The organism is Streptomyces sp. 17_S59, from assembly GCF_056930295.1.
This window is the reverse complement of the sequence record NZ_JBXOWD010000001.1, coordinates 6,769,586-6,993,667: the sequence shown is the minus strand read 5'-3', so window position 1 is coordinate 6,993,667 and position 224,082 is coordinate 6,769,586. Positions and strand designations below refer to the sequence as shown.

Below are 224,082 nucleotides of genomic sequence, written 5' to 3'. Positions count from 1 at the left end.
GCAACCCCGCCGCCGGCCCGGCAGCACGGCCGTCCACCGACGGCCAGGTCCAAGGAGTTCGCGTGAGACCCACCCCCCATGCCGGCCGCCCTTCGCGCCGGATCGCCCTCGGCGCCGCCGCGTTCCTCGCCACGGGCGCCGTGCTCGGCGCAGGCCTCCAGACCGGCACCGCCAGCGCCGACCCCGCCCCCTCGGCGGCCGCCCGGCCCGCCCCCGCCCAGCGCGACGCCCTGATATCGGCCGCGCGGGACGGCGCGACGGCCACGGCCAAGTCGCTCGGCCTCGGCGCGCAGGAGCGGCTCGTGGTGAAGGACGTCGTCAAGGACGCCGACGGCACCGTCCACACCCGCTACGACCGCACGTACGCCGGACTGCCCGTCCTCGGCGGCGACGTCGTCGTCCACGCCAAGGGCAACCGGCACAGCATCACCAAGGCGACGTCCAGGAGCATCACGCTCCCCGGCACCACCCCGCGGGTCCCCGCCGCCACGGCCCAGCGCAACGCCCTGGCGAGCGCCTCGGACGCCAAGCTCGCCCACCCGGCCCACGACAACGTGCGCCAGGTCGTCTGGGCCGCCTCCGGTAAGCCGGTCCTGGCCTGGGAATCCGTGGTGACGGGCGTGCAGAAGGACGGCACCCCCAGTCAGCTGCACGTCATCACCGACGCCGCCAGCGGCAAGAAGCTGTACTCCTTCGACGGCATCGAGACCGGCACCGGAACCGGCCAGTACAACGGCCGGGTGACCATCGGCACGTCGAAGAGCGGCAGTTCGTACCAGCTCTACGACACCTCGCGCGGCGGCCACAAGACGACCGACCTGCGCGGGGGGACCTCGGGCAGCGGCACGCTGTTCACCAACTCCTCGGACGTCTGGGGCAACGGCAGCCCCTCCAACCGCCAGACCGCGGCCGTGGACGCGCACTACGGCGCACAGGAGACCTGGGACTTCTACAAGCAGACGTTCGGCCGCAGCGGCATCCGCAACGACGGCGTCGCCTCCTACTCCCGCGTCCACTACGGCAGCAACTACGTGAACGCGTTCTGGGACGACTCCTGCTTCTGCATGACCTACGGCGACGGCCAAGGCAACACCCACCCGCTGACCTCCCTGGACATCGCCGGGCACGAGATGACCCACGGCGTCACCTCGGCCACGGCGGGCCTGGAGTACAGCGGCGAGTCCGGCGGCCTGAACGAGGCCACCAGCGACATCATGGGCACCGGGGTGGAGTTCTTCGCCAACAACCCGAGCACCCCCGCCAACTACCTCATCGGCGAGCAGATCGACATCAACGGCGACGGCAGCCCGCTGCGCTTCATGGACAAGCCCAGCAAGGACGGCTCCTCACTCGACTACTGGAGCCCGGACGCCGGAAACGTGGACGTCCACTACTCGTCCGGCATCGCCAACCACTTCTTCTACCTGCTCGCCGAGGGCAGCGGCACGAAGACGATCAACGGCGTCACCTACGACAGCCCCACCTACGACGGCTCGTCCGTCCCGGGCATCGGCCGGGACAAGGCCCTGGCCGTCTGGTACAAGGCGCTGACGACGTACATGACGTCGACCACCGACTACTCGGCCGCCCGTCAGGCGACCCTCCAGGCCGCAGCCGACCTCTACGGCAGCGGGAGCACGGAGTACCAGGTCGTCGGCGACACCTGGACGGCCGTCAACGTCGCGTGACCCGTCCGGCCTGCCGCCGCACCACCCGGGTGCGGCGGCAGGCCGCTGCCGCGCGACGGGCGCGCGAGGCGGGTCACTTCCAGGCGCGGTGCCCGTTGTCCCAGTGCTGCCAGTGGCCCTTGTGGTGGCGCTTCCAGGAGTGGGTGTGCTCGTCCCACTGCGCGTAGCTGCGGGAGTCGGCGTCCCAGCGCTGCCAGACCTTGTGCTTGCCGTCCCAGTGGTCCTGCTTCTTGTCGACACCCTTGTCCCAGCCCAGGTGCTGGCCCTTGTCTCCCTTGTCCCGCTTGTCCTTGTGGTTGCCCTGGTCACCGCCGCTCACGGCCGGGGCGACCACGGCCCCGTGGTGGTGGGCGGGTGCGGCGGACGCCGCGCTTCCGGCAGCGGCGGCAGCGCCGGACAGCAGGGCGGCCGAGGCGGCGACGGCGGCCACGCGCCGCATCCCTACGTGAGACATGGGCTTACTCCTTGCTCGGGGCCCCGTGGAGACACAACGGCCACGGAAGCCGCGTTCTTTCCGACGGGGTGCATCCTGACGCCGACCGGGGCGAAGATCGAGGAAAACCGCCCGGCTTCCTTCATTCGGATGATCTCCAGGTACGCCCGTAGGAATTGCGGGTGACGGGCCGTCGTACGGGGCGCGACGAACGGCGGCGCCGTGCGGTCGGCCGTCCGGTCGGCCGCACGGGACATGCCGCCGACGGCGTAATGGCGGGGCGGGGCCGTTTGGCCGCGTCAGGCTGTGGTCCTTGATCACGGCTGTCAGGAGAGCCGGGTGCACGCCCGAGACCCCGCCGGGAGCGACAGGTGGACCAGCAACACGGCGGCGGCACCGGCAGGGCGGCGGGCCACCGCGGCGCGCGGCTGAGCGACAGCGCCCTGAAGGTCCCGGCCCCGCCGACGTGGATGCGCTGGCTGCCCGCCGCCTATGTCGCGGCCGTCCTGCTGCTCGAGCCCGTGACTCCCGTGCAGTGGCCCGTGAGCTTCCTGCTCATCGCCCTGCCCGTGGTCGCCGCCTCCTCCTACGGCCCGGCCGGTGTCGCCGCCGTCACGCTCTTCGCCATCGCCTTCGAGGGCGTCCTGGCCGGCACCGTGTGCTGCGCGGGCCGGAGCGCGCACGACCTGTGGGAGCGGCACTACGTGGGCGCCTACGTCTCCACCGCTCTGGTCGGCCTCCTCGGCACCGCACTGGCCGCCCACCGCAAGCGCCAGGAAGCCCACCTGATCCACTCGAACTCGGTGGCCGAGGCGCTGATGCGCACGCTGCTGCGACCGGTGCCGCACCAGGTCGGCCGGGTGCTGGCGGCGGCCCTCTACCGGCCCGCCGAGGCCGTGGTCGGCGGCGACCTCTTCGACATCCACGCCACCCGGGCCGGCGAGCGCGCGGTCATCGGCGACGTCCGCGGCAAGGGCCTGAAGGCCGTGCGCACGGTGGCCGACCTCCTCGGCTGCTTCCGCCAAGCCGTCCACGACTGCGCCGATCTGCACCAGGTCGCGGCCGCCATGGAGCGCTGCATCGTCCGCGAGGCCGAGGAGACGGCCGACAGCGAGCTGTTCGTCACCGCCGTGCTGGTCGAGTACGTCCCGGCCGAGCGGAGCGTCACCATCGTCAACTGCGGCCACGTCGAGCCCGTCCTGATCTCCGACGGCGAGGTCCGCCCGCTCGCCGGGCCCCCCTCGCTCCCCCTCGGCCTGGGCGGCCTGGCCGACGGGAGCCCGGCCTCCTCCACCCACCGCTTCTCGCACGGCGACGTCCTGCTGCTGTGCACCGACGGTCTGGTCGAGGCCCGCGACGAGGACGGTGTCTTCTACCCGCTCCTCGACCGGCTCCGCGAGCGATTCGCGGACCGGCCCGCCCCGAGCCCCGTCGGCGTCGTCGACTTCCTCGACACCGATCTGCCGCGCCACACGAGCACGTTCCAGGACGACGTCGCCGTCCTCGTCATCGCCCCGTCCCCCGGGCCGGGCACGCCGACGGAAGCCTGAGTGGCCGGCGTCCGTTGCGGAAACGGCAACAAGGTTTGGCGGCAGGGCTCCTCCGGCAGCAAGGTCGGCGCCAAGAGCCGACACACACGAACGAGCTGCTGGAGCAGGTGCGATGAGCAACGACGAGTTCGACTGGGCCGCGATGGCCGACCTGCTGGAGCGGGAGGGCGAGACGCACAGCCCCTATGTGCGCCAGGCCCTCGAGGAGCTGGCGCATCTGACGCCGCGCAGGATCCTGGACATCGGCAGCGGCCCGGGCGTCGCCGCCTGCCGCCTGGCCGCGGCGTTCCCGGACGCCGAGGTCACCGCGGTGGACGGGACGCCGGAGCTGCTGGCCCGCGCCGCGGAACGGGCCGAGCGGCTCGGCGTCCGGCTGCGGACCCGGGTGGCCGGATTCCCGGAAGGGCTCTCCGGTCTGGGGCCGGCGGACCTGGTGTGGACGGGGCAGGTCGTGCACCACGTCGGCGACCAGCAGGACGCGCTGGACCGGATGGCCGGGCTGCTCGCGCCGGGCGGTGTGCTGGCCGTGGTCGAGGGCGGGCTGCCCGCCCGCTGGCTGCCGCGCGACCTGGGCTTCGGGCGCCCCGGGCTGCAGGAGCGGATGGACGCGGCGATGGCGGACCGGTTCAGCCGGATGCGGGCCGAACTGCCCGGCACGGTCGCGGTGGTCGAGAACTGGCCCGGCATGCTGCGGGCCACGGGGCTCACAGAGGTACGGAGCAAGACGTTCCTGGTGGACCACCCCGCACCCCTGCCCGACGGGGTGCGGCAATCGGTGCGGCGGCAACTGGAGCGGCAGCGGACGGGGCTCGGCGAATTCCTGGACGCCGACGACGTGGCGGCCCTGGACCGGCTGCTCGACCCGGCCGACCCGGACGGCGTCGACCGCCGCGCGGACGTGTTCCTGCTGACCGCGAAGACCGTGCACTTCGGGCGCCGCCCCGAGCACTGACGGCCCGAGGGGGAAAGGGAAGGGGCAGCGGAACCGGTCCGGTGCGGCTCGTGGTCGTGCCGGACCGGTTCTGCAGGCGTACCGTCCGAGTGACTCGAGCGTTCCGGCCCGGCCGGGCCCGGGGAAGGGCCCGCAGAGAGGACGGTTTCCCATGTGCCGTTTGTTCGGCCTGAGCAGCGCCCCGCGGCGTACGCATGCCACCTTCTGGCTGCTGGACGCCCCCGACAGCCTCAGCCGCCAGAGCCACCGCGACCCCGACGGGACCGGGCTCGGCTGGTTCGACGCCGACGGCACCCCGCAGGTGCGCAAGGCGCCCGTCGCCGCCTACGAGGACCGGGAGTTCGCCGAGGAGGCCAAGCAGGTGGAGTCCGCGACCTTCGTGGCCCACATCCGCTTCGCCTCCACGGGCGGCCTCGACACCGGCAACACCCACCCCTTCCGGCAGGACGGCCGGCTGTTCGCCCACAACGGGGTGGTCGAAGGGCTCGACGAACTCGACGCGCACCTGGGCCCGGATCGTTCACTGGTCCACGGCGACACCGACTCCGAGCGGTTCTTCGCCCTTGTCACACGCGAGACCAGAGTGCTGGGCGGCGACGTCACCGCAGGCATCGAGCGGGCCGCCCGGTGGATCGCCGGCAACCTGCCCGTCTACTCCCTCAACCTCGTCCTCATCACCCGGGACGAGCTGTGGGCGCTGCGCTATCCCGAAACGCACGAGCTGTACGTGCTCCAGCGCCCGGCCGGCGGCCACCACGGCACCCGGCACCTGGACCACAGCGGCACCGCCGGGCGCATGCGCGTGCACTCCCACGACCTGACCGACAGCCCCGCCGTGGTCGTCGCCAGTGAAACGATGGACGACAACCCCGGCTGGCGCCTGATGGAACCCGGAGAACTTCTCCACGTCGGGCCGGATCTCGGCAGTACGCGCCGCATCGCGCTGCCCGACGGGCCCGCGCACCGCCTCACGCTCGACGATCTGCGACCGGAGGCGGCGGCGTCACAGCAACGGGCCTGACCGCGCCGGGATCCGTCCTCAGCACTGCGGCCGGCGGCCGTGGTTGGCGGCGTGGTTACGACGCGCCCTCTTCTTACGACGTCGCTTCGAGGACATGCCGACTCCTCTCCCTCTGACGTCTTTCACCCAACGTAGCCCCTTCACGGGTGCCTCGCCCGGCAGAGCCGGAGGGCGGCGGCGCCCCGGTGTGGGGTGCCGCCGCCCTCCGGCGGTGCGATGGTGTCTGTTCCGGCGTCTGTCAGTACGCGGAGTTGACGTTGTCCATGGAGCCGTACTTGTCGGCCGCGTACGCGCAGGAAGCGGTGATGTTGGCGACCGGGTCGTAGATGTTCCAGGACGTGCCCTCGACGTGATACGCCTTGAACGTCGGGTCGATGATCTGCAGCAGACCCTTCGACGGGATACCCGCAGCAGCGTTGACATCCCAGTTGTTGATCGCGTTCGGGTTACCCGTCGACTCACGCATCACATTGCGCTTGATGCCCTCGTAGGAGGCCGGGATGCCCTTGGCCTTCAGAATGTCCAGCGACTGCTGGATCCAGCCGTCCAGATTGTCCGCGTACTGCTTGGGAGCCGGGGCAGCCGGAGCGGCGGGAGCCTCGGTCTTGAGGGCCTTGCGCTCGGTGGAGCGGCTGGCAGCCTGCTTCGCAGCGCGCTCCTTGTCCGCCTTGGCCTTCGCCTCGGCACCGGCCTTCGCCTGGGCGGCGGCCTTGGCCTGGGCGGCGGCCCTGGTCTTGGCGGCGGCGTCCGTCTTGGCCTGGGTGGCGGCGGCGTCGGTGGCCTTGGCCAGCTCGGCCTGCTGCGTCTCACCGAAAGCCTCCGCGTTCCACGCCACCGTCTTCACCGCGGTGGCGTGGTCGGCAGCGGAGGCGTGGGGAACGACCGCGAACGCCAGGGCGGCGGCACCGGCAGCAACAATGCCGGCAGCGGAGAGCTTGTGGGTCTTGGGCAGAGCGGTATAAGCAGAGCGCATAACGGAGCAGGAACCTTCCCATCGCTTACGTCGCAGAGGCCGTCATTGGCGCGAAGAGAGCGCCGTTTCTCGGTCCACGGCGCCATGCGACTCCGCAATTGTTAGCGGCGGCGAAAGCCCCTGGCAAAGGTGTGACCTACGACCCGACCTCGTAATGAGATCCACCAAATATGCACCGAATGCCCGAATTGCACCCCAGGTAATGTCGCTACCCGTCCTCGTAGGTGATCTGGGTCTCATGGGCGGGCTCACACTCGGCCACACACTTACTCACCCTGGGTAGTCATGCGAACGCACATGGCATCCGGGCTCGGCAGGGCGCCCTCAGGTGGCAGGGGCGTGGTGGGCCAGGGCGGCGTGCGGATCGGCTCCGTCGGCGGTGTGATCCGTGTGGACGGTCGCGGCGGTCAGCCGGGGCACAGCGTGGATCAAGGCGTGTTCGGCTGCTACCGCGAGTTCATGGGCCTGGACCACCGTCAGGCGGGCGTCCACGACGATGTCGGTCTCGGCGTGCAGGACGTGCCCGATCCAGCGCATGCGGATCCGCCCGACGCCGCGCACCCCGGGCACCGTGCGCAGCGCGGTCTCGGCGGCGTCGACGAGTGCGGGGTCGACGGAGTCCATCAGGCGGCGGCAGACCTCGCGGGCGGCGTCCCTCAGCGCCAGCAGGATGGCGGCGGTGATGAGGAGCCCGATGACGGGGTCGGCGCGGTGCAGGCCGAGGGCGGCGCCGCCGGCGCCGAGGAGGACGGCCAGGGAGGTGAAGCCGTCGGTGCGGGCGTGCAGGCCGTCGGCAACCAGGGCCGCGGAGCCGATGCGGCGGCCGGTGCGGATGCGGTACCGGGCCACCCATTCGTTGCCGGCGAACCCGGCGGCGGCGGCCAGGGCCACCGCCCACAGGTGCGTCACCTCGTGGGGGTGCAGCAGCCGGTCGACCGCCGCGCAGGCTGCCAGGGCGGAGGAGGCGGCGATCGTGAGCACGACGGCCACCCCGGCCAGATCCTCGGCGCGGCCGTAGCCGTAGGTGTAGCGGCGGTTGGCCGCCCGCCGCCCGAGCGCGAACGCGATGCCCAGCGGGACGGCGGTCAGGGCGTCGGCGGCGTTGTGGACGGTGTCCCCGAGCAGGGAGACCGACCCCGAGAGTGCGACGACCGCCGCCTGGACCGCCGCGGTCAGGCCCAGGACGCCCAGCGAGAGCCACAGGGCGCGCATGCCCTCGCGGGAGGACTCCAGCGCCGCGTCGACCTTGTCCATGGCCTCATGGCCGTGCGGGGCGAGGGCATGGGCCATCCGGTGCCGCAGCCCCGCCCCGCGCGTCCCGCCGTGGCGGTGGGCGTGTGCCTCGGCACGGCCGAGGGGGTGAGCGTGCCGCTTCCCAGCCATACGGCTACCGTGGCACACGAATTCGATTGCGGCTACAACCGTCGTGCCCGTGCTGAGCAGGTGCAACTCATATGTAGTTACCAGGTGTTTGCAGCCCGCCGCGTCCAGGCGGCGTCGTGTGCACACCGCGCCTCGAAGGCGTGCCAGTCCGCCTCCATTTTCCACTGGAGGGCGGCCTTGGGGCTGGCGGCCAGGTACTTTCCGCAGCGGGCGCCGGGCCGTGCGCCCGGGCGCGGCACGTCGTTTCTGCACGGGGCGGCGAACGCGCGGTAGTCGTCCTGCCTCGCCCACAGGTTCCCGCCCTCGACGAAGGCGTGGTCCAGGGAGGCCCGGGTCAGGTTCCTCAGCTCGGCGACGGTCACGCCGTGCTCGGTGACGGCGCGGCGGAAGTCCGAGGTCAGGGTGGTGCGGCCGACTCCGGGGTCGTCGGAGGCCAGGGAGACGGGCACGCCCTTGTCCAGGTAGGTGCGCAGGGGGTGCCGGGCACCGCGCACGCGCAGGATCTGGTCGTTGCTGGTCAGGGGGATCTCGGCGAGGACGTGCCGGCGGCGCATGCGGTCGGCCAGGGCGCGGGGGCCCGTCTCGTGGGCGAGGTCGACGGCATGGCCGACGCGGTCGGCGTCGCCGAGGGCGGGGTCGACGGCCTGGCCGATGTGGAAGGCGAGGTCGCGGTCGCCGACGCCCGCCAGTCCCTTGACGAGTTCCCCGGCGTGCAGGCTGACGTGCACACCGGGTGACCGGGTCCGGAGGAACCGGGTCATCCGCATGTGCAGGGTGTAGTCGCGCAGGGCGATCGGGTCGTCCTCGGGCTCGGCGAGGTTGACCCCGACCACATGGCCGAGCTTCCGGTCGGCGAGCGCGAAGCCGAGGATCTGCTCGGCGAAGACGTGGCGGGGCGCCTGGGCCCGTCCGGCCTGGTATCCGAAGCGGATCACGACCCGGCAGGCGTCCTGGCCGGGCCGGCCGTCGCAGCCCAGTGCCTTGCGGTAGTCGCGGTGCATGTGGTCGAAGTCGGCCGCGCTGCGGCGGACGAGGTCCCGGAACCCGGGGTTCGAGGTCAGCGCGGCGTAGAACTCCGCGAGTCCGGACGCGCCGGGATCGCGCGGGTGGATGCGGTCGACGAGCCGGGCGAGCTGGTTGCTCTGCACCGTGTGGAGGGTCTCCACATAGGCCGTTCTCTCCCGTGCCGCGGTCCGGGCCACTTCGGCGAGCATGTCGGCGTCGTGCCCGTCGGCGGCGGGCGCGAACTTGCCGAACGTGGCGAAGAAGTGGTCGTGGCCGGGCTGCGGATCGCCGCCGGCCGGGAAGGGGAAGTCCTGCATCGACCAGGCCCGGACGACGTCGCGGCGGAACGCGCCGGGGGCCATGGCCTCCCGGGCCGGTCGCCGGCCGGCCGGGCAGGGCGCGCGGTCCGGTGTGACCTCGTAGGTCGTGGTGTCGATGCACTTGCCGTCCCGCGCCGCGTAGCCGATCAGGGACTCCGTGGCCACCGCGCCCGTCAAGTGATGGTGCAGATCACCGCCCTTGGGCAGCTCCGCCACGAACCGGGCCAGCTCTTCCGGGGAGTTCTGTACGCGCTCGAGGTATGCCTGGGTCTGTGCCATTGCGCCGCCGTGGCGTTCGGCGTCCGTGGGCCCGGCGGCCGCGGGCAGGGCCGCAGCCGTCAGCCACAGCGCAGTCAGCCCGGCCACCAGGGGCCACCGGCTCCCGCGTCTCCGCAGCATGTTCCGTTCCCTCTCTTCCAAGGAGCGACATCCGGCGCGGAGGTCCCTCCCCTTCCAGAGGCCCGGATATACCCCAAACGGCTCAGCAGAACCGGTCAACTCCCCTGACTCCGGGGCTGCCTTCGGCCGACCGCCGTGCCACCCGTCGTGTGGCCTGTTCCCCCCGGGTCCAACGCTGTTTCCTGTAGCGGCCATCGATACATGACCCCCACGTGGCGATCTTGTGTCATTGGCTGCTTATCGCTGCTCTGACCTGCCCGGATTCGGCTAGCGTCCGGTTCAGCAGCGATCGATCCGCGATCGCGATCCGCCACGAGCCCGGGCGTCCGGCCGCCGACAGCGGCCGCCCGCCCGGGCGCCGAAAGGACTTCTGTGCGCCCACACCTCGGCCGCCGGGCCATATCGGCCCTCGTCACCACGGCCGTCGCCACGCCCCTCCTGCTCGCCGCCGCCCCCGCCGCCGATGCCACCACCACGCCCACCGACCGGCAGCACAGACAGGCCGAGCAGCTCGCCAGGAAGCTGGTGAGGGCGTCCTCCGGGAAGAGCGCCTACCGCCACCTCAAGGCCCTGCAGGCCATCGCCGACGCCCACGACGGCAACCGCGCCGCCGGGACCGCCGGGCACGAGGCGTCCAGCGAGTACGTCCACCGGCTGCTGAAGAAGGCCGGTTACGACGTCTCGTACCAGGACTTCGACTTCTACGAGTCCAAGACGCTGCGCGAGAAGCTGACCGTGAACTCCCCCGAGCAGCGCGAAATCCAGGTCGCCGCCTACAAGTTCAGCAAGGCGTCCCCCGCGGGCGGTCTGACGGCCCCGCTGGCCGCGGCCCGGGTGGACGCCACTCCGGGCTGCGAGCCGGAGGACTACGCCTCCGGCGGCTTCACCGGAAAGATCGCCCTGGTCAAGCGCGGCGCCTGCACCTTCCAGCAGAAGGAGGCGGTGGCCGCCAAGGCGGGCGCGGCCGGGATCGTCGTCTACAACCACTCCGGCACCGCGCCGGCGCACGGCACGGTCGAGGACCCCGCCAACGCGCACATCCCGGCCGGCGGGATCTCCCAGGCCGACGGCGAGGCGCTGGCCGCGGCCCTCGCCAAGGGCGAGGTGACCGTCACCCTGGACGTGGCCACCGAGGCGGTCAAGCGCCGGACCCGCAACGTGATCGCCGAGACCCGGCAGGGGAGCCCCGACCACGTCGTGACGCTCGGGAGCCACCTCGACTCGGTGCCCGCGGGGCCGGGCATCAACGACAACGGCTCCGGTTCCGCCGGCCTGCTCGAGGTCGCGCTCAAGCTCGCGGAGCAGACGCGGAAGAAGGGGCAGCAGCCCACCAACAAGATCCGGTTCGCCTGGTGGTCGGGCGAGGAGCTGGGGCTCCTCGGCTCGCAGCACTACGTCTCCCACCTCGACGAGAAGCAGCGCAAGCAGATCGCCCTCTATCTGAACTTCGACATGATCGCCTCGCCCAACCCGGTCGAGTTCGTCTACGACGGCGACGACTCCGACCACAAGGGCCAGGGCCCGGGCCCGCAGGGCTCCGCACAGATCGAGCGCCTCATCAACGGCTACCTGGACCGCACGGGCACGCCCCACGAGGGCACCGACTTCGACGGCCGCTCCGACTACGGCCCGTTCATCGGCGTCGGCATTCCGGCGGGCGGTACGTTCACCGGTGCCGAGGGCATCAAGACCAAGGAGCAGGCGGCCCGGTTCGGGGGCACGGCGGGCGCCGCCTACGACCCGAACTACCACGCCAAGGGCGACAACCTCGGCAACCTCGACCTCAAGGCGTTCGACACCAACATCGACGTCATCGCGCACGCGGTCGGCATCTACGCCCACGACCTCAGCTCGCTGAGCGAGCCGGTCAAGGGCTGATCGGCAAAGCGCTCCCCCGCTCATCGCAAAGGGGAGGAAATATCCGGAACCCGCCCGTAGATCGTTTGCGGGCGGGTTTACGCTGACCCCTCGTGGCAATGGCAAGCACTCTCCTCGCATCCGGCCCCGCAGCCCTCGCGCTGCCGGAACCGACCCCCGGCCGGCTGGCCGGCACCTGGCAGGCCGACCCGTTCGGGATCGCCGCCGTGCTGCTGCTGGGCGGGCTCTACGGCTGGGGCGTGCTCCGCGCGAGACGTCGCGGAAAGCACTGGTCCGCGGCCCGCACCGCCGCCTTCGCGGTGCTCGGCCTGGGGACGATCGCCGTGGCGACGATGTCCTCGCTCGCGGTCTACGGCCATGTGCTCTTCTGGCCGGCCGCCGTGCAGAACATCCTGCTCGACCTCGTCGCCCCGCTCGGGCTCGCGCTCGGCGACCCGCTGGCGCTGGCACGGCTGGCACTGCCCGAGCGGGCGGCGGACCGACTGGGCCGGGCCCTGCGCGGCCGCGTGCTGCGCGTCCTGACGTTCCCCGTGATCAGCACGGTCCTCGTGCTCGCCTCGGAGCTGTCGATCTACTTCACGCCGTACTTCGGGGCGGCGCTGCGCAACGGCACGGTCCACTCCCTGATGTACCTCCAGCTGCTGCTGTCCGGGTCCCTGTTCGTCCTGCCCATGCTCAGCCGCGAGGACCTCGTGCCCGCCTGGTGCACGCATCCGCTGCGGGCGCTGTTCGTCTTCGTCGACGGCCTCGTGGACGCGGTCCCCGGCATCCTCGTGATGACCAGCAGCACGCGGATCGCGGGCGAGTGGTACGCAGCGCGGCAGCCGGGCTGGGGCCCGGGGCCGGACCGGGACCAGGTGCTGGGCGGCGGTCTGATGCTGGGCATCGCCGAACTCGTGGGGCTGCCGTTCCTCATCGCGGTGTTCGTGGAGTGGGTGCGCGCGGAGCGGGCCAGGACCGCGGAACTCGACCGGCGCCTCGACGCGGAAGCGGCCCTGGCCGCGCCTCCGGCCGCCCCGGCTGCGACCGCTCCGGAGGCGACGGCGGAGGCCCCGGCAGCCGGGCCCGTACCCGTGCCGGAGGTCACCCGCCCCTGGTGGGAGACCGACCAGGGGATCGTGGGCGAGCGCTTCCGGCAGAGCCGGGGCGCGCGCTGACGTCCGCACGCCCCCGTACGCCGGGCCCCGGCCGGATTGGGGTTCGCTCTTTTCAGGAGCCCGGGTGCCGACGGTCGGCTGCCAGTGCCGCGCAGGCCACTGCCGCCACCGCCCCGGCCGCCAGGAAGCCCCGATGAGATCGCCAGGACAGCACGGACCACCGTGACTGGGCGGACAGCAGGGAGCCGGTGCTCAGCCAGGAGCCGGCCGAGACGGCGGAGAGGGCGGAGCCGATCGAGCCGATCGACAGGGCGCTGCCGACCGACCCGACGGACAGGACCGATCCCACCGAGCCGATCGAGAGCACAGAGCCCACCGAACCGATCGACAGCACGGAGTCCCGCGACCACAGGGACAACGGAGAATCTGCAGCATGCTTGGACATGCGTTGATCGTAAGGCGCGAACTCGGCAATCCGGCAGCCGCCCCGTGGCGTTGGGGATGCAGCGGGCCTCAGGCGATGACGAAGCGCTCGCTCGGCTCGCCGCGCAGCCGCCCCGGCGGCAGCTTGCGGCCGTAGGCGAGCAGCAGGAGGTCCTGGGCGGCCCCGGAGAGGGTCACGCCGGTGCCGAAGGACCAGTCGAGATCGTCGGCCTGGAGCCGGATGCCGTCGAGCTCGGCCCCGAAGAACTTGAGGCTCCTGGAGTCGACGGCGTCCAGGACCATGCGCAGGCGGTCCTCGGGGACCTTGCGGTCCAGGCCCAGGGGGACCGTGATGTCCAGGCCGTGGACCACGTCGTGGGCCAGCGCCAGCACGATCCCGCCGACGGGCGGCTTCCAGGGGTGGTGCGCGTTGTCCCTGAGGAAGGCGGCCAGCTCCCGCCGCGAGAAGGCGGCCGCGTCCCGGCGGGCGCACCGGTCGGTCATCCGGTGGATGCTGCCGCGCGCCTTCACGAGTTCCGCGGCCACCTTGGGCAGCGAGTACCGGAATCCCTGCGACATGTGCGCGGCGGTCTCCTGCACGCGCCAGCCCGCGCACAGGCTGGGCGCGTCCCAGTCCCCGGCCGACAGCCCGTCCAGCAGGTCGGCCAGTTCCCGGCGTTCGGCTGCGATGGCGGCTTTGACGTCCCCTGTCGTTCTCGGCTGCGTTGCGTCTCCCATGACCCAAGAATCTCTGCGTTGTCGTCAGAAGTCCAAGAGCTTGTGCTTCTGGCAGCAGGAAGCAACGCTTATGGAAACCAGGGCCTTTGATGCCTCTGATGCCTCTGATGTCTTTGATGCACTCAGCGCCCCGTCCGGCGGGCCTTCCGGCGGGCTTCCTCCTCGTGGAAGAGGTCGGCCAGCCGCTGGGTGTGCTCGTCGAGTTCGATGGGCGCGTTCTCGTCGTCGGTGTCGATTCCCTGGGCGCGGAGCCGCTGTTCCTGCACCATCACCGGGGGCGTGGAGTCCGGATCGGAGGGGCGCGGTCCCTCCGGGCCGTCCGGGCCGATGCGCACCAGGCGTTCCATCCGCACCACCCTGAACCGCAGGGAGCAGACCTCCAGTTCGTTGCACCGCTCCGCGTCCAGGCGGTCCGCGGCGGCCGCGTACGGCGTGCGCTCCTCGGGGGTGAGGCCGTGCTGCCAGGGGATGAGGACGCGGAGCTTCATGGCCAGGGAGTCCCGTGCCCCCTGGGGGGTGGTCGAGGTTCCTGCGGAGTCCGGCCGCCAGCCGCCGTCCTCGTGCTCGGCCGTCCCGAAGGTCGCGGGCAGCAGCACGCCTCCCGGGTGGGTCTCGGTGGCGCGCACGGAGTCCTCGCGGACGGCCCTGGGCACGGTGCCCTCCTTGCGGACGAGGGAGAGCAGCTCCATGCGGAGGATGCCCTCCGACATGCCGGTCGCGGTGAACGGGTCGATGACGAACCCGGCCGCGGGGTCCGGGGCGCGGTGGGACTCGCCCGCCTCCATGGGGTCCGGATCGGTGGGCCGGGGAAGTTCGGGCCCCTGCGGCCCGCTGCGGAGGAAGCGCTCCGCTCTCACGACCCGGTAGCGGGCGCCCTGTACGGTCAGTTCGTCGACCGCTTCCCAGTCCGTTCGCTCCGCCGCCTTCGTGTACGCGTCCCGGCCGGCCCCGTCGCCGGCTTCCAGGGCTGCTCCGGCCGCCATGCGGAAGACCGAGCCCATGGAGTCGCGGGCTTCCTGCGGCTCCACGCAGGAGAACGAGGAGACCAGCTCCCAGCCGCCCTCCGCCCGCTCCTTCGCCACCCCGAAGACGGGGCAGCCGGCCAGGAGGATGTCCGGATACCTCTGCCGGGCCCGCCAGGCCTCGGCATCCGCGAGCGAGGCGACGGGCTCCTCCGGAACCGTGATCCGGATCTTGCGGTACGCGGGGACGTTCTCCCCATCCAGCTCGGTCATGCCCTCAGGGTGCCGCGCGCACCGCGGACTTCGCAGCCGAACGGCCACTCAGGGAGCCGGACCCGCTGCCGCCCCGCCCGCTCACCGCGAGCGCCGCACGGCCTCTCCGGCCTTGTTCCAGTTGCCGTGGAGGCGGTCCAGGTAGGAGCGGGCCATCGGGCCGGGCTTCGCTCCCCTTGCGAAGGCGAGCATGTTGCCCGCGCCGGTGTTGTAGCCCAGGGCCAGCAGCTCGTCCTTCGTGTAGGTGCCCGACGGCTCCGCCGGCAGCTGCGCGGCGAGGTCGTGCAGGTACCAGGCGGCGGCCTCGACGGCCAGGTCCGGGTCGTCGGGCAGTTCCTCCCATGACCGTCCGGCGAAGTCGCGGTCCTGCTTGGTGTCGTCGAAGGCCGCCTTGTGCATGTTCGCGATGCCGAAGGCGGAGTCCGGCTTCATCCGCTGCCAGGCCCGCTCCAGGTCCGGGTCGTGCGGCTTGTACGACTCGTTGTAGAGGATCGCCATGAGCAGTTGCGGGTTCACCCCGGCCCGGCTCGCGTGGGTGACGACCCGGGCGGCGTAGCGGGCGGGGTCGTTGTCGGCCGCGCGGGCGGAGGAGGACGGGCCCGGCGCGCTCGCCGACCCGAGGCCCCGGGAGTCGGGCGAGGGCCGGGTGTCCCCTCGTACGTCGCAGGCCGCGACGGTGCCGGCCAGGACCACGGCCGCGGCGAAGCGCGGCCAACGGGGCCGGTGGCTCCCCTGGTGACGAGACGCCTTCACTGTCCGCCTCCCACTGCGGTTCCACGTTCCCACGAACTCTTGCCGCATTGCGCAACTGTACAACTACGAATACCGGCGGGCTCGTCATCCGTGGGGGTCCTGCTCCGCCGGGCGGGTTTCCGGCAGCCGTTCCAGGAGCGTCCGGGACGCGTCCAGCATCAGCCGGCACACCTGTTCAGGATCCGCCCCGGCCAGCGGCTCCTGGCGGACGACCAGGCGGGTGAGCCCGATGCCGAGCATCCAGGCGAGGACGAGCGCGGAGCGCAGCTCGGCGTCCTCGGCGTCGGTGAGGCCCGCGAGCACGCGGGTGTACTCCTCGCTCAGGTGCCGGCTGGTGCGTGCGGCCTCGTCGTCGCCTCCGGCGGAGCGCAGGAACACCTCCAGGGAGCGGTCCTTGTGCGGGGTGTCGCCGGAGGTGAGCAGGGAGCGCAGGGCCGTCTCCAGGAGCATCTCGGGCGGCGTCCGGCCCAGCTGTCTGCGGCCGTCGAGCGCCACGACCTCGCCGAAGAGGGCGGTCTTGGAGCCGAAGTAGCGGAAGAGCAGGGCCTGGTTGACGCCGGCCCGGGCGGCTATGGCCCGCACGGTGGTGCGGTCGTAGCCCCGCTCCGCGAAGAGCGCGGCCGCCGCTTCGACGAGCAGCCGCCGGGTCGTTGCGGCGTCGCGCCGGCGCGTGCACCTGCCGTCGGTCATGCCCGCTCCTCCCAACCGGCCCGCGGGCCAACCCGCCCTTGGCAGGGCGCCATTGACGTGCTTTCTACCCCGTCCTACGTTTTTGTAAGCAGGCGCTTACATCCGATGCATCCGATGCATCCGATCCAGGCGCTCTCCGCGCCCGCGAGGGAAAGGGGTCCGATGTCCACCTCACACGACGCCCCCCACGACGCCCCCCACGACACCTCCCGCGACGATCCCGCCGCCTATCCCTTCAACCAGGCCGCCGGGCTCGCCCTGTCGGGAAAGTACGAGCAGGCGCGCGGCGGCCGGGGCCTGCTGCGCGTCCGGTTGCCCTACGGCGAGCCGGCCTGGCTCGTCACCCGGTACGCGGACGCCCGGCTCGTGCTGGGCGACCGCCGGTTCAGCCGGGCTGCCGCCGCCGCGCACGACGAGCCGCGCCAGTCGCCGGGGCGGAGCGACGGCGGTCTGCTCACGCTGGACCCGCCCGATCACACCCGGCTGCGCACCCTGGTGGCGAAGGCGTTCACCCTGCAGCGCATGGAGCGGCTGCGGCCGGGCATCCGTGCCCTGGCCGAGGGCCTGCTGGACGAGATGACGGCGGCGGGCCCGCCCGCGGACCTGGTCGAGGACTACGCGCTGCCGATACCCGTCGTCGTGATCTGCCGGCTGCTGGGCGTCCCCGAGGCGGACCGCCCGCTGTTCCGCAAGTGGAGCGACGACGCCCTGTCGACCAGCTCGCTCACCGCGGAGGAGTCGGCCGCCAGCCGGGCGGAGCTGCGGGCGTACATGGCCGGGCTGATCGCCGGGCACCGCGCCCGGCCCACCGACGACCTGATGACCGCGCTGATCGAGGCGCGGGACGAGACCGACCGGCTGTCCGAGCTGGAGCTGATCGACCTGTGCGTGGCCGTCCTGGTCGCGGGCCATGAGACGACGGCGACGCAGATCCCCAACTTCGTGTGCACCCTGCTCGGCAATCCCGGCGAGCTGGCGCGGCTGCGCGAGGACCCGGAGCTGATCCCCGGCGCGGTCGAGGAGCTGCTGCGCTTTGTGCCCCTGGGCATGGCCGCGGGCATGCCCCGCTATGCCACGCAGGACGTCGAGGTGGGCGGCACGCTGGTGCGGGCGGGAGAGCCGGTCCTGGTGTCCCTGGGCGCCGCCAACCGCGACGCGCTGCGCTTCCCCTCGCCCGAGCGGCTCGACGTCGGCCGGCCGGGCAACCAGCACCTGGGCTTCGGCCACGGCGTCCATCACTGCCTGGGCGCGCCCCTGGCCCGGGTGGAGCTTCAGGAGGCGCTGCGCGCCCTGATCCTGCGGCTGCCGGGCCTCCATGTGGCCGGGGACATCGTATGGAAGACGCAGATGCTGGTGCGCGGGCCGCGCTCGATGCCGGTGGGCTGGTGAGCCGTGCGGCGGCCCCGGCCGGCGGGGCCCGCCCCGGTGCACGACAGGGCGGGACCCGCAGACGGGCGCGTCAGCCGGCGGGCTCGCGCAGCCAGCCGGTTCCGGGCCGGTCGAACCAGACGTGGGCCTGGCCGGTGCCTATCCCGTTCTCGTACCGGCCGAAGCGGCGGCCCGGCGCACCGCACTCCTCGCGGCCCACCGCGCCGGCCAGCATGAGGTAGTGGCCGAAGCGGGCCTCGGGGGCGAAGCGGAGGTACTCCGGCATGGCCTCGATCACGCGGTCGTGGCGGCCCTCCTCCAGCCAGGCGAGCCGCTGTTCGTCGGCCGCCCGGGCCTCGGGGGTGACGATGTGGGCGGGGTCGCCCGCCAAGCGGTTGCGCAGTTCGGCCAGGGGCCAGAAGCGGTGGGACAGGCCGCCCGAGGCGAGCAGCAGCACCTTGCGGTCGAGCCCGGCGACGGCCTCCGCGATCGCCTCGCCGACGGCCAGGAAGTCCTCCGTGGTCGCCGTCTGGCAGACCGAGACGGAGAGCCACGGCGTGCCGGAGCGGCCCAGGTAGGTCCACAGGTTGAGGGTCGCATAGTGGATGGGCAGGTGCGGGTCGTCGTTCGCCGAGATCCACAGCGAGCGCTGCTGCCCCGACTCGGCGATCGCGCGGGCGAGTTCCGGGTCCCCGGGCAGGTCGTAGGGCAGCCGGTTGATCTCGCCGGGCATCTCGTCCGAGGTGAACAGGCCCGACCGCCGGTCGTGGGCGGTGACGACGACCTCGGTCGTCGTGGCCCAGTGGCTGTCGAACACCACGACGGCGTCATGGTCCGTCGTGTCGATCACCTCGTGGCGGAGCCTGGTCAGCCCGGTCGCGAGGGTGAAGTCGCGGCCGCCGTTGGCCTCGATCCGCATCGGCTCGGGGAACATGATGACGGGTGCGTGGGAGAGCAGTCCCGCACCGGCGATGTCACCCATGGGTGACCTCCTTCGCGGTCGAGGGCCTACGGGACGAGCAGGAGCTTTCCGGTGGTGCGCCGGGCGGCGAGGTCCGCGTGAGCGCGGTGCGCCTCGGCGAGGGGGTAGGTCCCGCCGATGGCGAGCCGCAGCGTGCCGTCGGCGAGGGCGGCGAAGACCTCGCCGGCCCGCCACTCGAACTCCTCGACGGTGGCGCGGAAGTGCTCGAGGTAGGGGCGGGTCAGGGTCAGGGATCCGCCCCAGGCCAGCCGCATCACGTCGACCGGCGGCACCGGGCCGCTGGCCCCGCCGAAGACGACGAGCGTGCCACGGGTGCGGAGGCTGTCGAGGCTGGCGTCGAAGGTGGCGGCGCCGACGCCGTCGTAGACCGCGTGGACCCCCTCGCCGCCGGTGAGCCGGCGCACCTCGGCGGCCAGGTCCTCGGTCTCGGTGTAGCGGATGACCTCGTCGACGCCGTTGTCCCGGGCCAGCTTCGCCTTGTCCTCGGTGGACACCGTGCCGATGACGCGGACGCCGCGCGCCTTGAGGAACTGGGTGAGCAGGAGCCCCACCCCGCCGGCCGCCGCGTGGAGCAGGACGGTGTCGCCCTCGCGCGCCCGGTAGGAGTCGTTGACCAGGTAGTGGGCCGTCATGCCCTGGACGAGCACGCCGCCCGCGGTGCGCAGGTCGATGGCGTCCGGCACGAGGATGGCCTTGTCCTCGGGCACGGCCACCCGGCTGGCGTAGCTGCCCATGACGGTGGTCCAGGCGACGCGGTCGCCGGGCTTGAACCGGCTGACGCCGGGGCCGGTGGACAGGACGACTCCGGAGCCCTCCTCGCCCGGTACGCACGGCACGGGCAGCGGGTAGCGGCCCTCGCGGCGGTACAGGTCGATGAAGTTCACTCCGGCGGCGGCGAGTTCGACGAGGATCTGCCCCTCGCCCGGCTCGGGGTCGGGCAGTTCGACGTACTGCTGGACCTCGGGTCCGCCGGTCTCCCGGATCTCGATGGCGTGCATCAGTTGGCTCCCTTCGGGCCGGCCGGCTGTGCGGCGCCGACCGGGGTGTTGTCGAGTCCGACCTGGTAGGTGCGCAGCCAGTCGTCGAGCCGGACGGTGGATTCCACCAGGATCCGCTCGAACTCGGAGAGGCTGCCGGTGCTGGTCTTGCCGGTGAGCCGCCGTACCGCCTCGGCGTCGAGGTAGGGGCTCAGTGCCGCGGCGCCGTCGCCCGCCGCGGCGGTGAGGCCGGTGATGAGGGCGCGGTCGTAGGCGGGGTCCTGGATCGAGGGGTAGGCGGCCTTCTTGCGGCGCAGCACCGACTCGGGAAGCAGGTCGGCGGCGGCCTCGCGGAGCAGCGCCTTCTCCTGGCCGCTGAAGGTCTTCATCTCCCAGGGGATGTTGAACACGTACTCGACCAGGCGGTGGTCGCAGAACGGGACCCGGCCCTCCAGGCCGCTGGCCATGCCCATCCGGTCCTTCTTGTCGAGGAGGATGGGCAGCCACCGGGTGAGGGTGAGGTAGCCCAGCTCGCGGGTGCGCCGGTCCTCTGCACTTTCGACGTCCCCACCGTCGAGAAGGGGCACCTCGGCCAGCGCGGTGCGGTAGAGGTCGGCCTCGTACTCGGCGAGGTCGATGCCGTCGACGAACCAGGAGTGGAACAGCGAGCGGGGGTCGAGGCCGCGGTGGGCGCCCAGCTTGAGCCAGGGGAAGGTCTCGGCCTGCCGGGCGACGGGGTCGGAGAACCAGAGGTAGCCGCCGAAGACCTCGTCGGCGCCCTCGCCGGACAGCGCCACGGTGGCGTGCTCGCGGACGGCGGCGAACAGCAGGTAGAGGGAGACGTCCAGGTCGGCGAAGTTGAAGGGCAGGTCCCAGGCGCGCATGACGGTCCGGCGCACGGCCGGGTCGAGGAGCCGGCCGCGGTCGAGGGTGATCATGTGGTGGTCGCTGCCGACGTGCCGGGCGACTTCCAGGGCGTACGGCCCGTCCGGGGTGGGCCGGATGGCGTCGGCGCGGAAGTTCTCGGTGTGGCCGGTGAAGTCGACGGCGAAGGTGGAGAGGCTGCCTCCCTCCGCGGCGCGGTGGCGGGCCGCGAGGGCGGTCACGGTGCTGGAGTCGAGGCCTCCGGAGAGCAGCGAGACGAGCGGCACGTCCGCGATCATCTGGCGCGGGACGATGTCCTCGAGCAGCTCGCGGATGGTGGCGACGGTGGTCGGCAGGTCGTCGGTGTGCGGGCGGGACTCCAGTGCCCAGTAGCGCTCCTCGCTGATGCCGCCGCGGCGGACGCGCAGCGTGTGGCCGGGCTTCAGCTCGTGCATGCCGCGGAAGGGCACGCGTCCGGGGGTGCGCAGGAACAGCAGGGCGTCGCAGAGTTCCTCCGCGGAGGCGCTCGCGCGGGCCAGGGGGTTGGCGAGGATGGCCTTGGGCTCGGAGCCGAAGAGGACGCCGTCGGGGGTGGGGTAGTAGAAGAGCGGCTTGACGCCCAGCCGGTCGCGCACCAGCAGGAGTTCGTCCTTGGCGGTGTCCCAGATGGCGATGGAGTACATGCCGTTGAGGCGCCGGGCGAAGTCGGGGCCCCACTCCAGGTAGGCGCGCAGGGCGACCTCGGTGTCGGAGCGGGTCTCGAACCGGTGTCCGAGCAGGGTGAGTTCGGAGCGCAGTTCGCGGAAGTTGTAGATCTCGCCGCCGTAGGAGATCACCGCGCGGGGCAGGTCCCCGGGGCCGCGCTCGGGGGTGCGCATCGGCTGGGCGCCGTGTTCGAGGTCGATGATGGCCAGGCGCCGGTGGCCCAGGGCGGCATGGGTGTCGAGCCAGGTGCCGCCGGCGTCGGGGCCTCTGGCCACCAGGGTCTCGGTCATGGCGGCGACGACCGCGGATTCGGCCCTGAGGTCACGGGTGAAGTCGACCCAGCCGGTTATGCCACACATAGCTGAAGCTCTCTCTGTTCGCGCTGCCGGCCGCCGAGTTCGGGCCGATCTTCTTCCGGCCCAGCTTAAACAGCTTGATCCAGAGTTAAACAGCTTGATCCGGTCGAGGTCAGGATCCCGGGCCGGTCAGCTCCTTGGCGACGATGTAGCCGGAGGCGCCGTTGACGCCGTGTCCCGGCCAGGTCGCCGCGCCGACCATGTACAGGCCGGGCACGACGGTGCGGTGCGACGGCTGGCCGGGCAGCGGGCGGAGCAGGTAGCTCTGGCCCAGCTCGTGGCTGCCGCCGTACGGGTCGCCGGGCCCGCAGTTCGGGTTGAACCGGGCCAGGTCGTCGGGGCCGATCACATGCCGGCCGAGGATCGAGCCCGGCAGGTTCGGCGCGTGCCGGCCGACGAGGTCGATCACCCGGTCCGCGAAGGCGTTCTTCACCTCTTCGGTCCAGCCGTCGCCGGTCCCGATCCGCCCGGCCGCGTCGCCCCGGAGCCGCAGCGGCACATCGAGCAGTTGCAGCCTGGCCACGGCCGCGCCCGGCGGGCAGCGCGAGGGGTCCACGGCGGAGGGGGTGTCGAAGGAGACGGTCGGTTCGGCCGGGAGCAGCCCGCGCGTCGCCTCGTTGACCGAGCGGGACAGCGCGTCGAGCCCGCCGGTGAGGTGGGTCTGGCCGGTGCGGGCCAGGCGTTCGTCGGCGAAGCGCGGCGGCTCGGAGAGCGCCAGGTGGATCTGCACGCAGCCGCGCCCGTAGCGGTAGCCGCTCGCCTGCCGCTTGATCGTGGCCGGGATCGCACCGTTCTCGTGCGCGAGGAGGTGCAGGTACAGCTGGTCGGGGTTGACCGAGGCGACGACGGCCCGTTCGGCGTGCACCACCTCGCCGTCGGCCGTGCGTATCCCGGCGGCCCGGCCGTCCCTCAGCAGGATGCGGTCCACCCGGCGCCCGGTCTCGACCCGGCCGCCGTGCTGTTCGATCAGGGCCGCCAGCGCGCGGGCGAGCTGCCCGCTGCCGCCCTCGGGGGTGGGCATGCCGGCCGAGGTCACGGCGAGCAGCACCAGGACGGTCCAGAAGGCGCTGTTCACCTCGTCGGGCCCGCGGCCGAGGTGCAGCGCCCAGGGGGCCAGCAGCCCGTGCATCCCCGGCGCCGCGAAGGTGTGTTCCAGCAGGTCCCTGGCGGTGTGCAGGAATTGCTGTGCGAACACCGAGTAGTGGCCGTCCTCGTGCATGAGGCCGTGGATGGTCCTCGCGGCCGCGGGGCTGCTCAGCTCCGCGGCGAGCAGCCCGAACACCGGTCCGGCGTAGGGCTGGAAGTCCGCGAGGAGCGCGGTGAGGGCCGCGCCGTCGCCGGGTGCGAGGCGCTCGGCCTCGGCCGCGTTCTCCTCGGCGTCCGTCGACAGCACCGCCGTGCGGGAGCCGGGCATCGAGACGCCGATGGCGTAGCGCGGGTTCCGGTACGTCAGGCCGAGCGCGGCCAGCTCCGGGCCCAGCTCGGCGTAGGCGGGACCGGAGGTGAACAGCGGGTGCGCCGAGGAGTAGGTGTCGTGCCGGAAGCCGGGCACGGTGAGTTCCTCGGTGCGTACAAGCCCGCCCGGCCGGTCGTTCCGCTCCAGGACGACGACGCCCCAGCCCGCGCGGGCCAGATACGCCGCTGTGACGAGTGCGTTGTGGCCACTGCCGATCACAACCGCGTCATATCGCCGCATAGTGGATTCTGGCACGGGGCGGCCGCCGCGGTGAAGGGGTCGATTGGCGGAGGTGCCCCGCCGGGCCCGTCTACGCGCCGGGACGTGTCCTCCTCCGCCGCACGTCAAGGAAGTTGGCACGAAGGTGCCACTGCCGACCGCACTCGCTCGCCGGACGCCACCACTTTCCTGCCAAGATCAATTGCAGGCGTTTGGTTCCGGATATGCGCCGTTACGCTCTGCTTCTACGGAACGTGCTAGAAGGGCAAGTGCATTGAAGAAGCGATTCGCAACCATCGTGGTGGCCACGGCCGGCGCGCTCTCCCTGGTGAGCGGCACCGCCAGTGCCGAGACGGCTCCCACGCAGCCGCCGACCGCCAAGTCCTGCGACGGCGTCAAGCTGACCGGATCGCTGCCCGCGCCGCCGGCCGGCATGGCCGTGAAGCAGGACGTCACGATCGGTGAGGACTGCAAGCCGGTGCTCGGCCCGGTGCAGTACGTGCCCGCTTCCGGCCAGACCGCCAAGAGCGCCCAGGCCGCGCCCCGCAGCCTCGCGGCCGTCGCGCCGGGCACCACCCGTCAGTTCCGCAGCTGGAACGAGATGTTCGACTGCTGCAAGATCCGGATGACCGGTCTGTACACGAACTCCACCTGGACCTCGGACAACGGCCGCATCACCACCGCCGCCACCGAGGCCCGCCAGGAGTGGAACCGTGAGCCGTGGGACGCCGGCTGGTCGCTGAAGTCGTCGAACAAGACGGACGACTGCACCACCGACTGCACGGTCGTCAACACCAAGGCGGACGCGGACTTCACCTACAAGGGCATCTTCGACCCGATCGGCAAGTGGTACGCGAACACCCACCACTCGTCCGTGAAGCTCAACCCCGACTCGACCGCGACCTGCGAGTTCGACGTGGAGCTGCGTCACACGTTCATCGGCTGGAACTGGCAGCGCGGCTGCGAGTGACCTCCGGGTGACCTTCCCGGGCAGCGGCCGGCCACCGGGGCCGGCCGCTGCCCGCGTTCATGCGGACGCCTCGGGCGGCAGGGCGTCCACGAGGTGCTCGGGCGCGGCCTGCCGCCAGGAGTCCACCAGGATGTCGCGCAACTCGGCCAGGTCCTCCAGCGCGGCGAGCCGCACCCGCACCCACGCGGACCCCGCCTCGTGCGGCGGCACCCAGAACTTCGCCGGCTCGGCCGCGATCAGCTCGTCCCGCTCGTGCTTGGGACACCGCACGGCGAAGGAGGTCTCGTCGTCGGGGATCGTGATGTACATCTTCCCGGCGACGCGGAAGGTGGGCATGCTCCACGCTTCCTTCTCCACGGTCTCCGGGAGCGACAGCGCGATACGGCGGACGTCATCGGCAGTGATCATGAGCCCACCCTAGCCAGGGGCGCCCGGCCCGGCCCTGCCCGGCCTTGCCGCATAGGGTGCCGGACATGACAGCACTGATCATCTTCTGCAGCGACCCGCTGCGCCCCCGCAGGGCGGATCCGCACTTCGCGGCGGAAGTGCGCACGGCCCGGGAGCTGGACCTGCCCGTGGCGCTGCTGGACCACGACGCCCTGCTCGCCGGGGACCTGGCGGGCGCCGTCGCCGGGGTGCCCCGCGAGGCCGGGACGGCCTGGTACCGGGGCTGGATGGTGCCCACGGAACGCTGGGCGGAGCTTGCCGCTGCGCTCGCCGCCCGCGGCGTGACCTTGCTGACGTCCGCCGACGCCTACCGGCGTGCGCACGAACTGCCCGGCTGGTACGAGACGTTCGCCGCCCTCACGCCGCGCAGCGCCTGGCTGGCCGCCGAGCCGGGCCGGGCACCGGGCGGCGCCGAGCTGGCGGGTTCGGCGGCCGGGCTCGGTCCCGGGCCGGGCATCGTGAAGGACTTCGTCAAGTCGCGCAAGCACGAGTGGCACGAGGCCTGTTACGTGCCCGACCTCGCCGACACCGCCCGGCTGACGGCGGTGGTGGCCCGCTTCGTGGAACTCCAGGACGGCTTCCTCGCCGGTGGCGTCGTGATACGCGCCTTCGAGCGCTTCGCCGAGGCCGGCGAGGCCCGGGTGTGGTGGGTGGACGGCACCCCCGTCCTGGTCACGCCCCACCCCGACAGCCCGGAGCGGGCGCCGGAAGTGCCGGAGCCGGCGCTGGAGGGCGTTGCCGCGCGGGTCGGGGCGCTCGGCTGCCGGTTCGTCACGACCGACCTCGCCCTCCGCGAGGACGGCGAGTGGCGGGTGGTCGAGGTCGGGGACGGGCAGGTCAGCGACCTGCCCCGGGGCGTCGATCCGGCCCCGCTGCTGCGGGCCCTCGGTGCGGCGGCCCGGGGCTAGGGGGTGTGCCCACCCACCGGACACCCCCTGGAGGCGTCAGCCCGCCTTGGTGAGCATCTCGAGGCAGCGGTCGAGTGCGGCGTCCGGCAGCAGCCGGGAGAGCAGGGCCGCCGACTGGGCGTCGGGGCCGATGCGGTAGCGGGTGCGGGGGCGGGCGGAGGTGAGGGCCCGGAAGACGGCGCGGGCGAAGTCCTCCGGCTGCGTCCGGCTCGCCTGCGCCCGCTCCTCGTTCATCTTCAGGAACCTCTCGAAGCCGGCCCGGTACAGCTCGGCGACCTCGCCGGGCGCCCTGCCGAGGATCTCCTCGCCGGTCTCCCGCACCTTCCCCCAGATCGGCGTCGCGATCGCGCCCGGCTCCACGACGGAGACCGAGACCCCGAAGGGCCGCAGCTCGCGCCGGAACGCATCACTCATGCCCTCCTTCGCGAACTGCCCGGTCGCGTACGCGCCGAGGTAGGGGGCGGCGAGCCGGCCCAGGCCCGAGGAGACGTTGACGACGCGGCCGCGCGTGCGCCGCAGCTGCGGCAGGAAGGCCTGGGTGGTGGCGACCGCCCCGACCACATTGGTGTTCAGCTGCTGCCGCAGCTCCTCGGGCGTCACGCACTCCAGGGGTGCGGACACACAGGTGCCGGCGTTGTTCACGACCGCCCACACGCCCGGCCCGCCCACCGCCTCGGCGGTCTCGGCCGCAGCGGCCCGGATCGACTCCTCGTCGGTCACGTCGAGGAGCACCGGGTGCAGCCGCGCCGAGGACGCCTCGGCGCGCAGCCGCTCCCCGTCCTCCGCCCTGCGCACGCCCGCGAAGACGCGGAAGCCGCGCCGTTCCAGGTGGAGTGCGCACTCCCTGCCGAGGCCGGAGGAGGCGCCGGTGATGACGACGGCCCGGCCGGCCGGGGGCAGGGGCTTGGGCTGACGGATGGACAAAACCTTCTCCTTCTGTGGTTGGTGGTGGTGATCGGTGCCGTGCCGGTCAGGCGGGGACGGCGGCCAGCACGGTGCGGACGGACCCGTCGGCGATGCGCTCGGCCCGTTCCCTCGGGACCATGCCGTCGACGTGGCTGAAGTTCCACGACAGCCGCCCGTGACTGGTGAGTGCGGTCGCCACGACGGCGCCCGTCACCGAGATGCTCCCGATGATCTGCGTGTCCGTAAGACGCCAGGGGCCCACGTGGTCGGGGAAGTCGTAGCGGCCGAGGTTGGACAGGCACAGGTTGATCGGGCCTTGTTCGTCCATGTAGCGCATGAACGATTCGCTGTCGGCGGACGACTTCGGCCCGGCCTGCTCCAGCAGGTTGATCAGGGAGAGGTGTTCCTCCCGCTTGCGGCGGTCCGCGAGGTCCCGGCTGATGGCGCGGGCCATGGGCCACAGCGGCGCTCCGGGCTCGTAGCGGACGCGGGTGGGGAGGGTGGCGGCGTAGGTGCCGGCCTCGTCGCGGGAGACGGCGGGCTCGAGTTCGGCCCGGAAGTCGAGCGGGGAGCCGATCGAGAAGTAGGCGAGTCCGGGCGTCCCCGCCTCCTCGGCGACGGCGGTCACCATGGCGGCGGCCAGGGCTCCGTGCACCGTGGTGTCCTGCTGCTTGCAGGCGCGCAGCAGCAGGTCCAGCTGCTCGGCGGTGAGGGAGCGGTGCACCACCCGGGTGCGCCGCCGGTCGAAGGGGACCGGGCTGCTGGGGAGGACGCGCCGCGGCCGCAGCCGCTGCGCCTCCTCCTCGTCACGCCGCATCAGGGCGGCGAGCCCGGCGGCTCCCGCCGCTCCCCGGTGGCGGTCCGGGAGCAGGTCCTCCGCGGCCGGCAGCGCCCGGTGCGACGTCCGGTCCGGCTCCTCGCCGGCGCTCAGCCGGGCGGCGATGCGGGTCCATTCCCGGAGCAGGGCCAGGCCCGACATGCCGTCGGCTATGCAGTGCGCGGCCGTCAGGAGCAGGTCGTGCGTGTCCTCCTCGTGCTCGCCGCCCGCGGGGCTCGTGATCACGACGGCGCGCAGCAGCGGTCCGGTGCGCCAGTCGACGGGGTCGACGAGTTCGCGCTCGTCGACCTCGCGCTCCCACCGCGTGCCCGCCTCGGGGTCGCCGGGCGGCAGCTCCACATGGCGCAGCGGAATGGGCTGCCCGCCCACCGGCCGGAACGCCGGGGCCGCTCCCCCGTCGTCCCCGGTGATCGCGACGCGCAGCAGCGGGTGCCGGGCCTGGAGGACGTCAAGTGCGCGGCGCAGCAAGGGCAGCGGCAGGGGTCCGTGGACGCGGGTGCGGACGATGCCGACGAGCGGCGAGGTCCGGTCGGCGGTCCAGTACCAGCGCTCCAGGGGGCTCAGCTCCCGGCGGACGCGGGGCTCGGGTGCGGGGACGCCGGGGAAGGTGAGGGCCTCCTCGTTCTGGCGGGCGAGTTCCTCGCGGGGGGTCAGCCGGAAGAAGTCGTCACGGGCCCGCATGTGCTCGGGGGTGGCGGCCTGCTCGAGGTCGCTCATGGCGCGGGACGCGGCGACCATGGCGCGGGTGCGGTCGCGGCGGCGGTCCTCGTAGGTGCGCAGGGCGAGCGGCAGGTCGTCCCCGGCCCCGGGCTCGGCGAGGGTGTGGGCGAGGACGACGGCGTCCTCGATCGCCATGGCCGAGCCCTGGCCGAGGGTGGTCAGCATGGGGTGGGCGGCGTCGCCGAGGAGCGTGACGCGGCCGGCTCCCCAGCGCTCCAGGAAGGCGCGGTCGCGGGAGGGCACGGCGAGGATGTCCTCCTGCGGCGTGGCCTCGATCACCGCCCGCACCTCGTCGGCCCAGCCCTCGTACGCCGCGGTGATCTCGTCCTTGGTGCCGTCCCAGGCGTGGGAGCGGGCGGCGGGCATGTTCTGGGTGCCCCACCAGTAGTAACGGCCGTGGCCGATGTCGATGAGGCCGAAGCGCTGCCCGCTGCCCCAGTAGTGGCGCACGGTGCCCGGCGTGAGGACCGGGTGGTCGAAGGGGACGATGCCGAGCCAGCAGACGTAGCCGCTGTCCGCGGAGTCCTCGGGTCCGACGAGGTGGCGGCGCACGGCGGAGCCGAAGCCGTCGGCGCCGACGAGGAAGTCGCCGCGCGCGGTGCGCCCGTCCTCGAAGCGGACGGTGACGCCCGTGTCGTCGGCGTCGAACCCGGTGGCGGTGGCGCCCAGGTGGACGGGGCAGTCCCCGGCCGCGGCGAGCAGGGCCTCCTGGAGGTCGGAGCGGCTGAGGCAGACGCTGGGGGCGCCCACCTTGTCGCAGACCTCCTTGAAGGGCAGGTCCCTGATCTCGTCGCCCCGGTGGTCCATGACCGTGAACGACTCCACGGTCCGGCCGCGCCGCTCCAGGCCGAGGTCGATGCCGAGGGTGGCGAGCGCATTGACGGCGTTGCTCATGACGGACAGGCCGGATCCTGCCGCGCGCAACTCGGCGGCGCGCTCGTACACCTCGACGTCGATGCCGGCCTTTCTCAGGGCGATGGCACAGGTCAGACCGCCGATGCCGGCGCCGACGACGATGGCCTTGCGGGGGTGGCGTTCCATGGTGTCAGTTCTCCTTGGGGGTGCCGGCCGGGCCGGTGCCGATGAGGTCCGCGACGGTCCGGGCCACGTGTGCCACGTGCGGTTCTTCCATGATCGTGAGGTGGTCGCCGGGCACGGCCACGATGCGGAGCCGGCCCCTGGTCATGTCCCGCCAGCCGTTGGCCGGGTCCTGGTGGCGGCTGCCGGCGGCGCCGTGCATCGCGGCGAGGACGTCCGGGAGCGGCTGGCCGGCGCGGATCAGGGTGAGGTCCTGGTCCTCGGGTGCGGGCCGGTAGGCCAGTGCCGCCTGCCAGTTGGCGCGGTAGACGCCGAAGAGGCGGCGGATGACGGCGCCCGAGCTGTCCGCTGGCAGGACGCCCGCCTCGCTCGCCATGCGGGCGATGAAGTCGAACTTCTCCTCCAGCGTGCCGAGTTCGCCGGGGATGGCCTCCATCGGGGAGTCGCCGCCGCGCTCGAGCCAGAGCAGTTCCCAGAAGAACCAGCCCAGCAGGGCATCGTCGGTGTGGCGGGTGCGCTCCCCCGGGCTCAGCGCGGTGGTGTCGAGCAGCACCAGCTGGTCCACTTCCTCGCCCGCAGCCCGCAATTGGCGGGCGATCTCGAAGGCGACGAAGCCTCCGAAGGACCATCCGCCGACGGCGTACGGGCCGTGCGGCTGCACCTTGCGCAGCGCGGCCACGTAGCAGGCGGCGATCTCCTCGACGCTGCCCAGGGGCGTGGTGCCCGGGTCCGCACCGGCCGCCTGGAGCGCGTAGAGAGGCTGGTCGTCGGGGAGGTGCCGGGCGAAGCGGACGTAGCACAGCACGTTGCCGCCCATGGGGTGGACCATGAACAGCGGCCTGCGGGTCCCCTGCGGACGGATGGGCACCACGGGGTCGTACGCGGCGACCGCATTGCCCTCGCGCAGCCGTGCGGCGAGACCGGCCACGGTGGGGGCCGCGATGAATCCCGACAGCGGGATGTCGACCCCGTAGCGCTGCTCGATCTGGACGACGAGCCGCATCGCGGTGAGCGAGGTGCCGCCGAGGTCGAAGAGGCTGTCGTGCACACCGACGGCGGGCAGGTGCAGCAGGTCCGCCAGCATCCGGGCGAGCGCGCGTTCGTGGGCGTCGCGCGGCGCGGTGCCGGTGGCCCGAGCAGTGGCGGTGAGCGGGGCCTCGCGCAGGGCGGCGTCGTCGCGCTTGCCGCTGGGGGTCAGCGGCAGGTCCGCCAGCCATTGCAGGTGGGCGGGCACCATGTGGTCGGGCAGCGCGGCCTGGAGGTGCTCGCGGATCCCGGCCAGGTCCTCCTCGGTGCCCTCGCCGACGAGGAAGGCGGCGAGGAAGGCGTCGCCGTCCGCGCGCCGCCGGGCGACGACCGCGGCGTCGCGCAGGCCCGGGTACCGCCCGGCGAGTCCGGTGACCGCCAGCTCCACCTCGGCGAGTTCGACGCGGAAGCCGCGCACCTTGACCTGGGTGTCGGCCCGGCCCGCGTAGACGATCGCGCCGTCGGGGAGCACCAGGCCGAGGTCTCCGGTGTCGTAGAGCAGCCGGTCCCCGCCCGCGAAGGGGTGCGGGAGGAAGCGTTCCTTGGTCAGGTCGGGGCGGCCCTCGTAGCCGTGGGCCAGGCAGGCGCCGCCGAGGTGGATGGTGCCGCGGACGCCGGGGGGCACCGGGCGCAGCCGGTCGTCGAGGACGAGTGCCTCGGCGCCGTCGACGGGGCGGCCGATGGGCGGCAGGGCGGGGAAGGCGGCCGGGTCCCCGGTCATGGTGTAGGCGGTGGCGACGTGGGTCTCGGTGGGCCCGTACTGGTTCTCCAGGAGGGCGTCCGGGAGCACCGCGCACAGCCTGCGGATCTCCCGGGTGACGCGCAGCTGCTCGCCGGAGGAGACGATCACCCGCAGGGCGCGGGGGGTGATGCCCAGCGCGTCCGCGGTCTCGGCGAGTTGCTGGAGGGCGACGTAGGGCAGGAAGACGCGCTCGATGCCCTCGCTGTCGACGAGCCGCAGCAGCCGGGGCATGTCGCGCCGTTCGGCGTCGCCCACCAGGTGCAGGGTGCCGCCGGAGCACAGGGTGGAGAAGATCTCCTGGAAGGAGACGTCGAAGCTCAGCGGGGCGTACTGGAGGGTCGCGCCGCCCACGGCACCGCTGGGGATCCGGGTCTGCCAGGCCACCAGGGCGGCCAGCGAGCGGTGCGGCATCGCCACGCCCTTGGGCCGGCCGGTGGAGCCGGAGGTGAACAGGACGTAGGCGGTGCTCTCGGCGTCGATCGGGGCGGGGTCCGGCACGCCGGGGCCCGGGAGCGGCTCGGTCGCCGCTTCGGCGAGCAGCACCAGCGCGGGGTCGTCGGCGAGGTGGGCGTACGGGCCGTGGGCGACGACGCGGAAGGGCCGGGCCTGTTCCAGCATCGCGGCCAGGCGCGGCGCCGGGTAGCCGACGTCCAGCGGCAGCACCGCGCACCCGGCCCGCAGGACGCCGAGGATCACGGCGATCGTCTGCGGCGAGCGGTCCATGGCGATGCCGATCCGGGCCCCGGGCTGGGCGCCGAGCGCGCCCAGCCGCCCGGCCACCGCGGCGGCCGTCTCGGCCAGCCGGGTGTAGCTCCAGCGTTCCCCGCCCATGACGAGGGCCGTGGCGTCCGGGGTGCGGCGGGCCTGGCGGGCGAAGCTCTCGACGACGGTGGGGTGCGGGACGGCCCGGGCGGGGGCCGGGCGGCCGGCGAGGAAGGCGAAGTCGGGCTCCCCGTGCGGGTCTTCCGTCAGCCGCTGCAGGATCCGCAGGTAGTCGTGCCCGTAGAGGCCGGCCTGCTCGGTGGAGAACGTGTCGCCGTCGCAGTCGACGCGCAGCCACACGCGGCCGCCGTCCGGGTCGGTGACCGCGTTCACCAGGAGCCGGAAGTTGGTCTCCTCCCAGGTGCGGAAGGACCGCAGGCGCAGCCCGGGCACGCGCAGGACCTCGGCGAGCTGGTGGAAGTGCACGTAGTTGAAGGCGGTGTCCAGGACCGGGCCGCCGTGGTCCTCCTGGATGGCGCTCAGCGGGTAGCGGCGGTGGGCGTGGCCGTCCTGTTCCTGCCGGAATACCTCGTGTGCCACGTCGAGCCAGTCGGTGCGCGCGGTGTCGAGGCGCAGGGGCACGGTGTTGAGGAAGAGTCCTGCGGTGCGTTCCGCGTGGGCGAGTTCGGGCCGTCCGTGGGTGACGAGTCCGGTGGTCACGTCGCGGGTGCCGGCGAGCAGGGCGAGGGTGAGGCAGTGTGCCGCGAAGAGCACGGACTTCACGGGCAGGGTGTGCTCGGCGGCGAAGCGGCGCACCTGTGCGACGAGCGCGTCGGGCAGGTCGACGCGGCGTGACGCCGGCCCGCCGCCGGCCGCGGGCCGGTGCGGGCGGAACGCCTCGATCTGGAGGGGCTCGCAGCCTGCCAGCTTCTCCTTCCAGTAGCGCCGGGTCTCCTCGGACCGCAGGGCTGCCTGCTCCTGCTGTACGCAGAAGGCCGCGGAGGGCGGCGCGGTGGCCGCGACGGGGCCGATGTCCAGTCCGAGCGTGTGCGCGTAGTCCTGGAGGAGTTCCTGGAGGAGGTTGGCGACGCTGCCGCCGTCGAGCAGCGCGTGGTGGAAGCTGAGGACCAGGTCGACGGTGCCGGGGCGGACGTGGGCGCGGAAGAGGTACAGCGGCGCCCGGTCGAAGGCGTAGGGGTGGCGGCGGCGTTCCTCGACGTGGGCGCGGATCTCCGCGTCCGCCGCGGCGCCGTCGTGGGAGCGCAGGTCGGCGATGTCCAGGCCGCCGTGCACGCAGGGGTGGACGATCTGGAGGGGCTCGGAGAAGCCCGCCAGGTCGAAGGAGGAGCGCAGCGCCGGGTGGCGTGCGACCAGCCGGTCGAAGGAGCGGCGGAACGCGTCCTCGTCCCAGGGGAGTTCGAGGGTGTACTGGAAGACGTCCTTGTACATGGCGGACGTCTCGTGCCTGCGGCTGTGGTAGAGCAGGCCGAGCTGGAGCCGGGTGAGCGGGTGGGCGTCCTCGGTGCCCTCCAGGCGGGCCCGGTCGACGCCGGACACCAGGGCGAACGGGGCGAGGGCGGCCGCGCCCCGGCTCCCGGTGCGGCGCTCGACGCGGGTGGCGAGGCCCGCGACGGTCGGGTTCCGGACGAGGTCCGTGAGCGAGAAGTGCAGGCCCTGCGCCTCGGCTTCGGCGCGTACCCGGAGCATGAGGATGGAGTCGCCGCCGAGTGCGAAGTAGTCGTCGTGGACGCCGACGGTCCCGCGGTCGAGGACGCGGGCCCAGATGCCGGCGAGGGCGGCCTCCTCGGGGGTGCGCGGCGGCGTGCCCGGGGTCGGGCCGGCGGTGTCCCGGGGTGCGGGCAGGGCACGGCGGTCGGCCTTGCCGTTGGGGGTCAGCGGGATGCGGTCGATGCGCACGAAGTGGGCGGGGACCATGAACGCGGGCAGTGTCCGGGCGAGGTGCTCGCGCAGCTGTGCCGGGTCGGCAGCGGAGTCGGCGGCGTAGTAGCCGACCAGGTGGGTGCCACGGTCGGCGGTGGTGCGGTCGACGACGATGGCGTCCCGGACGCCGGGGAACGCGCCGAGGGCGGCGGCCACTTCGCCGAGTTCCACGCGGTTGCCCCGGATCTTGACCTGTCCGTCGATGCGGCCGAGGTACTCCAGGGTGCCGTCCGCGAGCCAGCGGGCGAGGTCGCCGGTGCGGTAGAGGCGGCCGCCGGGGGTGAAGGGGTCGCGGACGAACTTCTCGGCGGTCAGCTCGGGGCGGTCCAGGTAGCCCCGGGCGACGCCGACGCCGCCGATGCACAGCTCTCCAGCGGCGCCCACGGGCTGCGGCAGGTCGTCGGCGCCCAGGACGTACAGCTGGGTGTTGTCGATGGGGCGGCCGATGGGCACCCGGGTGACGCCCGGTTCGCGCGGGCAGTCGTGGAAGGAGACGTCGACGGTGGCCTCGGTGGGGCCGTAGAGGTTCACCAGCCGCGCGGGGGCGTCCGCGCCGAACACGCGGTTGAACTGCTCGACGCGGGCGGCGGGCAGGGCCTCGCCGCTGCAGAAGACGTACCGCAGGGACTGCACGTCCTCGCGTGCCCCCGGTTCCGCCTGGAGCAGGTCGAGGAACGGGCCGAGCATCGAGGGCACGAAGTGCAGAACGCTGACGTGCTGTTCGCGGACCGTCCGCAGGATCTGCCGGGGGTCCTGCTGGCCGCCGGGCGGCAGCAGGGCCACGGCCGCGCCCTCGACGGCCCACCAGAACAGCTCCCACACCGAGACGTCGAAGGAGACCGGGGTCTTCTGGAGCAGGACGTCGCCGTCGCCGAGGGGGTAGCGGCGCTGCATCCACGCGAGGCGGTTGACGACGCTGTGGTGCTCGACCATGACGCCCTTGGGGCGACCGGTGGAGCCGGAGGTATAGATGACGTACGCCAGGTCGCGGGAGGTGACGGGCGGGGCGGGCGGCGCGGGGCGGGCTGCCCGCCCGGCGTCCAGCAGGTCCTGGACGCTCCGCACCGCGGTCCCCTCGGCGAGACCGTCCGGCGGTGCCGTCCCGGCGTCCACGACGACCACCTTGGCCCGGCTGTCCTCCAGCAGGAACCGCACGCGGTCGGCGGGGTAGCCGGGGTCCACCGGCACATAGGCGCCGCCGGACTTGAGGATGCCGAGGAGCACTGCAAGGAGCCGGGGCCCGCGCTCCGTCATCACGGCGACCCGGTCGCCGGGGCCGACGCCCTCGGCGCGCAGCGCCCGCGCGGCCCGCTCGGCCTGCTCGTCGAGTTCCGCGTAGGTCAGGGTCTCGCCCGTGGCGCCGACGACGGCGGTCTGCCCGGGGCGGCGGGCGGCCTGTGCCTCGAACAGGCCGTGGAGGGTGGCCTCGTGGGCGTAGGGAACGCGGGGGCCGTGGCTGCGGACCGCGGTGAGGTCCTCGTACTCGGCCGGCTCCAGCATGGGGACGTCCGGGACGGGCCGGTCGAGCATGTCGACGCCGTGGGCGAGCAGCGTCCTGAGGTGTCCGGCGAAGGACTCGATGCGCAGGTCGTCGTCGAAGACGTCACGGGCGTAGTCCAGGTCGACCGTGATGTCGGCCGTGTCCTCGAAGGCGCTCACCACGACGCCGAGTGCGTCCTGGTCGTGCGAGGGGGCCGTCATGGCGGTCCGGCGCTCGACTCCGGGTATGCGGTCGGGGCGGGGCCAGCGCAGGTAGGAGAGGGTGACGTCGAAGAGCTGCCGGGGGCCTTCGGAGGAGGCGGGAAGCCCGCGCAGGACGTCGCCGAGCGAGAGCCGTTCGTGGCGGCGGAGGGCGCGGATCGCGCCCTGGGTTCCGGCGACCAGCTCCCGTACGGTCCGCCCACTGCCTGCCGGGATCCGCAGCGGCAGGGTGTTGGCGAACTGACCGAGGATGTCCTTGTGGTGGCCGTCCGGCCGGTTGAGGAAGGGGATGCCGAGGACGACCTCGTCGCTGCGGTGCAGGCGGTTCAGGCAGGTGCCGAACATGGCGGCGATGTAGGCGAACGGCGGGAGTCCCGCGGCGCGGATCCGGTCGACGAGGGTACCTTCGATCACGAAGGAGTGGCGGCCGCGACCCGCCGGGCTCGCCGAGCGGCCGAAGAGTGCGGGTGTCAGGCCGGAGAGGGCCTCGCGGTGGAAGGCGCGGTCCCGGTCGCCGTCGGCCCCTGCGCGGTAGGCGCTCTCCTCCTCGACGAACGCGAGGTAGGAGGACGGCCGGCGGTCGGTGTGCTCCCGGCCGCCCGCCGCTCGGGCGTAGTCCTCGAGGATCTCGGTGCTCAGCCGGTTGACGGTCCAGCCGTCGGCGACGATGTGGTGCGCCTTGATGTGCAGATGTGTGACCTGCGGTCCCTCGACGAGCAGCGTGGCCTCGACGAGGGGTCCTCCGGTGAGCGGCAGGGCGCGTCCCATCGAGCGGCGCATCCACTCGGTGCAGGCCGCCTCGGGTTCGGCCTCCCCGGAGACGTCGACCGTATGGACCTCGACGCCTTCGGGACCGGCCCACTGTAAGGGCGTGCCCGACTCCTCCGCGAAGCGTAAGCGGAACGTCTCGTGGCGGTGCAGCACCTGCTCGGTGCAGGCGGCGAGCACATCGAGGTCGACGCCGCCCGCCAGGCGCTCGTGGAGGATGCAATTGAACTGCGGTGAGTCCGGGGCCTGCGAAGCGGCGGCCCAGATGTCCTGTTGATAGGCCGTCAGCGGGCTCGGCGTCTGAACGTTCACGTGGGTCTGGTCCTGCATCTGCTCTTACTGCCTTCCGCGGTGGGCTGCACCGGCAGCCGCAGTCGCCATCATGATCAGCATGATGCCCACCGGCGCGACAACAACCTGTCAGGGCGCCGTGGCAGCAGGAAAACGGAAGACGAAAACACGCCAATGAGCGATGGCGTCTCCGGCTCCCCTTACCAGACCCGTGCACCTGCCAACTACCGTGGTCGTCCCCCGCAGCGGCCCTGGGGAGAACGCCACTTCGGGCCGCTTCCGCGGCAGTCCGGAAAATGTCCGGAATATCGACGGCACATACTGCGGCAGGAAGCGAAGCGGATCCCGGCCGGAGAACTACGGCCGGCTGACGCGCAGGACGCGCGTCAGCGGCGTCCTCCCCGGCCCGACCGCGGCCTCAGCAGCGCGGCGGCCAGCACGGCCGGGGCAGTGAGCAGCAAGGTGAGGGTGACCAGCGAGGTGCCGTGGATCCGCTGCTTGCGCACGGACTTGACGGCGTTCCGGTAGGCGTGGCGCGCAGGGGACCGCGGGTGCGCAGGGGCCTTCGGAGGTGAGGCCGAGGGCGCCCCGGGGGCCGGTGCGGGAGACGCGCCCTGAGCGTTGTGGCCGGCGGGAACGAGTGCCGCCGGGGGGCCGGCGGGCCCTGGGTTTCCGGGTGCGGGAGGCGCCGGGAGCCGCGGGGCCGGTGCCGGTGGGGCGGGAGGGGCTGGAGGCACCTGGACGGGTGGCGCGGGCGGCACCGGTGCGGGCGCGGGTGGGGCCGGGGGTGCCGGAGCGGGAGGCGCGGGGGCTGGCGCACCGGGCGCGGGTGCCCCCGGGGCAGGCGCACCCGGAGCCGGAGGCGCAGGAGCGGGCGGAGCCGGGGCCGGAGGAGCCGGAGGCGCGGGGGCCGGTGCACCGGGCGCGGGTGCCCCCGGGGCAGGCACGCCCGGTGCCGGCGGGGCCGGAGCAGGCGCGCCCGGAGCCGGAGGGGCCGGTGCCCCCGGAGCAGGCGCACCGGGAGCCGGAGGTGCGGGTGCGGGTGCACCAGGTGCAGGCGCACCGGGCGCCGGTGCTCCTGGCGCCGGTGCTCCTGGCCCTGGAGGCGCGGGCGCAGGAGGCGCCGGTGCGGGCGCGCCCGGCCCCGGTGGTGCGGGAGCCGGGGGTGCGGGTGCGGGCGGAGCCGGGGGTGCGGGAGCCGGCGGAGCCGGGGCCGGAGGCTTCGGTTTGGGGCAGTTCCCCAGCCACGCCTCGGCGTCGGCGGCAAGCACATGTGCGGAGACGTCCAGGCATCCCGTCCCGCTGTCGCGCACGTCCGCGGTCACGGGACCGCCCGGCGCGCCGACCCCGACATGCGACGGCGGGTGATCGGGCAGCAGGTGCGGCAGGCCGCTGACGACGGCGGTCGCCAACGACGTGCCGCCCAGCGCGGCGTGCGCCCCCGCGTCGTCCGCGGACGCCTCGCCCGTCAACGCCAGCACGGCGGTCGCGGCCAGCACCGCCGAATACCCTGTCCTCAGCCATCCCCACACCCGGTCCAGCCTGCACAACCCCGCGCGGCTCCGGTCATGTTCACTCCCCGATTACTCCGATGGGCGGAAAATTCCCTCAACACACCCTCTGGAGGTTTAGAGGTTCATCGGAGCCGTCCCGGCTCCGGCGGCGGCCCGGCAGGCGCCCCGATCGGCGGCGTCCCGCTTGCGGGGCCGGCGGCCGGGGCCGACCGTTGCTCTTGACGACTCGCGGCGCTCAGCGGGGTCCCGATCGGCGGGCGGGAAAAGTCCTTTTCCTGAACGGAGCAGCCGGTGACGACCACTCCCCTGCACACGCCGGATCGAGACGCCCCGGCCCCGGAGCCGGGGAGGACGACGGTGGCCGTGGTCGGCCTCGGCTATGTCGGCCTGCCGACCGCGGTGGCGCTGGCGGGCCGGGGGGCCGAGGTGGTGGGCATCGATGCCAGCCGCGAGCGCCTCGCCGCCGTCAGTCGGGGCGAGGTGGACCAGCCGTTGTCCGAGCGCGAGTCGCTGGCCAGGCAGCTGCGCTCCGGTGCGCTGCGGCTGACCGCCGCTCCGGCGGCGCTGCGACGGGCCGGTTACGTCCTGATATGCGTGCCTACCCCGGTGGACGGGCACCTGGTGCCCGACCTGACCGCCCTGCAGGCCGCCTGTTCCTCCGTGGTGGCCAACGCCGTCCCCGGCCAGACCGTCGTGCTGACGTCCACCACCTACGTCGGCTGCACCCGCGACCTGCTCGTCGATCCGCTGGCCGCGTGCGGGCTGACGGGCGACCGGGAGGTGTTCGTCGCTTTCAGCCCCGAGCGCTGCGACCCCGGCGTGGCCCAGCACCGGCAGCAGGCGACGCCGCGGGTGCTCGGCGCGGAGACGACCGAGGGCCGCCGGCGCGCCGCCGGGCTGCTGGCGCTGGTCGCCTCCGAGGTGCACGCGGTCTCGTCGCCGGAGGCGGCGGAGATGACGAAGCTGTTGGAGAACTCCTTCCGCGCCGTCAACATCGCGCTGGCCAACGAGTTCGCGGACATGGCGGGCGAACTGGGCCTGGATCCGGTCGAGATCGTGGACGCGGCCGCCACCAAGCCGTACGGCTTCATGCCCTTCTACCCGGGACCCGGGGTGGGCGGCCACTGCATTCCGACCGATCCGCACTACCTGCTGTGGCAGTTGCGCGGCCGGCACGTCGCCCCGCCCCTGCTCGGCGCGGCGATGGAGGCCGTCGTCGCACGGCCCCGGCACGTGGCCGACCGGGCCCGGGACATCCTGGGCGCGGTCGGCAAGCCCGTCGCCGGGGCGCGGGTGCTGGTGGTGGGCGTGGCCTTCAAGCCGGGCGTGGCCGACGCGCGGGAGACCCCGGCCGTACCGATCATCGACGCGTTGCACCGGATGGGCGCCGAGGTGTCGTACACCGACCCCCGTGTGGAGCGGCTGCCGGTCGGGCACGGCACGCTGACCGGTGTGGCCGCCCCGCAGTCCCGCGCCTGGGACCTCGTGCTGGTGCACACCGTGCACCCCGGTCTGGACCTCGCCTGGCTGAAGGACCAGCCGACCGTGCTGGACGCCTCCTACCGGCTGGAGGACGTGGCGCACCGGGAGCTGCCGTGAACACTGCGTCCGCGCACCGGGGAACGCCGCCCGGGGCCGCGGACCCCGCTCTGGCGCGGCGGCGGGAGGCCAACCGGCGCACGGCCCCCGCCGCCGCGGCCATGCCCGCGCCGCGGCGGCGTCCGCCCCGGCACGCCCGCGCGGCGGGGCGGACGCGGGTCGCGGTGCGTCACCTGACCGCCCTCGCGCTGGTCCTGCCCCTGCTGTTCCTGACGGTCGCACGGCTGTGGCTGCTGGGCAGCCGGCTGCTCGGCTGCTACGCGCTGCTGGCCCTCGGGGGCTCCGTGCCGCTGGTCTACCTCGCCTACACGGGCTACCGCGATCCGGCGGAGGCGGTCCTGCCCCGGCGCCCGCGGAACTGGCGGGCCTTCCCGCCGCTGGTCGAACTGCCGTCGGTGTCGCTGCTGATGGCGGTGAAGGACGAGGTGCAGTTCGTCGAGGAGTGCGTACGGTCGCTGGCCGCGTCCGACTACCCCGGCCTGGAGCTGATCGTGGTGGACGACGGCTCGACCGACGGCACCACCGCCGTGCTGCGCCGACTGAGCGGCGAGCTGGGTTTCGCGCTGCTCGTGAACGAAGTCAACCTGGGCAAGAAGCGGGCCCTGGTGCGCGCGTGCGCGCTGGCCCGCGGCCGGGTGCTGGCGTTCAGCGACTCCGACTGCGTGGTGGCCCGCGACGCGGTCGCCCGCTGTGTGCGGGCGCTGGTGAACCACCCGGAACTGGGTGCGGTCAGCGGTCACGCCCGGGCCCGCAACGAGCGGGAGACGCTGCTCACCCGGGTCCAGGACGTCTGGTACGAGGGGCAGTTCCGCATCTTCAAGGCGTCGGAGTCGAGCGTCGGGGCCGTGACCTGTGTGTCGGGCCCGTTGGCCGTCTTCCGGCGCGAGGCGATCTGGAACTACCTCCCCGCCTGGGCCGCGGACCGCTTCCTCGGCGCCGAGTTCCGCTTCGCCACGGACCGGCAGCTCACCGGCTATGTGCTGGGGCAGAAGTGGCGTGGAGCCCGGCTGAAGCGATGTCATTCCGAGTCGCCGTTCGTGCGGGGTGCGGACTATCCCGAGCGTCAGTGGCGGGTCGGGTATGTGCGCTCGGCCCGTGTGGAGACCCTCGTACCGCCGACGCTGCGGGCCTTCCTGAAGCAGCAGGTGCGCTGGAAGAAGAGCTTCATCCGGAACCTCTGTTTCGCCGGCGGCTTCATGTGGCGGCGCGGCCCCCTGCCCACGCTCATCTACTACGGCCACTCCGCGCTCATCCTGCTCACCCCGGCGATGGCGTTCCGGCACATGGTGCTGTGTCCGCTCGGCGGCCTTTGGGCGCTGTTCGGTCTGTACGCCGCCGGCATCGTCCTCAAGGGCCTCGCCTGGGGGATCGCCTACCGCTACGACCATCCCGGCGACCGGCGCTGGCTCTACCGGCCGTTGATGAGCGTGCTGTCCGGCACGGTGCTGGCCTGGCTGCTGCCGTATGCGGCGCTGACCATCCGCAAGGGCGTGTGGGCGAGGGGGAGGACGTGACGGATCCCGGGGCGTGACGGGCGCACGCCGGTCGGGCCGCCGTGGCGCGGGGCGCCCCACGGGCCCGTCGCTGCGGGCGACGGGCCCGTGCGGGGCGGAATCAGCCCGCGCCGGTCGTCGGCACCTCGGTACCGGACTGCCGGGCCGGAGCGGCACCGGGGGTCAGCAGCCGCTCGGCCAGATACCCGAAGACCAGGCCGAAGCCCGCCCACAGGGCGCACTGGATGGCGAGGGCGGCGAGCCGGAACTGCCACAGCACGGTGGCCGGGAAGTCCTCGGGGACCTCGTTGACCGCGGGCAGGAACGCGTACGCGAGACCGATCACCACGACGAAGGCGGTGAAAGCCACCACGGTCGCGTACCAGTTGCCCAGCCGGGCGGCCAGCCTCCTTCCGAGGATGACCGCCGCGACGCTCAGCAGGACGCTGAGCGCGATCATCAGGAAGTAGAGCGTGGTGCGCTTGCCGATGGTGTCCGGGTCGCCGACGGACGGCGGGTTGGCCGGGTACTTCAGGAACGGCACCACGTAGACGGCCAGCAGGGCCCCGCCCGAGACCAGGGCCGCCGTGGCGCGCGGGCCGAACCGGCCGATGCGGCCCAGCGCCACGCAGAAGGCGAGAGCGGCGATGCCGCCCAGCGCCACGCCGTAGACGAGGACGCCGGTGGCGAGACCGGCCGTGGACTGCAGGGTGCGGCTGACCAGTTCCTCGCCGTGGTCGTGGCTGTGGGCCTCCTCGAAGGAGATGGCGGCATCCACATGGGGTTCACCCACCAGATAGGCCACGACCAGGGCGAGGCACCCGGCCGCGAGGCCGGCGAGCATGCCGCGTACGAGCAGGGCCCGTACGGAGACGTTGTTCACGGGACGTGCCTCCTGCCGTCGTCAGTGGCAGGGGAAGCCGAGCAGATGGCGCCCGTCGTGGACCCACTCGTGCACGTCCTCGCCGGAGAGGAGGGAGGTGGCCCCCTGCTCGGCACCGACGAAGTACAGCAGGACCAGCATGAGGATGCCGGCGAAGACCGCCCACGGGGCGATGGCCTTCAGGGATATGGGGGTGACCGCAGGTGCGGCGGTGGAGCTGGGTGCGGTGGCAGCAGAGTGTGCCATGGCCAAACCTCCTGGGGAAAAACGCGTCCCGGTCTTCGGGGTTCCGGACGACGGGGTGCGGGTCTGACTCCCCGTATCCACGCCCGATTTGCGGGCGTCTATCCGGGTACACAGTGGCGCGACCGTGCCGGATTCCCACCGGCTTCCGTCACACCGTCGTCATGTCCACGCGACCGTACCGCGCATCGGCCAGTCTGACTACGGCGTGCGACACACCCCTGCGCGCCCCCTGCCGTAGCCGCCGTGGTCTGCTGGGGACACAGGGTCGTGGGGCCGGAGGGGAGAGACAGGGTGACCGTGCGTGTGATGCTCGTATCGCCGCCGATGAACGCGGCGCAGCGGCAGGCCCGCTTCGACGAGGGTGCCCCTCCGGATCCGGCCGGTCTGCAGCAGGCGCGGGCGGCGGCGGACGCCCTGCCCGGCGCCGGGCGGCACTTCTGCTCGCCGTCCGCCCGCTGCCGGGAGACGGCCGCCGCGCTCGGCCTGGACGCCCGGCCGCTGGAGGAGCTGCGCGACCTCGACGTCGGCCGCTGGCGGGGCCTGACGCTGGACGAAGTGGCCGTGGCAGAGCAGGAGTCCGTGGCCGCCTGGCTGTCGGATCCGGCTGCCGAGCCCCATGGAGGCGAGTCGCTGTCCGCGCTGGTGGCCCGGGTCGGCGGCCGGCTCGACGAACTGGGCGCCGGGAGCGGCCGGGTGCTGGCCGTGGCCGAGCCCGCCGTGATCCGGGCCGCGGTCGTCCACGCCCTCGGGCTCCCCCTGACGGCCTTCTGGCGCCTCGACGTGCTCCCGATGACGCTCACCACGCTCACAGGCCGGCTGGGGCGGTGGAACCTGCACTGCGGAGAGCCCCTGACCACACCGCCGTCGGTGCCTCACGGCTTGGGGCACTCCTTCCAGGCAAAGTGGTAGAGGGTGTTGATGCTGCCGTCCGTGGAGTCCATCGCCACCATGCTGGTCGTCTTGGTGGGGTCGGAGGTGCCCGCGTCCACGCGCAGCTCGGTGTTGATGTTGAAGTTGCGCATGGCCCCGCACGGGGCGTAGATCAGCTGGTCGATGTCCGTGGTGTCGGACGTCTGCCAGTCATCGTTGACCGGGCCGGTGAAGTGGTGGTTCACGTAGGCGGTCTGGGACATGCCCTGGAAGTAGTAGTTGGCCCGCTCCAGGCCCGTGGCTCCCGCTTCGAGGTGGGCGAAGCCCCGGTAGTCCGCCTTGGCGACGGCGTACGTGAAGCCCTGCGGGACGTGCACGTTCAGGCCGAGCTGGCAGTTCTTCCGGAAGTCGGTCGGCTTGGCGCCCACACCGACCTGGGCGACGTAGTTGCTGTACGACACGGTGAAGGCGGTGTTGTCCGGGGAGACGGACACGTGTGCCGTCCCGGCGGGACAGCCCGACCCGTTGACCGCCACCACGTCGATCACGACCTTGTCCGGCGGCGGTGTCCCGTCGGCGGCGGCCGCTGCCGACGGGAACGAGGCGGCCAGCATCGCCACGGCCGCACCGCCGGTCATCACCGGTCTTAACATCGGTTTCCCTCCCACTTGCCTAGGTCGCGCACTGGGGCTCGCACGGACGGAATGCGCGCTTCTGCGACGGTGTGCGGGCGAAGGGCCCCGGTCAGGGGCATTCCTTCCAGGCGAAGTGGTAGAGGGTGTTGACGCTGCCGTCCGTCGAGTCCATCGCCATGAAGCTGTTGGTCGTCGACGGGTCCGAGGTGCCGGCGCCGACCCGCAGCTCGGTGTTGACGTTGAGGATCCGCTGGACGCCGCACGGGGCGTACACCAGGGACTCGACGTCGGTGACGTCGGAGGTCTGCCAGTCGTCGCTGACCGGGCCGGCGAAGCGGTGGCTGGTGCTGGTCGTGTTCGACATGCCCTGGAAGTAGTAGCTGGCCTTCTCCAGGCCCGTGGCCCCGGCTTCGAGGTGGGCGAAGCCGCGGTAGTCGGCCCGGGCGATGGCGTAGGTGAAGCCCTGCGGGACGTGCACGTTCAGGCCGAGCTGGCAGTTCTTCCGGAAGTCGGTCGGCTTGGCACCCAGGCCCACCTGGGCAAGGTAGTTGCTGTACGACACGGTGAAGGCGGTGTTGTCCGCGGCGACCGCCACAGCGGTCGTTCCGGCGGGACAGCCCGACCCGTTGACCGCCACCACGTCGATGACGATCCTGCCGGGCGGCGGCGGTCCGGCCGCGGCGGACGAGGGGGCGTAGGAAACGGCCAGCAGCGCTGCGGCCGCACTACCGATCATCACCGGTCTCAACATGGACGCCTCCCGTTGCTCGGCTCCGCGGACCTGCTCCGCGGACCTGCTCTGCGCCGTCCATGCCAGCACCGGATTCAAGTCATGTACAGCTCAGGTTGAGCCGACTCTGCAGGCGGCGCGGCGGCCCCGGGGGCGCGGCGAGGTACGGGGCGGAGTGCAGCGGCCGGTCGGTGAAGAAGCGCAGCGTCAGGTCCGCCACCTCCTCGGCCCGTTCCATGACCACCCAGTGGTCGGACTCCGCGATGGTGGCGAAGGTGCTGCCCTCGATGCCCATGGCGAACGCGCGCTGCTTCGCAGGGGGGATGACGGTGTCGTGCTCTCCGGCGAACACCAGCGTCGGGACGCCCGTCAGGCCCTCGTCGAGGCTCAGCCGGTTCTGCAGGGCGCGGCCCAGCGCGTCCGCGGCGTGCGGCGAGTGGCGGAGGGCGTGGAGCAGGGAGCGCCTGACGTACCGGTGCACCAGGTGGCGATGGCGGACGTAGCGGTTCTCGTCGAGGCAGATCATGCCGTCCGCCGCGGCGGTCGCGAACTCCTCGGCGCGGCCCGCGGCCAGCTGTTCGGCGGCCTGCTGCAGGCCCTGGTACTGCGCTTCGGTCACGGCGGCGGGCATGCCGCCCAGGATCAGGCGGGCGATGCGGTGCGGATGCCGCTGGGCCTCGACGAAGGCCAGGAGCGCGCCGTAGGAGTAGCCGAAGAGGTTGACGCGCGGCACGCCGAGGTCCTCGACGATCCGGGCCACCGCCTCGTACAGGATCTCGACGCTCGCCTCCGCGGGGCACGGCGCGCCGCTGCCCATTCCGGGCAGGTCCGCGGTGACGAGACTGGCCGCCGGTCCGACGCGGTCCTCCATCTGCGGCCAGCCGAGCATGCCCTGGAGCGCGCCGCCGAACAGGACGACCGGCTCGGTGACCGGGTCGGGCCGGGGCAGGATCCGGTAGGCGTACCGCAGTCCGCCGACGGTCAGGGACCGGATGATTTCCTCGGGCAATGACGCTCCTTGTGTCTTCCCCGGATCTCCTTGTGGATCACGAGGTCACGGGTCGCGGGTCACGGGTCGCGGATCAGGACCAGGGCCGCGTTGTGCCCGCCGAAGCCGAGCGAGGTCTTCACCGCGCATCCGGAGGTCACCGTCCGGGGCTCCTTGCGCACGACCTCCACCGGGATCTGCGGGTCGGGCGCCTCCAGGTTGACGGTGGGCGGGACGAGCCGGTGCTCGAGGGAGAGGACCGTGAGCACGGTCTCGATGCCGCCCGCCGCGCCGAGCGTGTGGCCAGTCATGGCCTTGGTGGAGGTGACGAGCACGTCCTCGCCCAGGACGCGGTGGATCGTCCTGCCCTCGATGAGGTCGTTGAGGACGGTGGAGGTGCCGTGGGCGTTGACGTGCCCGACGTCCGCCGCGGTGACGCCGGCTTCCGCCATGGCCGTGCGCAGCGCGCGTTCGATGCCGGCGCCCTCCGGGTGCGGGGCCGCCATGTTGTACGCGTCGCTGGTGGCGGCGTATCCCGCGATCCCGGCCCGCACCCGGGCCCCGCGTGCCCGCGCGTGCTCGGGCCGTTCCATGACGAGCAGCCCGGCGCCCTCGCCGAGGACGAAGCCGTCCCGGTCGACGTCGAAGGGGCGGCAGGCCCGGGCGGGGTCGTCGCGGCGGACGGACACCGCCCGCATCTGGCAGAGGCTGGCGTAGATGAGGCGCGAGCGGAGGCATTCCGCCCCGCCCGCCACGGCCACGTCGCACACCCCGGCGCGGAGCAGGTGGTACGCGGTGCCGATGGCCATCGTGCCGGAGGCGCAGGCCGTGGTCACGGCCATGCTCGGGCCGTGGATCTGCAGGTCCGTGCCCACGCCGACGGCCGCGCCGTTGACCATGCTGAGCGGGGGGACCATCGGGGAGACGCGCCGGGGGCCCTTGCGAGCGAGGGTGGCGTGCTGAGCGTCGTAGAACGGCAGTCCGCCGTGCGCGGATCCGATGACGACGGCGACGCGCTCGCTGTCCCACGCCGAGGTGTCCAGCGCGGCGTCGCGCACGGCCTCGCGCGCCGCGATGACGGCGAGCTGTGCGAAGCGGTCCATGAGCCGGGCGGTCGCGGCGCCCAGGATCCGCCCGGTGTCCAGGCCGCGGACCGTGTACATGAAGTCGCAGGGCAGTTCCTCGAGTTCCGGGAGCGGCCCCACGGACACCGGTGCATCGGACCGGGTGACGGTCTGCCAGGTCTCGTCGGCACCGATGCCCGCGGCGGTGACGGCCCCGAGGCCCGTGACCGCGGCGACGAAGGGCTGCCGGGCGCGCGGGATCACGCGGGAAGCCTGCTGTCGACGGCGGCCACCAGCTCGCCCACCGTGCTGCGAGAACTCAACTGCGCGTCGTCGAGGTCGATGCCCAGCCGCTCCTCGAGGATGACCCGGAGTTCCTCCAGGCCCAGGGAGTCCACGCGGAGGGCACGCAGCGTGGCATCGGGCCGGATGGCGCCCGGGTCCGCCCCGAACTTCCTCACGAGCAAGGTGTGGATCTCATCGGCGGTCATCCGGTCGCCTCTCCGTCACAGCCGAACGCGGCAGCACCATTCGTACGCAGTCGAACCTATCGGGGGATGTGGCCGGTTATGCCTGAGTGGTCGTCGCTCGTACAGGTGGAGAACCCGAATGAATGATCGAAGTCGGCCTGCAGACGGGAACGTCAGCTCGACCGGATGGCCGGGTGGACACCCAACGGCCGCCCGGCAAGGCTGGAACTGCCGTTGCTCGCCTGCCCCGAGGAGTCGTCATGAGCGAACCGGAATCCGCACCGCACCGCCTCGACCCCACCGGGGCCGGCGGGCACGAGGACGCCGCGCTGCTGCGGGACCGGGGCCCGGTGGTCCCCGTGCTCCTGCCCGGCGACGTGGCGGCCGTCGCCGTCACCCGGCACGAGGAGCTGAAGGAGTTGCTCACCCATCCCGACGTCGCCAAGAGCGCCCGGCACTTCGCGGCTCTCCGGCAGGGCCGGATACCGGACGGCTGGCCGCTGACGTTCTTCGCCACGATCGAGGGCATGACCACCGCCGACGGCGACGACCACCGGCGGCTGCGCAGCGCGGTGACGAAGGTGTTCACCGCCCGCCGCATCGAGGCGCTGCGACCGCGCGTCGAGGAGCTGGCCGCCGCGCTGCTGGACCGCCTCGCCGAACAGGCCGGCGGCGACGGGACCGTCGACCTGCGCGAGCACTTCGCCTACCCGCTGCCCATGGACGTCATCTGCGAACTGCTCGGCATCGAGCGCGACATGCGGGACCCCCTGCACCGGCTCTCGCAGACGATCATCAGGACCTCCGCCACGCCCGAGGAGGCCGTGGCGGCCGACCGGGAGGTGACCGCCGCCCTCGAGCGCCTCGTCGCCCTGCGCCGCGCCGACCCGGGCGACGACCTCATCAGCGCGCTGATCGCGACGCAGCAGGAGGACGGGGGCGGGCTCAGCGACGCCGAACTGGTCGGCACGCTGGTGGTGCTCACGATCGCCGGGCACGAGACGACGCTCAACCTGATCACGAACGCGGCGCGGGCCCTGTGCACCCACCCCGATCAGCTGGACCTGGTCCTCGCCGGGCGGGCCGGCTGGGCGGACGTGGTGGAGGAGACGCTGCGCTACGACAGCCCGGTGGGCTTCTTCCCGTTCCGGTACCCCACGAGGGACGTGTCGGTCGGCGGCACGCTCGTGCCGCGGGGCACCGCCGTGCTCGCCTCGTACTCCGCCGCCGGGCGGGACGAGCGCGCGTACGGCCCCGACGCCGCCTGCTTCGACGTGACCCGGCAGTCCGGGCAGCGCCACCTGTCCTTCGGGCACGGCCCGCACTTCTGCCTGGGGGCTCCCCTGGCCCGCATGGAGGCGACGATCGCGCTGCGGTCGCTGTTCACCCGCTACCCCGGGCTCACGCTCGCCGTGCCGGACGCCGGGCTGCGCAGGCACCCGAGCTTCGTCGGCAACAGCACGGACACGCTGCCGGTGCGGCTGCGCTGACCGCTCCCGGCCGGCCTCCCCCTCTTGCCGCCCAGGGCGGTCGAGGCCACTGTGGTCGGATGCGGCCGGCACCCGACCGGCCCGTTCCCCCGACGCGTTGGGAGACGGCGTGGCCCCCTTCGTCCTGCCCCACACCCTGCACGGCGACGGACCGCACAAGGTCGTCGCCGTGCACGGATGGTTCGCCGACAGCTCCGCCTACGACCCGGTGCTGCCGGATCTCGACCTGAGCGCGTTCCAGTACGCGCTGGTCGATCTGCGCGGGTACGGCGGCGCCAAGGAGGCGGGCGGCGCGTACACCACGGAGGAGGGCGCGGCCGATGTGCTGGCGGTGGCCGACCGGCTGGGCTGGGAGCGGTTCTCGCTGGTCGGGCACTCGATGGGCGGCAGCGTCGTGCAGCGAGTGGTGGCAGCGGCGCCGGACCGGGTGCGGCGGCTGGTGGGCGTCTCCCCGGTGCCCGCGTCCGGGCTGCCGCTGCCGCCGGAGCAGTGGGAGCTGTTCTCCGGCGCGGCGCACACCCCGGAGAACCGCCGGGCCATCATCGACTTCACCACCGGGGGGGCGGCGGCCCGCCGCCTGGCTGGACCGGATGGTGCGCAGGTCGCTGGAGCGCAGTGACGCAGGGGCGTTCCGGTCCTGGCTGGACTCCTGGGCCGGGGAGGACTTCCACGCGGAGATCGAGGGCTCGGCCGTGCCCGCGCTCGCGGTCGTCGGGGCGCTCGACCCCGCGCTGGGCGCCGGGCTGATGCGGCAGACGTGGATGCGGTGGCACACCGGCGGCCGGCTCCTGGAGCTGCCCGCGGCGGGGCACTACGCCATGGACGAGACGCCGCTGGAGCTGATCCGGGCCGTGGAGGACTTCCTGCGGGCCGACGGCGACGGGCCGGGAGCCGGATGACGGCCCCCGGCGGCAGCACCGCGGATTTCGCCGTACCGGACGTCTTCGACCCCCGGATCTACGCGGAGGGGCTGCCGCACGCGGCGTACCGGCTGCTGCGCGACCGCTGCCCGGTGGCCTGGCAGGAGGAGCCCGAGGTGCTGGGCTGGCCCGCGGGCCCGGGCTTCTGGGCGGTGACCCGGCACGAGGACGTCGTACGGGTCCTGAAGGACCCGCGGACGTTCTCCTCCCGCCTGGGGGCCACCCAGATCCGGGACCCCGACCCCGCCGACCTGCCGTTCATCCGCCGCATGATGCTCAACCAGGACCCGCCCGGCCACGGCCGGCTGCGCCGCGTGATCAGCCGGGCCTTCACGCCCCGCCGCATCGACCGGTTCGAGGCCGCCGTGCGGGCCCGGGCCCGGGGCCTGCTCACGGCGGCCCTGGAAGCGGCCCGCGACGGCGACGGGGTGTGCGACGCGGTCTCCGCGGTCACAGACGACTTCGCCCTGCTCAACCTCGCCGACCTGCTCGGGGTGGCGCCCGGCGACCGGGGGCTGCTGCTGGAATGGACCCGTCGCGTCATCGGCTACCAGGACCCGGACGAATCCGGTGCGCCGGCACTCGGCCCGAACGGGCGGCCGGTGAACCCGCGCTCCCCCGCGCTACTGGCGGACATGTTCGGCTTCGCGCGGGAGCTGGCCGCCCACAAGCGGCGGCATCCGGGCGACGACGTGCTCACGGCCCTGGTGTCGGACGACGGCCTGGCCGTGCCGGAGCTGGAGATGTGCTTCTTCCTGCTGACGGTCGCGGGCAACGACACGGTGCGCAGCGCGGCCCCCGGCGGGCTGCTGGCCCTGGCCGGGGACCCCGGTGCGTACGCCGCCCTGCGGGCGGGGCGCGTGTCCATGGCCACGTGCGTGGACGAGCTGCTGCGCCGGCACCCTCCGGTGATCAGCTTCCGCAGGACCGCCGCGTGCGACACCGTGCTGGCGGGCCGCACCGTACGGGCCGGCGAGAAGGTGGTCGTCTTCCACGGCTCGGCCAACCACGACGAGCGCGTCTTCGCCTCCCCGCACCGCCTGGACCTGGCCCGCACCCCGAATCCGCACGTCTCGTTCGGGGACGGCCCGCACGTCTGCCTGGGCGCGCACTTCGCCCGGCTCCAGCTGCGGGTCCTGTACGAGGAGACGCGGAGCCTGCTGCCCTCCCTGGTGCTCGCGGGCCCGCCGCGGCGGCTGGTGTCGAACTTTGTCAACGGGGTGAAGTCGCTGCCCCTGCATGTCGCCGGGGCCTGACGGGACGCGGGCGGAAAAAATCTTCGAGCAGGCGGAAATATCTGACTCAGCAGACACTGTTGTGTCAGGTGAAGCGCCCGCACCCTGCGGGTTCCCCCACCTCGAGGAGACGCCCCCCATGAAGCTCGTCCATGTCTTCGACGCGTACTGCGGCTGGTCGTACGGCTTCGCCCACACGATGACCGAGATCGCCCGGCGCCACCCGGACCTCCCCGTGGAGGTCGTCTCCGGCGGGCTGTTCACGGGCGGCCGCCGCGTGCCGATCCGCGAGTTCGGGTACGTCCAGGGCGCCAACGCCAAGATCACCCAGCTCACCGGAGCGGAGTTCGGCCCGGCCTACGACCGCCTGATCGCCGACGGGTCGTTCGTCATGGACTCCGAGGCCGCCGCGCGCGGCACGGCCGCCCTGCGGCAGGCGGCCCCGGACCGGGCCGTGGAGCTGGCCGAGGCGCTTCAGGAGGCGTTCTACCGCGACGGGCTGAGCCTGTCCGACCCGGAGACCTACCGCACCGTCGCCGAGCGGGCCGGCCTGGACGCCGACGCCGTCGTCGCGGCGTTCCGGGCGCCCGCCTCCCGCGCGGCCGCCGAGGCGGACTTCCGCCACTCCCGCGGGCTGGGGGTCGAGGCCTTCCCCACCCTGCTCGCCGTCGACGGGGACCGCCGCGCGGTCCTGGCCGTCGGCCACGCCGACGCGGACGAGGTCGGCCGGCGCCTGGCCGCCCTGAAGGCCTGAGCCTTCCCCCACCCCCTTCCCCCACCCAGCAGAAGGAACCCCCATGAGCACTCTCGACTTCAAGGTGATCGACCTCGACTTCCCCGTCGGCGTCAAGAACAAGACCGCCACCCTCGTCACCGGCGAGCAGGAGGCATTCCTGATCGACACCGGCTTCACCCGCGCCGACGGCCACCGCCTGGTGGCCGAGGTCCTCGACTCGGGCAAGCGCCTGACCACCGTCTTCATCAGCCACGGCGACCCGGACTACTACTGGGGCGCCGAGGTCGTCGCCGAGGCGTTCCCCGACGCCCGCTTCCTCGCGACCCCGGCCGTGATCGAGCACATCGAGGCGAGCTTCCAGGGCAAGCTCGCCGCCTGGGAGGCGGTCGGCGTCAACCGGCCCACCCGCCTGGTGGAGATGCAGCCCCTGACCGGGGACATCCTCTTCGAGGGGCACCGCTTCGAACTCAAGGGCGGCAAGGACGGCCTCCCGGACCGGCACTACCTGTGGCAGGCCGAGCACCGGGCCGTCGTCGGCGGAGTCCTGGTCTTCCAGCAGGAGCACGTGTGGGTCGCCGACACCGCCCGGCCCGCGCAGCGCGCCGCCTGGACCGAGCTGCTGGACGAGATGGCGGCCCTGCGCCCGGCCCTCGTCGTCCCCGGCCACCGCCTGCCCGGCACGGCCGCCGACGCGAGCGCCGTCTCCTACACGCGCGACTACCTCACCGCCTTCGAGGCCGAGCTGGCCGAGGCCGGCAGCGGCGCGGCGCTCACCGAGGCCATGACCGCGCGCTACCCGCAGTCCGGCATGCTGATCGCCGCGCAGATCGGGGCGAAGGTGGCCAAGGGCGAGATGACGTGGGGCTGATCATGACGACGAACCACGAGACCACGCGCGGCTTCGAGACCTCCGAGGCCCCCGCCGACGTCGTGCGCCGCCAGTACCTGGCATCGGCGCGCGGGGACCTCGCGGCCCTGCGCGCCACCCTCGCCGACGACGTGGAGTGGACGGAGATGGCCGGCTTCCCCCTGGCCGGCACCTACCGCACCCCTTCCGGCGTCACGTCCGCGGTCATGGAGGAACTGGCCAAGGAGTGGGACGACTGGATCGCGCACGACGACACGTACGTCGCCGACGGCGAGAACGTCGTCGTCCTGGCCCGCTACACCGCCACCCACCGGGCCACGGGGAAGGGCCTCGACGTGCGTGTCGCCCACCACTTCGTGGTACGCGGCGGGCGGATCGTCCGCTTCGAGCAGTTCGTGGACACCGCCAAGGTGCGTGAGGCGATGACCGCCTGAGCGCGCGGCGTCAGAACTCGTCGCTGGTGAAGGGCAGGTACTCGGTGCGCAGCGCCGCGTCGAGGGCCCCGGCCGCGCCCGGCGTGTGCTCGGCGGCGAGGCCGGCCCGCACCAGGTGGGCGAGGCGGGTGCCGCCCAGGTAGCAGGCGGCCAGGTCCCGTACATCCAGGGTGAGGCAGGCCGGGTCGCCGGTCGGCTCGTACGAGGCGCCGGTCCGGCCGGCGGTCAGCCTGAACCGGCCGTGGTTGGCCGGGATCGTGGCGTCGTGGACCTCGAGGACGAGGTCCACGGGCGCCGCCCAGGACCGGGCCGTGAGGGCGGTCCGGACGTCGACCAGCCGCAGCCAGAGCGCCGGGAACGCGGCGGAGACGCGCACCTGGTCCTGGTCGGCGGCCATGAGGGGCAGCAGGTCGTCGGCGGGGCGGCCCCAGGCGCGCACCCGGCCGGTCAGGTCGATGGAGGCGAGGTAGCTCCACAGGGCCGCGGCCACGGGGGCGGCGTCCGCCTCCAGCTCGTAGACCTCCACGAGGCCGGGGGTGCGGGTGTCGTCGTCGCCTCCGCGGGTGCGGTAGACCGCGTAGCCGTCGGGTGTGTCGTCGCCCAGGACGACGACGCGCGGCGGGCTCAGCTCGTCGTCGTCCTCGTCCTCCTCGGGCAGGATCTGGTCGCGCCACCAGCGTGCGTCGCGGGCGTGCCGCCCGGCGCGGTCGGCGCTGTGGGCCTCGTAGAGCGGGCCGACCACGGTGTGCGCCTCGGCGGGGTCGAGGAGGTGCAGCGGGCGGGGGTCGGGGGTGATGCGGAGGGCGAGCGGGCGCCCCGAGTCGATCTCGAGGGTGCAGAGGTGGGTGGCGGCTCCGAAGCCGAAGCGGCCGTAGATCGCGGTTTCGGACGCCCACAGGGCGGCGAGCGGCTGCCCGGCCGCGGCGCAGCGCCGCCACTGTTCCTCGATCATGCCGGAGAGCACTCCGCGGCGGCGGTGGGTCGGGGCGACGGAGACGAAGGTCAGTCCCGCGCAGGGCAGTTGTCCGCCGGGAACGGAGAGGTCGAGGGGGCGGGCGCCGAGAAAGCCCACGAGCCGGCCTTCCTCATAGGCGCCGATGCGGCTGCAGCGCCGCAGGAATTCCCGGTCCCGGGCGCGCTCCTCGTCCTCGCGGTCGTTCTCGTGGAAGACCAGATAGGAGTGGTCCAGGGCCAGGTCGATGCGTTTCTCGGGCACGTCGTGGAAGAACACCGGCGCGGGTGCCGGGCGGGCGGCGGCGGACGCATTCGGATGCGAAGTGCTCACCTGGCGGATGCTAGACGGCCCGGCGCAATTGGCCTGGTTTCCGCAGGCAGGCGCGTTGCCGCGGGCTTCGCCGCCGAACCGGCCCGCTCCTCCGTTTTCGTTCCGCCGTCATATTCCTTACGGTGGGAAGTGGACGACGGCATCGAGCCGGCCCGGCCGGTCCGTGGACCGCCGTCCGCGCGGCTCGTCACGGTCCCGGCCGGCGTTGCCCGCCTGTTCCTTCGGCAAGGACGACATGAATTCGGACGGCGCGACGACGCGTTCGGCATTCCCCGCCATCACCTTCGTTTCCGCCGCAGATCGTCGCCGGTCGCCGCAGCTCGCAATGCGCCGTATTCGAACGAATCTACTGAACAGTATCCGGCGGTTTTTCGTACTCAGATATAGATGAAATGTGAACGATTTGCATGGCGGCCGCATCCCGGCGCCGCCGGCCACGCAGGAGGAGGTCATGACAGGGTTCACAGCGCTCACCGGAGGCGCGCCGCCGGAGGCCGACCAGGAGGACCGGCCCCGGGCGTCGGCCGGCGCCCCCGAGTGCGCGCACACCCTGGCCGAGCAATTCGAGCGCGCGTGTGACCGCGGCCCGTCCCGTACCGCCGTGGTCTGCGAGGAGCAGCAGATCGGCTACGCGGAGCTGGACCGCCGGGCCAACCGGCTCGCGCACCTGCTCAGGGAGCGCGGCGCCACGGCGGGGGCGCGCGTCGGCATCCTGCTCGACCGTTCCGTGCACACCTATGTGGCCCTGCTCGGGGTGATCAAGGCCGGAGCGGCCTACGTCCCGCTGGACCCGTCCTTCCCCGGCGACCGGCTGGCCTTCATCGCGGCCGACGCCGGCCTCTGCGACCTGGTGACGGCCTCGCCGCTGCGCGACCGGACCCGTGACCTGCCCTGCCGGGTGCTGGAACTCGACCTGGCCGCCGACCGGCTCGCCGCCCAGCCGGACGCCAGACCGGCCGTCGGCATCGAGCCCTCCTCGCTGTGCTACATCATCTACACCTCCGGCACCACGGGCCGCCCCAAGGGAGTGGCCGTATCGCACGCGAGCATCGCCAACTTCCTGCGGGTGGCCGCCCCGGTCTACCGGGTGACCGCCGAGGACCGGGTCTACCAGGGCCTGTCCATCGCCTTCGACTTCGCCGTCGAGGAGATCTGGCCGACGTGGCTGGCGGGCGCGACCCTGGTCGCAGGGCCGGGCGAGGGCAGGCGCGCCGGCCGCGAACTCGCCGACTTCCTCGTCGAGCACCGGATCACCGTGCTGTGCTGCGTGCCCACCCTGCTCACCACCCTCGAGGCGGACGTCCCCCGGCTGCGCAGCCTGCTGGTCAGCGGGGAGGCCTGCCCGCCCGACCTGGTCCGCCGCTGGTCGCGCCCGGGACGGCGGATGCTCAACGCCTACGGCCCCACGGAGACGACCGTCACCGCCACCTGCGGCGAACTCGCCCCGCACCGGCCGGTCACGATCGGCACCCCCCTGCCCAGCTACCGCGTCTACATCCTGGACGGCGAACTGCGCACGCTCGCAGCGGGAGAGAGCGGCGAGATCTGCATCGGCGGCCCCGGCGTCGCCATCGGCTACGTCAACCGCCCCGACCTCACCGCGGAGCGCTTCGTGCCCAACCCGGTGGCCCGGGACCGCGCCGACTGCCCGCGCGTCTACCGCACGGGCGACCGCGGCCGGGTGACCCCCACCGGGGAGATCGAGTACCTGGGCCGGATGGACACCCAGGTCAAGATCCGCGGCTATCGCATCGAACTCGCGGAGATCGAGGAGGTGCTGCGCGAGGACGAGGCGGTCGAGAACGCGGTCGTCACCCCGCTGGAGCGGGACGGCATCGCCCAGGACCTGGTCGGCTACGTCACGCTCGGCGAGCGGTCCGCGCCAGTGGCCGAGGACGAGCTGCGCGAGCGTCTCCGCTCGTCCCTGCAGCGCAGGCTGCCCGCCTACATGATCCCGGCGTTCGTGGAAGTCCTCCCCGAGTTCCCGCTGCTGACGGCCGACAAGGTGGACCGGGCCGCGCTGCCCGCCCCGGCCTCGCCGCCGCTCGCCCGCCGCACGGCACGGCACGTCGCGCCGGACACGCCGCTGGAGCGGCGGCTGGCGGCGCTGTGGCAGGACGTCCTCGGCGGCGAGGCGGTGTCGGTGGAGGACGACTTCTTCTGCGACCTGGGCGGCCACTCCATGACCGCCGCCCGCCTGGTGTCCCGCCTGCGGCAGGACCCCGCACTGCGGGAGGTCGCCATGGCGGACCTCTACGCCCATCCCACCGTGCGCGGCCTCGCCGCCTTCGTCGAGGACGCAGGCACCCGTGCCGCACCCGCCGGGGAGGACCGGCCGGGCGGCGCCCCCGCCGGGCCCGCTCCCGTGCGCCACTCCACCGCGCGCGTGCTGGCCTGCGGGGTGCTCCAGCTCGCCGGGGTCTACGCATGGCTGCTGCTGCCCGCCGCGGCGGCGGTCGTGCTGCTGTACCAGCTGTTCGACAGCGTGCACATCCCGGTGCGGCCACCCGTGGCGGGCAGCGCCCTGGACGTCCTCGTCCACCTGCCGCTGCCGCTGTTCCTGCTGACGGAGGCGGGCTGGCTGGTGGTGAGCCTGCTGGTGCTGCCGCTGCTCGGCTGCCGGTTGCTGATGGCCGGCGTGCGCCCGGGCCGCTACCCCCTGTGGGGCGTCACCTACCTGCGGTTCTGGCTGCACGGCAAGGTGCTGGCCATGACGCCGCTGGGCATGCTGGTCGGCTCGCCGCTGCTGCTGCCCTGTCTGCGGCTGCTGGGCGCCCGCATCGGCCCGCACTGCCACCTGTCGGGGCTCTTCGCCCCGCCCTCGCTGGTGGAGATCGGTGCGGGCACCAGCATCGGCTACGGCGCCCGGATCCAGCCCTACGTCGTGGAGGGCGGCCGCCTGCGGCTGGCCCCCGTCCGCATCGGGTCGGACTGCTTCGTCGGCGCCAACAGCGTGCTGCTGCCCGGGGCCGTGCTCGGCGACCGGGCCACCGTGGGCGAGCAGTCGCTCGTGCCCGAGGACCGGACCGTGCCCGCCGACGAGCACTGGGCGGGCTCCCCCGCCGCGCACCAGGACGTCCGCCCGCCCCTGCTGGAGGCCCTGGCCGCCCAGGGCGACGACCGCCCCTGGACGGTCCGGGTCCTGGCCGGATACGCCGCGGGCGCACTGGTGTTCATGCTCGTGCCGCTGCTGGTCGTCCTCGCCGCAGCGCTGTTCGTCGGCTACACGGCCTGGCGGTACGGCTTCGCCTGGGCAGTCGCGTCCGTGGCCGCGAGCGGGCCCCTGACCGTCCTGTTCACCTGCGCCGCCGTCCTCGCCGTCAAGCGGACCGTGCTGCCGTCCGCCCGGTCCGGGATCCACCCGGAGCGCAGTGGCTTCGGGGTCCGCAAGTGGATCAGCGACGGCATGATGACGATGAGCCTGACGCTCACCCACGCGCTGTACTCCACGCTCTACCTCGTGCCGTTCCTGCGCCGGCTGGGCGCGCGCACCGGGCGCTGGTCGGAGGTGGCCACCGTCAGCTTCGTCGACCCCGACATGCTCGTCGTCGGCGAGCAGAGTTTCCTGGCGGACGTCTGCGTGGTGGGGCCTGCCGTCTTCCACCGCGGCCGGATCGCCCTGGCACCGGCGGAGGTCGGGCGCCGCAGCTTCGTCGGCAACGGGGCGCTGGTGCCGGGCTCCTGCCGGCTGGGGGACAACAGCCTCCTGGGAGTCCACTCGGTGGCCCCGACCCGGCCGGTCGACCCCGAGACGACGTGGCTGGGCTCCCCGGCCATCTTCCTGCCCCGCCGCGAGGCGAGCCGGAACTTCCCCGCCAAGCTGACCTACAGCCCCACCCGGGGGCTGATCGCGGCCCGCCTGGCGATCGAGTACTTCCGGGTGACCCTGCCCGCGACGGTCGGCGCCCTGTCCGCCCTGGGCGCGCTGTACGTCACCCTGCGCCTGGCCACGGCCTTCTCCCCGCCGGCGCTCCTCCTGCTCGGCCCGGCGCTGCTGCTCGGCGCGGGGTTCGCCTCCACGATCGTCACGGTGGCCGTCAAGTGGCTGGTCGTCGGGCGGTACCGGCCGCGGGTGGAGCCCCTGTGGAGCATCTGGGTGCGGCGCACCGAGCTGGTCACCGGCCTGTACGAGAACCTCGTGGTGCCGGCCCTGATGGCCCTGCTGACGGGCACGCCCTGGGCGCCCGTGATGCTGCGGCTGTTCGGCGCACACATCGGGCGGCGGGTGTGGTGGAACACCACGTACCTCACCGAGTTCGACCTGGTCGAGGTGGGCGACGACGCGGCCGTCGGCGAGTTCACCTCCCTGCAGACCCATCTCTTCGAGGACCGGGTGATGAAGATGTCCCACGTCACCGTAGGAGCCGCCGCATCGGTCGGCATGCGCTCCGTCGTCCTCTACGACGCCCGGGTGGGCCCCGGCGCCTCGCTGGACGCGCTGTCCCTCGTCATGAAGGGCGAGCGCCTGCCCGACGGAACCCGCTGGCGGGGCATTCCGGCCCAGCCCAGCCGTCACCACTCCGGAGGCACGACATGACTTCTCCCGACCTGCCCGGTCCGTTCACGGGCCCGCACGTCAGCGGCGACCTGCCCGGTCCCCGCTCGGCCGAACTCCTCGCGCGCCAGGAGCGCCGGGAGTCGAGTGCCCGTACCTACCCCCGGCACCTGCCCATCGCCCTCGCCGAGGGCTGCGGAAGCTTCGTGCGCGATGTCGACGGCAACGTCTTCATCGACTTCCTCGGCGGTGCCGGCGTGCTGTCGCTGGGCCACAACCACCCGGAGATCGTACGGAGCGTGACCGGCCAGCTCGGGCAGCTCGCCCACGGCCTGGACTTCCCCACCCCCGCCAAGGACGCGTTCACCGAGGCGCAGCTGTCCATGCTCGCCCCGGGGCTGCGCGAGCGGATGAAGGTGCACTTCTGCGGGCCCACGGGGGCCAACGCCGTCGAGGCCGCCGTCAAGCTGTGCAAGATCGCGACGGGCCGCGGCGACGTCATTTCCTTCCAGGGGGCCTTCCACGGCAGCACCCATGCAGCGATGGCCCTGAGCGGGCTGGTGTCGGCGAAGGAGCCGGTGCGCAACACCATGCCGGGCGTCCACTTCTTCCCGTACTGCTCCTGCGCCCGGTGTCCCGTCGGTCCGGCGCCCGACACATGCGCCACCGACTGTGCGGGCTTCCTGGAGCGGGCACTGACCGACGGCAACAGCGGGATCCCGCGCCCCGCCGCGGTGCTCATGGAACTGGTGCAGGGCGAGGGCGGCGTCGTGCCCGCGCGCACGGAGTTCGTGCAGCGCGTGCGGGCCGTGACCCGGTCCCTCGGCATTCCGCTGATCGTCGACGAGGTGCAGACGGGCTGCGGGCGCACCGGAACGTGGTTCGCGTTCGAGCAGTACGGCATCGAGCCGGACGTCATCGTGGCGTCCAAGGCGCTGAGCGGAATCGGCATGCCGGTCGCGATCGTCCTCTACGACGCGGCACTCGACCGGTGGGAGCCCGGTGCGCACATCGGTACGTTCCGGGGCAACCAACTGGCGTTCGCCGCGGGTGTGGAGGCGATCCGCATCATCCGGCGGGACGACGTGCTGGGGAACGTGCGGCGGCGCGGCGACCAGATCGCGGACCGGCTCGGCGAACTGATCGCCAACCCCTGGGTCCGCGAGGTGCGCGGCCGCGGCCTGATGTGGGGCATCGAGATGGCGGAGCCGGCCGACGGGCGGCCCGCGACCGCCGTCGCCGCCGCGATCCAGCACCACGCGCTGCAGCACGGGCTCATCGTCGAGCGCGGCGGCCGGGACGACGCGGTCGTCCGGGTGCTGCCGCCCCTGAACGTCACCTCCGAAGTCGTGGACACGGCCTGCTCGATCCTCGTGGAGTCCGTGTCCGCGTGCAGTCCACGACTGTCCGTCCACTCCGGCCGGTCCCGATCCGGCCGAACACCGTGACCGGCTGCCCCGACCGCGGGGCGGCCGCCGGGGAGGCACCACCCGATGGCTCTCATCGTCCAGAAGTACGGCGGCTCCTCGGTGCAGAGCACCGAGCGGATCAAGCTCGTCGCCGAGCGCATCGTCGCGGCCCACGACGACGGCCACGATGTCGTGGTGGTGGTGTCCGCCATGGGCGACACCACCGATGAACTGCTCCTGCTGGCCCAGGAGCTGGCCCCGATCCCGTCCCCCCGCGAACTGGACATGCTGCTGACCGCGGGCGAGCAGGTCTCCAACGCGCTGACCGCGATGGCGATCCACGCGCTGGGAGCCGATGCCTGCTCCTTCTCGGGGCCGCAGGCCGGTGTGCTCACGACCCCGGCGCACGGCGGCGCCCAGATCGTCGGCGTCGAGCCGGACCGGGTCCGGCAGGCGCTCGACCGCGGCACGATCGCGCTGGTCGCGGGCTTTCAGGGGCTCAGCCGGGAGACCGAGGAGGTCACCACCCTGGGCCGCGGCGGGTCCGACACCACGGCCATCGCCCTGGCCGCGGCGCTCAAGGCCGACGCGTGCGAGATCTACACCGACGTGGACGGCGTCTACACCGCGGACCCCAGGATCGTGCCGGAGGCCCGGCCGCTGCCGCACCTGACCTACGAGGCCATGCAGGAGATGGCCGCGGGCGGAGCGAAGGTCCTGGCGCTGCGCAGCGTGGAGTACGCCCGCCGGTACGGCGTGACCGTACACGTCCGCTCCTCCTACGACGACCGTCCCGGCACGGTCGTGTCGGCCGAGGCCGAGAGCCCCGCGGAGCGCACGGCGATCACCGGGGTGGCCCACGACCCGTCCAACGCGCGGATCACCGTGACCTCGGTGCCGGATCCGCCGGGGGCCACCGCGAAGATCTTCCGGGTCCTGGCCGACGCCCGCGCCCGGATCGACATGGCCGTGCCGCAGGCCGTCGCGGCGCCGAACGGGCGGCGCGGCGACGTCTCGCTGGTCCTGCCGAAGAGCGACGCCCCGGCGGCGCTCGCCGCCCTGCGGGCGCACCGCGCCGAGGTCGGGTACGAGCAGCTGTCCTGCGAGGACCGCATCGGCAAGGTGTCGCTGATCGGGTGCGGCATGCGGGCGCGGGCGGAGGTGATCGCGACGTTCTGCGAGACCCTGGCCGCGGCGGACGTGGACTTCGGGCACGTCTCGGCGTCGGACACCCGGATCTCGGCGCTGTGCCCGGCCGACCGGCTCCCGCAGGCCATCCGCGCCGTGCACCGGGCGTTCGCCCTCGGCGCGGACGAAGCGGCGGCGGACGAAGCGGCGGCGGACGCGGTGCGGACGGACCTGCAGGTGGTCGCCCGGGCCGGGGTGTTGTCCCCGGCGCGGGCAGGAGCCGTTCCCCTGGTGGCCCCGGACCTGTTCGCCGGCAGCCGGGCGGCCGAGCCGCTGCCGTGCAGATGCGGCAGACCGTCGTCCGGACCGGACGCGGCTTAGGGGCCCTAGGCCCTGTCGTCAAAATAGCGCCGTCCGCCCGGAGGGCGGGCCCCGCGGCGTCTGGTGCGTGCGATCGCAAGGCGGAGGGAGGAGAGCGCAGCGGGCTGCGCCGACGACCGACAACGCGGCGTGGGGGCACCTCCCAGCGGTAGCTGGGGGAGTGCGTGCCAGACGCCGCGGGGCAGGCGGGATTTTGACGACAGGGCCTAGGCCCGCGGCGCGCCCGAGCGGAGCGTCCGCCGGGCGCGGGCGACCAGGGCGCGCCCGGCCGGGCTGCCCGGTCCGTCGGCCCGCCAGGCGAAGACCAGGCGTCCGCGCAGCGCGGGCGGGTCGATCCCGACGGTGTGCAGGTCCGCCCGGGACCGGGCGAACGCGCCGGGGAGGATCGCCGTGCCCAGGCCGCGCGCGGCGAGCTGGGCGAGCACGCCGGGGTCGCTGGCCTCGAAGGCGATCCGTGGCGCGAAGCCGGCGGCCGAGCACGCCTCGTCGAGCCGGGCGCGCAGCCCCGTGCCGAGGGGGAGGCTGATCAGTGCCCGGTCGCGGAGGGCGGTGAGCGGGACGACCTGGTGGGCGGCGAGTTCGTGGCCGTGGTCGACCGCGGCCACGATCGGCTGGTCGTCGACCACCGTCACGTCGAGCCCCGCAGGGTTCTCGCTGCCCACGCTGACGACGGCCGCGTCGAGGCGTCCCGTGCGCAGGCCCTCCAGGAGCCGGTCGGTGGTGTCCTCGGACAGGGTGATCTCGACCGCCGGGTACTCGGCGTGGAACTCGGCCAGGAGCCCCGGCAGGTCGACGGTGTGCGAGGTGACGGTGCCGACGGCGACCCGGCCGCGCACGAGACCGGTCAGCTCGTCGACCGTCAGCCGCACCCCTTCCACCGCGGCGAGCGCGGCCCGCGCGTAGGGCAGGACGGCCGCGCCCACCTCGGTCAGCCGCACGGAGCGCCCGGAGCGGTCCAGCAGTTCCTGGCCGAGTTCGCGCTCCAGGCGGCGGATCTGTGCGCTGACCCCGGGCTGGGCCACCCGCACCTTCTCGGCGGCCCGGGTGAAGTTCCGCTCCTCGGCGACGGTCACGAAGTACTCGAGCTGACGCAGTTCCATAACTGCTGATTCTAGCCACCAGACGTACTATCTCTTGGACTTATGACTCCCGCTGCCACAGAGTGGAGGCAGACGAAGGGAGTTGCACATGACCGTGCTCATCGCCGGGGCGGGGATCGGCGGGCTCACCGCGGCACTGAGCCTGCACGCCGCGGGAATCGACACGCTGGTGGTGGAGAGCGCCCGGGAGATCCGGCCGCTGGGTGTGGGGATCAACCTGCTGCCGCACGCCGTGCGCGAGCTGACCGAACTCGGCCTCGGGGACGGCCTGGCCGCCCTCGGCGTGGCCACGGCGGAGATTGTCTACTACGACCGGCACGGCAGGCGGATCTTCGCCGAGCCGCGCGGGGAGGCCCAGGGCTACCGCTGGCCGCAGTACTCGATCCACCGCGGGGAACTCCAGAGGCTGCTCCTCGCCACGGTCCGGGAGCGGCTGGGGGCGGACGCGGTCCGCACCGGGATCCGGCTGGAGGGCTTCGGCACCACGGGCTCCGGGGCGGCCGCCACGGTCCGCGCCCGCCTCCTCGACCGGGAGTCCGGCGCCGTCGAGGAGCTGGACGCGCGGGCGCTCGTCGGCGCGGACGGGCTGCACTCGACGGTCCGCACCCGGCTGCACCCGGACGGCGGCCCGCTGCTGTGGTCGGGCGTCCGGATGTGGCGGGGCGTGACGGAGGCCGGGCCGTTCCTCACCGGCCGCTCGATGGTGATCGTCCGCGACGGGGACACGGAACTCATCGCGTATCCGATCGGCCGGAACCGCATCAACTGGGTGTGCCAGGTGCGGGTGTCCGAGCCGCAGCCGCTCACCGAGGACGCGGGCTGGAACCGCACCGGCCGGCTGGCGGACGTGCTGCCGCACTACCGTGACTGGGACCTCGGCTGGCTCGACGTGCCGGGCCTGCTGACGGGCAGCGACGGGATCCTCGAGTACCCGATGGTAGACCGGGACCCGCTGCCGGCCTGGGGAAGCGGCCTCGTGACCCTGCTCGGGGACGCCGCGCACCCGATGTACCCGGTGGGCGCCAACGGCGCGTCCCAGGCCGTCGTCGACGCCCGCGTCCTCGCGTACGAACTCGCGAACGCGACGGGCGTACGGGCCGGCCTGGCCCGCTACGAGCGCAGACGCCGGAGCGCGACCGAGGCCGTCGTGCTCGCCAACCGCACCATGCTCCGGGCGGGCGGTCACACGCCGCACGACCTCGCGCACATCACCGACACCTACCGCAGCACCACGGGCAGCGACGTGGACGTGCTCAACTCACGCTCCTCGCTGACCAGCTCGCCACGCTGACCCGTATAAAGATCCGTCACCACCCACAGCCCCAAGGAGAAGCGCATGACCACGTACGTCCTCATCCCCGGTGCCTGCCACGGCGCATGGGCCTTCGAGCCGCTCGCCCGCGAGCTGCGGCAGCACGGCCACGAGGCCCACGCCCTCACCCTGACCGGCGTCGGGGACCGGAAGCACCTGCTCACCGCCTCGGTCAATCTCGACACCCACATCGACGACCTGGTGAACTTCCTGGAGGACGGGCAGATCACCGACGCCGTACTGATCGGGCACAGCTACGGCGGCATGGTGATCACCGGGGCCGCGGACCGCGTGCCGGGGCGCGTGCAGGGCCTGGTCTACGTCGACGCCTTCGTGCCGGAGGACGGGGACTCCTGCTGGACCCTCACCGACGACGCCCAGCGGCAGTGGTACCTCGGCTCCGCCCACGCCACCGGCTACGCCACCGAGCCGCTGCCCTTCTTCGACCCCCGGGCCACGGCGCACCCGCTGGCCTCCTTCCTCCAGGCGATCCGCCTGGAGGGCGGGCTGGACCGGTTCCCGCACAAGGCCTACGCCTACGCGACCGACTGGAACGGGGCGGAGTCCCCGTTCGGGCCCACCTACGCGCGGCTGCTCGACGACCCGGCGTGGCACGTGCACGCCCTGGAGTCCAAGCACAACGTGATGCGGGACGCGCCCGAGGAGCTGCTGAAGATCGCCCTCGGCGCGGCAGCCGCATAGCACTCCGGCCACGCTCGAACACCGCCCCGAACTTGCTCACTCTCCTGAGTGTTTGCCGGACGCCGGGGGCAACCCCGGCGTGATCCTTCCTGCTGTCCATGAACGAGCCGCAGCAGACCGGAAAGCGAGCAGACCCTTGGGAGAGCCCCCTGTCAGCGTGACCGACTGCGCCGCCGCACAGCTCGTGCAGGTGGGAGAAATCGTCGGCGTGCTCACCGACGCGCAGTACGTGCACCGGGCCGACGGAGCCAGCAGCATCGCCTGCCACGTGCGCCACTGCGTGGACCACTACACCGCCATTCTCGCCGGGGTCCGCAGCGGCACGGTCGACTACGACCGGCGGGTGCGGGGCGGGGTGCTGGAGACGGACCGGGGTGCCGCGCTCGCCCGGCTGGCGGAGCTGCGGGCACGGGTGCGCGCCGTCGCACCCCAGGCCCTCGGCCGGTCCGTGGAGGTGCTCAGCGTCGTGGACCCGGCCGGCACGGTCGCCCGGACGCGCTCCACCGTGGGCCGGGAGCTGCTGTTCGTCTCCCACCACGCCGTGCACCACGTCGCGGTGCTGGTGCCCCTGGCCCGGGCGCTGGGCGTTCGGGTGCCCGCGGAGTTCGGCGTCGCGGCCGCGACGCTCGCCGGGCTGCGGGTCAGCGGGCCAGGCGCCCCAGCAGCGACGCAGCGGCGATGATGCCCAGGAGCGCGGCGAGCACGATCACCGCGAAGTCCGTGCCGAACTGGGCGGGGGTGCCGATGAGCAGGCCGCGCAGGGCGTCCACCTGGTAGCTGAGCGGGTTCGCCTTGCTGACGGCCTGGAGCCAGCCGGGCATGACGGCCACCGGGTAGAGCGCGTTGGAGCCGAAGAACAGCGGCATGGTGAGGGCCTGTCCGACGCCCATCAGGCGGTCGCGGGTCAGCACGATCCCGGCGATCGTCATCGACAGGCACGCGAAGAAGGCCGAGCCGAGCAGCACGACCACCACGACGCCCAGCAGCCGCAGGGGGTTCCAGGTGAGGGCGACGCCCAGCAGCGCGGCGATCACCACCACGACCACGGCCTGGAGCACGGCCTTCACCCCGGCCGCGAACGCCTTGCCGGTCACCAGCGCGGTCCGGGGCGTCGGCGTGACCAGCAGCTTGGTGAGCACGCCGGAGTCCCGCTCCCAGATGATCATGATGCCGTAGAAGATGGCGATGAACATGGCCGACTGGGCGATGATCCCCGGGGCGAGGTAGTCGAGGTAGGGCACGCTTCCGGTGGGGATGGCGCGGATCCGGTTGAAGGTCTCGCCGAAGATCAGCAGCCACAGGGCGGGCTGGACGGCACGGGTGTACAGCTCGGTGCGGTCGTGCCGCAGCTTCTGCAGCTCGACCGCGCACATCGCGGCCACCCGGGCGGGCACCACCCGCCAGCCGCTGCGGGCCGGCGGCGGGGTCAGGAGCAGCGCGAACCGCTGCTCGGGGCGGGCCGCGGCCTCAGCCGACGCGGGATGCGGTGCGGCGGGTACGGCGGACATCACGGAACTCCCCTCGCTGCTCGTCGGTGCCGGGGCCGTCCAGGCCGCTGCCGGCGACGTCCCGGAACACGTCCTCCAGGGACGGGGCCGGCAGCTCTGCGGCACCGGACTCCCGGCGCCGGGCCGTCAGTTCGTCCTTGAGCGCCGTGGGGGTGCCGACCGCGCGGATCCTCCCCCGGTGCATCAGGGCCAGCCGGTCGCAGCGCCGGTCCGCCTCCTCCATGGAGTGCGTGGTCACCAGCACCGTCATCCCGGTGCCGGCGCGGATCTCGGTGATGCGCTCCCACACGCCGCTCCGCGCGATCGGGTCGAGGCCGATGGTCGGCTCGTCCAGGACCAGCAGCCGGGGCGCACTGACCAGGGCCTGGGCCAGTTCCAGCAGGCGCACCATGCCGCCCGAGTACGTGCCGGCGAGCCGGGCCGCGGCACCGGCGAGGCCGACCGCGTCCAGCGCCTGCTCCACCCGCTCGGCGCGCTCCCGGCGCGGCACGTCGAAGACCCGGGCGAAGAGGGCGACGTTCTCCCGGCCGGTCAGGTTCGCGTCGGCGGACAGCTGCTGCGGCACATAGCCGAGGAGACGCCGCACCGCCATCTTCTGCCGGGCGGCGTCGTGCCCGAAGACCTCGATCACTCCGGGCGGTACGGGCAGCAGCGTGGTGATCGCGCGCAGGGTGGTGGTCTTGCCCGCGCCGTTGGGTCCCAGGAGGCCGAGGACCTCACCGGGCTCGACGCGCAGGTCCAGTCCGTCGACCGCCCTGGTGCCGCCGAAGGCGTAGTGCAGGTCCGTGCAGCTGACCGCCGCGGGAGTCGTGGTCATGGCACCTCCCCGGTCTCGCGGAGTGCGTCGGCGAACCTGCGCAGCGCCGGGAGCGCCGCGGCCAGGGCGACCCGGTCCTCGGCCGCGAGGGCCGTCAGACGGTCGTGGAAGAGCACGTCGCGCCGCGCGTCCCAGTCGCGCAGCCGCTCCGTGCAGGCGGGTGTCGGATACAGTGCCGCGACGCGCCTGTCCTCCGGGTCGGTGTCGCGGCGCAGGAGCCCCGCGTCGACCAGTTGGTTCACCAGTGTGCTGACCGAGTTGGCGGCCAGGCACAGGTCCTGGGCGGCGGCCGAGACTCCGAGGCCCGGCCGGTCCGCGACCAGGCGCAGCAGCTCGGCCTGGGCGCCCCGCAGGCGCGGGGCGGGCAGGCTGCGCCAGAGCCTTCGCCGGGCCAGACGCTCTATGCCCACCAGGACTGCGGCGAACTCGTCGGCGAAGCCATGGCCTGCGGCCATATCGTCAGTTTAGCTCTGCGTAAGAGCCTTCGGCGGGGCGCAAAGAAGGGTAACGCTGCGCACAGAGTTGAACACGCAACGCCGACTATCGGACATTCCTGCCACCGGCCCCGTCCGCAGGCGCCGATTACCCCGCCCGCCCGCACCGCAGATCACACGCGATGCGGCCGAATTACCGGACAGCAACCGGCCCTTCCGTCGCATGACAACGGCTGTCCGCATAACGAACACAGCTGACCGAAAATATCGGTCATTTTTGACTCAGCACCCCACCTTCCCCAAATGTCTGTCAAATGTTGTCAACGAAGCCCGGCGACGGCGGCAGCGTCTTACGAAACCTCGACTTCCGGATGCTGCTGGCCGGCGCCTCGGTGAGCCAGGTCGGCGCCCAAGTGACCGTGGTGGCCCTGCCCTTGGTGGCCGTGGTCGCGCTCGACGCCTCGCCGATGCAGGCGGGGCTGCTCACCGCGGCCCAGACCGCGGCCTTCCTGCTGGTCGGCCTCCCGGCCGGGGCCTGGGTGGACCGGATGCGCCGGCTGCCGGTGCTCGTCCGGGCCGACGTCGTACGGGCCGTGGCGATGGCGAGCCTCCCGCTCGCCGCCTGGGCCGGAACGCTGACCATGGCCCAGCTCTACGCGGTCGCCCTCGTCAACGGCGTGGCCACCGTGTTCTTCGACATCGCGCACCAGAGCTACCTGCCGACGCTCCTCCCCCGCGCACAGCTGGTCGCGGGCAACGGAGCGCTGGAGACGGCGCGTTCGTCCGCACAGGTGGCGGGCCCGGGGCTGGGCGGCGCCCTGGTCCAGCTGCTCGGGGCGCCCTCCGCCCTGCTGGCCGACGCGCTCGGCTATCTGCTGTCCGCCGTCTTCCTGCGCGGCATCCGCGCCCGTGAGACGCGGCCCGGGCCCGCGCCGGGCGTGTCCCTGCGCGCCCAGGTCGCCGAGGGGCTCGCGTTCGTCTTCCGCCACCCGTTTCTCCGCATGATCGCCTGCGCCACCGCGGTGGCGAACCTCTTCAACGCGATGCTCGTGGCCGTCCAGACGGTGTTCCTGGTCCGCGTGCTGGAGCTGCCGCCGGGCGCCATGGGGCTGATGATGTCCGCCGCGGCCGTCGGCGCCCTGGCCGGGGCGCTGTGCGCGGGCGCGCTCGCGCGGACCGTCGGCCAGGCCAGGGTCATCTGGCTGGCGCCGGTCGTCACCGGGCCGTTCGCCCTGCTGTGGCCGCTGGCCGGGCACGGGGCCTCCGCGGGCTGGTTCGCCCTGGCCTCCGCGGTCGTGGACTTCGGCGCCGTCGTCTACAACGTCGCCCAGGTCAGCTTCCGGCAGATGCTCTGCCCCGACGAGCTGCTCGGCCGGATGAACGCCACCCTGCGCTTCGTGGTCTGGGGCACGATGCCCCTCGGCGCCCTGGCCGGCGGTGCCATCGCCGGGGCGGCGGGGCCACGCGCCGCCGTCTGGGTGTGCGCGGCGGGAATCCTCCTGGTCCCCGTGCCCCTCCTGCTCTCCCCGCTGCGGCGGCTGCGCGACCTGCCGAGACCGCCCGCCGCCACCGTGGCCGGCGGCTGAGCCGGGGCCCTCGCCACCCGGGCCCGGCCTCCGGTCCGCCGCGACCGCCCGGCGGTGCCCGCACCCGATCCCTCCCACCGAGCGGTCGGCCGCCACGTGCCGCACGGCGGCACCCACGTCACCCCGACCCCGTCCCACGAGCCATCGCGCCCGCACGGCGCGCGGGAGGTCATCGTGCAGTCCAGCAGCATCACTTCGTCCTACCTCGCCCGCTACGAGCGCATCGCCGCAGAGGCCGGCCCGTCCGGCAGCACACTGCTGCCCGTCACCGGGGCGCAGCGGCGGTTCCTGCTCGCACAGCGGCTGGACCCCGCCGGGCAGGCCGTCCTCGTCCCCCTGCTCTTCGTCTTCCCCGCCGGGGCCGTCGACCCGGACCGGCTGCGCGGGGCCGCCGGTCACCTGGCCGCCCTGCACCCGGCGCTGCGGGCCCGGACGTCCGTACGGCGGGGCGTGCCGCTCCAGCTCGTCGGCGCTCCCGGTGCCCGGGTGGAGCGGGTGCGGCCGCGCCCCGGGGAGCGGGCCGCCGGCGCGCTGCGCCGGGCCCTGGCGGAGTGGCCGGAGGAGGGGCCGCCACTGCGGCTCTTCCTCGCCGCCGACGGTCCGGAGCACGAGGTCCTCGCCGTGGTCCTGGACCACACGGCCTGTGACGAGCAGTCACTGGGCATCGTCACGGCGGGCCTCGCCGACGCCTACCGCGACCGCCTCGGGCCGCAGGACGTGCCGGAGCGCCGCGCCGCCGAGCAGCTCGCCGCCCACCGGGAGGCCGTGCGCCTCCAACTCGCCGCCGAGGAGCGGGCGTCGCGGCCGGCCTCCCTCGCCTACTGGGCCGGGCGGCTCGCGGGGCTCCGGCCGCCCGCCCCGTCCCTGCCCCGTACCGGCGCGACGGGTACGGGCGACGCGCTGCACCGGCTGCCCCTGAGGGCCGACGACCGGGCCGCGGCCTTCCCCGTGCTGCTCGGCGCCTGTGTCGCCGCGGCCCGGGCGCTCCACGGCCCGGAGCACGTCCCGGCCCTGGGATACCCGTGGGGCGGGCGGCCCGCCGAGGCGGCGCCGGTGCCGGGCTGCTTCCTCAACACCGTCGTCCACCCGGCCGACGGCCTCGACCCTGCCGAGCGGACCGCGGCCTGGTGGGACGACCTCGACCACGCCGACGCCCCCTTCGACGAGGTGGTCCACGCGGCCCGGGGCGCCGGAGTGCCCTGGTCCGGGCGGCTGGACGGGCTGCTCTCCTTCGAGGACCTGCGGCGCCGCCCGCCGCTGCGGCTCGGCGACGCCACCGGGCGCGAGACCCACCTCGACGGCCGTCCGCTCCAGGCCCCGTTCGCGGTGTCCGTCGCCTACGGCACCGACCTGCTCGTCCGCATGGCCTGGGACCGGACGGCCGTGCCGGACCACCTCGCCGAGGACGCCTTCACCACGCTTCTCGACACCCTGCGCACCGGAACGGCGACACCCGAGCCGGCCGGCTGAGCGCACCGGGCCCTCCGGGCCCGCCGGACCACGACCTGCCTACCGGAAAGGTTGACCATGTTCGGACTCTCCGCATCCCAGGAGATCGTCTGGCTGCACGAGCAGCTGCTGCCCGGCAGCCGTGCCTACACCTTCACCGCCGCCATGGACCTGCGCGGCGCCCTCGACGAGGAGGCCCTGCGGGCCGGGCTGGCCACCGCCCTCGACCGGCACCCCGGGCTGCGCCTGGAACTCGTCGACTCCCCCGGCTCCCTGCCGCTCCAGCGGGTGCGCGAGCGGTGCGCACCCCGGCTGCGCACCGTCGACCTCGCCTCGGAGGCCGATCCCGAGGCCGCGTACGCCCGGCTGCTGCGCGCCGAGGCGGAGACGCCCCTCGACGTCCACGAGGCGCCGCTGCTGCGCTGGTGCCTGGTCCGCCTCGGCGCCGGGCACCACCGGATCGTCCACGTCGAGCACCACCTCGTGCACGACGGCCGCTCCTTCGCGGTCCTGCTCCACGACGTGTTCGCCGCCTACCGGGCGCGCGTGCTCGGCGAGCCGCTCGCGCTGCCCGCGGTCCGCTCGTACGAGGAACACGTCGAGGAACACGCCGCCGACGGCGGCCCCGGGCGCAGGGCCCGGCGGGAGGCGAGCCTGGCGTACTGGCGGCGCGAGCTGGGCGACGCCTCGTTCGACCTGCCGCTGCCGGGGCTCGCCCGGCCCGGGGCCCGGCGCCGGCACGCCGGGGCCCAGCTGCGCCAGGCCCTCGACGCCGACCTCGCCGAACGGCTGCGCGCGGTCTCCCGCGAGCGGGGGCACACCCCGTTCTCCACGCTGCTGGGCCTCTTCGCGGAGCTGCTGCGGCGCCACAGCGGGCGCACCGACCTGGTCGTCGGGACCGCCGTCGGCAACCGGCCCAAGGGCTTCGAGAGGGCAGCGGGCATGTTCGTCAACACCATCCCGGTGCGCCTGCGCCTGGATCCGGAGGCCGCTGCCGAGGAGACGGTGGACGACGTCACCGACGGCCTCGTCCGCGCGCTGCCGCACCAGGACGTCCCCGTGCAGGTGCTGACCCGGGAGCTGGGCCTGCACACCTCGGGTGCGGACAACCCGCTGTTCAGCGTGATGTTCAGCGCCCATGACGCGGTCCTGCCGGAGATCGATGTGCCGGGCCTGGAGGTGTCGCTGTACGAGGGGTTCAACACCGGCACGACCCGCTTCGACCTCGACCTGGTGCTCATTCCGGACGACCGCCGCACGGTCGGCCCGCGCCGGGGCGCCGCGGGCATGACCCTGGTCTGGGACTACGACCGGGACCTGTTCGACGAGGACACCGCCCGCCTGCTGTCCGAGCGCTTCCTCGGCCTCGTACGGGCCTACCTGCACGCACCGGCCACGCCGCTGGCGGCGCTCGCCCCGCAGCCTCCGCAGCCGGCGCCGGACGGCGGGCCGGAGGCGGTGCGGCCCGGCGACGTGCTCGACCCGGCCGCGCGGGGCGACGCCGGACGCCTCGCCCTGACCGACGGCGACGTGGAGATCAGCTACGGCGAACTCGACTGCATGGTCGCCGAGTTGGCCGATCGGCTGCGCGCGGCGGGCGTGACGGAGGGTCAGCCGGTGGCGGCCGTGCTGCCCCGCGGCGTGCCCGGCGTGGTGACGCTGCTCGCCTGCCTGCGCACGGGTGCGGTGTACTGCCCGCTGTCGGCCGACGATCCGGCGGGGCGGCTGGAGGCGCTGCTGCACCGGCTGCGCCCCGCGCTGGTCCTGGCCGACCGGGAGAGCGCGCCCGCCCTGCCCGTCGAAGGGCCGCCGGTCGGTCTGGTCGACGCGGGCGGGGACTTCCCCGCCGCGCAGCCCGCCGAGCGTCTGGAGGGCGCTGCCTACGTCATCCACACCTCGGGTTCCACGGGGCTGCCGAAGGCCGTCGTCGTCGGCCGGGCGGCGCTGGCGCATCATGCGACGGCCGTGGCCGGGCGGTTCGCGCTGGGCCCGCGGGACAGGGTGCTGCTCTTCGCCCGGCCGTCGTTCGACGTGGCGCTGGAGGAGGTGCTGCCGTCGCTGCTGGCCGGTGCCTGCCTGGTCGTGCCGCGGCTGGAGGTGCCCACGGGGGCGGAGCTGGTCGCCGAGCTGGCCGGCGGGCGGGTCACCGTGGCCAATCTGCCGACGAGTTATCTCCTCGCGGTGCGCGGGGAGCTGTGCGCGGCGCTCGCGGACGGGCGGTGGGCGCCGCGGCTCCTGGTGGCCGGCGGGGAGCGGCTGCCCGCCGCGGCGCTCCGCGAGCTGCTGGCCGTCACGGACGCCACCGTGCTGAACGCCTACGGGGTGACCGAGGCGACGATCACGTCGACGGTCCACGAGGTGACGCGCGGCACGGGGGCGGGCGACGCGGACGCCGAGGTCCCGCTGGGCGTTCCGCTGCCGGGGGTGGCGGTCCACGTCCTCGACACCGGGCTGCGCCCCCTGCCCGACGGAGCCGTCGGCGAACTGGCCGTCGCGGGCCCGGGACTCGCCCGCGGCTACCTCGGCGGCGGCGAGGCGGCCGCGGCCGGCGCCGCCCGGTTCGTCACCGTCCCGGCACTCGGCGGCGAGCGCGTCTGCCTCACGGGCGACCTGGGCTACCGGAACCGCGACGGGCTGCTGTGCTTCCTCGGCCGCCGGGACAACCAGGTCAAGCTGCGCGGCCACCGCATCGAGCCGGAGGAGATCGAGGCCGCGGCCTCCGCCGAACTCGGCGGGCGTTCGTGCGCCGTCGTCCTCGACCGTGACGCGGCCGGCGAGCCGCGGCTGACCGGCTTCCTGGACGGCGGGGCCGAGCCGGACCGGACGGCCCTGCACAAGGCGCTGTCCGAACGGCTGCCCGCCGCGCTGGTACCCGCGCGCTGGATGCGGCTGGAGCACATGCCGCTGCTGCCCGGCGGCAAGCCGGACCGCAGGGCACTGGCCCGCATCGCCGCCGGGCACGCGGGCGAGGAGTCCGACGGCCGCGCGGAGGCGGGCGGTGCCGGGACCGCGGATCCGGTCGTCGCGCTGGTGAGCGAGGGCTGGCGGGAGGTCCTGGGGCACGACCGCTTCTCTTCCTCGTCCCACTTCTTCCGGGTCGGCGGGCACTCCCTGCTGGCCGCCCAGCTGGCCGCGTGGCTGGAGCCGCGGCTCGGCGGCCGCCCGCCGCTGCGGGTGCTCTTCCGGCATCCGGTCCTCGCCGAGCAGGCCCGCGCCCTCTCGAACTCCCTTCCCACGTCCTGACGTTCACGAACAGAGGGATCATGACCACTGCACCGAACATTCCCGCTCTCTCCGTCGCCCGCGGCGGCACGGCCACCGCCCACGGCTGGGACGACGTCCTGGCCCGGTACGCGGAGCACGTGCGGCTCGCCCCGTCCGCTCCCGCCGTCGAGGACGGCGAACTGAGCTGGACCTACGCCGAACTGGACGCCCTGGCCGACCGCACCGCCGACGCGCTGCGCGACCGCGTGCGGCCCGGCGACCTGGTCGGCGTATGCCTCGACCGCTCCGTCGCCCTGGTCGCCACGGCCGTCGCACTGGCCCGCCTGGGCGCCGTCTACCTCCCGCTCGGCCCGCGGCCCGGGGAGCGACGGCTCGCCGCGGTGACGGACGGGCTGCGCGTCACCTGCCTCGTCGGCGCCGCCGACACGCTGCCCGCCACCTGCGCGGGCGGCGAGCTACGGCCGCTGCCCCTGCCCCCGGCCGGTGCGAACGCGGTCCCACAGGCCGTGGCCGCGTTCCCCGCGGCGCCTGCGGAGGCCGGGCGGCCCGCCGTGCCGGAGGGCACGTTCTACGCGGTCCTCACGTCCGGGTCGACCGGGGTGCCCAAGGCCGTGGCGGTGGCCGGGACGGCACTCGCCGCGCGGCTGCGCTGGTACGGGGCCCGCACCGGCTGCGGCCCCGGGGAACGGCACAGCCTGCTGGTCGGCGTCTCCTTCGACCCGCATGTGCTGGAGCTGTGGACGGCCCTGACCTCGGGGGCGGCACTGAGTGTCGCCCCGGACTCCGTGCGCTGGGACCCGGAGACGCTGACCGGCTGGTGGCGGCGGGCGGGCGTGACCGTCGCCATCCTGCCCACCCCGCTGGCCGAGCTGGTCCTCGAACGCCCCTGGCCGAGGCTGCCGGCACTGCGCCACCTCAGCATCGGCGGCGACCGGCTGCGCCGCCGGCCCGGCAAGGACGTCACCGCGCGAGTGGACAACGCCTACGGGCCCGCCGAGGCGGCCGTGGTCGCCACCTCGCACGCGATGCGGGAAGACGCAGATACCGGTACTCCCCCGCCGATCGGCACGCCCGCGGACGGCACCGTCGTCTGCGTCACCGATCCCGCCGGGCGAGTGGTGCCGCGCGGCGAGCCGGGCGAGCTGCGGATCGGCGGGGCGGGGCTGGCGACCGGCTACCTGGACGAGGCGCTGACCGCGCGCCGCTTCGTACCGGCGCCGCCGGAGGTCACCGGCACCGACCGCGTCTACCGGACCGGCGACCGGGTGCTGATGCGGCCGGACGGGGTCCTGGAGTTCCTCGGCCGGCTGGACGGCCAGGTGAAGGTGCGCGGCGCCCGCATCGAACCGGGCGAGACCGAGGCGGCGTTCGAAGAGGACCCGCGCGTGCTGCGGGCGGTCGTCGCGGCGGACGCCTCCGACGGCGGGGAGACCCGCCTGGTCGCGTTCGTCCGGCCCGCCCCCGGCCCGGAGGCCCCGCCCCCGGCCGTGCTGCTGGACGCGGTGCGCGCCCGGCTGCCCGAGCAGGCGGTTCCGGCGGCGGTCCGGTACGTGGCCGGCTTCCCGCTGGACGCCAACGGCAAGGTGGACCGCGCGGCGCTGCTGGCCGGGCACCGGCAGCAGGCCGCCGCCCCCGCGCCGGGCGGCCGCGGGGGCGGCGGCACGGAGCAGCTGGTCGTCGAGCTGTGCCGTGGCGTGCTCGGCCGGCCCGAGGTCGGCCCGGCCGACAACTTCGTCTCCAGCGGCGGCAATTCCCTCGCCGCGGCACGCCTTCTGGCGGCCCTGGAGGAGCGCTTCGGCGTGCGGCTGAAGGCTCCCCAGATGCTGCGGCAGCCCGATCTGCGCGCCCTGGCCGCGCTCGTGGACTCCCGGCGGGAGAGCCAGGACGCGGTGAGCCGGGACGCGACCGGCGCGCCCGGGCGCACGGAGCCGGGCGGCGTCCTGGGCCGGGTGGTCCGCCGCGCCGGGTCGTGCCCCTCGGCCCTCGCGGTCCGGGACGGCGATCTGACGCTGACCTACGGCGAACTGACCGCCGCCGCCCGCAGGCTGGCCGGTGTGCTGCGTGCCCGGGGCGTCGGGCCCGGCACCGCGGTGGGCGTGCTGCTGCCGCACTCGGCGGGCGTCGTCGTGGCCCAGCTCGCCGTCTGGTGGGCGGGCGGGCACTATGTGCCGCTGGACGCCGGCTACCCCCGCGCCCGTACGGAGGCGATGCTGGCCGACGCCGGGGTCGCCCTGACCGTGGGCACGAAGGACCTGCTGGAGGCCGCGGGTATACCCGGCGGGCGGGCGATGGCCCTGTCCACGGCCGGGGTGGCCGAGGACGGCACGGAGGCCGTGCCGGAGGACCGCCTCCCGGCGCCGTGCGCGTACGACCCCGGCGCGCTCGCCTACGTGATGTACACCTCCGGGTCCACGGGCCGCCCCAAGGCCGTGGGCATCACCCAGCGCGGGGTGGCGGGGCTGACCACGGCACCGGACTATCTGACCGTCACCGAGCGGGACCGGGTGCTCTTCCACTCGCCCCTGGCCTTCGACGCGGCCCCGTTCGAGGTGTGGGTGGCCCTGGCCAACGGGGCGGCCCTGGCGGTCTCCACCGCGGGCCTGCAGTCGCCGGCGGGCCTGGCGCGGGACGTCGAGCGGCTGGGCGCGACGGTGGCGATGTTCACCACCGCGCTCTTCCACCACCTCGCCGCGCGCCAGTCGCCGGTCTTCGGCGTCCTGCGCAGCGTGATCACCGGTGGCGAGGCCCTGTCGGCGCGGCACGCGCGGGCCGTGCTGCGCGCCCACCCCTGGCTGGAGCTGGTCAACGGCTACGGGCCGACGGAGGCCACCACGTTCGCCACCGCCCACCGGGTGCGCGAGGCCGACTGCGACGGCCCGCCGCCCATCGGCCGTCCGGTGGCCGGGGCGACGGCGCTCGTCCTGGACGAGCACGGCGGGGCCGTGCCGGCCGGTGTCCGCGGCGAGCTGTGGATCGGCGGGCCCCGCCTCGCGGCGGGCTACCTCGGACAGCCCGGGCTCACCGCGGAACGCTTCGCCGACCGCCCCTCGGCGGGCAGGCTCTACCGCACCGGCGACCTGGTCTCGGCCCGCCCGGACGGCACGCTGGACTTCCACGGCCGCGTCGACGACCAGATCAAGGTCCGCGGCTTCCGCATCGAGCCCGGTGAGATCGAACACGCCGTGCGAACGCACCCGGACGTGGCCGACGCCGCCGTCACCGTGGTGCGGACCGGTGCCGACGACGCGCGCCTGACCGCCTTCGTCGTGCCCCGGGACGGCAGCCCGGCCGGGCACCCCACCGCGGAGGAGCTGCGGGACCACCTGTCCGCCCGGCTGCCCGCGCACCTGCTGCCCAACGCATGGTCCGTCGTGGGCGAGCTGCCCCTGACGGCCAACGGCAAGGTCGACCGCCGCGCCCTCGCCGACCGCACGCCTCCGCCGGCCGGGGACCGGGAGCAGCCGCCCGTACGGTCGCGGCTGACCCCGATCCAGCAGGTGGTGGCCGCCGCCTGGAGCCGGGCGCTGGAGTGCCCGGTCGCCGACGCGGAGGCCGGCTTCCTCGCCCTGGGCGGGCACTCCCTGCTGGCCCTGGGCATCGTGGACGACCTGCGCGAGGACGTGGGCGTGGAGCTGTCCCTGGCCGCGTTCTTCTCCGCGCCGACCGTGGCCGGGCAGGCCGGGCTGATCGAGCAGGCGCTGGAAGGCGCGTACGGGGCGGAGGCGGCTCCGGAGGCCGAGGGAGAGGGCCGATGAGCACGGACACGGCCTCCGGCGCCGCCCGCCAGGAGGCGCTGCTGCGGCTCGCCCGGCGCCGCAGCGCCGACACCCGTACCCGGCAGGCCGGCTCGGCCCCCGCGGAGGCGGCGGGCGCGCCCGGCGCCGCGCCGCTCTCGCACGCGCAGCACCGGATGTGGCTGATGGACCGCCTCGGCCAGGACGGCGCGCTGTACAACGTGCCGTTCGCGACCCGGGTGCGCGGCCCGTTCGACGCAGACGCGTTCGGCCGGGCCCTGACGGCGCTGGTGGCCCGCCACGAAGTGCTGCGCACCCGCTACCGCCGGAGCGGGGGCGAGCCGTTCCAGGAGGTCACCCCGGCACGGCGGGTGCCGGTGCGGACCGTCGAGGCCGGCGGGGACGCGGCGCGGCGGCTGCTGGCGGAGGAGGCGGCGCGCCCCTTCGACCTGGCCGCCGGTCCGGTGCTGCGGGCGCTGCTGGTGCGGCACGCCCCGGACGACCACACCGTTTTGCTGACGTTCCATCACATCGCAATGGACGGCGGCTCCCTGGAGCTGTTCGCCCGCGAACTCGCCGACCGCTACCGGTCGGCACGCGAGGGCCGCGACGCACAACCGGGCCGCGCCGCGCCCCGGTACGCGGACTTCGCCCGCCGGGAGCGGGCCGCGTCGGAGGCGCTCGAGGCGGGGCTGGCGTACTGGACGGAACGGCTTGCGCACGCCCGCCCCGTTGCCCTGCCCGGGGGCGCCGCGGAGCCGGGGCGCCGGGGCGAGGGCCGGATCCTGTCCGTGCCGCTGGCGCCCGGGACCGTGGAGGGTCTTCGGGCGACGGGCCGCGCGCACCGGGCGACGCTGTTCACGGTGGTGCTCGCCGCGGCGTTCGGCACCCTGCGGGAGGCGACCGGCGAGGACGACCTCGTGATCGGCTGCGCCAGCAGCCACCGCGACACGGCGGGGGGCCGCGAGCTGGTCGGCCTCTGCGTCAACACCCTCCCGATCCGGCCGGACCTGTCCGGGGCCGGGGACTTCGCGACGCTGCTGGCGCGGGTGCGGGACGCGCTGCTCGAGGCGCAGCAGCACCGCCACGTCCCCTTCGACCTGATGGTGGAGCGGCTGGGCGCCGCCGCCCGCGACGGCAGCGGCAACTCGCTGATCGGCGTCACCGCCGACGTGCTGGGGCAGCCCGCCGCGCTGGAGCTGGCGGGGGCGGTGTGCGAGCCCGTCGACGTACCGCTGGGAACGGCCAAGTTCGGGCTCGGCCTCTACCTGGAGGAGGGGACGAAGGGCTCCGGTCCGCGCTGTCTGGTGCAGTACGACCGGGCCCGGCTCGGCGAGGAGACGGCCCGGGGGCTGCTGGCGGGCTTCGCGGAGCTGCTCGGCGCGGCGGCGGTGGACGCGCGGCACCCGCTCTCCGCCGGAGGCCGGAGCAGGGCACGGGCCTCGGCGCCGGAAGCCGCGCCGGACGACGTACCGCTCGGCGCTTCCGCGCCCGCCGTGACGGAGGTGTTCGGCGAGCTGCTGGGCGAACGCCCGGGCCCGGACGGCGACTTCTTCCTCCTGGGCGGGCACTCCCTGCTGGCCGTCCGGGTGGCCGACCGGCTCCGGGAGCGGCTGCGCGTGCCGCTGACGGGCCTGGACGTGCTGGAGCACCGTACCCCGCGGGCGCTCGGGGCCCTGCTGGACGAGCGCGCACGGCAGCGGACGACGGCCGCCCGGGGCACGTCGGCCGCGGCGGCCGGGCCGACGCGGCGGGGCACGGTCCTGGTGACCGGCGGGACGGGCGGGGTCGGCGCCTTCGTGCTGCGGGAGCTGGCCGCCCGGGGACGTCCGGTGCGGGCGCTCGTGCGGCCGGAGTCCGCGCACGTTCTGGCGGCCGACGGAGTCGAGGTGGTGGAGGGCGACCTGGCCGACCCGGACAGTCTGCGCGCGGCGGCCGACGGCGTGGACTGCATCGTCCACGCCGCCTGCACCTTCACCTCCCCGGAGGTGGACGTCGCGGCGATGCGGGCCCTGCTGGACGGCTGGCGGCGCGGCTCGTTCGTGTTCGTCAGCAGCGTGGACGCCTACGGCAGGCCGTCGGTGGCCGACGTGGGCGAGGGCACGCCCTCCGAGGAGCCGCTCAGCGCCTACGGGCGGGCGAAGCTGACCTGCGAGCGGATGCTGTGGGAGGCCGCCGGTACGGCCGGGCGGGGCGGGGCGAGCGCGCTCCGCGCCCCCATCGTCTGGGGGGCGCACGCGCGCCTGCGGGATCAGCTCCGCTGGGGGGCGACCGGGGCCCTCTTCCAGGCCGCCAGGGCCGGGGAGCCGGTCGTGCTGCCCCCGGCGGGCGCCGCGGGCGCCGGCGACGCGTGGTGCGGTGCGCCGTGGGTGCATGCCGCCGCCCTGGCCCGGGCCGTGGCGGCCTGTGCCGAGCGGCCGGTGCACGGCCCGGTGAACGCCGTGGGCGGGCATGTCGGCTGGGCCGAGTTCGCCGCGGAGCTGATCCGGCTGCTGGGCGGCACCGGTGGGATCCGCCCGGCGCCCGAGCCGGGACCGGGCCTGCTCCACCGCCACCGGTACCGCTCCGTGGCGCTGGCCGGGGAGCTGGCCGAGCGGCCGGGCGAGGACTGGCGCTCGGTGATCGCCGCGATGCTGAACCTCTGAGCGCTCAGTTACCGACCGGAAGACTCCGGTGAAAGCCGGAAGACGCCGGTGAGAAACGTCCGGGCCGCCGGGACATCGTCCCGGCGGCCCGGACTGCATTGCCGTGCACCCGCCCTGCAGAACGAGGGACCACCGCTGGATGTCACGGTCCGAACACATACGTGAGACGATCATATGGAGGATGCCGCTCCACGAGGGGCAGATCGCGATGACGCACCCACCTGCCGGGACGTACGAGTCCCGGGGCCGACGCCGTGCATCGCGCGCCCGGCGATGGCTCATCGTCGCGGTGTGCGCAGCCGCCCTCGGCCTGATCGCCTGGCCGGTCATGAGCTACTTCGAGATTCCTCCGTTCACCGATAAGGGCGAACCCGTCACCTATGGCGACCACAGCTCCGTGGGCCAGCAGGCCGGGAACTCCCAGACCCTGATGCCCACCGGCCCCTGGGCCGACTTCAAGAACAGCAGCACCCTGGACGACGGGACCCACATCAGCGTCGTGACCCTGGAGGGCAGGAAGAGCGGCTTCACGGGCAAGGTGTGGGTCTGGGCGCCCAAGGAGTACGACGACCCGAAGTACGCCAAGAGCGGCTTCCCCGTCCTCATCGCCCTCCCCGGCGGCCCCGGCTTCCCGAACAACTACTGGTTCGACGACACCAACCTCAAGCTGGAGTCGTCGGTCGCCAAGTGGGCCGAGGAAGGCAAGAGCAAACCGTTCCTGCTGGCCATGCCGGTCCTCAACCCCAAGACCGACGAGGGCGGGATCTACTGGGACGGCAGCGACATCCCCGGCCAGCCCAGGATGGGCACCTGGCTGACCGAGGACGTCCCGGACCTGATGAAGGCCAACTTCCGCACGATCAAGTCGCGCGACGGCTGGGCGTTCATGGGCTCGTCCACCGGCGGCTTCGCGGGCCTGAAGGCCGTGCTGAAAGACCCGGAGAAGTTCAAGGCCGTCATCGCCTCCGGCCCCGACATAGTCCCCGACTCGCCCCTGTGGAGGGGACACGAGAAGGAGAAGGCGGAGAACAACCCCGAACTGCTCTCCAGGCAGCTCATCGCCGCCGGGGGCCCCGACGTCTACATCGCCTTCCAGTACGGCACGCGCGAGGGCAGCGTGAAGGGGAAAGTCGACAGATACATCGCCACCTACGGCAACAGGGGCCCCATCCACACCCATCTCCAGGTCATCGAGGGCGGCAAGCACGACGCCAGGACCTATGTGAAGGGCATGGACATGAGCAGCATCGAGTGGATCAGCGACCGGATGGCGGGCCCCACGCCGTCCTCCTGACGCACCGGGCCCGGCACGTCAGGAGGTCCCGGACCCGGCGGGTCAGACCCGGTCGGCGGCGATGAGCAGGTACTGGAAGCTGCCGTCCTTGTACGCGGTCAGGAACGCCTTCTCGATGCCGGTGGCGAGGGGCGACTGGGCGCGCAGCTCCCAGTACGGGATCGTGGCCTCGGTGAGGTCCACCACGGCGGCCGGGACGAGACGGTTGCGGGCCATCTCCTTGAAGTAGCTGCTGCGCGGGTGGATGTCGCAGATGTAGTGGGCGTTGATCTCGCTGACGGCCCTGGACGGCAGCCCGTAGCTGTCGTTGTAGCAGCCGGTGATGGTCACGTACCGGCCGCCGTGCCTGAGCATGCGGGCGTACTCCGGGAACAGCTGGGACAGGTCCACGTACATGGTGCTCTCGTTGTTCCAGATGGCCCGGAAGCGGGCCGTCTCGAATCCGGTGTCGAGCATGTTCTTCAGGTGGAAGCGCACCTTGCCGGCCACGCCCCGCTTGTCGGCCTGCTCGTTGGCGAAGGCGACCTGGGTCTCGGAGATGGAGATGCCGTCGACGTGGCAGCCGAACCGCTGGTTGGCGACGAGGCTGCTGCCGCCGCGGCCCGATCCGGAGTCGAGGAGGCGGTCGTCGGGGGCGATGGGCCCGAGGTGGTTCAGCAGCACGTCGGCCTGGGCGCACTCCAGGCGGTGCAGCTCGGCGGTGATCCGCTCGTCCCGGGTCTCCTCGGGTCCCTCGAGCACCGACCAGTCGACGTCGCCGACCCCGTAGTGGTGGTGGTAGATGCCGTCCACCTCGCCGAGGCGGAGGTTGACGGGGTTCTTCTCGCGGTTCCAGTAGTCGGCGACGGAGCGCTGGTAGGCGCTGGCGAGGAACGGGGCAGAGGTTGCCTGGATGGTCACCGTGTCTCCTCTTTCGGCAAGGCGATAACTGATAGGGACTGAGGGACTGACAGGGGTTTCACCGGGTGTTCATCGGGATTCACCGGTGTTCATTCGGTCGGTGTGCCGTTGTAGCGGGGGCTGGTGGCGTGCCACTCCTTGCTGCCGCCCATCCAGGCCCACAGCCCGGCCAGATAGCGCCTCAGCTCCGGGGAGCCGGCCGCGCTCAGGGCGGCGCACTCGGCTTCCACGGTGTGCATCAGCTCGTCGTGGATGCACGCAGCGCGGTCGACGGCCTCCTGGAGCGAGCAGTTGTCCTCGGAGGCGATGAGGTTGGGGAGGTTGGTGTCGGTGGGGTCTTCCTTGGTCATCGAGTACAGGTCGTTGAGCAGCACGTTGGCCGTTCCGGCGTACAGGTACGTCCGGCGCACCCGCGCGTCGGCGAACTCCGCGGCCGGGAGTTCGTAGCCGCCGACCGGGTCGACGAGGACCATGCAGGGGTAGAAGGCGTTCTCGTAGCGGTGCAGCATGTACTCCCACACCGCGGGGCGCCGCCCGGAACTGCGCCACTCCCCTTCCTGGTTGTAGCCCACGAACATCACGGCCAGCTCGTGGCGCAGCCGGGCCACCTGGGTGGGGCTGGCGATCAGGGCCAGGTGGTCGAGGCACGAGCGGAACGCGCGCAGGACGGGCTCCTTGCGGACGACGTCCTCGAACTGCGCCAGGTAGCGGGCGGGGAGCCGGACGGGGTCGACCACGGCGTGGGCGAGGGCCAGGCGCGAGCCGATCAGCTCGGGTGAGGTGTCCTCGCCCTCGTCGACCCAGTGGTCGTCCACGGCCCACTCGGCGAGCCCGCACCGGGCGGCGGTCAGGATGCGCTCGGGGTCGTCGGTGTCGGGGTGGGCGAGCATGAACAGCCGCCCGAAGTTGTGCGACCGCAGCCGCTCCAGGCGGCCCTGGAAGATCCCGGTCTCCTCGGCCCACTCGACGAGCCGCTCGTTGACCTCCTCGCCGAGGGCCGGGTCGTCACGCTCGGCATCGGGGCAGTAGAGCGGCGGCACGCGGACGGACGAGCCGTCGGCGGGTCCGTCGTCCGCGGCCTGCGCGGGGGCGGATCCGGCGGGATCCGGGGCGGCCTGCGGTCCGTCGGCCCCGGCCGGGCTGCCGGCGGTACGGAACAGCCGGGCCGCCGACGTGCCCAGCCCGGTGGGCCCGGCGAGGAGACACCGCAGCGCCTCCGCCACGGCCGGTGCCGCGTCACCGACCGCGGGATCGTACGGGCGGGGGGCACTCTGCGTACCCGCCCCGAGCGGGGAAGCACCGTTGGGCTGGGGCATCCGGGGGTCCCTTCGCTGTGCACCTGACCAGGCCGTGCAGCAGCGTGACGGATGGACGGGCTTCGGCACAGCAAGAGCGGTGCATGTTCATCCGTAGGTAGTTGCGTGTGTTTATACGGATGCCCCGTGGTGCAGATACGACAGAAGGAGCGGCGCGGCCGAGGGAGCGGGCGCGGGCGCGCCCCGGCAGGTCCAGCCGCGTCGTGGCGTCGCCGTCACTCTCCCGAGCGCGGCGAGGTTCCCGTTTCCACCCTCACAGCCAGCTGATCCGGGCGTTGGTGACGTTCTCCTCGGCGGGAGGCCGGGCCAGTTCCCCCTTGGCCACGCCGTCGAACAGCTTGCGCACGGCCTCGATGATGTCGGGGACCGCCCGTCGCAGGTCGGCGGCGTCATCCGGCCCGACATCGCTCGCCGCCACGCCGGCCTCCGCCAGCAGCGCGTCCAGATCCGCCAGCCGCTCCGCCACCCACTTCAGGGGTGCCGCGGACAGTTCTTCCGTGAAGACGCGCCCGCCCGGCTCCCAGCCGTCGAACCGCGGGTGATGATGGGCCCGGTCCAGGCTCCCGACCGGGCCGGACACCGACTCCAGCAGGTCGGCCCGCCAGATGGGACGGTCGATGACGATGGGCCGTGACGTGTAGATGCTGCCGGGCGAGGTGCCCCGCTCGAGCATCCGGACCTCCAGCCGAACACCTCGTTCGGCGCCCTCCTGTCCGGGAAGGGGGTCGGGGTCCACGAAAAACAGGTCGCTCGCCGCCACACCGATGCGATCGAATCCAAACGTGTACAGCATGTGTCCTCCCAGGACCTTCCGCCGGGCTCCGGCCACCAGAGTGCGCGGCAGCCCCTGGGGACGCCAGACGGCCGGACAAGAATGCGTCACGCAACGTCGCTGCCCCGGCCCCTGCTCGACGCGTCTGCAAAGCCTGTCCTCCACTGCACCTTCACACGATCGGATCCTCATGCCCGACAACACGACCGACGACGTGCCCGACGACACGACCGACGCCATATTTCTCGGCCACATCGCCGACCGGCTCGCCGCGCTGCCCGCAGTGCGCGCCGTCGCCCTCGGCGGTTCGCGTGCCCAGGGCACCTGGACCCCGGACAGCGACTGGGATCTGGCGCTGTACTACCAGGGCGGCTTCGACCCGGACGACCTGCGTGCCGTCGGCTGGGAGGGCGAGGTCTCCGGCATCGGCGGCTGGGGCGGCGGCGTCTTCAACGGGGGAGCCTGGTTCACCGTCGGCGGCCGCCGCGTCGACGTCCACTACCGCGACCTCGACGTGGTCGAACACGAACTCGCCGAGTCCCGGCAGGGCCGCTTCCACTGGGAACCGCTGATGTTCCACCTCGCAGGCATCCCCAGCTATCTGGTGGTCGCCGAACTCGCCCTCAACAAGGTGCTGCGCGGCACCCTGCCCCGCCCCGAGTACCCGGCGAAGCTGCGCGAGACGGCCCCGCCGATGTGGCGAGGCCGTGCGGCCATGACGCTGCAGTACGCCAAGGCCGCGTACGTCGGGCGCGGCCAGGCCACCGAGGTTGCGGGTGCGCTGGCCACCGCCGCCCTCCAGACGTCGCACGCGGTGCTGGCGGCACGCGGCGAGTGGGTCACCAACGAGAAGCGCCTCCGCCGGCAGGCCGGCCTGAGCGGCGTCGACGCGATCATGGCCGGGCTGCGACCGGAGCCCGAGGCCCTGGCGCAGGCGGTCGCGGCAGCAGAGAAGTTGTTCGAAGCCGCATCCTGAGCAGCGCGGAAAGCAGCACTCCGCGGCGTGCGCTCTCGGCAGACGCTCATGCCGGTGCAGTTTCGTGCCCTGTCCATGAATTCTCACTACGGCCCGATGCTCCGGTACGCCGGGCCTGTGGGGATTCGGGCAGGGTCGCCGCGGAAGGAAGTCCGCGTGAGCAGTCGTGTGTCGGTACCGCCGGTGCCCGGGTCCCTGCCGTTGCTCGGGCATGTCCTGTCCTTGGTCCGCGATCCCCCGGGTTTCGTCTCGTCCCTCCCCGCCCACGGCGATCTGGTGCGGCTGGATCTCGGGTCGCGTCCGCTGGTGGTCGTGTGTGATCCCGTCCTGACCCGGCAGGTCCTTCTGGACGACCGCACGTTCGACAGAGGCGGGCCGCTGTTCGAGCAGGCCCGTGAGGTACTGGGTGACGGTCTCGGTACCTGCCCGCACAGTCGGCACCGACGCCAGCGACGCCTGTGCCAGCCGTCCTTCCACCCGAACCGGCTCCCCGCCTACGCGGCGGTGATGGAGGAGTCGGCCGAAGCCGCAGCCGGGAGCTGGCACGACGGCCGGACCATCGACGTGACCCGTGAGATGACGACGCTGACGGCGAGGGTCGCGCTGAGGACGATGTGCGCCACTTCCCTGGGACCTGCCGAACTGAACCGCGCCGTCGCCGACCTGGAGACCATTGTGGCGGGCGTGTTCCGGCGGATGGTCACGCCGGCGTTCCTCGGCCGGGCCCCCCTCCCCGCCAACCGTCGCTACGACCGGGCACGGTCACGGCTGCGCAGCACCGTCGACGACGTCATCGCCGCACGGCGCGGCGACGACACCGATCACGGCGATCTGCTCTCCTCCCTCCTGCGTGCCGTCGACTCCGGCAGCGAGGACGGCCCCGGCCGGACCCTGACCGACACGGAACTCGCCGACCAGGCCATGACCTTCTTCGCAGCAGGGACCGAGACGTCGGCGACCACCGTGTCGTGGGCGCTGTACCTGCTGGCCCGGCATCCGCGCGCCGAGGCGGCCGTCCACGAGGAGGTGGACCACGTCCTGGGCGGCAAGCCCGCCTCGTACGCGCACCTGCCCGCGCTCGAGGAAACCGGCCGGGTGGTCACCGAGACCCTGCGCCTGTGCTCGCCCGCGTGGCTGATGACCCGCACGGTCACGAAGGACACCGAACTCGGCGGCTTCCACCTCCCGGCGGGCACTGTGCTCGTCTACAGCCCCTACCTCATCCACCGCCGGGCCGACCTCTACGAGGATCCCGATCGCTTCGATCCCGGCCGCTGGTGCGGTGCACCGCCCGACCCGGCGTTCTTCCTGCCGTTCGCCTCGGGCGCCCACAAGTGCATCGGCGACCGGTTCGCGATGGCCCACACCACCCTCACCCTCGCCACCCTCACCTCCCGCTGGCGCTTCACCCTCCTGTCCGACCGCCCGGTCCGGGCCGCCAGGAAACCCATCATGGCTCCCGGCCAACTCCGCATGCGCCTCGCCGCCCGCCACCCGGCGGAGGCGGGAGGCCCGTCCGGGTCATGACAGCGGGCCAAGCCGCCGCGCAACACCCGGTTCCGACAAGGAAAAGGCAGTTCCCATGTCATCGCTTCTGAGCCTGCGCCCCGACCCCCACACCATCGGCTGCCGACGGCTGATGGGCGACGTCCCGGTGGACGTGTGGGATGCCGCCGCCTGCGGTCTGCTGGGCACCGGCTGTGCAGAACTCCTGGAACCTCTCGGCAACGAGATCCACCGCCAACCCGAACCCGCGGCCCCCGTCCACCTGGTCCGGGAGCCGTCCTACGTGCCGTACGAATCGCCCCGCATGCCGACCTGCGCCACGGGAGACAGGCTGGCCCGCAGGGTCCTGGACACGGCCTTCGGCCGCGAATTCGCCGCAGGCGTGCTGTCCAGCCCCCTCGGCGCGACGGCCCTGGTCGTGGAGGCGACGATCCGCAGCCGGTTGTGGGCCCCGCAGCGGGAGCGGCTGGCGGCCCTGCAGGCCGTCGCGCCCCGCAAGGGCGGTGAGGTGGACCGCATCCTGGACGAGTACTGCACCCGGAGGGCCGACTGTCCGCGGCACGCGGTGCCGCTGGCGGTGCGGGACTTCATCCTGCTCTGGTTCACCGCATGCCTCATCCGTGGCGACATCCGCACCCTCGACGCCTGCGGCTCGGCCTCCTGCCTGATGACGGCCACGGACTACGTCGACGCTCCCGACGATGCCGGCGGCGGCAGCCATCAGGTGTACATCGAGGCCGCCAGCGAAGGTCTCGCCTGCCTGGGGGGTGCGGCCGCCGCGCAGGGGCTGCGGGACGTGGTGGTGGTCAACGCCGTCATCAAGAACCGGGAGGCCCTGGCGGTCATGGCCGATGCCGTGCGCGACCCGCAGGACTTCATCCGGGCGGCGGGCGGGCCGGTGTCGCCCCACGAGTTCCTGCGGGCCCGGTGGTGGGACGGCGGACTCGTCCCCTACTACCGCTGGCCGCTGGCCACTGCCCCCTATCAGCACCTCACCGACGGCCTGGGCACCTACAGGCCGGCCGACCGGTGCGGTCGCATCAAGCGGGCGCTCGACAGCGTCATCCGCTACGACGAGATCCCCGACATCGTCGCGGACTCGGCGAACGGGGAGTCCTTCAACGAAGTGCTGCTGGCCCTGGCCGGCGGGGGCGGCCGGGCGGTCCTCGGCTACGGCGACGCCGTCGCCCGCGTCACCGACGACGCCCTCGACTGCGGCTGCGGAGACGTCGGCCACGAGGAGGCCGCCGAAATGGCCATGGGGGCCTGCCTGTTCTACCTCCTGACCCCGCGCTTCATGGTCAGGCGGCAACTGGCCGCCTTCACCGCCGCCGGGGACGCGACCGCCCTGGCCTACGCCCGGCCTCCCGCCGGCTCACGGCTCCGTGCCCCCGCCCGTACCGTCCTCGCCGACGGCAACGTCCTGCACTCGCCCCAGTGGACGCCCCTGTGGAGCGCCCCTCCCGGCGTGGACGACGCTCCGCAGGCGCAGGCCGCCGAACTCGCCCGGCGCATCGTGCGACGGACGCTGCCGGGCCCTTCCGGCTCATGCGCCGACGGAACGGAGCAGACCTGCCGCGCCCTTGCCGAGTCGGTGCTGCTGGACTGCGACGGCCTCGACGACCCGGCGGCTCTCCGCGCCCTGTCCGCACGCTGGGGCCGCCTCTTCGAGTCGGCCCTCGCAGACCGAGGGGAGGATCCGGCCTGTCTGCCGCACATCGTCCGGCTGCGCGAACTGATCGGCCGCATCTGGCAGGACTGTGTCGTGGGCCATGACGGAAGCCGGCCCCTCCCCTCCGACCACGTCGACGAGCAGCTGGTCATGGACGTCAACCACTCCCTCGTCCGCAGCTACGCCCTCCCTCCCGCAGCGGGGTGGGCCGTCAGGCGCGCCTTCCTCGGCGTGGCCACCGGCGCCGTCGAACTCGGCGGGCTCAACCCCTACGGCCGTCTGGCCGACGGGGCCGCCGGGTTCCTCCTGGCCCTGCCCGACGACCCGGACGCCGCCGGCCGGGACTCGCCGCAGGTCAGCTGCCGAGCGGGGGCTCCTCGGCGCGTTTGACCAGGTCCGCGATCAGCGTGGCGATCCTGGACCACAGTTCTCGGGGGATGTTGTGGCCCAGGCCGTCGATGACGACCAGTTCGGCGCCGGGGACGGCCGCGGCGGTGGCCCGACCGCCGCTGACGTCGCACATGACGTCGTCGGCACCGTGGATCACCAGAGTGGGCACCTTGAGGGACCGCAGGCGTGCCGTGCGGTCTCCCGAGGCCACGCAGGCCACGGCCTGGCGCACCATGCCCAGGCGGTCGTGGCCCCGGTCGTAGGCGCGTCCGGCCCGGTCGGCCGCCCCGGCCTCGTCGAACTCGAATCCGGGGGAGCCGATCGCCCGGATGGCCCGGACGTACCACTCGACGTAGCTCGGGCGGTCCTCCGGCTGCGGCCCGATCCCGGCCAGTACGGTGAGGTCGGCCTGGCCCACGGCGCGGTCACCGGTGGTGGACATCATCGAGGTCAGCGACCGGACCCGGTCGGGATGCTCGACGGCGATCGTCTGGGCGATCATGCCGCCCATCGAAGCCCCGACCATGTGGGCGCTCTTGAGCCCGAGGGCGTCCAGCAGGCCGACGGTGTCGGCGGCCATGTCCGACAGCGTGTAGGACACCGACGAGAAGTCACCGGCCAGCGCGGCCTGGAGGTCGGGCATCGGTGCGTCGTGCATGTGTGACGACCGGCCGCTGTCGCGGTTGTCGAAGCGGATCACCTGCAGGCCGCGGCCGACCAGTTCGGCACAGAACCCCTCGTGCCAGTGGATCATCTGTGCTCCGCCGCCCATCAGCAGCAGCACCGGCGGCGCCCCGGGGGCACCGAAGCGCTCGTAGGCCACCTCGACAGCTGACGGGCCGACATTCAGAGCCTTCTTCTCGCTCACCGTCGCACCATCTCCTCGCTCGAAGGGAGGCGTGATGCATACCCGGCTTTGGCGTGCAATCACCGCCCGCCATCGGCCAACGGCGGGTGCACGGAGCGGAGACGGGGCGTCCGGTGGTGCATCCGCCTTCTGGTGATGCTCAGCGGCGGGTGCGGGCGGACTGCCGCTCCCGCAGTACCGCGATCGCGCGCTCGCACCAGTCCCGGTTGCCCTGCTCGAAGGCCAGGCCGCGCATGCACGTCAGTTCCTCAAGTCCTCCGGGCCGGTCTCAGCACCGCTTTCCGCACTCCGGGCAGAAGGCCGCCCCCTCGGGCAGCTGCGCCCGGCAGCCGGTGCATGCTGTGTGCCGGCCCAGCTCGACGCCGCAGCCCGGGCAGAACCGGCCGCCGTGCGTCTCGGCGCGGCACTGGGGGCAGACCAGCTGGCGGGGGGTGCGTGCGTCGTACCCCTCGCTCCGGCGCCTGCCCTCGTCGTACGCGTCCTGGGACACCGCGTCGTTGAGGCCCCGCCGCTGGGCGGCCATCGCCTCGGCCGCGGTGTCCGGGGCGCAGTGGAAGCAGAGGCCCTCGCCGGGGTTCCAGCAGCGGCCGCACACATAGGAGGCGCAGCGCGCACAGCGGTTGAAGTGGCCCTGGGCGGCGGAGACGGCGCGCTGGAAGGAGGCGTCGCGGGCGCCGCCCCAGCCGGAGCCGGCCAGCCCGTCGGCGGCGCTGGATATCCCGGTGCCCACGCTGCCGAGCAGGCCCGAGGCCGAGCTGATGCCCCGGTTGAGCCAGCCGGCGAGGCGGCCGCCGCGGTAGGGCTCGAAGGGCGTACGCCAGGTGTCGAGGCAGCGTGAGCAGTGGAACTCGAACTGGAAACCGGCTTCCGTGCCGTGCCGTTCGCACATGTCCCGGTAGTTGTTGGCGAAGTAGATCTCCGTGCTCACCGCACGCCCCCTGTTGGCTTGTTGCCCGTGTCGAGTAGCCGAAGTGTGGCACAGCGGGATCCCGTCCGCGGTCACCGCGCCGGTGGCCCACGAGGAGTCGTCTTCGTCACATTCCGTACTGCTTCCGTGCTGCGCAGGAGGGGTTGTCCCGATACGCGGCGGGCGCCGTGTCGGCGATCACCCGGCCGTCTGCAAAGCCGTCGTCCCCGCCGCCCCGGAGAGGGCCGGGCGAGGGGCCGCGGCCTGCCGTTTCCATGAGCAACACAAGTCCCGGATCGGGTGAGCGGCCACGGCCGGGTGAATCGCACACCGGACGCCGGGCCGCCCGCCCCGTGATTGCGGGCCGATTGACGCCTTCTCGAATTCCCGCACGACAGAACGCCCTTGAGAGGCCGTGACGACCCCCATCGGGGGTCGTTTTTCCGATCACTCGTCCGATCCGGCCCGTCAACAAGGAGGAGCAGTGCATCACCGCCACGACCGTCACCGGACCGCCACGGAGGCGCCCTTGCCGTTCGAATGTCCCCTGCCGGCCTCGCCCCGCCCGGACCGCGGCACGGCCCCGGAGAGGAAGCCCTCATGAGCAGTGCGCACGAGCCCTACGCCTGCCCGGTCGACGTGACGATCCTCCTGCATCGCAGCGACGGCCGCGTCCTGCTCGTCCGCCGCCCCGGGCATCCCTCGGCCCTGCTCGCCGCGCCGGGCGGGGCCCTGCGGCAGGGCGAGCCGGTGACCGACCGGGCCGTACGCGAGATCCACCGGCATGCCGGGGTCGGTGTCGACCACCGTGACCTCGAGTTCTGCCACCTGACCCATCACCGCACCCCCGGCGGGACGACCCGGCTCGGGGTGGTGTTCACCGCCCAGCAGTGGACCGGCCACCCCCGCCCCCGGACGGCGGGCGGCCCCGGACTGGTGTGGGCCGACCCCGCCCGGCCGCCCGTCGGCTGTACGCCGCACGCGGCCTCGGTACTGGCCGAGTTCTGCGCCGGGGCACTGCTCTCCACTCACGGTTGGATCACGACGGCAGGAGGCACGGCATGAAGCCCCGACGCACCGGGACGGCCGCGGAACCGGAGACGGGCGAAGGATCCGAGTCGGAGCAGCTGCTGTTCGGCGGTCCGCTGCTGTACGACGCCCGGTGGGCCGAGCACCACAACGCGTTCTTCGCGATGTCCCTGTGGGCGATGGCGCTGCAGCTGCCCCGCCTGGTCGCCTTCACCGTGCGCCTGGCCGCGCGCGCCGACCGCCGTTCCCTGTGGACCGTCGGGGCCGGTGAGCTGATCCGCGGGGTCGGTCAGGCCATCGGTCTGATCGCGGTCAACAGCGTGCTGGCCACCGTGCTGTCGGCCGGCACGGTCCAGCACCGCGTGCAGGCCGCGATCCCCGCCATGATCGGCGTTGCCGTCACCGGCATCGTCGGTGCACTGGCCACGTCGGCCTCGACGTCGGGCACGGGCCGGCTGGAGCCGAAGGTCGAGCGGGTGGCCACCGAGATGTACCTCGCGCACGTCATCAGGGTCGAGCTGTCGGCGATCGAGGACGCCGACTTCAACCGCCTCATGGATTCCGCGCAGTACGGTGCCTCGGCGGCCCGGCGCATGGTCAGCGCGTGCACCGGGGTCGTCGGCTCCCTGGTGAGCTTCGTGGCGGCGGCAGGCGTGCTGACCGTCCTGCATCCCGTGCTGCTGCCGCTCCTCGTGCTGATGACCGTGCCCCGCTCGTGGGCGTCACTGCGCAATGCGCGGGCGCGCTACGCCAGTTACCTGCGGTGGATGCAGCACTCGCGGGCCGGGCGGCTGCTGACCCAGACCCTCATGCGCACCGGGCCCGCCCCGGAGATCCGCGTCCACGACGTCGGGCCGTTCCTGCTCGAGCACTTCCGCAGCATGTCGGAGGCGTCCGAGGCCGAGCAGTCCCGCCTGGCCGTGAGCCGCGCCCGCGTCCGGCTGGCCGCCTCCGCGCTGACCGGCATCGCCGCGGCCCTCACCTACGGCGCGCTCGGGGTATTGCTGGCCACCCGCGTGATGGCCCTGTCCGTGGCCGGCACCGCCGTGCTGGCCATCCGCACGGGAGGGCAGAGCCTGACCACCCTCGTCCTCCAGGTCAACAACCTCTACGAAGAGGCCTGTTACGTGCAGGACCTCGAACGACTCTTCCGCGAGGCGGCGCGGTACACCATCCCGGCGGGCGGCGTCCCCGTACCCGACGACCTGCCGCCGATCCGCTTCGAGAACGTCACCTTCCACTACCCCGCCGACGGCGAGGACGCCCGGGAGGCGGGGCGGCCCGCGCTGAACGACGTGACCCTCGACATCCCGGTGGGCAAGATCGTGGCGCTGGTCGGGGAGAACGGCTCCGGGAAGACGACGGTCTCCAAACTCCTGGCGGGCCTGTACCAGCCGGACAGCGGCAGCATCCGCTGGGGCCGCGTCGACGCCCGCGACCTGGACCGCGCCCAGCTGTGGTCGAGGATCGCGATGGTCGGCCAGGACTTCCACCGCTGGCCGTTCACCTGCCGGATGAACGTCGCCATCGGCCGGCCGCAGCACCCGCTCGACGATCCGAAGGCGCTGGAGGAGGCGGCGGCCCAGGCGGGCGCCGACAAGGTCGTGGCCGGGCTGCCGCGCGGCTGGGACACCCTGCTCTCCAAGGGCTACAAGGGCGGGCACCAGATCTCCGGCGGCCAGTGGCAGCGCCTGGGCATCGCCCGCGCACGCTACCGCGACGCCGACGTCCTCATCGTCGACGAACCCACCTCCGCCCTCGACGCGAAGGCCGAACTCGAGGTGTTCGACCAGATCCGCATGCTCGCCGACGGCGGGCAGACGGTCGTCCTCATCACGCACCGCCTGGCCTCCGTCCGGCACGCCGACCTCATCCACGTCCTCGAGAACGGCGAGGTCCGCGAGAGCGGCACCTTCGAGGAGCTGCTGGCCGTCCCCGGCGGCGCCTTCCGCACGCTGTACGAGATGCAGCGCGCCCAGTACCGGGAGGCGACGGTGCCCGTGCAGGGGGCGCCGGTCGTGACCGGGCAGCGGAGCGAGGCCCGGTGACGTGCGCCCCGGCGGGAAGCGGCGGTCCGCAGCGGCACCGGGACTCCCGCCCCGCCGGGGCACCTCACACCGACGCGCGCGGGGCCGGGCCGGCTGCCAGGCGCGCCAGGCGCCGGTAGGAATCCAGGAGCGCGGCCCTGTCGTAGCTGTTCGTGGTGACCAGCACCTCGTCCGCCCCTGTCCGCTCCACCAGGGCACCGAGTTCCGCGGCAACCTGGTCCTCCGTGCCGTGGATGTGCCCGCGCAGTGCCGCCTCGTAGTAGCCGCGCTCGCGCTCGGTCATGGCCAGGGCCTCGATGTCCTCGGCGGGGGTGAGGGGCGGGAAGACTCCGCGCGTACGGGAGTAGGCTGCTGCCCAAGCCTCGGGGACCAACAGCCGCGCAGCCTCCTGGGCCGTCCCGGCGACGGCGACGTTGCCCGCGACGACGACGTAAGGCCGGTCCCACCAGGCTGAGGGCCGGAAGCCCTTCCGGTAACGCTCGATTGCAGCCGCCGTCGCGTCTGTTCCGTTCAGGCCGCCGATCACCAGGGCCGCGCCGGCCTCGGCCGCGATGTCCGCCCCGGCGTCGTTGGCCAGGACGAACACGGGGAGGCGCAGCCCTTCGGCGGGCCGGGCGTGCACCTGCGGGAACGCGGACGCCCCGGCCGCGAACCACTCCCCCAGCTCGGCGAGCCGGCCCTCGAAGTCCCCCATCGCCTCCTTCTCGGCGCCCAGCGCGCGGCGGATCCCGTCCGTGAAGCCGACGGACCGCCCCAGCCCCATGTCGATCCGCTCCGGGAAGAGCGCCTCCAGCACGCCGAACTGCTCCGCGACGACCAGCGTCCGGTGGTTCGGCAGCATCACCCCGCCCGTACCGACCCTGATCCGCGCGGTTGCGGCGGCCACGGCAGCGGCGAGCACGGTCGGCGCGGACCCGGCGACTCCGGGCACGCTGTGGTGCTCCGACACCCAGAACCGGTGATACCCCAGCGCCTCGGCCTCCTGCGCGAACCGCACGGTCTCGCGCAGCGCCTCGCCGGGATCGCGGCCCTGGCGGGTACGGGAACGGTCGAGGACGGACAGGGGCACGGGGATACGGGCGCTCACGCACACGCACAACACGGAGCAGGGGCGGGGAATTCCCATTGTCCCGGGCCTGCTTGCACCCGAGACTGGGAAGATCGAACCGATTTTTACAGGCGGGCGGAATTCACCTCACCACTGGGAGGCATGCGTGAGCGCAGATCAGCAATGGGACATCGTGTCGGGCGTCGGCATGACGGCATTGGCGGTGGCGGCCGCCCGAGCGGTCGAGACCAGCCGGCCCGACGCCCTGGCCAGGGACCCGTACGCGGTGCGCTTCGTCGAAGCGGCGCGGCCGGCGGTGAAGCTGCCCACCACCCAGGCCGAGGCGTCGGCTGTACGCCCGTACTGGCCGGACACCGCCGCATACGTTGCAGTGCGCACCCGGGCCTTCGACGACTTTTTCCGGGAGGCCGTCGAAACAGGCATCACGCAAGCCGTGCTGCTGGCATCAGGGCTGGACACCCGGGCCTTCCGGCTGCGCTGGCCCGAGCAGGCCGTGGTCTACGAGATCGACCAGCCCTTGGTGCTGGACTTCAAACTGCGCGTCCTGCGTGAGCACGGGGCGGTCGCGGATTGCGAACACCGGCCGGTGGGAGTCGACTTGAGGGACGACTGGGCTGCGGCGCTGGAAGCGGCCGGCTTCGACCGCACCCGGCCCACCGCCTGGCTCGCGGAGGGCCTGCTGCCTTACCTCCCGGCAGAGGCGGAGGAGGACTTGTTCCGGGAAATCCACCGGCTCTCCGCCCCCGGCAGTCGGCTTGCGGTGGAGACCATCGGCAACATAACGGCATCGCTGGACGAATCCGCAGTGGCCCACAGCGTTCGCACCATCGGCGTCGCCGTCACCACTCTGTTCCACACCGACCAGCGCCCCGCACCGGCGGGCCGCTTGTCGGACATGGGCTGGACCTCGCGCGACGTACCGGCCGCGGAGGCCGCCGCGGGCTACGGGCGTCGGCTGGCGCACTCGTTCACCGAGCGCGATGCGCGGTACGTCTTCGCGCACTTGCCGTAGACGGGCCGCCTTCCGCCCGGAAGGGACAGGCTCGGACAGCCTTTGTACAGTGATTCCCTTTCCACTGCTCAAGGGAAGACCAGTTGACCCCTTACTCGCTCGCGTTCTACATCGACGTCGTGACCACCGGCACGCTCCTCGGCCTGGAGCCGACGGCCGATCCCGATCAGGTCACCGCGGTCCTGGGGTCCGACTTCGCTGAGAACTCCCTCGACGACTGCACGATGTCGCGCGACTACGGACTGGTCGAATTCCACTGGATCCGGGATTCCCCCGATCAGCCATGGACGGGCCACCACTTCACCCTGCGCGTGCGAAGCCTCGCGTACTGGGGCGGATCCCTGGCCAACGCGACCCTCCGGGCCCGGTACGGACGGTTCGGCCGTCACCTGAGCTTCGAGAAGCTGCGGCGTCTGCTGGAGAAGCGCGGCACGCCGCTGGTGGAGGTCCCGGCCGTGCAAGGCAACGGCAATTACACCGCCGAGTACCGTCAGCCTCATTCGCTGGTGTCCGTTCCGGTCGTCCAGAGCCGTGAAGCCTGGACGACCCCGCCGTACACCGAGCGCATCGGCGACGTGTACGCCATCGTGTCGCCGATCGCCGCCGCGTAACCCCTGCCCATCGGGACCACCCCGCTGCTGGGCCTGCAACGATCAGAGCAGGGAGAGGTTCATCAGCACCTCGTCACGGGTGTCTCCGGGTGCCAGGCGGAGGGCTCCGGGCCAGCGGCCGACCTCGCGCCATCCGAGTCGCTCGTAGAAGCCCTCCAGCCCCTCGCCTCCCCGTGCCGCGAGGTGCAGCTGTTCAAGCTCCAGTTCGTCCCGGGCGATCCTCTCCAGCTCATGCACGAGGGCGGAGCCGACACCACGTCCGCGGTGGTCGGGGTGGGTCTGGAGGTGGTTGACCGTGCCCCAGTGTCCGATGAGCCGGTCGGGGGCGCGGTTGAGGACGACCCAGCCCGCCAGGTCTTCGCCGGACCTGGCGACGACGAGGCGGCTGTGCTGCGGGGCGAGGCAGCCGAGGAGCTTGTCCGCGACGGGCGCGACCTCGTCGTCCCGGACGGGCGGGAACGGGAAGCCGGCGGCGCCGCCCGAGTTGGTGACCGCAATCCAGCAGTCGATGAGCTGCCGCCGGAGTTCGGGGGTGACGTGGTGCGGAGCGGTTATCTGAGCGAGGCCGACCGTGTTTCCGTGTGACATGGCAAAGGATCATGCCAGCCGGGTCTGACATCGGCGTTGTGGCCGCGCCCACGGCATGTGGGGCGGGGCTTCTCGAGGAAGCCCCGCCCCACACGGCGGATGTATCAGTTGTTCCGGTTTCTGCCCCGGCTGTGTCAGTACGCGGAGTTGACGTTGTCCATGGAGCCGTACTTGTCGGCCGCGTACGCGCAGGACGCGGTGATGTTGGCGACCGGGTCGTAGATGTTCCAGGACGTGCCCTCGACGTGATACGCCTTGAACGTCGGGTCGATGATCTGCAGCAGACCCTTCGACGGGATACCCGCAGCAGCGTTGACATCCCAGTTGTTGATCGCGTTCGGGTTACCCGTCGACTCACGCATCACATTGCGCTTGATGCCCTCGTACGAAGCCGGGATGCCCTTGGCCTTCAGAATGTCCAGCGACTGCTGGATCCAGCCGTCCAGGTTGTCCGCGTACTGCTTGGGAGCCGGAGCGGCGGGCTTGAAGGCCTTGCGCTCCGTGGAGCGGCTGGCGCGCCCGGCATCCGTCTTCGCCTTCGCCTTCGCGGCGGCATCGGCCTTGGCCTGGGTGGCGGCGGCGTCGGTGGCCTTGGCCAGCTCGGCCTGCTGCGTCTCACCGAAAGCCTCCGCGTTCCACGCCACCGTCTTCACCGCAGTGCTGTGGTCGGCGGCCGACGCCTGCGGCACCACCGCAAACGCGACAGCGGCAGCACCAGCAGCAACAATGCCGGCAGCGGACAGCTTGTGGGTCTTGGGCAGAGCGGTATAAGCAGAGCGCATAACGGAGCAGGAACCTTCCCATCGCTTACGTCGCAGAGGCCGCCATTGGCGCAAAGAGAGCGCCGTTTCTCGGTCCACGGCGCCATGCGACTCCGCAATTGTTAGCGGCGGCGAAAGCCCCTGGCAAAGGTGTGACCTACGACCGAACGTCGTATCGAGGCCCCCACCAAACCCATCCCTAATGTCCGAATTGAGCCGATCCTGCACCCACGACCCGCCCTCGTAGGTGACCTGGCTCTCATGGGCGGGCTCACACCCAACCCCCTTCACCATCACTCACCGCAGGCACCGAATCACATGACGCGCACGCCTCATTTGCGCCTTGGATGCCCCGGAGGTTCGATGGGATGCGGACCGTCCGGGAGAAGGAGATCGCCATGTGCCCTTCCAGGACACCGGAGGCATCCGGAAACGGCTTTCCCGACGCCGAGCAGCGGGCAGCACAGGCCGAGGAGCTGAACAGGCTGACGCTCGAGCTGCGGATCGCCGAGCTGCGCGCCTGCCAGCAGCACGTGCCCGGGCTGGCCGAGCAGCGCCACCAGTTCCTCGACATCGACCCCGACCTGGCCGGGCGCAGCTATGCGGATGCGCCCGGAGGGGGCGGCCAACCCTGAGGAGCGGGGCCGGTGGCTACCGTGAGCCACGCCCCGCCACCCTCGGTCAGCCCCAGGTCATATTGATCTCGCGCTCGAAATTGACGTATCCGGCGCGCCGGAAGGCATTCGCCATGGGGACGTTGCCGAGATCCGTGGACGCCCGGATACGCGGAACCTCTTGCCGGGCGAGGACACGCGTGCCCTCGGCGAGGATGTCGTCGATGTAGCCCTTGCCGCGGTGCTCGGGGAGAACGCCGAGATAGGCGATGATCGGGTTGTAGTTGTTGCGCGCCGGGATCACGAACCCCACCGGCTCCCCTCCGGGCAGGGTTGCGATCCGCCACCAGTCCCTCGGGCTGGAGTAGCGCGCGAGTTCGTCCTCGTAGTGTCGGACCGCCGCTTCGCGCGCCGGCATCCGGGTGAGGTCGTCGCGGCTGTGTGCGTCGAACGTTCCGTCCAGCACCGTGGTCATGAGCGTCAGCAGCTCTTCGGCGTGCTGGACGGGCCGGAAGGCCAGGCGCCCGCTCGGCTCGGGGACCGGGGATTCCGGGCGCCACTCCAGGCGGAGCCGCTCGACGAACAGCCGGGCGCCGGTGCGTTCCAGTACCGTCATGCGGTCGTGGACGGCCTGCCTGTCGGCAGCGCTCTCGCGCCACCCGGGCGGGACGAAGCGGCTGTACTCGGGCGGACGGGATCCGTCCGGGACGACGGCGGCCGTCGCAGCGCGCAGGAGCCGCTCGCCGATATCCACGCGGTCGCGGTCCCGGAGACTGTCGTCGACATCCAGGATGTCCAGGAGGAATGGGGCGTCCGCTCCTGCGCGGCTCCACCAGGCAGCCCTGGCCAGCAGCCGGTCGCCCTGGAGGGCGACCCACATCCATTCCGGACGTCGGCGGCCGTCGGCGAGGTCGCTCGCCAGCTCCCCGTTGAGGACATAGGGAAGTCGGGAGAAAAGGTCGAGTTCTTCGCGTCCGGCGATCGGACGCATGGTCAGGTCGTTCGCATCGTTCGTATCGTTCGTATTCACGGTGAAGGCACGCTCCGGTTGAAGGCGCGCCCGTCCGCTCCGGGGTCAGATGCGGTACGGACCCCGGGAGGAGACAAGCGCGATGGTCTGGGTGGTCATGGCCTTGCCCCTCCTCTCTCTGTCGTGTGCCCCGGCCCTGGCGGCGTGGGTGCAGCGACAACATCTATCGAACCGGTACCCCTACCTGCAATCTTTTTTCGCCTTCTCGGCCGCCCGCCACTCCGGCGCGAGGACGGACCAGACCTCCATGTCGCACCGCTTCCCCCGGTACGGATAGCTCTCCCGCAGCACGCCTTCCTTCGACATCCCCAGCCGCCGGGCCACCGCGATGCTGGGCTCGTTGGCCGACGAGACGTGCCACTCCACTCGGTGGATGCCGCGCTCCTCGAAGGCCCAGTCGATGATCACGCGCGCGGCCCGGGTGACCAGCCCCCTGCCCACCGCCGACGGCTCCAGCCAGCACCCCGCCTCCGCGGTGCCGTTCGGGATGTCCATCGTCCGGAAGAGGACCCCGCCGACCAGCTTGCCGTCCGTCCAGATGCCGTGGATCCGGCCGGTGTCGGCCGCGGCCTTCTCCGCGTACGACCGGAGGTACGAGCGGCTCGACTCCAGGTCCGTGGCGTGGTCCGGCAGCGCGATGTGCTGTCCGATGAACTCCCGGCCCCGGTCGATGTGCTCCAGGAACTCCTCGGCCCGCCACGGCTCGAGCGGGCGCAGCTCGGCACCGTCGTCGCCCAGGGATATCGCGTACATAGTCACAGTCACCTTTCACAGCCGGAACCAGCGCATACAACCAAGTGATCCTCGCACGAGACGTCGGGGGCTCCATGGGTCGGCAACTGTCCGGACGCGCCCGCCGCCGATCCGCTCAGCCCGCTCTCCTGGCGGCGGCACCCGCCTGCCACTTGTGTCCGATCCCCCGAAGCATCGCCGGATAGACCCCGAGGTACCGGAACGGCTTGATCCCCGCCATGTACAGGGCGCCGAACAGGCCGTTCGCCTTCACCAGGACGGCCATCTGGCCCCGGTAGCCGCCGGCCCCGTCCGGGACCCAGCCGATGTGCATCACTGCGTGCACGGTCCGGTTGGCCATCTCGGCGGCCCATTCGTCGTGCGTCTGGTAGAGGGAAGTGAAAGGGCCTTCGCGGAAGCCGGGCCCTTGGGGCCCCTCACGGAGGTCCTCCGGCAACCGGTCCCGCAGCGTCCGCACCCGGGTTCCGACGCCCGCGTCGGGCTTGTCCCAGCCGAGCAGTCCCCCCAGCTTCCAGCGGATCGCGAAGAGCAGGCGCGGCACGGCGGAGGAGAGGGGTCCTCCGTTGCCGTCGGGCTCGGTGAACTGCCGTATCAGCCAGGGGAGGTCGTCCGGACCGCCCGGCGTCGGTAGCGCCCATACGTCCTCGAGGCGGAAGTCACCGGCGATCTCGTGGATCCGCCAGGGACGGGAGGTGTGCGCGGTTGTGGGGAGTCTCATGATCGGGCCCCTGTCTATACGATGCCGTATGGATCAAGGCTAAACCCATTCATACGGCTCCGTACAGATCAGGGTGCACGTGAGGACAGCCACATCACGGGTGCGACCCGCGTGCACCGCCCGCCCCGACTGAAGTCCCTCCGGTTTTCCCGCCGGAAGCCCGGGTAGCCGCGGCTACGCGACCGGAACAGGAGGTGACCGAAATGGCGTGGCTGCAGCACGCAGCATGCACGCACGAGGATCCCGAACTCTTCTTCCCCGTCGGGCCGTCGGGCCCGGGAGGAGCGCAGCAGGAAGAGGCCAAGAAGGTGTGCCGCCGCTGCCCGGTGCAAGCGGAGTGCCTGGACTGGGCGCTGCGCATGGGTGAGACGATCGGAGTGTGGGGCGGGACCGATGCCTTGGAGCGTCGGCAGCTGGCCCGTCGGTACGCACACGCACGCTCGCCCCGGCAGCGCCGGCGGCGGATCCGTCACTGAGGGCCTTCGGCCGCCCGGGGCAGCGGGCCGCGGGGGCGGGCCGACCCGGCCGCCTCCTCACCAGCCCGTTCGCCCTCGTCATTTGGGAGCCGATCGGCCTCCTCGCCCTCCGTCGCCCCGCCCCGGCCCACGCGGCGGACACCCGGCACGGCCGCCGTGCCCGCGCAGGCGAGCGCCACGAGGGCGGCCGCAACCACGAGCGGTGTGGCGGTGCCCCAGGCGTCGGCGGCCAGCGGCGCCAACGTGTAGCCGAGCGGCGCGGCCGCCAGCGACAGCAGCCAGTCGTAGGAGGTGACCCGCGCCAGCACCTGGGCCGGGAACTCCTGTTGCACCACCGTCTGCCACACCGGGCTGAGGAAGCCGAGCCCGGTCATTGCGAGGGCGTACACGGCGACCGTCACGGGTGCCGGGGCGGCCACGGCGAGGGCGAGCAGCGGCAGTGCGTAGAGGGCGAGGCCCAGGTTGGCGAGCAACACCGGGCGGCCGGGCCGGACCCGGCCGGCGATCAGCGAACCGGCGAGCACCCCGACCGCCCCGGCCTGGGTCATCGCAATCCACACGCCGTCCCCGCCCAGGCGCCGGGTGGCGATCAGCGGGCCGAGGGTGAGCAGGACGGTGCTGGCACCGTTCCAGACCCCATGGCCGATCAGGCTGGTCCAGTACCAGTCCCGCGAGCGCAGTTCGGTCCACCCCTCGGTCAGGTCGGCGAGCAGGGAGCGGCGTTCGGCGGGGCTGTGCCGGATGGTGATCCGGGTCAGCAGCACGGCACTGACCAGGAAGGAGACTCCGTCCAGGACGAACGCCCATCCCGCCCCCGCCGTGTAGACCAGCACTCCGGCCAGGGCCGGGCCACCGAGCCGGGCCGCGTTGCCGACGGAGGCCAGCAGGGCGTTGGCCCGCATCCGCTGCGGGCCCCGGACGGTGGCCGCGACCAGCGGTGTGGCGGTCGGCATGGCGAAGGCGGAGGCGATACCGCCGACCGCCTCGGCCACGGCGATGTGCGCGAGTCGCGGCTGCCCGCCTATCAGTTCGGCGCCGACGAAGAGCTGCACGACGGCCCGTACCAGATCGGTGGCCAGTGCCACCACCCGTGGGTCGAAGCGGTCCCCGACCACACCGCCGAGCGGGAGCAGGAGCAGCCTGGGCACCATCGCGCAGCCCAGGACCAGGGCGAGCGCCCCGGACGACCCGGTGGCCCGGGTGATGGCGATCGCGAGCGCGGCGGGGACGACGGCGTCGCCGAGGGTGGAGACCGTCCGGCCGATGAAGAGCAGGCGGAAGTCCCGGAGTCTCAAGGGATGTTGGGTCACGACGGGCACTTTATTTCGGCGCCGAAGTTTCGGCAACGAAATATTCGGCACCGAGCGATCGCCGATTAGACTCGAACCCATGGAGCACCCCGAGCGGCGAGCGGACGAACTGCGCGACTGGACCGACGGCCACGTCGAGCGCTGGCTGCCGGTGCTGCCCCACCTCGACCCGGACATCGAGGGCGCCGTCGTGCGGATGCTCAAGCTCTCCCGTCACCTCGGCCGGGTCCGTGAACAGGGCGTCGCCGACTACGACCTGCAGAAGCACGAGTTCGACACCCTGCACGAGCTGGCGGGCCGCGGCGGGTGCGCCACACCCTCCGAGCTGCGCGACGACCTCAGCCTCGCGGCCGCCTCCGTCACCGGCCGCCTGGAGGCCCTCGAACGCCGGGGGTTCGTGGTCCGCACGCCCTCCACCGAGGACCGCCGCCGGGTGGACGTCGAACTCACCGAGGCAGGCCGGGCGGCCTGGCGCTCGGCGCTGGACGTGGTCGGCCGCGAGGAGCACCGGCTGCTCGGCGTCCTGACCCCCGACGAGCGCCGGCAGCTCTCCGGTCTGCTGCGCCGGGTGCTCCTCGCCCAGGAGGCGCCCGCCTCCGGCACGCCCCACTCCCGCCATTAGGGCACCCATGGCCCCGATCCCGTGAGATCCGGTTTTCCCCCGGCACCGTGGGGAAAACCGGATCTCATGGTGCAAATCGGCTACACGATGATGACCGAGCAGGCAGGACCGAGGGATCTCGTCGCCCACGTGGCGGGTGCCGAGAAGGCAGGCTTCGACTTCTCGGTGGTCTCGGACCACTACTTCCCCTGGCTCGCCTCCCAGGGGCACAGCCCCAACGCGTGGGCCGTGCTGGGCGCCGCCGCTCAGGCCACCTCCCGCATCCCGCTGATGACGTTCGTGACCTGCCCGACCACCCGCTACCACCCGGTCGTGGTCGCCCAGCAGGCCGCAACCGTCCAGGCCCTCTCCCGGGGGCGCTTCCGGCTCGGCCTCGGCTCCGGCGAGAACCTCAACGAGCACGTGGTGGGCGGTGGCTGGCCCTCGATCAGCGTCCGGCAGGAGAAGCTGGCGGAAGCCGTCACCATCATCCGGGCGCTGTTCGAGGGACGGACGCTCACCCACCACGGCCCCTACTACGACGTCGACCACGCGAAACTGTGGGACCTGCCCGACCCGGCCCCGCCCATCGGCATCGCCGTCTCGGGCGAGCGCTCCTGCCGCCTCGCCGGGCACCTCGCCGACCTGGTGATCGCCACCGAGCCGCGCAGGGAACTCCTCGAGTGCTTCGACAGCCACGGCGGTGCCGGAAAGCCCCGGATCGGCCAGCTGGCCGTCTGCTACGACCGGGACCGCGGCGCGGCCGTCGCCCGGGCCCACGACCAGTTCCGCTGGTTCGCACTGGGCTGGCCGGTGCTCTCCGAACTCCCCCACGACATCGCCTTCGCCTCCGCCTCGCGGTATGTCACTGAGGACGACGTGGCCCGGGCCGTCCCGTGCGGCCCGGACGTGCAGGACTTCGTCGCAGCCGTACGGCCCTACGCCGAGGCGGGGTTCACCGAGATCGCCCTGGTCCAGATCGGGGGCGACCACCAGGAGGAGTACCTCAAATGGGCCGCCGCCGAACTCCTCCCGGCCCTGCGGGAACTGTGACGCGGCGCCGAAGCCCCTGCGCCACGCCCGTCGCGGGCGTCAGCCCAGCAGCCGCCCGGCGACCCTCAGGTCCGCCACCAGCCCCGCGTACATCTCGGCACGGTCCGCGTCGGTGGCCCGCAGCACCGCGGACGGGTGAATGGTGGCGACCAGCACGCCCTCCCCCTCCTCCCCCGCGCCGTCGAGAGACGGCAGAGGCAGCGCCACACCGCGCTGCCGCCCCACCCTGAACGAGGAGCCGAACAGCGCCTTCCCGGCCGTCGCACCGAGAGTGACGACCACCTCGGGGTCGATCAGGCGCAGCTCGGCCGCCAGCCACGGTCTGCACGCACCGATCTCCCTCAGGTCCGGCGCCTTGTGGATCCGGCGCTTGCCATGCGGCGCCGGTTCGAACTTGAAGTGTTTGACGGCGTTGGTGACATAGGTCCCTGCGGAGTCGATCCCCGCCTCGCCGAGGGCCCGCTCCAGGACGCCCCCGGCCGGGCCGACGAACGGCTTCCCCTGCCGGTCCTCCTGGTCGCCCGGCTGTTCGCCCACCAGGACCATGCGTGCGGAGGCGTCGCCGGAACCGAAGACCGTCTGGGTCGCCTCGCGGTACAGAGGGCAGCCGTGGCAGGAGGCCGCCGCATCCCGCAGCGCGCGCAGGCCGGCCCCTTCGGGCACGTACGGCCCGGCGTCGTACCCCTCGGGTCCCTTCGGCACATCACCCTCCATGGCGGATCGACCGGGCCTGTCCGTGCGCCCCGTCAACCATGACCCGACTCGCGGACGGGCGCCTGTCGTGAGGGGCGGCTTGCGCCCCGATCGGCCGTCCCCGCCCTGCGGCACGGTGCCTCGGGTGCCACGGTGGCCATGTACCCGGACAGAGGAGAAGAGGGAGAAACGGATGCCCAGGGGAGCCGGCTCCAAGCGCGAGCGTCAGTACGAGCACATCAAGGAGAGCGCCCTCGAGCGCGGCGAGAGCAGGAAGCGGGCCGAGGAGATCGCGTCCCGGACCGTCAACAAGGAACGAGCCCGCGCGGGCGAGTCCGAGACGGCCAGCCGCACCTCGCTCCAGGACATGCCGTCCTCCAAGCGCGGCGGGCAGCGCTCGCACTCCGGCGCCGAGGGGCCGACCAAGGAGCAGCTCTACAACGAGGCCAAGCAGAAGAACATCGAAGGCCGCTCGCACATGAACAAGGCCGAGCTGAAGCGGGCGCTGGGCAGGAGCTGACCCGGGGCGCGGAAGGACGGCATGTCTGCGGACGGAACTCCCGGGGCGGACCCCGGGAAGGCCGGGGAGCAGCGGCGGGACGGGCGGCACGAGTCCCCGGACCAGCGGGCGGACCGGCGCTGGAGCGAGCTGCTCCAGGAGGTGCGGGTCGCCCAGACGGGTGTGCAGATCCTCTTCGGCTTTCTGCTGACCGTGGCCTTCACCCCGCGGTTCACCACGCTCGGGAGTACCGATCGCATGCTCTACGTCGTCACGGTCGTGCTGGGCGCGGCGACCACCGGGGCCCTGGTGGGCCCGGTCTCCTTCCACCGGATCGTCAGCGGGCACCGGCTGAAGCAGCAGACCGTCGCCTGGGCGGCGCGGCTGACCCTGGTCGGAGTGGTACTGCTGCTGGCGACGGTCGCCTCGGCGCTGCTGCTGATCCTGCGGATCGCGCTGCACAACACGGCCGTGCCCTGGCTGGTGGGCGCGGTGGTGGCCTGGCTGGTGCTGTGCTGGTTCGGCCTGCCCGGCTGGGCGCTGCGCCGGTACGGGCACAGGGACTAGCTGCGGCAGGCTCCGCAGCCCGGTCCGGGACGCGCTTCGCCATCACGTGCTCCCTGCTCACGCCGTCCGGCAACAGGTCCCCGCACTCCCCCGTGGTGCGGAAACCGTTGCGCCGGTACAGCTCAACAGCGGGTGCATTGCCGGGAACGACCGCGAGCCGCGACGTGAACGCGTGCTGCGCCTCGGTCAGCGCGGCAAGGCGGACCTGCCGCCACAGCGGCCAGTCGTCCTTGCCGAGAACGCGCAAGTGCACCACGCCCGGCCTCCCCGCTACCGGGGGTCGAGCTTCAGGACCTGCCGGGGAAGCCGTTCGCGTTCGTCGTAGGCGAAGTCCACGCCCGCCTCGCGGGCGGCCGCGAACGATGCCGCAAGAGCCTCGTCCGACTCGAACCGGGCCGTGGACACGACGGCGTCGCCCTCGGCCGTGACCCAGCATTCGGCGGACAGGCATCCGGGCATCGACCGCAGGACTTCACCCGCCTGCTGCACGCGGGTGATGAAGTCGTCGAAATGGGCGGGCTGCGGGTAGTGCACGCCGACGAAGCCGACCGTCATCCCGCCACCTCCTCTCGTCGTCGGTACGGGCGCCATCGCCCGGTGACTTCCGAACACACCATCAAATATACGGGACCGTATACTTCGGCGCCAGACCTCCGGGGAACTTCGTCGAGGTCATCCGCGATACTGAGGGCATGCCCGCCGTCGCACGCACCCCACGCAGCAGCTGGATCGAGCAGGGCCTGCTGGCGCTGGCCGCCGGCGGCCCGGACGCCGTCCGGATCGAAAGCCTTGCCCGGGCGCTCGGCGTCACCAAGGGCGGGTTCTACGGGTACTTCGCCGACCGCACCGCGCTGCTCGAGGCGATGCTCGACAGCTGGGAACGCGAGAGCGTCGACGAGGTACGCGCCCAGGTCGAGCGCGAGGGCGGCGACGCACGGGCGAAGCTCCAGCGGGCCGGCCAGCTCACCTTCTCCAACTCCCGCCTGCTGCCGATCGACCTCGCGATCCGTGACTGGGCGCGGCGCGACGAGGCAGTCGCCGAGCGGCTGCGCCGTGTCGACAACGGGCGCATCGAGTACGCACGTGAGCTGTTCGGCAGCTTCTGCTCGGACCCGGAGGAGGTCGAGGCCCGGAGCATCATGGCCTTCTGCATGGCGATCGGCAAGCACTTCCTCGCCGCCGACCACGGCGACGTGGACCACGATGCGGTCGTCTCCCGCATCTCCGACCTCCTGCTCGCGCGCCCGCACGGCGCCACAAGGCGCTGAAGGCACAGAACGCTGAAGGCGCAGAACCACGACCGGCGACGGGCCCGGCCCGGCCGCCGCCCCGGGTCCGCCCGGCAGGGCGGTCAGTTCTCCACGACCTGCACCTGCGGCGGATGGCCGTTCCACGTGACGAACACCGACGTCGTCGCCACTCCGGCCACGAAGTCCACGCGGATCCAGGCGGTTTGCGTCCATACGCGCATCTGCCAGCCCTCGTCCGGCGTCGCCGAGACGAGCGTGGCCGAGGCCCTGCCGAGGTCGAAGACCACCCTCCCGCCCTTGACGGGGAAGCTCTTCACCCCGGCACCCTCGGAGGACGCGCGCGCGTCGGCCGCCGGGGGCTCCGCGGTCGCAGGCCGTGCGGACGGGGGCCCCAGGGGGCCGGGCGGCGAGGAGGGGCTCGGCTCCGGCACGCGGACGGCGGAGGCGGGGGACGATATTCCGCCGGGTGACGGCGCCGCGGTGCGGGAGATGGGCAGGGCGCGCGGCGGCTCGTACGCCGTGCCCGTCAGGACCGTTCGCACCCCGTACCAGCACACCGCCGTCGCGGCGCCCGTCGCTGCCGCCCAGGCCAGGGCGTGCACCACACCTCGTCTCATCCGGCACATGGTGCCTCACCCGTATGGCGTACGGTGCGGCGCATGGCAAAACTGCTCGTCGTCGAGGACGACCCGTTCGTCCGCTCCGCCCTCATCCGGCAGCTGACGGAGGCGTCGCACACCGTGCGCAGCGTCGGCACCGCTCTCGAGGCGCTGCGCGAGGTGGCCCAGGTAGGCTTCGACGCGGTGATCCTGGACCTCGGCCTGCCGGATCTGGACGGGGCGCAGGCGCTGAAGATGCTGCGCGGCATCACGAACGTTCCGGTCATCGTGGCCACCGCACGGGACGACGAGGCGGAGATCGTCCGGCTGCTCACCGACGGGGCCGACGACTATCTGGTGAAGCCCTTCTCGGCGGCGCATCTGACGGCGCGTATCGCCGCGGTGCTGCGCCGCGCGGGCGGCGGGGTGTCCGCCGCCGGGGTGCCGGCGCCGGAGCGTGTGCTGCGGGTGGGCGGGCTGTCGGTCGACCCGTTGCGGCGACAGGCCGAACTCGACGGAACACCGGTCGACTTGACGCGGCGCGAGTTCGACCTGCTGGCCTATCTGGCCGAGCGGCCGGGCATCGTGGTGCCGCGCAGGGAACTCCTCGCCGAGGTCTGGCAGCAGTCGTACGGCGACGACCAGACCATCGACGTGCACCTGTCGTGGCTGCGCCGCAAGCTGGGCGAGACGGCCGCCCGGCCGCGCTATCTGCACACCCTGCGCGGTGTGGGCGTGAAGCTCGAGGCCCCGGCGGCGCCGGAGGAGGCGTGAGATGGGCCCTGGTCAAGGTCTCGCTGGCCGTGACCGTGATGGTCGTGCTGGCCTTCGCCGTGCCGCTCGGGCTGGTGGTCAGGGAGCTGGCCCGGGACCGCGCCTTCTCCGACGCGGAACGGCAGGCGGCCCAGATCCGTCCGGCGCTCGCCATCACCACCGACCGTGCCCAGCTGGAACGGGCGGTCGCCAGCTCGCAGGCCGGCGAGGTGGGGCGGCTGGCGGTGCACGTGCCGCGCACCGAGGGCACCGGGGGTGACACGGCGGCCGGGGCGCACGAGGCGTACGTCATCGGGCGTTCGCGGGCCGGCCACCGTGGCGTGGAGACCGCCCGCCGCGGCCGTTCCGTCATCGTCCCGGTGTCCGGTGGCTACACCCTCCTTCAGCCCACGGCCCTGGGCGTGGGCGAGTTCGCGGTGGTCGAGGTCTACGTACCGCACAGCGCGGTGGGCAACGGGGTCACGACCTCCTGGCTGATCCTCGCCGGAGTCGGCCTCGGCCTGGTCGTCGGTTCCGTCGCCACCGCCGACCGGCTGGGACTGCGCCTGGTGCGGCCCGCCGAGCGGCTCGCGCGGGCCGCCACCGAACTGGGCGAGGGCAGGCTCGGCGTACGCGTCCGCGAGGACGGTCCGGCCGAACTCCGCGCCGCCGCCGTCGCGTTCAATTCGATGGCCGACGACATCGTGCAGCTCCTCGCCGCCGAGCGCGAGCTTGCCGCCGACCTCTCGCACCGGCTGCGCACCCCGCTCACCGTCCTCCGCCTGAATGCGGCCTCGCTCGGCGACGGCCCGGCCGCCGAGCAGACCCGCGCGGCCGTCGCCCAGCTGGAGCGCGAGGTCGACCAGCTGATCCGTACCGCGCGGGAGGACAGCCGCCACAAGTCCCAGCCCGCACTGGGCTGCGACGCCTGCGAGGTCGTCCGCGACCGGATGGCCTTCTGGTCCGCCCTCGCCGAGGACGAGGGCCGCACGGTGCGGCTCGCGGGCGTCGACGCGAGCGTACGCGTACCCGTCGCCCGCCCCGAACTCGTCGCGGCCCTCGACGCGATGCTCGGCAACGTCTTCCGGCACACCCCGGAGGGCACCGCCTTCGCGGTGGACGTGCACCGCAGCGAGGACGCCCTGATCGTGCTCGTCTCCGACGCGGGTCCCGGCATCACCGACCCGGACGCGGCCCTTCGCCGGGGCCATGGCGCGGGCGGCGCGGGGTCCACCGGCCTGGGCCTGGACATCGTACGGCGCGTCGCGGAGTCGACGGGCGGCGACGTGCGGCTCGGGCGGTCGGTGCTCGGCGGGGCGGAGGTGCGCATGTGGCTCTCGCTGACCGGGGGCGGGCCCCGGCGCCGCGAACGGCGCCGTCGGGTGCGGCGCGGCCGGGCAGGCCGATAGGGGGTGTCGTTAACGGCCGCCGATGGGTTCCTTAAGCCCGCCATAAGAAGCGGGCCCGCCCCGGCCATTCGGCGATTTGCCCTGTTCGCTCTCGCTAGCGTGACCGCTCGTACCGTCCCCCGAACGGAACAGGCAGGCACACACATGGGTTCCTCCGCACACCGCCGACGACCGAGCCGCAAGGCCATACTGGCGAGCACCGGCATCGCCGCGGCGCTCGTGGCCGACGCAGCGTTCACGCTCACGGGCACCGCGCAGGCCACTGCGGCCGGCACGTCCTTCGCCCCGTACGTCGACACCTCCCTCTATCCCGCCTACGACCTGCTCGGCACCGCCGAGAAGACCGGGGTGAAGAACTTCAACCTCGCCTTCGTCACCGCAGGCGGCGGCTGCACCCCCAAGTGGGGCGGCGTGACCGACCTCGGCGGCGACGCGGTCGCCGCGCAGATCGGAAAGCTGCGCCGGGCGGGCGGGGACGTACGGGTCTCCTTCGGCGGCGCCGCCGGTTCGGAGCTGGGCCTGGCCTGCACGTCGGTGGACGCACTCGCCGCCGCCTACGGCAAGGTCGTGGACGCCTACAAGCTCACGAAGGTCGACTTCGACATCGAGGGCGCCGCGCTGCCCGACAGGGCCGCCAACACCCGCCGCGCCCAGGCCATCGCCCGGTTGCAGAAGAAGCACCCCGGCCTCGACGTCTCCTTCACCCTGCCGGTGATGCCCACCGGGCTCACCCGGGACGGCGTCGACCTGGTCGGGAACGCCAGGAAGAACGGCGTGGCCATATCCGCGGTCAACATCATGGCGATGGACTACGGATCCTCCTTCAACGGCGACATGGGCCGGTACGCGATCGACGCGGCCACCGCGACCCACGCCCAGGTCAAGGGCGTGCTGGGGCTGAGTGACGCGGCGGCGTGGAAGGCCGTCGCGGTCACGCCGATGATCGGCGTCAACGACGTCGCCGCGGAGGTCTTCAAGGTCGACGACGCGACGCAACTGGCAGGCTTCGCCCGTGCAAAGGGCATCGGCTGGCTCTCGATGTGGTCGGCGGCACGCGACAAGCCGTGTCCCGGCGGCCCGCAGAACTCGGCGTCCGCGACGTGCAGCTCGATCCGGCAGGACGCGTTCGCCTTCACCAAGGCGTTCGCCGCCCGCCGGAGCTGACACACCTCCCGTACCACTCCCCCACACCCACCCCCCACACCGCCCCGCACGCACGGCGCTCCTCCCCCTACACAACGCGCCGTGCGTGCGGGGCACTTCCCCCACCCCGTCCAAGGAGACATCCCCCATGCGCACCCGCCGCCGTACGACCGCACGGATCACTGCGCTCGCCGTCGCCCCGCTCACGCTCGCCCTCACGGCGCTGCCCGCCGGTACCGCCGCCGCGCACGGTTCCCTGACCGACCCGGTCAGCCGGGTCTCGGCCTGTTTCGCGGAAGGGCCGGAACATCCCCGCTCGGCCGCCTGCAAGGCCATGGTCGCGGCCGGCGGCACCCAGCCGCTCTACGACTGGAACGAGGTCAACATCGGTGACGCCGCCGGGCGCCACCGCCGGATCATCCCGGACGGCAAGCTGTGCAGCGCCGGGCGCGCCAAGTACAAGGGCCTGGACCTGCCGCGCGCCGACTGGCCGGGCACGCGGCTCGGCCCCGGCGCCCACACGTTCCGGTACCGGGCGACCGCCCCGCACCGCGGCACCTTCGAGCTGTACATCACCAAGGACGGGTACGACCCGAAGAAGCCGCTGAAGTGGTCGGATCTGGAGGCCAAGCCGTTCGCCAAGGTCACCGACCCCACGCTGCGGGACGGCAGCTACGTCTTCACGGGAACCGTGCCGAAGAAGTCCGGCCGTCACCTGATCTACAGCATCTGGCAGCGCTCGGACAGTCCCGAGGCGTTCTACACCTGCTCCGACGTGGACTTCGGCCGGAAGGCGTCGGCAGCCGAGGCCCCGGCTCCGGCCGGGTCCGCCCCCACGGACCAGCAGATCGCCGAGGAGGCGGGCAGGTCGACGGTCGACCACGGCGGGCACGGCGGCGACGCGCACTCCCAGCACACCGCGGTGCAGGAGTCCGGCGACGGGGCGGTGGCGGCGAAGGCGGCCAATGCTCCCGCCCCTCAGGGCGGGGCGCTCGCCGAGACCGGTGGTGACGGCAGCACCGTTCCGCTGATGGTGGGCGGTGCCGGGGCCCTGGCGGCCGGTTGCGCCGTGCTCTTCCTGGCCGTACGCCGTCGCGCGGCCCGCCGCCGGGCTTGATGCGGACGTCGCCGTAAATGGTTGGCCCTCGCCCACGACCCGGCGGGATGATGAGAGCGCATTCTTGCTGCCTGGGAGGGGACTGTGATGGCGACTTCCGCGTCCGAGCCTGCCGGCTTCGAGCCCGAGGTCCGCACGGCAGCCGGTGCGCTGCGCGGCAGCAGGGAAGAGGGCCTGGCGGTCTTCCGTGGCATCCCCTTCGCCGAGCCGCCGGTGGGCGCGCTCCGTTTCGCCGCGCCGCGGCCGGCCGGAGGCTGGGAGGGCGTGCGCAGTGCGGTGGCGTACGGCCCGCCGCCTCCGCAGGCCGGTTTCTTCGGCATGGACGCGCTGTCGCGGGACGCGGCGGGCACCGACTGGCTGACGGTCAACGTCTGGTCGCCCGAGCCGCACCCGGGAGCGGGACTTCCCGTGATGGTGTGGATCCACGGCGGCGCCTACTGCTTCGGCATGTCCCACCTCCCCGAGTACGACGGGGCGCGCCTCGCCCGGGACGGCGGTGTCGTCGTGGTGACGTTCAACTACCGCGTGGGCATCGAGGGGTTCGCGCACATCGACGGAGCGCCCGACAACCGCGGCCTGCTCGATCAGGTGGCCGCGCTGGAGTGGGTGCGCGACAACATCCGGGCCTTCGGAGGCGACCCGGACCGTGTCACGGTCTTCGGCCAGTCGGCGGGTGCGGGATCGGTCGCCGCGCTGCTGGCGATGCCGCGCGCGGCCGGGCTCTTCCGGCGGGCGGTCGCGCAGAGCGTGGGAGGGACGTTCTTCTCATCGGCACTCGCCGCCGACATCGCCGTCGTCTGTGCCGCCGAGCTGGGGCTGCGGCCCACGGTGACCGCCCTGTCGGCCGTGGCCCCCAACCGGCTGTCGGCCGCCGGCGATGCGGTCGTCGCCAAGTCGGCCTCGTTCGCGGAGCGCTGGGGTCGGCCCGCGCACAGGTCGGTCCTGTTCTCGCCCATCGTCGACGGCGACGTTCTGCCCGTCACCCCCTGGCAGGCCCTGGCCGACGGCGCCGGCCGGGACGTCGGACTCCTCGTCGGACACACCCGTGACGAGCAGCGGCTGTTCACCGCGCTCGACGGCACGCTCGGCCGGGTGACGGACGAGCAGGCGGCGACTGCTCTCCAGCTCTTCGCGCCCGGCCCGGACGGCGCCCGCCGGTACCGTGACGGGTTTCCGGCCGCAGGCCCGGAGGAGCTGTACGAACTGGTCAACTCGGACTGGCTGTTCCGCATGCCGAGCCTCCACCTGGCCCAGGCGCAGATCGCCGGCGGCGGACGATCCCACCTGTACGAACTGATCTGGCCCGCCCCGGGAATGGGGGGTGTCCTCGGCGCCTGCCACGGCCTGGACGTGCCTCTCGTGTTCGGCAACCTGCGCAGCGGCCAGCCTGCCGCGCTGCTCGGCGAGAGCCCGTCCCCCGCCGCGGAGGAGCTGTCCGCGCGTATGCGCACCGCATGGACGGCGTTCGCCACGCACGGCGACCCCGGCTGGCCCGCATACGACGCCGAGCAGCGCCTCACACAGCTCTTCGATCAGCTCTTCGATGCGCAATCGGCCGTCACCGCCTACCCGGAGGAGACCTCCCGCCTCATCTGGCAGGACCACTCGTTTCCGGCGCTGCCGCTGATCGATCGGTAGTGCAGTGGCGGCGGACGGTGTCCGCGAAGGTGCGGGCGAGCGGGGTGAGGGCGTCCCAGCAGCGTACGGCCCAGCCCACCGGGAGCGGCGGCAGACTGGGGATGGGCAGGAACCGCAGGGCGCCCGATTCGCCTGAGGCATGCCCGTCGGGCAGGGCGGGGACGACTGCGTGTCCGAGGCCGAGTTCGGCCAGCAGGATGGCGGTGTCCCAGTCGGCGACGCCGGTGTCGGAGGTGAGGTGGACGCCCAGCTGCGCGAAGGCCGCGTCCAGGTGGGCTCGGGAGGAGGAGTTCTCCGGGAGCCTGATGTGCCGGATACCGGAGAGGTCGGCGGCCTCGACGTGCGTGCGGCCGGCCATCGGGTCGTCGGCCCGGACCGCCAGCACCCACGGCAGTTCCACGACGGGGCGCTGCTCGATGCCGCGGACCGGGCTGCCGATGGTGATCCAGGCCAGGTCGACGGCGTTGGAGGCGAGCGCGTCGAAGCAACTGCGGCTGGAGGTCTCCGTCCGGAACTCCAGGTTCACCTTGGGGTGGTTCCTGCGGAAGGCGACGACGGCCTGGGACATGAAGTGCCGCACCGTGGTGGCGCCCGTCGTCACGCGCACGGATCCGGCTTCCCCGCGGGCGAGTTCCCCGAGTCTGCGCAGAGCGAGGTCGAGTCCGGCGATGCCGTCGGCGGCCGCCGCCTGCAGAAGGCGTCCCGCGGCTGTGGGCGCTACACCGCGCGGCTGCCGCTCCAGAAGCTGCACTCCCGTCTCCCGTTCCAGCCGCTTCACGTGCTGGCTCACCGCCGACTGGGTGCAGGAGAGGTCGCGGGCGACGGCGCTCAGGCTCCCGGCCTGGCACACCGCCACGAAGACACGCAGGTCGTCTATGGTCACATCCCCAAGTTATCGCTTGGGGATATGCCATGAAACCCGAGGATTGACTTGCCTTCCCGGCATGACCGATCATCAATTCCGGGCCCAGGGCGGCAACCCGCCCCTCCCCCTCGCCGTGGTCCGGACCTGAGGCGAGAGGGCGGGACGGGTGCCGACCCGCCAAGTGATCTTCGTCGTGGCACCCGGGCCGATCCCGGGCATAGGGTGCGCCGTCATGAACCGTGACACGACCACCGAGGGCCTGCTCGCCATGGCCAGTACCGCCGGATACGGCGATGCGGCCGCGGCCCTGGCCGAGCAGTACGAGAGCGTGACCTTCGCCGAGGTGCACCGCGAGGTCCTGCACCTGTTCCCCTCCCGGCCGAGCCGGGTCCTGGACGTCGGGGCCGGCAGCGGGCGCGACGCGGCGGCCCTGGCCGCCCAGGGCCACCAGGTCGTCGCCGCCGAACCCACCGCCGAGCTTCGCGCTCTGGGCCGGCGTATCCATGCGGACCAGGAGATCGAGTGGGTCGACGACGCCCTGCCCGAACTGCCGGTCCTCAGCGCGCAGCGGCACCGCTTCGACCTCGTCCTCCTGACCGGGGTCTGGATGCACCTGGACGAACGGCAGCGTGCCACGGCCATGTCCCGCCTGGCCGGCCTCCTCGACACCGGGGGCCGAGTGATCCTCTCCCTGCGCCACGGCCCGGTCCCGGCCGGCCGCCGCATGTTCCCCGTCTCCGGGCAGGAGACCGTCGACCTGGCCCGAAGCCACGGACTCGAGATGATCCACCTCGCGGAGCGCGAGGACTCACTCGGACGCCCGGAAGTCAGCTGGACCCATCTCGGCCTGCAGCTCGGCACGGACAGCGGCACGTCTCGATGACCGGCACACGCTTGTAGACCGAGTGCTGCACATGGTCCTTGGCAGGGCCGGTGGTGCGCCAGTGCAGTTGCCACTCGTCGGGTGAGACGGCGGTGAACGTGCCCTCGTAGTGGTCGCAGCCGCAGGGGTGGTGCACGGTCCAGCGCCCCGAGCGCAGGTCCAGGTCGTGGAAGGGACGACCGTCGGAGAAGGTCACGTCTGCGGTGCCGTCGGGCCGGGGCAGCAGCCGAAGCGTGCGGCCCGCTCGGTTGACCGTTCCGCCCCAGGTCAGCTCGCCGTGCTCGGCGTGCAGCAGACACGTGCCGTCGTCGGACGTGCGGAATTCGGCCGTGCCGTGAAACTCGCCGGCAGTGCCCGTCGCCCGGTCCTCCAGAGTGCGGGCGACGGTCCACCGTCCGGCCAGGTAGGCCACGACGTCGGGGACCGGATACTCCATCGCTCCTGTCACCGCCGTCACTCTGCTTACTGCCTCCGCCCGCCCACGCTACCGCAGCGAGGAGGCGTAGCCGACTACCGCACCCGTACGGTGACCTGCCATGGAACGACCACATGTGAGCAGACATGACCGGGATGGGGCCTGCACCGCAGCTGGGAATCGAGGGTGGTCGTCCCGGCGGCGCGGGCGTGGAAGACCGCGGTGGCATCGCCGGTCGGTGACACGCCTGCGGTATCCCGGCGGAGCACGGCGCCGTCGGCGGCTGTGGGGCCGCTCCACCCCCAGGTCGATTCGGCGGTCTGGTCACCCGAGAGCCGGACGGTGACCTCGTCGCCCTTGTGCACGGTGACGGACTGTCTGTTGTCCTTGTTCGAGAGAGTCAGGCGCTTGGGGCCCGCGGACGTCGCGGACGCCAGGGGCGCGGCGGTCAGTGCCAGCGCCGCGGCCAGAGTCGTCGCCATCAACCGGGCAGTCTTCATCGCTCCACCTCAGCCAGCCTGTCGTCTCGGACGGATGCCCACCGTCCCTTCTCCCTGCCCTGCGTGCGGGCGGGCCAATGCGCACGTCGCCGATGTGGGTGACGGCCGCCGGGGCAGCCGGTCCTCCGGACGCCGCGTGGAACCGCCCCGGAGTGAACAGCCTCCGCGGATTCCTGTCAACGCCGGAAATCGCGGCATGGAGGAAATCCCGCCACCAAAACGCAAATTCGCCATTCCATGAGCGCGGAAGGCGACTTCTCACCGGATACCGACGAATCACCTGGAAGTTCGTCCGCTGACCGGCACCCCGGCCGCGGCCCCCGGGAGACCGGAGCCGGGGAACGCGGCCTGACGGAGGCGGAAGCGCCTCAGGGAGTGGCCGGCAGGGAGCCCACCAGCTGTCGGCCCTCCTCCCGGCACGGCGCGGGGAAGGCGAGCTTGAGTCCCTTGTCCTGGCCTGCCACGGCCAGCTCGGTGACCAGCGTGAGGCCGAGCATGCCCTTCCTCGGCGCGCCCGCCGACACGCAGGAGCGCCACAGGTTTATGAGAAGCTTGCCCGGTTTGCCGGAGGCGGTCGAGGCATCGAGGAACAGCAGCCGCTGGTCGGTGAGGACGATGTACATCTGCCGCGGCCGGACCGACATCGTCATGGTGCCGGCGCTGAGCACGCCGACCACTGCCGCGGCTGCGACCTGCCTGCGCACCGAGACGGAGCCGACGTTGGCACAGGTGATGAGTTCGACCTGCTCCCCCTGGGACAGCAGGGGGACGGCGGCTTCGAAGGTCTGTCTCTGACGGCGGGCGTTGAGCGGCACAGGGGATCCTTGCTGGAGGTGGGGGGGCTGTTGCAGGGGAGGAACGGTACGGCATGCCGCATCGGCGCTCTCCCCTGGGTCGGCCAGGATCGCCTTGGGGCCGGACGGCCGTCCGGACACCTTCGTCAGTCGCCGTCGCCCCGCCAGATGTTGTCGAAGGCCGCCTGCTCGACGGCGCGCCGCTGCCGGACGCCTTCCAGCTCTATCAACGCCTCATTGACCGCGGCGAGTACGGTCTCCACCTCGTCGTCGGCCACGTCCTGGGCGTCTCCGGCCCCCTCGCTGCGGATCCCGACGGCCTTCGCGAGGGCGGCGAGGACGGGCTCGTGCGCCGCCCACCGGTCCCCCGCCAGACGGCGATCGGGCGAGTCGACCAGCACCAGCTCACCGGCGCGGAAGGGCATCCGGCCACGACGTCGGCGCGTGGCCTGCCCCTCCTCCTCAAGAGCGGCCAGATAGGCCGAGGTCAGGTCGCGGCCCCTGCGCCACAGCCAGTCGCCGACCGGCTCGTACGGCGCTTCCCGCGTCAGCGACGCCGCGGCCTGATCCAGCAGGCGATCGGCCAGGGACGCCTGGTGGCCGGGCACGATCCGTTCGCCGTCCAGCTGGGCGGCCCCGGCGGCCAGGAGGTCGATCAGCTCCGCTCCCGCCAGCGCGAGCGACAGCTCGCCCCGCTCCACGGGGTGGCCGGTCGCCACGTCCATGACGGTGATCAGCAAGTCCCGAGGTGTGGTCATGGAGGACTCCAGGACAAGGGGCACCGGCAAGCGGTGCGGCGGGGCCCGGACCGTCGGCGAGTACTGCCCCCTATCAGCCTAAAAGGTACAGAGGGCGAGCGCACCCCGCGCGCCAATCACGGGCCCCTGCTGTCATCCGCCGACGGCCAGTCGCTCACGCCACCAGTCCACCGTCGCCTCGACCTGCTCGTCGACAGGGGTGGCTCGTACGGCGAATTCGGCTTCGTAGGCGCTCGAATCGACCACAAACGGCCGGTCGAACTGGTAGCGAATCTCCTTGAGTTCGCGGATCAACGGGGAGAAGAGCGACACGAAACTCAGCGCGGCGGACGGCAGCCCGCGCACGGCGACCGGTCCCGTTCCCGACCGAGCGGCAAGGCGGCCGACCATCTCCCGGGTGGACAGCGCGGGCGCCGTCGGGACGTGCCAGGCCCGTCCCCAGGCCCTTTCCTCGCCCGCGACCTCGACCAGCGCGTCGGCCACATCGGGGAGATAGCTCCAGCTGTGCGGGGCGTCCGGATCCCCGAGCGTGGAGACCGGCTTTCCGCGCAGCAGTCGGGGCATGACGTGCGCAGCCAGGTGACCGCCGTCGGTGACGCCGGGCCCGAAGAAGTCCGAGGCCCGCACCTCGACCGCTCTGATGCGACCCTGCTCATGCAGTTTCTGCGCCTGCTCCCAGACGGTGGCGCGCACCCGCCCCTTGGGGCCGGTCGCCGCGAGCGGCAGCTCCTCGGTCATGGGCCCGTCCACCGGACCGTAGCCGTAGAGGTTGCCCAGCATGACCAGGACGGCCCCGGTCGCCTCGGCCGCCGCGCAGAGCGACGAGGCCAGCGGCGGCCATTCACTCGCCCAGCGATGGTAGGGCGGCGCGGCACAGCTGTAGATCGCGGCTGCACCCTGCACGGCCGCGGTCAGCTGCTTGCCGTCCGCCGCGTCCAATGCGACGTGTTCGATGCCGGGCTCCGGGCTTCGACCTGACTTGGTGACAACCCGTACCGAATGACCCTTTTCGACCAGCAGCCGAGCAGTGGCCGCCCCGGCGGGCCCGAATCCTACGACGACATGAAGACTCACCCCCGCACACTAGCGCGAGTGTGCGTCCGCTCTTGATCGAGGTGTCCGATCACCTGCGCGATCAAGTCCCGGTCATAGTGAACCGCTTCGACGCGAGACACCCGGAGTTACCCGTGGGGCGACAGTGTGCGGTGGGACGCGCGGGAAGGCGACGCGGAGTTCGCGTGATGCGCATGTGACACACGTCGTCAGTTGATGCGGAAATCGACCACGTATCCGTCTGGCAGAGAACGTCGTTCGCGCCCCACAGCACCCTTTCGCCGCAGCCGGAAACCCGGCCAGCGCAACGACAACGCCGGCCTGCGAAAGGTGTGAACGCACCCGCGCCGACCGCCCGGGCACCGGGCAGGGCGGCCGGCGCGGCCCGGCCGCCCTCTCCTGCGCCCCACGCGCATCCCGGCGTCCACCCCACCCCACAGGACACGCCCTGAGTAAGATCCACGTGTTTCGGGGGAGGCGGATTCGGCATGCGGATGCTGGGAACGGACGGCCCGACGCACGTGGGGCCGTTCCGGACGGTCGGGGTGCTCGGGCAGGGCGGCATGGGACAGGTGCTGCTCGGAGTGGCGCCGGACGGGCGGCTCGTGGCCGTCAAGCGGGTGCACGCCGATCTGGCGGAGGATCCCGGGTTCCGTTCCCGGTTCCGGCGGGAGGTGGACGCGTCACGGCGGGTGTCCGGGGCCTACACCGCGCCGGTCGTCGACGCCGATCCGGACGCGCCGACTCCGTGGCTCGCCTCGCTCTTCCTTCCGGGGCCCTCGCTGGGCGAGGCGCTGGACGCGGGCGGGGCGCTGCCCGAGGAGGCGGTGCGGCTGCTCGCCGCCGGGCTCGCCCAGGCCCTGGTCGACATCCACCGGGCGGGGCTCGTGCACCGGGATCTGAAGCCGTCGAACGTGCTCCTGACGGAGGACGGCGTACGGGTCGTCGACTTCGGGATCGCCCGCGCGGCCGACCACGAGACGAAGCTGACCCACACGGGCGCGCTGATCGGCTCGCCCGCGTTCATGTCGCCCGAGCAGGTCCGGGGCGAGCAGCCGGGCCCGGCGAGTGACGTGTTCTCCCTCGGCGTCACTCTCGTCACGGCCAGTACGGGCCGCAGCCCCTTCGCCGGGCACTCGCCGCTCGCGCTCATGTACGCCGTCGCCCACGATGTCCCCGACCTGGACTCCGTACCGCCCCGGCTGCGCCGGATCGTCGAGCCGTGCCTGGCCAAGGACCCGGCAGCGCGGCCGACCCCCGGGCAGCTCCTCGACCTGATCGGCCCGCTCGCGCCTTCCGCGCGTCCCTGGCCGGAAACGGTGTACGAGCGAATAGCGGACCGCCGGGCCCAGGCAGACCGGCTCGCGGCCACGGCCGCCTCCGTGTCCCCGCCCACCGTGGCCCCGGTACGGGCTTCCGCGCCGCGCCGCCGCCCCCGGTGGCTGACCGCCTCGATCGCGGCGGGCGCGGTGCTCGCGACGGTGGCGGCCATCGTGCTGGCGCTCGGCCCGGCCGATCTGTACTACCAGTTCTTCCCCGAGCCCGTGCCGACTCCCGGCTCGACCCCGCTGGCGCAGGTGCGGGACAAGTACACCAAGACGGTGCCGACGTGCGTGCAGGACCGCCGCAACATCAAGGCCCCGGCCGGTTTCGGCGAACCCACGGGCAACTTCCCCGACAAGGTGTGGCAGCAGTCCGACGGCGACGGACATACGCATCCGTCGACGACCTGCGTCTGGAACACCCGCTCCGGTGACGAGATCTACATCTCCTGGGACCTCTTCCTCTCCCGCTCGGGCGGCCCCACCGGCGCCGAGCAGGCGAAGAAGCACTACGAGGGCTGGTACATGCGGACCAGGACCCCGCGCGACCCGGGCATCGGTGTCGTGGAGGAGGGCATGTGGCTGAAGAACTCCGACGAGAGCAACTGCGTGCTGTACGCCCGGGACGGCAACCTGACCCTGTTCGTCGCGGTCAAGGGCATCCACTACCCCAAGAGTGCCTGTGAGGACGTCACCAAAGACATGACCCGCCAGAGCGTGGCGGCGGTGAGATCCCTGTGAACACACCGCACTCGCTGCCGGAGAAAGCCGGACCGTACATGCTCCTCACCGAACTCGGTCGCGGTGGCATGGGCCGCGTCCTGCTCGGGGTCGCACCGGACGGCCGGCCTGCGGCGGTGAAGCTGGTGCACGCCCGGCACGCGGCCGACGACGGTTTCCGCTCCCGCTTCCGGCGGGAGGTGGAGGCGTCGCGGAGGGTGTCCGGCGCGTACACGGCGGCCGTCCTCGACGCCGACGCGGACGCCGAGCAGCCCTGGCTCGCCTCGGTGTTCGTGGCCGGCCCCTCGCTGGGAGCGGCCGTGGAGCGCGCGGGCGCGCTGCCGGAACCCGCCCTGCACCGCCTGGTGGTGGGCCTGGCGACGGCGCTGGAGGAGATCCACCGGGCCGGTCTCGTCCACCGCGACCTCAAGCCCGAGAACGTCCTGCTCGCCGAGGACGGTGCCCGGGTCATCGACTTCGGCATCGCCCGGGCGGCGGAGACCGGGGACGCCACCGAACTCACCGGCACCGGCTGGGTGGTCGGCTCGCCCCCGTTCATGTCGCCCGAGCAGGCGGAGGGTCTGGAACTGACCGGAGCGAGCGATGTGTTCTCGCTCGGTTCGGTACTCGTCCTGGCGGCGACCGGCCGCAGCCCGTTCGCCGGCCCTTCCGCCCTTCAGACGCTCTACAACGTCGTGCACACCGAGCCCGACCTGAGCCGTGTGCCCCAGTCCCTGTACGGGATCGTCGCCCGCTGCCTGGCCAAGAACCCGGCCGACCGGCCCACGCCGGCCGAACTGCTGGCCCTCCTCGGCCCGGTGGCGCCGACGGCCCGGCCGTGGCCGCCCGCCGTGCACCGGATGGTCGACGAGCAGCGGGCCCGGGTCGAGGGCCTGCTGGACGGCGACCCCGAGCGCACGGCACTCCTGCGGGGCACTGTCCCCGCCGCCCCGCAGACTGCCGTGCTCACCGCGTACGCCACCCCCGCCTCGCCGCCCCGCCACCGGCGCCCCGTGACGTGGGTGGCGGTGGGGGCGGTGGTCGCGGCGGGACTCGGCGCGGGCGCGTACCTGCTGCTGCGCAACGACGACGACGGCGGCGGACCGCCTGACAAGTACGTGACGATGCCGGTGTGTTCGGAGGCCGTGGCCAAACTTCCGCTGCGGGAGGAGCGGAGGAAGGACAAGGATGTCTCCCCCACAGGGACGGACAAGGCGACGACCGAGTGCTTCTGGTTCGACAAGGACCAGCCTCAGGCGGACGGCTGGAACTACTCCCCCAGCGCATCCGTCTCGTGGGAGCTGCACCGCTCGGAGGCCGGCAAGAACGGCACGGAAGAGCAGCAGAAGGACTTCACCGACGGCTCGAAGGGCGAGCGCCTCGAGACCGGTCTCGGCTTCGGCGACGCGGCGTACTGGACGGTCTCCACGAAAGACGCGAGCGACCGGAAGACCTGCCAGCTCAACGTCCGCGACGGCAACCTCGTCATCCGGGTCTACCTGGACGGCACCAAGCACCCCGCCTGCGAGGCGGAGGCACAGGACGTCGCGAAGGCCGCGCTGGCGGCCATGCCACCGACAACGAACTGATCAGGAGAGCCGCCGTTCTCCAACACAGGCGAGACATTTTACCGAACGGTCGACCAGCAGATCGCCGCCGTGTCATAGCGTGACTGCATCCCTTGATCGCGATTGCGGGCGTCCCCCGGCGGTTCATGCACCCCCTGACGGACAGCCCGTCAGGAGGTGTGCCATGAGCCTTGTCGACATACAGAGGAATGCCTCGGAACTGCCGGACGCCTGGAACTCGCGCCTGCTCGGGCGGATCGGAAGCGCCGGCGTGAAGGTGCTGCGGATGGACGGGCGCCCCCTGGCACCGGAGTCCCACGATGCGGCGGAGGCGTTGCTGGTGCTGGACGGCACGCTGAGGCTGGTGGTCGGCGGCGCCGAAGTCGAGGTGGGCCCGGGACAGATGTATGTCGTCGAGGACGGCGTGGAACATTCCGTCCGCCCTGGCAGCCGGGGCACGCTCGTCATCATCGAACACATCTCAAACGCGCCGTAGGAGGCTTCACGATGCAACGCAGGCGGCGCACTTGCCCCGCCCAGCGCTGCACGAAGGGCAAATGCTGCGGCCCGAACCGGATTTGCGCACCGATCCCCTCGGCAGGCCCGTCAGGAAACGGCAGGATGCGGATCGGCCGGTTCCCGTAGTGAAGGGGTCACTGTGAAGCGTTCCTGGCAGAGGGCTTTGGTGTGCGTGACCATGGCGTCGGCTCTGGCGGCAGGTCCCGCGGCGCTCCCCGCATCGGCTCACGACGGCGACGGGTCCCACCCCCTGCTCAGCTGCGTGGGCAGCGCCACCATCCGTTTCGAGCCGGGACTGACGCTGCGACCGCGGCACTCGCGGATCACCGGCAGCGCCCAGTACACCTGCACGGGGACGGATCCCGGGGTGAAGTGGGGCGAGTCGGTGATCAGAGGCGGCGGGGAGAGCAGCTGTCTGTCGCTCTCCACCACCGCGGTGGAGTGGGTCACGTGGAACACGGGCGAGCACAGCAAGGTGCTCTACCGGAAGCACAACCTCGTCCAGCCCGTGGCCGGTGAGATCGTGTCGCTGGTCGAGGGGAAGGTGGCCGAGGGGAAGTACAAGGGCAGGTCCGTGGCCTCCCCCGGCCTCCAGGTCACCCTCAACATTCCGGACTGCGCCACGGAGAAGGGCGTCGAGGTGATCAACGGCCCGTCGACGCTGGTGTTCACCTGAGCCGCGCGCTGTCCGTCAGATGTGGAACTCGGGTGGGAAACCGGTTCAGGCCAGGGGGTGCCCGACGATATGGCCACGCAATCCGACGGACACCCCCTGGTGCACATCGTCCTCAGTGTTGGAACAGCCCTCCGAGGATCGGCACGCCGCCGAGCAATCCGAAGAGCGGCGCCAAAGGCCCTCCCTCCGGCTGCCCCTCCTCCTCGTCGGGCGAGGGCGCGGGAGCGGACTTCGCAGCCGGATCCTTGGCCTCCGCTGTCCCTGACCACAACGGCGTGACAACGGCGATCGACAGGGCGATGGCGAGCGGGGCGTATCGCAGTCGCATAAGACTCCTCCTTCACAGCGAGCCAAGGCGGCTCGCAGTGACAGGGGAACGACGCCGGGGCACGCCAAGTCACCAGGTCAGCTGGCTGCACTCCCGCCCGGCTGCGCCAATCCGGTTACTGCCGTCGGCCGTGAACGTCGGCCATTCGGGTGACCTTTGCCACGGTCGTTCCGGCCGACGACGCCCTCACTGGCCGTTGCCGACACCGTCAGAGATCGGCAGGATGGCGGGCATGGTCCAGTTACCCGCAGTCTCCGCTGCCACCCTGCTGGAGCGTCTGGCTGACGAACTCGGCAGCCGGAGCGCCTCGGTCGTCTACGGCGAGCCCGTCACCACGGAGGGCGTCACCATCATCCCGGTCGCCGAAATCGGCTTCGGCTTCGGCTTCGGCTTCGGTGGTGGTGCGGGATGCGAGGCCGAAGCAGCCAAGACCGGCGAAGTCAGCGGAGGCGGCGGAGTCAGGGCCCGGCCCCGCGGCTTCATCGAGATCAAGAACGGCACCGCCACATACAAACCGCTCCGGAATCCCTGGCTGGATGTCCTCGTGCCGATCGCCGCTCTTTTGGCAGGCACCGCCGTCCCGCAACTCGCACGCCGCTTTGCCAAACGCCGCGTTGGGTGAACTGGAGGGCGGCGGCGCCCCGGTGTGGGGTGCCGCCGCCCTCCGGCGGTGCGATGGTGTCTGTTCCGGCGTCTGTCAGTACGCGGAGTTGACGTTGTCCATGGAGCCGTACTTGTCGGCCGCGTACGCGCAGGAAGCGGTGATGTTGGCGACCGGGTCGTAGATGTTCCAGGACGTGCCCTCGACGTGATACGCCTTGAACGTCGGGTCGATGATCTGCAGCAGACCCTTCGACGGGATACCCGCAGCAGCGTTGACATCCCAGTTGTTGATCGCGTTCGGGTTACCCGTCGACTCACGCATCACATTGCGCTTGATGCCCTCGTACGAGGCCGGGATGCCCTTGGCCTTCAGAATGTCCAGCGACTGCTGGATCCAGCCGTCCAGATTGTCCGCGTACTGCTTCGGAGCCGGGGCGGCGGGGGCGGCGGGAGCCTCGGTCTTGAGGGCCTTGCGCTCGGTGGAGCGGCTGGCAGCCTGCTTCGCAGCGCGCTCCTTGTCCGCCTTGGCCTTCGCCTCGGCACCGGCCTTGGCCTGGGCGGCGGCCTTGGCCTGGGCGGCGGCCCTGGTCTTGGCGGCGGCGTCCGTCTTGGCCTGGGTGGCGGCGGCGTCGGTGGCCTTGGCCAGCTCGGCCTGCTGCGTCTCACCGAAAGCCTCCGCGTTCCACGCCACCGTCTTCACCGCGGTGGCGTGGTCGGCAGCGGAGGCGTGGGGAACGACCGCGAACGCCAGGGCGGCGGCACCGGCAGCAACAATGCCGGCAGCGGAGAGCTTGTGGGTCTTGGGCAGAGCGGTATAAGCAGAGCGCATAACGGAGCAGGAACCTTCCCATCGCTTACGTCGCAGAGGCCGTCATTGGCGCGAAGAGAGCGCCGTTTCTCGGTCCACGGCGCCATGCGACTCCGCAATTGTTAGCGGCGGCGAAAGCCCCTGGCAAAGGTGTGACCTACGACCCGACCTCGTAACGGGAACCCACGAAACCCACCCCAAATGTCCGAATTAAGCCGATCCAGCATCCACGACCCGCCCTCGTAGGTGACGTGGCTCTCATGGGCGGGCTCACATCTGCCTCACCCCGCGCAAGCACCCGCACACACATCGCACACGGCCGGCGGGGGCCCATCAGCTTCATGTCACCGGCCTACGAGCGCGTATGCCGCGTGATGAGATCCAGGAGACGGTGCACGGCCGCGTCCGCATCCGGGTGGTGCACGGCGGCGACGGTGGTGCGCAAGTGCGGCGAGGAATCCCGGAGCGGTACGAAGGCGATTCCGGGGACGGGGAAGTGGCGCAGATCCTCCGGCAGGAGGCCGACGCACAGGCCGGCCGCGATGTAGCCGAGGAGGCCGCTGAGGTCGTCGGCCTCGGCCCGGCAGCGCGGTGTGAAACCCGCCTCCCGACAGGCGAGCTGGCCTTGGGCGGCGAGCCCCGGAAGAGCGGTGGCGCTCGGGAGCGCGAAGTCGTCGTCGCGGAGGTCTGCGAGAGCGATCGTTTCGGCTCCGGCCAGGCGGTGCTCGCGGGGCAGGGCCGCGACGATGCGCTCGGTGGCGAAGCCGTGGACGGCCAGGTCGTCCGTGACGGGCGAGGGGTCCCGGATGAAGGCGAGATCCAGGGCGCCGGAGCGGATCATGTCGATGAGCACGGCCGTGGAGCCCTGGTGCACGTGGATCCGCAGACCGGGGAGTTCGCCGGCCGCGGCGCGCAGCAGCCGGGGCACATGACGGTGGCTGAGGATGCTCACGTACCCCACGCGCACGTCGCCCTCCAGGCCGTGCGCGACGCGCCGGACGCGCTCGACGGCGGCGGACTGGGCGTCGAGCAATCGCTGCGCCTCCACGGCGAACGCGGTACCCGCCGCGGTGAGGCGTACGCCGCCCGGCCCGCGGTCGAGGAGCCGCACTCCGAGACCGCGCTCGAGGCGCTGCATCGCCTGGCTGAGCGGCGGCTGACTCATCGAGAGCCGCTCCGCTGCCCGGCCGAAGTGCTTCTCCTCGGCCAGGGCGAGGAACTGCTCCAGCAGGCGTTTTGTGAACTCCATATGGAAGACCATATCGAATGCTCGGGAAACATATATTGGACTGACATGGCCTCCGTGGAGTGGAGTGGTTCCAGGCGCTGAGCAGAAGGATCCGCTCAGCCGCCTGACAGGCACAGGCGTCTCCAAGGAAGCCAAATCATGCACATGCAAGACGTGGCCCGGCTGTTCACGACTCCGCTGGACGCACCCGCTTTCACCCCGACCCGGTACCGGTTCACCGACCGCGAGTACCTGAACATCACGTACCGCACCGACCCGGACGCCCTGCGGCGGGTCGTTCCCGAGCCGCTGTCGGTACCGGAACCGCTGGTGCGGTTCGAGATCATGCGGATGCCGGACGTGACGGGGCTGGGCGACTACACGGAGGCGGGCCAGGTCGTCCCCGTCGAGTACGCGGGCGAGCACGGCGAGTACAACTTGGCGATGTACCTCGACAGCGTGCCGGCGATCTCGAGCGGACGGGAGCTGAGCGCGTACCCGAAGAAGGCCGGCTCCCCCAGGCTCTACGTCGACTCCGACACCCTGGTCGGCACCCTCGACTACGGCTCGCTACGGGTGGCCACCGCCACCATGGGCTACAAGCACCACCCGATGGACCTGCAAGAGGCCCGCGCCGAGATCTGCGTCCCCACGTTCATGGTCAAGGCGGTGCCCGGCTACGACGGCCGGCCCCGCATCTGCGAACTCGTCCGCACGCAGATCACCGACATCACGGTCAAGAGCGCCTTCCGCGGCCCGGCCCGCCTGGAGCTGTTCGCCCATGCGCTGGCTCCGCTCGCGGACCTGCCGGTCCTCGAGGTCGTCGCCGCCGCCCACATCCTCACCGACCTCACCCTGAGCCCGGCCGAGGTCGTCCACGACTACCTCGGCAGCTGAGAAACCCCTCAAGAAGGCGGTGCACACACACCATGAGCACACACAGCGCGGCCCCGGGGACGAACACACCCACGGGCGCGCCCACCACCTACCGGCGTGCCGCCGTCATCGGCGGCGGCGTCATCGGGATCTCCTGGACCGGACTGTTCCTTGCACACGGCCTGGAGGTCGTCGTCTGCGACCCGCGCCCCGATGTGCAGGACCAGGTCCTGGCCGGCCTGGACGAGATCGTCCCGGCCCTGGCGGAACTCGGGCTGCCCACCGAGAACCTGACCGCCCGGCTCCGTTTCGAGGCCGACCTGGCCACCGCGGTCGCCGAGGCTGACGTCGTACAGGAGAACGGCCCCGAGCGGCTGGCCGTGAAGCAGGAGATCTGGCAGGCCGTCGAGCAGGCCGCCCCCGCCCATGCCCTGCTGGCCACCTCGACCTCCGGCATCCCCGCCACCGCGATCGCCGAGGCGATGCGGCAGCCGGAACGCCTCGTCGTCGGACACCCCTTCAACCCGCCGCACCTGGTGCCGCTGGTGGAGATCGTCCCCGGCGCCCGGACCTCGGCGCACACCCTGGTGCAGGCCCGCGACTTCTATGCGTCGCTGGGCAAGAAGCCGCAGATCCTGCGCAAGGAGATCCCCGGCTTCGTCGCCAACCGCCTGCAGTCCGCGCTCTTCCGCGAGTGCGTGCACCTGGTCGCCGAGGGCGTGGTGACCGAGGCCGAACTCGACGAGATCGTCACCGACTCCATCGGCCTGCGCTGGGCGGTCGCCGGCCCGTTCCGCACCTTCCACCTCGGCGGCGGCCCCGGCGGCCTGCCGCACTTCCTCCGGCACCTCGGCCGCGCCATGGAGGCGACCTGGCCCGCCCTGGGCAACCCGTCCTTCGACGAGCCCACCGTCGCCCTGCTCACCGCACAGGCGCAGGAGGCGTTCGCCGACGAGCCGATCGGCGAACTCGCCGCCCGCCGCGACCGCGCGCAGATCGCCCTGATGCGCGCCCTCGCCGAAACCGCCCCCGCACCGACAGAAGAGGCAGCAGCATGACACTCACCGACAAGATCGAGGCCGCACTCGGCAAGCCGGTCACCGGCGAGGCCGAGGACCACTTCGACATCCACGCCGCGCTCGACGACGTCCTCGGCGGCGTGGGCCTGAGCGAGCAGGACGCGGGCGGCGCGGTCTCCTTCACCGGTGCCGACCCGGTCGTCCCCTCCACCCTGCGGCTGGCTGCGGCCCCGGCCCTCGGGCTGACCGCCAAGTCCGTCGCCCTGGCCAAGCTGTGGCAGCACCGGGGCGGTCCCGGCCAGGACATCAGCATGGACCTGCGCAAGGCCCCGCACCGGCTGTGCCCCTTCTACGACGCCAAGTGGGAGAAGCTCAACGGCTACCCCGTCGTCGCTCCCGACGACCCCTTCGCCCTCTCCTTCTACCGCGCGGGCGACGGCCGCTGGGTGATGCCGCTCAACATCTACCCGGCGCTGAAGTCCCGCACCCTGAAGCTGCTGGGCACCCCTGACGACGCCCTGGCGATCTCCAACGCCATCGCCCGCTGGGACGGCGCGGAGCTGGAGCAGGCCGGTGCGGACGCCGGTGTCGTCATGCCGATGCTGCGCAGTACGCGGGAGTTCCTCGACACCCGCCAGTACCGGGACGTCCTGGCGGACATGCCCCTGATCGAGATCGAGAAGATCGGTGACAGCGACCCCGAACCGCTGCCGCCCGGTGCCGCCCAGCCGCTGGACGGCGTACGCGCCCTCGGCCTGGGCCATGTCATCGCCGGTGCGGCCATCGGCCGCACCATGGCCCAGCACGGCGCCGACGCGCTCAACATCTGGCGCCCCGGCCAGTTCGAGAACGACATCCTCTACTACACCGCCCAGGTCGGCGTGCGTTCCGCCACGCTCGACCACACCCGCGACCCGCAGGCCGCGGCCACCCTGCGCGAACTGCTGCGCGGCGCCGACGTCTTCTACGCCAACCACCGCGCCGGCTACCTGGAACGCTTGGGCCTGACCGCACAGGAAGCCGCCGCGATCCGGCCCGGCATCATCCACACCACCGTCAGCCTCCACGGGCAGCACGGGCCCTGGGCCAACCGCGTCGGATTCGACCAGACCGCCGGCTGCGTGACCGGCATGATGAATCTCGAAGGCGCCGACGACAACCCGGCCCTGCCTCCGATCAAGGTCGTCAACGACTACCTGGTGCCCTGGCTCGCCACCACCGGCATCATCGCCGCACTCATGCGCCGGGCCACCGAGGGAGGCAGCTACCGCGTGCACGTCTCGCTCACCCGGGTCGCCCTGTGGATCCTCAGCCTCGGCATCCTCGACAAGGATTACGCCCGCGAACTCGCCGGCACCGGCGAACGGCACGCCTACCTCGACCCCGACACCTTCACCGCCGACACCCCGTGCGGCCGCTACCAGGGCGTCACCGACCAGGTCGTCATGTCGCAGACGCCGGGCGCCTTCCGCACCGTCCTCGTCCCCCGCGGCTCGGGCCGTGCCGAGTGGCTCGGCACGGTGTGATGACGCTCGTCCGACGGGGAATCCCCGTGTGTGAACCCGTCGGACACGCTGCTCGGGGAGCGGCTTGAACAGCGCATCGTTCCCTCGTATGGAGCAGCAGTTCATGCGGCTCGACACGGGGGGCGACAACACTGGGCAGGTCATGTGTTCGACGACAGAGGGAGGGAATCCCTATGCGAATACGTCGAATGTCCCGCGTTCTCGGGCCGCTGGTTCTCCTGGTCGCCGCGTCCGGTCTCGGCACCGCGTCCGCCGCCGCGACGTCCCGGGCGCCACAGCCCGTCACCGATGTGGACTGCATCGAGGGCGGCGGGCAGCCACAAGACGTCCTCATGGGCTGGGACACCTACACGATCTGCGTCGGCGGAACCTACGACGGCAAGGTCGTCGACGACGACTGGACAGACATCTGACGACAGCGCTCGCCGGGCCCGCACACGTCAAGCCCCTGCCGTAACGGGCGGAACGCCCTGAGCTCCCCCGCTTCGGCAGGGGCCTTGACGCACCGTCACCATCGACTTCTGTACCTACTGGTATGTACGATCCCCTCTCACCCAATCTTGCGCACTCCAGAGAGGGCACACCGATATGCCGCTTGTCCGTATCGACGCACTGAGGGCCGACCGTGGACGACTCGAAGCGCTTGGTCGCGCAGTGCAGGACGCCCTGGTCGAGACGATCGGCTTTCCCCCTGACGACTGCTTCCAGATCCTGACGAGCCACGACGGCCACAAACGAATCCATCGACTGGTCGCTGGGGCACGGAGTGGCCCAGTACGTCACTTCACCGAATGCCGAGCACCAACGCCAACAAGCCTGATACCGAGCGGTTCAGCCTCTCGTCGCGTCCTGGGCAGGCGCGGAAGCGGGCAGTTCGGTCGTCCCGGCGACCGCGGCCATCGCCGCGCGGTCGAAGAGCATCACCGCGCCGTCGCCATCCGTCCCAGGGCCGCACCGACGTTCAAGGCCGAAGTCGCGAACGCCCCGCCCAGCATGGGCGCCTCGTGTGCGTCCATCGAATTGCTCTCCGCTGCGACGTGCGAATCGCCGGCACCGGAATTCCGGCCCGGCGCCGAGGTGCAGAGGCGGCCACGGCCTGCTTATCGTCGGACCGGGAGACCTTGGACAACCCCTGGTGGACGCAGAAAGCCGGACGAGCCGGTGTGTACGGCTCAGCCGGGTCATGCCGCTACGAAAGGTTCGGTCATGTCTTCTTCCCCCGGCACACCGGGCGCCGCCTCGCGCGCAGTGCAGATCGCGGCCCCGGGCGCGACGCCGCAGCTGGTCGGGGTCGGCCTGCGGGAGCCGGGTCCGGGGGCCGTGCGGATCGCGGTCGAGGCGTGCGGTGTGTGCCACTCCGACCTGCTGATCGCCGGCGGCCTCCTGCCCGGGACGACGTTCCCGGTCACGCCGGGCCACGAGATCGCCGGCCGGATCGACGCGCTCGGCGAGGGCGTCGAGAGCTGGAAGGCCGGCGACCGGGTCGCGGTCGGCTGGTACGGCGGCAGCTGCGGGCACTGCGACGCCTGCCGGATGGGCGACGCAGTGCACTGTCCGCAGCTGTCCATCCCCGGGGTGGCCTACCCCGGCGGCTACGCCGACTCCGTCGTCGTCCCGGCCGCCGCGCTGGCCGCGGTCCCCGACGAGCTGACCGCGACCGAAGCCGCTCCCCTGGCCTGCGCCGGGGTGACGGTCTTCAACGCACTGCGTCACACGGGCGCCGGCCCCGGGGACACGGTCGCCGTCCTGGGCCTGGGTGGCCTGGGTCACCTGGGTGTCCAGTTCGCACAGAAGATGGGCTTCCACACCGTCGCGATCGCCCGCGGCCGCGAGAAGGAGGCGCTCGCCTACAAGCTCGGCGCCGCCCGCTACATCGACAGCACCGCCGGCAATGTGGCCGAGGCCCTGCAGGCGCTGGGCGGGGCCAAGGTCGTCCTGGCCACCGTCACCGACGCCGGTGCCATGTCCGCCACCATCGACGGCCTCGGCCGCCGTGGCGAACTGGTCATCGTCGGTGTCACGGGCGACCCGCTGAACGTGAACCCCTTGCAGCTGCTGGCCGAGGACCGGAAGATCTACACCCACTCCTCCGGCACCGCCGTCGACACACAGGACACCCTCCGGTTCGCCGCCCTGACCGGGGTACGGGCCTGGACCGAGGAAGTGCCGCTCGAGGACACCGCCGCCGCGGTGGCGAAGATGACGGAAGGCCGGGCACGGTTCCGGATGGTGGTCACCACCGGCCGCTGACAGAGCCTTCACCGGGTGACGAGCCCCCGGTGATCATTCCGCGTCGGATCCCTCGCGTGCGATCCTGCGCCGGACCTGGTCCTCCTGGGCGAGCCGCCGCAGCAGTTCGAGCACGGGGGCGGAGAGCGCGAAGATGATGACGGCCCGTTCGGCCAGGGCCACCGGGTCCTCGAAGGCGGCCGCGCGTTCGAGGTCGAGGCGGGCGATGGAGCGGGCCAGCTCCGCGTAGGCGGCGAGTTCGCCCGGCTGATAGTCCGCGTCGAGCCGCCTCAGCTCCTTCAACGCCGATGCCAGTCCCTGGACGTGCGGGGAGGTACCGGGGACCTGCCAGTCCAGGGTCGCGATCAGGTCCGCCACTTCTGCCTCCGCGGCGGCGTCGGCCTCCGCTTCCCGGCCGGCATCGCCGGCCGGGGAGGCCGCGACAGGTACCGGCAGGGCGTAGCTGACCGCACCGAGGGCCCTGTCGGAGTTGTCGGCCTGGTCGACCGCTGCCAGCACGTCGCGGGTGGCGGCGATGGACAGCCCGCCGAGGGTGGTCAGCGCCTTGATCAGCCGCAGGCGCTGCACGTGCTCCTCCCCGTACTCGGCCAGCGTCGCGGCCGTAGCCCGGCCGGCGGGCAGCAGGCCCTCCCGTCGGAAGTACTTGATGCTGGCCACCGGCACGCCGGTCCTGCGGCTGAGGTCCGAGATCTTCACGTGGCTTCCTCGCTGGTGGTGCGGGCGGGCATCGGCGGTCGACGATTGGACACCCTAGATAGATACTGCCACTATCTAGCTGTTGGATACTGAAGGTATCCAGCTACGCGCTGTAATCTCACCGGAGCACACACCATGCCTTCCCCCCAGCCGTCCTCCGCGCTCCGCAGCCCGCGGCTGTGGATCGGCTCAGGCCTCATCGTCGCGGTGGTCGCCACCTTGTTCGCCCTGCTCTACGTGGGCGGCAACGTCAACCCCAAGGGCCACCTGCGCGATCTGCCCATCGCCCTGGTCAACAGCGACCGCGGCATCGACGCCAACGGCAAGCACGTCAACGTCGGCGACCAGGTCGTCTCCGGCATCGAGAAGTCCGCCGCCGACAACCACAGCATCTCCTGGCAGGTCCTCAGCCGGGAGGAGGCCGACAAGCGGCTCGGCCAGGGCAAGGTCTTCGGCGCGCTCGTCGTGCCGCAGAACTTCACCGCCGCGGTGACGGGGCTGAGCAGCCCGCAGCAGAAGGAGCCCGTCCGGCCGGCCATGACGGTGCTGACCAACCAGTCGGCCGGCAGCATCGGCTCCTCCATGGCGAGCCAGGCGTCGCAGAAGGCCGCCCACGCCGCCTCCGCCCAGCTCGGCAAGGAACTCCTCGGCCGCGCGAACAGCCAGGGAGCCCGGCTCGCCCCGGCCGCCCAGCTGATGCTCACCGACCCGGTAACGGTGGAGGTCGCCGACGGCCGTCCGCTCGGCACGCACAGCGCCATGGGTCTGAGCGCCTTCTACTACGCGCTGGTCCTGGTCGTCTGCGGCATGCTCGGCGCCAACGTGATCAACTCCCAGGTCGACACCGCGCTCGGCTACCTGCACACCGACTTCGGCCCCTTCCGCCAGCGCATGCCCGTCCAGCACACCAGCCGGGTGCGCACGCTGGCCATCGGCACCGTCCTGATGCTCGGCCTCTCCCTGGTCATGGGCTCCCTGGTCGAGGCCGCCACGGTCGGCATCCTCGGCATGGACGCCTCCCACCTCGGCCTGCTGTGGCTCTACTCCGTGGCCACGATCGCCGTCGTCGGCGTGAGCGCCCTGGCTCTGCTCGCCGTCTTCGGCACCCCCGGCATGCTGCTCTCGGCCATCGTCTTCATCGCCATGGCCGTCCCCTCCTCGGGAGCGACCGTGCCGATCCAGGCCCTGCCCGACTTCTTCCGCGCTCTCGCGGAATTCGAGCCGCTCCGGCAGATCACCGGGGGCCTGCGCTCCATCCTCTTCTACGACGCCCAGGCCGACGCCGGACTCACCCGCGCCTGGGTCTCCATGGGCCTCGCCCTGGTCGCCTCCGCGCTCTTCGGCTTCGGCGTCACCCGCTTCTACGACCGCAAGGGCCTGCACCGCATCCCCCGCCCCGCCGACTCCACCGAGGCTGCGGCGGCGACACCCGCGGCAGTCTGACCGGCCCCGAGCCCCGGCCCCCTCTGAGCAGAGCCAGAGGGGGCCGGGGCTTTTTGTACGGCCTCGTACGTCGTCTTGTACGTCGTCGGCGGCGGGTGCCGGTTGCTGCGGTTGACGCAGATCACGTCCGCGCCGAAGTCGACGAGGATCACGCAGATGAAAAAGCCCAACAAATCGCCATAAATAAGGGCCTTTCTTCGTCGCACGACGGCGCGATTCCTGCCCTGCCGTGGCCGCAGAGCCCCATCCCGACGCCCCCTCAGGACCTCCACTTGAGTGACCAAAGTGGCGTGGGGTTAGCATGTGAGCGCCGCCTAGCTCGAAAGAGATGCACCTGTGACTGTCAACGACGACACGTTCACCAATTGGAAGACCCGCGAGGAGATCGCGGAGTCGATGATCCCGATCATCGGGAAGCTGCAGCGGGAGCGGGACGTGACCGTCCTCCTGCACAGCCGCTCCCTGGTGAACAAGTCGGTGGTCAGCATCCTCAAGACCCACCGATTCGCCCGGCAGATAGCCGGTGAGGAACTCTCGGTCACCGAGACGATGCCGTTCCTGCAGGCCCTCACCACGCTCGACCTCGGCCCCTCCCAGATCGACCTCGGCATGCTCGCCGCGATGTACAGGGCCGACGACCGCGGCCTGTCGGTGGAGGAGTTCACCGCCAAGGCCGTCGCGGGCGCCACGGGTGCCGACAAGATCGAGCGCTGCGAGCCGCGTGACGTCGTCCTCTACGGCTTCGGCCGCATCGGCCGCCTCCTCGCACGCCTGCTCATCGAGAAGGCCGGCTCCGGCAACGGCCTGCGGCTGCGCGCCATCGTCGTCCGCCAGGGCGGCGACCAGGACATCGTCAAGCGCGCCTCGCTGCTGCGCCGCGACTCCATCCACGGCCAGTTCCACGGCACGATCACCGTCGACGAGGCGAACAGCAGGATCATCGCCAACGGCAACGAGATCCAGGTGATCTACTCCGCCGACCCGACGACGGTGGACTACACGGCGTACGGCATCAAGGACGCCATCCTCATCGACAACACCGGCAGGTGGCGCGACCGCGAGGGGCTGTCGAAGCACCTCCGCCCCGGCATCGCCAAGGTCGTCCTGACGGCACCGGGCAAGGGCGACGTCCCCAACATCGTCCACGGCGTCAACCACGACATGATCAAGCCGGACGAGCAGATCATCTCCTGCGCGTCCTGCACCACCAACGCGATCGTGCCGCCGCTGAAGGCGATGGAGGACGAGTACGGGGTCCTGCGCGGCCACGTGGAGACCGTCCACTCGTTCACCAACGACCAGAACCTGCTGGACAACTTCCACAGCGCCGACCGGCGCGGCCGCTCGGCGGCGCTCAACATGGTCATCACCGAGACCGGGGCCGCCTCCGCCGTCGCCAAGGCGCTGCCCGATCTCAAGGCGAAGATCACCGGCAGCTCGATCCGCGTCCCGGTGCCGGACGTCTCGATCGCGATCCTCAACCTCCAGCTGGCGCGCGAGACCACCCGCGAGGAGGTCCTCGACTACCTCCGCAACGTGTCGCTGACCTCGCCGCTCAAGCGCCAGATCGACTTCATCAGCGCCCCCGACGCGGTCTCGAGCGACTTCATCGGCTCGCGCCACGCCTCGATCGTCGACGCCGGCGCCACCAAGGTCGAGGGCGACAACGCGATCCTCTACCTCTGGTACGACAACGAGTTCGGCTACTCCTGCCAGGTCATCCGCGTCGTCCAGCACGTCTCCGGCGTGGAGTACCCGACCTACCCGGTCCCGGTGCTCTGATCTCCGCGGACTGACCGATCCGTTGTCCCGGCCGGCCGGGTGGCAGTGGGGCGGCGACCGATACCGAGCGGTGTCCGGTCGCCCTTCCACCGCCACCCGGCCGCTGCCGTTCGGCGGTGCCCCGGCTCGTGCCGGAGCGGTGAGCCGCCGCACCGCCGGGATCGGTTCCGTACGGTCAATGCGCTCTTTCTGCCAGGCTATTGACCGTGCCGGCTGCCGTAGAGCAGAAGGACGACGAAGACGAGCCCGGCAAGGAGTGCTCCACTGCCGGGCCAGGGTTTGGAGTCCCGGGCCCGGATGGCGTCGCCGTTCGGGGCGCCGCCGCCGTGGGCCTCGCGGCGGTGCCGTTCACGTTCCTGCTCGGCCTGGTGTCTGTTGGTGACCTCTTCCCAGGTGATGCCGCATACTGCGCACTGATACTGGTAGTTGGACACGCGCTTCCCTCCGCACGTACCGGGCCCGTCCTGGGCCGCGAACCTGTAGGGCTCCCGAACCCTAGTGCGGGCGCGAAGCGCCGGGCGGGTACTCCGGCAGACTTACCCCCTTCGGGGGAGAAGGCGTAACGGCTTGTGGCGCAGGTGAGTCGCGTGGGGCCAAAGCGCTATTCGCGTGGCCGGACCTCTGCCCCCAGCAACTCCCGGAACGCCTCCGCCCCTTCCGGCGTCACCTTCACCGCCCGCCCGGAGCCGATCCGCCGCACCCAGCGCCGTTCCAGGGCCGTGGCGCACAGGGCCGCACCCAGCGCTCCGGCGAGATGCGGCCGTCGCTCCGTCCAGTCCAGGCAGCTCCGCACCAGGGGCCTCCGGGCGCCCGGAGGCCGCTCGAAGCCCAGGGCTTCGGCCAGCCATGCCCGGCCCTCCGGGGTGACCGCGGTCCCGGAGTCGACGGCGACCAGGCCTCGGGCGATCATTGCGTCCGCCAGGGTCACGCCCAGTCGCCCCGCCAGGTGGTCGTAGCAGGTGCGGGCCCGTGCTTCGGCGCCGAGCCGTACCGATGCGCGCAGATTCTCCGGGTCCGGGACGTCCGACGCGTACGAGGCGAGGGCTTCGATCAGGGCGGCCGCCTCCGGGCCGGCCAACCGGACGTAGCGGTGCCTGCCTTGGCGCTCCTCGGCGAGCAGTCCGCCCGCGACGAGGCGGGAGAGGTGCTCGCTGGCGGTGGACGGCCGCACCCCTGCGTGCCGGGCTAGTTCGCCCGCGGTCCAGGCGCGTCCGTCGAGGAGGGCCAGGCAGAAGGCGGCCCGGGTGCGGTCGGCGCACAGGCCGGCGGTCTCGGCGAGCTGGGGCATGAAGCCATGATGCAGCAGGGACAGTTCGGGTGGCGCCGAACTGTTCCGGCCCTAGCGTCGGGGGCATGACGCACACGATTCACGAATCCGACGGCCTGCTCCGGCGCCCGCTGACCGCCTTCGCCCGCCTGCACCACGGGGCCGCCCCGCTGCTGCTGCCCAACGCCTGGGACTGCGCTTCCGCGGCCGCTCTGGCAGCACAGGGATTCCGGGCGATCGGCACCACGAGCCTGGGCGTGGCCGCGGCCGCCGGCCTGCCGGACGGTGCGGCCGCAACCGCCGAGGCGACGTTGGCGCTGGCCCACCGCCTCGGACAGGGCTCCTTCCTGTTCACCGTGGACGCCGAAGGGGGCTTCAGCGACGCCCCGGAGGAAGTGGCCGGGCTGGCCCGAAGCCTGCACGAGGCAGGCGCCGCGGGAATCAACCTCGAGGACGGCCGACCGGACGGCACCCTCGCCCCCGTGGAGTTGCACGCCGCGAAGATCGCTGCCGTCAAGGCCGCGGTGCCCACGCTGTTCGTGAACGCCCGTACTGACACGTACTGGCTCGGATGCCGGACGGAGGAGACCGCGGCGCGCCTCGCGGTCTACGAACAGGCCGGTGCCGACGGGGTGTTCGTGCCGGGTCTGTCGGATCCGGACGGCATCGCCGACCTGACGGCAACTCTCGTCGCCCCGCTGAACATCCTGTACGCACCGACCGGCCCCACCCTCGCCGACCTGGCCGCGCTGGGCGTGCGCAGGGTCAGCCTCGGCTCGGTGCTCTACCGCAGGGCCCTCACCGAAGCCGTGGCGACGGCGACCGCCATCCGCGACGGACGGCCTACGGACCTCACGGGCCTGTCGTACGCGGAGGTGCAGGCGCTGGGGGCGGGAGGCGACTGCTCGGACCGCCGCTCCTGAGGCCGGCTCCGGCTAGCTGATGCCGAGCTTGGCGAGGGCGGTGCTCCAGTCGGTGGCTATGGCCTGCTGAGCTGCGGCGAGCTGGACCTTGCCCGAGCAGATGGCTGCGTGCAGTTGGCTTTCGACCTGGTCCTTCGGGTTGGTGGGACCGCTGCCGGGCTTGTGGTCGGGGGACGGGGGCTCGACCCACAGGTTGCGCGGGTCGTTCGGGTCGCCACCCAGCTCGAGGCTGACGAGATGGTCGTACTCGGCGGCGTGCATGTCGCCGGTGTAGCCGTACGACTTGGCGTTTTCGGCCTTTTCCGGTCCGGTGACCGAGACCGGGGGCCGGATGCCCTTGGTGTAGCCGGACGGCTTGCAGATCGTCTGCTGCAGAGTGGCCTGGGTGACGGCCCCGTTGAGGGCACCAGGCGTGCACGTCGGGTCCGGGAGCGGCTGCTTGTCAGCAGTGTACTGGTAGTGGCAGGCGCCCTCGGCGGGCTGCTTCTGCACCGTGTACTTCGTCTGGGGGCCGGGCCCCTGCGGTATCGCATTGCCGCTGCCGGCCGTGGGTGGCTTTGCGTTCCCTTGTTGGGACGGAGCTTTCGAGTCGCTCTTGCTGTGCGTCGATGAAGAGCTGGAGCAGCCGGCCAGGGACAGAGCGATGAGCGCGGCGGCGGCAGCGGTTGCGGTGCGGTGGGTGTTCACGTGACCCCCGTGATCGTGCGGCAGTGGCGCTGAGACGCTACCTCTCCCCTGAGCACAGGTCGGCCGGCTCAGGGATGCCGTACCGGGGCTTGAACTGATCTTGGTGATGACTTGAGATCTAGGCTGGGACTATGCGCACCGAGCATCACGACTGGATCACCTCTCCCATCACCGCGGACCTCCTGCGCGGCGCCCTCGAGCTGGAACGCACCGCCCGCGGTGTGCTGCCGCACCGGCTGCCCGCGCGGGCTCGCGCCCAGTGTGCCGACGGGCAGCTCGCCATGGCGGAGTCCCAGCCCTCCGGTGTACGGCTGGCCTTCCGTACCCGGGCCACCGCGGTCGAACTGGACACGCTGCCCACCAAGCGGGTCTACGTGGGCGCCCCGCCCCGCCCGGACGGCGTGTACGACCTGCTCGTCGACGGCCGTCTCGCCGGGCAGGGCGGCGTGGCCGGGGGCGACACCCTGACCATCGACATGACCACCGGGACCGCCGAGCACCGGCCCGGCCCGGTCGGGACCCTCCGCTTCACCGGTCTGCCCGAGGGCGACAAGGACGTCGAGATCTGGCTGCCGCACAACGAGACCACCGAACTCGTCGCCCTGCGCACCGACGCGCCCATCGAGCCCGCGCCGGACCGGGGCCGCAAGGTGTGGCTGCACCACGGCAGTTCGATCAGCCACGGCTCCGACGCCGCCGGTCCGACCAGCACCTGGCCCGCGCTCGCCGCGTCCCTCGGCAATGTGGAACTGATCAACCTGGGCCTGGGCGGCAGCGCTCTGCTCGACCCGTTCACCGCCCGCACCCTGCGGGACACCCCCACCGACCTGATCAGCGTCAAGATCGGCATCAACCTGGTCAACACCGACCTGATGCGCCTGCGCGCCTTCGCCCCCGCCGTCCACGGCTTCCTCGACACCATCCGCGAAGGCCACCCCACCGCACCGCTGCTGGTCGTCTCGCCCATCCTGTGCCCCATCCACGAAGACACGCCCGGCCCGAGCGCCCCGGACTTCATCGCCCTCAGCGCGGGACGACTGCGGTTCCGGGCCGCGGGCGATCCCGCGGAGCGGGCGAGCGGGAAGCTGACCCTGGGCGTCATCCGGGACGAGCTGGCCCGGATCGTGGCACAGCGGGCGGCCGAGGACCCGAACCTGCACTACCTCGACGGTCTCGACCTCTACGGCCGGGCCGACGCCGGCGAACTGCCGCTGCCGGACCGCCTCCACCCTGACGCCGCCGCCCACCGCCGCATCGGCGAACGCTTCGCCGAGCTGGCCTTCGCCGCCCACGGCCCCTTCGCAGACCGCAGCTCCTGACACCGGATTCCGGCGCCTGCGTTGGGCCGTCCGGCTGAATGTGGCCCCCGAGCGTTTGGCCTCCTGTGGGTTGCCGGGACCGCGGGGGACAACCGCAGCACGATACGTCTGGGACCCAGAAGGCCGACCAGGCAAGGAGCGTCGTGAGAAGACTCGCGCAGGCGGTGACTTTCGCCGGGGCATGCGGTCTGGTGCTGTTCGGCACCGGAAGCGCGCAGGCACAGACCAATCCGGACGGCTCCCTGATGGCCGCCGTGGTGGGCGCCGATCTCGGCACCCTCACCGAAACGGTGTCAGGAGTGGTCTGCAACAACCGTCTGGCCGATTTCCACTACAAGTCGCCGGTGTCCTCGTCGCCGCACCCTTGCATCAACGGTCCGGTCGAGAGCGGAAACAGCAGCAACAGCAACAACTTCCTCAACCACGGGAACCCGGTGGACAGCGGGAACATCGAGACCGCCGCCGGCTCCACCAACAGCCTCAACTCCGTCACGGGTTCGGAGCGCAACAGCAGCAACGACATCTCCAAGGTGGGATAGACCATCCCCACTGCACATGGCTAGGGCCCCGGTCTTCCCGGGGCCCTAGCCATGTGCGGACGCCGTGCCGTCAGCTCACAGGTGCAGGTCGCCGCCGCCCTTGCCGATCTGCTGCAGGTGGTTGGAGCTGCCCGACGCGGCACCGGTACCGGTGGAGCCGGAGTTGACGGACCCGCTGTTGTCCACGGGGCTGCCGCTGTTGCTGGGGTTTCCGGTCAGCCGGACGTTCTGCGAGTTGCTGGTGTTGCCGCTGTTCACGGGTCCGTTGACGCAGGTCCGGGCCCGTTCCTCGCAGGTGAATCCGGCGTGGAAGCGGACGTACGTGTTGCCGTCGGCGCTGAACGGCCCGTCACCCCCGGCCATGGCGGGCGACGCCCCGCCCCCGACCAGGAGCAGGCCGAAAAAGCCTGCGACCGTCAACTTCATGCAACTGGTTCTCTTCACTGTGTGGTCCTGACCCTCGCGGTTGGCGAATCCCACAGTGTTGCTACCGGGCGCGCCCATCCCGGCCAAGCCTGAAGAGCGCCCGGCCTGCCACGTTCACCCTCTCCGACCACCGTATTCACCGTGACGGCCCCCACATCCGGCCGACCGGCACGGCTTGTGACGCCCCTGCCACCGTGCGTCGCTTCAAAAAATCTTTACAACTGCGACGCCGGGCCACGATCTCCCCTCAGCCGCCCCGCAAAATGCCGGTTATGACCGGCACGCTTGGTGACGCTGTGTCCATTTATGTTCCGGGAGCGCGACCGAGGGCGCGAATCTGTTACTCGATCTTGTGAAGGAGCTGTATCGATAAGGTAAAGGGATCGAAAAGTGCGCTGCTCGGAAGGCCGTCCAGCACCCTCGCAGACGTCAACGCGGCTGGCCGCGCCACCCGTTCACGTGCTTATATCTGCGCACCGCGGCAGTCCTGATGAACGGTGGCTGATAAGGCCGGGCCGTCGCGGGGCGGCCGGACAGTCCTGTCTTTTGTCCGCCGCTTGTTTTGAGAAAGAGTCAGACGAACGAAGGGTGCGCAAACACCATGCGTAACGACATCGAGACCCGCGAGATCGCCGACGCCGAGCTGGACGCCGTCGCCGGTGGCGTCACCGTCGCCGGTGGCCTCCTCGGCGCCGTGACCGGCGACGTCCACAACGTGGTGAACACCGTGACCTCGCTGAACACGGTGGGCGCCGTGAAGGCCGTGCCCGGCCAGGTCGAGGGCATCGTCGGCCTCAACGTCGGCGTCGCCGGCCTCTGAGCGTGAAATTCTCCGGGCCGTACGGTCCGGAGAATTTCACGGCCTGACGGTCGCTCCTGCGCCGCCATGAGATGACCAGGAAACCCATGAACCCCGGAATGCTCCCCTCGTTCCGGGGTTTATGGCCGTTCCCTCAGCGTAAATTCAGCACCCCGTCAAGAATGCAGTCGAAGGAATAGTCCGTGCAGTTCCGCCAGAAGGCGCTTTCCAAGCTGCAATCGCCCGAAGAACTCGATCTGCCCGTACGCTTCGCCCGCCCCCAGGGACGGTTCGTCCTTGCCGTCACACTCCTCGTCATGGCCATGGGCGGCGTCTGGGTATTCACCGGTTCGGTGTCCTCCAAGCTGAGCGCACCCGGCATCCTGACCCATGCCGAGGGAAGTTACCTGCTGCAAAGCCCATTCGCGGGACAAGTCACCGCAGTCCTCGCCAAGGAGGGCCAGCTGCTCTCTCCGGGCACCCCCCTGGTCCAGGTCGACACGGACCGGGGCCCGCGGACCGTGCGCGCAGTGGACCGAGGACGGGTGACCACACTGGCCGCCAGGACGGGCACGGTCCTCACCACGGGGGCGGACGTGGCGATCGTCGAGCGCGTGCAGAACCCGGACGACCCGCTGGTGGCCATGCTGTACGTACCGGGCGACAGCGGCGGGGCGATCTCCCCGGGCACCCCGGTCGACCTGACCGTCCAGTCCATTCCCCGGGAACGGTTCGGCGTGCTGCGCGGCCGCATCACGGCGGTCGGCCGCGCGCCCCAGACGCAGGCGCAGATCAGCGGCTTCCTCGGCGACAGCCGCCTCGCCGCGCAGTTCTCCCGGCAGGGCGACCCCGTCGCGGTGCTCGTGCAGCTGGAGCGCTCGTCCACCACCGCATCGGGCTACCGGTGGTCCTCCGCGGACGGGCCCCCGTACCCCCTCGGCTCCACGACGCCCGTCACCGCAGCCGTCCACCTCGCCGCCCAGCGGCCCGTCGACTGGCTGCTCCCGTGACCGCGGTGCGGGAGGACACCCCGCTGCGCCCGCCCGCCCCCGGACGCCGGCGCCGCCGGGGCGCGGCCGCCGTGCCTGCCCCCCGGGGCAGGACGCCCCGGCCCGTCCGCACCCCCACCGTGCTCCAGATGGAGGCGGTGGAGTGCGGCGCGGCCGCACTGAGTTGTGTTCATCCTGAACGTGCAGGTCGCGGGGGTGGCGTGAGTGAGTGTTGTCGTGCTCGCGCTGGTCGTCGGGGCCTGTCTGGCGTGAAGATCGTCGGTCAGCGGGCGATTTCGTGCTGGGTGAGGATCATCAGGGCCCGGACGAGTCGGGTGGCCCACTTCACGTCGAGGCGGAGCCTGGTCAGCACGCGCCAGTTCTTCAAATGCGCGAACGCGTGCTCGCATACTGCTCGTTCCGCCGCGATCAGCTGGTTTACCAGCTTCTTCGCGGGCGGGAGCTTCTTGCCCTTCGGCTTCTTGTAGCCGGTGATGACCGCCGGGTCACCGGCCTCGTCGTCGAGGCCGACGAAGCCGAGGTCGGCGATCGCGGCCAGGCCCGCCTCGCGGAGCCGGCCGACCAGGCCGTCGTGCCGGCAGGCGGTGATCTCCGAGCCGCGGGCCGGGCGGGCGGTGGAGGTCCACAACAGCCGCCCGCGCACGTCGGTCAGGGCGATGACCAGCAGCCCGTGCCGTTTGTGCTTGGCCGACCAGCGGCGCCTTGTGGGCAGGCCGGTGCGGCGCTCGGTGGGTATCAGCGATCCGTCGAGCAGGACGACGCTGCCACCCTCGCGGGCGATTTTCGCCAGCACCCGCTGAAGCCGCGGCGCCTTCGCGGCCAGCAGTTGGGTCATCTCCTTCAGCCACCGGTCCACCGTCGTGCGCGAGATGCCGTTGCCGCCGGCGAGGTCGGCCAGGCGCTGGTCATGCCGCAGCGCGGCCAGCACGATCACCGCGATCCGCCCGGCCGGCAGCTTGCGCCAGCGGGAGCGGATCTTCTTCAGACGGGCGGCCAGCAGCGACGTCAGGTAGCGCAGGGTCTGCGTGGACAGCGGCAGCCTGCACTGGTAGACAAGCTCGGTGTGGTCCCCGGCCGGGGACGTCTTGGTAGGCATACCTGACCAACCCGGGCCGGGGGCCGCCTGGTTACGGCCCAGGAGACGGGTGTGTCACAGCCTGGTGGTGAAGGTGCCGTTCGGCAGCTTGTGCAGCCAGCCCCTCCCGGCGAGTTTTGACAGCTTCCCGCGCAACGGCTCCAGCCGGCCGGGCACCGAGGCGTCGATCCCGAGCTCGGCGCCGACCTCCTTGACCATCACCGGCCCGCCCGCGGCCTTCACGATTCTCAGCATCCGCTGGTAGTCGCCCGGCAGCACGGACGCATCCGGCACCTCACTGCGGTGCGGCACCTTCAACACCGACCGGCCCGCGACCTGCACTCGCTGCGGTGCCCCGGTGTCCTGCCCGGCGCCATCCCCGGCTTCCTGCCCGTACAGCCGCCGCAACACCCGCTCCGCGACCACGAGTTCCTCACGCTCGGCTTCGGCCTCGGCCAGCTGCTTGGCCAGGGTCTCCGCGAGCTCATCCAGCTCGGCACGGCGAGCTGCGATCTTCTCCAGCGACGACACGATTCCCCTCCCAAACGACCAGGCACCGCCCGCGATCGTAGGAACCACTCCGCCCGCGGCGCGGGCAAAGCCGGAAACGCCCATCCCCGACGCGTCAGATGATCTACGCTCCAGACTCCCGCCTCCGACCAGCGTGAGTACACCACCGATCTCCCACGCCAGCACCGCTGACCAGCACGGATTCAGGTTGTGCAGCTCTCACTGGCCATGGTGCTCGGCCACTACGGCCGCTTCGTCCCCCTGGAGCAGCTGCGCATCGACTGCGGCGTCTCCCGGGACGGATCGCGCGCCAGCAACCTGCTCAAGGCCGCCCGCGGCCACGGGCTGAAGGCCAAGGGCATGCAGATGGACCTGGCCGCGCTCGCGGGGGTGCCCGGTCCGGCCGTCCTCTTCTGGGAGTTCAACCACTACGTCGTCTACGACGGCACGGGCCGCCGGTTCGGCCGCCGCGGCGTGTACGTCAACGACCCGGCCAAGGGACGGCGCTTCGTTCCCATGGAGGAGTTCGACACCAGCTTCACCGGCGTCGTCCTCACCTTCGAGCCCGGCGAGGGCTTCCGGCGCACCGGCCGCAGACCCGGGGTCGTCGGGGCCCTGCCCGCCCGCCTGCGCGGCACGTCGGGCACCATGCTCGCCGCCGTGGTCTCCAGCCTGCTGCTGGTGGTCGTCGGCGCGGCGGTGCCCGCGCTGAGCCGTACGTACATCGACACGTTCCTGATCGGCGGCCAGGCCTCCCTGAACGGTGTGCTCTTCGCGTCGATGGCGACGGCCCTGCTGCTGACCGCGACGCTCACCGCGCTGCAGCAGGCCAACCTGCTGCGCGGGCGCATCATCTCCTCCACCCTGGGCAGCGCCCGCTTCCTGCGGCACCTGCTCAGGCTGCCGGTCACCTTCTTCTCCCAGCGCAACCCCGCCGACCTGGTCCAGCGCCTGCAGTCCAACGACACCGTCGCCGAGACCCTGGCGAGGGACGTGGCCGCGGCCGCGGTGGACGCGGTGGTCGTGGTCCTCTACGCGGTGCTGCTGTGGACGTACGACCCGCAGCTGACCGTCGTCGGCATCGGCATCGCGCTGCTCAACGTCGTCGCCCTGCGGGTGGTCGTCCGTGTGCGCGCCGCCGGCACGGAGAAGCTGCGTGCCGAGAACGCCCGGCTCGTCAACACCGCGTACAGCGGTCTTCAGCTCATCGAGACGATGAAGGCCACCGGCGGCGAGAACGGCTTCTTCCGCCGGTGGGCCGGGCAGCACGCCGTCACCCTCGACGTGCAGCAGCGGCTCGGCGTGCCCAGTGCGTGGCTCGCGGTCGTCGCGCCCACGCTGGCGGCGCTCAACAGCGCGCTCATTCTGATGATCGGCGGCCTGCGCGCGGTGGAGGGGCATCTCTCGGTGGGCCTGCTGGTCGCCTTCCAGGCGCTGGTGACGGGCTTCACCGCGCCCATCGCCCGCCTCAACGGCGTGGCCGGGCGCGTCCAGGACTTCGCCGCCGACGTCGCCCGTCTCAAGGACGTCGAGAACTTCCCCGCCGACCCGCTCCACTCGCGGCGCGAACCCCACACCGGAACCGCCCGCCGCCTCAAGGGCCATCTCGAGCTGGACGCCGTCACCTTCGGCTACAGTCCGCTGGACGCTCCCCTGCTGAAGGACTTCTCCCTCTCGGTCGGCCCCGGCCGGCAGGTGGCGCTCGTCGGCGGTTCCGGCAGCGGCAAGTCCACCGTCTCCCGGCTCGTCTCCGGCCTGTACGCCCCGTGGGAAGGCGCCGTCCGCATCGACGGCATGCGGCTGGAGGACATCCCGCGCGGTGCGCTGGCGGCCTCCGTCTCCTTCGTCGACCAGGAACTCTTCCTCTTCGAGGGCACCGTCCGCGACAACGTCGCCCTGTGGGACCCCTCTCTTCCCGACGAGGACGTCGTCGCCGCCCTGCGGGACGCCGCCGTGTACGACGTGGTGGCCCGGCGCCCCGGCGGCATCCACAGCCGCGTCGAACAGGACGGCCGGAACTTCTCCGGCGGTCAGCGGCAGCGCCTGGAGATCGCGCGGGCGCTGGTCCGGCGTCCCAGCGTCCTGATCCTGGACGAGGTGACCAGCGCCCTGGACGCGGTGACCGAACAGGTCGTCATGGACAACCTGCGGCGGCGCGGCTGCGCCTGCGTGGTCATCGCCCACCGGCTGAGCACGGTGCGCGACAGCGACGAGATCGTCGTGCTCGACCGCGGCACGGTCGTCGAACGCGGGCGGCACGAGGACCTGCTCGCCGCGCAGGGCGCGTACGCCCAACTGGTCAAGGAGCGCTGAGGTGACGTCTCCCCACTACGCCACGGCCACCGCGTACGGCGCGCAGCCGGGCCCGGCCCCCGACCCGGTCGTGGCGGCGCTGGGCGGGCTCGGCACGGCCGTCGACTGCACGGGCATGCGCAGCCTCTCCCTGGAAGGGCCGCACGTGCTGTGGCTGGTCGTGGACGGCGAGCTGGACCTGTTCGCGGTCGACGCGGCGCAGGCGGGCCACTGGCACTTCCTGGGCCGGCTGGCCCCGGGCACGCTGCTGCTGGGCCCGGCCCAGGGCCCCCGGCACACCCTGCTCGGCCGGCCTCTGCCCGGCTGCCGGCTGCGCCGCGTGGAGCTGCGCGAGCTGAACCGCCCGGAGTACGGTCACGACCCGTACGGCTACGACGCCTACGGCCGGGCTGCGTACGGACACGGCGCGTACGGCCATGACGCGTACGGCGCCGTCGACGGAACGCTGAGCCCCCTCGAGAACGCCTTCGCCCTCGGCGTCGGGCGCGGCCTGCGCGTGCTCTACCAGGCCCCCTTGGAGAGCCGGTCCGCCCCCGGCGGGGCCGGTGCCGACGACGACGTCCTGTGGATGCAGCTCTCCCCCGGCGACGTACAGTACGGCGCCGTCTGCGAGGGCCACGACACCTCCGGCACGCTCTTCGTGGACGCGGGGATGTGGCAGGGCATGGTCGATCAGCAGTACCGGCTGCTGTACGCCCTGGACGACTGGATCGAGCAGCTCGAACGCGCCCACGAGGACCGCGCGGCGGCCGGTGCCGAAGCCGGTGAGGCCGCCCGCGTCCAGGCCGACCGGGCGCTGCTGGCCTCCATCGACCGCTCAGGCCGTGAGGCGCACCGCGGCGCGGGCGACGATGCGACGTTCGCCGTGTGCCGCCTGGTGGCCGACGAGTCCGGCATCGCCCTGGTCAGGCCCGTCGGCGGTGACGCCGCCGCCTCCGGGCGCATGGATCCCGTCGAGCGCATCGCGCTCGCCTCGCGGATCCGCACCCGCGCCGTCAAGCTCGACGGCCGCTGGTGGCGGCAGGACAGCGGGCCTCTGGTGGGCCGGTACGCGGACGACGAGACGCCGGTCGCGCTGCTGTGGCGGCGCGGCGGGTACCGGGCCGTCGACCCCGCCACCGGCACGCGGGAACGCGTCGGCAAGGCCGATGCGACCGCCTTCGCGCCGCGTGCCGTCATGCTCTACCGCCCGCTGCCCGAGGGGAAGCCGGGCCTGCTGCGGCTGCTGCGCTTCAGCCTGCGCGGGACGGGCCGGGAGCTGCGCGACGTCCTGCTGGGCGGACTCGTCGCGGTGGGCCTGGGCGCGCTCGTGCCCCTCGCCACCGGCAGGGTGCTCGGCTCGTACGTGCCCCGGGCCGAGAACGACCTCATCGTGCAGACGGCTCTGGCGCTCATCGCCACCAGCGTCGTCTCGGCCGCCTTCATGCTGCTGCAGAACGTTGCCGTCCTCCGCCTGGAGGGCCGCATCGAGGCGACCTTGCAACCCGCCGTGTGGGACCGGCTGCTGCGACTGCCGACGAGGTTCTTCACCGGCCGCTCCACCGGGGAACTGGCCGGTGCGGCCATGGGCATCAGCTCCATCCGCCGTGTGCTGTCCGGCATCGGCCCGGTGTCGGTGCAGGCGGGCATCGTCGGCGCCGTGAACCTCGTCGTGCTGCTCGCCTACAGCGTGCCGCTGGCGCTGGTGGCGGTGGCCATGCTGGTCGTCGTCGCGGCGGTCTTCCTGGGCCTGGGGCTGTGGCAGCTGCGGTACCAGCGGCAGCTGATCAGGCTTGAGGACAAGCTCGGCAATCAGGCGTTCCAGACGCTGCGGGGTCTGCCCAAGCTGCGGGTGGCCGCGGCCGAGAGCTTCGCGTACGCCGCCTGGGCACGGGAGTTCGCCCGCACCCGGGTGCTTCAGCAGCGGATCGGCCGGATCAAGAACGTCGTCACGGTGCTCAACGCGGTCTGTCTGCCGCTGTGCACCCTCGTGATGTTCGTGCTGCTGACCGGGCCGGCGCGGGGCAGCATGTCGGCCAGTGGGTTCCTCACCTTCAGCACCGCCGTGACGATGCTGCTGTCGTCGGTCACCCAGCTGACCGGTGCGCTGCTGTCGGCCGCCGCCGTGCAGCCCATGTTCGAACGGGTCAAGCCGCTCTTCCGGGAGACGCCCGAGGTGAGCGGCTCCAGTGTCCAGCCGGGAGCGCTCAGCGGCGCCCTGGAGGCAAAGAACCTGTCGTTCCGGTACACCGACGACGGCCCGCTCGTCCTCGACGACGTGTCGTTCCGGGTGCGCCCCGGGGAGTTCGTCGCGATCGTCGGGGCCAGCGGCTGCGGCAAGTCGACCCTGTTGCGTCTGCTCATCGGCTTCGACAAGCCGGCCGCCGGGAGCGTCCTGTACGACGGCCAGGACCTGGCGGCCCTGGACCGGACCGCCGTCCGCCGCCAGTGCGGCGTCGTCCTCCAGAACGCCCAGCCCTTCTCCGGCTCGATCCTCGACTGCATCTGCGGCGCCGAGGCGTTCCCGCTCGAAGAGGCGTGGGAGGCCGCCGCGATGGCGGGCCTGGCGGAGGACATCAAGGCCATGCCCATGGGCATGCACACCATGCTGTCCGACGGCGGCGGCACCGTCTCGGGCGGTCAGCGCCAGCGTTTGATGATCGCCCAGGCCCTCGTCCGCAAGCCGCGCATCCTCTTCCTGGACGAGGCGACCAGCGCGCTGGACAACGAGGCCCAGCGCGTGGTCATCGAGTCCACCCGCGCCCTGCGCGCCACCCGCGTCGTGATCGCCCACCGGCTCTCCACCGTCATGGACGCGGACCGGGTCGTCGTGATGTCGGAGGGCCGGATCGTGCAGCAGGGGACGCCCGCGGAGCTGCTCGCCGACGCGGCCGGGCTGTTCCACGAGCTGGTGCGCCGTCAGCTCTCCTGAACCGGCGGCCGCAGGCGGCCCGGGGCGTCCGGCACCGGCAACGCGCGGGCGGTGTCTTCGAGCCCGTACAGGTCAGTCGACGGAGTCCATGAAGCCCAGCATCCGGCGGTTGATCTCCTCTGCGTGATCGATCTGCGGCCCGTGACCGGTGTTCGAGACGATGTCGGCCCGGGCGCCCGGTATCAGCCGGGGTACGCGCTCGACCTGCCGCTCCGGGTGCACGAGGAGGCTGCGCTTGCCGAGCACGAGGTAGAGCGGGGTGCGAATGGTGGACAGTTCGTCCTCGGACAGGGGCAGTGGGGCCGGGCGGCGGATGCGGTAGGCCCGGACACCGGCCCTGATCATCGTGCGCAGCTCCGGCACGACGAGGACCGGCTGTTCCAGCCAGGCCGCGAGCCGTGGGCGCAGCGCCTTGGGCGCGAAGGTCGCGAAGAGGCTGATGAAGATCCAGACGAAGAAGCGCAGTCCCACTTTCTCCAGGCCGCCGGGGTCGAGGAGCGTGACGGAGGCGAGGCGGCCGGGCCTGCGGTGCGCCTGGTTCAGGGCGAGCCATCCCCCGTAGGAGGAGCCGACCAGGTGCACGCGGTCGAGCCCGAGCCCGGCCAGTGTCTCCTCCAGCCACTGTGCGGCGCGTTCGGGTTGGTGGATGGGTTCGCGCTGGATGCTGCGTCCGGGGTCGCCGGGGGTGTCGATCGCATAGACCGGGCGATCGGCGCTGAGAGCGGGAGTGTTCGGGTACCACATGGCGGAGCAGGAGCCCGCTCCGTGCACCAGGACGACGGGGGTGCGGGACCGGGCAGCCGGGTCCGCGGGGCCGTACCGGTAGACGTGCGTGGTACCGAAGGAGGTCTCCACGTCGGTTTCCGTCAGCGCGGGCGCCCCCAGGGCGTAGAGCGCGTCGCAGGCCGCGAAGTAGCGGTCGCGCCAGGCATCGCTGACATAGCGGCCGACGTCGGCCTGGGTACGGGCAGTGGTCTCGGGCACGGCCACCTCCGGGTGTCGGGTCTTTGTGGTACGACCGTACCACGATGTTGGTACGGTCGTACCATCAAAGGGTCCGGTGGGAACTCGTACCGCCGGAAGCACGGAGCGGAGGAGGGGCCGATGCCCAAGCGCGTGGATCACGCAGAGCGGCGCACCGAGATCGCCGAGGCACTCGTCCGGGTCGCGGGGCGGCGCGGGCTGCACGCCGTGGGGATGCGCGATGTGGCGGCGGAGGCGGGCGTGTCACTGCGGCTGGTGCAGTACTACTTCGAGACGAAGGAGAAGCTGCTGTTCTACGGGCTGGAGCACCTGGCCGGGAGGTTCGGTGAGCGCGTCACCGCCCTGGTCCGGGCCGCCGGGGACGACCCTCAGCCGCGTGCGGTGATCGAGGCCCTGCTGACGGCGGCGCTGCCGACCGACGAGGAGAGCCGTACCTTCCACCTTCTGTACACCTCGTACACCGTGCTGGCCGTCACCGATCAGGCGCTCGCCACCCAGCCGTTCATCAAGAACCCCGATGCCGCAGAGGGCGCGCTGACCGGGCTTCTGCGACAGGCACAGGAAGCGGGCCTCACCCACCCCGGTATGGACGCGCAGGTGGAGGCGGTCAGCCTGCTCGCCATGTCCGCGGGGCTCGGCACCAGCGTCCTCGCCGGTCAGCGCAGCCCGGAGTCCGCTGCCGCGATCCTGGACCACCACCTGGACCGGATCTTTGTCAGCGGTCCCCTCTCCTGACCAGCGGGCGCGGAACGGTGACCGCGCCCAGCTTGTCGGGGTTGCGCACCGCGTACATGTTCTGGATCAGGCCGTCGGCGATTTCGAACACGACTACGGAGTCGAGCCGGTCGCCCACGTGGAACAGCACTGCGGGCAAGGCGTTGTAGTTCGTGTACGCGAACCGGGCGCCTGGTCCGCTCGTCCTGGCGATCCCGGCGACGAACCGCGCGACCTGCTCGCGTCCTGCGACCGGGCGGCGGGCAGCGGTGACCCGGCCCCCGCCGTCGGAGATGTGGACGACACCCGGCGCCATCGTGCTCATCAGGGCCGCGACGTCGCCGGTGCCGGCCGCGAGCAGGAACCGGCCGACGACCTCCTCCGCCGTGCGCGGGTCGTGCTCGAAGCGCCGGCGCCGCGATCGCACGTGCTCACGCGCGCGGTGTGCGATCTGACGCACTGCGGGCTCGGTCCTGCCGACCAGGCCGGCGACCTCACGATGCGAGTAACCGAACACCTCGCGCAGCACGAACACCGCGCGCTCGTCCGGGCTCAGCGTCTCCAGGACCAGCATCATCGCCATCGACACCGACTCCGCGAGCACGGCGTCCTCGCTGACGTCCGGCGCGGTGCGGACCGGCTCGGGCAGCCAGGGCCCGACGTAGTCCTCGCGCCGCCGCCGGGTCGCGCGCAGATGGTTGAGCGCCTGCCGGGTGACCGTGCGCACCAGATAGGCGCGGGGATGCTCGACATGCTCCTGGCTCACACCGTGCCACCGGATGTAGCTGTCCTGCACCACGTCCTCGGCGTCGGCCGCGCTCCCGAGGATCTCGTAGGCAATCGTGAACAGCAGCGGCCGGCACTCGGCGAACACCTGCCCCTTGCTCAACTCCCACCCCACACGTCCGTCGCCTCTCTACATGAGCCTCATTCACCGTGTGGACACCGCACAACCGGAATCCGTGACGCCGTCGCCGGTGACGTGCCTCACCTTGCGAGCGGCGGAGCGCCCCGGTAGGGCCGCGCCGTGTAGGCCGTCCGGTCGAGGTGCGCGGGCGACCGGGCGGCACGGGGAATGGGGAATCTTGCCGACAAGAGCAGAAGCAGGAGCAGGAGCCAGCTGACGGGAGGTCATCCATGCGGCCGGTGCGGTGGGGCGCTCGAGCCGCGGCGCTCGGGGAGTATCTGCGCGGTGCCCTGTGGGTGCTGCCGGGGACGGCTTCGGCGCTGGCCCTGGTGGCGGGCAGCCTCCTCTCGCGCGTACGGATCCCGCCGGACTCGGCGCTGCACCCGCTGGCGTTCGCCGGTACCGCGGACGACGCCCGCCAGGCGCTGATCACGATCGCCTCGACCATCGTGACCGTGATCGCGCTGGTCCTCGGCCTGACGATCGTCACTCTGCAACTGGCCTCGACCCAGTTCTCCCCCCGGTTGCTGCGCAACTTCCTGCGCGACCGCCCCAACCAGGTGGTGCTCGCCACCTTCGTCGCCACGTTCGCCTACAGCACTGCCGGGCTCTACACCGTCCGCGCCACCGGCGGTGCGGACTTCCCGCGGTTCGCCGTCACCGGAGCGATCGCGCTGATCTTCCTCAGCCTCGGGATGCTCGTGTACTTCGTGCACCACATCGTGCACTCGATCAAGATCGACACGGTCATGACCTCGGTCGCGGAGACGGCCACCCGCACCGTGCGGGCCTACACCGCGGAGGGCCCCGGCGTCGACCGTACGGGACCCGTTCCGCCGCCGGACGCATTCGCGCTGCACGCCAGGCGCTCCGGTTACGTGCAGACCGTCCACCCCGACCTGCTGCTGGAGGCCGCGGCGGGGCAGGACGCCGTGGTGGCGATCGTCTCCCGGGTGGGCGACCACGCCGTGGCCGGGACGGCGCCGCTGGCCCTCGCCTGGTCCCGCGCGGGCGGCCCGCCGCGGGACGCCTCCGCGCTGGCCCGCGCCCTGCACCACGCCGTCCAGATCGGACCGGAGCGCACGCTCCAGCAGGACGCGATGTTCGGGCTGCGCCAACTCGTCGACATCGCGCTGCGGGCCCTGTCGCCCGCGGTCAACGACCCGTACACCGGCGTCCAGACGCTCGACCGGCTCTCGGTGCCCATCAGCATCCTGGGCGGGCGCCTTCTCGGCGACGACATCAGGACGGACCGGGAGGGCGTGGTCAGGGTGGCCGTCGCCGGTCCTGCCTTCGCCGATTACCTCGATCTCGCGTGCGGCCAGATCCGCCGCTACGGCGCGGGCGAGCCCGCCGTGTGCCTGGCACTGCTGCGCCTGCTGACCACGGCCGCCGCCTCCGTCACCGACCCGCGCCGACGGGCGGCGGTCATCGGCCAGGCCCGGCTGGTCCTGGCCGACGCCGAGTCCCGCATCGCCCGGCCCGCCGACCGGGCGGCAGTCCGCGAACTCGGCGCGCGGCTCGTTCCGGTCCACGACGGGAGTCCTTGACGAGCAGATCCGCACCGGCCGGGGGAAGCCGCGTGGCTTCCCCCGGCGTTCGTCACCACGCCTGCGGTGCGCGCCTACGGCGCCATCTCGTACGCACCCGACAGCGCCTCGACGCGCTCCCAGACGCGTGCCGAACGGGCCTCGTCGACGACCGGGCGGCGGACCGCGCCGAGGGCCCAGGTCTGCTGCTCCTCGGTGGCGGAGTCCTTGCCGTGCAGGGACACGGCCTCGGAGGAGAAGTCGCGGACGAGGACGGCGAACAGCTCGTCGAGCACGTCCTCCTCGGCCGCGGTCAGGGCGGCCTGCTCCAGGATCAGCTGGCCGTGCACGACCAGGGCGAAGAGCTGGCCGACGGCCAGGAGCAGGTCCAGGTCGCGGCTCTGCTCCTCGCCGGGCGCGGCCGTGGTGACGAACGTGCACAGGGCGTCCGCCTGCTCCCGGAAGCGGGCCACGTTCGGCAGGTGGGCGTACGCGTCGTAGGCGGCGCGCCAGTCGTGGAAGCGCACCGAGCCCAGGCCGCGGGCCGGTCCCTGCTGGAAGAGGAAGGTGTCGTCGGCAGCGTCGAGGCGCGTCGGCACGGCCGGGTAGTCGACGGGGGCCAGCAGGTGGTTGCGCATGAACTTCAGGATGAGCGCGAGGTTGACGTGGACCGTGCCCTCGAGCTTCGGCAGGCCGCGGATCTCGCTGGCGGCCTGGGCGAAGTAGGTGTCCTTCTCGAAGCCCTTGGCGGCGATCACGTCCCACATCAGGTCGATGACCTTCTCGCCCTCGGTCGTCACCTTCATCTTCGTCATGGGGTTGAAGAGCAGGTAGCGGCGGTCGTCGGGGCCGGCGGTGCGGAAGTAGTCGACGGCGCGGTCGCTGAAGAGCTTCATGCCGACGAGGCGGACGTAGGCGTCGGTCAGCTCGCGGCGCACGTGCGGGAAGGCGGTGACGGGGCGGCCGTAGAGGATGCGGTTGTGCGCGTGGGTGACGGCCTCGTACATCGCGTGCTCGCAGATGCCGATGGAGGCGGTGCACAGGTTGAACTTGCCGACGTTGACGGTGTTCAGCGCGGCGTCGAAGGCGGCCTTTCCGGTGTGGAGGACGTCGTCGGCGGCGACGGGGTAGTTCTCCAGGCGGAATTCGCTGACGTACTTCGAGGAGTCGACCACGTTCTTGACGAGGTGGTACGCCTCGTGGCGGCTGTCGGCGGCGAAGAAGACGTAGCCGTCGGGGCCCTCGACGTCGGTGCGGCGGCCGAAGACGGAGACGAGGCCGGCGGCGTTGCCGTTGCCGATGTAGTACTTGGACCCGGTGGCCCGGAAGCCGCCCGCGCCGTCGGGCTCGAGCAGCATGTCGGTCGAGTAGATGTCGGCGCCGTGGGTCTTCTCCGACAGGCCGAAGGCGAACACCTCGCCCTGGTCGAGCAGCTCGGCGGCGCGGGTGCGGGCGGCGGCGTTGTCGCTCTGCCAGACCGGGCCTAGGCCGAGGATGGTGACCTGCCACGCGTACCAGTAGTCGAGCCCGTAGAAGCCGAATATCTCGTTGAGGGCGGCGATGCGGGCGGTGTCCCAGCGCTTGTCCTCCGCACCGGCCGCAGCGGCGGCCGGGGTGAGGAACGTCGCGAACAGGCCCTCCTTGGTGGAGAATTCGAGGAAGTCCGCCAGCCAGGCGCGGGAGCGGTAGTCCTCGATGAGCTTGCGCTTGCCGCGGGTCTCGAACCAGTCGACGGTGGCGCGCAGGAGCCTGCGGGTCTCGGGGTCGAAGTGCGCCGGGTCGTAGGTGCGCGGGTTGAAGAGAAGCGGGTCGGCCATGACTGTCCGCCTTTCCGGCTCGGAGTCGGGATCGGGGTCGGGGGGTGAACGGTTCGGTGACGCTGTCGGTGGGGTGGCCCGGGAGGCCCTGGGCCCGGGGTCAGGAGTCGGGGCGCTCGTCGGTCTGCGTCCCGGCGGCCTGTGCCGTACGGATCCGGTGGAGGGTGGCGAGTACGTCGTCGAGCCAGGCGAGCGTCATCCGCTCGTACTCGATGCCGCCGCGCAGCACGACGTGCTGCAGTTCCTCCATGGCGGTCGGCTCGGCGGGGGCTTCCGGCCCGGTGAAGTCGCGCAGCTCCCCGGCGAGGTAGTGCGCCAGCCGTTCGGAGTGCACCTGGTGGTAGCGCTCGACCTGGCGCATCAGGGCGGACGGGTCGTCGAAGGCGGCACCGCGGATCTTCACGGCGAGGTCGTGCCGGACCTTCTCGGGTTCGATCGGCTCGTGCAGCCACTCGGAGAGGGCGGCCCGCCCGGCAGGGGCGACCGAGTAGTGCTTCTTGTCCGGCTTGCCCTGCTGCGGCACCTCGCGGACCTCGATCCAGTCGTCGCTCTCCATCCGCTTGAGAACGCGGTAGATCTGCTGGTGGGTGGCGGTCCAGAAGTAGCCGATGGACCGGTCGAAACGCCGGGCCAGCTCATAGCCGGAGCCCGGCTTCTCCAGCAGAGAGACGAGGATCGCGTGCTCGAGCGCCATACGCCGGATCCTCTATGCAACTCGTTTCATAGGCAAGTGGCCCCGCCCCGGTGAGACACGGCTCACGTGGCCTGCCGAGGACCTCCGCTTCCAGGAGGAGTTGGGGCATGAGAATCTCTCGCGGGCTGGGGACACTGACGGCGGGCGCGGTACGGCCCGGCCGGATGGCGGGCTCCGATGTGCTGCCACTCCCCAGCAGGCATATTGTTCAGGTATGTCCGGTCGCGGTGAGCAGCCGGACGCGGCCGGTCTTCTGGATGAGGCCCTGGTCAGGGCCGTACACCGCACAGGCGCGTCGGGCGGCAGCGTCTATCTGCTGGACCAGGAGGAGCAGGCGCTGGTCAAGGCGGTGATGTGCGGTGCGCCGGCCGAGGTCACCGAGCCGTGGTGGCGGCTGGCGGTCAGCCGGCAGAGCCCGGCGCCGGAGGCGGTGCGCGAGGACCGCCTGGTGTGGGTGGGCTCCCAGGAGGACATGGTGCGCATGTACCCGCGTGGTGCGGCCACCTTTCCCCACCGGACGGCCCTCGCCTATGCCCCGCTCAGGGGCGCCGCCCGCTGCTGGGGGGCACTCGGGCTGTCGTGGCACGCCAACCGGTCACCGCAGCTCACCCGGCGTGAGCGCGGACAGATCCTCTTCAGCGCCCGGCGCGTCGGACGCGTCCTGGACGAAGTCGGCCACCTCATCGAGATCCCGGACCGGCCGCGCCTGGTCCCCGTGCACCTCGCCGCCGCGGAGCCGGTGCAGCCCGCGCTCGCGGCAGCCGACCTGGTCGAGCGGCTTCCGGATGGCGCCCTGGCCCTGGACCTCCTGGGGCACGTCACCTTCGTCAGCAATACGGCCGTCGATCTGCTGGGCCGTACGCACGAGCAGCTGCTGGGCAGGGTGCTGTGGGAGGCGGTGCCGTGGCTGGGCGGCCCCGTCTGCACGGAGACCTACCGCGCCGCGTGGTTCAGCCGTGAGCCGGTGACCCTCACCGTGGCGCGGCCGCCGGACCGGTGGCTGGACCTCCGCCTCTACCCGGACGCCAGCGGCATCAGCATTCTCATCTCCCCCAGCCGTGCCGCCACTGCTCAGCACGACCAGGCCGCTGCTGCGCAGGCGCCCGGGCCGGCGCCGCCGGAATCCGCGGCCGCAGCGGGGCGGATCCACCAGCTGGTCCACCTGGCGGCCGCGCTGACCGAGACCGTGAGCGTGCAGGACGTCGTCGACCTGATCGGCGACCTCGTCCTGCCCACCTTCGGCGCCGACGGCCTGATCGTGACCACTGCGGAAGCGGGCCGACTGATAGCCATCGGCTGCCGCGGCTACGAACCGGACGTGATCGCGCGCCTCGAGGGCCTGCCGATGGACGCCGACACCACCCCCGTCGGGCACGCCCTGGCCACGGGCGCCCCCTCCTTCTTCGCCAGCCCCGCCGAGCTGGCCCGCGGCTACCCGGACACTCCGCAGCTCAGCGACAAGCAGGCCTGGGCATTCCTGCCCCTGATCACCTCGGGCCACCCCATCGGCTGCTGCATCCTCGCCTACAGCCGGCCCCACGCCTTCACCGTGGACGAACGCGCCACCCTCACCCCGCTGGCGAGCCTCATCGCCCAGGCTCTGGACCGGGCCCGGCTCTACGACGCCAAGCACAACCTCGCCCACGCCCTCCAGCAGCGCCTCCTCCCCCACGCCCTGCCGACCGTGGCCGGCCTGAACGTTGCCGCCCGCTACCTTCCGACCAGCCACGGCATCGACATCGGCGGCGACTTCTACGACCTCATCCGCCTCACCGACACCACCGCGGCTGCCGTGATCGGCGATGTGCAGGGCCACGACGTGACCGCCGCCGCCCTCATGGGACAGGTCCGCACGGCCATCCACTCCCACGCGACCGCCGGTGCGAGCCCCGACAAGGTCCTCGCACAGACCAACCGCGATCTCGCCGACCTCGACCCCGGCCGCTTCATCACCTGCCTCTACGCCCACCTCGACCTCACCGATCGGCAGGTCTGGCAGGTCACCCTGGCCAGCGCCGGGCATCCGCCCCCGCTCCTGTACAGCCCGGGCGACCGGAGCGGCGACCAAGTGCGCGTGGTGGACGTCGACCCCGGGCCGCCGCTGGGGATCGGCGTCGCTCTCCCGTACGCCCTCACCACGCTGTCCCTGCGGGCCGGAGCCGTCCTCGCCCTCTACACCGACGGCCTCGTGGAGACCCCCGGCGCCGACATCGACCGGACCACCGCGGACCTCGCGCAGACGCTGGCGCGATCCAGCGACCTCCCCCTGCACCACATCATCGACGCCCTCGTCCAGCACGCCTGCCCCACCGGCCAGCACGCCGACGACATCGCACTGCTGCTCCTGCAGCATCCGTCGGCTCTTTGAGGGTAGATCCAGTATCCCAGCGCACGAAGGCTCCTGTCACCATCTCTCAGAATGATCTTTATGCGCGGTTTGCGCTTTTAGGGTTGCCAGTGACCAGAGGAGGCCGCACGCGCGGCATGGCTGATCGCGCAGCACGCCGACCGGCAGCTCGATGTCCAGCGGCGTGCGCTCGGGCTGATGGAGGCGGCGGTGGCCGCGGGTTCGGCCGGGCCTCGCGAGCTGGCCTTCCTGCGTGACCGCACGCTGGTCAACGAGGGCCGCAAACAGGTCTACGGCACACAGATCGCCGGGCTGCGGAACGGTTCGCCGCTTCCGTGGCCCTGTGAAGAGCCCGAGCGCATGGACGAGCTGCGTGCGGAAGCCGGCATCGAGCCCTTCGACGAGTACGTCGCCAAATTCTCGGCGGCCTGACGCACCTCAGTAGCCGGTGAACAGCCTGTCCAGGTAGTGGTCGATGGCGGTGAGCGCTTCCTGGGGACCGACCACGTCCAGCTCGAGGAGGGTGGTGAAGCCGGTGAGGGCGAGGAGCAGGTTGGTCTCGGCCACCGGGTCGCGGTCGGGACGTATGTACCCGTCGGCGATCGCCTGGCGGACCAACTGCTCCACGAGGGCTCGTCCTTGGACGAGCCCTCCGCGCGCTCGCGCGTGGATGTTCTCGTCGTGCAACGCCTCCAGGACGTAGGCGGCGCTCATCCGGCTGGTCGCGCGGGCGTCGGCGTGCAGAGGGAGCAGCTCCACGAGCATCACCCGGAGTACGTCGCGGGGGTGCGGGACCTCACCCAGCTCCTGGAGGCCCCGGCCGACGCGCAGCGAGGTCTGCTCGGACGCGAAGTCCATGGCGAAGGAGAGCATCGCCTCCCGGGAGGCGAAGTAGTGCTGCAGCTGCCCGTGGGACATCCCCGCCTCGCGCGCGACCTCACGCATCGTCAGGTGTCCGACGCCGCGCTGCTCCACCACCCGCCACAGCGCTCGCGCGATCACTTCGCGGCGCTCGCGGTGATCCACTTGTTTCGGCATCGTCGGCTCTCCACAGGTCTTTTCAATACGGTTGACATAATACACCTGACCGATAACGCAGCTGCCGGGAGTTCGCCGACGGGCGCCGACTGGCTGACGCTCAACGTCTGCACTCCGGATCCGGGGGCGGCAGGGCTGCCGGTGCTCGTCTGGATTCCCGGAGGCGCCTATGCGGCGGCGGATTCGAGCGACCCGATGTACGACCCGACGGCGCTGGCCGGGGCGGGGCTGGCCGTGGTGAGCGTCAACTACCGGGTGGGCGCCGAGGGTTTCGTGCTTCTCGAAGGCGCACCGCCCAACCGCGGGTTCCTCGACCAGATCGCGGCGCTGCACTGGGTGCAGCGGAACATCGCCGCTTTCGGCGGGGATCCCGACCAGGTCACGGTGGCCGGGCAGTCCGCCGGGGCCGGGTCGATCGCCGCCTTGCTGACGATGAAGCCGGCGCGCGGGCTGTTCCGACGGGCCATCACCCACTCGGTGCCGGGCTGGCACTGCACGCGCGCCCTGGCGGAACAGGTCGCCGCCGCGCTCGCGGACGGGCTCGGCGCGGCGCCCACCGCCGCAGCCCTGTCCGACGTCGACCCCCGGCGCCTGGCCGATGAACTCGCCTCCCTAGGCGCCGACCTTCCGGGGCACCGCGAGAGGTGGGGGCGGTTCTCCCAGGCCGGTATCGCCGCATGCCCCGTCGTCGACGGCGAAGTCCTCTCCGAAACGCCCTGGCCCGCACTGGCCGACGGCCGCGCGAGCGGAATCGAGCTGCTCGTCGGCCATACGCGCGACGAGTTCCGGCTGTTCAGCGTCATGACCGGACGGCTGGGCACGTTCACCGACCAGGACGCCCGTACCGCGCTGGACCTGTTCGCCCCTGCGCCGGACGGCGCGGACGCCTACCGTGCCGCCCGTCCGCAGGCCGCCCCGGAGGAGCTGTTCGAGTCGGTGTACTCCGATGCGCTCTTCCGGATGCCTTCACTGCTGCTGGCCGAGGCGAACGCCGCAGCCGGCGGCACGTCGTTCCTGTTCGAACTCCGGCTGGCTTCCCCGGCCCTGGGAGGGGTCCTGGGCGCCTGCCACAGCCTCGACGTCCCCCTGGCGTTCGGCACGCTGGACAGCCCGACCGGCAGGCAGTTCTTCGGCGACCGGCCCACGCCCGCGGCCGTCGCGGTGTCGCGGGAACTCCAGCATGCCTGGGTCCGCTTCGCCACCACCGGCGACGCGGGATGGTCCGCCTACCGCCCCGAACACCGGCTCACCCGCGTCCTGGACGCCGAATCGAAGACCGTGCCCTACCCCGAACATGCCTCCCGCCGGATCTGGGAGGGCCACGCTCCGGCACCCTTCGATCTCATATAGCACAGGCCCCCTGTGCAGCGTGCAGGACGGCGAACAGTCCGCGGGCGCGGGTGCCGCCCGACTGCCGCCACCAGCCCGTGACCTGGCCGGTTGCACCCTGCCCGAGGGCGTCGGGGCCGGGGCGCAGAATGCGGTTCAGGCGGAGGGTCGCGGTGTGCGAGGCGGCAGTGAGTTCGGTGGCCTCGTGGTCGTCCGTGGCGAGGGAGAAGTCCGCCGGAACCGGGCCGTCCCCGGTGAAGGAGGAGGCAATCTCGGGGTCGGGGGTGTCGCTGGCGTTCTGGTCCTGCGCCTGGGCGCGGCCCTCGATCAGGGCGAGCAGCTCGGTGACGAACACCGGGTCGTGGCAGCCGTCGTAGGCCCAGCGCTTGCCCAGTTCCCCGTGGTCCATCGTCCCGACGAGAGCGTCCTCCGCGCCCTCCAGCGGGGCACCGCGGTAGGTGAGCGGCACCAGATAGGTGATCGGCTCCGCGCCCGCCGTGTCGGTCATCACCATGATCTCGATGCCGACCTCGCCCTCCGGGTCGTCCAGCCGGAAACCGCCCGCCCTTTCCAACTGCGGCCCGCCGGTGCCGGGGCGGTACCACGGGCGGCTGGGCAGCCAGGCGGCGACCAGTTCGTCCTTGGAGGGCGTGAGGGTGGTGTTCTGGATGACGGCCATGCCGTGGCTTCTCTTTCGTTGAGCAATATATGACCCCTCATCCTGTCCCGTCGAACGGACCTGCGCCAGGCTTGGATCAGCGGGGCAGACCGACCGGGCCGTGCAGCCCGCCGGACACGTCGTGCGCCACCCCGTCCAGGGCGTCGGCCCGCCTCCGCAGCTCCGCAGCCATGTCGTCCCAGTGCGGACCGTGCAGGTAGAGGCTGTCCGCTGCTTCCCGCATCACCACGGGATCGTCCGGCCGCTGGAGGAGAACCAGCCGGTATGCCAGATTGCGCACCCACACGGGGAGGTGACCCTCGATCAGCTGAGGGGACAGTTCCCGCAGCATCGTCAGGATCGAATCCGCGTCCGCGAAGGTCAGCTCCTCGACGAAATGGTGCTCCCGGTGGTCACTGTCGCAGTCACGCGTGAGCCGGTTCTCACCACCGTAGAGACAAAGGGCATGTTCCGACAGGCTCCTGTGCATACGCCGGAGCCTACGGTGCCTCAGCCGCCGGACAGAACCGAGGGTGATCTTGCCGCGAGTTCATGGAGTGAGTACCGGGCGGGGGTATCGTCTGACAGAGTTTTCTTCCGGCCGGACTCGGAACCGGTCGTCACGCAATGAGGAACGGGACGGCAGTGAACAGTGCACAGTCGCGCAGGCGGGCCACTGCCCGGCTGATGGCGGTGTGCGCCGTGCTGCTCGGGCTGTTTCTCATGCACGGCGCACCGGCCAGTGCGGCCGGCGGCTGCCACGAGCCGGTTCCGGCGCCCGCCCCCGTGCACGACGAGCATGCAGGTCACCACGCCGGTCACGCTGCCGCCGCGATGGCTCCGGCGGCCGCCGCCCCGGGCTCGGCCCACGTCGGCCCGCAGGCCCTGACCTCTGAGCACGGAGCCCAGTGCGTGGCGACCCCCACGCGGGACCGGATCCTGCTGCCGACCGTGTGGCTCCTGGCCACTGCGGCCCTGGCGGGCTTGTCCGGCTGGACCATGGCCGGGCGGCGGGTGGCCGCCGGAGAGACGGGGCGGCGCGGGCCGCCGGGCAGCGGGCGCGCGCTGCTGTTGCGGGTGTGTGTCGCACGGACGTGACAGGGCCCTGCCCGAGCCCGCGTACGTACATATGCACGGGCTTCGGGCCATGTGCCCCGATCAGCCGCGCGCCGCTGTGGCGCGCACACCCCGAAGGTTTTCTGTCATGTCGCACACCTCTCGTTTCACCCTGCGCCGTCGTGGCCTCGCGGCGGCCGGTACGGCGGCCGTTCTCGCACTGGCGCTGGCCGCGTGCGGTTCGTCGAAGGACTCTTCCGATTCGTCCATGCCGGGCATGGACCACAGCTCGAAGCCGTCCGCGTCCGCCTCGTCCCACTCGATGGACTCGATGCCGGGGATGGACCACGGCTCCATGGCCGACGGCGACGGCCTGGCCGACGCCAAGGACGGCTACAAGCTGACCTCGGAGGTCGGCGAGCTGCCTGCAGGCAAGGCCGGGGCCTACACGTTCCGGATCACGGGCCCTGACGGCAAGCCGGTCACGGGCTTCGCCGTGGACCAGACGAAGCAGATGCACTTCTATGCGATCCGCTCGGACCTGACCGGCTTCCAGCACCTGCACCCCACGATGGCCGGCGACGGCACCTGGACCGCCGACCTGGCGGCTCTGGCGCCGGGCTCGTGGCGGATGTACGCGTCCTTCACCCCCGACAGCGGGCCGGGCAAGGGTGAGGATTTCGTCCTCAGCCGCACCGTGAGCGTTCCCGGCGATGCCGAGCAGAACCAGCTGCCGGAGGCCGCCACGACCGCCGAGGTGGACGGCTACACGGTTGCGGTCAAGGGCGAGGTGATGGCCGGGATGGCCCACCCCATGACGGTGAGCATCAGCAAGGACGGCAAGCCCGTCACCGATCTCCAGCCGTACCTGGACACCTACGCGCACCTGACCGCCTTCCACGAGGGCGACCAGGCGTTTGCGCATCTGCACCCGGAGACCAAGGTCAACGGTGACCACGGCGGGCCGGACCTGTCGTTCCACGCCATGCTGCCCAAGCCCGGCAACTGGCGGATGTTCCTCCAGTTCCAGACCGGCGGAAAGCTTCACACTGCCGCACTGACCCTGCGCGTCAACTGACGCACGGCCGGGGCGGCACCGCACGTGCCGCCCCGGCCGGGTCGGTGGGGCGTCGCGACCGCTGGATCGCGACTACTGGTAGGAGTAGCCGAGGACCGTGATGTCCTGGACGTCCGTCGTGGTGACCCCGCCGTCGGCAGGCGACCACCAGGGATCCAGCCCTGCGTCCGCTCCGGTCACGTTCGGCATGCCGCTGTGGGTGAGCTGCCATTTGTCCCAGATCCGGTCCACGTTCGCATGGATCAACCAGAAGATCGGGTCCTGGGACGCGGTGGGCACGTTCGAGACGGTTCCACCGCACCAGTCGTGCACGTTGTTGTGGGCGACGATCTCCAGGCCGTTCGGCCTGACGGTGCCGGCCGTCACGGTGCCGAAGGTGAAGGACGTGAAGGTGGGGCGGATGAGAAGCCCGTTGATCGTCGTCTGTGTGGGCAGGTGGCTGCCGCTCTGGCCCGGGGTCGGCCGGACGACGCCGGGGGGCTGCCACACCCAGTCCGGTCTGGCGTGGTCGTTCGCGTAGTCCCAGTAGGGGATCGTCACCTCGGGCTGGTAGGCACGCAGGAGGTTCTCGCACTGCACCACGTACTCGCGGTGCCACGGCAGAAAGCGCTGTGTTCCTGCCGGGCCCATGTTCCGCATGGTGTGCATGCGGTGGCTCATGTCGGCGTGCACGGCGGCGAGCCGCTGGTACTCGTTGTCCGCGTGGGCCTCGCGCAGCGCCTGGTTGAACAGTTCCTTCTCGGTGTCGCTGAACTGGCGGTGCTCTTTTCGTACGCGCTGCGAGGCCCGGATGAGCCGACTGACCGAAGCACGGATCTCCTCCATCAGCCCGGGCGGAATCCCCGGACGCGTGGCGAGGGCCGGGACGGGGCCGCCGCCGGAGGGACGGACCGCGTCGGCTGTCGGCGGCCGTGTTGCCGGAGCCCACTCCGTGGGGAAGCCGTCGGCCGCGGCAGCGGCACCCGACAGCATGCGCCCCAGTCGCAGGCCGATCTCCTCGTGATCCAGCAATTCGCCCGGCTGCCATTCCGCGGCAATGAGATGCGCTTCCTCGGGGGTGGCGAAACGGTCCGCTGCCACGCGTTCGGGGCACATGCCTGCTGACTCCTTGCCGCTTGCCGACCTGTCGTAGCCCACCCCCGCCCACTGTGGCGGCGCGCGCAGGATGCGGCGACTCCGGTGGGCTGAACGGGGCGCGTCCGTCCTCGCCGGCAGAGCCCGGCCCCGGACGGCGACGGCGCGTACGCGCAGAGTCCCGCCCCACCCGTCCCGGCTCGGACACCCACCCTTCCCAGATACCCCCTGGGGGTATATTGTTCATGTCGGAAGGGGACGCCGGGAGCATCCCGGCCCTCCTCCCCCGCGCAGTCCGTACACCAGCGTCCCGAAGGAAGTAGCCATGACCTCCCAGACGAACTCCGGCTCCTGCTGCACCCCGGGCGGTTCCTGCGGCGCCTCCGCGACCGCCGACGCCCAGGGCGGCATCACCACGGTCTTCCAGGTGACCGGCATGACCTGCGGCCACTGCGAGGGCGCGGTCTCCGAGGAGATCGCCGCCATTGCCGGTGTGCTCTCCGTGACGGCCGTGGCCGCCACCGGCCGGGTCACCGTCGTCTCCACCGGCCCGCTGGACGACGGAACCGTCCGCGCCGCCGTCGACGAGGCGGGCTACGAGCTCGCCGGCCGCATCTGAGGCAAGTCCTTCCCCGACATCCTCCGCCGGGTCGTGCCGCTCCACTGATATGGACGCCGCACGGACCGGCCCTCCTCCCGGGAGAATCCCGCATGACCAGCATCGCCCCCGAGAAAGCAGCGATACCCGCCCTGCCCGCGGCCGAGGTCGAACTCTCCATCGGCGGTATGACCTGCGCCTCGTGCGCCGCGCGCATCGAGAAGAAGCTCAACCGCATGGACGGCGTCAGCGCGGCGGTCAACTTCGCGACCGAGAAGGCGAAGGTCACCTACGGTCCCGGGATCGAGGTCGCCGACCTCATCGCCACGGTCGAGAAGACCGGGTACACCGCCCAGGAGCCGGCCAAGCCGACCGCTCGGGCGGAAGCCGCCGGCCCGGCCGCGGAGCAGGGCGATGAGGCCGGGGAAGTCGGTGCGCTGCGTCAGCGGCTGCTGGTGTCACTGATCCTGTCGGTGCCGGTGGTGCTGATGGCCATGGCCCCCGCCTTGCAGTTCGACAACTGGCAGTGGCTCTCCCTCACCCTGGCCGCACCGGTCGTCGTGTGGGGAGCGCTCCCCTTCCACCGGGCCGCCTGGACCAACGCCCGGCACGGCGCCGCCACCATGGACACGCTGGTGTCGATCGGCACGCTCGCGGCGCTCGGCTGGTCGCTGTGGGCCCTGTTCTTCGGTCACGCGGGCATGCCCGGCATGCGCCACGGCTTCGACCTGACCATCGCCCGCGGGGACGGCTCCTCGTCCATCTACCTGGAGGCCGCGGCCGGGGTGACGACGTTCATCCTCGCCGGGCGCTACCTGGAGGCGAAGTCCAAGCGCAAGGCGGGCGCCGCCCTGCGTGCCCTGCTCGAACTCGGTGCCAGGGACGTGGCCGTGCTGCGTGACGGACGCGAGGTCCGCATACCGACCGCGCAGCTGGTGGTCGGCGACCGGTTCGTCGTACGGCCCGGGGAGAAGATCGCCACCGACGGCACCGTCGTCGAGGGCAGCTCGGCGGTCGACGCCTCCATGCTCACCGGCGAGTCCGTCCCCGTCGACGTGACCGTCGGCGACGCCGTCACCGGCGCGACCGTCAACGCCTCCGGCCGCCTGGTCGTCGAGGCCACCCGGGTCGGCTCCGACACCCAGCTCGCCCGCATGGCGAAGCTGGTGGAGGACGCCCAGAACGGCAAGGCCGCCGTGCAGCGCCTGGCCGACCGCATCTCCGGCGTCTTCGTCCCTGTCGTCCTGCTGATCGCCCTCGGCACGCTGCTCACCTGGCTCGCGGTCACCGGGGACACCGCCGCCGCCTTCACCGCCGCCGTCGCCGTACTGATCATCGCCTGCCCGTGCGCCCTGGGACTGGCTACCCCGACCGCCCTCATGGTCGGCACCGGCCGCGGCGCCCAGCTGGGCATCCTGATCAAGGGCCCCGAGGTCCTGGAGTCCACGCGCCGCGTCGACACCGTCGTCCTCGACAAGACCGGCACCGTCACCACCGGCCGCATGGCCCTCCACGAGGTCGTCACCGCCCCCGGCGTGACCGAGCAGGAACTGCTGCGCCTGGCCGGTGCTCTGGAGCACGCTTCCGAACACCCCATCGCCCGTGCCATCGCCGACGGCGCCACCGCCCGCACCGGCATCCTGCCCGTACCGGAGAGCTTCGAGAACGTCGCCGGGCTCGGCGTCCAGGGCGTCGTCGACGGCCACGCGGTGCTCGTCGGCCGCGAGAAGCTCCTCGCCGAGTGGGTTATCGAGCTGCCTGCCGGACTGGCCGCCGCCAAGGCGGCCGCGGAGGCCGAGGGCCGCACCGCGGTGGCCGTCGCCTGGGACGGCGAGGCACGCGGCGTCCTGACCGTGGCCGACGCCGTCAAGGACACCAGCGCCCGTGCCGTCGCCGAACTGCGCCGCCTCGGCCTGACCCCGGTCCTGCTGACCGGCGACAACAAAACCGTCGCCGAAGCCGTCGCCCGCGAGGTCGGCATCGACGAGGTCATCGCCGAGGTCCTCCCCCAGGACAAGGTCGACGTCGTCAAACGCCTCCAGGCCGAAGGCCGCACGGTCGCCATGGTCGGCGACGGCGTCAACGACGCGGCCGCCCTTGCCACCGCCGACCTCGGCCTGGCCATGGGCACCGGCACCGACGCGGCCATCGAGGCCGGCGACCTCACCCTCGTCCGCGGCGACCTGCTCGTGGCCGCCGACGCCATCCGCCTCTCCCGCCGCACCCTCGGCACCATCAAGGGCAACCTCTTCTGGGCCTTCGGCTACAACATCGCCGCCCTCCCCCTCGCGGCCGCCGGCATGCTCAACCCGATGATCGCGGGCGCGGCCATGGCCTTCTCCTCCGTCTTCGTCGTCACCAACAGCCTCCGGCTCCGCACCTTCAGGTAGACCCGGCCGCACACGAGGCCCCGGCCACCCCAGTGGTGGCCGGGGCCTCGTGTTCACCCGGCAGGTACGCAAACCCCTCGGGCACTCGCCGCCTGGCTCTAGACTCCGCACATGGCACAGAAGATCATCACTGTCTACACCGACGACCTCACCGGAGAGGAGTCGGCGGACACCAGGACGCACTCCTTCTCCATCGACGGCATCGAGTACGAAATCGACCTCGGCCCGGACAGCTACGAACAGATGCTTCAGGCATTCGGCCCGTTCGTGAACGCTGCCCGTAAGCGGGGCAGGGGCAAGAAGCCGACGGGGCGCAGCGTCGCGGCCCGGCCCAGCGAGGACACGGCAGCGATCCGGACGTGGGCGAAGGAGAACGGATACAGCATCAACGACCGTGGCCGCGTACCGGCCGAGATCCGCGAGGCGTACACCAAGGCCCGGTGACACGGCCCAGGATCACACACCGACTCAAGCCCCCCTCTCTGCGCTGGAGGGGGGCTTGAGTCGGTCGGTGCCGACGCGGCCGGTACGAAAGAATGCGGCCGCGGTTCAGGCGGTGCGCAGGCGCCGCCGGGCGTACTGCCCGCGTTGCCCACGCGTCTCAGGCCTCCAGAACCCCGCGCAGCGCCACCGCAAAGTCCGCCGGGTGCGTCAGGAAGCCCACGTGGCCGCCCGGGAACTCCACGATCTCGGTGCCGACCCGCTCCGCCAGGGCCTCCGTCGTACGGTGCATAAGGGTCTGCGGTCCGTCGCCGCCGGCGACCAGGGTGAACCGCGCCGTGCGCAGCGCGTCGGTGTCGGGCCTGAAGCGCACGAACGAGCGCAGCTCGTAGGCCAGGCACGTCTCCATATTGGAGCGGATGCGCGCCAGCATCTCCCGCACGGGGCCAGGCAGGCTCTCGGCCGGTTCCGGTGGCTCGTCCATGCCGACGGCCTCGGTGAACTTCCGCATCGCGGGGTCGACGCCCGCGTGCTCGTACAGTTCGTACACCTCCTGGAACAGCGCATGCCAGCGGTTCGCGTCGGGCAGCAGATCGATCACGAACGGCTCGTGCGCCACCAGCGCCCGCACCTGGCCGGGGTGCCGGGCCAGGAGGTCCATGCCGACCATGCCGCCGTAGCTGGTGCCGAAGACGCAGGCCGGTTCTCCGGCGGCCACCGTGCTCAGCAGCAGGTGGGCGTCGTTGCCGTGCTCCTCGATCCACTGCGCCTCGGGCGGGCCCGCCAGACGGCTGCGGGAGTTGCCGCGCGGGTCGTAGGTGACGACGGTGTAGTGCTCCGCCATCAGGCCGGCCAGCGGACCGAACATGGCCGCGTCGCCGTCGCCACCGTTGACGAGCAGAAGGGGCGGGCCCGATCCGCGCACTTCGTAGTAGATCTCGGCACCGGGCACAGTCAACTTTTCGGTCTTCATAGGACCTTCAGGGTGCACTGCCGGCAGGGAGCAGGGCAATGGCGCCGATGCTTGCCGAGATGCGCGCGGACAGTGCGCGGGCGCCCTGCCCACTGCTCATTGCTCACCTGCCGGAGCAGCCCTTTCAGTTCCCCTCGGCCGCAGCCGTGGCGCAGGCGAGGTGTCCCCAGCCGTCGGGGTTCTTCGCGATCGTGTCGCCCTTCGCGTACGGCTTTCCGCAGCGGCAGCGCCCGGGGAACTTCGCCTTGAGCGACCCCCTCGTCCGGCTGCTCGACGGACGCCGCGCCCCCGGCTCCGAGGAGGGTTTCCGGGCGCGGCCGCCGGCCCTGGGCCCGGCCGCGGGCTCCGGCTCCGGCAGGGCGGAGCCGAAGGAGGTGCCCGCCGCCTGCTGGGTACGGGCAGTGTGGCTCGCGGCCGCGTCGGCGGCGGCGTTGAGGGGGTCGCCGTCGACCTGGTGGGCCGGTACGTACACGAACTCGACCGTACGGCCGCTCAGCAGCTCGTCGATCCTCATCACGAGCGCCTGATTGGCCACCGGGGTGCCGGAGGCCGTCTTCCATCCCTTTCTCTTCCAGCCCGGCAGCCATGTCGTCACGGCCTTCATCGCGTACTGGGAGTCCATTCGCACCTGCAGGGGAACGGTCGGGTCGGTGGACTCCAACAGCTCTTGAAGCGCGGTGAGTTCGGCGACGTTGTTCGTCGCGGTGCCCAGCGGTCCGGCCTGCCAGCGGTGCGTCTCGCCGGTGGCGTCCCCGATGACCCATGCCCAGGCGGCAGGCCCGGGGTTGCCCTTCGACGCGCCGTCGCAGGCGGCGATGATCTGTTCGTGCATCCCACCATGGTGCCAGCCGTTTGCCCTCGACGGCGCCTCCAAGGGTGCGCCCACCGCGCTCGGAGCCCGGATTCCACCACCGGTCGTTCGCTGCCGGAACCACCTGCCCCACCGAGCCATCTGTTTGATCAACAAGCAAAGGCATCAAAGGGGCAGGGATCGGCATGGCCATCAGCAGGCGCACACTCCTGACAGCGGCGGGTACGGGACTGGCGGCAACCGCCGCCTGGGGTGCCACGGCGACGACCGGCGCGGCGGAGGCCGCGACCAGGAAGGCCGGCGAGAGCGACTGGACCGCCCTCGGCAAGGGCCTCGCCGGCGGTCTCGTACGCCCCGGCGACGCCGACTACACCGCCGCCCGTCAGCTCTACAACACTCGTTTCGACGCGCTGCGCCCGGCGGCGATCGCCTACGTCGCCGGCACCCCGGACATCACCGAGGCCCTGGCCTTCGCCCGCCGCTTCTCCATACCCGTTTCCATCCGCAACGGCGGCCACAGCTATGCCGGCTGGTCCAGCGGCAACGGCCGCCTCGTCATCGACGTCTCCCGGCTCAAGAGCATCCGCGTGCCGTCCGCGTCCGGCGCCGTCATCGGTGCGGGCGCCAAGCTCATCGACGTCTGCACGAGCCTGGCCGCGCACGGCGTGACCATCCCGGCGGGGTCCTGCCCCACTGTCGGGGTCTCCGGACTCACCCTCGGCGGCGGGCACGGCGTCCTCTCCCGTGCCTACGGCCTCACCTGCGACAACCTCACCGGCGCCACCCTCGTCACCGCCGGCGGCAAGGTCCTCGACTGCGACGCCGACCGCAACGCCGACCTGTTCTGGGCCCTGCGCGGCGCGGGCAACGGCAACTTCGGCGTCGTCACCGAACTCCGCTTCCGCACCCGCGCCGTCGGCGAGGGAGTGACGGGGTACGTCTCCTTCCCCTGGTCCAAGGCCGCGGCCGTCGTGCAGGCGTGGCAGGAGTGGGGGCCCGGCCTGCCGGACGAGATCTGGTCCGCCTGCGACCTGTCGGCCGCGGCGGGCGGCACCCCGCGGATATCCGTCGCCGCGTTCTCGATCGGCTCGTACGGGGACCTGGAGAACGCCTACGACGAGCTGATCGGCAAGGTGGCCAAGGCGAGCGGCGGCAGCAGCGGCATCGGCGCCGTCCGCCTGCGCCGCCACGCCTACCTCGACACGGTCCGGGCCTACGCCGGCTGCGGCGACAAGTCCACCGAGCAGTGTCACCTCCCGGGCGCCACGCCCGGCCGCGAGTCCTCCGGAAAGCTGGAGCGCGAGACGTACGCGGCACGCTCGGACTTCTTCGACCGCTCGCTGGACGCCGCGGGCACCCGGACGCTGCTCGACCAGCTGGAACGCTTCGGGCGCGGGGTCAAGGGCGGCGGCGCCTCGGTGCAGCTGACGGCCCTCGGCGGCGCGGTCAACCGTGTGAAGCCGCTGGAGACGGCCTTCGTGCACCGGCGTTCACGCGTGCTGGCCCAGTACCTGACGTCGTGGGCGGCGGGCGGGCCGGGCACCGCGCAGACCACCTGGCTGGACGGGATGCACGCGGCGATGCGCCGCCACGCCTCGGGCGCCGCCTACCAGAACTACACGGATCCGGGCCTGACGGACTGGCGCACGGCCTATTACGGGGACGCGGCGGACCGGCTCGTGAAGCTGAAGCGGCAGTACGACCCGCAGCGCGTATTCGACTTCCCTCAGGCGCTGTGAGGCACGGCCTGGAGTGAAGGCGGGGGCCGTCGGCTGCGGGAATGCGTCGAGCTGACGGTCTGTTACCCCGACCTGATCAATCACGATGAACGACTCCGCCGCCCCTCGGGCGCCCGCTCCCTCCTCCTCGGCGAGACGAAGCTGACGTACGTCCGCGACGGCATCGCCCGGATCTCGCCCCGCGTCTGACTGCCCGACACCACCGACGAGGTGTGGGCCGCCCGCCCCGAGTACCCGATGCCTTCCACTCCCCGGCCCAGATCGCCCACCCCGAGTGGGCCGCCGTCGTCGACCACGACCCGCAGGGGGCCACGGACTTCCGCCGCCTCGTCGAGCAGCTCACCGAGCCGGACACGCTCGGGTTCGGCGTCCACTTCGCCGACGTCGTCTTCGGCCGTGTCCGCCGCACGGAGGGCGAAGGGCACGCTTGGGAGCCGGTCGACGCCTGAGAAGCTCCGACCGGGGGACTCCCGGTGAAGGGAGTCACACCGATCGATCTCGGGGGTGACCTGGCACGAATGCTGTCCTAGTGTGCCGTCATGAAGATCGTCGATCTGACCCCCGGAGACCCGCGGCTGCTGTCCGACCTGCTGCCCGTCCTGCTCGAACTGCGCCCGCACCTCACCGAGGAGACCTTCCTGGCGGTGTACGAGGAGGGTTACGAGCAGGGGCTGCGTTTCAGCGCCGCCTACCTCGATGACGGGACGTGCGCCGGTGCGGCCGGGTGGCGGATCGTGGTCAACACCTCGCTGCTGCGCATGCTGTACGTCGACGACCTCGTGACCGCAACCGGCACGCGGTCCACCGGTGTCGGGCGTAACCTCCTGGCCCACCTGGAGGAACACGCCCGGAAGGCGGGCTGCCACCAGCTGACCCTCGACTCGGGCACCCAGCGCACCGACGCCCACCGCTTCTATCTCCGCGAGCGGATGGCCATAGCGGCCTTCCACTTCGGAAAGGAAATCGGCTGAACGCAGCGTCTGTGAGGAGGAAGTGAGGGGGCTGGGGCTCCGGGGCGCTGCTGCGGGGGGCGCCTCCTCACACTGCACTCCCGCACCGGCGTCGCCTGGCGGTACTCGCCCGCCACGGTGCCGCCACCACGGCGGAGGCCGCCTCGGTACGGGGAGTGCCCGGCTACCGGACGTGGCAGGCCGACGTGCAGAAGGCCGTCGGCCCCGCGGTCCCGTGGCTGCGGAACCGTGTCGGCGAGGGTGGCGAGAACCTGGCCATCGTGCTGGACATCGACAACACCGCGCTGGAGACGTACTACCACGAGGGACAGGCCAACAAGCCCGTGCTCAAGGTGGCCCAGTGGGCGCACGAGCACAACGTGTCCGTGCTGTTCATCACCGCCCGCACCTCTTCCTCGTCCGCCCGGCAGCAGCTGAAGGACGCCGGCTACCCGGTGGACGCCATATGCACGCGCGAGCACGGCGAGGACAAGGGCGAGGGCAAGGAGCGCTGCCGGGAAGAACTCACGGAGGACGGCTACACGATCACCGCCAGCATCGGCAACCGGCCCACCGACTTCGAGGGCGGCTACTACGAGAAGGATTCAAGCTGCCCGACTACGACGGCCGCCTCTCCTGAGCCCGGGCTGAGCCTCTCGGCACGGAAGCCTTCGCGGACGTCGCCGTATACGGTACGGCGCAGTGCGGTGCGGTGCACCGATGGTCGGGTGAGCGTTCATCCCCGGGAGGGAGGTGCCCTCGCCCTGGGGATGACGTCCGACCGGCGGCGGGTGGCAAGACTGGCAGTCGTGAAGATCATCAACGACACCGAGCGGCCCGTCCCGCGGTGGGCGATGCGTACCGCCCGGGCGATCCCGCTCGTCCTGCTCCCGCAGTGCCTGTGGCGGTTGCCGTTCGGGCTGCACTTCGCGATGGGCCTCGTGCAGTCCAAGGGCATGCCGGACTACTGGATCTCCATCCCGTACGTCCTGGCCCTGAGCCTGATCACCGAGGCCCTGGCCCTGCTCTGCATCGGCCTGGTACGCGGCTGGGGCGAAGTCGCACCGGGCTGGCTGCCGTTCATCGGCGGCAAGCGGATCCCTCCGTACGCGGCGATCACCGCGGCGACACTCGGCGGCCTCGGCGCAACCGCCTTCTGGGCGCCGGTGCTGTTCGCCTGGTTCGGCGTCGGTACGGAGAGCGAGTTCAGCAGCACGGGATGGCTGATCCTGGCGCGGGTGTGCATCGCGCCCGGAATGCTGTGGGGACCGATGGTTCTGGCCCTGACCTGGGCCTACTACGTCCGCCGCTGCCGGATCCGGCCCTCGACGACCCCGGCCTAGGGATCGGAGCGGGTGCGACCCTGCGTCCTCAAGGCTTGGTGCCTCAAGGCTTGATGAGGGGAGCGTACGGCCCGTTCTCCGGCGTGAAGATCAGGACGAAGTCCTTGCCTGCCCCGGTGGCGACTTCGCGCAGACGAGTCAGGGCCTCGGCTTCACCGGGGAGGTCGAGGCCGAGGGCGGCAGCCGCGCGATCCCGCTCGGCCACCAGGTCCGGCATGTCCTCGAGGTAGTCGGCAGCCAGTTCCTTGCTCTCCTCCTCAGTGAATGCACGGCAGTCGCGCCACCAGGGCGCGACCAGCAGGAGCCTCAAAAGCTCCGGCAGCCCCAGCGCCACCAGGGCAGCGCCGCCTTCGGAGTCCGCGTACAGGATCGGGCGTTCCTCGCCGCCGTCGCCGCAGAAGAAGTACGTTCCCCCGGCTCCGTCACCCGCGAAGCCCTCCAACGCCGCGCCGGACGCGAGGTGAACCTCCTCGACGTGATCGCCCCGGTCGAGCTCGAAGTCGCCCGGCCAGGCCAGGAAGTCTGCGGCGTCGTCGTGTTCGCGGATGATGGTGATCAACGATTGCATGCGCCGCACCCTAGCCGCCGACACTGACACGCGAAGCGGCACCGTGTCCTATGCGGCGCCCGGACCGTCGAGGAACCGAAGCAGCACGGCGGCCTCCGCGCGGAGCAGCGCAGCTCGCTCGGCATGCGCAGGCGCGGTCAACTGCGCTGCGGCCTCCAGCCGTTCGGCGGCCTCGGCGCGTACGACGTCAACCACATTGCGCTCGCTCAGCTCACGCCGCGCCACTTCGGTGGCGCCGGCGCCGACCGGCGAATGCTCAAGGGCTCCGCCGCGCAGCTCGACTTCGTCCACGGGCACCGCCTCAGCGTTGTCCAACGCGGCAAGCGTTGCGCGCAGCGCACGCACCGCGACCTTGTCACGGGCACGCATCGCTTCCGGCAGGGCTTGACGCATACGAAGACGCAGAGACATGCCGGTGACCTTACGGCCGTACCTTTGAACCCACAACGCGATACAAGCGCAGCAGCGGGCGAAGGCCCGGAGTCAAGCTGAGACACCAGGACCCTGAGCAAGCCGGAGAGCCTCAGCCATGACATCGGCGTCGACCTGCGCTGGTGTCCTGTCGCTGTATTCAAGGGTTTCGTACTCGTCGTCAAATGCGGCAAGCTGCTCCGCCAGGGGCAGCTCGTGACCGAAGCACCGGTGGATCCGGAAGGCCAGCTCGCGCGAGGTCGGTAACCCCGCGCCCCCCGAAGGGATGGACGCGGGGCCGCAGCCGTTCAGGCCGATGTCAGAACTGGGTCGTCCCGCTCACGTATCTCCCCGACTCCGTTTCCCACGCCGTGGCGTAGAACGCCGCGCCGCGGCAGCTGTACGACGATGTCGCGCTGTAATTCTTGCCCGGGTAAGCGTGAATTCCCGGGCTGTTGTCGTAAATGGTGTGCCACCAGCCACCGCAGTTCGTCCAGACCTGCATGACGATCCGGACGTCCGTGGAGGCGGACTGCCCGTTCACCTGGAGGCTGGTGTACTCGTAGCCGCCGGCGCCGCCACCGTCGGCGATGCACAGGGAACTGCTCCAGCCGTACCCGCCGAAGGAGCCGCAGCCATCGGCATGGGCGGTGCCGGTTGCGACCGCAGTCCCCGCTGCCAGAGCGACCGCCGTCACAGCTGCTGCTGTCGTCTTGCGGAGCTTCATGGAGTTGCCCCCTCCTGTCGACCGTCTGCCTCATCAGGCTCTGTGGGCGCCGGTGCCCCCCGGTCCGCCGGGTGGTGCAGGCCCTGGAATCCAGGGAAACGGATGACATGTCCATCGTCGAATGATTCGATTCTTTTCGAAGACGATCGTGACGCGGGGGTGCCTCTCATGATCCGGATCAACCTGGGCGCGGACGGTCTGGGCAGGGTCCGGTTCGCCGTGTCGCCCCTGGACACAGCCCAGGATCTGCTCTTCACCCTCGGCCGGTCCCCGCGCACGCTCGGCGCGGCGTGGCGGACCAGCGCCGTGGAGGCCCTGTCGGAACGGCGGTTGGGGCTGCTGGCCGTCCTCGCCGGCGGCGGCCCCCACGGCTACGCTCCCGACTTCCTGCGGCCCGAACCCGCCGGGTTCCAGACAGCCCTCGACAGCGCCCTGCACCAGGTGGCCACCACACCGCCGGAACGGATCCGCTACGAGCTGGCGGCGGCCATCGGCGGCCACGCATGGGACCGGACCCCGGCCCACAGGCCGCCCCGGCTCCTCCTGGCGGCCATGGACCGGGGCGAGGACTATCTGGCCCAGCGAATCGCCGCCGAGCTGGAGCAGTTCTGGCACGCCGTCCTCGCGCCCCGCTGGCCCGGCATACGGGCCCGACTGGAAGGCGATGTCACCACCCGGGCCTCCTCATCCGCCCAGCACGGGATCGCGAACACCCTCAATCAGCTGGCCCCCAACCTCCAGTGGCAGGACGGCACCCTGAACGTCCGCCTCCTCACCGGCTCCCACCGTCTGAACCTTGACGCCGACGCAGCAATCCTCGTGCCCAGCACCTTCACCAGCCGCGTGATCTTCTGCGCCGCCGAGCCCCCGGGCGCGCCCGCTCCCCGTACGCCGCTGATCGTCTATCCGGCGGCACCGAACGACTGTCTCCCGCCCGGGCACAGTGAGGAGCTGATCGGGGTGACCCGCATCAGACTGCTGGCCGAAGTCACCCAGCCCCGCACCACCGGAGAACTCGCCCAGCGCCTCCACCTCAGCCCCGCGACCGTCTCCTACCACCTTCAGATCCTCCACCGCGCCGGACTCGTACAACGCACCCGCCGCTCCCGAACCGTCCACTACCAGATCCAAAGCCCCGGGGACGCTGGGCGCGGGCGGTAGCGGGCGGTCCCGGCCTGTTCTGGTGCTGCTCGGCGTCCTGGTGCTGACCATCGACGGTCTCGTCCCTGTCTGACGGCAGAGAGGGCTCGTACGTTCAGCGTTGCTTCATCCCGCCGTGAAGAATCGCGTGCTAGTGCTGCACGGTTGGGGCGGGCCATGCTTCATTCCATGATCAGCACGCAGGCATTGACGGGCATCGCGATCGTGGCATTCGGGATGGTCCTCTCCCCCGGACCGAACATGATCTACCTGGTGTCGAGATCCGTGACCCAGGGACGGCGGGCAGGACTGATCTCCCTGCTGGGCGTCGCCACCGGGTTCTTCTGCTACCTGCTCGCCGCGACAGCCGGCCTCGCCACACTCCTCGCCGTCGTGCCCGCCGTCTACACGGCCGTCAAGCTGGCCGGAGCCGCGTACCTGGGCTGGCTGGCCTGGTGCAGCCTCCGGCCGGGCGGCGGGTCCGTGTTCGCCCCGCGGGCGCTGCCGCCGGATCCGCCGCGCAAGCTGTTCGCCATGGGGCTGATGACCAATCTGCTCAACCCCAAGATCGCCATCCTCTATGTCTCGATACTTCCGCAGTTCGTCGACCCGGAGAGAGGCTCGGTGCCGGTGCAGAGCCTGGAGCTGGGGCTGGTCCAGATCGCGATCGCGGTCACCGTCAACGGCCTGATCGCCATGACGGCCGGATCGATCGCCGGATTCCTGCGGGAACGCCCGACATGGCTGCGCACACAGCGAGTTGTGATGGGGCTGGTGCTGGCAGGGGTGGCCGTACAGGTGGGGGTCGGGTGAGCAAGCACGGCAGCGCGGCCGGGGAGAGGCCCCGGCACCCTCCCCACAGTGCCGGGGTGTCCGATGGGTCAGGCGCGCACCATGTACCACGCTCCCGCGCCGCCGCAGCCGGCCGCCCAGAAGGTGGTGCTGCGGTATCCCGGCGGGATGGGCGAGCCGGAGCAGGTCCAGATGCCGTTGCGCACCAGCTGGTGGTACCAGGCGCCGATGCCGTTGCACCCCGTGCGGATGTAGTTCGTGGTGACGTAGCCCGACACGATGGGCGAGCCGGAGCAGGTCCAGATGCCGTCGTGGGCGAGCTGGTGGTACCAGGCACCGATGCCGCTGCAGCCGGTCCGGTTGTAGTTGGTGATGACGTAGCCCGACACGATCGGCGAACCGGAGCAGGTCCAGATGCCGTCCCGTACGGGCTGCTGGTACCAGGAACCCGCACCCTTGCAGCCGGTGCGGTCATAGCCGGTGATGACGTATCCGGTCGGGACGGGAGCCCCCGAGCAGGACCAACCGCCCGCTCTGGCGGCCGCCTCGCCCGTCGCCGCGCCGGTGAAGCCTGCTGCGAGCAGCGCGACCGCTCCCACGGCCGCGGCGATTCTGCCGCGGACCGTCACCTTCGTCGCACTTGTCCCACTTGTCGTCCTCGCCGCCTTCGCGCCGAGCCGCCGCGCGCTCCACCATTGACGGAACTGTCCGCTCATTTCACACCGATCCCATCGTCATGCTCATTTCAGTGCTGTCAGCGGCAAGAACACCGGAGACCGGCTGAAATGTCATCGGGATCGACGCCGGTGTGAGAAGGGCATCACACACGGTGAACGGCCGCGCAGGCAGGAACGGACGTGGTAACAGCAGCACCTGGCGCCCCATTAGAGTGTCCCGGCCACGGCAAGCAACATCGCACGAAACGGGGGACCGGGGCATGAGCGCACTCGGCAGAATGAAGAGCCTGAGCGGAACGGTCGGCGCAGCGGCGACCGCGCTCGGAAAGGGCATCACGGAAACCGTGCAACGAGGCGCCGACGCCGGACGGGCCGGGACCACCGCCTCCGGTCAGTGGGTGCTCTCCGTCCTCCGTTCCCTGCCGGCACCGGCTGCGCCCACGCACCAGGAGTGGGAGTTCTCCCTCGGAGCGCTCGTCTGCCGTCACCCCCGGGTCCCCGCCGTCACCGCAAAGGCGCTGCGCAGCCTCGACGGCATCGGCGCCCTGCGCTTCGGCCCCGAGTCCGTCGGCTTCGACGGGGAGGACATCCCCTGGTCGAAGGTCCTCCACCTCCAGCTGCACGACGCCTTCAGCGCCATGACCACCGAGGCGCTGGACACGGAGATCGACCGCATCCGCGACCTGCTGCCGCCGCTGCCGGGACGGAAGTGGGCGGTCACCAAGGCCGTCGAGGGCCTCGCGTCCGTCGCCCTCGCTGCCCTGGAACAGGCGGCCGAGCAGCGGCTGGAGACCGTCGCCGTCGCCTGCGAGATCGGCTACCGGAACGCGCTGGGCATCAAGAGGACGCTGCGCGCCAACCTGTTCACCACGGCGCTGCTGGCCCAGCAGCCGGACGTCATGCACAGCCTGGTCCTCACGGCCCGGGCCCACCAGGTGCCCGTCCTCCCCGCAGCGCCTTCCCCGGACGGAACGCCCACCGCCGAACGCATACGCACCCTGCGTGCGCGCACGGACGCGATGGCGGCCCGGCTGCGCGCCGACGAGGGCGCCGACGAGGCACAAGGCCTCACTGGGGCAACGGCCGTGGAGACCGCGTACGAACCGTTCCGGCCGCTGACGCCGGGGCAATCAGAATGAGACGTCGAAATAGTCGATGTTCGTGAACTCGACTTCGAGGTTCTGGGCACGGCGTCCGCCGTCCTTGAAGTACACCTCCTGAAGCCCCTCCGCCACGATCTCGCGCAGTTGCCGGTCGGCGGCGCCCTCCTGCTGGGCGTCGAAGAGGCGGCGCGCGTACTCCGGAGGGAGGTGCACGGTCAGGCGGCGGAAGCGTGCGTCGTCGGTCGTGCCGATCGGCGCGGTGTAGCCGAACTGCGCCCTCGTCTCCACGGTGATGCCGGTGGCCGTGGCGGCCTGCCGGCGGCGGCGTTTGCGGACCTGGGGCTGCCAGCGGGCGCGGACGGCCGCGTCGATGCGGGCCGCGATGTCCTTCGGGGGCTTCTTCCGCTCGCCCGTGCGGTAGCGCTCCACCGACCGCTGGGTGACGCCGATCTCCTGGGCGACGGCTTTGGTCGTCTTGAGCTGCCTCATCAGGAAGTTGATGCGGGCCTGGACGGACTTGGGCAGCTCGCGGGTGAATCCTTCCCGGTCCGCGCGCTCGATGGCCTCGTCGATGTCCCCCACGGGCTACTCCCCTTCGTCCAGGACGGCGTCGCCGCCCTTGATGTGGCGGGCCGGGTTGAAGCCCTGCTCCATCAGGTCCACGGCCCACGCCATCTCCTGCACCCCTTCGACCTTCGCCAGGCCCGGTGCGGGGCCCAGGCGGAACGTACCGGGCAGCGGCTTGCCGGAGCCGGTGGAGGGCAGGAAGTCCAGTGGCGAGCGGCCCGGGGAGGGGTAGACGACGCAGTCGGACAGCACCGCGATCGGGTACAGGCCGGTCGCCTTCGCCATGGTGAGCATCTTGCGGTGCATGTTCACCCGGGCCCTGGAGATGACGGCCGCCCGGATGTCCGGGCGCCAGGTCGGGCGTTCCAGGGCCGGCCAGCGCTCGCCGTCGCGGTAGTGCCGTCCCTGCGGACGCTCCCGGAGCTTCCCGACGCCGCCCTTGACGGTCGCCTTGATCGCGGCGAGGACGGCCGCCAGGCCGGGGTCGGCCTGCTTGTGGTGCTCCATCGCGGCGAGGAACTGCTGGTCGTCCAGGTCCTTGGTGACGCCGAGGTCGGCCATCGTCTCGACGTAGGCGGTCTTGAGGCGGTCGTGCCACGGGTCCAGGTAGGCGCCGGTCTCGCGGCGCAGGTACGCGTCGACGGGTGCGACGTCGTAACCGAGTTCGACGGCGTAGGCCACGGTCTGGGTCTGGTACCAGGCGGGTCCCGTCGGGCGCTCGCCCGTGGACGTGAAGGGCGACGGCAGCCGCGGGTCCAGCTCCACGTGGGACAGGTCGACGTACCAGCTGCCGGGGATCTTCTTGTCGAAGACCGGGTGCCGGACGTGCTCGGGGCCGCCCAGGCCGACGGTCAGCCGTGAAGCCGCGGCGAGGAAGGCGGTGTTGATGTCCAGGCCGACCGCCCAGGGCAGCAGGCACTCCTCGTCCGTCAGCAGCTCGGGGTCGCGCACCCACTGGTACGCCTCCTCGTCGAGGAACCCGCGGTCCCAGCCCTGCGCGGCCGGGTGCTCGGCCGGGGCCTCCGGCGGCGCCGGGTCCACCGGCCCGGTGCCGAGCGAGCCGGGGTTGCGGCCCGGCACCCACTCACCGCTCGCCTCGTCCCGCACCGCGCGGGTCGGCGGGCGCAGCGCGGTCATCAGCTCCAGACCGGAGACGGCCGTGGAGCCGCGCGGGGTGATGACGCGGGTGGCGTAGAGGCCCAGGACGCGGGCGAGTTCCGCGGGCGGGAGGCCGGCGGCGCCGGGCCAGGCCCTCGGGTCCAGGGCGTCCCAGGACAGAACGGCCAGCTGTACGCACTGGCGCCGGCCGGCCGTGGCCGGACGGTAGATGCGCGCCCACGGGCCGAAGCCCCGCTGGGTCAGCTTCCACTTGGCCTTGGCGAGCTGCTTGACGACAGGGTGGTCGCCCTCCAGGCGCAGTCCGCGGCGCTGCTCGAAGCCCTCCAGGCGTTCGGGCAGGCCGAGCCGAACGGCCGCGGACGCAGTCAGCACGATCAGGGGGTCGGCGTCCTTGCCGTTGCGGTGCAGGCGCGGGGCGCCGAGCCCGGACTCCTTCAGGGTCCAGTCGACGAGCTGCGGGAGGGTCGTGGCCGGGCACTCCAGCACGATGCCGTCCACGCCGTACGCGGTGCCGTCGCCGTCGAGAACGGCGAGCGGGCCGTGCGGGAACTGCGCGTCGGCCGGCATCGCCGGGGCGGCCGTGCGCGCCGGGGGCGGTGACGACGGGCGCGACAGCCGCGGCGGCCGCTTCGGCTCGGGTTCGGGGGCGGCGGCCGTCGTGGTCGGGGCGGGGGCGGAGGCCGCGGGGGCGGGGGCGGAGGCGGGGCCCGCGGGGGCGGGCTCGGTGGCGGGGCCCGTGCCGGTGACCGGCCCGGGCGCCGGCGCGGCTTCCGGGCCGGGCTCGGCCGGGTGCTTCGCCGCCCAGCCCTCCAGCAGCCGCAGGTACGCCTGGAAGCGCGGCGGACGCGGCTCGGACCTGCCGTTCTCCCAGTTCTTCACCGTCTGGACCGTGGTCTTCAGCGCATCGGCGAGACGAGCCTGGGTGACACCGGCCGCCTCCCTCAGCCGTGCCCGCTCGGCAGGCGGCGGCAACTGCGGCTCGTCCAGCAGCGCGTCGACTGCGGCGAACAGCTCTTCCTGACTCGGCATCGTCCACCTCCACACGCAACGCTAGCAGTATTTATCCCCGAGATAGCCCTTACTTTTATCCTTGGATTTGCGAGCCCGGACAGACGACAGCCGCGCGTCCCGGGGAGGTCCGGGACGCGCGGCCTGCCACGAGAACGGGGTTCTCGTGGCCCCTTCGGCGGCTGGAACCAGGGCTTACTTGTTGATCAGGGTGTTGCCGTGGCTGATGTTGCCGATCCCCACGACGGAGATCGCATTGCCGCCGACGTTCGGGGAGACGCGCGGGGCGACCTGCACGACGTTCCCGGCCACCACGCCCGGCGACTTCGCCGTGGAGCCGACGGCCTGGGCGTCGGCCGCGCTCGCACCGGCGGTGCCGGCCCCGATGGCGGCAGCGGCGAGAACGGTCACGGCGGCGGCATTACGGATGCTCATAGCTCACTCCAAGGACGGGGAAGAACCAGGCAAAGGCTCTGGCAAGAAAGAGTCTTGCGTACGAAAAACCGCTGGAGCTACAAGCGGCAGGTATGTTCATCCTCCTCCGCGATCACGTCTTCCGCGTTGACCCCCTGTGAGTACCGTCACACCAACTCCCTGACGAACAGCTGGAGTTGGGAAGACATGTACGGGCGTGCGCCCGCCGGGCCCGGCAGGTGCTCAGACCACGGGGCCCGGGCGCTCCGGCACGGCGTCGGGGGACGTACGGGGGTGCGGGATCACAGCCTCGCCGCCCCCGCCCTGCCGCAGGGAGACGGTCCGCTCCGGGGCGGGGATGCGGATGCCCTCGGCGCGGTAGCGCTCGTGCAGGCGCTTGATGAACTCATGTTTGATGCGCCACTTGTCGCTGAACTCGCCCACCCCGAGGATCACCGTGAATCCGATCCGGGAATCCCCGAACGTGTGGAACCGCACCGCCGGCTCGTGGTCGGGGACCGCGCCGGCGACCTCCTTCATCACGCCCTCGGCGACCTCGACCGTGATCCGCTCGACGCGCTGCAGGTCGCTCTCGTAGCCCACGCCCACCTGCACCGTGACGGACATCTTCTGCTCGGGCCGGCTGAAGTTGGTCATGTTGGTGCCCGCGAGCTTGCCGTTCGGGATGATGACCAGGTTGTTCGAAATCTGCTCCACGACCGTGTTGCGCCAGTTGATGTCGACGACGTAGCCCTCCTCACCGCTGCTGAGCCGGATGTAGTCGCCGGGCTGGACCGTCTTGGAGACCAGGATGTGCACGCCCGCGAACAGGTTGGCCAGCGTGTCCTTCAGGGCCAGGGCGATCGCCAGACCGCCCACGCCGAGGGCTGTCAGCAGCGGGGCGATGGATATGCCCAGTGTCTGCAGGATGACGAGGATGCCCATCGCCAGGACCGCGATGCGCGTGATGTTGACGAAGATCGTGGCCGACCCCGCCACGCCCGACCTCGACTGCGCCACCCTGCGCACCAGATCGCCCACCACACGGGCGGCGGCGAGCGTCACGGCGAGGATCACGGACGCGGTCAGTACCTCGTTGACGGTGTGTCCGACCGAGTGCGTGAGCGGCAGGGCCGCGGCTCCCGACGCCAGACCGGCCGCCACCGCGGACCAGGGGACGACCGTGCGGAGGATGTCGACGATGATGTCGTCGCCCTCCCACTTGGTCCTGAGGGCCCGCTCGGCCAGCCAGCGCAGCACGATCCGCGACAGGAAGGCCGCCGCCAGGCCGGAGGCCACCGCGATGCCCGCGACGATGGCGTCGTGCAGCGTCAGAGCCCGGTTCACCGGCCGCCCTCCTGCCGTGCGAAGAGCGGGGCGATGGCGCCGGAGGCCGCCGCCCGGAAGCCGAAGTAACGATTCGTCACCTAAAACCTGCCTGTTCCCGGGGGATCTCGATCGTGCCGGGGCGCAGGGGCGCTCCGGCACGATCAGACATCCTGCACCACGCCCGCGCCGCCCCCGCACCCGCGGACGCCGGGTGGCCGAAACGCACCGTGTGCGTCAGTGCTCCTCGTAGCTGCTTTCCGGCTCGCAGATCGACTCCGACCAGTCGAGGCCGAGCGTGCGGGCGAGCCGTTCCAGCGCCTGCTCCGTGCGTCCGTAGGCCACCAGCTCGAAGTCGCCGTAGCCGGTGTTGTGGCCGACGATGACGTCCGGCCCGCCGAAGAACTCGGTGCGGGCGCCCAGTTCGCGCCACGGCGGCAGCCCCATCGGCCGCAGGTTCTCCCGCAGCCGGGCCACGGTCTCCGGGTCCGCCTCGCCCTCCTCGACCAGCCACCCGTAGTGGGCGGGCAGCCGGACCATGGCCAGGTGTAGGAAGAACTCCGACACCGAGTGGCTCTGCAGCAGCCACGCCGGCTTCTCGTCGTCGTCCAGCGCGGACACCAGCACCGGCGGGTCGGCGAGCCGGCTGCGGGCCGCGGGGTAGCCCCACTCGTTGCAGTACTGGTTCTCGGCCATGAACACGCACAGCCGGAGGTCCTCCCCCGGGCCCGTGAACGGGTTGTCCCGCGGCAGGCCGTCGCTGACGCCGTATCCGGTGGGATCGGGGCGGACGGTGGGCGGCCACACCGGGTTGGTCTCGTACAGCTCCGGGCGGTCGGCGAACGAGTTGAACGGCAGGTCCCACCACTCGTCGAGCGCAGCGGGTATCGCCAGTGAGGGGTCGGTGTCGACGGCCTCCTCGCCGTCCGGATCATCCGGTTCGTCCAGGCCGTCCGGGCCGTCCGAGAGCCCGGCCTTCAGCGCGGTGACGTACTCCTTGTGGGCGTCCGGCTCGTCGCGCTCCCGGCGGCCGACACCGGCAGGCTCGTACCCCCACTCCTCCTGGAACCGGTGGAGCAGCTCCCAGCGCCCCTGCGCGTCGGCGCTCCGCGCCCGTTCCAACCGCTCGCCGAAACACCCGTAATCGATCTCTGTCACGGCGGCGATCCTAGGCCCCGCCGGAATACCCTCGTGCCCAGCACCAGGGCCGCGCCCAGTCGAGAGCGGGGCACGGTGCCGAGGCGGAGGAACACACCTGACCATGGGGCGCGGGCTTCTCGACCGGCTCACCGGGGAACAGCGCGCCCGGCTGCGGCCCGCCGCGGACCGGGACACCGGGCAGCCCATGCTGGCGGTGCCCGGTCATCGCCGCGGCCTCGGCGAGGGCTGGCTCTTCGAGCGGAAGCTGGACGGCGTACGGGTCCTCGCCACGCGTCGTACGGGTCTGGTGCAGCTGTTCTCCCGGAGCGGGCAGGCGCTCGGCAATACCTACCCGGAGCTGGTCGACGCCCTGGCCGCGCAGGACTGCGGCGACTTCACGGTCGACGGCGAGGTCGTCGCCCTCACCCGGGGCCGGACCGATTTCGCCCGGCTCCAGCGGCGGATGCAGATCACCGACCCCGCCGCGGCGAGGGCGAGCCGGGTCGCGGTCGTCTACTACCTCTTCGACCTGCTCAGTCTCAACGGCGTCGACGTCACCGGGCTGCCGCTGCGCATCCGCAAGGCGCTGCTCCGTGAAGTCCTCGTCCTCCGCCCGCCGCTGCGCTTCACCCCGCATCGCACGGGGGACGGCGAGGAACTGCTGGCCGAGGCGTGTGCCCGGGGCTGGGAGGGGCTCATCGCCAAGCGTGCCGACTCGGCGTACGTCCACCGGCGCTCCCACGACTGGCGCAAGCTCAAGTGCAGCACGGGGCAGGAGTTCGTCGTCGGCGGCTTCACGGACCCGGCCGGCAGCCGGGCCGGTTTCGGCGCGCTGCTGCTCGGCTACTACGAGGGCGGCGAGCTGCGCTACGCCGGGAAGGTCGGCACCGGGTTCTCCACTGCTTTCCTGCGGGACCTGCGCCGTCGTCTCGACGGGCTCGAGGAGGAACGCTCGCCGTTCCGGGACGGGCCCCGGGGCAGGGGGCTGCACTGGGTCCGGCCGGAGCTGGTCGCGCAGGTCGGCTTCACGGAGTGGACCCGGGCGGGACAGCTGCGCGCCCCCCGTTTCCTCGGTCTGCGCGACGACAAGCCCGCCGGGGAGGTCGTGCGCGAGCGCCCCGCGGGGGCGTGACGTCACGGGTCCGTGCAGCGGTGGGGCCGACGGCTGGCAGCTACCTGTCAGACTAGAGAAATCTTCTAGAAATACTCTCTACATTGGCTGCCGTCCGGTCCAGACTTCCGGACAGCAGAGGCAAAACCGCACGGCCGTAAGACCCCGCTACCCACGACACGTGAACGGAAAACGGTCCCATGGCATCCAGCCCGCCCCGCAGACAGCCGATGAGAGCAGCCCTGTCCACCCGGCTCCGGCGCGCGAAGGCCGCGGTCGCAGCGGTCGCAGCGGTCGCCGCCATGGCCGCCGCCGGCCTCGCGCTGGGCGCCCCGGCCGCGCAGGCCGCCGACCCCGCCCCGCCGGTCCTGACGGACGGCTTCGGCCTCACGCAGACCGGCACCGCCACCGGCACCCCCACCAACTTCGTGATCACCGTGAAGACGGCAGAGGTCGCCGGGGAGCACAACATACGCATCCTGCTGCCCGCCGATTACGCGGACAACCCCGCCAAGCGCTACCCGGTGTTCTACTTCCTGCACGGCGCTTCCGACGACCCGGGCAACCCGGGCCTCGTCTACCCCGCCCTGGCCGCCGCCAAGTCGATGATCACGGTCATCCCGGACGGGGGCCGCAGGGGCTGGTACACCAACTGGCTCGACCAGAAGACCGCCGCCGGGGCGCAGAACTGGGAGAACTTCCACATCAACCAGGTGATCCCGTTCATCGACGCCAACCTCCGCACGGTCGCGGCCAAGCAGGGCCGGGCCGTCGGCGGCATCTCGATGGGCGGCTTCGGCTCCCTGCACTACGCGCAGAACCACCCCGAGCTGTTCGGCCAGGTGGCCTCGTTCTCCGGCGCCAGCGACCTCTCGCGGAACCACGCCGTCATGCGCGCCGCCGTCGTCGCCACACTGACCAACATCGGCGCCCCGCTCTGCGGCTCCAGTTCCGGCTCGGGCTGTGCGCTCAACTTCGGTCCCACGGTCTCCAGCGATGCGGTCTTCGGCACGCCGTACCCGCTGTTCGACGCCGACTGGCGGTGGAACGCGGCCGACCCCACCGCGCACATGGACAAGCTGGCCGGCATGGGCATCGCGCTCTACGCCGGCAACGGCGGCGGCAACCCCGCCGAGGCGGAGTTCTGGGTCGAGTCGGCGGCCCAGCACTCCAAGGACCGCCTGGACGCCCTCGGATACCCGTATCACTTCGTGAACTACGGCAACGGTTCCGGCTGGGGCAAGAACTGCAACGGCGGTCACAACAGCGGCTGCTGGGACCAAGACCTCGTCGACTACGTCCCTCGCCTGGAGGCGGCGTTCGCCGCTTCCTGATTTCTCCACCGATCCACCGATCCACCGATCCATCGATGCCCTCTTCCCAAGTGGGAAGAGAAGGAAGAGAACTGAATCATGAAGTTAGTCTCGCGCCCGAGACATGTGGTCCGGCCCTTGAGAGCGCTCGCCGCCGTCCTGATGACCTGCTGCATAGCCCTGGGGCTCACGGCCCAGTCCGCGACCGCCAAGCCCCAGGCGGACGGCAACTGCGCCTCCCTGCTCCAGTGTCTGACCCTTACCTCCCTGGGCAACGGCCGTCACCTCGATGTGCAGAACGGCAATTTCGGTGACGGCGTCTACATCGTCACCAATTCGTCGCCCGGCTATCACCAGACCTGGCACCTGAACGTCGATCCGTCGGACTCGTCCTTCACCATCGTGAACAACGACACCGGCAAGTGCATCGACCTCGCCTGGCTCACGCCCGCCCTGCGGCAGCAGACCTGCAGGGGCCAGAGCAGCCAGAAGTGGTACTTCCAGCCGGTCTCGGGCTCCAGCGACGCGTTCATGATCCGTCACCAGGGCGACAACACCTGCCTGGACCTCCTGCTCGGCGCCCAGTACGACGACGCGTGGACCGACCAGTACACGTGCAACGGCACGGTGAACCAGCAGTGGTCCACCGGCGCTCCCGCCGCGGCCCGCAAGCTGGCCCTGGACCGCGCCGCCTGGCAGTGCCAGAAGAACACCGCGTCCTGCTCGTGGACCACGGTGAGCCAGTCCCCGGCCGCACCGCTGCCCAAGCAGTGCATCTCGCCGGTGTGGTACAACGGCACCTCCGCGCCGGTGCCGTGGACGTTCTCGCTCAACACCGGATCGGGATGGACGAGCCAGATCGGCTTCCAGATAGGGGCGGACCTGGGCGGCGGAGCCCCCGAGGGCGTCTTCACGGCCAAGGTCGGAACCCAGGTCAGCGGCCAGTACACCGTCGACCTCAAGAAGGAACTGGGCAACAGCCTGGTCGTGACGGTCCCGCCCAAGGAGTACGGCTGGGTCGCACTGTCCGAGCTGGCGACAAAGGTGACCGGCAAGTGGACGTTCGACGTCAACGGCTTCCCCTGGACCGCTGACGACACCGTCACCGTCCCGCTCAAGACCGACTCCAGCGGCGGCGCCTCCATCTACCTCGCCCAGACCAGCCCGACCTTCACCTCCTGCTCCTGAGCACGCCGGTTTTCTGCCGGCCGGCGGCCGCCGGCCGGCAGAAAACCGCGGCCTGGGACACGTCCTAGGACCACGGACCGACCCGAAGATCCGCACATCGGCGGTAACGGGCCCCGGGGCGCGGCTGGAAGAGTGACGTTTCGTCAGTCTTTCGTCGCCCATCCCGGAGGTCGTCTTGGACAGCACACACATCGGCCGGGAAGACGGTCCCGACGCACAGGCCGCGGTGCAGCTGCTGGAGGAGACCTTCGGCTTCCTCTACTCCGCCGCCCTGCGGACCGCCGCTTCCCTGCGGCTGGCCGACCGCCTCGCGGCGGGGCCGCGCACGGTCGCCGGGCTCGCACAGGACACCGGGTCCGACGCGGTCGCCCTGCAACGCCTGCTGCGCCACCTGGCCTCCCGCGGGGTCTTCCGCGAGGACGAGGCGGGTGCCTTCGGCCTGACGCCCGCGGCGCAGCTGCTGCGCACCGACGTCCCCGGTTCGCTGCACTCCACCGTCCTCCTGCTCACCGACGAGACGTTCTGGCGCTCCTCGGCCGACCTCGCCGAGACCGTGCGCACCGGTGAGTCGGCCTTCCCCCGGGTCTTCGGCAAGCCCTTCTTCGCCCACCTCGAGGAGGACGCTGCCGCCCGGGAGACCTTCGACGCCGGGATGGCGGCCTTCTCCGGGCCCCTCGACGACCTGGTGGCCACCGCGTATCCGTTCCCGGAGCAGGGTGCGGTCGTCGACGTCGGCGGCGGGCGCGGCGGTCTGCTGCGCAGTGTCCTGGTGCGCCACCCGGGGCTGTCCGGCGTCCTCTTCGACCGGGCCCCCGCGCTGCGCGAACCCCTGCTGGACGAACCCGGCCTGGCGGGCCGTTGGCGCGCCGAGCCCGGTGACTTCTTCGCGTCCGTGCCGGCGGGCGGTGCCGTCTACCTGCTCAAGCACGTGCTGCCCGACTGGAGCGACGAGGACTGCGTCCGCATCCTGCGCGGCTGCCGCGACGCGCTGGCCCCCGGCGGCCGGGTCCTGGTGATCGACGCCCTGCTCGTGCCGGGCAACGAACCGCACCCGGGCAAGGCCCTGGACGTCCTGATGATGACGGCCCTCGGGGGCCGAACCCGCGGCCCGGCGGAACTCGACGCGCTCTTCGACCGGTCCGGGCTCCGCCGCAGCCGCACCCTGCCCACCGCCGGCTTCGCCTCGATCGTGGAGGCGGAAGCGGCGTAGGGCGGCACGGCCCCGGGCCGGGGCGGGCCCTCACTTTCCGGCCGTCGGCTCCTCCTCGACCGCGGTGGCCGCCTCTGCCGTCCCGCCCGGCCCGTCCGTCTCCGGCGCCACCAGGTCGAGGAGCGTCATGGCGTCGTGGTCGGGACTGCCGGGCGGGGCCATGTAGATGACCAAGCGCTGCCCGTCCGTCCGGTTCAGGGACATTATTTCGTGGGTGAGCGTCATCGTGCCGACGACCGGGTGGAGGAAGGTCTTCGATCCGTCCCCGATGGTCCGTACCTCGTAGCGCTCCCACAGGCGGTTGAAGTCGGGGCTCTTGACGACGAGTTCGCCGATCAGGGCGGCCAGGTCCGGTGCGTCCGGGTCGCTGCCCGCGACGGCCCGCAGGTGTGCCACGCAGTTCTTGGCCTTCTGCTCCCAGTCCGGCCACAGGGCGCGGGCGGCGGGGTGCAGGAAGGTGTACCTGATGGTGTTGCGCTGCCGGGCGGGCCAGTCCGCCATGCCGTTCAGCAGACGCATGCCGCCGGGGTTCGCGGCCAGCAGGTCGTTGGTACGGCCCACCACGTAGGCGGGGTTGGGCCGGAGCGTCTCCAGGAGCTGCTTGACGCTGGGGCGGACCGAGCGGGAGAGGCGCGGACGTGGCTCGGGAGCGCGCCGTGCCGCCTGGGCCGCGAGGCCGCGCAGGTAGCCGCGCTCCTCCTCGTCCAGCCGCAGTGCGCCGGCCAGTGCCTCGACGACGGCGGGGCTGGGGCGGGTCTCCTTGCCGCGTTCCAGGCGTGTGTAGTAGTCGACGCTCACGCCCGCGAGCGTGGCCAGCTCCTCACGGCGCAGTCCCGGGGTGCGGCGGAGGCCGAGGCCGGCCGGCAGCCCCACGTCGGCGGGGCTGACGCCGCTGCGTCGGGCCCGGAGGAATCGTCCCAGCTCAGTCTGCTCGGTCATGATCGTCAGTCTGCCAGGGTGCCGTCCGGGCGCGGCAGGCCGGTGGGGGGACCTGTCACACCCAGGCACCGCACACCCCGGAAGGCCGCGGTCTGCCTCCCGCCGCCGCGCCGGGCGAGGGTGGGATCACAGCACGGCGGCACCGCCGCAGATCCATTCCCGGGGAGGAACCAGCATGAGCACCACCTTGACCAAGCCGATCGACACCGCGCCTCCGGGTGCGGAGCCCCGCCGGGTGGCGGCGCCGGTGGTCCTCGGTGCGGCGCTGCTGGGCTTCTTCGTGATCGGCCTGGACGCCTCGGCCGTGAACGTCGCCCTGCCCGCGATCGGCCGGACGCTGGGCGGCACGACGACCGGCCTCCAGTGGATCGTGGACGCGTACACGCTGATGTTCGCGGCCCTGCTGCTGTCGGCGGGCGCGCTCTCGGACAGGTTCGGTGCGAACCGGGTCTTCGGCGCCGGGCTCGTGGTGTTCACGGCGGCGTCGGTGGCCTGCGGCCTGTCGCCCTCGCTGGAGCTGCTGATCGTGGCCCGTCTGGTGCAGGGCAGCGCGGCGGCGATCATGCTGCCCTCGTCGCTGGCCCTGGTCCGGCAGGCGTTCCCCGGGGCGGCCGAGCGTGCACGGGCGATCGCCCTGTGGACGGCCGGCGGTGCCGTCGCGACGGCCGCGGGTCCCGTCGTGGGCGGGGCGCTGACCAGCTCCCTGGGCTGGGAGTCGATCTTCTTCCTCAATGTTCCGGTCGGTCTGCTGACCCTGGCGGTGCTGGCCCGTGTGCCGGGTTCGCCGCGCCGTGCCGCGTCCCTGGACCCGTGGGGGCAGCTGACCGCCGTCGGTGCGCTGGGCGCCCTGACGTTCGGGGTGATCGAGGGCGGGGCGTCGGGCTTCGGCACGCCGACCGCCGTGCTCAGCCTGCTCGTCGCCGCCGTGGCGGTCGTCGCCTTCGTCCTCGTCGAGGCCCGGGTCGCCGACCCCATGGTGCCGCTGGGCCTGTTCCGTTCGCGTACGGCCGTCATCAGCCTCGTGATCGGCTTCGCGGTCAACGCCGCCTTCTACGGTGCGGTCTTCGTGTTCAGCCTGTTCTTCCAGGAGGTCCTGGGCCAGTCCGCGGTGACCGCCGGGCTGATGTTCCTGCCGATGACCGCTCTGGTCGCGGGTGCCAACGTGGGCTCGGCCCGGGCGGCGGCCCGCTTCGGCCCCCGGGTGCCGATCGCCATCGGGCAACTGGTGTGCGCGCTGGGCCTGCTCGGCCTCCTCGGGGTGGGGGCGGACACCGACCGGTTGCTGATCGCCGTGCTGCTCGTACCGCTGGGCCTCGGTCTCGGCTTCGCCGTCCCGGCCCTGACCGCCGCGATGCTGGGCGACATCGCCCCGGAGCGCGCCGGGCTGGCGGGCGGGGTGCTCAACGCGGGACGCCAGACCGGTGGCGCGCTGGCGGTGGCCGCCTTCGGGGCGCTCGTGTCGGACCGTGCCTCGTTCGTCTCCGGGATGCACCTCAGCCTGCTGGCCGCCGCAGTCCTGCTCCTGGTGACGGCCGCCGCGGCGCTGGCCCTGCCCCGGGCGCAGCGCGGGTGACCGGAAAAGGAAAGGAAAAGAGGGAGGCCGTCCTCTTCGGACGGCCTCCCTCTCGCTGTGGAGCTAAGGAGAATTGAACTCCTGACCTCCTGCATGCCATGCAGGCGCTCTACCAACTGAGCTATAGCCCCTTGTTCGGTTGTTTTCGCCCGGTTCCCCCGGCGACGAGGACAACATTACACGGCTCCCCAGCCGTTCCACCAAACCGGGGCTGGGGGGCGCTACGGCTGGACCGGGGCCGCCGGTTCGTGCGCGGCGTTGTAGCGCAGCAGGTAGGCGGCGAAGCGGGCGAGGTCCGCCGCGTCCCAGTCGGCGAGGCGGTCCTGGAAGACGTGGCGGCGGCTGGCGGCGACCTCGCCGAGGGTGGCCTTGCCGCGGGCGGTGAGGTGCAGCACCTGGGCGCGCTGGTCGTCCGGGTCGGGGAGGCGCTCGACGAAGCCCAGCTCCTCGAGGGTCGCGACCTGCCGGCTGATCGTGGACTTGTTGAGCAGATAGTGCTCCGCGAGATCGATGGCGCGGCAGCCGCCCTGCTCCTCGAGGTGGGCGAGGAGGGTGTAGGAGACCAGCGAGAGCTGCGGGTGCATGCGGGCTGCGGTGGCCCGGGCGCGGCGGGCGAAGGCGGTCAGCTCGCGCTGGATGGTCTCCACTGACTCGTCCCGGTCGGGCATGGGGATCCCCCTCTCACTATCCAGTTGTATAGTACAACCTGATTCGGAAGTTGCATATACCAACCATCTCCCGGGATGGACCGAGGAAGGCACCATGAGTTCCGCGACCCGTGGCCCCCTGCGCCACGTACTGACCCACCTCCTCACCCCGCTGCTGATGTGCATCGGAATGGGCCTCGCCTACCTGGGCGCCTTCGCGCACCCGGAACCGCACCGGCTGCCCGTGGCCGTGGTGGGGTCCGGCCCGCAGGCCGGGGCCCTGGCGCGGAGCCTGGCCGACACGGCGGGCGACCGCCTCGACGTCCGTACCGTCGCCGACCGCGAGGAGGCGGTGCGGCAGCTGCACCACCGGGACATATTCGGCGCGTACGCCCCCGATGCGCACCGGCCCGAGCTGCTGGTCGCCACCGCAGGGTCGGACACCACCGCGGCGGCCGTGCAGAAGGTCTTCACGCCCGTCGCCGCCCGCGAGGGCGCCCCGCTGAAGGTCACCGACACCGCGCCGCCCTCCGAGGGCGACCCGACCGGGCAGGGGATCTTCTTCCTGCTGGTCGCGATCAGCATCGGCTCCTACGCGTCCGTCGCGGTGCTCGGCGGTGCGGGCGGCGCGCTGCCCATGCGGCTGCGGGCCGCGGTGGGAGCGGCCACCTCGCTGGTGGTCTCCGCGATCGGCGCGCTGCTGGCCGGGCCCGTCTTCCACCTGGTCGACCACGGCCTGTGGGGGCTGTGGGCCATGGCCTGGGCCTACTCGGCCGGCGTCCTGTTCACCGGCATCGGACTGCACACCTTCCTCAAGCGCTGGACGACGCTGGGCGTGATGGTGCTGTTCGTGATGCTCAACTTCACCAGCTCGGGCGGCGTGTTCCGGCCCGAGCTGCAGAACGGCTTCTTCGCCTCGCTGCACTCCTTCTGGAACGGCGCCGGGTTCGTGGAGGGCACGCGCAGCCTCGTCTACTTCGACGGTGCCGGGCTGGAGCGGCACGTGTGGACGCTCGCGCTGTGGCTGGTGGCGGGACTGGCGGTGACGGCGGTCGCGTGGGCGGTCGAGGCCGGGCGGGGACGTCCGGCGGCGTCCGCCGGGGCGGTCGACGCCGCGGAGGAGGAGATGGAGGAGTCGGTCGGGGTCTGACCGGTGCCTGCTACAGGGTCTGCGAGAACTCGTACCACGGCTCGTGGAGATGGCCCGCCCCGACGGTGTCGCCGACCTCGGCGGGGCGGTCGCCGTCGCTCCCGGCGCTCCCGGCCGGGCCCCGGCTCAGTGGACGGAGAATCCGCCGTCGACGAAGACCGACTGCCCGGTGACATAGGCGGACGCGCGGCTCGCGAGGAACACCGCCGCGCCCGCGAAGTCCTCGGCCAGTCCGTTGCGGCCGACCATGGTGCGCGCGGCCAGCGCCGCGACCTTCCCGGGGTCGGACGACAGCCGTTCGTTGAGCGGTGTCATCACGAATCCCGGCACGAGCGTGTTGCAGGTGACGCCGTGCGGCGACCATGCCTCGGCCTGTGAGCGGGCCAGCGATTCCAGCGCCCCCTTGGAGACGCCGTAGGCGCCGCTCTGGACGAACGCGCGGTGCGCCTGCTGCGAGGTGATGTGGATGATGCGCCCGAAGCCGCGCTCGGCCATGCCGGGCCCGAACCGCTCGCCCAGCAGGAAGGGCGCCTCCAGGTTCACCGCCATCGTGGTGTCCCACACGTCCTCCCCCAACTCACCCATGGGCGGCCGGAGGTTGATCCCGGCACTGTTGACGAGGATGTCGGGCTCGCCGAACACCGCGGCCGCCTTCTCGGCCGCCGCGCGGATGCCGGCCCGGCTGCCCAGGTCGGCGCTCACCCAGGCCGCCCGGCAGCCGTCGGCCGTCAGTTCCCCGACCGTGGCCGCCAGTTCCGCCTCCCTGCGCGCCACGACCACCACGCTCGCACCCGCGCGCGCGAGCGCCCCGGCGATGGCCCGGCCGATGCCGGAGCTGCCGCCCGTCACCACGGCCACGCGGCCGTCCAGCGAGAACAGTTCGGAGAGATACGTCTGCGAGGTCATGTCCGCACCCTAGACAGCGCACCCGCGGGGGCGGGGCGCGGGGCGGCACCGGCCGATGCGTCGATGCGGGTGCGGTGCATGACGGTCACGTTGCGTGAGGCGAGTGTCCGGATATCGGACGGACCAGCCGGACCCGCGCCCGCCTGTTCATACTCATGGCTCCTCGATCTCGCATATTGGACAGGTATGACCATGAGCCGGACACTCCCGTCTCCTCCCCCGCTGGCCGAGAGCCCGCAGCGGCAGGACTCCCCGCTGTCGAACGGGCTCAAGCAGCGGCACCTTTCGATGATCGCGCTCGGTGGTGTCATCGGCGCAGGCCTCTTCGTGGGCTCCGGCGCCGGCATCGCCGCGGCCGGTCCCTCGATCGTGCTCGCCTACGCCGCGTCCGGCCTGCTCGTGATGTTCGTGATGCGGATGCTCGGCGAGATGTCCGCCGCCAACCCGGCCTCCGGCTCCTTCTCCGTCCACGCCGACCGCGCCCTCGGCCCGTGGGCCGGCTTCACCGCGGGCTGGATGTTCTGGATCCTGCTGGTCGTCGGGGTGGGGATCGAGGCCATCGGCGCGGCCCACATCATGCAGGGCTGGTTCCCGGGCACGCCGTCCTGGCTGTGGGTGCTGGCCTTCATGGCGGTCTTCTGCGGCACCAACCTGGCCGCGGTCTCGAACTTCGGCGAGCTGGAGTTCTGGTTCGCCGCGCTGAAGATCGGCGCCATCGCGCTCTTCCTGGTCCTCGGCACGCTCGCGATCCTGGGCGTCCTGCCGGGCACCGACGCCCCCGGCACCGCGCACCTGCTGCACGACGGCGGCTTCCTGCCCACCGGGACGAACGGGCTGGTGGCCGGCCTGCTGGCCTCGGTCGTCGCCTACGGCGGCCTGGAGACGGTGACCATCGCGGCCGCCGAGTCCCGGGACCCCGCGCGCGGTGTGGCCAAGGCCGTGCGCACGACGATGTGGCGGATCGGTGTCGTCTACGTCGGCTCGATGCTGGTGATCGTCACGCTGATCCCGTGGCACGACAAAACCATCACGGAGGAGGGCCCGTACGCGGCCGTGCTCGACCGCCTCGGCGTCCCCGGCGGTGGCCAGATCATGAACGTTGTCGTCCTGGTCGCGCTGCTGTCCGCGATGAACGCCAACATCTACGGCTCCTCGCGCATGGCCCACTCGCTGGTCTCGCGCGGCCAGGGCCCCAGGGCCCTGGCCAAGGTGTCCGGCAGCGTGCCGCGCCGCGCGGTGCTCGCCTCGTCCGCGTTCGGCTTCTTCGCCGTGCTCCTGTCCTACTGGTGGCCCACCACCGTCTTCGCGTGGCTGCTCAACATGGTCGGCGCCTCCGTGCTCGTCGTGTGGGGCTTCATCGCCGCCTCGCAGCTGGTGCTGCGCCGGCGGCTGGAGCGGGAGGCGCCCGAGAAGCTCGTGGTGCGTATGTGGGGCTTCCCGTATCTGACCTGGGTGACGCTGGCCGGTGTGGCCGGGGTGCTGGTGCTGATGACCATCGACACCGACACCCGGGTGCAGCTCTACTTCACCGGCGGTCTGGCCCTGGCGCTGGCCGTGACCGGCTACGTGCGTCAGCGGGCCGCCGCGGCGCGCTGAGCGCCCCGCACCCCCACCCGTGAAGCCGGGTCCCCGCCTCTCCGCGGGGATCCGGCTTCGGCTGCTTCACGACTGCTTCACGCCGGCGACCGCTACTTCACGACGGTGACCTCCGGATACGCGGCGGACGGGCCGTCGAGCAGCGGGGCCGGCCCGCCGCGCAGGTGCCGGTCGAAGAAGGCGCCCACGTACGCCCGGGTGAGGGCCGTCGCCCGGCCGGCGTCCAGCGTGCCGAACGCCTCGCGGGCCGACCCCGCGGGGGCCCCTTCCGGAACGCCGAACCGCTCGGTCGTCCAGGGGACGTCGGTGAACGTGAGGTGCCCGCCGTCGGCGACGTCGAGCCAGCGCCTCCAGCCCGTCAGCCGGTTCCAGGTGTGCTCCCAGTTCGCCTGCGAGTCGGGGTCCTTCCCGCTCTGTCCGGCCCCGAGCAGCAGGACCGGCCGGGTCAGTCCCCGGGCGGGCGGCTCGGTGAAGAAGTCGCCGTCCATGTCGGCCGCGGCGGTCACGCGCGGGTCCTCGCCCATCGCCTCCACGGCGCTCGCCCCGCCGATCGAGTGCCCGGCCACGCCGATGCGCCGCGGGTCGACGGGCAGGCCGCTGCCGGGGCCCGTCAGCCGGTCGAGCACGAACCGGATGTCCTCGGCCCGGTTGCGTACGACGGCCGCCAGGTCCGGGTTCTCGCACACCCGGCAGTCCTCGATGCGGCCGCCGGGGAACTCCACGGGGGCCTCGTAGGTGTGGTCGAGCGCGGCCACCGCGTAGCCGCGGGCGGCCAGGTCCTCGCCCAGCGCGGTGAGGGTGACGCGGCTGAGCCCGAAGCCCGGTGAGAGCACGATCAGGGGGTGGGGCGCGGGGGCGGCGGGCGCGTCGGCGGTGGCGTGGGTCCGCACCCCGGCGAGCACCCCGGTGCCGAGGATCTTCTCGGACAACTCCTCGGAGGCGTAGGGCGCCTGCCTCCCGCCGGACGCCAGGGCCGGGTACCAGAGCGAGACCATGAGTTCGCGGTGGCCCGCCGCCGGCCGCCACGGGTCGGGGCGCGAGGTGTCCACCAGGTGCAGCGTCCTGGCGCCGATCGGGGTCGCCGCTGCCGGTGGGGGCACTTCGGCGCGGGAGGCGGAGGCGGGGGCGGGCCGCGGTGCCGCCGAGCCGGCGCCCGGGGCCGACGCGGTGGTCACGGCCGCCAGGAGTACGGCGGCCACCAGCGATCGCCGCGTTGTCGTACGTAACATGATCAGCACCGTAGGCGGGCCGAAGGCGCCCGGGCATCGTTCTCCGGAGGGAGAGGCCCCCGCCGTTCGGCGGTCCGGCCCGCACATGCTGAGCTGACGACCCGTCAGCCACGCTGCCGGACGAGCAGGCTGCCCAGGGCGGTGCGCCGGTGGAGGACCGCCTTGCCCGCGCGGGCCGTGGTGATCAGGCTCGCGGCGCGCAGCGCGGCGGCGTGGGCGGATGCGGTGGCCTTGCTGACGCCCAGCCGCCGGGCCAGCTCACTGGTGGTGTGCTCCTCTGCGAGCAGGTGGAGCATGTCCGAGCGGGTCCGGCCGAGGACCCCGGCGAGCGCGTCCTCCGTACCGTCCGCCCCGGCCGGGGAGAGCGGCAGGCCGGGGCCCGCCGGGTAGGTCAGGAACAGGGGCCGGCCGGGCAGGTCGGCCAGGAGGGGGTGGCCGGTCCAGTGGAAGGTGGGCGCCAGGACCAGGCCGCGGCCGCGCAGTTCGACGTCCCTGCCGCCGGGCGCGGCCAGTTCCCAGACGCCTTCGTGCAGCCGGGCGCCGGGGACGAGTCCGGCGAGGGCCGCGCCCACGCCGTGCTCGGCCACGGCCAGGGCGTGGCGGGTGAACTCCGCCCGGTGCAGGTCCTGCACCAGGGGCCACACGGGGCGCACCACGGTGTCGAAGGCCGCGCGCTGTGCGCGGCGCAGGAGCCGCCAGGCTTCGGCGTCCCCCCGGTGCAGGTCGCGGACCCATGGCGGCGCGGGGGTCCTGCGTCCGGCGTAGACGCGCTCGAGTTCGGTGCGGACCCGGTCCGGGTGTGCGGCGCGGACGGTGTCCAGTCCGTCCTCGAGCGTGTCGCTGAACACGTCGAGGAAGTCCGGGGCTTCGCCGCCGGGTACCAGGTCTCCCAGCGGCTCGACGGCGCCCGGCAGGGAGTGGAGCAGCCGCCGTCGCCAGCGGCCGAAGAGCAGCTCGTCGTCACGGCTGCACATCTTCATGAGGGCCGTGTTCAGCTCCTGGAGCGGGGCCGGGCCGGGTGCGAAGCGGACGCGGGCGAAGTCGGCGGCCGTGAAGTGGATCCGGATCACTACGCTCCCCGGCGGCGTCGCGCCATCGTTTCGGTCAGGGCCTGAACCATCGCCCGTACTCCCCTCCGAGCGCCAGGATCCAGCTCACAAGGACGTGAAGGGACCGGAGGGGAACCATGTTTCGTACGGAGTCCGACCTCAGTGGGCAGTCCGCCGGACCGGCCCGGCGGACGGTCGCCAAGTCGGCCGTGACGGCCACGGCCGCGCTGCTGTTCGCGGGTGGCGGCGGCACGGCGCGGGCGCATGCCGCGGGCGGCGTCACCCTGCGGCTGCCGGCGCCGACGGGCCCGCACCGGGTCGGTGTCACCACGCTGCACCTGGTCGACCGCTCCCGGCGCGACCCGTGGGACGGTGCGATACCCGTCCGGGAAGTGATGGTCTCGGTGTTCTATCCGGCCCGGACGGTGCTCGGCCGTCCGGTCGCGCCCCAGATGACCGCGGGTGCTGCGAAGTCGTTCAACGACATCGACACACAGATGCACCACTTGCCGGCTTCCGGTGTGAACTGGGCGGCCACCATGACCCATGCGCACACGGACGCGCCCGCGCAGGCCGTCCGGCGGCCGGTGCTGCTGTACAGCCCGGGTGGCGGCGACCCGCGCTCGATGGGCACCGGCTTGGCGGAGGAGCTGGCGAGCCACGGCTGGGCGGTGGTGACGGTCGATCACCCCGGCGATGCCGGTGAGGTGGAGTTCCCCTGCGCGATGCCGGGCCGGGAGAAGGTCCGCGAGACGGTCTTCCGAGGGGACGTCAGGACGGACCCTAGGGCCTTCCGCACCATGACCGACACCCGGATCGCGGACCTCCGGTTCGTGCTGGACCGGCTGGAGGTCCTGGCGGCCGGACGGAACCCCGACGCGGAGGGGCGTGCGCTGCCGCAGCACCTCGGCCGTGCGCTGGATCTGCGGCGGGTGGGCGCGTACGGCCACTCGGCCGGGGGCACGGCCGTGGCCGAGGCGATGTACGAGGACGGCCGCATCGGCGCGGCGGTCGACATGGAGGGCTATCTGGACCGCCCGGCCGAGAAGCCCGGCGGGGAGGGCGAGTTGCTCCCCGTCGCCCGGTACGGGGTGGACCGGCCGCTGCTCCTGCTGGGCAGCGACGGCTTCACCCACCGGCAGGAGCTGGAGCGGTCCTGGTCGGCGGTGCTCGCCCACCCGCGAGGGCGGGTCCGCCGCGGGCAGCTCACCGACGCCGCGCACTGGGTGTTCACCGACTACGCCGCCATGGCACCGCAGTTGCAGGCCGCCGGGCTGATGACGGCGGCCGACCGCGCCGCCCTGGTCGGCACGGCCGACCCGGCGGGAACGGTGCCCGCGGTGCGCCGTCATGTGCGCGGGTTCTTCGCCCGGCACCTGCCGCTGCGCTGACCGGCGCCCGGTCCGGTGCCGCCGTGCGGGGCGCACGGCGGCACCGGACCGGGCGCGCGGGCGTCAGCGGAAGTCGTCCGAGTGGTCGCGGGCCCACTCGTCGAACGTGCGGGCCGGGCGGCCGGTGATGCGCAGGACGTCGTCGGTGATCAGCGGCTCGGTGCCCACCGATGCGCCGTAGTAGCCGACGAGCTGGGCGCAGGCCTCCCTGGGGAGGCCCGTGGCGGCCATCGCCTCGACGGCCGCTTCCGGGGACACCGTCTCGAAGCAGGTCGCGCGGCCGGTCGCGCCCCCGATCGCGGCGACCTGCCCGGCCATGGTCACCGCCTCGGGGCCGGTGATCCGGGGGGCGGTGCCGAGGAGGGAGCCGGTGCCGTCCAGCAGGGCGCGGGCGGTGACGGCCGCCAGGTCGGCCTCGTGGACGGGGGCGGCGACGGCCTCGGGGTAGGGGCCGCGGACGACGCCGTCGGTCCTGATGGCCTCCGCCCACTGGAGCGCGTTGGTGTCGTACATCCCGCCGCGCACGAACGTCCACTCCAGCCCGGAGGCGCGGACGGCCCGTTCGGCGGCGAGGTGCATGCGGGAGATGAAGCTTTCCTCGTCGGCGGGGGTATCGGTGGCCGGATGAGAGCCGGCGGCGGCCGGGGATGCCGCGATGACCTGTCTCCGGGCGCCGCCGTGGGTCCTTGCCCACGAGTATGGCCGACGCCTGTGCCGCGCGGAGCACCGGCACGTCGTGGCGGTGGGCCCCGCCCCGGGGGCGGGACCCACTGCGGACCGTCAGGTGCGGTAGGCGTAGTACACGGCGTCCGGGTAGGACGCGATGATGCTCGCCAGCGACTTCCGGTAGGTGTTCGTCGAGTGGTACGTCATGTACGGGATGCCGATGCGGCTCTTGTACGTGACGATCATGGAGTGGTCCTTCGAGCCGTCACGGTCGAAGTCCATCTGGAGGATGTCGCCGACGTCCATCTGGTAGACGTTCTGCAGGTTGGTGACCCGCTTCGAGGACATCGCGTACCAGGACCACTCGTTGGCGCCCACGAAGGACGTCGACTCGCCCGAGGTGTTGTACCACCACTTGCGGTAGTCCGAGTCCGAGCCCGGCTCGTCCTTCCAGCCGCCGGCCCGCAGGGCCTGGCTGATGAAGTTGGTGCAGTCGCCGCCGGCGTCGTTGAACTGGCGGTACTGCGGGTTGTAGTTCCGCCAGTACTTCTCGGCGTAGGCGGCCATGGCCTTGTAGTCGTAGCCGCCCGGCTTCTGGGTCTTGGGCACCTGGCGCGCGGGCCAGGATATGGAGGCCGGGGTCGCCTTGGGGAAGCCGGCGGAGTCCTTGGCCGGGGTCACCGGGGCGGTCTGCGGCTGGTTGACGGCACCCGGGCCGTCGTCCTTGGCCTGGATGCCCGACAGCTCCCACTTGCCGCCCTTGCCGCGGTTGAAGGTGAGCTTGTGGTGGGCGGTGAAGCCGGTGGTGCCCGGCTCGTCGCCACGTATCTTCTTGTACGTCAGGACGGTGGTCTCGGTGACCTCGACCGTGGCGCGCTTGCCCTTGACGGTCGTCTTGTCCGTGGTGACCTTGGTGTCGGCGTTGGAGTAGGCCTCGCCGAGGGAGGCGAGCCGCTGCTTGCGGGTGCGCAGCGAGGAGACACCGTGGTCCTCGGTCTTCTCCATGCCGCCGGAGAGGCGCACCTTCTTCTCACGCGGAGCGGTGTAGCCCTCGTCCTGCTGCCCGTCGACGAGCGCCTCCGTGCGCTGCTTCAGCACATCGTCGGCGATGCGGCCGAAGGCCGCGACGGTGGCGTCGTCGACCTTGTGGTCCTCGGACGCGTTCGCGCCGGGCAGCAACAGCGCGGAACAGCCCACCGCCAGTGCCGCACCGATCGCGATGCTGAGTGTTCTCTTCTTCACGAAGTTTCCCCTTGTCACCTGGTCCGTTCGAACCAGGAAACGGAATCTTCGCACACGGTTTCAGGGGAATGGATATGCGATTGACTCATGCATGACGCACGGAAGGAAGGCATGATCCACAAGGCGTCCGGCCAGGTCACCAGGGACTTACCGGGGGTAGTAATTGATCCCGATTGGTCCGGACCTATTGACGGTCTGTCATGGACATTTTACGGTTCGGAAAATCCCGTCGTTTCAGATCTTCCGGATCATCGCGGCCCGTTCGTACGGACCGGAAGGGGGTAATTCATGCCAGGTCGGACGACACGTCTCCTGGGAGTGCTCCTGGCCCTGTTCCTCGCCGTGCAGGTCCTCCCCGCCGCGGCGGCGGACGCACCGGACGACGATACGTGCCCGGTCAGGCCGAGACCCTCCGGCAAGGTGCTCCAGGGGTATTGGGAGAACTGGGACGGCGCGGCCAACGGCGTCCACCCGCCGTTCGGCTGGACCCCGATCGACGATCCCGCCATCCGCAACCACGGCTATAACGTGATCAATACGGCATTCCCGGTCATCCTCTCCGATGGAACCGCCCTCTGGGAGGACGGGATGGACACGACGGTGAAGGTGCCGACCCCGGCCGAGATGTGCCGCGCCAAGGCGGCCGGGGCCACGGTCCTCCTGTCCATCGGCGGTGCGGCGGCCGGCATCGACCTCGGCTCGAGTGCCGTTGCCGACCGTTTCGTCGAGACCGTGGTGCCGATCCTCAAGGCGTACAACTTCGACGGAATCGACATCGACATCGAGACCGGGCTCACCGGCAGCGGTGCCGTCGACCGGCTGTCGGCCTCCCAGGCCAACCTCATCCGCATCATCGACGGCGTGCTGGCCCGCATGCCCGCGGACTTCGGCCTGACAATGGCGCCCGAAACCGCCTATGTCACGGGCGGCAGCGTGACATACGGCTCGATCTGGGGCGCATACCTGCCGATCGTGAAGAAGTATGCGGACAACGGCCGTTTGTGGTGGCTCAACATGCAGTATTACAACGGCAGCATGTACGGCTGCTCCGGGGATTCGTACTCCGCCGGAACGGTCGAGGGATTCACCGCGCAGACCGACTGCCTCGACAAGGGGCTGGTGGTCCAGGGCACCACGATCAGGGTTCCTCTCGACAAGCAGGTTCCGGGCCTGCCGGCGCAACCGGGAGCGGGCGGCGGCTACATGGCGCCGAACCTGGTGTCACAGGCGTGGAACGCCTACGGGAACGGCCTCAAGGGCCTGATGACCTGGTCGGTGAACTGGGACGGGTCCAAGGGGTGGACCTTCGGGGACAACGTCAGGAATCTCCAGGGCCGCTGAGGACTGCCGGGGCCGCCGGGGCTGGCGCTCCCCGGCGCCGCGCCACGCGTCCCGCGGACAACTCGCTTGCGGAGTCCGCCCGTACGGGCTGAGATTCCGATCATGAACACGACGACTGACACCGTGCGTGGCGGACGCTCCCGCCTCGGGGTGCTCGGGCAGCGGGACTTCCTGCTGCTCTGGACGGGCGAGACCGCCAGCGGACTGGGAAACGGCATCACCGCGGTGGCACTGCCGCTGATCGCGGTGGTGGTCCTCCACGTCGACGCCTTCGCCGTCGGGTTGCTCGCCGCCGCCGTCTGGCTGCCCTGGCTGGTCGTCGGGCTCCCGGCGGGCGCCTGGGTGGACCGGCTCCGGAAGCGTCCCCTGCTGATCGCTTGCAACCTCGTCTCGGCGGCCGTGTACGCGAGCGTCCCCCTCGCCGCCTGGCTGGGCGCGCTCACCTTCGCCCACCTGCTCGCCGCGGCGGTGATCTGCGGCACCTCGGCGGTGTTCTTCGGCACGGCGTTCCACGCGTACGTGCCGACCGTGCTCGGCGGCCGGGACCTGCTCGACGGCAACGCGAAGCTCCAGGGCAGCGAGGCCGGCACGCGGGTGCTCGGGCGTGGGGCCGCCGGACTCGTCGCCCAGGTCTCCGGCGCGGTGGCCGGGCTGCTGATCGACGCGGTGACCTTCGTCGTCTCGGCGGTGTGCCTCGCCGCGCTCCGGGTCCGCGAACCGGCCCCTGCCGCACCCGCGCGGCAGGACACCCTGCGCAGGCAGATCGGCGAGGGGCTGAGGTTCGTCCTCCACGACCGCCATCTGCGGCCGATGGTGCTGTACGGGGCCGTCGTCAATCTGGCGCTGATGGGTTATCAGGCGGTGCAGATCGCCTTCCTGGTGCGCACGGTGGGCGCGTCCGCCGCGACGGTCGGCACCCTGATCATGGCGGGCAGCCTGGGCGGCGTCCTCGGCGCCGCGCTCGCCGGCCCGGTCGGCCGGCGCTTCGGCACCGCCCGCGGGATGCTGCTCCTCCAGATGCTCACCGGCCCCTGCGCACTCCTCCTGCCGCTGACCACGCCCGGGGCGGGCCTGGCGCTCTTCGCCGCCGGCGCGTTCGCGGTGGCGGCCGGGGTCGTGGCGTGCAACGTCGTGCTGGGCAGCTTCCGGCAGCAGTACTGCCCGCCGCACCTGCTGGGGCGGGTCGTCGCGACGACCATGGCCGTCAACCACAGCACCATCCCCGTCGGTTCGCTGCTCGCCGGGTACCTCGGTGACGCCCTCGGTCTCCGGCCCACGATGTGGATCATGACCGGGCTGCTCGCCCCGTGCTGGCTGATCCTCGCGCTGGGCCCCCTGCGCGGCCGGCGCGACCTGCCCGGGGGCCGCGCAGGGGACACCGCGGAGAGCCCGGTCTCCGGGCCCCCGGTCACGGACCGGTCCGGCGCAGCGTAGCGCCGCCCGGCCCGTGCGGAATGCGCGCTGCTCAGCCGCGGCGGCCGGCGCGGGCCAGGGCGGGGACGAAGCGCGAGGCGTCCACGGTGCCGACGCCGGTGGCCATGTCGTAGCCGTCGACGGCGGTGTAGCCGGTGACGCCCTCGTAGCTGTTGTTCGTACCGTCGTTGACGTCGACGATGCCGGTGCGCGGGTCGTGCGCCGAGCGGGCCGACAGGGTGTACAGGGCGTCGTTGATGTTGCCGAGCCGGTGGCCCGCGGCCTGGTCGGCCAGGGCCACGATGCCGGAGAACAGCGGGCTGGCCTCACTGGTGCCGCCGGAGACGTCCCAGCCGGTGGCGGCCGGGTCGTAGCTGGAGTACACCCACGCACCGCCGTCGACCGCGGCGGCCATCGAGATGTCCGGGGTGCCGCGGCGCTCGCCGACGACGTTCTTCACACCGTTCTGGAACGCCGGGCGCTTGAAGACGTGCGACTGACCGCCGCCGCCCGCGCCGTGGTCGTTGTAGACGCTCTCCGGGGCGGTGCGCTCGCCCTTGTCGTTCAAGTGCAGCTGGGTGCCGCCGATCGAGGTCACCAGCGGGTCGGAGGAGGGCCAGGAGTTGACGCGCTCCTTGTAGTAGCCCTTGCCGTCGGCGGTGTTGTCGGTCGCGCCGCCGTCACCGGAGGAGGCGAGCACGGTCACGTGCTTGCGGGCCGCGTCCTTGAAGGCGTACCGCAGATTGGCGATGCTGGAGAAGTCGCCCTTGTCGAAGCCGGGGAAGGTGTTCTCCGTGGCGCCGAAGCTCTGGGTGATCACATCGCCGACACCGCGGTCGATCAGGGCCTTCTCGGCGTCCATCATCTCGGGCAGGCCCGTGGTGCCCTCGGTCTCCGCGACCGCGGTCTCCACCAGGACGATCTTCGCGTCCGGCGCCACGGCATGGGCCATCTCGACGTCGAGGGTCGTCTCGCCCGCCCAGCCCGTCATGTCGCTGTTCTTCGGGTCGAACGCGGGGACGTTGCCCCACTTGACGACCTCCACCTTGGTGCTGGGTATCCCGAACTGCTTGCTGTAGACGTCCAGGTCGTGCTGGATCGTCGGCGAGCCGAAGGAGTCCACGATGACGATCGTGCGGCCCTTGCCCGTGATCCCCTGCTGGTACAGCGGGTTCAGGCGGTACGCCTCGCGGTACTGCAGCGGGGTGTAGCAGGCTATCTTCCACTGGGCCCGGCACTGCTCGGTGGAGAGCGGGCTGCCCACGGCGCGCACCAACTGGTGTCCGGCGACGGCCGGGACCACCTTGACGTGCCCGGCCGCGCCGGCGGACGTGGCGGCGGCCCGGCTCGGCGGCGTGGCCGCGAGTGCGGTGACGGCGAGGGCGGCGGCAGCGGACGCCGCGAGCGCGGCGGTGGGCCGCGGACGAGCAGTGTGCATGGAATCTCCCTGGTAGGGGCGGGGCCGCACAGAGCGGCTGACGCGATCCCATCGGGAAGATCATGCACACAACAAGAGTGTTTGTCGGTTGATGTCGAACGTTTTACCTAAACGCGAATCCGTCAACGCAGTTCGGCCGCGCCTAGCGGTGGATCTCCACACAGGCCCGGCCGTGGGGCTGCACCTTGTCGTCGAGGTGCTCCCAGCCCTCGGCGCAGATCACCGTGTGGTCGCGGACGTTGCGGCCCAGCGCCACCGAGTAGCGCTGGCCGTGCCGCCAGTGCCGGATGGCGCTGTTCTCGTTCAGACCGGCGCCGGACAGGTGGAAGTGGCCGAAGAAGTCCCCGTCCTCCGCGGGCGTGGCCCCGGCCCGCAGAACGTGCAGGCCCTCGCCGTCGACCATCACGCAGGTCGCCCCTCCGCACCGCGCCGCCACCGCCGATGCCGTCGGCTCGCCGGCGACGAGCAGCGCGGCGGCGGCCGCCACGTTCACCGCTGCCCGCAGGGCCCAACGCGCTTTCACCGCAGCCCGGTTGCTCATCCGGCACACCCTCCGTACGGCCGTCGTCCGCGGCCACGGGGCACCATCTTCCACGCCCGGCACCCTGTGGCCACCCGGCACGGCCGCCGGGCGGGCCTCATTCACCCGCACGAACGGCGGCGTTCGCGTGCCAGTCGATGCGGTGACGGTGCACGCGGCCGAACATCTCCTCCGGGGACGGCATGGCGGGTGCTCCCCCGGTCTGACCCGCCTTCACCTTGTTCGCGGCGGCGGCGTTCCCGCCGATCACCTCCACCCGGGCGCGGCGCAGGTGCTCGTAGGCGGCGAACGCGGCTTCCGGGCCGGGCAGATCGCGCAGGCAGCGGGCCAGTTCGACGGCGCTCTCGACGGCCAGGGAGGCGCCCTGCCCGGAGCTGGAGGAGGGGGCGTGGGCCGCGTCGCCGACCAGGACCATGCGGCCGCGGTGCCAGTGCGGCACCGACGGCATGCGCTCCATGGGACCCACGGCCATCAGGTCGCGGGGGTCGGTGCAGGCGAGCAGTTCCCGGCCGGGTACGTGGTCGGCGTACAGCTCGCGTAGCCGGGCCAGCCACTCGGCGGCGGAGGTGCGGGCGACCTCGGCGGAGGTGAGCGGCTCGGTGCGGGGAAGGGCGGCGAACCAGCAGATGCGGTCGTCGGGGAGGCGCCAGTAGCCCATGAACGTCCGGCCGAAGGCGAAGTGCATGGCACCCGGGTCGGTCGGCACTCCGCTGCCCGCGCTGCAGCCGCCGAAGCTGAGGACGCCGCCGTACTCGGGGCCGGGCGCGGCAGGGTCGATGAGGGTGCGGACGGTGGAGCGGATGCCGTCGGCGCCTATCAGCACGTCGGCCGTGGTGGTGCTGCCGTCGGAGAAGACGGCGGTGACACCGTCGGCGGTCTGTTCGGCGCCGACGAGCCGCTTGCCATACTCGACCGGCACACCGTGCGCCTCCGCGTGGTCGGCCAGCGCCCGGAAGAGGTCCGCGCGGGACACCACCAAGGTGGCGGGCAGACCGGGGAAGCCGCCGAACTCGGCGAGCCGGTTCCCGCTGCCGTCGGCCATCACCACGCCGGGCACGGGCCGGCCGATGGCCTCCACCACTTTGTCCGCTCCGACGATCCGCAGGGCGTCCAGCCCGTTGGGCGCCACGCTCAGCATCGCCCCGACGCCGTCGGCGGCAACCGGGTGTGCCTCGTAGACGGTTGCCCGGATGCCCGCCTCGGCCAGTGCCAGGGCCGTCACCGGCCCGGCGATGCCGCCTCCGGCGACCAACGCAGTACTCACCTTGCCCATGCCTGCTCCTCGTCTCGCATTGCAACTGTCGAGATAGTTGCAATGCAACTAGTCTCATGTCAACTAGTTCTCGAGAAGCTACTAATATCTGCGGCATGAGCACCCCTGTACGCAGCTCCCCCCTCACCCTGACCGTGCTGGCCCTGCTGCACTTCAAGCCGCTGCACCCGTACGGCATGCAGCGGCTGCTCAAGCAGTGGGGCAAGGACCAGGTCGTCAACGTGAACCAGCGCGCGAGCCTGTACCGGACGATCGAGCGCCTGCACGGCGAGGGGCTGGTCGCAGTCCGTGAAACGGGGCGCGACTGCGCCTATCCCGAGCGCACGGTGTACGAACTCACCGACGCCGGCCGCAAGGCCGCCCGCGACTGGCTGGAGCAGATGCTGGCCACACCCAAACAGGAATTCCCCCAGTTCCCGGCGGCCCTGTCGCACCTGCTCCTGATGTCGCCCCAGGAGGCGCTGGAGGTTCTGGAACGGCGGGCGGAAAAGCTGGCCGGGATACGGACGGACATGGAGACCGCCCTGGCCGCGATGTCCGGCACGCTGCCCAGGGTCACCGCCCTGGAGATCGAATTCCTGCACACGGTGACCGCGGCCGAGGAGCGATGGGTGCGGTCGGTCGCCGACGACCTGCGCAGCGGCACGCTGGCCTGGTCGACGGAGGAGCTGATCGCCCTCGCGGAGTCCACGGAGCCGGAGGACGATGCCTGATCCGGGAAAGAGCTGTCGGCGACCCCGGCCCAGGGGCAGACCGGGGCCGCCGGGGCATCCGAGGGGAGCGGATTGCCCGAACGGAACACCGCCGGGACGGCTGAGGAGGATGCCGTCCCCGGAGTGTTCGCCACATTCGGCCCGGGGCTCGCCGTCGCGAGCGCTGTACCGGTCAGCCCGATCGGGCCCAGGCGCCACACGCAGTAAATATATTTACTGCGCGGTACGCAAGGGCATGAAAAATTTCATCCAGGGAGCCGGGGTGAAAGTCGTGGGGTTTGGGTGGTGATGCGCACCTCGTGAGCCGCGCCCGCCCCACCCCCGGGACGGCTCAGTACTCGAGAAAGAAATCGTGCTGCTCGGCCGCCTGCTCGTACTTCTCCAGGCGGAGCTGGGTGCGCTCCGGGTCGGCGTCGGCCATGGCCTGGAGGATGGCCGCGGACAGGACGCCGGGCGCCGCGTACGAGTCGAAGACGAGGCGCGATCCGGTGCCCGCGGTGAGCGCCACGTCGGCCTCCTCCACCAGCGGCCCGAGCGTCAGGTCCGTGATCAGCGCCACACGCAGGCCCGTGCTGCGCGCGGCCCGCATCGCGGCCAGGGTCTCGTTGGCGTGCCTGGGCATCGCGAACGCCAGCACCCACGTCCCTCCCGCCTCGCGTGACTGCAGGAGCGCGTCGTAGGCCACGCTGCCCCCGCGGGACACCAGGCGCACGTCCGGATGGATCCGCTTCGCCGCATACGCGAAGTACTCCGCCAGCGAGAGGGAGATCCGCAGGCCCAGGATCGTCAGGGGGACCGATCTGGCGAGTTCGCGGCCTATCTCGAGCACCCGGTCGGTGTCGGCGAGGACGTGCCGCAGGCTCTCCAGGTTCTCGATCTCGGCGTCGACGGCCGCCTGGAGTTCGTTGCGGCGGGCCTCCGCCCCCGTGGCCGGGTGGCCGGCGACGGCGCTGAGGGCGATGGGCTGGAGGGCCTCCCGGAGGGCCGGGTAGCCGCTGAAGCCCAGGGAGGTGGCGAAGCGGGTCACCGACGGCTGGCTCACGCCGACCCGCTCGGCGAGGTCCGTGATCGACAGGAAGGCGGCCGCAGGGAAGTGGTCGGTGATGTACTGCGCGATGCGCCGTTGCGCGGGGGACAGCCGGTGGCCGCCGAACAGGGCGCGTACCTTGTCCGCGGGGGGCGGCTCCGCCCCCGGGGACCGGCCTCCCGGTGTGATCGCGGACGCCTGCGCGCGTGCCTGCTGCCGCCCTGATGGCACCGGTGCGCCTCCTTCTCGCCTCTTTTGCTCAACATAGCCCACCCGGTGCGGCCCCCGAGAGGCGCGCTCGGCGCACCGGCGAACACCCCCTAGACCGAGCAGAGCGACGGGGCCTGCGGGTCCCCGGCGGGGCTGCCGGTGTCCTGTGCTGCGCCGGCCTGCGTCCTGGTGAACCGCCGGCGGACGACCACCGCGCCCGCGATCGACAGGGCGCCCGCGATCGCGACCGCGGCCAGCGCGGGGAGTTGCCAGTGCCGCGGCAGGTAGAGCACCGCGAACCACGAGCGCGCGGACGATCCGGAGAGGCGGATGGCCACCGGTCCGATGGTCTGCGGCCCCAGGAGCAGGATCCCGGCCGTCAGCAGCAGCCCCATGACGGTGGCCCGGCCGCGCGGCATGTCGGGGGCCTTGGCCTCCGGCTTCCGGATGTCCGCGGCCTTCGCCGGCCGCCGGGTCCTGACGCCGTGCCGGAGTTCCGCCAGCAGTTCGGGTCCGCGCGCCGCCAGGCGCCGGTGCGCGAGGCGGCCCAGGCCCCAGGCCAGCAGCGCTCCCGTGCCGAGCCCGGCCGCGACGCCCGTCCAGCCGAGCCAGGCGGATCCGGACAGCAGGCCGACCAGGACCAGCGCGGCCGCGGGCGCCAAGGTCAGCGGGATGAGCAGCAGCATCATCCAGATCTGGGCCTGCATCCGGGCCATGTCCAGGTCGTCCCCGGAGAGGATGGTCCCCCGGCCGCGCCGGTGCGGGTCGGTGACCGGGTTGAGGGCCGTCACCGAGACGAGGACCGACAGGCCGGCCGCGCCGCCGAGCAGCGCGGGGAGGACGGCCAGCACCCACGGCCAGGCCGCGGCGTCCCCGTGCAGGGCGGTCCCGGCCAGGGTGAGGGCCAGGGCGGGGGGAGCGACGATCAGCAGCCAGGCCGTCTGCCGGCCGCGGACGTCGGCCCGCGCGGCGCCGGGCGTGCTCAGCGTCAGCCACAGCGCGCTGCCGTCGAAGCCGTAGAGGTTGGCGGAGAACATCCCGGCGAAGACGACGGTCGCGGGGCCCGCCCACAGCAGCGGCGCGGTCCAGGGGCCGGTCGCCGCGAGGGCGGAGGTCAGGACGCCCGTCCACAGCGCCATCCGCAGGAAGCGGCCGCGGTGCGGATCGCGCAGCCAGGTGCGCAGCTCCTTGGCCGCCACCGCGCCCACGGGGCCGGCCGGCAGGATCCGGCGTCCGCCCGGCCGCGGGCCCGCCGCCGTGGCGGGCCGGCCGGCCGGGCGCAGGGCCCGGCGGGACAGCAGCGCGGCCCAGGCGGCCAGCAGCAGGGCGCCCAGGGCGGCGGTCGCCGCCAGCGTGCCGAGGGCGGCCGTCCAGTGGCCGTGACCGGCCGCGTCCACGGCGTACAGGCCCCAGCCCGAGGGCAGGGCGAGGAAGAGCGGGGAGGAACCGGCCAGGAGGTGGGCCAGGCCGCCGACCGGGATCCAGCCGTTGAGGTCCATGGCGAGCAGCAGGGCGAAGAGGATCCCGCCCGCCTCGGCGCCGATCCGCGACTTCATCGCCTCGCCGAGCGCCGCCGAGGCGACCTTCGACAGCAGTACCAGGACGAGCAGTTGCAGGAGCACGGCAGGGACGGCCAGCAGAGCGGGGCCCGGACCGGCCGCGGCTCCCAGCGCCACGAGGGCGCCGAGCGCGACCAGCGTCACGGCCGCCGGCACACCGACGAACGCGGCTCCCAGCAGGCCGAGCGCCAGCCGTCGCGGAGGGAGCGGGAGGAGGGTGAAGAACTCCGGCCGCAGTGCCGGGTCCCCGCCGGTCAGGGTCGGGCCGAGGATCCAGCCGGCGGCCCATGCGCCCAGGACGACGGCGAGCACGCCCGCGTCCGGACGCAGGGCCGCCAGGACGACCGTGCCCGCCGCGAGCAGCAGGCCCAGGACCGCGCCGAGGACCGTGAGCACGGCCCGTCCGCCGGTCATCGAGTGCCGGAGCACCGCAATCTTGAATCTGATCAGCACGCCAGCCACGACAGCCCCGTTCCTCCCCCGGCCCGCGCACCCGCGAGCTGCATGAACCTGTTCTCCAGTCCTTCGTCCCCGGCCACGTCCGCCAGCGGCCCCGCCGCGACGACGCGGCCGCCGACCACGACCGCGACGCTGTCGCAGAGTTGCTCGACGAGTGCCATCACATGGCTGGAGAAGACGACCGATCCGCCCGAGGCGACGAAGCGCTGGAGGATGGTGCGGATGGTGGCCGCGGAGAGCGGGTCCACCGCCTCGAAGGGCTCGTCGAGCACGAGCAGCCTGGGTGCGTGCAGGAGCGCGGTGGCCAGGCCCATCTTCTTCCGCATGCCGGTGGAGTAGTCCATGACGAGCGTCCGGGCGGCGCCGTCGAGTTCGAGGACCTCCAGCAGTTCGGCCGCCCGCGCGTCGACGGTGGCGGCGTCCATGCCGCGCAGCAGGCCGAGGTAGGTGAGCAGCTCACGGCCGGTGAGACGCTCGGGCATGGACAGGCCGTCGGGCAGGACGCCCAGCAGCGCCTTGGCACGCAGCGGGTCGGCCCAGACGTCCACGCCGAACACGTGCGCACTGCCCGCGTCCGGCCGGAGCAGGCCCACGGCCATCGAGAGCGAGGTCGTCTTGCCGGCGCCGTTCGGCCCGACCACGCCGTAGAACGAACCCTGCGGCACCGTCATGTGCACGCGGTCGACGACCGTCCGGCCGTCGAACGTCTTGCACAGCCCCTCCAGCCGCAGTGCGGGCTCCCCCATCGTTCACTCCCCCTTTGCCGGTCTTGTTGCGCGCTCGAAGAGCGCCACCAGCTCGCGGCCGTAGGCGGCCACGTCGAGTCCCGGGTCGAAGGCGAGCTGCGCGGACACCGCGTCGATGGCCGCGCGGATCGTCGCCGCCGTCACCCTGGGGTCGAAGTCGCCGAATTCCCCGGCCGCCTGGCCCGCCTTCAGGTGTTCCTCGAGGACGCGCTGGAGCCCGGCGAAGGCGCCGAGGTCCACCAGCGGGGCGCCGTCCGCGGCCCGGGCGTTGCGGGCGATCTCGCCCGCGGCGAGCCGGTGCGCCGGGTACTCCCGCAGGAAGGCCAGGTTGGACTCGATGTGCGCCTTCAGCACGCCGGCGGCACTGCCCCGCGCCGCCGACACCCGCTCCTCCATGAAGTCCCGGCCGAGCCGGAACACCTCGTCGAGGACCTCCTGCATCAGCTCGTCCTTGCCGGCGAAGTGGTACGAGATCACTCCGGTGCTGATCCCGGCCCGCTTCGCGATCTTGGCGAGCGAGGTCCGGGCGTAGCCCAGCTCGGCGATGGTCTGCACCGCGCAGCCGATGATCTGCGCCCTGCGGGCGCGCTCGATGAACGAGCGATCCGGTTGGTCGCCGTTCGCAATTTCTGAACGCATAATCAAAAATTAGCACGGTCGATCAAAAATTTGAAGCCCTTCAAGCCCCACAGCCCCTCACCGGCCCCTTGCCACGCTCCGGCTGTCATGTACTCTCCCGACTCACCTGGTGTCCGAACGCTCGCGCATCAGCCCCATTCCTTGTGCGAGTCATCGGAGCCCTTCATCCATGGCAAGAACCTCTCGCAGGACGCTCGCGGTGTCGCTGCGCGCCCTGGCGGCCCTCGGCCTGCTGGCCGTCCCCTACCTGCTGGCGCTGGCAGCCCTGGTCGCGCTGGGCGCGGTCGACGTGTACGTCTTCCGCAGCTCGCACGCGTTCAGCTACGCCGGTCTGAAGCTGTACTTCGCGTCGACGCTGCTCGGATTCGTCATCATCCGCGCCGTCTTCCTGTCCCTCGGCAACGACGGGGAGCAGCCGGTGCCGGCCTACCGCCCCCTCACCGATCCCCTGCCCGTGCGCCTGGCGTGTGCCGTACGGGACAGGCTGATCCGTACCGTCGGCTCGCTCGACCGGGCGGCCGAGGCGCGCCGGAAGCGGGAGGAGAGGGCGGCGACGCAGAAGAAGTGGCGCGGCCCCGGCCGCTACCTGGGCAGGGCGTTCAGGGCGTACGTCGGGCTGGCCCTGCGCGTCGCCGAGGGCATCGACCGCCGGCCGGAGCACAACCAACGGGTGCATAGCGGGAGTTGACCGGGCCTCGGCGGCGGACGGACCGCCGCCCGGGTGTGCGTGTCTGCGGTGTTACCGGGCGTTCGGGACCAAAGTCCCTATGCAGCGCGGTCGAGCACGGATTGCATTGATCACCGAGCAACAACCGGACCGTCATCTACCGCAAGAAGGTACGGAATTCAATGAGTCATGTCTCCAGACGTCGCCTTCTCACGCTCGCACCCGCCGCAGGAGTCGCCGCGGCCGTTCCGCTGTCCCTGGTGACGGCGGGGGCCGCGGCGGCCGCTCCCAGCCCGGAGCGGTCCGCCCCGGCAAAGGCCCGGGGCGCCGCCCGCTCGCTCCAGGAGATAACGGACGAGTGGGGGAAGTGGATGGCCCGGGAGCGCTTTCCGCGCTCCAACGGCTGCCGCTTCACCGCGTCCACGGACTACGGGAAGCAGGGTGCCCTCGCCGACTATCACAAGTACCAGGTCCGTACAAAGTACAGCGGCATCGTCTACGACCCCAACGCCCCCTCCCCCGTGCCCGGCCAGGTCAGCTCCGTGGTCACCAACTACCGCAACGGCACGGACGTGGAGCAGGTCGTCACGTACAAGCAGAGCAAGACGACCGAGCAGGACCTGCGGATCTCGGTGACGGAGTCGCTGAAGATCGGTGTCACGATGGAGGTCTCGGCGGAGATCCCGGCGGTCGCCAAGGTCAGCGAGACCACGTCGATCGAGGCGAGCCTCTCCTCCACACAGGAGTTCTCGCACAAGGAGACCCAGAGCTGGAGCGTCGACCTCCCTCTGAAGATCCCGCCGAAGTCGGTGGTGGAGGCCTCGCTCGTGGTCGGCACCCAGAAGTACGACATCGACTGGACCGCCACCGTGAGCCTGACGGGCAGCGTGGCCGTCTGGTTCAACGAGAAGGTCGACCTCAATCACGACGGGGACAACCACTGGCTCTGGTTCGTTCCCGTCGAGGAGGTGTTCCGCGACTGCCGGGCCAACGGCATCGTCGATGTGACGGGCTATGAGATCACGGCGGACGGCGTGAACGCCTTCGCCAGTGGCACGTTCACGGGCGGTCAGGGCGTCTCGCTCAACATCAACGCCGTCCAGAAGCCGCTCGACGGCCGCCAGAAGCGCAGCGCCGAGACCCGGACGATTCCGGTCCCGCTGGCCCGGAGCGGCAAGCAGGTCATGGTCCCCGGCCGCTGACCGGATGCCCGGATCCGTCCACCACGGCATCCGGTGGGCCGGTACGGTCGTCGTATCCGGTCGACCGGGAGCCGTGGCGGAGGGAGCATTCGGGATGGAACACAAGGAACTCCGGGAGCGGTTCGCGAGACTGACCACCGCCCACCTGGCGGACGCCTGCCTCCGCGCAGGGGTGCCGGTGCGCTGCGCCCCCGCGCCCGTGCGCGCCGTGGTGCCCGGAGGCCGCCTGTCCGGGAGGGTGCTCCCCGCGCGGCACGTGGGCAGCGTCGACGTCTTCCTGGAGGCGATCGAGGCCGCCGCGGCCGGCCCCGGGGACGTCCTGGTCGTCGACAACGGCGGGCGGCTCGACGAGGCATGCGCCGGCGACCTCATGATCCTGGAGGCCCTGGCCGCCGGGCTGGAGGGCGTCGTGGTCTGGGGCCTGCACCGCGACACGGCCGAGCTGCGCGAGATCGGGCTGCCGGTCTACAGCCTGGGCGCGACCCCCACCGGCCCGCAGCGCCTCGACGCCCGGCCCCGGGACGCGCTGGAGTCGGCCGTCGTCGGGGACTGGACGGTGGACCGCCGGGACCTGGTCCTGGGCGACGACGACGGCGTCCTGTTCCTGCCCGCCGACCGCGCGGGAGACCTCTTCGCCCTCGCGGAGTCCATCCGCGACACCGAGCGCCACCAGGCCGAACGCATCCGGGCGGGCGTCTCCCTCCGCGACCAGCTGCACTTCGCCACCTACCTCGACCGGCGCCGTCAGGACCCGTCGCTGACCTTCCGTGCGTACCTGCGGTCCGTGGGCGGTGCCATCGAGGAGTGACCGGGCGGCACCGGGAGTCCGGCCGCGATCAGGAGGTCCGGGGCCGGCCGGGCGCCGACGGCGGCTGGGGAAGCTCGGTGTGGTGGACCGTGAAGCCGCCCTGGGTCACGGGGGCGAACGGAGCAGGTGCCATGCAGGTGCCCACCCGCCCCTCGACCGGGTCGCCCTTGCCGTCGGTGTCCAGGTTGCCGACTCCCCAGGAGAAGCCGAACCTGTCCTTGCCGCCCTTGCCGCCCTTGCCGTCGTACACGCTGATTCCGATGCGCTTGCCGATGGTGTCCTCGAGCCGGGGGTCGTTCACCTTGGTCACGATCGCGGTGAGGGTCGCGACGCGGTCCCCGGTGACCAGGCAGTCCACCTCGGCTTCGGACTGCATGGCCTTGCCCTCCTTTGCCGTCCAGTGGGAGAAGGTGACCTTGCCCCGGGCGTCGGTGGGAAGCCCGTTCTTCAACTGCTCGATCTGCGGGTAGGGGCGGGAGTACGGAACGGCCGTCGCGTCGACGGTGAAGCGGATGTCGTCGGTGGCCGGGGCAAGGGAGTAGAGGACGCGGCCGTGTCCCTTCACGCTCGCCGGTCCGGCAGAGTGCACCTCCGGTCCCTGCGGGGAGGACGCGGCCGAATCGGTGGCCGAGACTCCGGCCAGGGCCGCCAGCGCGGTCGTCACGGCGACTGCCGCGAGAGCCGTCCGGGCGCGAGTGGTCGTCTTCTTCATGGCGAACTCCCTTATAAGGCCGCCTCGGTGGCTGCCCTGCGGTGACGGCTCAAGCCTCGCTCACGGGCCGCGGCCGGACCATCCGCCGACCGGCAGATCCCGAAGGCGGACCACGGGGGCGATCTATGCCGTTCGGCAGAGTCCGTCGCCGCCGGGGCGTCCGTAGGATCCACCGCGTGGAGACGAGAACAGCAGGAACAGCAAAGGAAGAGACGGCCGGGACGACCAGGAAGAACGCCCTTCCGCCGCAGGGCCTGACGCGCCGTGACCGCGCGCTCGGCGTCGGCGCAGTCCTGTCGGCCTGTGCGGTGGCGGCCTTCCTCGCCCGTACGGGGCGGGCGGATCTCCTCGGCATCCTGCCCACGGTGGCGGCGGCCTCGCTGGCACTGTGGGCGCTCGTCTGCCGGCCGCGCGCCGCGAGGCATCTCGCCCTGCCCGTGGCGGCGGTCGCGGCGCTGAGCCTGGTGACCACGTTCACCACCACGCTCTCCGCGGCGGACGACGGCCCGGCCTGGAAGCTGGCGGAGGTGGGTGTGCTGCTGGTGCTGCTCACCGTCGTGGTCCGCCGGGCTCCGGTGCGCCAGGCGGTGGTGGCCGGTGCGGCGGCCGGCCTGGCGGTGACGCTGTGGTGTCTGCCGCTGCTGCCCTCTCCGTCCTTCCTGGAGATGGCCGGTGCCGGTGCGTTCTGGGGGCTTCCGGTGCTGGGCGCGGCGGTCGTCGGCGGCTATCCGCGCTGGACGGAGCACCGCGGGAGGCGGTGGGTGAGCGAGGCGCGCCGGGCCCAGCAGCTGGCCCTCGCCCGGGACCTGCACGACTTCGTGGCCCACGACGTCAGCGGGATCGTGGTCCAGGCGCAGACCGCCCGGTTCCTCGCCGACTCCGATCCGCAGCAGGCCGTGCACGCGCTCGAGCGCATCGAGAAGGCCGGACTGAGCGCGCTGGCGTCGATGGACCGCATGGTGCGGACGCTGCACGAGGCGGACGGCGCCGACGCCGCGGACGCCCAAGGCGTCGAGCCGCCGCCCGGCCCCGGCCAACTGCCCGATCTGGTGGAGCGGTTCTCGGCGGCGGGCACCACGGAGGCCCGGCTCCGCGTCGCGCCCGGAGCGATGGACGCCCTCTCCCGCGACGTGGGCTCGACGGCGTACCGGGTCGTCGTGGAAGCACTGACCAATGTGCGGCGGCACGCTCCCGGGGCCGTACGCACGGACGTCGTGCTGAGCCGGGTCGAGGGCCCGGACGGCGTGCCCGCCGTCGAGGTCCGGATAGCCAACGACGCGGGGCGCGGACGTCCGGCCGCCGGGCGCGGGCTGCGGCGGGAGGGGCGTGGCGGGCGCGGCCTGGCGGGCCTGCGGGAACGGGTACGGGCCGTCGGCGGAAGCCTGACCGCCGGGCCGCGCGAAGGCGGTTGGCAGGTCGTGGCCGTGCTGCCCGCCGCGCAGGGACCCGGCAGGCATCATGATCGGCGTGACCATACGCATTCTGCTGGCTGACGACCAGGACGACGTCCGCAGCGGCTTCCGGCTCGTCCTCGACTCCCAGCCCGACATGACCGTCGTCGGCGAGGCCGCGGACGGCGCGACCGCCCTGGACCTCGCCCGCGACCTGCGCCCCGACGTCGTGCTGGCGGACATCCGCATGCCCCGTCTCGACGGCCTGGAACTCACCCGGCTGCTGGCGGGGCCACAGGCGGAAGCACCGACCCGGGTCGTGGTCGTCACGACCTTCGACATTGACGAGTACGTGCACACGGCGCTGCGCAACGGCGCCTACGGCTTCCTGCTGAAGCGCTCCGGCCCGGCCCTGCTGATCGAGGGAGTCAGGGCCGCCATGGCCGGTGACGCACTGATCAGCCCACAGATCACCACGCGGCTCCTCCGCCGGCTGTCCGCACCGCCCGTCCCGGCACCGGCGCCCAACCCGCTCACCGACCGCGAGCAGGACATCGTCCGTCTCGTCGCCCGCGGCAGCACCAACGCCGAGATCGGCGCCGAGCTGTTCATCACGCCGGGTACGGCGAAGACCCACCTCGCCAACATCCAGGCCAAGCTGAACGTCCGCAACCGGGTCGCGGTCGCCGCCTGGGCCTGGGAGACGGGGCTCGTCGCGGCGGAGTCGTGAGCCGGGCCCTGCCGCCGTGTGCGTCCGTTACCCCTTATCCCGCCGTGACGCCTTCCCGGGTTAGGGTGCGTTGCACCTTCGGGGGAATGTCCGCAGGTGAGATCGAGAGACGTGGGCGGCAGTGAAGGTGAAGGTGGCGGCTCGGCAGTTGACGGGCCGGCTGGTGGGGCTCGTGCGGCGGCTGCCGGCAACGACCGTGTACGTGGCGTTGCTGCTGGCGACGGCGGGCTGGCTGGCCGTGCAGCCCCTGCGGGAGCAGGCCCGGTTCGTCCGCCACAACAGCAGCAACGTGCACCACCTGGAGGTGGGCAAGTGGTGGACCCTGTTCACCAGCGGTCTGGTCGTGGACGGCGTTCCCGTGCTGCTCGGCATCGCGGCCGTGGCCACGGCGCTCGGGCTGGCCGAGTGGCGCTGGGGATCCGTCCGCGGAATGGGCACCTTCCTCTTCGGGCACGTGGTGGCGACGCTGCTCACCGAGGGCGCCATGTTGCTGATGCGGCTCGCCCACCTGCCCGGCGCCCTGTCCCGGGCCCGCGATGTGGGCATCAGCTACGGGCTGGTGGCGACCGTCGCCTGTCTGCTGGCGCTGGCGGGCGAGCGCACGCGGCGCTACGGCCTGTCCGCACTCACCTCACTCCTCACCGTGGCGTGGGTGGTCGACCACGAGCTGGCGGACGCCGGTCACCTGGTGGCCCTGGGGCTGGGCGTCCTGGCCTCCCGGAGCCGCTGGCTGAAGGAGGCCAGGACACCGGGACGCGAGCGCGCTCAGCACTCGACGAGCAGCTCCCGCAGCCCTCGGATCACGAAGCCCGGCTTCCACTCCGGCTCCGACACCAGCCGCATACCCGGCGCCCGCCGCAGCAGCTCCCCGAAGGACGCCGTGAGCTCGAGCCGGGCGAGCGGCGCGCCCAGGCAGTAGTGGATGCCCGCGCCGAAGCTGAGGTGCGGATTGTCCGCGCGGGTCACGTCCAGACGGTCGGGGTCCGGGAAGCGGGCGGGGTCGTGGTTGGCAGAGCCGAGAAGTAGTGCCACCTCGCTGCCGCGCGGCAGCACCGTGCCGTCGATCTCGATCTCGTCGAGCACCCAGCGTTCGAAGAGGTGCAGCGGCGTGTCGTAGCGCATCAGCTCCTCGACCGCGCCCGGGAGGAGCCCGTGGTCGGCGCGCAGTGCGGCGAGCTGGTCCGGGTTGCGGAACAGGGCCCACCAGGCGTTGCCGGTGGTGTTGACGGTAGCCTCGTGGCCCGCGTTGAGCAGCAGGGCGCAGGTGGAGACCATCTCTTGCTCGGTGAGCCGGTCCCCCTCGTCATGAGCGGCGACCAGCGCGCTGATCAGGTCCTCGGCGGGGCGGGCACGGCGCTCGGCGATCAGCTCCCGCAGATACGCGGAGAAGTCGGCCGAGGCCCGTACCGCGCGCCGCGCCGTCTCCTCGTCGGGGTTCAGCTCGTACATGCCGCAGATGTCCGCCGACCAGGGCCGCAGCAGCCCCCGGTCGGCCGCGGGGATGCCGAGCAGCTCGGCGATGACGCCCACCGGGAGGGGCTCGGCCACCGCGGCGATCAGGTCCCCGCCGCCCTCGGCGAGGAGGCCGTCCACCAGCTCGCGGGCCAGCCGCTCGACAGCCGGCACCAGGGCGTCGACCGTGCGCGGGGTGAACGCCTTCGACACCAGGCGCCGGATCCTGGTGTGGTCGGGCGCCTCCAGGTCGAGCATCCCGCTGTCGTTCAGGACGTGGAAGGGCTCGTGCTCGGCGGGTGGCGGGGTGCGGCCGAACTCTTCATGGGTGAAGCGGTGCAGGTACGTGCGGCCCAGCCGCCGATCGCGCAGGAGCGTCCGGACGTCCGCGTGGTGCGGCACCAGCCACTGTCTGCTGGGCGCGAACCAGTGGACGCGCCCGGCCGCCCGCAGCTTCGCGTAGCCGGGGTAGGGGTCGGCGACGAACCGAGGGGACCACGGGGCGAAGTCGGCGCTCGCATCCATGTGCGGATGCTAGCGGGTCTGTCAGTACGCGGAGTTGACGTTGTCCATGGAGCCGTACTTGTCGGCCGCGTACGCGCAGGACGCGGTGATGTTGGCGACCGGGTCGTAGATGTTCCAGGACGTGCCCTCGACGTGATACGCCTTGAACGTCGGGTCGATGATCTGCAGCAGACCCTTCGACGGGATACCCGCAGCAGCGTTGACATCCCAGTTGTTGATCGCGTTCGGGTTACCCGTCGACTCACGCATCACATTGCGCTTGATGCCCTCGTACGAGGCCGGGATGCCCTTGGCCTTCAGAATGTCCAGCGACTGCTGGATCCAGCCGTCCAGATTGTCCGCGTACTGCTTCGGAGCCGGGGCAGCCGGAGCGGCGGGCTTGAGGGCCTTGCGCTCCGTGGAGCGGCTGGCGCGCCCGGCATCCGTCTTCGCCTTCGCCTTCGCGGCGGCGTCTGCCTTGGCCTGGGTGGCGGCGGCGTCGGTGGCCTTGGCCAGCTCGGCCTGCTGCGTCTCACCGAAAGCCTCCGCGTTCCACGCCACCGTCTTCACCGCAGTGCTGTGGTCGGCGGCCGACGCCTGCGGCACCACCGCAAACGCGACAGCGGCAGCACCAGCAGCAACAATGCCGGCAGCGGACAGCTTGTGGGTCTTGGGCAGAGCGGTATAAGCAGAGCGCATAACGGAGCAGGAACCTTCCCATCGCTTACGTCGCAGAGGCCGCCATTGGCGCAAAGAGAGCGCCGTTTCTCGGTCCACGGCGCCATGCGACTCCGCAATTGTTAGCGGCGGCGAAAGCCCCTGGCAAAGGTGTGACCTACGACCCGACCTCGTAACGAGGCCCCCACGAAACCCACCCCTAATGTCCGAATTGAGCCGATCCTGCACCCACGACCCGCCCTCGTAGGTGACCTGGCTCTCATGGGCGGGCTCACACCCAACCCCCTGCCGCCTCACTCCAAGCAAACAAGCCCCCACGCAACGTGAGCTGCAGGGATCACGTCCGATTTCCGCCGGACCGCAGCGCCCGCACGCCCGACACTGGCTGGGTGAGCACCGCGACCATCACCCACCACACCGTCGTCGACAGCCCCTACGGCCCCCTGACCCTCGTCGCCGCCGACGGCACGCTCTGCGGCCTCTACATGGAGGGGCAGCGGCACCGGCCTCCCGAGGAGGCCTTCGGCATGCGCGACGACAGTCCCTTCGACGCGGTGACGGGCCAGCTGGCGGAGTACTTCGCCGGGCGGCGCACGGCGTTCGACCTGCCGCTCGCCCTGCGGGGCACGCCCTTCCAGCGCACGGTCTGGGACGCGCTGCTGGGGATTCCCTACGGGGAGACCGTCTCGTACGGGCAGCTCGCGGAGCGCATCGGCCGCCCGACCGCCGCGCGGGCCGTTGGTCTCGCCAATGGCAGGAACCCCATCGGCATCATCGTCCCCTGCCACCGCGTCGTGGGATCCGGCGGCGACCTCACCGGGTACGGCGGCGGGCTGGAGCGCAAGCGGCGCCTGCTCGACTTCGAGCGCCGGTCGGAGCCGACGGCGGACCGGGGACCCGGGCAGCTGACGCTGCCCGGCTGAGCGGCCGACCTCCGCCCCAGGCTTCTCCTTCGGCACTCCGGTGCCGACCGGGCCCTAGCATGAGCCGCGCGGCCGGAGGTCGATCTCGAGGAGGGACGGGCCCGTGGGAAAAGTGCTGCACCGCATGGCCGCCGTGCTGTTCCCGGGCGGCACCGACGAGCACGGCGCTCTTCCCGTCGCGCTCGTCCTGCTGACCGTCGTCACGGGCATCGTGGACGCCGTCAGCTATCTGGGCCTGGGCCACGTCTTCGTCGCCAACATGACGGGGAACGTGGTCTTCCTCGGCTTCGCCCTGGCCGGCGGGCGGAGCCTTTCGGCCTGGGCGTCGCTGCTGGCGCTCGGCACTTTCATGGCCGGGGCGTGGTCGGTCGGGCGGCTCGCCCGGCGTGTTCGGCGGGCCGGGCGGCTGTTCACCGCCGTGACGGCCGCCCACGCGCTGCTTGTTGCGTCCGCTCTGACCGTCGCATGGGCGGCGGGCCATGCGACCGTCACCATCCGGGCGGTGCTCACCGCGATCCTGGGCTGCGGGATGGGGATGCAGAACGCCGTCGTCCGGCGGCTCGGCGTGCCGGACCTGAACACGACCGTGCTCACCCTGACCGTCACGGGCCTCGTCGCCGACCCGCCGGGGCCCGCGACCGTGCGCCGCCTCGCCTCCCTGGTCGCCATGCTCACCGGGGCGCTGTGCGGGGCCGCGCTCTTCCTGGGCGCCGGGGCCGCCGTGGCACTGGCCTTGGCCCTGGTGCTGGTGACCGTCGTGACGGCGGTGGCGCGCGGCTGACA

198 protein-coding genes, 1 tRNA gene and 6 pseudogenes are annotated in these 224,082 nt (G+C 72.2%); 106 read left to right on the top strand and 99 right to left on the bottom strand.

Annotated features, from left to right (window positions below):
• The first annotated feature begins 62 nt into the window (after positions 1-62).
• Positions 63-1,688, top strand: a complete 1,626-nt coding sequence (locus tag AC1Z4A_RS31585) for a M4 family metallopeptidase (RefSeq protein ID WP_483683306.1) — start codon at positions 63-65, stop codon at positions 1,686-1,688.
• 73 nt (positions 1,689-1,761) lie between these two features.
• On the opposite strand, the gene AC1Z4A_RS31580 is transcribed toward AC1Z4A_RS31585, so the two are convergent.
• Positions 1,762-2,142, bottom strand: coding sequence for a hypothetical protein (locus AC1Z4A_RS31580; RefSeq protein ID WP_483683305.1), 381 nt, complete (start codon positions 2,140-2,142; stop codon positions 1,762-1,764).
• 350 nt (positions 2,143-2,492) lie between these two features.
• Between AC1Z4A_RS31580 and AC1Z4A_RS31575 the strand changes: the two genes are divergently transcribed.
• The 3 genes from AC1Z4A_RS31575 to AC1Z4A_RS31565 all read left to right on the top strand — a co-directional run bounded on the left by AC1Z4A_RS31575 (position 2,493) and on the right by AC1Z4A_RS31565 (position 5,644).
• Entirely contained in the window at positions 2,493-3,671 is a 1,179-nt protein-coding gene (locus tag AC1Z4A_RS31575; RefSeq protein ID WP_483683304.1) for a PP2C family protein-serine/threonine phosphatase, read from the top strand.
• 112 nt (positions 3,672-3,783) lie between these two features.
• The gene (locus AC1Z4A_RS31570) at positions 3,784-4,623 is read left to right on the top strand and encodes a class I SAM-dependent methyltransferase (RefSeq protein WP_483683303.1); all 840 of its coding nucleotides are present in this window, start codon (positions 3,784-3,786) and stop codon (positions 4,621-4,623) included.
• Between the two features lie 151 nt (positions 4,624-4,774).
• Positions 4,775-5,644 (top strand): class II glutamine amidotransferase, encoded by an 870-nt coding sequence (locus AC1Z4A_RS31565; protein ID WP_483683302.1) that lies wholly within the window; start codon positions 4,775-4,777, stop codon positions 5,642-5,644.
• 18 nt (positions 5,645-5,662) lie between these two features.
• Here the strand turns inward: AC1Z4A_RS31565 and AC1Z4A_RS31560 are convergent, their stop codons facing one another.
• The 4 genes from AC1Z4A_RS31560 to AC1Z4A_RS31545 form a co-directional block, all read right to left on the bottom strand.
• Positions 5,663-5,740 carry a hypothetical protein gene (locus AC1Z4A_RS31560; RefSeq protein ID WP_478071669.1) on the bottom strand — a complete coding sequence of 26 codons (78 nt, stop codon included), beginning with the start codon at positions 5,738-5,740 and terminating at the stop codon, positions 5,663-5,665.
• A 142-nt stretch (positions 5,741-5,882) separates the two neighbouring features.
• On the bottom strand, positions 5,883-6,617 hold the full coding sequence (locus AC1Z4A_RS31555; RefSeq protein WP_483683206.1) for a transglycosylase SLT domain-containing protein: 735 nt from the start codon (positions 6,615-6,617) through the stop codon (positions 5,883-5,885).
• A 324-nt stretch (positions 6,618-6,941) separates the two neighbouring features.
• The gene (locus AC1Z4A_RS31550) at positions 6,942-8,000 is read right to left on the bottom strand and encodes a cation diffusion facilitator family transporter (RefSeq protein ID WP_483683301.1); all 1,059 of its coding nucleotides are present in this window, start codon (positions 7,998-8,000) and stop codon (positions 6,942-6,944) included.
• 77 nt (positions 8,001-8,077) lie between these two features.
• Positions 8,078-9,724, bottom strand: a complete 1,647-nt coding sequence (locus AC1Z4A_RS31545; protein ID WP_483683300.1) for an adenosine deaminase — start codon at positions 9,722-9,724, stop codon at positions 8,078-8,080.
• A gap of 372 nt (positions 9,725-10,096) precedes the next feature.
• On the opposite strand from AC1Z4A_RS31545, the gene AC1Z4A_RS31540 reads away from it, so the two are divergent.
• Both AC1Z4A_RS31540 and AC1Z4A_RS31535 read left to right on the top strand, forming a co-directional pair.
• On the top strand, positions 10,097-11,602 hold the full coding sequence (locus AC1Z4A_RS31540) for a M28 family metallopeptidase (RefSeq protein ID WP_483683299.1): 1,506 nt from the start codon (positions 10,097-10,099) through the stop codon (positions 11,600-11,602).
• 98 nt (positions 11,603-11,700) lie between these two features.
• Positions 11,701-12,759: a cytochrome c oxidase assembly protein gene (locus AC1Z4A_RS31535; protein WP_483683298.1), complete on the top strand. Its 1,059-nt coding sequence runs from the start codon at positions 11,701-11,703 to the stop codon at positions 12,757-12,759.
• 52 nt (positions 12,760-12,811) lie between these two features.
• Here AC1Z4A_RS31535 and AC1Z4A_RS31530 read toward each other — a convergent pair whose 3' ends face one another.
• From AC1Z4A_RS31530 to AC1Z4A_RS31510, 5 genes are all read right to left on the bottom strand, one after another.
• Positions 12,812-13,144 (bottom strand): hypothetical protein, encoded by a 333-nt coding sequence (locus tag AC1Z4A_RS31530; RefSeq protein ID WP_483683297.1) that lies wholly within the window; start codon positions 13,142-13,144, stop codon positions 12,812-12,814.
• A gap of 68 nt (positions 13,145-13,212) precedes the next feature.
• Positions 13,213-13,860, bottom strand: a complete 648-nt coding sequence (locus tag AC1Z4A_RS31525) for a maleylpyruvate isomerase family mycothiol-dependent enzyme (protein ID WP_483683296.1) — start codon at positions 13,858-13,860, stop codon at positions 13,213-13,215.
• A 122-nt stretch (positions 13,861-13,982) separates the two neighbouring features.
• Entirely contained in the window at positions 13,983-15,095 is a 1,113-nt protein-coding gene (locus AC1Z4A_RS31520) for a DUF5954 family protein (RefSeq protein WP_483683295.1), read from the bottom strand.
• A gap of 81 nt (positions 15,096-15,176) precedes the next feature.
• Positions 15,177-15,848, bottom strand: a complete 672-nt coding sequence (locus AC1Z4A_RS31515) for a transglycosylase SLT domain-containing protein (protein WP_483683294.1) — start codon at positions 15,846-15,848, stop codon at positions 15,177-15,179.
• Positions 15,849-15,932: 84 nt separating this feature from the next.
• Entirely contained in the window at positions 15,933-16,538 is a 606-nt protein-coding gene (locus AC1Z4A_RS31510; RefSeq protein WP_483683293.1) for a TetR/AcrR family transcriptional regulator, read from the bottom strand.
• Between the two features lie 162 nt (positions 16,539-16,700).
• Here AC1Z4A_RS31510 and AC1Z4A_RS31505 point away from each other — a divergent pair, with 162 nt between their 5' ends.
• Positions 16,701-17,927 carry a cytochrome P450 gene (locus tag AC1Z4A_RS31505; protein WP_483683292.1) on the top strand — a complete coding sequence of 409 codons (1,227 nt, stop codon included), beginning with the start codon at positions 16,701-16,703 and terminating at the stop codon, positions 17,925-17,927.
• 70 nt (positions 17,928-17,997) lie between these two features.
• On the opposite strand, the gene AC1Z4A_RS31500 is transcribed toward AC1Z4A_RS31505, so the two are convergent.
• The 4 genes from AC1Z4A_RS31500 to AC1Z4A_RS31485 form a co-directional block, all read right to left on the bottom strand.
• On the bottom strand, positions 17,998-18,888 hold the full coding sequence (locus tag AC1Z4A_RS31500; protein ID WP_483683291.1) for a DODA-type extradiol aromatic ring-opening family dioxygenase: 891 nt from the start codon (positions 18,886-18,888) through the stop codon (positions 17,998-18,000).
• Positions 18,889-18,914: 26 nt separating this feature from the next.
• Positions 18,915-19,886, bottom strand: a complete 972-nt coding sequence (locus AC1Z4A_RS31495; protein ID WP_483683290.1) for a quinone oxidoreductase family protein — start codon at positions 19,884-19,886, stop codon at positions 18,915-18,917.
• The gene (gene asnB / locus AC1Z4A_RS31490; RefSeq protein WP_483683289.1) at positions 19,886-21,793 is read right to left on the bottom strand and encodes an asparagine synthase (glutamine-hydrolyzing); all 1,908 of its coding nucleotides are present in this window, start codon (positions 21,791-21,793) and stop codon (positions 19,886-19,888) included. Before asnB ends, AC1Z4A_RS31495 begins: the two co-directional genes overlap by 1 nt.
• A gap of 109 nt (positions 21,794-21,902) precedes the next feature.
• Complete coding sequence (locus AC1Z4A_RS31485; RefSeq protein WP_483683288.1) at positions 21,903-23,465, bottom strand: phytoene desaturase family protein; 1,563 nt, start codon at positions 23,463-23,465, stop codon at positions 21,903-21,905.
• A gap of 274 nt (positions 23,466-23,739) precedes the next feature.
• Here AC1Z4A_RS31485 and AC1Z4A_RS31480 point away from each other — a divergent pair, with 274 nt between their 5' ends.
• On the top strand, positions 23,740-24,435 hold the full coding sequence (locus tag AC1Z4A_RS31480) for a hypothetical protein (protein ID WP_483683287.1): 696 nt from the start codon (positions 23,740-23,742) through the stop codon (positions 24,433-24,435).
• A gap of 57 nt (positions 24,436-24,492) precedes the next feature.
• Here AC1Z4A_RS31480 and AC1Z4A_RS31475 read toward each other — a convergent pair whose 3' ends face one another.
• A complete protein-coding gene (locus AC1Z4A_RS31475) occupies positions 24,493-24,843 on the bottom strand; it encodes an MmcQ/YjbR family DNA-binding protein (RefSeq protein WP_483683286.1) in 351 nt (116 codons plus the stop codon).
• Between the two features lie 65 nt (positions 24,844-24,908).
• Here AC1Z4A_RS31475 and AC1Z4A_RS31470 point away from each other — a divergent pair, with 65 nt between their 5' ends.
• On the top strand, positions 24,909-25,790 hold the full coding sequence (locus AC1Z4A_RS31470; protein ID WP_483683285.1) for an ATP-grasp domain-containing protein: 882 nt from the start codon (positions 24,909-24,911) through the stop codon (positions 25,788-25,790).
• Between the two features lie 36 nt (positions 25,791-25,826).
• Here the strand turns inward: AC1Z4A_RS31470 and AC1Z4A_RS31465 are convergent, their stop codons facing one another.
• The 3 genes from AC1Z4A_RS31465 to AC1Z4A_RS31455 are packed head-to-tail and all read right to left on the bottom strand — an operon-like array spanning position 25,827 to position 36,484.
• Positions 25,827-26,714: an SDR family oxidoreductase gene (locus AC1Z4A_RS31465; protein ID WP_483683284.1), complete on the bottom strand. Its 888-nt coding sequence runs from the start codon at positions 26,712-26,714 to the stop codon at positions 25,827-25,829.
• A gap of 46 nt (positions 26,715-26,760) precedes the next feature.
• On the bottom strand, positions 26,761-29,295 hold the full coding sequence (locus tag AC1Z4A_RS31460) for an FAD-dependent monooxygenase (protein WP_483683283.1): 2,535 nt from the start codon (positions 29,293-29,295) through the stop codon (positions 26,761-26,763).
• Between the two features lie 4 nt (positions 29,296-29,299).
• Positions 29,300-36,484: an amino acid adenylation domain-containing protein gene (locus AC1Z4A_RS31455; RefSeq protein ID WP_483683282.1), complete on the bottom strand. Its 7,185-nt coding sequence runs from the start codon at positions 36,482-36,484 to the stop codon at positions 29,300-29,302.
• Between the two features lie 1,784 nt (positions 36,485-38,268).
• Between AC1Z4A_RS31455 and AC1Z4A_RS31450 the strand changes: the two genes are divergently transcribed.
• Together AC1Z4A_RS31450 and AC1Z4A_RS31445 are read left to right on the top strand one after the other, a co-directional pair.
• A complete protein-coding gene (locus tag AC1Z4A_RS31450; protein ID WP_483683281.1) occupies positions 38,269-39,576 on the top strand; it encodes a nucleotide sugar dehydrogenase in 1,308 nt (435 codons plus the stop codon).
• Complete coding sequence (locus AC1Z4A_RS31445) at positions 39,573-41,090, top strand: glycosyltransferase family 2 protein (RefSeq protein WP_483683280.1); 1,518 nt, start codon at positions 39,573-39,575, stop codon at positions 41,088-41,090. The genes AC1Z4A_RS31450 and AC1Z4A_RS31445 overlap by 4 nt, the downstream gene beginning before the upstream one ends.
• Before the next feature lie 100 nt (positions 41,091-41,190).
• On the opposite strand, the gene AC1Z4A_RS31440 is transcribed toward AC1Z4A_RS31445, so the two are convergent.
• Both AC1Z4A_RS31440 and AC1Z4A_RS31435 read right to left on the bottom strand, forming a co-directional pair.
• Positions 41,191-41,952 (bottom strand): CbtA family protein, encoded by a 762-nt coding sequence (locus tag AC1Z4A_RS31440; RefSeq protein WP_483683279.1) that lies wholly within the window; start codon positions 41,950-41,952, stop codon positions 41,191-41,193.
• A 21-nt stretch (positions 41,953-41,973) separates the two neighbouring features.
• The gene (locus AC1Z4A_RS31435; RefSeq protein WP_483683278.1) at positions 41,974-42,198 is read right to left on the bottom strand and encodes a CbtB domain-containing protein; all 225 of its coding nucleotides are present in this window, start codon (positions 42,196-42,198) and stop codon (positions 41,974-41,976) included.
• A 291-nt stretch (positions 42,199-42,489) separates the two neighbouring features.
• Between AC1Z4A_RS31435 and AC1Z4A_RS31430 the strand changes: the two genes are divergently transcribed.
• Entirely contained in the window at positions 42,490-43,107 is a 618-nt protein-coding gene (locus AC1Z4A_RS31430) for a histidine phosphatase family protein (RefSeq protein WP_483683277.1), read from the top strand.
• On the opposite strand, the gene AC1Z4A_RS31425 is transcribed toward AC1Z4A_RS31430, so the two are convergent.
• From AC1Z4A_RS31425 to AC1Z4A_RS31405, 5 genes are all read right to left on the bottom strand, one after another.
• On the bottom strand, positions 43,071-43,721 hold the full coding sequence (locus tag AC1Z4A_RS31425; protein WP_483683276.1) for a DUF4360 domain-containing protein: 651 nt from the start codon (positions 43,719-43,721) through the stop codon (positions 43,071-43,073). The two genes, AC1Z4A_RS31430 and AC1Z4A_RS31425, sit on opposite strands and share 37 nt — an antisense overlap.
• 91 nt (positions 43,722-43,812) lie before the next feature.
• A complete protein-coding gene (locus tag AC1Z4A_RS31420; RefSeq protein ID WP_483683275.1) occupies positions 43,813-44,454 on the bottom strand; it encodes a DUF4360 domain-containing protein in 642 nt (213 codons plus the stop codon).
• 79 nt (positions 44,455-44,533) lie between these two features.
• Positions 44,534-45,442, bottom strand: coding sequence for an alpha/beta fold hydrolase (locus AC1Z4A_RS31415; RefSeq protein ID WP_483683274.1), 909 nt, complete (start codon positions 45,440-45,442; stop codon positions 44,534-44,536).
• Positions 45,443-45,501: 59 nt separating this feature from the next.
• Entirely contained in the window at positions 45,502-46,746 is a 1,245-nt protein-coding gene (locus AC1Z4A_RS31410) for a beta-ketoacyl-[acyl-carrier-protein] synthase family protein (RefSeq protein WP_483683787.1), read from the bottom strand.
• A complete protein-coding gene (locus AC1Z4A_RS31405) occupies positions 46,746-46,976 on the bottom strand; it encodes an acyl carrier protein (protein ID WP_483683273.1) in 231 nt (76 codons plus the stop codon). Before AC1Z4A_RS31405 ends, AC1Z4A_RS31410 begins: the two co-directional genes overlap by 1 nt.
• Before the next feature lie 239 nt (positions 46,977-47,215).
• Here AC1Z4A_RS31405 and AC1Z4A_RS31400 point away from each other — a divergent pair, with 239 nt between their 5' ends.
• The 6 genes and pseudogenes from AC1Z4A_RS31400 (at position 47,216) to AC1Z4A_RS31375 (ending at position 52,638) form a co-directional block, all read left to right on the top strand.
• Positions 47,216-48,445, top strand: a complete 1,230-nt coding sequence (locus AC1Z4A_RS31400; RefSeq protein ID WP_483683272.1) for a cytochrome P450 family protein — start codon at positions 47,216-47,218, stop codon at positions 48,443-48,445.
• A 109-nt stretch (positions 48,446-48,554) separates the two neighbouring features.
• A pseudogene (locus AC1Z4A_RS31395) lies at positions 48,555-49,344 on the top strand (alpha/beta fold hydrolase).
• On the top strand, positions 49,341-50,621 hold the full coding sequence (locus tag AC1Z4A_RS31390) for a cytochrome P450 (protein ID WP_483683271.1): 1,281 nt from the start codon (positions 49,341-49,343) through the stop codon (positions 50,619-50,621). The pseudogene AC1Z4A_RS31395 and the gene AC1Z4A_RS31390 overlap by 4 nt, the downstream one beginning before the upstream one ends.
• Positions 50,622-50,739: 118 nt before the next feature.
• Entirely contained in the window at positions 50,740-51,354 is a 615-nt protein-coding gene (locus tag AC1Z4A_RS31385; protein WP_483683270.1) for a DsbA family protein, read from the top strand.
• Positions 51,355-51,397: 43 nt separating this feature from the next.
• Positions 51,398-52,204 carry an MBL fold metallo-hydrolase gene (locus AC1Z4A_RS31380; protein ID WP_483683269.1) on the top strand — a complete coding sequence of 269 codons (807 nt, stop codon included), beginning with the start codon at positions 51,398-51,400 and terminating at the stop codon, positions 52,202-52,204.
• A 2-nt stretch (positions 52,205-52,206) separates the two neighbouring features.
• Positions 52,207-52,638 (top strand): nuclear transport factor 2 family protein, encoded by a 432-nt coding sequence (locus AC1Z4A_RS31375; RefSeq protein ID WP_483683268.1) that lies wholly within the window; start codon positions 52,207-52,209, stop codon positions 52,636-52,638.
• 10 nt (positions 52,639-52,648) lie between these two features.
• Here the strand turns inward: AC1Z4A_RS31375 and AC1Z4A_RS31370 are convergent, their stop codons facing one another.
• Positions 52,649-53,869, bottom strand: coding sequence for a GNAT family N-acetyltransferase (locus AC1Z4A_RS31370; protein ID WP_483683786.1), 1,221 nt, complete (start codon positions 53,867-53,869; stop codon positions 52,649-52,651).
• A gap of 183 nt (positions 53,870-54,052) precedes the next feature.
• Between AC1Z4A_RS31370 and AC1Z4A_RS31365 the strand changes: the two genes are divergently transcribed.
• From AC1Z4A_RS31365 to AC1Z4A_RS31350, 4 genes and pseudogenes are all read left to right on the top strand, one after another.
• Entirely contained in the window at positions 54,053-54,310 is a 258-nt protein-coding gene (locus AC1Z4A_RS31365) for a hypothetical protein (protein ID WP_483683267.1), read from the top strand.
• Between the two features lie 64 nt (positions 54,311-54,374).
• On the top strand, positions 54,375-58,460 hold the full coding sequence (locus AC1Z4A_RS31360) for a Pls/PosA family non-ribosomal peptide synthetase (RefSeq protein ID WP_483683266.1): 4,086 nt from the start codon (positions 54,375-54,377) through the stop codon (positions 58,458-58,460).
• Entirely contained in the window at positions 58,457-59,866 is a 1,410-nt protein-coding gene (locus tag AC1Z4A_RS31355; protein WP_483683265.1) for an aspartate aminotransferase family protein, read from the top strand. Before AC1Z4A_RS31360 ends, AC1Z4A_RS31355 begins: the two co-directional genes overlap by 4 nt.
• A 45-nt stretch (positions 59,867-59,911) precedes the next feature.
• A pseudogene (locus AC1Z4A_RS31350) lies at positions 59,912-61,162 on the top strand (aspartate kinase); the annotation flags it as partial.
• Between the two features lie 380 nt (positions 61,163-61,542).
• Here the strand turns inward: AC1Z4A_RS31350 and AC1Z4A_RS31345 are convergent.
• The gene (locus AC1Z4A_RS31345) at positions 61,543-62,436 is read right to left on the bottom strand and encodes a LysR family transcriptional regulator (RefSeq protein WP_483683264.1); all 894 of its coding nucleotides are present in this window, start codon (positions 62,434-62,436) and stop codon (positions 61,543-61,545) included.
• A gap of 88 nt (positions 62,437-62,524) precedes the next feature.
• Between AC1Z4A_RS31345 and AC1Z4A_RS31340 the strand changes: the two genes are divergently transcribed.
• The 3 genes from AC1Z4A_RS31340 to AC1Z4A_RS31330 all read left to right on the top strand — a co-directional run bounded on the left by AC1Z4A_RS31340 (position 62,525) and on the right by AC1Z4A_RS31330 (position 65,132).
• Positions 62,525-63,727 carry a flavin-dependent oxidoreductase gene (locus tag AC1Z4A_RS31340; protein ID WP_483683263.1) on the top strand — a complete coding sequence of 401 codons (1,203 nt, stop codon included), beginning with the start codon at positions 62,525-62,527 and terminating at the stop codon, positions 63,725-63,727.
• Between the two features lie 45 nt (positions 63,728-63,772).
• Positions 63,773-64,450, top strand: coding sequence for an alpha/beta fold hydrolase (locus tag AC1Z4A_RS31335; RefSeq protein ID WP_483683262.1), 678 nt, complete (start codon positions 63,773-63,775; stop codon positions 64,448-64,450).
• Between the two features lie 157 nt (positions 64,451-64,607).
• Positions 64,608-65,132, top strand: a complete 525-nt coding sequence (locus AC1Z4A_RS31330) for a DinB family protein (protein ID WP_483683261.1) — start codon at positions 64,608-64,610, stop codon at positions 65,130-65,132.
• On the opposite strand, the gene AC1Z4A_RS31325 is transcribed toward AC1Z4A_RS31330, so the two are convergent.
• Genes AC1Z4A_RS31325 through AC1Z4A_RS31315 form a run of 3 tightly spaced genes read right to left on the bottom strand, consistent with a single transcriptional unit; the run spans position 65,092 to position 67,230 of the window.
• On the bottom strand, positions 65,092-65,958 hold the full coding sequence (locus AC1Z4A_RS31325) for an ABC transporter permease (RefSeq protein WP_483683260.1): 867 nt from the start codon (positions 65,956-65,958) through the stop codon (positions 65,092-65,094). The two genes, AC1Z4A_RS31330 and AC1Z4A_RS31325, sit on opposite strands and share 41 nt — an antisense overlap.
• Positions 65,918-66,775 carry an ABC transporter ATP-binding protein gene (locus tag AC1Z4A_RS31320; RefSeq protein WP_483683259.1) on the bottom strand — a complete coding sequence of 286 codons (858 nt, stop codon included), beginning with the start codon at positions 66,773-66,775 and terminating at the stop codon, positions 65,918-65,920. Before AC1Z4A_RS31320 ends, AC1Z4A_RS31325 begins: the two co-directional genes overlap by 41 nt.
• The gene (locus AC1Z4A_RS31315) at positions 66,772-67,230 is read right to left on the bottom strand and encodes a MarR family winged helix-turn-helix transcriptional regulator (RefSeq protein ID WP_483683258.1); all 459 of its coding nucleotides are present in this window, start codon (positions 67,228-67,230) and stop codon (positions 66,772-66,774) included. The genes AC1Z4A_RS31320 and AC1Z4A_RS31315 overlap by 4 nt, the downstream gene beginning before the upstream one ends.
• 293 nt (positions 67,231-67,523) lie before the next feature.
• Here AC1Z4A_RS31315 and AC1Z4A_RS31310 point away from each other — a divergent pair, with 293 nt between their 5' ends.
• The 6 genes from AC1Z4A_RS31310 (at position 67,524) to AC1Z4A_RS31285 (ending at position 81,142) form a co-directional block, all read left to right on the top strand.
• Entirely contained in the window at positions 67,524-68,795 is a 1,272-nt protein-coding gene (locus AC1Z4A_RS31310) for an MFS transporter (protein WP_483683257.1), read from the top strand.
• 54 nt (positions 68,796-68,849) lie between these two features.
• Complete coding sequence (locus AC1Z4A_RS31305) at positions 68,850-70,265, top strand: condensation domain-containing protein (protein ID WP_483683256.1); 1,416 nt, start codon at positions 68,850-68,852, stop codon at positions 70,263-70,265.
• 57 nt (positions 70,266-70,322) lie between these two features.
• On the top strand, positions 70,323-73,487 hold the full coding sequence (locus tag AC1Z4A_RS31300; RefSeq protein WP_483683255.1) for a non-ribosomal peptide synthetase: 3,165 nt from the start codon (positions 70,323-70,325) through the stop codon (positions 73,485-73,487).
• Positions 73,488-73,507: 20 nt separating this feature from the next.
• Positions 73,508-77,224 carry an amino acid adenylation domain-containing protein gene (locus AC1Z4A_RS31295; protein WP_483683254.1) on the top strand — a complete coding sequence of 1,239 codons (3,717 nt, stop codon included), beginning with the start codon at positions 73,508-73,510 and terminating at the stop codon, positions 77,222-77,224.
• Positions 77,221-79,848: a condensation domain-containing protein gene (locus tag AC1Z4A_RS31290; RefSeq protein ID WP_483683253.1), complete on the top strand. Its 2,628-nt coding sequence runs from the start codon at positions 77,221-77,223 to the stop codon at positions 79,846-79,848. The genes AC1Z4A_RS31295 and AC1Z4A_RS31290 overlap by 4 nt, the downstream gene beginning before the upstream one ends.
• Before the next feature lie 181 nt (positions 79,849-80,029).
• Entirely contained in the window at positions 80,030-81,142 is a 1,113-nt protein-coding gene (locus AC1Z4A_RS31285) for an alpha/beta hydrolase (protein ID WP_483683252.1), read from the top strand.
• A 42-nt stretch (positions 81,143-81,184) separates the two neighbouring features.
• Here the strand turns inward: AC1Z4A_RS31285 and AC1Z4A_RS31280 are convergent, their stop codons facing one another.
• The 3 genes from AC1Z4A_RS31280 to AC1Z4A_RS31270 all read right to left on the bottom strand — a co-directional run bounded on the left by AC1Z4A_RS31280 (position 81,185) and on the right by AC1Z4A_RS31270 (position 84,151).
• On the bottom strand, positions 81,185-82,042 hold the full coding sequence (locus AC1Z4A_RS31280; protein ID WP_483683251.1) for a geranyl diphosphate 2-C-methyltransferase: 858 nt from the start codon (positions 82,040-82,042) through the stop codon (positions 81,185-81,187).
• A gap of 89 nt (positions 82,043-82,131) precedes the next feature.
• Complete coding sequence (locus AC1Z4A_RS31275; protein WP_483683250.1) at positions 82,132-83,358, bottom strand: family 2 encapsulin nanocompartment cargo protein terpene cyclase; 1,227 nt, start codon at positions 83,356-83,358, stop codon at positions 82,132-82,134.
• 253 nt (positions 83,359-83,611) lie between these two features.
• Complete coding sequence (locus AC1Z4A_RS31270; protein ID WP_483683249.1) at positions 83,612-84,151, bottom strand: hypothetical protein; 540 nt, start codon at positions 84,149-84,151, stop codon at positions 83,612-83,614.
• 169 nt (positions 84,152-84,320) lie between these two features.
• Between AC1Z4A_RS31270 and AC1Z4A_RS31265 the strand changes: the two genes are divergently transcribed.
• From AC1Z4A_RS31265 to AC1Z4A_RS31255, 3 genes are all read left to right on the top strand, one after another.
• Positions 84,321-85,106: a nucleotidyltransferase domain-containing protein gene (locus AC1Z4A_RS31265; RefSeq protein ID WP_483683248.1), complete on the top strand. Its 786-nt coding sequence runs from the start codon at positions 84,321-84,323 to the stop codon at positions 85,104-85,106.
• Between the two features lie 156 nt (positions 85,107-85,262).
• The gene (locus AC1Z4A_RS31260) at positions 85,263-86,633 is read left to right on the top strand and encodes a cytochrome P450 (RefSeq protein ID WP_483683247.1); all 1,371 of its coding nucleotides are present in this window, start codon (positions 85,263-85,265) and stop codon (positions 86,631-86,633) included.
• 55 nt (positions 86,634-86,688) lie between these two features.
• A complete protein-coding gene (locus tag AC1Z4A_RS31255) occupies positions 86,689-88,674 on the top strand; it encodes a hypothetical protein (protein ID WP_483683246.1) in 1,986 nt (661 codons plus the stop codon).
• Here AC1Z4A_RS31255 and AC1Z4A_RS31250 read toward each other — a convergent pair.
• From AC1Z4A_RS31250 to AC1Z4A_RS31240, 3 genes and pseudogenes are all read right to left on the bottom strand, one after another.
• Entirely contained in the window at positions 88,640-89,542 is a 903-nt protein-coding gene (locus AC1Z4A_RS31250; protein ID WP_483683245.1) for an alpha/beta fold hydrolase, read from the bottom strand. The two genes, AC1Z4A_RS31255 and AC1Z4A_RS31250, sit on opposite strands and share 35 nt — an antisense overlap.
• Before the next feature lie 139 nt (positions 89,543-89,681).
• A pseudogene (locus tag AC1Z4A_RS31245) lies at positions 89,682-89,786 on the bottom strand (PadR family transcriptional regulator); the annotation flags it as partial.
• A gap of 24 nt (positions 89,787-89,810) precedes the next feature.
• Positions 89,811-90,470: a zinc ribbon domain-containing protein gene (locus AC1Z4A_RS31240; protein WP_483683244.1), complete on the bottom strand. Its 660-nt coding sequence runs from the start codon at positions 90,468-90,470 to the stop codon at positions 89,811-89,813.
• Between the two features lie 579 nt (positions 90,471-91,049).
• Here AC1Z4A_RS31240 and AC1Z4A_RS31235 point away from each other — a divergent pair.
• Both AC1Z4A_RS31235 and AC1Z4A_RS31230 read left to right on the top strand, forming a co-directional pair.
• On the top strand, positions 91,050-91,514 hold the full coding sequence (locus AC1Z4A_RS31235) for an NUDIX domain-containing protein (RefSeq protein ID WP_483683243.1): 465 nt from the start codon (positions 91,050-91,052) through the stop codon (positions 91,512-91,514).
• The gene (locus AC1Z4A_RS31230) at positions 91,511-93,526 is read left to right on the top strand and encodes an ABC transporter ATP-binding protein (RefSeq protein ID WP_483683242.1); all 2,016 of its coding nucleotides are present in this window, start codon (positions 91,511-91,513) and stop codon (positions 93,524-93,526) included. The genes AC1Z4A_RS31235 and AC1Z4A_RS31230 overlap by 4 nt, the downstream gene beginning before the upstream one ends.
• A gap of 64 nt (positions 93,527-93,590) precedes the next feature.
• Here AC1Z4A_RS31230 and AC1Z4A_RS31225 read toward each other — a convergent pair whose 3' ends face one another.
• Entirely contained in the window at positions 93,591-94,652 is a 1,062-nt protein-coding gene (locus AC1Z4A_RS31225; RefSeq protein WP_483683241.1) for an MsnO8 family LLM class oxidoreductase, read from the bottom strand.
• A gap of 88 nt (positions 94,653-94,740) precedes the next feature.
• Between AC1Z4A_RS31225 and AC1Z4A_RS31220 the strand changes: the two genes are divergently transcribed.
• Positions 94,741-95,607, top strand: a complete 867-nt coding sequence (locus AC1Z4A_RS31220; RefSeq protein ID WP_483683240.1) for an SAM-dependent methyltransferase — start codon at positions 94,741-94,743, stop codon at positions 95,605-95,607.
• Between the two features lie 83 nt (positions 95,608-95,690).
• Complete coding sequence (locus tag AC1Z4A_RS31215; RefSeq protein WP_483683239.1) at positions 95,691-96,218, top strand: hypothetical protein; 528 nt, start codon at positions 95,691-95,693, stop codon at positions 96,216-96,218.
• Positions 96,219-96,260: 42 nt separating this feature from the next.
• On the opposite strand, the gene AC1Z4A_RS31210 is transcribed toward AC1Z4A_RS31215, so the two are convergent.
• A complete protein-coding gene (locus AC1Z4A_RS31210) occupies positions 96,261-96,806 on the bottom strand; it encodes an N-acetyltransferase family protein (protein WP_483683238.1) in 546 nt (181 codons plus the stop codon).
• A gap of 134 nt (positions 96,807-96,940) precedes the next feature.
• Entirely contained in the window at positions 96,941-97,588 is a 648-nt protein-coding gene (locus AC1Z4A_RS31205) for a transglycosylase SLT domain-containing protein (protein ID WP_483683237.1), read from the bottom strand.
• 377 nt (positions 97,589-97,965) lie between these two features.
• Between AC1Z4A_RS31205 and AC1Z4A_RS31200 the strand changes: the two genes are divergently transcribed.
• Positions 97,966-98,202: a hypothetical protein gene (locus AC1Z4A_RS31200; RefSeq protein WP_483683236.1), complete on the top strand. Its 237-nt coding sequence runs from the start codon at positions 97,966-97,968 to the stop codon at positions 98,200-98,202.
• A gap of 46 nt (positions 98,203-98,248) precedes the next feature.
• Here AC1Z4A_RS31200 and AC1Z4A_RS31195 read toward each other — a convergent pair whose 3' ends face one another.
• From AC1Z4A_RS31195 to AC1Z4A_RS31185, 3 genes are all read right to left on the bottom strand, one after another.
• Positions 98,249-99,172 (bottom strand): GNAT family N-acetyltransferase, encoded by a 924-nt coding sequence (locus AC1Z4A_RS31195; protein WP_483683785.1) that lies wholly within the window; start codon positions 99,170-99,172, stop codon positions 98,249-98,251.
• A 219-nt stretch (positions 99,173-99,391) separates the two neighbouring features.
• Positions 99,392-99,964, bottom strand: coding sequence for a GNAT family N-acetyltransferase (locus AC1Z4A_RS31190; RefSeq protein WP_483683235.1), 573 nt, complete (start codon positions 99,962-99,964; stop codon positions 99,392-99,394).
• A 115-nt stretch (positions 99,965-100,079) separates the two neighbouring features.
• Complete coding sequence (locus AC1Z4A_RS31185) at positions 100,080-100,682, bottom strand: DUF2867 domain-containing protein (protein ID WP_483683234.1); 603 nt, start codon at positions 100,680-100,682, stop codon at positions 100,080-100,082.
• Between the two features lie 203 nt (positions 100,683-100,885).
• Between AC1Z4A_RS31185 and AC1Z4A_RS31180 the strand changes: the two genes are divergently transcribed.
• Positions 100,886-101,158 (top strand): WhiB family transcriptional regulator, encoded by a 273-nt coding sequence (locus AC1Z4A_RS31180; protein WP_483683233.1) that lies wholly within the window; start codon positions 100,886-100,888, stop codon positions 101,156-101,158.
• On the opposite strand, the gene AC1Z4A_RS31175 is transcribed toward AC1Z4A_RS31180, so the two are convergent.
• A complete protein-coding gene (locus AC1Z4A_RS31175; protein ID WP_483683232.1) occupies positions 101,152-102,468 on the bottom strand; it encodes an MFS transporter in 1,317 nt (438 codons plus the stop codon). The genes AC1Z4A_RS31180 and AC1Z4A_RS31175 overlap by 7 nt on opposite strands.
• 79 nt (positions 102,469-102,547) lie before the next feature.
• Here AC1Z4A_RS31175 and AC1Z4A_RS31170 point away from each other — a divergent pair, with 79 nt between their 5' ends.
• The gene (locus tag AC1Z4A_RS31170; RefSeq protein ID WP_483683231.1) at positions 102,548-103,090 is read left to right on the top strand and encodes a MarR family winged helix-turn-helix transcriptional regulator; all 543 of its coding nucleotides are present in this window, start codon (positions 102,548-102,550) and stop codon (positions 103,088-103,090) included.
• A gap of 66 nt (positions 103,091-103,156) precedes the next feature.
• Positions 103,157-104,122 (top strand): TIGR03557 family F420-dependent LLM class oxidoreductase, encoded by a 966-nt coding sequence (locus AC1Z4A_RS31165; RefSeq protein ID WP_483683230.1) that lies wholly within the window; start codon positions 103,157-103,159, stop codon positions 104,120-104,122.
• A 39-nt stretch (positions 104,123-104,161) separates the two neighbouring features.
• On the opposite strand, the gene AC1Z4A_RS31160 is transcribed toward AC1Z4A_RS31165, so the two are convergent.
• Positions 104,162-104,836 (bottom strand): UdgX family uracil-DNA binding protein, encoded by a 675-nt coding sequence (locus AC1Z4A_RS31160; protein ID WP_483683229.1) that lies wholly within the window; start codon positions 104,834-104,836, stop codon positions 104,162-104,164.
• A 172-nt stretch (positions 104,837-105,008) separates the two neighbouring features.
• Here AC1Z4A_RS31160 and AC1Z4A_RS31155 point away from each other — a divergent pair, with 172 nt between their 5' ends.
• A complete protein-coding gene (locus tag AC1Z4A_RS31155) occupies positions 105,009-105,335 on the top strand; it encodes a plasmid stabilization protein (RefSeq protein WP_483683228.1) in 327 nt (108 codons plus the stop codon).
• Between the two features lie 21 nt (positions 105,336-105,356).
• Positions 105,357-105,881, top strand: coding sequence for a DUF6328 family protein (locus AC1Z4A_RS31150; protein WP_483683227.1), 525 nt, complete (start codon positions 105,357-105,359; stop codon positions 105,879-105,881).
• Between the two features lie 270 nt (positions 105,882-106,151).
• Here AC1Z4A_RS31150 and AC1Z4A_RS31145 read toward each other — a convergent pair whose 3' ends face one another.
• Positions 106,152-106,436 (bottom strand): antibiotic biosynthesis monooxygenase, encoded by a 285-nt coding sequence (locus AC1Z4A_RS31145; protein WP_483683226.1) that lies wholly within the window; start codon positions 106,434-106,436, stop codon positions 106,152-106,154.
• 137 nt (positions 106,437-106,573) lie between these two features.
• Here AC1Z4A_RS31145 and AC1Z4A_RS31140 point away from each other — a divergent pair, with 137 nt between their 5' ends.
• The gene (locus AC1Z4A_RS31140; RefSeq protein WP_483683225.1) at positions 106,574-107,149 is read left to right on the top strand and encodes a TetR/AcrR family transcriptional regulator; all 576 of its coding nucleotides are present in this window, start codon (positions 106,574-106,576) and stop codon (positions 107,147-107,149) included.
• Positions 107,150-107,232: 83 nt separating this feature from the next.
• Here the strand turns inward: AC1Z4A_RS31140 and AC1Z4A_RS31135 are convergent, their stop codons facing one another.
• On the bottom strand, positions 107,233-107,748 hold the full coding sequence (locus tag AC1Z4A_RS31135; protein ID WP_483683224.1) for a hypothetical protein: 516 nt from the start codon (positions 107,746-107,748) through the stop codon (positions 107,233-107,235).
• Between the two features lie 42 nt (positions 107,749-107,790).
• On the opposite strand from AC1Z4A_RS31135, the gene AC1Z4A_RS31130 reads away from it, so the two are divergent.
• The 5 genes and pseudogenes from AC1Z4A_RS31130 to AC1Z4A_RS31110 all read left to right on the top strand — a co-directional run bounded on the left by AC1Z4A_RS31130 (position 107,791) and on the right by AC1Z4A_RS31110 (position 113,790).
• Complete coding sequence (locus AC1Z4A_RS31130) at positions 107,791-108,504, top strand: response regulator transcription factor (RefSeq protein WP_483683223.1); 714 nt, start codon at positions 107,791-107,793, stop codon at positions 108,502-108,504.
• On the top strand, positions 108,501-109,892 hold the full coding sequence (locus AC1Z4A_RS31125; RefSeq protein ID WP_483683222.1) for a sensor histidine kinase: 1,392 nt from the start codon (positions 108,501-108,503) through the stop codon (positions 109,890-109,892). Before AC1Z4A_RS31130 ends, AC1Z4A_RS31125 begins: the two co-directional genes overlap by 4 nt.
• Before the next feature lie 243 nt (positions 109,893-110,135).
• Positions 110,136-111,056: pseudogene (locus AC1Z4A_RS31120) on the top strand (chitinase); the annotation flags it as partial.
• 127 nt (positions 111,057-111,183) lie between these two features.
• On the top strand, positions 111,184-112,152 hold the full coding sequence (locus AC1Z4A_RS31115) for a lytic polysaccharide monooxygenase auxiliary activity family 9 protein (protein ID WP_483683221.1): 969 nt from the start codon (positions 111,184-111,186) through the stop codon (positions 112,150-112,152).
• An 87-nt stretch (positions 112,153-112,239) separates the two neighbouring features.
• A complete protein-coding gene (locus AC1Z4A_RS31110) occupies positions 112,240-113,790 on the top strand; it encodes a carboxylesterase/lipase family protein (protein ID WP_483683220.1) in 1,551 nt (516 codons plus the stop codon).
• Here AC1Z4A_RS31110 and AC1Z4A_RS31105 read toward each other — a convergent pair.
• The gene (locus AC1Z4A_RS31105; RefSeq protein ID WP_483683219.1) at positions 113,741-114,673 is read right to left on the bottom strand and encodes a LysR family transcriptional regulator; all 933 of its coding nucleotides are present in this window, start codon (positions 114,671-114,673) and stop codon (positions 113,741-113,743) included. The two genes, AC1Z4A_RS31110 and AC1Z4A_RS31105, sit on opposite strands and share 50 nt — an antisense overlap.
• Before the next feature lie 214 nt (positions 114,674-114,887).
• Here AC1Z4A_RS31105 and AC1Z4A_RS31100 point away from each other — a divergent pair, with 214 nt between their 5' ends.
• A complete protein-coding gene (locus tag AC1Z4A_RS31100) occupies positions 114,888-115,538 on the top strand; it encodes a class I SAM-dependent methyltransferase (RefSeq protein ID WP_483683218.1) in 651 nt (216 codons plus the stop codon).
• Here the strand turns inward: AC1Z4A_RS31100 and AC1Z4A_RS31095 are convergent.
• From AC1Z4A_RS31095 to AC1Z4A_RS31075, 5 genes are all read right to left on the bottom strand, one after another.
• Entirely contained in the window at positions 115,483-115,986 is a 504-nt protein-coding gene (locus AC1Z4A_RS31095; protein ID WP_483683217.1) for a DUF6314 family protein, read from the bottom strand. The genes AC1Z4A_RS31100 and AC1Z4A_RS31095 overlap by 56 nt on opposite strands.
• Positions 115,987-116,048: 62 nt before the next feature.
• Complete coding sequence (locus AC1Z4A_RS31090) at positions 116,049-116,453, bottom strand: hypothetical protein (protein WP_483683216.1); 405 nt, start codon at positions 116,451-116,453, stop codon at positions 116,049-116,051.
• 368 nt (positions 116,454-116,821) lie between these two features.
• The gene (locus AC1Z4A_RS31085) at positions 116,822-117,268 is read right to left on the bottom strand and encodes a hypothetical protein (protein ID WP_483683215.1); all 447 of its coding nucleotides are present in this window, start codon (positions 117,266-117,268) and stop codon (positions 116,822-116,824) included.
• Between the two features lie 125 nt (positions 117,269-117,393).
• Entirely contained in the window at positions 117,394-118,005 is a 612-nt protein-coding gene (locus AC1Z4A_RS31080; protein ID WP_483683214.1) for a GOLPH3/VPS74 family protein, read from the bottom strand.
• 132 nt (positions 118,006-118,137) lie between these two features.
• Complete coding sequence (locus AC1Z4A_RS31075; RefSeq protein WP_483683213.1) at positions 118,138-119,079, bottom strand: NAD-dependent epimerase/dehydratase family protein; 942 nt, start codon at positions 119,077-119,079, stop codon at positions 118,138-118,140.
• A 467-nt stretch (positions 119,080-119,546) separates the two neighbouring features.
• Between AC1Z4A_RS31075 and AC1Z4A_RS31070 the strand changes: the two genes are divergently transcribed.
• The 4 genes from AC1Z4A_RS31070 to AC1Z4A_RS31055 all read left to right on the top strand — a co-directional run bounded on the left by AC1Z4A_RS31070 (position 119,547) and on the right by AC1Z4A_RS31055 (position 123,863).
• Entirely contained in the window at positions 119,547-121,121 is a 1,575-nt protein-coding gene (locus AC1Z4A_RS31070) for a serine/threonine-protein kinase (RefSeq protein WP_483683212.1), read from the top strand.
• Positions 121,118-122,689, top strand: a complete 1,572-nt coding sequence (locus AC1Z4A_RS31065) for a serine/threonine-protein kinase (RefSeq protein WP_483683211.1) — start codon at positions 121,118-121,120, stop codon at positions 122,687-122,689. Before AC1Z4A_RS31070 ends, AC1Z4A_RS31065 begins: the two co-directional genes overlap by 4 nt.
• A 163-nt stretch (positions 122,690-122,852) precedes the next feature.
• Positions 122,853-123,164: a cupin domain-containing protein gene (locus AC1Z4A_RS31060; RefSeq protein WP_483683210.1), complete on the top strand. Its 312-nt coding sequence runs from the start codon at positions 122,853-122,855 to the stop codon at positions 123,162-123,164.
• Positions 123,165-123,365: 201 nt separating this feature from the next.
• Complete coding sequence (locus AC1Z4A_RS31055) at positions 123,366-123,863, top strand: hypothetical protein (protein WP_483683209.1); 498 nt, start codon at positions 123,366-123,368, stop codon at positions 123,861-123,863.
• A gap of 112 nt (positions 123,864-123,975) precedes the next feature.
• Here the strand turns inward: AC1Z4A_RS31055 and AC1Z4A_RS31050 are convergent, their stop codons facing one another.
• Positions 123,976-124,191, bottom strand: a complete 216-nt coding sequence (locus AC1Z4A_RS31050) for a hypothetical protein (RefSeq protein WP_483683208.1) — start codon at positions 124,189-124,191, stop codon at positions 123,976-123,978.
• Between the two features lie 232 nt (positions 124,192-124,423).
• On the opposite strand from AC1Z4A_RS31050, the gene AC1Z4A_RS31045 reads away from it, so the two are divergent.
• On the top strand, positions 124,424-124,813 hold the full coding sequence (locus AC1Z4A_RS31045) for a spore germination protein GerW family protein (RefSeq protein WP_483683207.1): 390 nt from the start codon (positions 124,424-124,426) through the stop codon (positions 124,811-124,813).
• Positions 124,814-124,888: 75 nt separating this feature from the next.
• Here AC1Z4A_RS31045 and AC1Z4A_RS31040 read toward each other — a convergent pair whose 3' ends face one another.
• Entirely contained in the window at positions 124,889-125,623 is a 735-nt protein-coding gene (locus tag AC1Z4A_RS31040; protein ID WP_483683206.1) for a transglycosylase SLT domain-containing protein, read from the bottom strand.
• A gap of 331 nt (positions 125,624-125,954) precedes the next feature.
• Positions 125,955-126,851: a LysR substrate-binding domain-containing protein gene (locus tag AC1Z4A_RS31035; protein ID WP_483683205.1), complete on the bottom strand. Its 897-nt coding sequence runs from the start codon at positions 126,849-126,851 to the stop codon at positions 125,955-125,957.
• Between the two features lie 138 nt (positions 126,852-126,989).
• Between AC1Z4A_RS31035 and AC1Z4A_RS31030 the strand changes: the two genes are divergently transcribed.
• The 5 genes from AC1Z4A_RS31030 to AC1Z4A_RS31010 all read left to right on the top strand — a co-directional run bounded on the left by AC1Z4A_RS31030 (position 126,990) and on the right by AC1Z4A_RS31010 (position 132,501).
• Entirely contained in the window at positions 126,990-127,727 is a 738-nt protein-coding gene (locus AC1Z4A_RS31030; RefSeq protein ID WP_483683204.1) for an acetoacetate decarboxylase, read from the top strand.
• Positions 127,728-127,759: 32 nt separating this feature from the next.
• The gene (locus AC1Z4A_RS31025) at positions 127,760-128,764 is read left to right on the top strand and encodes a 3-hydroxyacyl-CoA dehydrogenase family protein (RefSeq protein WP_483683203.1); all 1,005 of its coding nucleotides are present in this window, start codon (positions 127,760-127,762) and stop codon (positions 128,762-128,764) included.
• Positions 128,761-130,251 (top strand): CoA transferase, encoded by a 1,491-nt coding sequence (locus AC1Z4A_RS31020; protein WP_483683202.1) that lies wholly within the window; start codon positions 128,761-128,763, stop codon positions 130,249-130,251. The genes AC1Z4A_RS31025 and AC1Z4A_RS31020 overlap by 4 nt, the downstream gene beginning before the upstream one ends.
• Positions 130,252-130,439: 188 nt before the next feature.
• Positions 130,440-130,664 carry a hypothetical protein gene (locus AC1Z4A_RS31015; protein ID WP_483683201.1) on the top strand — a complete coding sequence of 75 codons (225 nt, stop codon included), beginning with the start codon at positions 130,440-130,442 and terminating at the stop codon, positions 130,662-130,664.
• A 793-nt stretch (positions 130,665-131,457) separates the two neighbouring features.
• The gene (locus tag AC1Z4A_RS31010; RefSeq protein WP_483683200.1) at positions 131,458-132,501 is read left to right on the top strand and encodes an alcohol dehydrogenase catalytic domain-containing protein; all 1,044 of its coding nucleotides are present in this window, start codon (positions 131,458-131,460) and stop codon (positions 132,499-132,501) included.
• A 33-nt stretch (positions 132,502-132,534) separates the two neighbouring features.
• On the opposite strand, the gene AC1Z4A_RS31005 is transcribed toward AC1Z4A_RS31010, so the two are convergent.
• On the bottom strand, positions 132,535-133,197 hold the full coding sequence (locus AC1Z4A_RS31005; protein WP_483683199.1) for a MerR family transcriptional regulator: 663 nt from the start codon (positions 133,195-133,197) through the stop codon (positions 132,535-132,537).
• A 135-nt stretch (positions 133,198-133,332) separates the two neighbouring features.
• On the opposite strand from AC1Z4A_RS31005, the gene AC1Z4A_RS31000 reads away from it, so the two are divergent.
• The gene (locus tag AC1Z4A_RS31000) at positions 133,333-134,640 is read left to right on the top strand and encodes a YhgE/Pip domain-containing protein (RefSeq protein WP_483683198.1); all 1,308 of its coding nucleotides are present in this window, start codon (positions 133,333-133,335) and stop codon (positions 134,638-134,640) included.
• 336 nt (positions 134,641-134,976) lie between these two features.
• Positions 134,977-136,422, top strand: coding sequence for a glyceraldehyde-3-phosphate dehydrogenase (locus AC1Z4A_RS30995; protein WP_483683197.1), 1,446 nt, complete (start codon positions 134,977-134,979; stop codon positions 136,420-136,422).
• Between the two features lie 197 nt (positions 136,423-136,619).
• Here AC1Z4A_RS30995 and AC1Z4A_RS30990 read toward each other — a convergent pair whose 3' ends face one another.
• Positions 136,620-136,856 carry a hypothetical protein gene (locus tag AC1Z4A_RS30990; protein WP_483683196.1) on the bottom strand — a complete coding sequence of 79 codons (237 nt, stop codon included), beginning with the start codon at positions 136,854-136,856 and terminating at the stop codon, positions 136,620-136,622.
• Between the two features lie 167 nt (positions 136,857-137,023).
• The gene (locus AC1Z4A_RS30985) at positions 137,024-137,710 is read right to left on the bottom strand and encodes an ArsR/SmtB family transcription factor (RefSeq protein ID WP_483683195.1); all 687 of its coding nucleotides are present in this window, start codon (positions 137,708-137,710) and stop codon (positions 137,024-137,026) included.
• Positions 137,711-137,775: 65 nt separating this feature from the next.
• Here AC1Z4A_RS30985 and AC1Z4A_RS30980 point away from each other — a divergent pair, with 65 nt between their 5' ends.
• Positions 137,776-138,612, top strand: coding sequence for an isocitrate lyase/PEP mutase family protein (locus tag AC1Z4A_RS30980; RefSeq protein WP_483683194.1), 837 nt, complete (start codon positions 137,776-137,778; stop codon positions 138,610-138,612).
• A gap of 12 nt (positions 138,613-138,624) precedes the next feature.
• Here AC1Z4A_RS30980 and AC1Z4A_RS30975 read toward each other — a convergent pair whose 3' ends face one another.
• Positions 138,625-139,104: a hypothetical protein gene (locus tag AC1Z4A_RS30975; RefSeq protein ID WP_483683193.1), complete on the bottom strand. Its 480-nt coding sequence runs from the start codon at positions 139,102-139,104 to the stop codon at positions 138,625-138,627.
• Between the two features lie 326 nt (positions 139,105-139,430).
• Here AC1Z4A_RS30975 and AC1Z4A_RS30970 point away from each other — a divergent pair, with 326 nt between their 5' ends.
• Complete coding sequence (locus AC1Z4A_RS30970) at positions 139,431-140,618, top strand: GDSL-type esterase/lipase family protein (RefSeq protein ID WP_483683192.1); 1,188 nt, start codon at positions 139,431-139,433, stop codon at positions 140,616-140,618.
• Between the two features lie 143 nt (positions 140,619-140,761).
• Positions 140,762-141,157, top strand: a complete 396-nt coding sequence (locus AC1Z4A_RS30965) for a hypothetical protein (protein WP_483683191.1) — start codon at positions 140,762-140,764, stop codon at positions 141,155-141,157.
• Between the two features lie 75 nt (positions 141,158-141,232).
• Here the strand turns inward: AC1Z4A_RS30965 and AC1Z4A_RS30960 are convergent, their stop codons facing one another.
• Positions 141,233-141,583: a hypothetical protein gene (locus AC1Z4A_RS30960; protein ID WP_483683190.1), complete on the bottom strand. Its 351-nt coding sequence runs from the start codon at positions 141,581-141,583 to the stop codon at positions 141,233-141,235.
• 601 nt (positions 141,584-142,184) lie between these two features.
• Here AC1Z4A_RS30960 and AC1Z4A_RS30955 point away from each other — a divergent pair.
• Positions 142,185-142,403 (top strand): hypothetical protein, encoded by a 219-nt coding sequence (locus tag AC1Z4A_RS30955; RefSeq protein ID WP_483683189.1) that lies wholly within the window; start codon positions 142,185-142,187, stop codon positions 142,401-142,403.
• A gap of 182 nt (positions 142,404-142,585) precedes the next feature.
• On the top strand, positions 142,586-143,392 hold the full coding sequence (locus AC1Z4A_RS30950) for a hypothetical protein (RefSeq protein WP_483683188.1): 807 nt from the start codon (positions 142,586-142,588) through the stop codon (positions 143,390-143,392).
• Between the two features lie 262 nt (positions 143,393-143,654).
• On the opposite strand, the gene AC1Z4A_RS30945 is transcribed toward AC1Z4A_RS30950, so the two are convergent.
• Positions 143,655-144,488, bottom strand: coding sequence for a transposase family protein (locus tag AC1Z4A_RS30945; protein ID WP_483676202.1), 834 nt, complete (start codon positions 144,486-144,488; stop codon positions 143,655-143,657).
• A gap of 54 nt (positions 144,489-144,542) precedes the next feature.
• A complete protein-coding gene (locus tag AC1Z4A_RS30940; RefSeq protein ID WP_483676201.1) occupies positions 144,543-144,998 on the bottom strand; it encodes a hypothetical protein in 456 nt (151 codons plus the stop codon).
• A 207-nt stretch (positions 144,999-145,205) separates the two neighbouring features.
• On the opposite strand from AC1Z4A_RS30940, the gene AC1Z4A_RS30935 reads away from it, so the two are divergent.
• Together AC1Z4A_RS30935 and AC1Z4A_RS30930 are read left to right on the top strand one after the other, a co-directional pair.
• A complete protein-coding gene (locus tag AC1Z4A_RS30935; protein ID WP_483683784.1) occupies positions 145,206-147,290 on the top strand; it encodes an NHLP family bacteriocin export ABC transporter peptidase/permease/ATPase subunit in 2,085 nt (694 codons plus the stop codon).
• A gap of 1 nt (position 147,291) precedes the next feature.
• On the top strand, positions 147,292-150,201 hold the full coding sequence (locus AC1Z4A_RS30930; protein ID WP_483683187.1) for an NHLP bacteriocin export ABC transporter permease/ATPase subunit: 2,910 nt from the start codon (positions 147,292-147,294) through the stop codon (positions 150,199-150,201).
• A gap of 72 nt (positions 150,202-150,273) precedes the next feature.
• On the opposite strand, the gene AC1Z4A_RS30925 is transcribed toward AC1Z4A_RS30930, so the two are convergent.
• On the bottom strand, positions 150,274-151,185 hold the full coding sequence (locus AC1Z4A_RS30925; protein ID WP_483683186.1) for an alpha/beta fold hydrolase: 912 nt from the start codon (positions 151,183-151,185) through the stop codon (positions 150,274-150,276).
• Between the two features lie 120 nt (positions 151,186-151,305).
• Here AC1Z4A_RS30925 and AC1Z4A_RS30920 point away from each other — a divergent pair, with 120 nt between their 5' ends.
• On the top strand, positions 151,306-151,920 hold the full coding sequence (locus AC1Z4A_RS30920; RefSeq protein ID WP_483683185.1) for a TetR/AcrR family transcriptional regulator: 615 nt from the start codon (positions 151,306-151,308) through the stop codon (positions 151,918-151,920).
• Here AC1Z4A_RS30920 and AC1Z4A_RS30915 read toward each other — a convergent pair.
• The gene (locus tag AC1Z4A_RS30915) at positions 151,901-152,788 is read right to left on the bottom strand and encodes an RNA polymerase sigma-70 factor (RefSeq protein WP_483683184.1); all 888 of its coding nucleotides are present in this window, start codon (positions 152,786-152,788) and stop codon (positions 151,901-151,903) included. The genes AC1Z4A_RS30920 and AC1Z4A_RS30915 overlap by 20 nt on opposite strands.
• A gap of 248 nt (positions 152,789-153,036) precedes the next feature.
• On the opposite strand from AC1Z4A_RS30915, the gene AC1Z4A_RS30910 reads away from it, so the two are divergent.
• On the top strand, positions 153,037-154,356 hold the full coding sequence (locus AC1Z4A_RS30910; RefSeq protein WP_483683183.1) for a DUF2254 domain-containing protein: 1,320 nt from the start codon (positions 153,037-153,039) through the stop codon (positions 154,354-154,356).
• Between the two features lie 74 nt (positions 154,357-154,430).
• Here the strand turns inward: AC1Z4A_RS30910 and AC1Z4A_RS30905 are convergent, their stop codons facing one another.
• Both AC1Z4A_RS30905 and AC1Z4A_RS30900 read right to left on the bottom strand, forming a co-directional pair.
• Positions 154,431-156,152 carry an acyl-CoA dehydrogenase family protein gene (locus AC1Z4A_RS30905; RefSeq protein ID WP_483683182.1) on the bottom strand — a complete coding sequence of 574 codons (1,722 nt, stop codon included), beginning with the start codon at positions 156,150-156,152 and terminating at the stop codon, positions 154,431-154,433.
• A gap of 100 nt (positions 156,153-156,252) precedes the next feature.
• Positions 156,253-156,846, bottom strand: a complete 594-nt coding sequence (locus tag AC1Z4A_RS30900) for a PadR family transcriptional regulator (protein ID WP_483683181.1) — start codon at positions 156,844-156,846, stop codon at positions 156,253-156,255.
• 214 nt (positions 156,847-157,060) lie between these two features.
• On the opposite strand from AC1Z4A_RS30900, the gene AC1Z4A_RS30895 reads away from it, so the two are divergent.
• Both AC1Z4A_RS30895 and AC1Z4A_RS30890 read left to right on the top strand, forming a co-directional pair.
• Entirely contained in the window at positions 157,061-159,214 is a 2,154-nt protein-coding gene (locus AC1Z4A_RS30895; RefSeq protein WP_483683180.1) for a SpoIIE family protein phosphatase, read from the top strand.
• Between the two features lie 96 nt (positions 159,215-159,310).
• Positions 159,311-159,625, top strand: a pseudogene (locus AC1Z4A_RS30890) (DUF6624 domain-containing protein); the annotation flags it as partial.
• Between the two features lie 6 nt (positions 159,626-159,631).
• On the opposite strand, the gene AC1Z4A_RS30885 reads toward AC1Z4A_RS30890, so the two are convergent.
• Positions 159,632-160,231, bottom strand: a complete 600-nt coding sequence (locus AC1Z4A_RS30885) for a TetR/AcrR family transcriptional regulator (RefSeq protein ID WP_483683179.1) — start codon at positions 160,229-160,231, stop codon at positions 159,632-159,634.
• On the opposite strand from AC1Z4A_RS30885, the gene AC1Z4A_RS30880 reads away from it, so the two are divergent.
• Positions 160,145-161,581 carry a carboxylesterase/lipase family protein gene (locus AC1Z4A_RS30880; RefSeq protein WP_483683178.1) on the top strand — a complete coding sequence of 479 codons (1,437 nt, stop codon included), beginning with the start codon at positions 160,145-160,147 and terminating at the stop codon, positions 161,579-161,581. The genes AC1Z4A_RS30885 and AC1Z4A_RS30880 overlap by 87 nt on opposite strands.
• Here the strand turns inward: AC1Z4A_RS30880 and AC1Z4A_RS30875 are convergent.
• Both AC1Z4A_RS30875 and AC1Z4A_RS30870 read right to left on the bottom strand, forming a co-directional pair.
• Positions 161,574-162,239 carry a maltokinase N-terminal cap-like domain-containing protein gene (locus tag AC1Z4A_RS30875; protein ID WP_483683177.1) on the bottom strand — a complete coding sequence of 222 codons (666 nt, stop codon included), beginning with the start codon at positions 162,237-162,239 and terminating at the stop codon, positions 161,574-161,576. The genes AC1Z4A_RS30880 and AC1Z4A_RS30875 overlap by 8 nt on opposite strands.
• Before the next feature lie 76 nt (positions 162,240-162,315).
• On the bottom strand, positions 162,316-162,708 hold the full coding sequence (locus AC1Z4A_RS30870) for a hypothetical protein (protein ID WP_483683176.1): 393 nt from the start codon (positions 162,706-162,708) through the stop codon (positions 162,316-162,318).
• Positions 162,709-162,863: 155 nt separating this feature from the next.
• Between AC1Z4A_RS30870 and AC1Z4A_RS30865 the strand changes: the two genes are divergently transcribed.
• The gene (locus AC1Z4A_RS30865; RefSeq protein ID WP_483683175.1) at positions 162,864-163,316 is read left to right on the top strand and encodes a hypothetical protein; all 453 of its coding nucleotides are present in this window, start codon (positions 162,864-162,866) and stop codon (positions 163,314-163,316) included.
• Positions 163,317-163,422: 106 nt separating this feature from the next.
• Positions 163,423-164,352 (top strand): hypothetical protein, encoded by a 930-nt coding sequence (locus AC1Z4A_RS30860; protein WP_483683174.1) that lies wholly within the window; start codon positions 163,423-163,425, stop codon positions 164,350-164,352.
• A gap of 72 nt (positions 164,353-164,424) precedes the next feature.
• Here the strand turns inward: AC1Z4A_RS30860 and AC1Z4A_RS30855 are convergent, their stop codons facing one another.
• Positions 164,425-165,447, bottom strand: a complete 1,023-nt coding sequence (locus AC1Z4A_RS30855; protein WP_483683173.1) for a tyrosinase family protein — start codon at positions 165,445-165,447, stop codon at positions 164,425-164,427.
• Between the two features lie 304 nt (positions 165,448-165,751).
• Here AC1Z4A_RS30855 and AC1Z4A_RS30850 point away from each other — a divergent pair, with 304 nt between their 5' ends.
• From AC1Z4A_RS30850 to AC1Z4A_RS30840, 3 genes are all read left to right on the top strand, one after another.
• Positions 165,752-166,045 (top strand): heavy-metal-associated domain-containing protein, encoded by a 294-nt coding sequence (locus AC1Z4A_RS30850; protein WP_483683172.1) that lies wholly within the window; start codon positions 165,752-165,754, stop codon positions 166,043-166,045.
• A gap of 92 nt (positions 166,046-166,137) precedes the next feature.
• A complete protein-coding gene (locus AC1Z4A_RS30845; protein ID WP_483683171.1) occupies positions 166,138-168,414 on the top strand; it encodes a heavy metal translocating P-type ATPase in 2,277 nt (758 codons plus the stop codon).
• A gap of 111 nt (positions 168,415-168,525) precedes the next feature.
• Positions 168,526-168,858, top strand: a complete 333-nt coding sequence (locus AC1Z4A_RS30840) for a histone-like nucleoid-structuring protein Lsr2 (RefSeq protein WP_483683170.1) — start codon at positions 168,526-168,528, stop codon at positions 168,856-168,858.
• Between the two features lie 157 nt (positions 168,859-169,015).
• Here AC1Z4A_RS30840 and AC1Z4A_RS30835 read toward each other — a convergent pair whose 3' ends face one another.
• A complete protein-coding gene (locus tag AC1Z4A_RS30835; protein ID WP_483683169.1) occupies positions 169,016-169,828 on the bottom strand; it encodes an alpha/beta fold hydrolase in 813 nt (270 codons plus the stop codon).
• 124 nt (positions 169,829-169,952) lie between these two features.
• Positions 169,953-170,660, bottom strand: a complete 708-nt coding sequence (locus AC1Z4A_RS30830) for a ribonuclease H family protein (protein ID WP_483683168.1) — start codon at positions 170,658-170,660, stop codon at positions 169,953-169,955.
• A 170-nt stretch (positions 170,661-170,830) separates the two neighbouring features.
• Here AC1Z4A_RS30830 and AC1Z4A_RS30825 point away from each other — a divergent pair, with 170 nt between their 5' ends.
• The 4 genes from AC1Z4A_RS30825 to AC1Z4A_RS30810 all read left to right on the top strand — a co-directional run bounded on the left by AC1Z4A_RS30825 (position 170,831) and on the right by AC1Z4A_RS30810 (position 174,671).
• The gene (locus AC1Z4A_RS30825; RefSeq protein WP_483683783.1) at positions 170,831-172,378 is read left to right on the top strand and encodes an FAD-binding oxidoreductase; all 1,548 of its coding nucleotides are present in this window, start codon (positions 170,831-170,833) and stop codon (positions 172,376-172,378) included.
• A gap of 212 nt (positions 172,379-172,590) precedes the next feature.
• Positions 172,591-172,827: a hypothetical protein gene (locus AC1Z4A_RS30820; protein ID WP_483683167.1), complete on the top strand. Its 237-nt coding sequence runs from the start codon at positions 172,591-172,593 to the stop codon at positions 172,825-172,827.
• A gap of 90 nt (positions 172,828-172,917) precedes the next feature.
• The gene (locus tag AC1Z4A_RS30815) at positions 172,918-173,349 is read left to right on the top strand and encodes a GNAT family N-acetyltransferase (protein ID WP_483683166.1); all 432 of its coding nucleotides are present in this window, start codon (positions 172,918-172,920) and stop codon (positions 173,347-173,349) included.
• 155 nt (positions 173,350-173,504) lie between these two features.
• A complete protein-coding gene (locus AC1Z4A_RS30810; RefSeq protein WP_483683165.1) occupies positions 173,505-174,671 on the top strand; it encodes an HAD family acid phosphatase in 1,167 nt (388 codons plus the stop codon).
• 43 nt (positions 174,672-174,714) lie between these two features.
• Here AC1Z4A_RS30810 and AC1Z4A_RS30805 read toward each other — a convergent pair whose 3' ends face one another.
• The 3 genes from AC1Z4A_RS30805 to AC1Z4A_RS30795 form a co-directional block, all read right to left on the bottom strand.
• Positions 174,715-175,239 (bottom strand): hypothetical protein, encoded by a 525-nt coding sequence (locus AC1Z4A_RS30805; protein WP_483683164.1) that lies wholly within the window; start codon positions 175,237-175,239, stop codon positions 174,715-174,717.
• A 48-nt stretch (positions 175,240-175,287) separates the two neighbouring features.
• Entirely contained in the window at positions 175,288-175,608 is a 321-nt protein-coding gene (locus AC1Z4A_RS30800) for a hypothetical protein (RefSeq protein WP_483683782.1), read from the bottom strand.
• Positions 175,609-175,969: 361 nt separating this feature from the next.
• Positions 175,970-176,377: a hypothetical protein gene (locus tag AC1Z4A_RS30795; RefSeq protein WP_483683163.1), complete on the bottom strand. Its 408-nt coding sequence runs from the start codon at positions 176,375-176,377 to the stop codon at positions 175,970-175,972.
• Positions 176,378-176,545: 168 nt separating this feature from the next.
• On the opposite strand from AC1Z4A_RS30795, the gene AC1Z4A_RS30790 reads away from it, so the two are divergent.
• Together AC1Z4A_RS30790 and AC1Z4A_RS30785 are read left to right on the top strand one after the other, a co-directional pair.
• A complete protein-coding gene (locus tag AC1Z4A_RS30790) occupies positions 176,546-177,538 on the top strand; it encodes an ArsR/SmtB family transcription factor (protein WP_483683162.1) in 993 nt (330 codons plus the stop codon).
• 168 nt (positions 177,539-177,706) lie between these two features.
• A complete protein-coding gene (locus tag AC1Z4A_RS30785; RefSeq protein ID WP_483683161.1) occupies positions 177,707-178,330 on the top strand; it encodes a LysE family translocator in 624 nt (207 codons plus the stop codon).
• Between the two features lie 68 nt (positions 178,331-178,398).
• On the opposite strand, the gene AC1Z4A_RS30780 is transcribed toward AC1Z4A_RS30785, so the two are convergent.
• On the bottom strand, positions 178,399-179,025 hold the full coding sequence (locus AC1Z4A_RS30780; protein ID WP_483683160.1) for a hypothetical protein: 627 nt from the start codon (positions 179,023-179,025) through the stop codon (positions 178,399-178,401).
• 221 nt (positions 179,026-179,246) lie between these two features.
• Between AC1Z4A_RS30780 and AC1Z4A_RS30775 the strand changes: the two genes are divergently transcribed.
• Positions 179,247-180,125, top strand: coding sequence for a hypothetical protein (locus AC1Z4A_RS30775; RefSeq protein WP_483683159.1), 879 nt, complete (start codon positions 179,247-179,249; stop codon positions 180,123-180,125).
• On the opposite strand, the gene tpg is transcribed toward AC1Z4A_RS30775, so the two are convergent.
• The 5 genes from tpg to AC1Z4A_RS30750 form a co-directional block, all read right to left on the bottom strand.
• Complete coding sequence (gene tpg, locus AC1Z4A_RS30770; protein ID WP_483683158.1) at positions 180,117-180,671, bottom strand: telomere-protecting terminal protein Tpg; 555 nt, start codon at positions 180,669-180,671, stop codon at positions 180,117-180,119. The two genes, AC1Z4A_RS30775 and tpg, sit on opposite strands and share 9 nt — an antisense overlap.
• A 3-nt stretch (positions 180,672-180,674) precedes the next feature.
• On the bottom strand, positions 180,675-182,804 hold the full coding sequence (gene tap / locus AC1Z4A_RS30765) for a telomere-associated protein Tap (protein WP_483683157.1): 2,130 nt from the start codon (positions 182,802-182,804) through the stop codon (positions 180,675-180,677).
• Between the two features lie 174 nt (positions 182,805-182,978).
• Positions 182,979-183,218 (bottom strand): chaplin family protein, encoded by a 240-nt coding sequence (locus tag AC1Z4A_RS30760; RefSeq protein ID WP_483683156.1) that lies wholly within the window; start codon positions 183,216-183,218, stop codon positions 182,979-182,981.
• A 222-nt stretch (positions 183,219-183,440) separates the two neighbouring features.
• Entirely contained in the window at positions 183,441-184,544 is a 1,104-nt protein-coding gene (locus AC1Z4A_RS30755; RefSeq protein ID WP_483683155.1) for a mechanosensitive ion channel family protein, read from the bottom strand.
• A 216-nt stretch (positions 184,545-184,760) separates the two neighbouring features.
• Positions 184,761-185,681, bottom strand: a complete 921-nt coding sequence (locus AC1Z4A_RS30750) for a hypothetical protein (RefSeq protein WP_483683154.1) — start codon at positions 185,679-185,681, stop codon at positions 184,761-184,763.
• Between the two features lie 103 nt (positions 185,682-185,784).
• Between AC1Z4A_RS30750 and ligD the strand changes: the two genes are divergently transcribed.
• The 4 genes from ligD to AC1Z4A_RS30730 all read left to right on the top strand — a co-directional run bounded on the left by ligD (position 185,785) and on the right by AC1Z4A_RS30730 (position 190,485).
• Complete coding sequence (gene ligD / locus AC1Z4A_RS30745; RefSeq protein ID WP_483683153.1) at positions 185,785-186,795, top strand: non-homologous end-joining DNA ligase; 1,011 nt, start codon at positions 185,785-185,787, stop codon at positions 186,793-186,795.
• Between the two features lie 281 nt (positions 186,796-187,076).
• Complete coding sequence (locus tag AC1Z4A_RS30740; protein WP_483683781.1) at positions 187,077-188,108, top strand: alpha/beta hydrolase; 1,032 nt, start codon at positions 187,077-187,079, stop codon at positions 188,106-188,108.
• 117 nt (positions 188,109-188,225) lie between these two features.
• On the top strand, positions 188,226-189,275 hold the full coding sequence (locus AC1Z4A_RS30735) for an RICIN domain-containing protein (protein WP_483683152.1): 1,050 nt from the start codon (positions 188,226-188,228) through the stop codon (positions 189,273-189,275).
• Between the two features lie 175 nt (positions 189,276-189,450).
• Complete coding sequence (locus tag AC1Z4A_RS30730; RefSeq protein WP_483683151.1) at positions 189,451-190,485, top strand: methyltransferase; 1,035 nt, start codon at positions 189,451-189,453, stop codon at positions 190,483-190,485.
• A gap of 30 nt (positions 190,486-190,515) precedes the next feature.
• On the opposite strand, the gene AC1Z4A_RS30725 is transcribed toward AC1Z4A_RS30730, so the two are convergent.
• Complete coding sequence (locus AC1Z4A_RS30725; RefSeq protein ID WP_483683150.1) at positions 190,516-191,424, bottom strand: helix-turn-helix transcriptional regulator; 909 nt, start codon at positions 191,422-191,424, stop codon at positions 190,516-190,518.
• Between the two features lie 175 nt (positions 191,425-191,599).
• Here AC1Z4A_RS30725 and AC1Z4A_RS30720 point away from each other — a divergent pair, with 175 nt between their 5' ends.
• A complete protein-coding gene (locus tag AC1Z4A_RS30720; protein ID WP_483683149.1) occupies positions 191,600-192,997 on the top strand; it encodes an MFS transporter in 1,398 nt (465 codons plus the stop codon).
• Positions 192,998-193,055: 58 nt separating this feature from the next.
• Here the strand turns inward: AC1Z4A_RS30720 and AC1Z4A_RS30715 are convergent.
• Positions 193,056-193,128 (bottom strand) — tRNA-Ala (locus AC1Z4A_RS30715).
• Between the two features lie 90 nt (positions 193,129-193,218).
• The gene (locus AC1Z4A_RS30710; RefSeq protein ID WP_483683148.1) at positions 193,219-193,665 is read right to left on the bottom strand and encodes a MarR family winged helix-turn-helix transcriptional regulator; all 447 of its coding nucleotides are present in this window, start codon (positions 193,663-193,665) and stop codon (positions 193,219-193,221) included.
• 94 nt (positions 193,666-193,759) lie between these two features.
• Between AC1Z4A_RS30710 and AC1Z4A_RS30705 the strand changes: the two genes are divergently transcribed.
• A complete protein-coding gene (locus AC1Z4A_RS30705) occupies positions 193,760-194,794 on the top strand; it encodes a hypothetical protein (RefSeq protein ID WP_483683147.1) in 1,035 nt (344 codons plus the stop codon).
• 126 nt (positions 194,795-194,920) lie between these two features.
• Here the strand turns inward: AC1Z4A_RS30705 and AC1Z4A_RS30700 are convergent, their stop codons facing one another.
• Entirely contained in the window at positions 194,921-195,700 is a 780-nt protein-coding gene (locus tag AC1Z4A_RS30700; RefSeq protein WP_483683146.1) for an SDR family NAD(P)-dependent oxidoreductase, read from the bottom strand.
• Between the two features lie 192 nt (positions 195,701-195,892).
• Between AC1Z4A_RS30700 and AC1Z4A_RS30695 the strand changes: the two genes are divergently transcribed.
• The gene (locus AC1Z4A_RS30695) at positions 195,893-197,296 is read left to right on the top strand and encodes an amino acid permease (protein ID WP_483683145.1); all 1,404 of its coding nucleotides are present in this window, start codon (positions 195,893-195,895) and stop codon (positions 197,294-197,296) included.
• 92 nt (positions 197,297-197,388) lie between these two features.
• Here the strand turns inward: AC1Z4A_RS30695 and AC1Z4A_RS30690 are convergent, their stop codons facing one another.
• Both AC1Z4A_RS30690 and AC1Z4A_RS30685 read right to left on the bottom strand, forming a co-directional pair.
• Positions 197,389-198,525, bottom strand: a complete 1,137-nt coding sequence (locus AC1Z4A_RS30690; RefSeq protein WP_483683144.1) for an alpha/beta hydrolase family protein — start codon at positions 198,523-198,525, stop codon at positions 197,389-197,391.
• 104 nt (positions 198,526-198,629) lie between these two features.
• A complete protein-coding gene (locus AC1Z4A_RS30685) occupies positions 198,630-199,595 on the bottom strand; it encodes a helix-turn-helix domain-containing protein (RefSeq protein WP_483683143.1) in 966 nt (321 codons plus the stop codon).
• A 116-nt stretch (positions 199,596-199,711) separates the two neighbouring features.
• Between AC1Z4A_RS30685 and AC1Z4A_RS30680 the strand changes: the two genes are divergently transcribed.
• Entirely contained in the window at positions 199,712-200,965 is a 1,254-nt protein-coding gene (locus AC1Z4A_RS30680) for an alpha/beta hydrolase family protein (protein WP_483683142.1), read from the top strand.
• Between the two features lie 63 nt (positions 200,966-201,028).
• Here AC1Z4A_RS30680 and AC1Z4A_RS30675 read toward each other — a convergent pair whose 3' ends face one another.
• Positions 201,029-201,544: a Rossmann-fold NAD(P)-binding domain-containing protein gene (locus AC1Z4A_RS30675; protein ID WP_483683141.1), complete on the bottom strand. Its 516-nt coding sequence runs from the start codon at positions 201,542-201,544 to the stop codon at positions 201,029-201,031.
• A gap of 201 nt (positions 201,545-201,745) precedes the next feature.
• On the bottom strand, positions 201,746-202,873 hold the full coding sequence (locus tag AC1Z4A_RS30670; protein ID WP_483683140.1) for an amidase domain-containing protein: 1,128 nt from the start codon (positions 202,871-202,873) through the stop codon (positions 201,746-201,748).
• 288 nt (positions 202,874-203,161) lie between these two features.
• Here AC1Z4A_RS30670 and AC1Z4A_RS30665 point away from each other — a divergent pair, with 288 nt between their 5' ends.
• Both AC1Z4A_RS30665 and AC1Z4A_RS30660 read left to right on the top strand, forming a co-directional pair.
• Positions 203,162-204,214 (top strand): chitinase, encoded by a 1,053-nt coding sequence (locus tag AC1Z4A_RS30665; RefSeq protein WP_483683139.1) that lies wholly within the window; start codon positions 203,162-203,164, stop codon positions 204,212-204,214.
• Positions 204,215-204,316: 102 nt separating this feature from the next.
• Entirely contained in the window at positions 204,317-205,648 is a 1,332-nt protein-coding gene (locus tag AC1Z4A_RS30660) for an MFS transporter (protein WP_483683138.1), read from the top strand.
• 31 nt (positions 205,649-205,679) lie between these two features.
• On the opposite strand, the gene AC1Z4A_RS30655 is transcribed toward AC1Z4A_RS30660, so the two are convergent.
• The 3 genes from AC1Z4A_RS30655 to AC1Z4A_RS30645 form a co-directional block, all read right to left on the bottom strand.
• The gene (locus AC1Z4A_RS30655; RefSeq protein ID WP_483683137.1) at positions 205,680-207,065 is read right to left on the bottom strand and encodes a S53 family peptidase; all 1,386 of its coding nucleotides are present in this window, start codon (positions 207,063-207,065) and stop codon (positions 205,680-205,682) included.
• Positions 207,066-207,207: 142 nt separating this feature from the next.
• Positions 207,208-207,606 carry a hypothetical protein gene (locus tag AC1Z4A_RS30650; RefSeq protein WP_483683136.1) on the bottom strand — a complete coding sequence of 133 codons (399 nt, stop codon included), beginning with the start codon at positions 207,604-207,606 and terminating at the stop codon, positions 207,208-207,210.
• Positions 207,607-207,703: 97 nt separating this feature from the next.
• On the bottom strand, positions 207,704-208,879 hold the full coding sequence (locus tag AC1Z4A_RS30645; RefSeq protein WP_483683135.1) for an FAD-dependent monooxygenase: 1,176 nt from the start codon (positions 208,877-208,879) through the stop codon (positions 207,704-207,706).
• Between the two features lie 95 nt (positions 208,880-208,974).
• On the opposite strand from AC1Z4A_RS30645, the gene AC1Z4A_RS30640 reads away from it, so the two are divergent.
• Positions 208,975-209,592, top strand: coding sequence for a PadR family transcriptional regulator (locus tag AC1Z4A_RS30640; RefSeq protein WP_483683134.1), 618 nt, complete (start codon positions 208,975-208,977; stop codon positions 209,590-209,592).
• A gap of 331 nt (positions 209,593-209,923) precedes the next feature.
• Here the strand turns inward: AC1Z4A_RS30640 and AC1Z4A_RS30635 are convergent, their stop codons facing one another.
• The 4 genes from AC1Z4A_RS30635 to AC1Z4A_RS30620 all read right to left on the bottom strand — a co-directional run bounded on the left by AC1Z4A_RS30635 (position 209,924) and on the right by AC1Z4A_RS30620 (position 214,232).
• The gene (locus AC1Z4A_RS30635; RefSeq protein ID WP_483683133.1) at positions 209,924-210,850 is read right to left on the bottom strand and encodes a MurR/RpiR family transcriptional regulator; all 927 of its coding nucleotides are present in this window, start codon (positions 210,848-210,850) and stop codon (positions 209,924-209,926) included.
• 89 nt (positions 210,851-210,939) lie between these two features.
• Positions 210,940-212,841: a hypothetical protein gene (locus tag AC1Z4A_RS30630; protein WP_483683132.1), complete on the bottom strand. Its 1,902-nt coding sequence runs from the start codon at positions 212,839-212,841 to the stop codon at positions 210,940-210,942.
• Complete coding sequence (locus AC1Z4A_RS30625; RefSeq protein WP_483683131.1) at positions 212,835-213,593, bottom strand: ABC transporter ATP-binding protein; 759 nt, start codon at positions 213,591-213,593, stop codon at positions 212,835-212,837. Before AC1Z4A_RS30625 ends, AC1Z4A_RS30630 begins: the two co-directional genes overlap by 7 nt.
• A gap of 3 nt (positions 213,594-213,596) precedes the next feature.
• The gene (locus AC1Z4A_RS30620; RefSeq protein WP_483683130.1) at positions 213,597-214,232 is read right to left on the bottom strand and encodes a TetR/AcrR family transcriptional regulator; all 636 of its coding nucleotides are present in this window, start codon (positions 214,230-214,232) and stop codon (positions 213,597-213,599) included.
• A gap of 169 nt (positions 214,233-214,401) precedes the next feature.
• Between AC1Z4A_RS30620 and AC1Z4A_RS30615 the strand changes: the two genes are divergently transcribed.
• The 3 genes from AC1Z4A_RS30615 (at position 214,402) to AC1Z4A_RS30605 (ending at position 216,909) form a co-directional block, all read left to right on the top strand.
• The gene (locus AC1Z4A_RS30615) at positions 214,402-214,920 is read left to right on the top strand and encodes a hypothetical protein (RefSeq protein ID WP_483683129.1); all 519 of its coding nucleotides are present in this window, start codon (positions 214,402-214,404) and stop codon (positions 214,918-214,920) included.
• Between the two features lie 161 nt (positions 214,921-215,081).
• Positions 215,082-216,101 carry an ETX/MTX2 family pore-forming toxin gene (locus tag AC1Z4A_RS30610; protein ID WP_483683128.1) on the top strand — a complete coding sequence of 340 codons (1,020 nt, stop codon included), beginning with the start codon at positions 215,082-215,084 and terminating at the stop codon, positions 216,099-216,101.
• Positions 216,102-216,195: 94 nt separating this feature from the next.
• Positions 216,196-216,909 (top strand): RraA family protein, encoded by a 714-nt coding sequence (locus AC1Z4A_RS30605; RefSeq protein ID WP_483683127.1) that lies wholly within the window; start codon positions 216,196-216,198, stop codon positions 216,907-216,909.
• Positions 216,910-216,937: 28 nt separating this feature from the next.
• Here AC1Z4A_RS30605 and AC1Z4A_RS30600 read toward each other — a convergent pair whose 3' ends face one another.
• Complete coding sequence (locus tag AC1Z4A_RS30600) at positions 216,938-217,621, bottom strand: hypothetical protein (protein WP_483683126.1); 684 nt, start codon at positions 217,619-217,621, stop codon at positions 216,938-216,940.
• A 176-nt stretch (positions 217,622-217,797) separates the two neighbouring features.
• Here AC1Z4A_RS30600 and AC1Z4A_RS30595 point away from each other — a divergent pair, with 176 nt between their 5' ends.
• The 3 genes and pseudogenes from AC1Z4A_RS30595 to AC1Z4A_RS30585 form a co-directional block, all read left to right on the top strand.
• The gene (locus tag AC1Z4A_RS30595) at positions 217,798-219,114 is read left to right on the top strand and encodes a sensor histidine kinase (RefSeq protein WP_483683125.1); all 1,317 of its coding nucleotides are present in this window, start codon (positions 217,798-217,800) and stop codon (positions 219,112-219,114) included.
• The gene (locus tag AC1Z4A_RS30590; RefSeq protein ID WP_483683124.1) at positions 219,080-219,742 is read left to right on the top strand and encodes a response regulator; all 663 of its coding nucleotides are present in this window, start codon (positions 219,080-219,082) and stop codon (positions 219,740-219,742) included. The genes AC1Z4A_RS30595 and AC1Z4A_RS30590 overlap by 35 nt, the downstream gene beginning before the upstream one ends.
• A gap of 121 nt (positions 219,743-219,863) precedes the next feature.
• Positions 219,864-220,439: pseudogene (locus tag AC1Z4A_RS30585) on the top strand (rhomboid-like protein); the annotation flags it as partial.
• A 68-nt stretch (positions 220,440-220,507) separates the two neighbouring features.
• On the opposite strand, the gene AC1Z4A_RS30580 reads toward AC1Z4A_RS30585, so the two are convergent.
• Entirely contained in the window at positions 220,508-221,719 is a 1,212-nt protein-coding gene (locus AC1Z4A_RS30580; protein WP_483683123.1) for a cytochrome P450, read from the bottom strand.
• A gap of 21 nt (positions 221,720-221,740) precedes the next feature.
• On the bottom strand, positions 221,741-222,397 hold the full coding sequence (locus tag AC1Z4A_RS30575; protein WP_483683122.1) for a transglycosylase SLT domain-containing protein: 657 nt from the start codon (positions 222,395-222,397) through the stop codon (positions 221,741-221,743).
• A gap of 368 nt (positions 222,398-222,765) precedes the next feature.
• On the opposite strand from AC1Z4A_RS30575, the gene AC1Z4A_RS30570 reads away from it, so the two are divergent.
• Together AC1Z4A_RS30570 and AC1Z4A_RS30565 are read left to right on the top strand one after the other, a co-directional pair.
• Positions 222,766-223,299: a methylated-DNA--[protein]-cysteine S-methyltransferase gene (locus AC1Z4A_RS30570; RefSeq protein WP_483683121.1), complete on the top strand. Its 534-nt coding sequence runs from the start codon at positions 222,766-222,768 to the stop codon at positions 223,297-223,299.
• A 103-nt stretch (positions 223,300-223,402) separates the two neighbouring features.
• Positions 223,403-224,080: a YoaK family protein gene (locus AC1Z4A_RS30565; protein ID WP_483683120.1), complete on the top strand. Its 678-nt coding sequence runs from the start codon at positions 223,403-223,405 to the stop codon at positions 224,078-224,080.
• Positions 224,081-224,082 lie beyond the last annotated feature (2 nt).

Bases quoted from the DNA above. Each gene is read 5' to 3' on its own strand.
- AC1Z4A_RS31580 (WP_483683305.1), bottom strand. From the start codon at position 2,142: ATGTCTCACGTAGGGATGCGGCGCGTGGCCGCCGTCGCCGCCTCGGCC.
- AC1Z4A_RS31570 (WP_483683303.1), top strand. From the start codon at position 3,784: ATGAGCAACGACGAGTTCGACTGGGCCGCGATGGCCGACCTGCTGGAG.
- AC1Z4A_RS31565 (WP_483683302.1), top strand. From the start codon at position 4,775: ATGTGCCGTTTGTTCGGCCTGAGCAGCGCCCCGCGGCGTACGCATGCC.
- AC1Z4A_RS31560 (WP_478071669.1), bottom strand. From the start codon at position 5,740: ATGTCCTCGAAGCGACGTCGTAAGAAGAGGGCGCGTCGTAACCACGCC.
- AC1Z4A_RS31555 (WP_483683206.1), bottom strand. From the start codon at position 6,617: ATGCGCTCTGCTTATACCGCTCTGCCCAAGACCCACAAGCTCTCCGCT.
- AC1Z4A_RS31550 (WP_483683301.1), bottom strand. From the start codon at position 8,000: ATGGCTGGGAAGCGGCACGCTCACCCCCTCGGCCGTGCCGAGGCACAC.
- AC1Z4A_RS31545 (WP_483683300.1), bottom strand. From the start codon at position 9,724: ATGCTGCGGAGACGCGGGAGCCGGTGGCCCCTGGTGGCCGGGCTGACT.
- AC1Z4A_RS31535 (WP_483683298.1), top strand. From the start codon at position 11,701: ATGGCAAGCACTCTCCTCGCATCCGGCCCCGCAGCCCTCGCGCTGCCG.
- AC1Z4A_RS31530 (WP_483683297.1), bottom strand. From the start codon at position 13,144: ATGTCCAAGCATGCTGCAGATTCTCCGTTGTCCCTGTGGTCGCGGGAC.
- AC1Z4A_RS31525 (WP_483683296.1), bottom strand. From the start codon at position 13,860: ATGGGAGACGCAACGCAGCCGAGAACGACAGGGGACGTCAAAGCCGCC.
- AC1Z4A_RS31520 (WP_483683295.1), bottom strand. From the start codon at position 15,095: ATGACCGAGCTGGATGGGGAGAACGTCCCCGCGTACCGCAAGATCCGG.
- AC1Z4A_RS31510 (WP_483683293.1), bottom strand. From the start codon at position 16,538: ATGACCGACGGCAGGTGCACGCGCCGGCGCGACGCCGCAACGACCCGG.
- AC1Z4A_RS31505 (WP_483683292.1), top strand. From the start codon at position 16,701: ATGTCCACCTCACACGACGCCCCCCACGACGCCCCCCACGACACCTCC.
- AC1Z4A_RS31500 (WP_483683291.1), bottom strand. From the start codon at position 18,888: ATGGGTGACATCGCCGGTGCGGGACTGCTCTCCCACGCACCCGTCATC.
- AC1Z4A_RS31495 (WP_483683290.1), bottom strand. From the start codon at position 19,886: ATGCACGCCATCGAGATCCGGGAGACCGGCGGACCCGAGGTCCAGCAG.
- asnB (WP_483683289.1), bottom strand. From the start codon at position 21,793: ATGTGTGGCATAACCGGCTGGGTCGACTTCACCCGTGACCTCAGGGCC.
- AC1Z4A_RS31475 (WP_483683286.1), bottom strand. From the start codon at position 24,843: ATGATCACTGCCGATGACGTCCGCCGTATCGCGCTGTCGCTCCCGGAG.
- AC1Z4A_RS31470 (WP_483683285.1), top strand. From the start codon at position 24,909: ATGACAGCACTGATCATCTTCTGCAGCGACCCGCTGCGCCCCCGCAGG.
- AC1Z4A_RS31460 (WP_483683283.1), bottom strand. From the start codon at position 29,295: ATGGAACGCCACCCCCGCAAGGCCATCGTCGTCGGCGCCGGCATCGGC.
- AC1Z4A_RS31435 (WP_483683278.1), bottom strand. From the start codon at position 42,198: ATGGCACACTCTGCTGCCACCGCACCCAGCTCCACCGCCGCACCTGCG.
- AC1Z4A_RS31425 (WP_483683276.1), bottom strand. From the start codon at position 43,721: ATGTTAAGACCGGTGATGACCGGCGGTGCGGCCGTGGCGATGCTGGCC.
- AC1Z4A_RS31420 (WP_483683275.1), bottom strand. From the start codon at position 44,454: ATGTTGAGACCGGTGATGATCGGTAGTGCGGCCGCAGCGCTGCTGGCC.
- AC1Z4A_RS31405 (WP_483683273.1), bottom strand. From the start codon at position 46,976: ATGACCGCCGATGAGATCCACACCTTGCTCGTGAGGAAGTTCGGGGCG.
- AC1Z4A_RS31400 (WP_483683272.1), top strand. From the start codon at position 47,216: ATGAGCGAACCGGAATCCGCACCGCACCGCCTCGACCCCACCGGGGCC.
- AC1Z4A_RS31390 (WP_483683271.1), top strand. From the start codon at position 49,341: ATGACGGCCCCCGGCGGCAGCACCGCGGATTTCGCCGTACCGGACGTC.
- AC1Z4A_RS31385 (WP_483683270.1), top strand. From the start codon at position 50,740: ATGAAGCTCGTCCATGTCTTCGACGCGTACTGCGGCTGGTCGTACGGC.
- AC1Z4A_RS31380 (WP_483683269.1), top strand. From the start codon at position 51,398: ATGAGCACTCTCGACTTCAAGGTGATCGACCTCGACTTCCCCGTCGGC.
- AC1Z4A_RS31375 (WP_483683268.1), top strand. From the start codon at position 52,207: ATGACGACGAACCACGAGACCACGCGCGGCTTCGAGACCTCCGAGGCC.
- AC1Z4A_RS31360 (WP_483683266.1), top strand. From the start codon at position 54,375: ATGACAGGGTTCACAGCGCTCACCGGAGGCGCGCCGCCGGAGGCCGAC.
- AC1Z4A_RS31355 (WP_483683265.1), top strand. From the start codon at position 58,457: ATGACTTCTCCCGACCTGCCCGGTCCGTTCACGGGCCCGCACGTCAGC.
- AC1Z4A_RS31345 (WP_483683264.1), bottom strand. From the start codon at position 62,436: ATGGAACTGCGTCAGCTCGAGTACTTCGTGACCGTCGCCGAGGAGCGG.
- AC1Z4A_RS31340 (WP_483683263.1), top strand. From the start codon at position 62,525: ATGACCGTGCTCATCGCCGGGGCGGGGATCGGCGGGCTCACCGCGGCA.
- AC1Z4A_RS31335 (WP_483683262.1), top strand. From the start codon at position 63,773: ATGACCACGTACGTCCTCATCCCCGGTGCCTGCCACGGCGCATGGGCC.
- AC1Z4A_RS31325 (WP_483683260.1), bottom strand. From the start codon at position 65,958: ATGTCCGCCGTACCCGCCGCACCGCATCCCGCGTCGGCTGAGGCCGCG.
- AC1Z4A_RS31320 (WP_483683259.1), bottom strand. From the start codon at position 66,775: ATGACCACGACTCCCGCGGCGGTCAGCTGCACGGACCTGCACTACGCC.
- AC1Z4A_RS31315 (WP_483683258.1), bottom strand. From the start codon at position 67,230: ATGGCCGCAGGCCATGGCTTCGCCGACGAGTTCGCCGCAGTCCTGGTG.
- AC1Z4A_RS31310 (WP_483683257.1), top strand. From the start codon at position 67,524: ATGTTGTCAACGAAGCCCGGCGACGGCGGCAGCGTCTTACGAAACCTC.
- AC1Z4A_RS31300 (WP_483683255.1), top strand. From the start codon at position 70,323: ATGTTCGGACTCTCCGCATCCCAGGAGATCGTCTGGCTGCACGAGCAG.
- AC1Z4A_RS31295 (WP_483683254.1), top strand. From the start codon at position 73,508: ATGACCACTGCACCGAACATTCCCGCTCTCTCCGTCGCCCGCGGCGGC.
- AC1Z4A_RS31290 (WP_483683253.1), top strand. From the start codon at position 77,221: ATGAGCACGGACACGGCCTCCGGCGCCGCCCGCCAGGAGGCGCTGCTG.
- AC1Z4A_RS31285 (WP_483683252.1), top strand. From the start codon at position 80,030: ATGCCGCTCCACGAGGGGCAGATCGCGATGACGCACCCACCTGCCGGG.
- AC1Z4A_RS31275 (WP_483683250.1), bottom strand. From the start codon at position 83,358: ATGCCCCAGCCCAACGGTGCTTCCCCGCTCGGGGCGGGTACGCAGAGT.
- AC1Z4A_RS31270 (WP_483683249.1), bottom strand. From the start codon at position 84,151: ATGCTGTACACGTTTGGATTCGATCGCATCGGTGTGGCGGCGAGCGAC.
- AC1Z4A_RS31265 (WP_483683248.1), top strand. From the start codon at position 84,321: ATGCCCGACAACACGACCGACGACGTGCCCGACGACACGACCGACGCC.
- AC1Z4A_RS31255 (WP_483683246.1), top strand. From the start codon at position 86,689: ATGTCATCGCTTCTGAGCCTGCGCCCCGACCCCCACACCATCGGCTGC.
- AC1Z4A_RS31235 (WP_483683243.1), top strand. From the start codon at position 91,050: ATGAGCAGTGCGCACGAGCCCTACGCCTGCCCGGTCGACGTGACGATC.
- AC1Z4A_RS31230 (WP_483683242.1), top strand. From the start codon at position 91,511: ATGAAGCCCCGACGCACCGGGACGGCCGCGGAACCGGAGACGGGCGAA.
- AC1Z4A_RS31225 (WP_483683241.1), bottom strand. From the start codon at position 94,652: ATGGGAATTCCCCGCCCCTGCTCCGTGTTGTGCGTGTGCGTGAGCGCC.
- AC1Z4A_RS31210 (WP_483683238.1), bottom strand. From the start codon at position 96,806: ATGTCACACGGAAACACGGTCGGCCTCGCTCAGATAACCGCTCCGCAC.
- AC1Z4A_RS31205 (WP_483683237.1), bottom strand. From the start codon at position 97,588: ATGCGCTCTGCTTATACCGCTCTGCCCAAGACCCACAAGCTGTCCGCT.
- AC1Z4A_RS31200 (WP_483683236.1), top strand. From the start codon at position 97,966: ATGTGCCCTTCCAGGACACCGGAGGCATCCGGAAACGGCTTTCCCGAC.
- AC1Z4A_RS31195 (WP_483683785.1), bottom strand. From the start codon at position 99,172: ATGCGTCCGATCGCCGGACGCGAAGAACTCGACCTTTTCTCCCGACTT.
- AC1Z4A_RS31190 (WP_483683235.1), bottom strand. From the start codon at position 99,964: ATGTACGCGATATCCCTGGGCGACGACGGTGCCGAGCTGCGCCCGCTC.
- AC1Z4A_RS31185 (WP_483683234.1), bottom strand. From the start codon at position 100,682: ATGAGACTCCCCACAACCGCGCACACCTCCCGTCCCTGGCGGATCCAC.
- AC1Z4A_RS31180 (WP_483683233.1), top strand. From the start codon at position 100,886: ATGGCGTGGCTGCAGCACGCAGCATGCACGCACGAGGATCCCGAACTC.
- AC1Z4A_RS31170 (WP_483683231.1), top strand. From the start codon at position 102,548: ATGGAGCACCCCGAGCGGCGAGCGGACGAACTGCGCGACTGGACCGAC.
- AC1Z4A_RS31165 (WP_483683230.1), top strand. From the start codon at position 103,157: ATGGTGCAAATCGGCTACACGATGATGACCGAGCAGGCAGGACCGAGG.
- AC1Z4A_RS31160 (WP_483683229.1), bottom strand. From the start codon at position 104,836: ATGGAGGGTGATGTGCCGAAGGGACCCGAGGGGTACGACGCCGGGCCG.
- AC1Z4A_RS31155 (WP_483683228.1), top strand. From the start codon at position 105,009: ATGCCCAGGGGAGCCGGCTCCAAGCGCGAGCGTCAGTACGAGCACATC.
- AC1Z4A_RS31150 (WP_483683227.1), top strand. From the start codon at position 105,357: ATGTCTGCGGACGGAACTCCCGGGGCGGACCCCGGGAAGGCCGGGGAG.
- AC1Z4A_RS31145 (WP_483683226.1), bottom strand. From the start codon at position 106,436: ATGACGGTCGGCTTCGTCGGCGTGCACTACCCGCAGCCCGCCCATTTC.
- AC1Z4A_RS31140 (WP_483683225.1), top strand. From the start codon at position 106,574: ATGCCCGCCGTCGCACGCACCCCACGCAGCAGCTGGATCGAGCAGGGC.
- AC1Z4A_RS31135 (WP_483683224.1), bottom strand. From the start codon at position 107,748: ATGAGACGAGGTGTGGTGCACGCCCTGGCCTGGGCGGCAGCGACGGGC.
- AC1Z4A_RS31130 (WP_483683223.1), top strand. From the start codon at position 107,791: ATGGCAAAACTGCTCGTCGTCGAGGACGACCCGTTCGTCCGCTCCGCC.
- AC1Z4A_RS31115 (WP_483683221.1), top strand. From the start codon at position 111,184: ATGCGCACCCGCCGCCGTACGACCGCACGGATCACTGCGCTCGCCGTC.
- AC1Z4A_RS31110 (WP_483683220.1), top strand. From the start codon at position 112,240: ATGGCGACTTCCGCGTCCGAGCCTGCCGGCTTCGAGCCCGAGGTCCGC.
- AC1Z4A_RS31100 (WP_483683218.1), top strand. From the start codon at position 114,888: ATGAACCGTGACACGACCACCGAGGGCCTGCTCGCCATGGCCAGTACC.
- AC1Z4A_RS31090 (WP_483683216.1), bottom strand. From the start codon at position 116,453: ATGAAGACTGCCCGGTTGATGGCGACGACTCTGGCCGCGGCGCTGGCA.
- AC1Z4A_RS31080 (WP_483683214.1), bottom strand. From the start codon at position 118,005: ATGACCACACCTCGGGACTTGCTGATCACCGTCATGGACGTGGCGACC.
- AC1Z4A_RS31070 (WP_483683212.1), top strand. From the start codon at position 119,547: ATGCGGATGCTGGGAACGGACGGCCCGACGCACGTGGGGCCGTTCCGG.
- AC1Z4A_RS31060 (WP_483683210.1), top strand. From the start codon at position 122,853: ATGAGCCTTGTCGACATACAGAGGAATGCCTCGGAACTGCCGGACGCC.
- AC1Z4A_RS31055 (WP_483683209.1), top strand. From the start codon at position 123,366: ATGGCGTCGGCTCTGGCGGCAGGTCCCGCGGCGCTCCCCGCATCGGCT.
- AC1Z4A_RS31050 (WP_483683208.1), bottom strand. From the start codon at position 124,191: ATGCGACTGCGATACGCCCCGCTCGCCATCGCCCTGTCGATCGCCGTT.
- AC1Z4A_RS31045 (WP_483683207.1), top strand. From the start codon at position 124,424: ATGGTCCAGTTACCCGCAGTCTCCGCTGCCACCCTGCTGGAGCGTCTG.
- AC1Z4A_RS31040 (WP_483683206.1), bottom strand. From the start codon at position 125,623: ATGCGCTCTGCTTATACCGCTCTGCCCAAGACCCACAAGCTCTCCGCT.
- AC1Z4A_RS31035 (WP_483683205.1), bottom strand. From the start codon at position 126,851: ATGGAGTTCACAAAACGCCTGCTGGAGCAGTTCCTCGCCCTGGCCGAG.
- AC1Z4A_RS31030 (WP_483683204.1), top strand. From the start codon at position 126,990: ATGCACATGCAAGACGTGGCCCGGCTGTTCACGACTCCGCTGGACGCA.
- AC1Z4A_RS31025 (WP_483683203.1), top strand. From the start codon at position 127,760: ATGAGCACACACAGCGCGGCCCCGGGGACGAACACACCCACGGGCGCG.
- AC1Z4A_RS31020 (WP_483683202.1), top strand. From the start codon at position 128,761: ATGACACTCACCGACAAGATCGAGGCCGCACTCGGCAAGCCGGTCACC.
- AC1Z4A_RS31015 (WP_483683201.1), top strand. From the start codon at position 130,440: ATGTCCCGCGTTCTCGGGCCGCTGGTTCTCCTGGTCGCCGCGTCCGGT.
- AC1Z4A_RS31010 (WP_483683200.1), top strand. From the start codon at position 131,458: ATGTCTTCTTCCCCCGGCACACCGGGCGCCGCCTCGCGCGCAGTGCAG.
- AC1Z4A_RS31000 (WP_483683198.1), top strand. From the start codon at position 133,333: ATGCCTTCCCCCCAGCCGTCCTCCGCGCTCCGCAGCCCGCGGCTGTGG.
- AC1Z4A_RS30985 (WP_483683195.1), bottom strand. From the start codon at position 137,710: ATGCCCCAGCTCGCCGAGACCGCCGGCCTGTGCGCCGACCGCACCCGG.
- AC1Z4A_RS30980 (WP_483683194.1), top strand. From the start codon at position 137,776: ATGACGCACACGATTCACGAATCCGACGGCCTGCTCCGGCGCCCGCTG.
- AC1Z4A_RS30970 (WP_483683192.1), top strand. From the start codon at position 139,431: ATGCGCACCGAGCATCACGACTGGATCACCTCTCCCATCACCGCGGAC.
- AC1Z4A_RS30960 (WP_483683190.1), bottom strand. From the start codon at position 141,583: ATGAAGTTGACGGTCGCAGGCTTTTTCGGCCTGCTCCTGGTCGGGGGC.
- AC1Z4A_RS30955 (WP_483683189.1), top strand. From the start codon at position 142,185: ATGCGTAACGACATCGAGACCCGCGAGATCGCCGACGCCGAGCTGGAC.
- AC1Z4A_RS30945 (WP_483676202.1), bottom strand. From the start codon at position 144,488: ATGCCTACCAAGACGTCCCCGGCCGGGGACCACACCGAGCTTGTCTAC.
- AC1Z4A_RS30935 (WP_483683784.1), top strand. From the start codon at position 145,206: ATGGTGCTCGGCCACTACGGCCGCTTCGTCCCCCTGGAGCAGCTGCGC.
- AC1Z4A_RS30920 (WP_483683185.1), top strand. From the start codon at position 151,306: ATGCCCAAGCGCGTGGATCACGCAGAGCGGCGCACCGAGATCGCCGAG.
- AC1Z4A_RS30910 (WP_483683183.1), top strand. From the start codon at position 153,037: ATGCGGCCGGTGCGGTGGGGCGCTCGAGCCGCGGCGCTCGGGGAGTAT.
- AC1Z4A_RS30905 (WP_483683182.1), bottom strand. From the start codon at position 156,152: ATGGCCGACCCGCTTCTCTTCAACCCGCGCACCTACGACCCGGCGCAC.
- AC1Z4A_RS30900 (WP_483683181.1), bottom strand. From the start codon at position 156,846: ATGGCGCTCGAGCACGCGATCCTCGTCTCTCTGCTGGAGAAGCCGGGC.
- AC1Z4A_RS30895 (WP_483683180.1), top strand. From the start codon at position 157,061: ATGTCCGGTCGCGGTGAGCAGCCGGACGCGGCCGGTCTTCTGGATGAG.
- AC1Z4A_RS30885 (WP_483683179.1), bottom strand. From the start codon at position 160,231: ATGCCGAAACAAGTGGATCACCGCGAGCGCCGCGAAGTGATCGCGCGA.
- AC1Z4A_RS30875 (WP_483683177.1), bottom strand. From the start codon at position 162,239: ATGGCCGTCATCCAGAACACCACCCTCACGCCCTCCAAGGACGAACTG.
- AC1Z4A_RS30870 (WP_483683176.1), bottom strand. From the start codon at position 162,708: ATGCACAGGAGCCTGTCGGAACATGCCCTTTGTCTCTACGGTGGTGAG.
- AC1Z4A_RS30860 (WP_483683174.1), top strand. From the start codon at position 163,423: ATGTCGCACACCTCTCGTTTCACCCTGCGCCGTCGTGGCCTCGCGGCG.
- AC1Z4A_RS30855 (WP_483683173.1), bottom strand. From the start codon at position 165,447: ATGTGCCCCGAACGCGTGGCAGCGGACCGTTTCGCCACCCCCGAGGAA.
- AC1Z4A_RS30850 (WP_483683172.1), top strand. From the start codon at position 165,752: ATGACCTCCCAGACGAACTCCGGCTCCTGCTGCACCCCGGGCGGTTCC.
- AC1Z4A_RS30845 (WP_483683171.1), top strand. From the start codon at position 166,138: ATGACCAGCATCGCCCCCGAGAAAGCAGCGATACCCGCCCTGCCCGCG.
- AC1Z4A_RS30840 (WP_483683170.1), top strand. From the start codon at position 168,526: ATGGCACAGAAGATCATCACTGTCTACACCGACGACCTCACCGGAGAG.
- AC1Z4A_RS30835 (WP_483683169.1), bottom strand. From the start codon at position 169,828: ATGAAGACCGAAAAGTTGACTGTGCCCGGTGCCGAGATCTACTACGAA.
- AC1Z4A_RS30830 (WP_483683168.1), bottom strand. From the start codon at position 170,660: ATGCACGAACAGATCATCGCCGCCTGCGACGGCGCGTCGAAGGGCAAC.
- AC1Z4A_RS30815 (WP_483683166.1), top strand. From the start codon at position 172,918: ATGAAGATCGTCGATCTGACCCCCGGAGACCCGCGGCTGCTGTCCGAC.
- AC1Z4A_RS30805 (WP_483683164.1), bottom strand. From the start codon at position 175,239: ATGCAATCGTTGATCACCATCATCCGCGAACACGACGACGCCGCAGAC.
- AC1Z4A_RS30800 (WP_483683782.1), bottom strand. From the start codon at position 175,608: ATGCGTGCCCGTGACAAGGTCGCGGTGCGTGCGCTGCGCGCAACGCTT.
- AC1Z4A_RS30795 (WP_483683163.1), bottom strand. From the start codon at position 176,377: ATGAAGCTCCGCAAGACGACAGCAGCAGCTGTGACGGCGGTCGCTCTG.
- AC1Z4A_RS30790 (WP_483683162.1), top strand. From the start codon at position 176,546: ATGATCCGGATCAACCTGGGCGCGGACGGTCTGGGCAGGGTCCGGTTC.
- AC1Z4A_RS30785 (WP_483683161.1), top strand. From the start codon at position 177,707: ATGATCAGCACGCAGGCATTGACGGGCATCGCGATCGTGGCATTCGGG.
- AC1Z4A_RS30780 (WP_483683160.1), bottom strand. From the start codon at position 179,025: ATGAGCGGACAGTTCCGTCAATGGTGGAGCGCGCGGCGGCTCGGCGCG.
- AC1Z4A_RS30775 (WP_483683159.1), top strand. From the start codon at position 179,247: ATGAGCGCACTCGGCAGAATGAAGAGCCTGAGCGGAACGGTCGGCGCA.
- tap (WP_483683157.1), bottom strand. From the start codon at position 182,804: ATGCCGAGTCAGGAAGAGCTGTTCGCCGCAGTCGACGCGCTGCTGGAC.
- AC1Z4A_RS30760 (WP_483683156.1), bottom strand. From the start codon at position 183,218: ATGAGCATCCGTAATGCCGCCGCCGTGACCGTTCTCGCCGCTGCCGCC.
- ligD (WP_483683153.1), top strand. From the start codon at position 185,785: ATGGGGCGCGGGCTTCTCGACCGGCTCACCGGGGAACAGCGCGCCCGG.
- AC1Z4A_RS30740 (WP_483683781.1), top strand. From the start codon at position 187,077: ATGGCCGCCGCCGGCCTCGCGCTGGGCGCCCCGGCCGCGCAGGCCGCC.
- AC1Z4A_RS30725 (WP_483683150.1), bottom strand. From the start codon at position 191,424: ATGACCGAGCAGACTGAGCTGGGACGATTCCTCCGGGCCCGACGCAGC.
- AC1Z4A_RS30720 (WP_483683149.1), top strand. From the start codon at position 191,600: ATGAGCACCACCTTGACCAAGCCGATCGACACCGCGCCTCCGGGTGCG.
- AC1Z4A_RS30710 (WP_483683148.1), bottom strand. From the start codon at position 193,665: ATGCCCGACCGGGACGAGTCAGTGGAGACCATCCAGCGCGAGCTGACC.
- AC1Z4A_RS30705 (WP_483683147.1), top strand. From the start codon at position 193,760: ATGAGTTCCGCGACCCGTGGCCCCCTGCGCCACGTACTGACCCACCTC.
- AC1Z4A_RS30700 (WP_483683146.1), bottom strand. From the start codon at position 195,700: ATGACCTCGCAGACGTATCTCTCCGAACTGTTCTCGCTGGACGGCCGC.
- AC1Z4A_RS30695 (WP_483683145.1), top strand. From the start codon at position 195,893: ATGAGCCGGACACTCCCGTCTCCTCCCCCGCTGGCCGAGAGCCCGCAG.
- AC1Z4A_RS30690 (WP_483683144.1), bottom strand. From the start codon at position 198,525: ATGTTACGTACGACAACGCGGCGATCGCTGGTGGCCGCCGTACTCCTG.
- AC1Z4A_RS30680 (WP_483683142.1), top strand. From the start codon at position 199,712: ATGTTTCGTACGGAGTCCGACCTCAGTGGGCAGTCCGCCGGACCGGCC.
- AC1Z4A_RS30675 (WP_483683141.1), bottom strand. From the start codon at position 201,544: ATGCACCTCGCCGCCGAACGGGCCGTCCGCGCCTCCGGGCTGGAGTGG.
- AC1Z4A_RS30665 (WP_483683139.1), top strand. From the start codon at position 203,162: ATGCCAGGTCGGACGACACGTCTCCTGGGAGTGCTCCTGGCCCTGTTC.
- AC1Z4A_RS30660 (WP_483683138.1), top strand. From the start codon at position 204,317: ATGAACACGACGACTGACACCGTGCGTGGCGGACGCTCCCGCCTCGGG.
- AC1Z4A_RS30655 (WP_483683137.1), bottom strand. From the start codon at position 207,065: ATGCACACTGCTCGTCCGCGGCCCACCGCCGCGCTCGCGGCGTCCGCT.
- AC1Z4A_RS30650 (WP_483683136.1), bottom strand. From the start codon at position 207,606: ATGAGCAACCGGGCTGCGGTGAAAGCGCGTTGGGCCCTGCGGGCAGCG.
- AC1Z4A_RS30645 (WP_483683135.1), bottom strand. From the start codon at position 208,879: ATGGGCAAGGTGAGTACTGCGTTGGTCGCCGGAGGCGGCATCGCCGGG.
- AC1Z4A_RS30640 (WP_483683134.1), top strand. From the start codon at position 208,975: ATGAGCACCCCTGTACGCAGCTCCCCCCTCACCCTGACCGTGCTGGCC.
- AC1Z4A_RS30625 (WP_483683131.1), bottom strand. From the start codon at position 213,593: ATGGGGGAGCCCGCACTGCGGCTGGAGGGGCTGTGCAAGACGTTCGAC.
- AC1Z4A_RS30620 (WP_483683130.1), bottom strand. From the start codon at position 214,232: ATGCGTTCAGAAATTGCGAACGGCGACCAACCGGATCGCTCGTTCATC.
- AC1Z4A_RS30615 (WP_483683129.1), top strand. From the start codon at position 214,402: ATGGCAAGAACCTCTCGCAGGACGCTCGCGGTGTCGCTGCGCGCCCTG.
- AC1Z4A_RS30610 (WP_483683128.1), top strand. From the start codon at position 215,082: ATGAGTCATGTCTCCAGACGTCGCCTTCTCACGCTCGCACCCGCCGCA.
- AC1Z4A_RS30605 (WP_483683127.1), top strand. From the start codon at position 216,196: ATGGAACACAAGGAACTCCGGGAGCGGTTCGCGAGACTGACCACCGCC.
- AC1Z4A_RS30600 (WP_483683126.1), bottom strand. From the start codon at position 217,621: ATGAAGAAGACGACCACTCGCGCCCGGACGGCTCTCGCGGCAGTCGCC.
- AC1Z4A_RS30590 (WP_483683124.1), top strand. From the start codon at position 219,080: ATGATCGGCGTGACCATACGCATTCTGCTGGCTGACGACCAGGACGAC.
- AC1Z4A_RS30580 (WP_483683123.1), bottom strand. From the start codon at position 221,719: ATGGATGCGAGCGCCGACTTCGCCCCGTGGTCCCCTCGGTTCGTCGCC.
- AC1Z4A_RS30575 (WP_483683122.1), bottom strand. From the start codon at position 222,397: ATGCGCTCTGCTTATACCGCTCTGCCCAAGACCCACAAGCTGTCCGCT.